The organism is Enterocloster citroniae (genome assembly GCF_040545455.1).
GTDB classification, from domain to species: Bacteria; Bacillota; Clostridia; order Lachnospirales; family Lachnospiraceae; genus Enterocloster; species Enterocloster citroniae.
The window spans coordinates 230,686-406,530 of sequence record NZ_JBEPLZ010000004.1 but is presented as its reverse complement, the minus strand read 5'-3'; the positions used below and the strand labels follow the sequence as shown (position 1 = coordinate 406,530).

The 175,845-nt window shown below is 50.7% G+C and carries 166 protein-coding genes (1 of these 166 only partly in view); 153 read left to right on the top strand and 13 right to left on the bottom strand.

Translation table 11 applies throughout. The features are described from left to right. The first annotated feature begins 97 nt into the window (after positions 1-97). Positions 98-1,495: an amidohydrolase gene (locus ABID13_RS07815; RefSeq protein WP_048930525.1), complete on the top strand. Its 1,398-nt coding sequence runs from the start codon at positions 98-100 to the stop codon at positions 1,493-1,495. Positions 1,496-1,586: 91 nt separating this feature from the next. On the opposite strand, the gene ABID13_RS07810 is transcribed toward ABID13_RS07815, so the two are convergent. Continuing rightward, a complete protein-coding gene (locus ABID13_RS07810) occupies positions 1,587-2,495 on the bottom strand; it encodes a DUF4397 domain-containing protein (RefSeq protein ID WP_007864138.1) in 909 nt (302 codons plus the stop codon). A 143-nt stretch (positions 2,496-2,638) separates the two neighbouring features. Between ABID13_RS07810 and ABID13_RS07805 the strand changes: the two genes are divergently transcribed. The 17 genes from ABID13_RS07805 (at position 2,639) to ABID13_RS07725 (ending at position 18,482) form a co-directional block, all read left to right on the top strand. Then, positions 2,639-2,908, top strand: coding sequence for a YabP/YqfC family sporulation protein (locus ABID13_RS07805; protein ID WP_007864139.1), 270 nt, complete (start codon positions 2,639-2,641; stop codon positions 2,906-2,908). A 43-nt stretch (positions 2,909-2,951) separates the two neighbouring features. Beyond that, on the top strand, positions 2,952-4,190 hold the full coding sequence (locus tag ABID13_RS07800; protein ID WP_007864142.1) for a sporulation protein YqfD: 1,239 nt from the start codon (positions 2,952-2,954) through the stop codon (positions 4,188-4,190). Positions 4,191-4,196: 6 nt separating this feature from the next. Continuing rightward, a complete protein-coding gene (locus ABID13_RS07795) occupies positions 4,197-5,258 on the top strand; it encodes a PhoH family protein (RefSeq protein ID WP_007864144.1) in 1,062 nt (353 codons plus the stop codon). A gap of 117 nt (positions 5,259-5,375) precedes the next feature. Continuing rightward, positions 5,376-5,873 carry an rRNA maturation RNase YbeY gene (gene ybeY, locus ABID13_RS07790; protein ID WP_007864146.1) on the top strand — a complete coding sequence of 166 codons (498 nt, stop codon included), beginning with the start codon at positions 5,376-5,378 and terminating at the stop codon, positions 5,871-5,873. Further along, the gene (locus ABID13_RS07785; RefSeq protein WP_007864147.1) at positions 5,870-7,027 is read left to right on the top strand and encodes a DUF3048 domain-containing protein; all 1,158 of its coding nucleotides are present in this window, start codon (positions 5,870-5,872) and stop codon (positions 7,025-7,027) included. Before ybeY ends, ABID13_RS07785 begins: the two co-directional genes overlap by 4 nt. 9 nt (positions 7,028-7,036) lie before the next feature. After that, the gene (locus tag ABID13_RS07780; protein WP_007864149.1) at positions 7,037-8,737 is read left to right on the top strand and encodes a putative polysaccharide biosynthesis protein; all 1,701 of its coding nucleotides are present in this window, start codon (positions 7,037-7,039) and stop codon (positions 8,735-8,737) included. A gap of 107 nt (positions 8,738-8,844) precedes the next feature. Further along, positions 8,845-9,243: a hypothetical protein gene (locus ABID13_RS07775; RefSeq protein WP_007864151.1), complete on the top strand. Its 399-nt coding sequence runs from the start codon at positions 8,845-8,847 to the stop codon at positions 9,241-9,243. A 44-nt stretch (positions 9,244-9,287) separates the two neighbouring features. Next, positions 9,288-10,532, top strand: a complete 1,245-nt coding sequence (locus ABID13_RS07770) for a BaiN/RdsA family NAD(P)/FAD-dependent oxidoreductase (protein ID WP_007864161.1) — start codon at positions 9,288-9,290, stop codon at positions 10,530-10,532. Beyond that, the gene (locus tag ABID13_RS07765) at positions 10,529-12,145 is read left to right on the top strand and encodes an NAD(P)/FAD-dependent oxidoreductase (protein ID WP_007864163.1); all 1,617 of its coding nucleotides are present in this window, start codon (positions 10,529-10,531) and stop codon (positions 12,143-12,145) included. Before ABID13_RS07770 ends, ABID13_RS07765 begins: the two co-directional genes overlap by 4 nt. Before the next feature lie 69 nt (positions 12,146-12,214). Further along, a complete protein-coding gene (gene proB / locus ABID13_RS07760; RefSeq protein ID WP_007864165.1) occupies positions 12,215-13,078 on the top strand; it encodes a glutamate 5-kinase in 864 nt (287 codons plus the stop codon). A 13-nt stretch (positions 13,079-13,091) separates the two neighbouring features. Beyond that, positions 13,092-13,313 (top strand): DUF896 domain-containing protein, encoded by a 222-nt coding sequence (locus ABID13_RS07755; protein ID WP_007864167.1) that lies wholly within the window; start codon positions 13,092-13,094, stop codon positions 13,311-13,313. Positions 13,314-13,356: 43 nt separating this feature from the next. After that, positions 13,357-14,598 (top strand): glutamate-5-semialdehyde dehydrogenase, encoded by a 1,242-nt coding sequence (locus ABID13_RS07750; protein WP_007864169.1) that lies wholly within the window; start codon positions 13,357-13,359, stop codon positions 14,596-14,598. Between the two features lie 32 nt (positions 14,599-14,630). Further along, on the top strand, positions 14,631-15,233 hold the full coding sequence (gene lepB / locus ABID13_RS07745; protein WP_045093866.1) for a signal peptidase I: 603 nt from the start codon (positions 14,631-14,633) through the stop codon (positions 15,231-15,233). A gap of 8 nt (positions 15,234-15,241) precedes the next feature. Then, on the top strand, positions 15,242-16,021 hold the full coding sequence (gene yaaA, locus ABID13_RS07740; protein WP_007864175.1) for a peroxide stress protein YaaA: 780 nt from the start codon (positions 15,242-15,244) through the stop codon (positions 16,019-16,021). 22 nt (positions 16,022-16,043) lie between these two features. Continuing rightward, positions 16,044-16,706, top strand: coding sequence for a Crp/Fnr family transcriptional regulator (locus ABID13_RS07735; protein ID WP_007864178.1), 663 nt, complete (start codon positions 16,044-16,046; stop codon positions 16,704-16,706). A 176-nt stretch (positions 16,707-16,882) separates the two neighbouring features. Then, positions 16,883-17,152 (top strand): hypothetical protein, encoded by a 270-nt coding sequence (locus ABID13_RS07730; RefSeq protein WP_007864179.1) that lies wholly within the window; start codon positions 16,883-16,885, stop codon positions 17,150-17,152. A 46-nt stretch (positions 17,153-17,198) separates the two neighbouring features. After that, positions 17,199-18,482, top strand: coding sequence for a DNA polymerase Y family protein (locus ABID13_RS07725; protein ID WP_083424634.1), 1,284 nt, complete (start codon positions 17,199-17,201; stop codon positions 18,480-18,482). Between the two features lie 5 nt (positions 18,483-18,487). On the opposite strand, the gene ABID13_RS07720 is transcribed toward ABID13_RS07725, so the two are convergent. Further along, the gene (locus tag ABID13_RS07720; RefSeq protein WP_048930523.1) at positions 18,488-19,348 is read right to left on the bottom strand and encodes a PocR ligand-binding domain-containing protein; all 861 of its coding nucleotides are present in this window, start codon (positions 19,346-19,348) and stop codon (positions 18,488-18,490) included. A gap of 379 nt (positions 19,349-19,727) precedes the next feature. Here ABID13_RS07720 and ABID13_RS07715 point away from each other — a divergent pair, with 379 nt between their 5' ends. From ABID13_RS07715 to pgeF, 14 genes are all read left to right on the top strand, one after another. Further along, a complete protein-coding gene (locus ABID13_RS07715; RefSeq protein WP_048930522.1) occupies positions 19,728-21,071 on the top strand; it encodes an extracellular solute-binding protein in 1,344 nt (447 codons plus the stop codon). Between the two features lie 99 nt (positions 21,072-21,170). Then, on the top strand, positions 21,171-22,103 hold the full coding sequence (locus tag ABID13_RS07710; protein WP_007864187.1) for a carbohydrate ABC transporter permease: 933 nt from the start codon (positions 21,171-21,173) through the stop codon (positions 22,101-22,103). A 1-nt stretch (position 22,104) separates the two neighbouring features. Then, a complete protein-coding gene (locus ABID13_RS07705; protein ID WP_007864189.1) occupies positions 22,105-22,938 on the top strand; it encodes a carbohydrate ABC transporter permease in 834 nt (277 codons plus the stop codon). A gap of 33 nt (positions 22,939-22,971) precedes the next feature. Further along, positions 22,972-25,215 carry a glycoside hydrolase family 2 protein gene (locus ABID13_RS07700; protein ID WP_048930521.1) on the top strand — a complete coding sequence of 748 codons (2,244 nt, stop codon included), beginning with the start codon at positions 22,972-22,974 and terminating at the stop codon, positions 25,213-25,215. A 158-nt stretch (positions 25,216-25,373) separates the two neighbouring features. Further along, positions 25,374-26,867: a tRNA (N6-isopentenyl adenosine(37)-C2)-methylthiotransferase MiaB gene (miaB, locus tag ABID13_RS07695; protein ID WP_007864191.1), complete on the top strand. Its 1,494-nt coding sequence runs from the start codon at positions 25,374-25,376 to the stop codon at positions 26,865-26,867. A 77-nt stretch (positions 26,868-26,944) separates the two neighbouring features. Beyond that, on the top strand, positions 26,945-29,587 hold the full coding sequence (gene mutS, locus ABID13_RS07690; RefSeq protein ID WP_040416735.1) for a DNA mismatch repair protein MutS: 2,643 nt from the start codon (positions 26,945-26,947) through the stop codon (positions 29,585-29,587). 23 nt (positions 29,588-29,610) lie between these two features. After that, positions 29,611-30,540, top strand: a complete 930-nt coding sequence (gene trmD / locus ABID13_RS07685) for a tRNA (guanosine(37)-N1)-methyltransferase TrmD (protein WP_007864193.1) — start codon at positions 29,611-29,613, stop codon at positions 30,538-30,540. 105 nt (positions 30,541-30,645) lie between these two features. Beyond that, positions 30,646-31,926, top strand: a complete 1,281-nt coding sequence (locus ABID13_RS07680; RefSeq protein WP_045091342.1) for an HlyC/CorC family transporter — start codon at positions 30,646-30,648, stop codon at positions 31,924-31,926. Positions 31,927-32,074: 148 nt separating this feature from the next. Beyond that, the gene (rplS, locus tag ABID13_RS07675) at positions 32,075-32,422 is read left to right on the top strand and encodes a 50S ribosomal protein L19 (RefSeq protein ID WP_007864195.1); all 348 of its coding nucleotides are present in this window, start codon (positions 32,075-32,077) and stop codon (positions 32,420-32,422) included. A 94-nt stretch (positions 32,423-32,516) separates the two neighbouring features. Then, entirely contained in the window at positions 32,517-33,068 is a 552-nt protein-coding gene (gene lepB, locus ABID13_RS07670; RefSeq protein WP_048930520.1) for a signal peptidase I, read from the top strand. Between the two features lie 66 nt (positions 33,069-33,134). Next, complete coding sequence (gene ylqF, locus ABID13_RS07665) at positions 33,135-33,983, top strand: ribosome biogenesis GTPase YlqF (RefSeq protein ID WP_048930519.1); 849 nt, start codon at positions 33,135-33,137, stop codon at positions 33,981-33,983. 13 nt (positions 33,984-33,996) lie between these two features. Beyond that, entirely contained in the window at positions 33,997-34,656 is a 660-nt protein-coding gene (gene rnhB, locus ABID13_RS07660) for a ribonuclease HII (protein WP_045091341.1), read from the top strand. After that, positions 34,649-34,990, top strand: coding sequence for a YraN family protein (locus ABID13_RS07655; RefSeq protein WP_007864213.1), 342 nt, complete (start codon positions 34,649-34,651; stop codon positions 34,988-34,990). Before rnhB ends, ABID13_RS07655 begins: the two co-directional genes overlap by 8 nt. A gap of 24 nt (positions 34,991-35,014) precedes the next feature. Further along, complete coding sequence (pgeF, locus tag ABID13_RS07650) at positions 35,015-35,869, top strand: peptidoglycan editing factor PgeF (RefSeq protein WP_048930518.1); 855 nt, start codon at positions 35,015-35,017, stop codon at positions 35,867-35,869. 191 nt (positions 35,870-36,060) lie between these two features. Here pgeF and ABID13_RS07645 read toward each other — a convergent pair whose 3' ends face one another. Then, positions 36,061-37,269 (bottom strand): ribose-phosphate pyrophosphokinase, encoded by a 1,209-nt coding sequence (locus ABID13_RS07645; RefSeq protein WP_048930517.1) that lies wholly within the window; start codon positions 37,267-37,269, stop codon positions 36,061-36,063. 373 nt (positions 37,270-37,642) lie between these two features. On the opposite strand from ABID13_RS07645, the gene ABID13_RS07640 reads away from it, so the two are divergent. The 16 genes from ABID13_RS07640 to rpsU all read left to right on the top strand — a co-directional run bounded on the left by ABID13_RS07640 (position 37,643) and on the right by rpsU (position 54,975). Then, complete coding sequence (locus ABID13_RS07640; protein WP_040416804.1) at positions 37,643-37,840, top strand: DUF6472 family protein; 198 nt, start codon at positions 37,643-37,645, stop codon at positions 37,838-37,840. Positions 37,841-37,906: 66 nt separating this feature from the next. Beyond that, positions 37,907-39,235 (top strand): ribosome biogenesis GTPase Der, encoded by a 1,329-nt coding sequence (gene der / locus ABID13_RS07635; RefSeq protein WP_048930516.1) that lies wholly within the window; start codon positions 37,907-37,909, stop codon positions 39,233-39,235. A 23-nt stretch (positions 39,236-39,258) separates the two neighbouring features. Then, the gene (gene plsY, locus ABID13_RS07630) at positions 39,259-39,894 is read left to right on the top strand and encodes a glycerol-3-phosphate 1-O-acyltransferase PlsY (RefSeq protein WP_007864221.1); all 636 of its coding nucleotides are present in this window, start codon (positions 39,259-39,261) and stop codon (positions 39,892-39,894) included. Between the two features lie 25 nt (positions 39,895-39,919). After that, entirely contained in the window at positions 39,920-40,933 is a 1,014-nt protein-coding gene (locus tag ABID13_RS07625; protein WP_007864222.1) for an NAD(P)H-dependent glycerol-3-phosphate dehydrogenase, read from the top strand. Positions 40,934-41,213: 280 nt separating this feature from the next. Continuing rightward, positions 41,214-42,449, top strand: a complete 1,236-nt coding sequence (locus tag ABID13_RS07620; protein ID WP_007864223.1) for an ABC transporter substrate-binding protein — start codon at positions 41,214-41,216, stop codon at positions 42,447-42,449. Positions 42,450-42,604: 155 nt separating this feature from the next. Further along, a complete protein-coding gene (locus ABID13_RS07615) occupies positions 42,605-43,486 on the top strand; it encodes a branched-chain amino acid ABC transporter permease (protein WP_007864232.1) in 882 nt (293 codons plus the stop codon). Between the two features lie 8 nt (positions 43,487-43,494). Next, on the top strand, positions 43,495-44,568 hold the full coding sequence (locus tag ABID13_RS07610) for a branched-chain amino acid ABC transporter permease (protein ID WP_007864235.1): 1,074 nt from the start codon (positions 43,495-43,497) through the stop codon (positions 44,566-44,568). A gap of 1 nt (position 44,569) precedes the next feature. Continuing rightward, positions 44,570-45,328 carry an ABC transporter ATP-binding protein gene (locus tag ABID13_RS07605; protein ID WP_007864238.1) on the top strand — a complete coding sequence of 253 codons (759 nt, stop codon included), beginning with the start codon at positions 44,570-44,572 and terminating at the stop codon, positions 45,326-45,328. A gap of 14 nt (positions 45,329-45,342) precedes the next feature. Then, entirely contained in the window at positions 45,343-46,053 is a 711-nt protein-coding gene (locus ABID13_RS07600; protein ID WP_007864241.1) for an ABC transporter ATP-binding protein, read from the top strand. A 306-nt stretch (positions 46,054-46,359) separates the two neighbouring features. Next, positions 46,360-46,764, top strand: coding sequence for a hypothetical protein (locus tag ABID13_RS07595; RefSeq protein WP_048930515.1), 405 nt, complete (start codon positions 46,360-46,362; stop codon positions 46,762-46,764). A gap of 208 nt (positions 46,765-46,972) precedes the next feature. Next, entirely contained in the window at positions 46,973-48,448 is a 1,476-nt protein-coding gene (spoIVA, locus tag ABID13_RS07590) for a stage IV sporulation protein A (RefSeq protein WP_007864249.1), read from the top strand. A 160-nt stretch (positions 48,449-48,608) separates the two neighbouring features. Then, positions 48,609-50,216, top strand: coding sequence for an MBL fold metallo-hydrolase RNA specificity domain-containing protein (locus tag ABID13_RS07585; protein WP_007864264.1), 1,608 nt, complete (start codon positions 48,609-48,611; stop codon positions 50,214-50,216). A gap of 28 nt (positions 50,217-50,244) precedes the next feature. Next, positions 50,245-50,727: a ribonuclease HI gene (gene rnhA / locus ABID13_RS07580; RefSeq protein ID WP_007864266.1), complete on the top strand. Its 483-nt coding sequence runs from the start codon at positions 50,245-50,247 to the stop codon at positions 50,725-50,727. Between the two features lie 188 nt (positions 50,728-50,915). After that, complete coding sequence (locus tag ABID13_RS07575; RefSeq protein WP_045091337.1) at positions 50,916-51,821, top strand: lysozyme inhibitor LprI family protein; 906 nt, start codon at positions 50,916-50,918, stop codon at positions 51,819-51,821. A 174-nt stretch (positions 51,822-51,995) separates the two neighbouring features. Beyond that, entirely contained in the window at positions 51,996-54,644 is a 2,649-nt protein-coding gene (gene alaS / locus ABID13_RS07570) for an alanine--tRNA ligase (RefSeq protein ID WP_197092197.1), read from the top strand. Between the two features lie 154 nt (positions 54,645-54,798). Continuing rightward, positions 54,799-54,975 carry a 30S ribosomal protein S21 gene (gene rpsU / locus ABID13_RS07565; RefSeq protein WP_003504099.1) on the top strand — a complete coding sequence of 59 codons (177 nt, stop codon included), beginning with the start codon at positions 54,799-54,801 and terminating at the stop codon, positions 54,973-54,975. Between the two features lie 139 nt (positions 54,976-55,114). Here rpsU and ABID13_RS07560 read toward each other — a convergent pair whose 3' ends face one another. After that, entirely contained in the window at positions 55,115-56,863 is a 1,749-nt protein-coding gene (locus ABID13_RS07560; RefSeq protein WP_048930513.1) for an Rqc2 family fibronectin-binding protein, read from the bottom strand. Between the two features lie 210 nt (positions 56,864-57,073). On the opposite strand from ABID13_RS07560, the gene ABID13_RS07555 reads away from it, so the two are divergent. From ABID13_RS07555 to ABID13_RS07470, 18 genes are all read left to right on the top strand, one after another. Then, positions 57,074-57,952, top strand: coding sequence for a YicC/YloC family endoribonuclease (locus ABID13_RS07555; RefSeq protein WP_045091335.1), 879 nt, complete (start codon positions 57,074-57,076; stop codon positions 57,950-57,952). A 41-nt stretch (positions 57,953-57,993) separates the two neighbouring features. Beyond that, positions 57,994-58,623, top strand: coding sequence for a guanylate kinase (gmk, locus tag ABID13_RS07550; protein ID WP_007864277.1), 630 nt, complete (start codon positions 57,994-57,996; stop codon positions 58,621-58,623). A 31-nt stretch (positions 58,624-58,654) separates the two neighbouring features. Further along, positions 58,655-58,930 (top strand): DNA-directed RNA polymerase subunit omega, encoded by a 276-nt coding sequence (rpoZ, locus tag ABID13_RS07545; RefSeq protein WP_045091334.1) that lies wholly within the window; start codon positions 58,655-58,657, stop codon positions 58,928-58,930. Positions 58,931-59,102: 172 nt separating this feature from the next. Continuing rightward, positions 59,103-60,491: a 30S ribosomal protein S12 methylthiotransferase RimO gene (gene rimO / locus ABID13_RS07540; protein WP_007864281.1), complete on the top strand. Its 1,389-nt coding sequence runs from the start codon at positions 59,103-59,105 to the stop codon at positions 60,489-60,491. Further along, positions 60,475-61,017: a CDP-diacylglycerol--glycerol-3-phosphate 3-phosphatidyltransferase gene (gene pgsA, locus ABID13_RS07535; RefSeq protein WP_048930512.1), complete on the top strand. Its 543-nt coding sequence runs from the start codon at positions 60,475-60,477 to the stop codon at positions 61,015-61,017. The genes rimO and pgsA overlap by 17 nt, the downstream gene beginning before the upstream one ends. A gap of 1 nt (position 61,018) precedes the next feature. Next, positions 61,019-62,272, top strand: a complete 1,254-nt coding sequence (locus ABID13_RS07530) for a competence/damage-inducible protein A (protein WP_045091332.1) — start codon at positions 61,019-61,021, stop codon at positions 62,270-62,272. A 25-nt stretch (positions 62,273-62,297) separates the two neighbouring features. Next, a complete protein-coding gene (locus ABID13_RS07525; RefSeq protein WP_045091331.1) occupies positions 62,298-63,620 on the top strand; it encodes a hypothetical protein in 1,323 nt (440 codons plus the stop codon). 72 nt (positions 63,621-63,692) lie between these two features. Beyond that, the gene (locus ABID13_RS07520; protein WP_045091330.1) at positions 63,693-64,037 is read left to right on the top strand and encodes a hypothetical protein; all 345 of its coding nucleotides are present in this window, start codon (positions 63,693-63,695) and stop codon (positions 64,035-64,037) included. Beyond that, a complete protein-coding gene (locus ABID13_RS07515) occupies positions 64,034-65,050 on the top strand; it encodes a DUF2953 domain-containing protein (protein ID WP_045091329.1) in 1,017 nt (338 codons plus the stop codon). Before ABID13_RS07520 ends, ABID13_RS07515 begins: the two co-directional genes overlap by 4 nt. Before the next feature lie 18 nt (positions 65,051-65,068). Further along, positions 65,069-65,494 carry a GerW family sporulation protein gene (locus ABID13_RS07510; RefSeq protein WP_045091328.1) on the top strand — a complete coding sequence of 142 codons (426 nt, stop codon included), beginning with the start codon at positions 65,069-65,071 and terminating at the stop codon, positions 65,492-65,494. A 203-nt stretch (positions 65,495-65,697) separates the two neighbouring features. Further along, positions 65,698-66,471, top strand: coding sequence for an IclR family transcriptional regulator (locus tag ABID13_RS07505; protein WP_007864300.1), 774 nt, complete (start codon positions 65,698-65,700; stop codon positions 66,469-66,471). Between the two features lie 221 nt (positions 66,472-66,692). Beyond that, a complete protein-coding gene (locus ABID13_RS07500; protein ID WP_007864304.1) occupies positions 66,693-67,658 on the top strand; it encodes an aldo/keto reductase in 966 nt (321 codons plus the stop codon). Between the two features lie 38 nt (positions 67,659-67,696). Further along, positions 67,697-68,728, top strand: coding sequence for a tripartite tricarboxylate transporter substrate binding protein (locus tag ABID13_RS07495; RefSeq protein ID WP_048930511.1), 1,032 nt, complete (start codon positions 67,697-67,699; stop codon positions 68,726-68,728). A 66-nt stretch (positions 68,729-68,794) separates the two neighbouring features. Next, a complete protein-coding gene (locus ABID13_RS07490) occupies positions 68,795-69,247 on the top strand; it encodes a tripartite tricarboxylate transporter TctB family protein (protein WP_007864311.1) in 453 nt (150 codons plus the stop codon). A 15-nt stretch (positions 69,248-69,262) separates the two neighbouring features. After that, positions 69,263-70,771 carry a tripartite tricarboxylate transporter permease gene (locus tag ABID13_RS07485; protein WP_048930510.1) on the top strand — a complete coding sequence of 503 codons (1,509 nt, stop codon included), beginning with the start codon at positions 69,263-69,265 and terminating at the stop codon, positions 70,769-70,771. 21 nt (positions 70,772-70,792) lie between these two features. Then, a complete protein-coding gene (locus ABID13_RS07480; protein WP_195415495.1) occupies positions 70,793-71,779 on the top strand; it encodes a uroporphyrinogen decarboxylase family protein in 987 nt (328 codons plus the stop codon). Positions 71,780-71,814: 35 nt separating this feature from the next. Then, positions 71,815-72,861 carry an NAD/NADP octopine/nopaline dehydrogenase family protein gene (locus ABID13_RS07475; protein WP_048930509.1) on the top strand — a complete coding sequence of 349 codons (1,047 nt, stop codon included), beginning with the start codon at positions 71,815-71,817 and terminating at the stop codon, positions 72,859-72,861. A 70-nt stretch (positions 72,862-72,931) separates the two neighbouring features. After that, complete coding sequence (locus ABID13_RS07470) at positions 72,932-73,069, top strand: hypothetical protein (RefSeq protein ID WP_166436606.1); 138 nt, start codon at positions 72,932-72,934, stop codon at positions 73,067-73,069. A 178-nt stretch (positions 73,070-73,247) separates the two neighbouring features. Here ABID13_RS07470 and rpmB read toward each other — a convergent pair whose 3' ends face one another. Next, positions 73,248-73,433: a 50S ribosomal protein L28 gene (gene rpmB / locus ABID13_RS07465; protein WP_007864321.1), complete on the bottom strand. Its 186-nt coding sequence runs from the start codon at positions 73,431-73,433 to the stop codon at positions 73,248-73,250. A gap of 270 nt (positions 73,434-73,703) precedes the next feature. Here rpmB and ABID13_RS07460 point away from each other — a divergent pair, with 270 nt between their 5' ends. The 8 genes from ABID13_RS07460 (at position 73,704) to ABID13_RS07425 (ending at position 81,954) form a co-directional block, all read left to right on the top strand. After that, positions 73,704-74,060 carry an Asp23/Gls24 family envelope stress response protein gene (locus tag ABID13_RS07460; protein WP_007864323.1) on the top strand — a complete coding sequence of 119 codons (357 nt, stop codon included), beginning with the start codon at positions 73,704-73,706 and terminating at the stop codon, positions 74,058-74,060. A gap of 13 nt (positions 74,061-74,073) precedes the next feature. After that, positions 74,074-75,768: a DAK2 domain-containing protein gene (locus ABID13_RS07455; protein WP_007864324.1), complete on the top strand. Its 1,695-nt coding sequence runs from the start codon at positions 74,074-74,076 to the stop codon at positions 75,766-75,768. A gap of 43 nt (positions 75,769-75,811) precedes the next feature. Next, positions 75,812-76,420 (top strand): DUF4190 domain-containing protein, encoded by a 609-nt coding sequence (locus ABID13_RS07450; protein WP_007864325.1) that lies wholly within the window; start codon positions 75,812-75,814, stop codon positions 76,418-76,420. A 20-nt stretch (positions 76,421-76,440) separates the two neighbouring features. After that, entirely contained in the window at positions 76,441-77,148 is a 708-nt protein-coding gene (locus tag ABID13_RS07445) for a Bax inhibitor-1/YccA family protein (RefSeq protein WP_007864326.1), read from the top strand. Positions 77,149-77,328: 180 nt separating this feature from the next. After that, the gene (locus ABID13_RS07440) at positions 77,329-78,318 is read left to right on the top strand and encodes an ROK family protein (RefSeq protein ID WP_007864327.1); all 990 of its coding nucleotides are present in this window, start codon (positions 77,329-77,331) and stop codon (positions 78,316-78,318) included. 121 nt (positions 78,319-78,439) lie between these two features. After that, complete coding sequence (locus tag ABID13_RS07435) at positions 78,440-79,318, top strand: ROK family protein (RefSeq protein WP_007864328.1); 879 nt, start codon at positions 78,440-78,442, stop codon at positions 79,316-79,318. A 27-nt stretch (positions 79,319-79,345) separates the two neighbouring features. Continuing rightward, entirely contained in the window at positions 79,346-81,403 is a 2,058-nt protein-coding gene (recG, locus tag ABID13_RS07430) for an ATP-dependent DNA helicase RecG (RefSeq protein ID WP_048930508.1), read from the top strand. A 35-nt stretch (positions 81,404-81,438) separates the two neighbouring features. After that, positions 81,439-81,954, top strand: a complete 516-nt coding sequence (locus ABID13_RS07425; protein WP_007864330.1) for a nitroreductase family protein — start codon at positions 81,439-81,441, stop codon at positions 81,952-81,954. Positions 81,955-82,158: 204 nt separating this feature from the next. On the opposite strand, the gene ABID13_RS07420 is transcribed toward ABID13_RS07425, so the two are convergent. Next, positions 82,159-82,362, bottom strand: a complete 204-nt coding sequence (locus ABID13_RS07420) for an alpha/beta-type small acid-soluble spore protein (protein WP_007864332.1) — start codon at positions 82,360-82,362, stop codon at positions 82,159-82,161. A 360-nt stretch (positions 82,363-82,722) separates the two neighbouring features. Here ABID13_RS07420 and ABID13_RS07415 point away from each other — a divergent pair, with 360 nt between their 5' ends. From ABID13_RS07415 to ABID13_RS07385, 7 genes are all read left to right on the top strand, one after another. Then, positions 82,723-83,316 carry a TetR/AcrR family transcriptional regulator gene (locus tag ABID13_RS07415; RefSeq protein ID WP_048930507.1) on the top strand — a complete coding sequence of 198 codons (594 nt, stop codon included), beginning with the start codon at positions 82,723-82,725 and terminating at the stop codon, positions 83,314-83,316. A gap of 118 nt (positions 83,317-83,434) precedes the next feature. After that, positions 83,435-84,238 (top strand): SDR family NAD(P)-dependent oxidoreductase, encoded by an 804-nt coding sequence (locus ABID13_RS07410; RefSeq protein WP_007864337.1) that lies wholly within the window; start codon positions 83,435-83,437, stop codon positions 84,236-84,238. Between the two features lie 366 nt (positions 84,239-84,604). Next, positions 84,605-85,600, top strand: coding sequence for a reverse transcriptase family protein (locus ABID13_RS07405; RefSeq protein WP_007864340.1), 996 nt, complete (start codon positions 84,605-84,607; stop codon positions 85,598-85,600). A gap of 56 nt (positions 85,601-85,656) precedes the next feature. Continuing rightward, positions 85,657-86,334 carry a TIGR00266 family protein gene (locus tag ABID13_RS07400; protein WP_007864342.1) on the top strand — a complete coding sequence of 226 codons (678 nt, stop codon included), beginning with the start codon at positions 85,657-85,659 and terminating at the stop codon, positions 86,332-86,334. A 114-nt stretch (positions 86,335-86,448) separates the two neighbouring features. Continuing rightward, positions 86,449-87,006 carry a 16S rRNA (guanine(966)-N(2))-methyltransferase RsmD gene (gene rsmD, locus ABID13_RS07395; RefSeq protein ID WP_007864344.1) on the top strand — a complete coding sequence of 186 codons (558 nt, stop codon included), beginning with the start codon at positions 86,449-86,451 and terminating at the stop codon, positions 87,004-87,006. Further along, positions 87,007-87,498 carry a pantetheine-phosphate adenylyltransferase gene (coaD, locus tag ABID13_RS07390; protein ID WP_007864346.1) on the top strand — a complete coding sequence of 164 codons (492 nt, stop codon included), beginning with the start codon at positions 87,007-87,009 and terminating at the stop codon, positions 87,496-87,498. 42 nt (positions 87,499-87,540) lie between these two features. Further along, a complete protein-coding gene (locus ABID13_RS07385; protein WP_007864348.1) occupies positions 87,541-88,170 on the top strand; it encodes a F0F1 ATP synthase subunit B family protein in 630 nt (209 codons plus the stop codon). 5 nt (positions 88,171-88,175) lie between these two features. Here ABID13_RS07385 and ABID13_RS07380 read toward each other — a convergent pair whose 3' ends face one another. Beyond that, on the bottom strand, positions 88,176-89,111 hold the full coding sequence (locus ABID13_RS07380; RefSeq protein WP_045091324.1) for a nucleoside recognition protein: 936 nt from the start codon (positions 89,109-89,111) through the stop codon (positions 88,176-88,178). A gap of 51 nt (positions 89,112-89,162) precedes the next feature. Here ABID13_RS07380 and ABID13_RS07375 point away from each other — a divergent pair, with 51 nt between their 5' ends. From ABID13_RS07375 to ABID13_RS07315, 12 genes are all read left to right on the top strand, one after another. Next, entirely contained in the window at positions 89,163-89,984 is an 822-nt protein-coding gene (locus tag ABID13_RS07375; protein ID WP_045091323.1) for a M23 family metallopeptidase, read from the top strand. Between the two features lie 262 nt (positions 89,985-90,246). Further along, entirely contained in the window at positions 90,247-91,632 is a 1,386-nt protein-coding gene (locus ABID13_RS07365; protein WP_007864356.1) for an RsmF rRNA methyltransferase first C-terminal domain-containing protein, read from the top strand. Positions 91,633-91,679: 47 nt separating this feature from the next. Beyond that, on the top strand, positions 91,680-92,441 hold the full coding sequence (locus ABID13_RS07360) for a pseudouridine synthase (RefSeq protein WP_007864358.1): 762 nt from the start codon (positions 91,680-91,682) through the stop codon (positions 92,439-92,441). Positions 92,442-92,461: 20 nt separating this feature from the next. Beyond that, a complete protein-coding gene (locus ABID13_RS07355; RefSeq protein WP_007864365.1) occupies positions 92,462-93,124 on the top strand; it encodes an HAD family hydrolase in 663 nt (220 codons plus the stop codon). Then, positions 93,121-95,040 (top strand): YgiQ family radical SAM protein, encoded by a 1,920-nt coding sequence (locus ABID13_RS07350; RefSeq protein WP_007864369.1) that lies wholly within the window; start codon positions 93,121-93,123, stop codon positions 95,038-95,040. The genes ABID13_RS07355 and ABID13_RS07350 overlap by 4 nt, the downstream gene beginning before the upstream one ends. A gap of 4 nt (positions 95,041-95,044) precedes the next feature. After that, positions 95,045-95,830, top strand: coding sequence for an SDR family NAD(P)-dependent oxidoreductase (locus ABID13_RS07345; protein WP_007864372.1), 786 nt, complete (start codon positions 95,045-95,047; stop codon positions 95,828-95,830). 14 nt (positions 95,831-95,844) lie between these two features. After that, on the top strand, positions 95,845-96,882 hold the full coding sequence (locus ABID13_RS07340) for an RluA family pseudouridine synthase (RefSeq protein ID WP_007864375.1): 1,038 nt from the start codon (positions 95,845-95,847) through the stop codon (positions 96,880-96,882). A gap of 116 nt (positions 96,883-96,998) precedes the next feature. Beyond that, positions 96,999-98,090 (top strand): tryptophan--tRNA ligase, encoded by a 1,092-nt coding sequence (trpS, locus tag ABID13_RS07335; RefSeq protein ID WP_045091349.1) that lies wholly within the window; start codon positions 96,999-97,001, stop codon positions 98,088-98,090. 216 nt (positions 98,091-98,306) lie between these two features. Beyond that, a complete protein-coding gene (locus ABID13_RS07330; protein WP_045091319.1) occupies positions 98,307-99,107 on the top strand; it encodes a MerR family transcriptional regulator in 801 nt (266 codons plus the stop codon). A 174-nt stretch (positions 99,108-99,281) separates the two neighbouring features. Beyond that, entirely contained in the window at positions 99,282-100,616 is a 1,335-nt protein-coding gene (locus tag ABID13_RS07325) for a DUF6688 domain-containing protein (RefSeq protein ID WP_052665583.1), read from the top strand. Positions 100,617-100,754: 138 nt separating this feature from the next. Further along, positions 100,755-101,558 carry a glycoside hydrolase family 25 protein gene (locus ABID13_RS07320; RefSeq protein WP_048930547.1) on the top strand — a complete coding sequence of 268 codons (804 nt, stop codon included), beginning with the start codon at positions 100,755-100,757 and terminating at the stop codon, positions 101,556-101,558. Positions 101,559-101,648: 90 nt separating this feature from the next. Continuing rightward, positions 101,649-102,182: a Holliday junction resolvase RecU gene (locus tag ABID13_RS07315; RefSeq protein ID WP_007864394.1), complete on the top strand. Its 534-nt coding sequence runs from the start codon at positions 101,649-101,651 to the stop codon at positions 102,180-102,182. 35 nt (positions 102,183-102,217) lie between these two features. Here ABID13_RS07315 and ABID13_RS07310 read toward each other — a convergent pair whose 3' ends face one another. Next, positions 102,218-102,715 carry a GNAT family N-acetyltransferase gene (locus ABID13_RS07310; protein WP_048930506.1) on the bottom strand — a complete coding sequence of 166 codons (498 nt, stop codon included), beginning with the start codon at positions 102,713-102,715 and terminating at the stop codon, positions 102,218-102,220. A gap of 248 nt (positions 102,716-102,963) precedes the next feature. Here ABID13_RS07310 and ABID13_RS07305 point away from each other — a divergent pair, with 248 nt between their 5' ends. The 20 genes from ABID13_RS07305 (at position 102,964) to ABID13_RS07210 (ending at position 131,023) form a co-directional block, all read left to right on the top strand. Then, positions 102,964-103,527: a helix-turn-helix domain-containing protein gene (locus ABID13_RS07305; RefSeq protein WP_007864400.1), complete on the top strand. Its 564-nt coding sequence runs from the start codon at positions 102,964-102,966 to the stop codon at positions 103,525-103,527. A gap of 111 nt (positions 103,528-103,638) precedes the next feature. Next, complete coding sequence (gene hisZ / locus ABID13_RS07300) at positions 103,639-104,904, top strand: ATP phosphoribosyltransferase regulatory subunit (RefSeq protein WP_007864403.1); 1,266 nt, start codon at positions 103,639-103,641, stop codon at positions 104,902-104,904. Between the two features lie 36 nt (positions 104,905-104,940). After that, positions 104,941-105,612, top strand: coding sequence for an ATP phosphoribosyltransferase (gene hisG, locus ABID13_RS07295; RefSeq protein WP_007864406.1), 672 nt, complete (start codon positions 104,941-104,943; stop codon positions 105,610-105,612). After that, positions 105,609-106,898, top strand: coding sequence for a histidinol dehydrogenase (gene hisD, locus ABID13_RS07290; protein WP_007864409.1), 1,290 nt, complete (start codon positions 105,609-105,611; stop codon positions 106,896-106,898). The genes hisG and hisD overlap by 4 nt, the downstream gene beginning before the upstream one ends. A 78-nt stretch (positions 106,899-106,976) precedes the next feature. Continuing rightward, positions 106,977-107,564 carry an imidazoleglycerol-phosphate dehydratase HisB gene (gene hisB / locus ABID13_RS07285; protein WP_007864412.1) on the top strand — a complete coding sequence of 196 codons (588 nt, stop codon included), beginning with the start codon at positions 106,977-106,979 and terminating at the stop codon, positions 107,562-107,564. A 99-nt stretch (positions 107,565-107,663) separates the two neighbouring features. Next, complete coding sequence (locus ABID13_RS07280; protein WP_242849278.1) at positions 107,664-108,671, top strand: hypothetical protein; 1,008 nt, start codon at positions 107,664-107,666, stop codon at positions 108,669-108,671. Further along, a complete protein-coding gene (gene hisA, locus ABID13_RS07275) occupies positions 108,649-109,368 on the top strand; it encodes a 1-(5-phosphoribosyl)-5-[(5-phosphoribosylamino)methylideneamino]imidazole-4-carboxamide isomerase (RefSeq protein WP_007864434.1) in 720 nt (239 codons plus the stop codon). The genes ABID13_RS07280 and hisA overlap by 23 nt, the downstream gene beginning before the upstream one ends. A gap of 11 nt (positions 109,369-109,379) precedes the next feature. Then, complete coding sequence (hisIE, locus tag ABID13_RS07270) at positions 109,380-110,693, top strand: bifunctional phosphoribosyl-AMP cyclohydrolase/phosphoribosyl-ATP diphosphatase HisIE (RefSeq protein WP_007864439.1); 1,314 nt, start codon at positions 109,380-109,382, stop codon at positions 110,691-110,693. Between the two features lie 194 nt (positions 110,694-110,887). After that, positions 110,888-113,089: an EAL domain-containing protein gene (locus ABID13_RS07265; protein ID WP_045091317.1), complete on the top strand. Its 2,202-nt coding sequence runs from the start codon at positions 110,888-110,890 to the stop codon at positions 113,087-113,089. After that, positions 113,086-116,673 (top strand): response regulator, encoded by a 3,588-nt coding sequence (locus tag ABID13_RS07260; RefSeq protein ID WP_048930504.1) that lies wholly within the window; start codon positions 113,086-113,088, stop codon positions 116,671-116,673. The genes ABID13_RS07265 and ABID13_RS07260 overlap by 4 nt, the downstream gene beginning before the upstream one ends. Before the next feature lie 2 nt (positions 116,674-116,675). Further along, complete coding sequence (locus ABID13_RS07255) at positions 116,676-117,041, top strand: Hpt domain-containing protein (RefSeq protein ID WP_007864448.1); 366 nt, start codon at positions 116,676-116,678, stop codon at positions 117,039-117,041. Next, a complete protein-coding gene (locus tag ABID13_RS07250; protein ID WP_048930503.1) occupies positions 117,041-121,321 on the top strand; it encodes a PAS domain-containing protein in 4,281 nt (1,426 codons plus the stop codon). Before ABID13_RS07255 ends, ABID13_RS07250 begins: the two co-directional genes overlap by 1 nt. A 107-nt stretch (positions 121,322-121,428) precedes the next feature. Next, positions 121,429-123,033 (top strand): phosphoenolpyruvate carboxykinase (ATP), encoded by a 1,605-nt coding sequence (gene pckA, locus ABID13_RS07245; protein ID WP_007864450.1) that lies wholly within the window; start codon positions 121,429-121,431, stop codon positions 123,031-123,033. A 414-nt stretch (positions 123,034-123,447) separates the two neighbouring features. Continuing rightward, entirely contained in the window at positions 123,448-125,139 is a 1,692-nt protein-coding gene (locus ABID13_RS07240) for an ABC transporter substrate-binding protein (RefSeq protein WP_048930502.1), read from the top strand. A gap of 24 nt (positions 125,140-125,163) precedes the next feature. Continuing rightward, positions 125,164-126,123: an ABC transporter permease gene (locus ABID13_RS07235; protein WP_007864461.1), complete on the top strand. Its 960-nt coding sequence runs from the start codon at positions 125,164-125,166 to the stop codon at positions 126,121-126,123. Then, on the top strand, positions 126,120-126,983 hold the full coding sequence (locus ABID13_RS07230; RefSeq protein WP_007864462.1) for an ABC transporter permease: 864 nt from the start codon (positions 126,120-126,122) through the stop codon (positions 126,981-126,983). The genes ABID13_RS07235 and ABID13_RS07230 overlap by 4 nt, the downstream gene beginning before the upstream one ends. Positions 126,984-127,000: 17 nt before the next feature. After that, positions 127,001-127,981, top strand: coding sequence for an ABC transporter ATP-binding protein (locus ABID13_RS07225; RefSeq protein ID WP_048930501.1), 981 nt, complete (start codon positions 127,001-127,003; stop codon positions 127,979-127,981). Positions 127,982-127,984: 3 nt separating this feature from the next. Further along, on the top strand, positions 127,985-128,941 hold the full coding sequence (locus tag ABID13_RS07220; RefSeq protein ID WP_007864464.1) for an ABC transporter ATP-binding protein: 957 nt from the start codon (positions 127,985-127,987) through the stop codon (positions 128,939-128,941). Between the two features lie 29 nt (positions 128,942-128,970). Next, entirely contained in the window at positions 128,971-130,233 is a 1,263-nt protein-coding gene (locus ABID13_RS07215) for an alpha/beta fold hydrolase (protein ID WP_007864467.1), read from the top strand. Positions 130,234-130,279: 46 nt separating this feature from the next. Further along, the gene (locus tag ABID13_RS07210; protein WP_007864470.1) at positions 130,280-131,023 is read left to right on the top strand and encodes an SDR family NAD(P)-dependent oxidoreductase; all 744 of its coding nucleotides are present in this window, start codon (positions 130,280-130,282) and stop codon (positions 131,021-131,023) included. A 36-nt stretch (positions 131,024-131,059) separates the two neighbouring features. Here ABID13_RS07210 and ABID13_RS07205 read toward each other — a convergent pair whose 3' ends face one another. Next, a complete protein-coding gene (locus tag ABID13_RS07205) occupies positions 131,060-131,935 on the bottom strand; it encodes a LysR family transcriptional regulator (protein ID WP_048930500.1) in 876 nt (291 codons plus the stop codon). A gap of 123 nt (positions 131,936-132,058) precedes the next feature. On the opposite strand from ABID13_RS07205, the gene ABID13_RS07200 reads away from it, so the two are divergent. The 18 genes from ABID13_RS07200 (at position 132,059) to rsfS (ending at position 150,396) form a co-directional block, all read left to right on the top strand. After that, positions 132,059-133,099 carry an amidohydrolase family protein gene (locus ABID13_RS07200; protein ID WP_007864476.1) on the top strand — a complete coding sequence of 347 codons (1,041 nt, stop codon included), beginning with the start codon at positions 132,059-132,061 and terminating at the stop codon, positions 133,097-133,099. Between the two features lie 267 nt (positions 133,100-133,366). After that, entirely contained in the window at positions 133,367-135,949 is a 2,583-nt protein-coding gene (locus ABID13_RS07195) for a hybrid sensor histidine kinase/response regulator (RefSeq protein WP_048930499.1), read from the top strand. After that, positions 135,946-137,535 carry an ABC transporter substrate-binding protein gene (locus ABID13_RS07190; protein WP_156200141.1) on the top strand — a complete coding sequence of 530 codons (1,590 nt, stop codon included), beginning with the start codon at positions 135,946-135,948 and terminating at the stop codon, positions 137,533-137,535. Before ABID13_RS07195 ends, ABID13_RS07190 begins: the two co-directional genes overlap by 4 nt. After that, positions 137,535-137,744 carry a TetR/AcrR family transcriptional regulator gene (locus ABID13_RS07185; RefSeq protein WP_082173945.1) on the top strand — a complete coding sequence of 70 codons (210 nt, stop codon included), beginning with the start codon at positions 137,535-137,537 and terminating at the stop codon, positions 137,742-137,744. The genes ABID13_RS07190 and ABID13_RS07185 overlap by 1 nt, the downstream gene beginning before the upstream one ends. A gap of 669 nt (positions 137,745-138,413) precedes the next feature. Continuing rightward, positions 138,414-140,282 (top strand): TIGR03960 family B12-binding radical SAM protein, encoded by a 1,869-nt coding sequence (locus ABID13_RS07180; protein WP_045092153.1) that lies wholly within the window; start codon positions 138,414-138,416, stop codon positions 140,280-140,282. A 5-nt stretch (positions 140,283-140,287) separates the two neighbouring features. Continuing rightward, positions 140,288-141,034, top strand: a complete 747-nt coding sequence (locus tag ABID13_RS07175; protein WP_048930498.1) for a TIGR03936 family radical SAM-associated protein — start codon at positions 140,288-140,290, stop codon at positions 141,032-141,034. Beyond that, positions 141,034-142,239 carry a ribonuclease E/G gene (locus ABID13_RS07170; protein WP_045092154.1) on the top strand — a complete coding sequence of 402 codons (1,206 nt, stop codon included), beginning with the start codon at positions 141,034-141,036 and terminating at the stop codon, positions 142,237-142,239. Before ABID13_RS07175 ends, ABID13_RS07170 begins: the two co-directional genes overlap by 1 nt. A gap of 60 nt (positions 142,240-142,299) precedes the next feature. After that, positions 142,300-143,655, top strand: coding sequence for a Trk system potassium transporter TrkA (gene trkA, locus ABID13_RS07165; protein ID WP_007864492.1), 1,356 nt, complete (start codon positions 142,300-142,302; stop codon positions 143,653-143,655). Positions 143,656-143,667: 12 nt separating this feature from the next. Beyond that, on the top strand, positions 143,668-145,107 hold the full coding sequence (locus ABID13_RS07160; RefSeq protein ID WP_007864494.1) for a TrkH family potassium uptake protein: 1,440 nt from the start codon (positions 143,668-143,670) through the stop codon (positions 145,105-145,107). Positions 145,108-145,354: 247 nt separating this feature from the next. Continuing rightward, a complete protein-coding gene (locus ABID13_RS07155) occupies positions 145,355-145,972 on the top strand; it encodes a hypothetical protein (RefSeq protein WP_007864497.1) in 618 nt (205 codons plus the stop codon). Between the two features lie 165 nt (positions 145,973-146,137). Then, on the top strand, positions 146,138-146,446 hold the full coding sequence (rplU, locus tag ABID13_RS07150; protein ID WP_007864499.1) for a 50S ribosomal protein L21: 309 nt from the start codon (positions 146,138-146,140) through the stop codon (positions 146,444-146,446). An 11-nt stretch (positions 146,447-146,457) separates the two neighbouring features. Continuing rightward, the gene (locus tag ABID13_RS07145; RefSeq protein WP_040416756.1) at positions 146,458-146,799 is read left to right on the top strand and encodes a ribosomal-processing cysteine protease Prp; all 342 of its coding nucleotides are present in this window, start codon (positions 146,458-146,460) and stop codon (positions 146,797-146,799) included. Between the two features lie 3 nt (positions 146,800-146,802). After that, on the top strand, positions 146,803-147,093 hold the full coding sequence (gene rpmA / locus ABID13_RS07140) for a 50S ribosomal protein L27 (protein ID WP_007864521.1): 291 nt from the start codon (positions 146,803-146,805) through the stop codon (positions 147,091-147,093). 88 nt (positions 147,094-147,181) lie between these two features. Beyond that, positions 147,182-148,471, top strand: coding sequence for a GTPase ObgE (gene obgE, locus ABID13_RS07135; RefSeq protein ID WP_007864523.1), 1,290 nt, complete (start codon positions 147,182-147,184; stop codon positions 148,469-148,471). An 11-nt stretch (positions 148,472-148,482) separates the two neighbouring features. Continuing rightward, positions 148,483-148,782 (top strand): ribosome assembly RNA-binding protein YhbY, encoded by a 300-nt coding sequence (gene yhbY, locus ABID13_RS07130; protein WP_007864524.1) that lies wholly within the window; start codon positions 148,483-148,485, stop codon positions 148,780-148,782. Between the two features lie 14 nt (positions 148,783-148,796). After that, a complete protein-coding gene (nadD, locus tag ABID13_RS07125) occupies positions 148,797-149,444 on the top strand; it encodes a nicotinate-nucleotide adenylyltransferase (protein ID WP_048930497.1) in 648 nt (215 codons plus the stop codon). Positions 149,445-149,456: 12 nt separating this feature from the next. Further along, a complete protein-coding gene (gene yqeK / locus ABID13_RS07120; RefSeq protein WP_007864526.1) occupies positions 149,457-150,068 on the top strand; it encodes a bis(5'-nucleosyl)-tetraphosphatase (symmetrical) YqeK in 612 nt (203 codons plus the stop codon). Then, positions 150,046-150,396, top strand: a complete 351-nt coding sequence (gene rsfS / locus ABID13_RS07115) for a ribosome silencing factor (RefSeq protein ID WP_007864527.1) — start codon at positions 150,046-150,048, stop codon at positions 150,394-150,396. Before yqeK ends, rsfS begins: the two co-directional genes overlap by 23 nt. 90 nt (positions 150,397-150,486) lie before the next feature. Here the strand turns inward: rsfS and lexA are convergent, their stop codons facing one another. Next, positions 150,487-151,101 carry a transcriptional repressor LexA gene (lexA, locus tag ABID13_RS07110; RefSeq protein WP_048930496.1) on the bottom strand — a complete coding sequence of 205 codons (615 nt, stop codon included), beginning with the start codon at positions 151,099-151,101 and terminating at the stop codon, positions 150,487-150,489. A gap of 180 nt (positions 151,102-151,281) precedes the next feature. Between lexA and yneA the strand changes: the two genes are divergently transcribed. The 9 genes from yneA to atpC all read left to right on the top strand — a co-directional run bounded on the left by yneA (position 151,282) and on the right by atpC (position 158,413). Then, entirely contained in the window at positions 151,282-151,566 is a 285-nt protein-coding gene (yneA, locus tag ABID13_RS07105; RefSeq protein ID WP_007864531.1) for a cell division suppressor protein YneA, read from the top strand. Positions 151,567-152,126: 560 nt separating this feature from the next. After that, a complete protein-coding gene (locus tag ABID13_RS07100; protein WP_045092159.1) occupies positions 152,127-152,816 on the top strand; it encodes a F0F1 ATP synthase subunit A in 690 nt (229 codons plus the stop codon). 48 nt (positions 152,817-152,864) lie between these two features. Further along, complete coding sequence (gene atpE, locus ABID13_RS07095; RefSeq protein ID WP_007864555.1) at positions 152,865-153,089, top strand: ATP synthase F0 subunit C; 225 nt, start codon at positions 152,865-152,867, stop codon at positions 153,087-153,089. A gap of 24 nt (positions 153,090-153,113) precedes the next feature. Then, a complete protein-coding gene (gene atpF / locus ABID13_RS07090; RefSeq protein ID WP_007864568.1) occupies positions 153,114-153,605 on the top strand; it encodes a F0F1 ATP synthase subunit B in 492 nt (163 codons plus the stop codon). Positions 153,606-153,630: 25 nt separating this feature from the next. Then, the gene (atpH, locus tag ABID13_RS07085) at positions 153,631-154,113 is read left to right on the top strand and encodes an ATP synthase F1 subunit delta (protein ID WP_227161307.1); all 483 of its coding nucleotides are present in this window, start codon (positions 153,631-153,633) and stop codon (positions 154,111-154,113) included. Between the two features lie 10 nt (positions 154,114-154,123). Then, positions 154,124-155,632 carry a F0F1 ATP synthase subunit alpha gene (gene atpA, locus ABID13_RS07080; RefSeq protein ID WP_045092160.1) on the top strand — a complete coding sequence of 503 codons (1,509 nt, stop codon included), beginning with the start codon at positions 154,124-154,126 and terminating at the stop codon, positions 155,630-155,632. 19 nt (positions 155,633-155,651) lie between these two features. Beyond that, positions 155,652-156,548, top strand: coding sequence for an ATP synthase F1 subunit gamma (gene atpG / locus ABID13_RS07075; protein WP_007864578.1), 897 nt, complete (start codon positions 155,652-155,654; stop codon positions 156,546-156,548). Positions 156,549-156,565: 17 nt separating this feature from the next. Continuing rightward, positions 156,566-157,966: a F0F1 ATP synthase subunit beta gene (atpD, locus tag ABID13_RS07070; RefSeq protein ID WP_048930495.1), complete on the top strand. Its 1,401-nt coding sequence runs from the start codon at positions 156,566-156,568 to the stop codon at positions 157,964-157,966. 33 nt (positions 157,967-157,999) lie between these two features. Beyond that, positions 158,000-158,413, top strand: coding sequence for an ATP synthase F1 subunit epsilon (gene atpC, locus ABID13_RS07065; RefSeq protein WP_007864583.1), 414 nt, complete (start codon positions 158,000-158,002; stop codon positions 158,411-158,413). 41 nt (positions 158,414-158,454) lie between these two features. On the opposite strand, the gene ABID13_RS07060 is transcribed toward atpC, so the two are convergent. Then, positions 158,455-159,345, bottom strand: coding sequence for a LysR family transcriptional regulator (locus ABID13_RS07060; protein WP_007864585.1), 891 nt, complete (start codon positions 159,343-159,345; stop codon positions 158,455-158,457). 521 nt (positions 159,346-159,866) lie between these two features. Here ABID13_RS07060 and ABID13_RS07055 point away from each other — a divergent pair. The 4 genes from ABID13_RS07055 (at position 159,867) to ABID13_RS07040 (ending at position 164,044) form a co-directional block, all read left to right on the top strand. After that, positions 159,867-160,490, top strand: a complete 624-nt coding sequence (locus ABID13_RS07055; protein ID WP_007864587.1) for a DUF3793 family protein — start codon at positions 159,867-159,869, stop codon at positions 160,488-160,490. A gap of 4 nt (positions 160,491-160,494) precedes the next feature. Further along, the gene (locus ABID13_RS07050; RefSeq protein ID WP_007864590.1) at positions 160,495-160,932 is read left to right on the top strand and encodes a flavodoxin; all 438 of its coding nucleotides are present in this window, start codon (positions 160,495-160,497) and stop codon (positions 160,930-160,932) included. Positions 160,933-161,159: 227 nt separating this feature from the next. Continuing rightward, on the top strand, positions 161,160-163,253 hold the full coding sequence (locus ABID13_RS07045; RefSeq protein ID WP_242849277.1) for an HD domain-containing phosphohydrolase: 2,094 nt from the start codon (positions 161,160-161,162) through the stop codon (positions 163,251-163,253). A 5-nt stretch (positions 163,254-163,258) separates the two neighbouring features. Then, the gene (locus ABID13_RS07040; RefSeq protein ID WP_053095355.1) at positions 163,259-164,044 is read left to right on the top strand and encodes a sensor domain-containing diguanylate cyclase; all 786 of its coding nucleotides are present in this window, start codon (positions 163,259-163,261) and stop codon (positions 164,042-164,044) included. Here the strand turns inward: ABID13_RS07040 and ABID13_RS07035 are convergent. Continuing rightward, complete coding sequence (locus tag ABID13_RS07035; RefSeq protein WP_048930494.1) at positions 164,014-165,174, bottom strand: DUF2812 domain-containing protein; 1,161 nt, start codon at positions 165,172-165,174, stop codon at positions 164,014-164,016. The genes ABID13_RS07040 and ABID13_RS07035 overlap by 31 nt on opposite strands. Before the next feature lie 165 nt (positions 165,175-165,339). Between ABID13_RS07035 and ABID13_RS07030 the strand changes: the two genes are divergently transcribed. Beyond that, the gene (locus ABID13_RS07030; RefSeq protein ID WP_007864600.1) at positions 165,340-166,578 is read left to right on the top strand and encodes an MFS transporter; all 1,239 of its coding nucleotides are present in this window, start codon (positions 165,340-165,342) and stop codon (positions 166,576-166,578) included. Between the two features lie 20 nt (positions 166,579-166,598). Here ABID13_RS07030 and ABID13_RS07025 read toward each other — a convergent pair whose 3' ends face one another. Next, positions 166,599-167,441 carry a YitT family protein gene (locus tag ABID13_RS07025; protein ID WP_007864612.1) on the bottom strand — a complete coding sequence of 281 codons (843 nt, stop codon included), beginning with the start codon at positions 167,439-167,441 and terminating at the stop codon, positions 166,599-166,601. 256 nt (positions 167,442-167,697) lie between these two features. On the opposite strand from ABID13_RS07025, the gene ABID13_RS07020 reads away from it, so the two are divergent. From ABID13_RS07020 to ABID13_RS06985, 8 genes are all read left to right on the top strand, one after another. Next, the gene (locus ABID13_RS07020; protein ID WP_007864613.1) at positions 167,698-168,081 is read left to right on the top strand and encodes a metal-dependent transcriptional regulator; all 384 of its coding nucleotides are present in this window, start codon (positions 167,698-167,700) and stop codon (positions 168,079-168,081) included. A gap of 29 nt (positions 168,082-168,110) precedes the next feature. Then, positions 168,111-169,025 (top strand): YitT family protein, encoded by a 915-nt coding sequence (locus ABID13_RS07015; protein ID WP_007864616.1) that lies wholly within the window; start codon positions 168,111-168,113, stop codon positions 169,023-169,025. Positions 169,026-169,070: 45 nt separating this feature from the next. Then, positions 169,071-171,137: a ribonucleoside triphosphate reductase gene (locus ABID13_RS07010; protein ID WP_048930493.1), complete on the top strand. Its 2,067-nt coding sequence runs from the start codon at positions 169,071-169,073 to the stop codon at positions 171,135-171,137. A 129-nt stretch (positions 171,138-171,266) separates the two neighbouring features. Beyond that, positions 171,267-172,535, top strand: a complete 1,269-nt coding sequence (locus tag ABID13_RS07005; protein WP_048930492.1) for an O-acetylhomoserine aminocarboxypropyltransferase/cysteine synthase family protein — start codon at positions 171,267-171,269, stop codon at positions 172,533-172,535. A 162-nt stretch (positions 172,536-172,697) separates the two neighbouring features. Beyond that, a complete protein-coding gene (locus ABID13_RS07000) occupies positions 172,698-173,246 on the top strand; it encodes a YdeI/OmpD-associated family protein (RefSeq protein ID WP_252208251.1) in 549 nt (182 codons plus the stop codon). Positions 173,247-173,351: 105 nt separating this feature from the next. After that, positions 173,352-173,711: a hypothetical protein gene (locus ABID13_RS06995; protein ID WP_007864644.1), complete on the top strand. Its 360-nt coding sequence runs from the start codon at positions 173,352-173,354 to the stop codon at positions 173,709-173,711. 257 nt (positions 173,712-173,968) lie between these two features. Further along, positions 173,969-175,396 (top strand): type I glutamate--ammonia ligase, encoded by a 1,428-nt coding sequence (glnA, locus tag ABID13_RS06990; RefSeq protein ID WP_048930491.1) that lies wholly within the window; start codon positions 173,969-173,971, stop codon positions 175,394-175,396. A gap of 235 nt (positions 175,397-175,631) precedes the next feature. Beyond that, on the top strand, positions 175,632-175,845 hold the start of the coding sequence (locus ABID13_RS06985; protein ID WP_048930490.1) for a DUF4317 family protein. 410 nt of this gene lie beyond the right edge of the window; only the first 214 of its 624 coding nucleotides appear in the window; the start codon lies at positions 175,632-175,634; its stop codon lies off the right edge, out of view.

The window sequence follows — 175,845 nt, the reverse complement described above, 5'->3', positions numbered from 1 at the left end:
ATTGCTCTTACATTCTAACAGCTTAAGCAACAAGATGGATAATTCCTTACTGGATGTAAGGGATATTAACCATAAATATATTGTAGTAGGAGGAATTATGGCAGAAAATAAGATACTGATCAAAAATGCGGCTGCGATCGTATGCTGTAATGGCAGGGATGATGTTTACCGGAACGCAGACATGCTTATTGAAGGGGAAAAGATCCTGGAGATCGGATACGGCATCCGGTGCGATGACGCAAAAATCCTGGACGGGAAGGATAAGTTTGTGTATCCCGGCCTGGTCAACACCCATCACCATTTTTTCCAGACCTTTGTCAGGAATCTGGCAACCATTGATTACCCCAATATGCTGGTGGTGGAGTGGCTGGACAAGATATACCGGATTTTTCAGAGGATTGACTCGGATGTGATCTATTATTCATCCCTGACCGCAATGGCAGACCTTGTAAAACATGGATGCACCACGGCCTTTGACCATCAGTACTGCTTTACGGTACACACAAAGAAGGAAGCAGTGGACCGCCAGATGGAGGCGGCCTCCCGGATCGGCATTCGCTATCACGCGGGCAGGGGGACCAATACGCTTCCAAGAAGCCAGGGGAGTACCATACCTGATGATATGAGGGAAACCACCGGGGAATTTATACAGGACACAAGGCGCCTGATCCACACATACCATGATCCGGAGCCATTTTCCATGAAACAGATCGTCATCGCACCATGCCAGCCCGTGAACTGCTACGAGGACACATTTATCCAATCGGTCAAACTGGCAAAGGAGACCGGGGCAAGGCTTCACACCCACCTGGGGGAAGGGGAAAATGACATCATGGAAAAGCGCTGGGGAATGCGCACACTTGACTGGTGCAGGCGGATCGGCTTTCTGGGTGAGAACACCTGGTTTGCCCACTGCTGGGAGCTGACGGATGAGGAGTACAAGGTGCTGGGTGCCAATGGCTGCGGCATTTCACACTGTCCATCCCCCGCCATCCTGGGAGGTTTCCCCATCCTTGAAATGAAAAAACTGATGGATTACGGCGTCCTTCTAAGCCTGGGCTGTGATGGTTCGGCCACCAATGACAGCAGCAACCTCCTGGACTCCATCCGCACAGCCTACATGATGCAGTGTTACCACAGCAAAGAGCGGGGCGGCGGTGTTTCCGCCTATGAGATCCTTAAGCAGGCCACGGTTAACGGCGCCAGAACCCTTGGCAGGGAGGACATCGGTTCCCTGGAAGAGGGCAAAGCCGCGGATCTGTTTATGATTGACGCTGGGACGCTGGAACTGGCAGGGGCTGTCCACGACCCGCGCAACATCATAGGCAGGGTGGGTCTGACCGGCAATGTTTACATGACCATGGTAAACGGCAGGGTGGTCTATGAAAATGGAAGGCTTGTGAACGTGGATGAAAGAGGGCTGGCGAAAGAGGGGGAAAGGATCTGTGACAAAGTGCTGAGAGAACCTTGTGAGGCATTCCACAACCTGTTTTGAAATAACTTGTTCTAATGATAACCTGTTCTGAAAAAGACAGAGAAGGACCGGTAATGTGACTGGGTCAGTCGCATCCGGTCCTTTTTCCTCTTTAGTTGGAGACCACCATGGTCCTCAGGCCTTCGGTTGCATTGGGCGCATTGAAGATATACAGTGTGTAGGACATATTGGCGCTCATGTTGGCAGTGGCGGTGGCTACATAGGTAGAAGGGAACGCACCGGTTCTGGCAATGTAGAGCTGATACCATCCCGGGTAAAAACTGGTATAGGGCGTGACCTCCCGGTACCGCACGTTGGTGAAGGCAGTGTAGGAATTGTTCTGGTTCCCGATGGACACATCAAAGGGCCCCAGGTTCTGTGACAGGTTGCAGGTACGCAGGCAGCTGTTTCCCGAAGGAGCATTGCAGGAAATGTCGGAGATTTCCATGATGTCCAGTCCGCTGGCCGTGTTGATGATGGCAATGGTCATGGAGGAGGATGCGCTCACCTGAATGGATTTCTGGATGTACACATACCCGTTGGCGCCGGAAACAGTTACGGTCTGTGTTCCGGATGCAGACTGCACATAGCTGGTGATATCGCCGTTAGCCAGTCCGCTGGCCACCATCCAGTTGCCCAGATACACATAAAATGGCTGATATCCGGTGGAGGCATTGAGGAAGCGCACACGGCCAAAGCTGGTGGCCGTACAGTTAAAGCATGGGAAGGTTATGCCTGGGATCACGGTTACGGACCCGCCTGTGCCTCCTGGGAATACAGGACGGAAAATAGGCGGGAAGGGCCGGTTGCCGCTGTCCACAGGACCGCCTTCACCCGGGTTTGGAAGGGGGATCACAGGGATGCCGCCGTTATCAGTACCATTGCCGCTGTCCACAGGGCCGCCTTCGCCTGGATTGGGAAGAGGAGTAATGGGGATGTCTGCCTCGCTTGTTTCAGCAGCGTTTAAAACAGCATCCGGATACTCATTCACTCTGTCTGTATGATAGGGTTGGTTATTCATAAAGACCTCGCTGATTCATTGATTCAGTATAGTCTATTCAGGTGATGGTACAAATGTGAGTGTTTTTTGAAAAAAGGGAACTGCATTTTTCACCAGTTTATGCATATAATAAAAAGAACCAGTGTATCAGGAGCGTGGGATGTATGTCATGGGAACCAAAGAAAACAGCTGTGTCTGCACTGGGGCTTCCCCGGGATGTGGTCCTGGGAGACGTGCTTGTGAACTTTGTGGGCCGCGGCGAGGTGAACGTGGAAAATTACAGGAGCATCCTTATTTATACAGATACTCTGGTAAAACTGCAGGCAAAAAACTGCAAGGTCCTGATTCACGGAAGCCGTTTGAGGATTGATTATTATACGGCAGAGGAGATGAAGATAACCGGTCAGATCACATCGCTGGAATTTGAAACATAAATGGGCGGAATGCCCAAGTGTTTATAACAAGGAGGGGGCCCGCTTGATTGTTTGGCTGTTACATAACTGGAACGGATATGTAAGACTCCGTCTTCACGGTTATTCACCGGAACGTTTCCTCAACCTGTGCAATGCCAGGAGGCTGGAAGTGTGGGGGCTTATATGCAACCGGGACGGGGACTATGAATTTTATATGACAGTGAAAGGGTACCGCCGCGTAAAGCCTCTGGTGCGCAAAGCGCAGGTCAGGCTGCGTATCATCGGCCGCTTCGGTGTTCCTTTTTTTATTTATAAATACAGGAAACGCTGGTATTATGCCGCCGGTATCGGTGCCTTTTTCCTGGTACTGTATGTCATGTCCCTGTTCATATGGGATATTCAGTTTGACGGGAATTACCGGTACACCTATGACACCCTGATCCGGTACCTGGATTCCCAGGATATCGACTACGGGATGCTAAAGTCTAAGATCAACTGTGAAAACCTTGAAAGCTCCATCCGCACCAGTTTTCCTGAGATCACCTGGGTAAGCGCCAGGGTATCCGGTACAAGGCTGCTGATCCATATTAAGGAAAATGAAGTACTGTCCATTGTGCCGGAAAAGGACGAGACGCCCTGTGACATTGTGGCGTCCCAGGCAGGGACCATTACATCCATGGTAGTCCGCCAGGGGATCGCACAAGTCTCCGTGGGGGATGAGGTGGAGGAGGGACAGGTACTGGTCAGCGGACGTGTACCGATCATTGGCGACAGTGAGGAGGAGATCAATGCATACATGGTCCACGCGGACGCGGATGTGGTGGCCAGGACCACCAGGGAGTATGAAAAGACCATTCCGCTGCTTCACAAGGAACGGGTGCAGACAGGCCGCAAACGCCGGGGATGGTATGTAAAGGCGGGGAAATGGTCATTTACCTTCCTGATGCCTGTAAGGGGACAGGGGGAGTGGGATTACGCCATGGAGGAGCAGCAGCTGAAGTTGTTTTCTAATTTTTACCTGCCCCTTTACATAGGAGATATCAAGGGGCGCGAGATGTCCGCCTATGAGAGAAATTATACCCGGGAAGAGCTGGAGCATATATCCAAAGCCATAAATTACCAGTTTGTCAAAAATTTAGAGGAAAAAGGGGTACAAATTCTTGAAAATAATGATAGAATAGAAACAAGTGTTTCTCAGTGCAGGATAAAAGGTGAACTGGTGACCCAGGAATCCATTGTCAAAACACAGCCTGCCGCAGAACGCATGGAAGAACCTAATAGTGAACCGGAGGAGACAAGATAAGCCTAGATGAGTGTAATTGAGACGATGATTGACATCCCCGCTGAGCATGAGAAGAATGTATGCGGGCAGTTTGACACCTACTTAAAGAAAATAGAACGTACCCTGCATGTGACCATGATCGCCAGGGACGGAGAGATTAAGATCATAGGGCCTGAACAGACCATAGGGCAGGCCAAAAGCGTATTTAACAATTTGATCGAGCTGTCCAGAAGGGGCAACACCATTACGGAGCAGAACGTGGATTATGCCCTGTCCCTTTCTTTTACGGAGAAAGACGGGCAGATCCTGGAGATCGATAAGGATATCATCTGCAGGACTATTACGGGTAAGCCGGTAAAGCCAAAGACCCTGGGACAGAAGAATTATGTGGATTCCATCCGTAAGAAGATGATCGTGTTCGGCATCGGACCGGCCGGTACGGGCAAGACCTATCTGGCCATGGCCATGGCGATCCAGGCATTTAAGAACGGGGAGGTGGGACGGATTATCCTTACGCGCCCCGCCATTGAGGCCGGGGAGAAGCTGGGCTTTCTTCCGGGCGACCTGCAGAGCAAGATCGATCCATATCTGCGGCCTTTGTACGATGCCCTGTATCAGATCATGGGGGCGGAGGCGTATCTGCACAACTCGGAGAAGGGGCTGATCGAGGTGGCCCCCCTGGCATATATGAGAGGAAGGACACTGGATAATGCCTATATTATCCTGGATGAGGCCCAGAACACCACACCGGCCCAGATGAAGATGTTCCTTACAAGGATCGGTTTTGGCTCCAAGGTCATTGTCACCGGAGACCGGACCCAGAAGGACCTTCCCTCCGGCGCGGTCTCCGGCCTGGATACGGCCTTAAAGGTGTTAAAGAAAATTGATGATATCGGATTCTGCTATCTCACCAGTTCTGATGTGGTGCGTCATCCCCTGGTCCAGAAGATCGTACAGGCATACGATGCCTATGAGCAGAAGAACGAGCAGAGGAATGAACAGAGGAACGAGCCAAGGAATGAGCAAAAGGGTTCGGGGAGTGAAAAGCGCGGACGCCGGCCCGGCGCGGGAATGTACCGGGAACGGTAAAAGAATGTACCGGAAACGGTAGGAGAATGCACCGGGAACGGTAAAAGAATATACCGGGAACGGTAAAAAGGAAAGCCCCTGGCCGGATGGACCGGGGAAGTCAAGGAGAAGCTACTGATGACAATATCCATTGAATATGAAGCTGAGAAAAAGCTGGATCTTCCCTATGAGGAGATCATTAACGACATTGTGCTGGCATCGCTGGACTATGAGGAATGCCCTTATGAGGCTGAGGTGAACGTGATCCTCACGGACAATGACGCCATCCAGGAGATCAACCGTGAACACCGCTGTATAGACGCGCCCACGGACGTGCTTTCATTTCCCATGGTGGACTATAAAGTTCCATCGGATTTTGACCATGTGGAGGATGCGGTGGAGGATTATTTTAATCCTGAGACAGGGGAACTGATACTGGGGGATATTGTTATTTCCGTGGACAAGGTAGAGGAACAGGCGGACAAGTATGGCCATTCCCAGACCCGTGAGCTTGCGTTCCTGGTGGCCCACAGCATGCTGCATCTTTGCGGTTATGACCACATGGAGGACGGGGAACGGGAGCAGATGGAGGAAAGACAGAAGAAAATACTGGAAACCAGGGGGTACACAAGATGAGAAAAAGGCTCAGATGGATAGCGGCGGTTGTGGCGGCGGCCGGTCTTATGGCCGGGTGCGCAAAGGAGGCAAGTGTGGATGTTACAGCTGAGTCCGTACCGGAACCTCCTGCCGTGACCACGGAAGCTGAGCCAGAGATCTTCATCCATTCGGAAACCGAACCCGTGGCGGATGACAGTCCCTATGACTACTATCTGCCTGAGGAACGGGTGGAAAAAGACGGCATGATACGCAGTTATCTGACGGGAGAGATGGTGCCTGCCTCCCAGGGCGTCCGGCGTCCGGCCGCTGTAATGATGAGCAATGACAAGGAGGCCAGACCCCAGTACGGCATCAACCGCGCCGGCGTGGTCTATGAGGCGCCGGTGGAAGGCACCATGAACCGCTATATGTCTCTGATCGAGGATTATGACGATCTGGAGCGCATTGGTTCCGTGCGCAGCTGCCGCACCTATTACACCTATTTTGCCAGGGAGTTTGATGCGGTCTATGTCCACTACGGGCAGAGCACCTTTGCGAAGCCATATCTGAGCAATGTGGATAATATTAATGGCCTGGAGGCCATCGGAGGCACGGCATTTTACAGGAGCAGGGACAAGAAACAGCCCCATAACGCCTACACAAGCGGGGAACGTATCCAGGCTTCCATCCGGAAGCTGGGCTATACCCAGGATTACGATCCGTCCTACCAGGGGCATTACCGGTTTGCCAGGGATGGGAAAGGTGTGTCCCTGGAGGAACGTCCCGGGGTCATGGATGCGGTGACGATAAAGCCGGGATATGTGATGAACCAGGCGTATTTTGTATATGAACCCTCTGACGGGCTATATCACCGGTACCAGTACGGGGGCGTGCACCAGGGGGATGAAGGGCCGATTACGGCTAAGAATGTGATCTTCCAGTATTGCCAGTCCGGCTATTATGCCACCACCGAGTATCTGAATATCAATGTACATACCTCTGACTGCGGGTATTTTATGACAGAGGGCAAGGCCATCCCCATCAGCTGGGAAAAGGATGGGGAGTTTGGGGTCACTCATTACTATGACCAGGAGCACAATGAGATCGTGTTAAACCAGGGGCAGACATGGGTCTGCATCATCTCCACCAAGGATTTTGCCAAGTCGGAAATAATTGGAAATGAGGGCGCATAACAAAGAGATATGAATGTACGCACAGCTAAGAAGAGAACCGGAAAACAGAAGGCTGCCAATTTTGTGATACAGGGCAGCATCCTTGCAATGGCAGGCATCCTGGTACGCATCATAGGCATGCTGTACCGGATGCCCCTCAATGATATTATAGGAAAACAGGGAAATGGATATTATACATCGGCATTTAACGTGTATAATATCCTGTTAATATTATCCTCCTACAGTATGCCCGTGGCAGTGTCAAAGATGATAGCGGCCCGCATTGCCAGGGGAGAATACAGAAACTGCAGCCGCATTTTAAAAGCGGCTCTTATTTATGCCACCGTGGTGGGCGGTGTGGCGGCCGCCGTGCTCTGGTTTGGAGCAGACCTGTTCGCGGACCTGATCCGCACCCCCTTTAGCAGGTATGCTCTTAAGACCCTGGCCCCCACCATATGGGTCATGGCTTACCTGGGCGTGCTCAGGGGATATTTCCAGGGAACAGGTACCATGGTGCCCACGGCTGTCTCCCAGATACTGGAACAGATCATCAATGCCATTGTCAGCGTGGTGGCTGCCGGGATTTTGTTTAATGTAGGCGTATCCATGAATGCGGCCCAGGGGGCAAAGGATTATGCCTATGCCCTGGGCGCGGCGGGAGGAACCATTGGCACGGGGGCGGGCGCCCTCACGGCCCTGGTTTATTTTATGATCCTCACATGTTCCAGGGGACAAAAGATGCGGCGCCTGGCCAGGAAGGATGTGTCGGGCAGGACGGAGAGCTACGGACACCTGGTCCATATCCTGACCATCACGGTCCTTCCCATTGTGGTCAGCAGCGGGATCTACAACTGCTCCAATGTGGTGGACAACTATCTGTTCGGCCAGGGGATGTATAAGCTTGGATATCTGGAAGATTCCATTGCCACCTACTGGGGTGTGCTGGGGCAGTACCAGCTGCTTTTTAACATTCCCGTGGCAGTGTCAAATGCATTGTCCTCATCCCTGATCCCGTCTTTGACCAGGGCTGTGGCCAACCGGAACAGAAAGGAAAAACTGGAGCGCATTGCAACCGCGATCCGTTTCTCCCTTCTCATCGCCATTCCGGCTGCGGTGGGTATCACGGTGCTGGCAAAACCTGTCTGCAACCTGTTGTTTATCAGCGAGGACAATACTATGCTGATCCGACTTTCCATGGTCGGCTCCCTGGCTGTGGTATTCTACTCCCTGTCCACGGTGACCAATGCCATCCTTCAGGGCCTGGGCCGCCTGGATGTGCCCATCCGCCATGCAGTGGCCGCTCTTGTGGTCCATGTGGCCGTGCTGGAAGTGTTTCTTCTGGTACTGAAAATGGGGATTTACAGCGTGGTATTTGCAAATATCATCTTTGCATTTGTAATGTGTCTGCTAAACGGACATGCCATTGCAAAGTATGTGAGATACAGACAGGAATATAAGAAAACCATCCTGCTGCCCACCCTGTGTTCCCTTATCATGGGTGCGGCCGCATATGGGGTGTACAGGCTGGTGTACGGCATGCTTCCGCCTTCCATGATGAAGGGAAGGCTTGGGATGGCAGCTGTGGTACTCCCTTCCGTGGCAGTGGCCATTGTGGTATACGCCCTGCTGCTGGTGCGCCTGAAGGCCGTGGATGAGGAGGAACTGATGGCCATGCCGGGAGGCAGGAGGCTTGTAAGGCTTTTGAGAAAGACGCATCTGCTGGCCGGATGACGGCGCTTCCCTGACATCAGAGGGAAAATTTGTGAAAACATGATTAAAATAGCATAGAAAGCAGATACTAACCTTAACGCGCCGGAATACGTTAGGAGGTTAGTCCGATGAAAAAAATACTATACTGCTTTCTTTTGTTTGCCGCAACATCCATCGTATGCCTTGTGGTTGGGTATGGGATCACCAGATACAATATGAGGCAGGAGCAGGCGGTCCCCAATACAGTGATTGAGACAGAGACGGTCAATGACATGGATGACAAGGCTGCCATGAACCAGGAGGAGATAAAACCCATACTGGAGAGTACGTCCCCGGCAGAGGAATACTATCTGGTATCCGAGTCCGGTTTCCTGCTGGTGTTTTGCAGTGACAGAAGCACCATCTGCCTTTACACCCATATTCCGGTCACGGATTTTCCGGAAATGGAACGGGCCAAGCTGATGGAAGGAATATGGTTCCCCTCCATGATGGATGTGTACCATTATCTGGAGTCGTATACAAGTTAGGGCGTACTTGAATATATTTTTTGAGGGTAAGGAGTCTGACATAGATGAGAAAACAACAGGTAGTGATCATAGGCGGCGGGGCCGCCGGGCTGGCGGCCGCGGTGTCGGCTGCCAGGTGCGGCGCCCAGGTGACGATCGTGGAGCATATGGACCGGGTGGGAAAGAAGATCCTGTCCACAGGCAATGGACGGTGTAACATGACCAACCTGTACATGGAGCCGGAATGCTACAGAAGTAACGATAAGAGCTTTCCAATGAAGGTGATCCAGGGGTTCCCTGTAAAGGAGACCCTTGGATTTTTCAGGGATCTGGGTATTGAGCCAAAGGACAGGAACGGGTATATTTATCCCAACTCGGACCAGGCTTCGGCGGTATTGGACGTACTGCGCCAGGAGGTGGACCACCTTGGGGTCCGTGTGCTTCTTTCCTGTGAGGTAAAGGGAATAGAATCTGCAGGTCATACATATCGGGTTAACACCAGCCAGGGGGTGCTGGAGGCAGATGCCCTGATCCTGGCCACGGGTTCCAAGGCCGCGCCTGCAACCGGTTCGGACGGAAGCGGCTATGAACTGGCAAAAAAGCTGGGACACAGCGTGATCAAACCCCTTCCTGCCCTGGTACAGCTCAGGTGCCAGGGAACCATGTACAGGCAGATGGCGGGCATCCGCACAGAGGCCAAGGTAAGCCTGTTCTCTGACGGAAAGCTGCTGGCAGAGGACAGGGGAGAACTGCAGCTCACGGACTACGGCCTGTCCGGCATTCCCATTTTCCAGATCAGCCGGTTTGCTTCCAGGGCCCTGGACCAGGGAAGGAAGGTTATTGTGAAGGTGGATTTTATGCCTTCCTGGAAAGACGGGGATGCCTTTGGCCTTTTGAAAAAGCGGGCGGCCCGCATGGAATACAAGACCGCAGAGGAGATGTTTACAGGGCTTCTGAATAAAAAGCTGGCCCTGGTGCTGATACGTCTGGCGGGCATAGATCCCTGCCGGAAAGCGGGCGGACTGTCCCCGGGGCAGCTGAAACATCTGGTGCAGCAGCTGAAGTCCTATGAGGCCATTATCATGTCCGTGAATCCCTTTGCCAATGCCCAGATCTGCTGCGGCGGAGTGGATGTCAAAGAGGTCAATGCCCTGACCATGGAGTCAAGGATCAGGAAAAATCTTTACCTGGCAGGGGAACTGCTGGATGTGGATGGCATATGCGGCGGCTATAACCTGCAGTTTGCCTGGTCCAGCGGGGTGATTGCGGGAAGGAACGCATCCAACACAGATGGGAGGAACAGGACATGATCCGCATAAACCAGTTAAAGCTGCCTTTGGGGCATGACAGGAAGGATATGATCGAAAAAATATCCAGAATCCTGGGAGTGAAAGCAGAGGAGATCGATACATTTAATATCATAAAGCAGTCAATTGATGCCAGAAAAAAACCGGACATCCTCTACAGCTATGTGGTGGATGTAAGGGTAAGGCAGATATCCGGAAAAAAGGAGGAAAAGCTGGTCCAAAGGCTGAGAAGCAGGGATGTGTCGGTTCAGGAAACCATATGCTATCATCTTCCCGGGCACGGAACCGCAGAACTGGAGCATCCTCCCGTTATCATAGGAACCGGGCCAGCAGGCCTGTTCTGCGGCCTGATGCTGGCAAGACAAGGATATTGCCCCGTCCTGCTGGAGCGGGGGGAGGATGTGGATACCAGGACAAAGCGGGTGGCCGGATTCTGGGAGGGCGGTGAACTGCACCCGGACTCCAATGTGCAGTTTGGGGAGGGAGGGGCAGGAACCTTCTCTGATGGGAAGCTGAATACCCTGGTAAAGGATTCCTTTGGACGCAACCGGGCCGTACTGCAGATCCTGGTGGAATTTGGCGCGGATCCCTCCATATTGTATGTGAATAAGCCCCATATCGGTACGGATGTGCTGAGCCGGATCGTAAAGGCCATGCGCCGTGAGATCCAACAGCTGGGGGGCCAGGTGCGCTTTCTCAGCAGAGCCACAGACTTTGTGGTGGAGGAAGGGCGTCTGAAGGCTGTGGTGGTCAACGGGGCGGAGAGGATCCATACCCGGGTCCTGGTGACGGCCATTGGCCACAGCGCCAGGGATACCTTTGAGGTGCTGTGGGACAGGGGAATCCCCATGGAGGCCAAGGCATTTGCCGTGGGCCTGCGCGTACAGCATCCGCAGACCCTGATCAATATGAGCCAGTATGCTGCAAAGGAGTGCCGGGAGCTGGGACCGGCAAGCTACAAGGTGACCAGGCAGACTTCAGGCGGCAGGGGGGTATACTCCTTTTGCATGTGCCCGGGCGGTTATGTGGTTAATGCCTCCTCTGAACAGGGCCGTCTTGCGGTCAATGGAATGAGTTACCATGACAGGGCGGGGGAAAATGCCAACAGCGCCCTGATCGTAACCGTAACCCCTGAGGATTTTCCTCATACCAGGTGTCCGGCCCTTGGGGGAATCGAATTCCAGCGCAGCCTGGAGGAAGCCGCCTTCCGGCTTGGAAAGGGCAGTATCCCCGTACAGCTTTACGGTGACTTTAAGGAGGACAGGATATCCGCAGCCTTTGGACAGGTCATGCCGGCCTTTAAGGGAGAGTATGCTTTTGCCAATCTGAGGGAAATGCTGCCCTCATATATCTCCCGGTCCCTGTTGGAGGCAATGGAGGCTTTCGGCCATATGATCAAGGGCTTTGACCGGCCGGACGCCATATTGGCAGGCATTGAAAGCCGTACCTCCTCCCCGGTGCGTATGCCAAGGGATGAGAACCTGGAGAGCGCTGTAAAAGGGATCTTTCCCTGCGGTGAGGGGGCCGGGTATGCGGGAGGTATCACCTCGGCTGCCATGGACGGTATCCGCACGGCAGAGGAAATCATCCGCAGATACCGTCCCTTTGAAACATAGAAATTGACGTGACCTGTAAATTGGTGTAAGATAAACAAGAATCACTTGAGAAATTTAAAGGAGTATACCATGGAAATCCAGGAACGTCAGAGCCTTAAGGATAAGCAGAGGGTTGTGATCAAAATCGGTTCTTCCTCCCTGACCCACCCGCAGACAGGGGAATTGAACCTTATGAAGATAGAAAAGCTGATCAGGGTGATCAGCGACCTGCGGGGAGAGGGAAGGGACGTGGTCCTTGTATCCTCAGGGGCCATTGCGGCCGGCAGGCAGGCCCTGGGCCATCACAGGAGGCCGGATTCGCTGGCTGAAAAGCAGGCATTTGCAGCAGTGGGGCAGGCCAGACTTATGATGGTTTACCAGAAGCTGTTTGCGGAGTACAACCAGACAGCCGCCCAGGTGCTTCTCACAAAGGATACCATGGTCAACGATTCGTCCAGGTACAATGCCCAGAATACCTTTGATGAACTTCTGAACCTGGGAGCCATTCCCATTGTCAATGAAAATGATACGGTGTCCACCTCGGAAATCCCCTATGTGGACAGTTTTGGAGATAACGACCGTCTGTCCGCCATTGTGGCCGCTCTGATCGGGGCGGATCTTCTGATCCTTTTGTCCGATATTGACGGCCTGTACTCAGACGACCCCAGAAGCAACCCGGATGCCAGATTCATAAGCCTGGTGCCGGAGATCACCCCGGAATTTCTGGGCATGGGCAAAGCTACATCCGGAAGCGATGTGGGAACAGGAGGCATGTCCGCCAAACTGGCGGCGGCCAGGATCGCCACGGACAGCGGGGCGGATATGGTCATTGCCAATGGGGACCGGGTGGAAGTGATCCTGGAGATCATGGCAGGCCAGGCCAAGGGAACCCTGTTCCTGGCACACCCCAATCTGGACTTTGACCTGATGCATTACCTGAATAACGAATATTAGGGAGGTGACCCACATGGATGTGTCAAGAATCGACCGTATCAATGAACTGTACCATAAATCCCAGGCAACCGGCCTGACTGAGGAAGAGAAGGAAGAACAGGCAAGGCTGCGCAGGGAATACATTGCCGCTATCCGCGGCAGCTTAAGGAGCAATCTGAACAATATATCCATACAGGAGGAAGACGGCTCCGTCACGGACCTGGGAAAGAAGCACGGAGGCATTAAGGAAGTCTGAAGGCAGAAGTCCGGCTCAGCCGTAGGAGGGAGAGGAGATTATAATGACGTTAACTGACATGGGCAAGCGCGCCAAAGATGTATCAAGAATACTCAATACCCTGGGCTCCAGGGAAAAGAACATGGGCCTGGAGGAAGCGGCCAGGGCCCTTTTGGATAACGAGGAGGAGATCCTCACAGCCAACAAGGAGGATTGCGACAAGGCGGAAGCCGGTGGGATGAACCAGGGGCTTTTAGACCGTCTGAGGCTGACCCCTGCAAGGGTCCAGGCCATGGCTGACGGCCTTTTGCAGGTGGCATCCCTGGATGACCCGGTGGGAGAGGTGCTTTCCATGAAGCTGCGCCCCAACGGACTGCAGATCGGGCAGAAGCGGGTCCCCCTTGGCGTGATCGGAATGATCTACGAGGCCCGTCCCAACGTGACAGCGGATGCCTTTGGCCTTTGCTTTAAATCGGGCAATGCGGTCATATTAAAAGGCGGCAGTGATGCCCTTTCATCCAACCGGGCCATTGTGGAGGCCTTGCGGACCGGGCTTTCACGGGTGGGGCTTCCCGAGGATTCCCTGCAGCTGATCGAGGATACCAGCCGTGAGACAACAAAGGAACTGATGCGCCTGAACCGCTATATTGATGTGCTCATACCAAGGGGCGGCGCGGGGCTTATACGCGCTGTGGTGGAGAACAGCACCATCCCGGTGATAGAGACCGGAACAGGAAACTGCCATGTGTATGTGGATGAGACTGCTGATCTCCAGATGGCCCTGGATATCATATTTAATGCCAAGACCCAGAGGATCGGTGTGTGCAATGCCTGTGAATCCCTTCTGGTCCACAGAAAGATTGCAGAGAGATTCCTGCCCATGCTGAAGAAACGCCTGGATGAAAAAAAGGTGGAGATCCGCGGGGATGAGGATGCCTGCGCCATGGTCCCCGGCTTTGTTCCCGCCACGGAGGAGGATTGGGGAAGGGAGTACCTGGATTATATCCTGTCCCTTAAAATCGTGGATTCCGTGGATGAGGCCATCAGCCATATCAATACGTATAACACAGGCCATTCCGAGTCCATTGTGACCTCTGATTATTTTAATGCCCAGAAATTTTTAAATGAGGTGGATGCCGCGGCGGTGTATGTCAATGCGTCCACACGTTTTACGGACGGCAATGAGTTTGGCTTTGGCGCCGAGATCGGCATCAGTACGCAGAAGCTTCACGCCAGAGGCCCTATGGGGTTAAAGGAACTGACCACCACCAAGTATATTATTTACGGAGACGGTCAGATCCGCTGATTCAGGTAAAACCATAGAAAAGAGGAAATTGTATGCCCATAGACGAGATAGAGGAGACGGAAGAAAACAAGAGGGAAAAAAAGGGGAGGAGCCGCAGACAGCCGGAGGAAGAACCCTTTAGCTGGAAAAAGGAGATCATCAGCTGGATCCAGATCATTGTGGCAGCCGTGGTGATCGCCCTGTTCCTCAACAATGTCATCATTGCCAACAGCCGGGTTCCCACCGGTTCCATGGAGAATACCATCATGTCCCACAGCCGCGTGATCGGTTCCAGGCTGGCGTATATTAACAGTGAGCCGGAACGGGGGGACGTGGTGATCTTTAAGTTTCCGGACAACAGGGAGGTCTACTATGTAAAACGCGTCATCGGGCTGCCGGGAGAGACGGTAAATGTTGTGGACGGCAAGGTGTACATCAACGATTCCCAGACCCCCCTGGATGAACCGTACCTGCCAGAGCCGATGGAGGGATCCTATGGTCCTTACACGGTGCCGGAGGGCTGTTATTTTATGATGGGGGACAACAGGAACAATTCCCTGGATGCCAGGTTCTGGAAAAACCAGTTTGTACCAAAGAAAGACATAATGGCAAAGGTATTGTTCTGCTATTATCCAAAAATCGGAAAAGTGGAGTAGACGACAGGATGAATATCATCATATCACCTGCCAAGAAGATGAATGTCAGGGAGGATGAGCTGGACTCAGCAGGTCTTCCCTGTTTTCTTTCAAAGGCAGAAATATTAAAAGAATACGTAAGAAATCTGAGCCGTGAGGAGGCCAGGAACATGTGGGCGTGCAATGAAAGGATTGCTGCCCTTAACTACGAGCGGTTCAGGAACATGGACCTTACCAGCCGCCTTACTCCGGCCCTATTGTCCTATGAGGGGATCCAGTACCAGTATATGGCTCCCGGGGTATTTGAGCAAAAGAGCTGGGATTATGTGCAGTCCCATCTGCGGATCCTTTCCGGCTTTTACGGAATCCTGCGCCCTCTGGACGGAATCGTGCCCTACCGCCTGGAGATGCAGGCAAAGGTAATGCTTTCGCCAAAGGAGGAGGGACAGAAAGGGATTACCAGTCTGTATGAATACTGGGGAGACCTGCTGTACAGAGAACTGGTAAAAGAGGACAGGACCATTATAAACCTTGCATCCAAAGAGTACAGCAAGGCCATAGAACCCTATCTGACGCCGGATATTACATACATCACCTGCGTGTTTGGAAGCCTGGAGCATGATAAACAGGGAAATGCCAAAGTAAAGGTAAAGGCCACGGAAGCCAAGATGGCCCGCGGGGAGATGGTCCGGTTCATGGCGGAGAACGCAGTTGAGGAGCCGGATGGGGTCAAGGCATTTGACCGGCTGGGATACCGCTGCAGCGAAATGCTTTCAGGAGAACGGGAATACGTGTTCCTGAAGCAGTAAGGAATCCGGATGGGAGAAAAGGATGAACGTTCATATTTTATCGGCAACTCCTCTGTTTCAGGGGATTAAGGACAGGGAGATAGAGAGTGTGCTGAAATGTCTTTCGGCCGAGGAAAAAAGCTTTCAAAAGGACGCGTATATATACAGGGCAGGGGATATCACAGGCCGGCTGGGAGTTGTGATGGAGGGTTCTGTGAACATCATAAAAGATGATGTATGGGGGAACCGCAAGATCATTGAGAACATCAGCCAGGGGCAGATCTTTGCCGAGACCTATGCATGTCTTAAAGGAGAGGCGCTGATGGTGGATGTACAGGCTTCGGAGCCTGCCAAAGTGCTGTTCATGGATGTGAACAGGATCCTGACCACCTGTCCTTCTGCCTGTGATTTCCACACCCGCCTGATCCGCAGCCTGATGTATGTGCTGGCCCGCAAGAACCTGATGCTCACCAGGAAGATGGATATCATAACCCCCAAATCCTTAAGGGAGAGGGTCCTGGTGTACCTGTCCCAGGAGGCGGCAAAGCAGGGCAGCCACAGGGTCACTGTGCCCTTTAACAGACAGCAGATGGCAGATTATCTTTCCGTGGACAGAAGCGCCCTGTCCGGTGAACTGTCCAGGATGAAGCGGTGCGGACTGATCGATTATGAGAAAAACCAGTTTACGATCCACTGCCGGGAATGACCGGCGCGGATCCATTTTCCTATACGTTAAGATGTAAACATGCCGGAGGCCTGGACGTTCCCGTTCAGTGCAGCCGGTTTTTTGTCCGCTTTTTATCCAATTTGTAAATACCAGGAATTACCACTTGAAAAAGAACATATGTTCTTATATATTAAAAACAACAGGAGGTGAGAGCGGTGGCTGCATTGAACATACCCATACAGCTGTTTGGGGCCTGCAGTACCCTGGGGGATATGACGCCGTTGTGGTTCCGGTATGAGAATGAAGAACATGGGATCATCACAGTTAAGATTGAGGAGGTGGTATCCTCCAGGGAGGAAAAGTACTGTGGTATGGACTATATCAGCTTTATCTGCTGGGCGGCGGCTGAAGGCCAGAGAAAGCTCATTGAGCTGAGATACCGGGTATCCACCCACAAGTGGTCATTTTTCCAGACCCTGACATAGGAACCGGGAGAGTCCGAGAGTACACGAGTTTTAAACGGAGGAAAGGATGAAAACAGAAGGAGAGATAGAAGAAATATGGTATCATGTGGATGTGAACAGTGCGTTCCTCAGCTGGACTGCGGCCCACGAGATCCATATCAAAGGAAGCGGCCTGGATCTTCGTACCATTCCCTCCGCGATCGGAGGGAATGAAAAGGAGAGGCATGGGATTGTGCTGGCAAAATCAGGACCTGCTAAAAAGTACGGAGTCAGTACAGGGGAATCCCTTTATGAGGCAAGGCGCAAGTGTCCGGAGCTGGTGATCCTGCCCCCTGATTATGAACTGTATGTGGAATGTTCCAAGGCCCTGATCAGGCTTCTGAGACAGTATTCCCCTTATGTGCACCAATACAGCATTGATGAGGCATTCTGCCTTATGAAGGGAACCATGCCCCTGTGGGGGAATCCAGTGGTTTTCGCGCACCAGCTCCGGGAGGAGATCCGAAACACCCTGGGTTTTACGGTCAATATCGGGGTGTCCGACCATAAGCTGCTGGCTAAGATGGCATCGGAATTTCAAAAACCCGACAGGGTGCACACCCTGTTCCGGGAGGAGATACAGAAAAAGATGTGGCCCCTGCCCATCGGCGATTTGTTCTGGGTGGGACGGGCCACCAGACAAAAGCTGATAAGCCTGGGGATCAGGACTATTGGGGAGCTGGCTGTCTCCGACCCGGAGCTGATCATCCGGCATTTAAAAAAACACGGGGAATTTATCTGGAATTATGCCAATGGACGGGACACCTCACCTTTTCTCAAAGAACTTCCGGAAAACAAGGGGTACGGCAACTCCATGACCGTTCCCTCGGATGTGACGGATGCAGCCGCCGCCCGTCAGGTCATTCTTTCACTGACCGAGACCGTGTGCGCCAGGCTGAGGGCGGATGGGATGAAGGCGGCCTGTGTGGCCATATCCATCACTGACCGGGATTTTATCCACTGTTCCCGGCAGACCACCCTGATCTCAGCCACGGACACCACCCTTGAGATCTACCGTGCGGCCTGCCGGGTATTTGACAGCTTGTGGAACCGTTCACCCATCCGCCAGATGGGGGTGCACACCAGCCGGGTCACCCGCCACAGCGGATATCAGTACAATATGTTTGACATGAACAGCTATGAGAAATATTCCAGGCTGGACGCTGCCATTGACGAGATCAGGGAAAGATACGGGGAGGACTCCGTTATGCGGGCCGCGTTCTTAAACCAGGCTCTGCCACACATGGGGGGCGGGATCGACAAGGCAAAGAGGACCGGAATGACAAAGGCATTACGGTCCTGTGATATGTAAGGTCCCTACTCTTCAATATCCCCGTCTTTCCACCGCTGACGGTATTCCCTGGGCGTCATTCCCGTTTTTTTCTTAAAAACCTTGGTAAAATAATTGGCATCGGAAAATCCGGTTTCCTGTGCCACTTTTGAAATGGATTTTGAGGTGGTGCGGATCAGAAAGCAGGCCGCGGATACGCGGCGCTCCTGGATATAGTCCGTGATATTTTTACCTGTCACATTTTTGTAGGTGGTGCTTAAGTAAGCGGAGCTCATAAAAACATGCTGGGCAATGCCCTTTAGGGGAAGAGGAGAGCAGATGTTCTGGTTAATATAGTTTTCCACCTTTTTGATGACTTCGTGGTATTCCAGGGAAAAGACCTTTTCCTCCAGAAGACGGCTGCGGATCATTCCGGCGATCAGCTTTATCCCATCCACTGCTTCGGCTCCGATGAGAGGCTGGGAATAATATTTTTTATAAAGGGTATCCGGCTCTGCTTCACATAACAAAGCCAGCTTTCTGGCATATTCCTTTTCCAGCCCGGCCTTTTTGGTGCGAAACTGCCCAATGATCAGAAATCCCACATAGGTGTTGTCAATGTATACCGGACATGCGACCTCGATCAGACCGGCATGGCAGTGGTACGCATATGCATTCTTCTGCCGGGCGCATTGTTCATCGGCCTGCTGGTCGCAATGGGTACAGAACGCGTTGGTCACAGGGCTGCGCTCCATCATGTAGCAGAAGGGAAGGTTTCGTTTCGAGGCTCCAAACCACTGTTTGGATTCTGTTGCATAAAAAAGCACAGGTGTTTTTAATAGTTTGGATATTGGATTTAAAATAGAAACCATTTTTGCGGTATTGATATGGACCTTACATGCCTGCACGAAAATCCCCCTCCTGAGATGCCAATATTAATTCTAATTATTGTACCACATGAAAGTGCGAAAAAATAGTAAATTTTTTTGCTCATCATAAATGGAAGAATAAAGGGGAAAATATGAAATATAACGCGGAAAAGACACTTTTCCAGTATTATAAATGGTAATTTATTTTGGGAAATTTATGTGTCTACCCACTGCGAAAAAATAAATATATAAATTTATTTCCCACATGGGACAGGAACGGGCACCTTTGACAGAAATAAATTACTATTTTTAATGTATTTATCCTCAGCCTGAATTTACGATTTGCAGATGCCGTTATAAATTGCTACAATATTGAGTGTTTTTGTTTTTAGTTTACAACAAAGGAGGATGGGATATTATGTTAAAAAGATCAATGGCAGCCCTTTTGGCCGCAGCCATGGTGATGTCTTCACTGGCCGGATGCTCCGGTTCAGGAAACAGTGCGGATCCGGCAGGCAGCGCGGATTCTGGAAAGGAGACGGCATCCCAGGCAGTGCCGGAAGGAACAGAGAGTGGATCAGATGAAGTAGTACTGACCATGTGGTATTGGAAGAACAGCATAAGGGAAGATCTGATCGCGCAGGTATCGGAGCAGTTCCCGGGAGTTACCATCAAGGCGGAGCTGTTCTCTGCCGATGATATAGAGGAGAAGATCAACACCACCATTGCAAGCGGCGGGGAACTGCCGGACCTGCTTCCAATGGATGACTGGATCGCCAATCTTCTCCAGTATCCGGATATGTTTGTGAACCTTTATGACGCCCCCTGCAATGCAAAGGAAATTGAAGACCAGTATGTGGAGTGGAAATGGAAACGTGCAGAGACTGTTGACGGAAAGCTGATCGCCCTTCCCATGGATATCGGCCCCACCTGCATGTTCTATAACGCCGGCCTGTTTGAGGCGGCAGGGCTTCCCACGGAGCCGGCTGATGTGGCGGCCGCCATGTCCACCTGGGAGGATGCATATGCGGCAGCCGAGAAGCTGCAGGCGGCAACTCCGGATGTGAAGATGTTTGATTTCATGGGCCATCTGTTTGTGGCTGCATTGGGACAGCAGTCTCAGCACATGATCGATGAACAGGGGAATTTCATAGCCGACCAGGATCATATCAGGGAGGCGTTCATGACAGCGGTGGAAGGAAAGCCGTATGTGTACGGCGGTGACACCGAGTGGTCCTCCGAGTGGGCGGCATCCCTGAACAACGGGGACGTGGCTGCATTTGTGGGAGCCGTGTGGATGAAACCGGAGCTCCAGGACGCGGCGCCGGATACGGCAGGCCAGTGGAGAGTGACCACCGCGCCGGGAGGAGCCGGAAATGTAGGCGGTTCCTCCATTGGGATTACAAAAGATTGTAAAAATGTGGAAACAGCATACAAGGTTCTGACCTGGATGACCAACACGGAGAATCAGGTGAAATCCCTGGAACAGCTGGGTCTGTTCCCGTCCCTGATCTCGGCCCTGGATGATCCGGCCCTGATGTATGAGGAGGAGTTTTTCGGGAATCAGGTGGTAAATGAGTACTTTATTAAGGCCGCCAAGGAGATCAGCGACTATTATTATCCTCCGAATTACAGTTCCTACCAGTCCGCCTTTGAGCAGCAGCTTTTACTGGTCCAGGACCAGGATAAGGATCCTGAAGAGGCATTGGCAGATGCGGTAAAAGAGGCAAAGGAGATTTACGATCTGGAATACATGAAATAAACTGCTGGTATGGGCCGCTTTTAAAGTGGCCCATTATTGGGTTTTGCCCCAGGTTATAAGCTGACCTGCAAACGGGCAGGCCATGGAGGAAAACAATCAATGAAAAAAAGGAAGAAACCACAGGGAGGCCCGCCCGGGGACAGGGTACGGGGATTACTCCACGACATCTATAAAAACAGGATGATATACCTGCTGATCAGCCCTTTCTTTTTGATCTATGCAATATTCTGGATCTTTCCTATTTTCTATTCTTTTTTTCTTTCATTCCACAAATGGGGAGGAGTGGGAGAGAAAAAGTTTGTAGGACTTTTTTATTTCCAGCATCTTTTACAGGACAGCACCTTCCTGCTGTCCATTAAAAATACGCTGATCATATGGGTGCTGTCCACCATTCCCATGGTCATCCTGGCTGTTGTCCTGGCCTTTTTGCTGAACGGCGCGTTTTTAAAGGGAAAGAATTTTTTCCGTACCGTATACTACCTTCCCAACATCACCTCAACGGTGGCGATCGCCATTGTATTCGCCAACATATTCGGCAATAAATATGGAATCCTGAACTTTTTGATCAGCCGCCTGGGATTTGACCCGGTGCAGTGGATGTCCCTGACCTGGGGCGTGCACGTGGCCATTGCGGCCATTGTCATATGGAGGTGGACCGGCTATAACGCCATTATCCTGCTGGCCGGACTGCAGAAGATACCCAGCTCTCTGTATGAGGCTGCCAGCCTGGACGGGGCATCCACCTTCCAGATCTTCCGGTATATCACGGTGCCGCTGCTGAATCCGGTGATCCAGTTTGTGGTGATCACCTCCACCATTGGAGGATGGCAGCTGTTTGCGGAAGCCCAGATGTTAGTGGGCACGGCGGGAGGGATCGGCAAGAGCGGTATGACCGTGGTCCTTTACCTGTACAACCAGGCATTCGGCAACCGTCAGTTTGGCTACGGTTCAGCTATTTCCTGGGCTCTGGTTGTGATCATCGGCTTCTGTTCCCTGATCAACTGGATGATTACCAGGCGGGAGGTGGATTAACATGAAAATGAATAAAGTGGTATCCGGCATTCTTTTATACGGATTCATCGGCCTGGGAGCCGTCATATCCCTGTTCCCCTTTTACTGGCTGGCGGTCATGGCCACCAACAGTTCCGCGGCATTCATGCGGTTTCCTCCGGTCATGGTCTTTGGCGGGCAGTTCATGACCAATATGACGAATCTTTTAAATTCCATCCAGTTTGGAAGGGCCATGTTCAACACATTTGTTGTGGCCGTATGCAAGACCGTGGGAGGCGTGTTTTTCTGTTCCCTGGCATCCTTTTATTTTGCAAAGTTTCAATTTCCCGGAAGGAGATTTTTATTTGCACTGTGTCTGGTGACCATGATGATACCGCCCCAGCTCAACCTGATCCCACAGCTGATCATCATGAACAAGCTGGGCTGGCTCTCCACCTTTAAGGCGCTGATCCTTCCCGGACTGATCCCGGCATTCGGCATCTTCTGGATGAACCAGTACTGTACCGGGTCCATACATGATGACCTGATCAACTCCGCCAGGATCGATGGGTGCGGCACCTTTGGCCTGTTCCTGCACGTGGGGCTGCCCATTATGATACCGGGCTGCGCGTTCTTATGTATCTATATATTCATGGACAGCTGGAACGATTACCTGTGGCCGCTGATCGTGACCAATGATTCCAGCAGAAATACTCTTCAGGTGGCCCTGGCACAGCTGCAGGGAGCTTACAACAGTACGGATTACGGTATGGTCATGTGCGGCGTGCTTCTGGCCACCCTGCCGCTGTTTATCATATTCCTGCTGTTCAGCCGGCAGTTTACGGCGGATATCACGGCGGGGGCAATTAAATCATAGCAGTTTATAAAATGTAAAGTGAGGGAAGATAGAATGCAGAAATACTGCAATTTAAACCTGGGATGGAGATTCAAAAAGGGTTTTAAGGAAGAATACATAACAGGCGGTAAGGATGAAGAAGGCCAGCTGGTCAATGTACCCCATACGGTGAAGGAGATTCCCTATGACTGTTTTGATCAGACCATGACCTGCATGATATCCACATATATCCGCAGCTTCAGCCTTCCGGGGCTGGAGGGAAAACGCGCCCTGGTTTCATTTGAGGGAGTCTCCGCCTGCTACGATCTATATATCAATGGACGCAGGGCGGGCAGCCATAAGGGGGCGTACTCCATGGCGCTGTTTGATATTACGGAGTATGTAAAACCGGGGGAGAACAGGATGGTCCTTCGGGTGGACTCCCATGAGAGAGAGGATATACCGCCCAATGGTTCCACTGTGGATTTCCTGATCTACGGCGGGATATACAGGGATGTTACCCTGTATATCCAGGAGGAAACATATCTGAAGCAGGTATTATTCCGCTACACCCTGGATCATGACCATGCGGTGATGGAACCGGAGCTTCTGATCAAAAGCCATGGCCATGAGCGGGAACTGTGGGCCGTGGCGTCCCTCCGTAAGGACGGAACCCTGGTGTGGGAAAAGCGGCAGCGGATATGGGCTGCGCTGGATAACGGAAGCATTTTACTGGAACCCGGTGATGTGGGGACGGTAAAGCTGTGGCAGCCGGATGACCCGCAGCTTTATGAGGCCAGTGTTACATTACAGGATGAGGATGGACGGCAGGTGGACGGATTCCGGGCGCGGATCGGATTTCGGACCATCCGTGTGGAGCCGGATGGATTTTACCTGAACGGAGAACGGATCAAGCTGATGGGGCTGAACCGCCACCAGTCTTATCCCTATGTGGGATATGCCATGGGAAGGCGGGCCCAGGAAAAGGATGCCTGGCTGCTGAAAAAATTCATGGGCCTTAACATGGTGCGCTGTTCCCACTATATGCAGTCCAGGTATTTCCTGGACCGGTGCGATGAATTGGGGCTTATGGTTTTTGAGGAAATTCCCGGCTGGGGCTATGTGGGTGACGAGGAATTTAAAAAGGTGGTATTCCAGGATCTGGAAAATATGGTGCTGGGACACTATAACCATCCCGGCATTGTGATATGGGGGACGCGTCTGAACGAGACAACGGATCATGACGAGCTGTACCGGGAGACCAACCGGCGCTGCAAGGCCATGGACCCTTCCAGGCCGACCACCGGGGTGCGCTGGGAAACAGGCAGCCATTTGATCGAGGATATATACAGTTATAATGATTACAGCGAGGACGACCAGGGAGAGCATATGCTGCTGAGCGCCCACCAGGCCACGGGCAGTACAAAACGGGTGCCTTATCTGGTGAGCGAGCATACGGGGGCGGTCCTTCCCACTAAGCCCTTTGACTCGGAAGAACGGCAGGAAGAGTTTGCAATCCGCCATGCAAGGGCCATGAGCAAGATCATGACTTCAGACCAATACCTGGGAGGTCTTGGGTGGTGTATGTTTGACTACAACACCCATAATGACCACAATTCCCTTAATAAGATCTGTTACCATGGGGTACTGGATATGTTCCGCGTGCCCAAGTGGGCGGCATGGCTGTATGCAAGCCAGAAATCCCCCAAGGAGGAGGCGGTCCTGGTTCCCTGTTCCATGGTGGGAAGGGGAGAGCGCTGTGAGCCGGTCCCCTTTTATGTGCTGACAAACTGCGACTATATTGAGGTAACCCTGTCCAATGATATAACAAGGACCTATTATCCCAGTGTTAAATTTCCGGGCCTTGCCCATCCTCCGGTGCTGGTGACTGAGAACGGCGAGTTCTGGCAGCACAGATGGACCGGGGCCAGGATCGTGGGCTATGTGGGAGATGAGGCAGTGGCGGAGAGACGGTACTCCGACAACCCAAGGCTGGCCAGGCTGATGGTCGAGGTGGATGACGCGGTCCTCTATAACGACCAGGTGGATGAGACCCGGGTGGTCTGCACTTTTGCGGATGAGTACGGAAACCGGCTGTATCATCATCCCCAGGTGGTCAGTGTGTCTGTGGAAGGTGACATTGAGCTGATCGGTCCGCCCCTGATCCCGTCCCTGGGAGGATGCGCGGCTTTCTGGGTCCGGACCCGTGCCGGCGGGACGCAGGGAACAGCCTGCATCCATATCCATACCCCCAGGCCGGAGATCGATGATCAGACCGTGACCATACGGCTGGAACGGGAAGATGAGAAAAGCTTTTAAAAACCCGGATTGACTTCTATGGTATTTTAATATAAAATTCATACTGTTAATAATTATAATTGGCTGGACCATGCGGTCCAGCCTGCTTGCGTGTTACACCATATGGAAAACGGCTGTTTTCCATATGTATACAGGAAGAAACAGTGAGGAGCAGATTGATGGAAGAATCCAGAACTACAATAAAAGACAAAGACATAATGCCCCCGGACATGGAGCCGGAACGCCAGCAGTACTTTATGGAACGGGCCAGATCACAGGTGGGAGAGCTTTCGGACCGTCTGGGACGGCCCCTGACCTGCTGCATCAACACCTTTGGGTGCCAGATGAATGCCAGGGATTCGGAGAAGCTTTTGGGGATCCTGGAAACCATAGGGTACAAGGCCGTGGAATCGGAGGAGGCTGATTTTGTCCTCTACAATACATGTACGGTGCGTGAAAATGCAAACCTGCGGGTCTACGGGCGTCTGGGACAGCTGGGAGCCTACAAGAAAAAACATCCCCAGATGATGATCGCCCTGTGCGGCTGCATGATGCAGGAAAAGGAAGTGGTGGACAAGATAAAGAAGAGCTACCGCTACGTGGACCTGATCTTTGGAACCCACAATATATTTAAGCTGGCAGAGCTGGTGTCCGTCTGTCTGGACAGCCGCAAAAAGGAAGATGAGAGCCGGAGGGGAGGCTCCGGCAAAGCCCACAAGCACCAAATGGTTGTGGATGTGTGGGAGGACACGGACCAGATCGTGGAGGATCTGCCGGTGGAGCGAAAATATCCTTTTAAATCCGGCGTCAATATCATGTTTGGCTGCAATAATTTCTGCAGCTACTGCATTGTTCCCTATGTTCGGGGGCGGGAACGCAGCAGGAAGCCGGAGGAGATCGTAAAGGAGATCAGTAAAATGGCTTCCGAGGGCGTGGTGGAAGTCATGCTTTTGGGACAGAATGTAAACTCCTACGGCAAGAATCTGGACACGCCCATGACATTTGCACAGCTTTTAAGGGAAGTGGAGCAGATCGAGGGCATCCGCAGGATCCGATTCATGACCTCCCATCCCAAGGACCTGTCAGAGGAGCTGATCCAGGTCATGGCGCAGTCGGATAAGATCTGCCGCCATCTGCACCTGCCTTTGCAGTCGGGAAGCAGCAGGATCCTTAAGAAAATGAACCGTGTCTACACAAAGGAGCAGTTTGTTGAACTGGCCGGCCGGATCAAGAAAGCGGTTCCAGGCATTTCCCTGACAACAGATATCATAGTGGGGTTCCCGGGAGAGACGGAGGAGGATTTCCAGGAAACCCTGGATGTGGTGCGCCGGGTGGAGTTTGACAGCGCATTTACCTTTATCTACTCCAAACGGACCGGAACCCCGGCAGCGTCCATGGAGGATCAGATCCCCCATGAGGAGATTAAAGACCGCTTTGACCGCCTGCTTAAGGAGGTGCAGGATATTTCCGCCAGGATGTGCAGCAGGGATGTCCATACCGTGCAGGAGGTGCTGGTGGAGGAGGTCAATGACCACTCCCCGGATCTGGTCACAGGACGGCTGTCCAACAACACGGTGGTGCATTTCCCCGGGGACTCGTCCCTCATAGGACAGCTGGTACCCGTATATCTGGAAGAGAGCAAAGGATTTTATTACATGGGAAAAAGAATGTAGGTGATACACCGTCAACCTGCATCCAACGATACGAGAGAAGAGAGGACATAATTTTGGTACAGTCACAATTATCACCCATGATGCAGCATTACGTAGAGACTAAAAAAGAATATCCGGACTGCATCCTGTTTTACCGTCTGGGGGATTTCTATGAGATGTTTTTCGAGGACGCCCTGACGGTTTCAAAGGAGCTGGAGATCACCCTGACCGGAAAAGACTGCGGCCTTGATGAGCGCGCTCCCATGTGCGGCGTGCCCTATCATGCAGTGGAGTCTTACCTGTACCGTCTGGTCCAGAAGGGATATAAGGTGGCCATAGCGGAACAGGTGGAGGATCCCAAGCTTGCAAAGGGGCTTGTGAAGCGGGAAGTGATCCGCGTGGTTACCCCCGGGACCATCACCAGTGTGCAGGCCCTGGATGAGACTAAGAACAACTATCTCATGGGAATCGTCTGCATGGACGGCATTTACGGCATTTCCACTGCGGACATCACCACCGGGGACTTTATGGTAACCGAAGTGGATTCGGACCGGGAGCTGTTTGATGAGATCAACAAGTTTTCCCCTTCCGAGATCATCTGTAACAATGCTTTTTATATGTCCGGCGTGGATCTGGAAGAGCTTAAGAACCGCTATCATGTGGTCATATCAGCGTTGGACAGCCGATTCTTCGGTGATGAGTCCTGCCGCAGGGTGCTGCGGGAGCATTTCCGTGTGGGTCATTTAAGCGGTCTGGGACTCACCGATTACGGTACGGGGATCATTGCGGCAGGGGCAGTGATGCAGTATATGTATGAAACCCAGAAAAATACCCTGGAACACATTACCACCATCACCCCCTATTCCACCGGGCAGTTTATGGTCATTGACACCTCTACCAGGAGAAACCTGGAGCTGGTGGAGACTATGCGGGAAAAGCAGAAGCGGGGAACCCTGCTCTGGGTCCTGGACAAGACCAAGACAGCCATGGGGGCGCGCCTTCTGAGAAGTTACATTGAACAGCCCCTGATCCATAAGGACGAGATCATGAAACGGCAGGAAGCAGTGGAAGAGCTGAATATGAATTATATTTCCCGGGAGGAGATCTGCGAGTACCTCAATCCCATCTATGATCTGGAACGCCTGATCGGGCGTATCAGTTATAAGACGGCCAACCCAAGGGATCTGATTGCATTTAAAAGTTCCCTGGAAATGCTTCCACACATCAAGCGGATCCTGGGAGAGTTTACCGGAGAACTGTTAAGAAGCCTGGCAGAGGAACTGGACAGCCTCCAGGATATTTATGAGCTGATCGGGGAGGCGATCCTGGAGGATCCGCCTGTAACGGTCCGCGAGGGCGGCATCATCAAGGACGGCTATAACGAGGAGGCGGACAAGCTGCGCCAGGCCAAGACAGAGGGCAAGAACTGGCTGGCAGAGCTGGAGTCAAAGGAAAAGGAAAAAACAGGGATCAAGACCCTGAAGGTAAAATTCAACAAGGTGTTCGGCTACTATTTTGAGGTTACCAATTCCTTTAAGGACCAGGTGCCGGATTACTTTGTGCGCAAGCAGACACTGACCAATGCGGAGCGTTTTACCACAGATGAGCTAAAGCATCTGGAGGACATTATCATGGGAGCCGAGGACAAGCTGGTCTCCCTGGAATATGACCTGTTCTGTCAGGTGAGGGACAGCATTGCGGCCCAGGTGGTCCGCATCCAGAAGACGGCAAAGGCCATTGCGGGAGTGGATGTGTTCTGCTCCCTGTCCGTGGTGAGCACGCGCCGGAATTATGTAAAGCCCATGATCAACGAGAAGGGCGTGATCCAGATCAAAAACGGCCGCCATCCCGTGGTGGAGCAGATGATGCGGGATGACCTGTTTGTGGCCAACGATACCTTCCTGGACAATGGCAAGAACCGTCTGTCCGTTATCACAGGCCCTAACATGGCGGGTAAATCCACCTATATGCGCCAGGTGGCCCTGATCGTGCTCATGGCCCAGCTGGGCAGCTTTGTGCCTGCCCAGGAGGCGGACATCGGAATCTGCGACAGGATCTTTACCAGGGTGGGCGCCTCCGATGACCTGGCCAGCGGGCAAAGCACCTTTATGGTGGAAATGACCGAGGTGGCCAATATCCTGCGCAATGCCACAAGGAACAGCCTGCTGGTCCTGGACGAGATCGGAAGGGGAACCAGCACCTTTGACGGCCTGTCCATTGCGTGGGCTGTGATCGAACACATCAGCAGTACAAAGCTTCTGGGAGCCAAGACACTGTTCGCAACCCATTACCATGAGCTTACGGAGCTGGAGGGCACCATTGCGGGGGTGAAAAACTACTGTATTGCGGTGAAGGAGCAGGGGGATGATATCGTGTTCCTGCGAAAGATCGTCCGGGGCGGGGCTGATAAAAGCTACGGCATCCAGGTGGCCAAACTGGCAGGTGTACCTGATTCAGTCATTGCCAGGGCCAAGGAGATCGCAGAGGAACTCAGCGATGCCGACATCACGGCCAGGGCCAAGGAGATCGCGGAGATCAGCTCCAACATTACCCAGCACAAGGCGGTTCCCAAGCCAGACGAGGTGGATATGCAGCAGCTCACCTTCTTTGATACGGTAAAGGATGACGACATTGTCAGGGAGCTGGACTGCCTGGAACTGTCCACCATGACGCCCATTGATGCCCTGAACACCTTGTACCGGCTCCAGACGAAACTGAAGAACCGGTGGAAAGATAACTAAATAAAAGGATAATAGGAGAAAAGATGAATTTCCATATATTGACATTGTTTCCGGATATGGTCATGGACGGGCTTGGAACCAGCATTACGGGCCGGGCCATGGACAGCGGGGCCATATCGGTGGAGGCCATTGATATCAGGGCCTATTCCAGGGATAAACACAGGCATGTGGATGATGCGCCTTACGGAGGCGGGGCCGGTATGGTGATGCAGCCCGGGCCTGTGTGCGAGGCATATGAAGACCTTTGCGCGCGGACCGGTAAAAAACCCAGGGTCCTCTACATGACGCCCCAGGGCAGGGTATTCAACCAGTCCATTGCCGAGGAACTGGCAAAGGAGGAGGACCTGGTGTTCCTGTGCGGTCACTATGAGGGCATTGACGAGAGGGCGCTGGAGCTGATCGTCACGGATCATCTCTCTGTGGGGGACTTTGTGCTCACGGGCGGAGAGCTTCCTGCCATGGTAATGATAGACTGTATCTCCAGGCTGGTGCCGGGCGTGCTGAACAATGAGGTGTCAGCAGAGGAGGAGTCCTTTCACGACAATCTGCTGGAATATCCGCAGTACACCAGGCCGGAGGTGTTCCGGGGCATGGCTGTTCCCGAAGTGCTCTTAAGCGGACATCACAAGAATATTGAAGAGTGGCGCAGGCAGCAGTCCATCAAACGCACCCTGGAGCGCCGCCCGGACCTGCTTGCCGGAGCCAGACTGACCCTAAAGGAGCACAAATATCTGGATTCCCTGGGGCAGGGAGAGGGCGGCATCGGGCAGCTGGAGGAGATCCTGGAAAGCTATGCGGAGTCCGCGGGAAGCGGGGAGGCAGCTCCCCGGATCAAACGCCGGGCCATGGCGGCGGCAAAGAAGCTGCTGGCTTCCGGGGAATGCACCCTGGAGGATGTGAAAAGCTTTTATAAAGTGTGCAGTTTAAAGATCAAATGGCTGAAACACAAATGATATCCGGTTATAAAATCCAGTACAACGCAAGCACGGCGTTGACAGAATCCTCAGAATATTGTACAATTTCATGAAAATACGCAAACGAAACAGGAGTTGATAATTTTGGACCTATCTGGTGACACGATCGCCATACGCTTAATTGTTATCATTATTTTACTGGGGCTCTCCGCCTTTTTCTCATCTTCGGAGACAGCCCTGACCACGGTTAATAAGATCCGCATCAGGAACCTGGCAGAGTCGGGCAATCAATCTGCCGTGTGGGTCATGAAGCTGGGGGAAGATCAGGGCAAGATGCTCAGTGCCATACTGATCGGCAACAACGTGGTCAACCTTTCCGCATCCTCCATGCTGACCGTACTGGCCACGGAGGTGTTCGGAAGCAGGGCGGCCGGTGCGGCCACAGGAATCCTGACCCTTTTGATCCTGATCTTTGGTGAGATCACCCCCAAGACCATCGCCACCCTGGAGGCGGAGAAGAATGCCCTCAGGTTCGGTCATGTGATCTATATCCTGATGGTCCTTCTCACACCGGTGATCGCAGCGGTGAACTGGATGTCCTTTGGCGTACTGAAGCTCCTCAACGTGGATCCCAACAAGCGGGGAGATGACATGACGGAGGACGAGCTGCGCACCATAGTGGAGGTGGGCCATGAAAAGGGCGTCATTGAGTCGGAAGAAAAAGAAATGATAAACAATGTGTTTGATCTGGGCGATTCTGTGGCCAAGGATATTATGGTTCCCAGGATTGATATGACGTTCATCAATGTGAATGCAGGCTTTGACGAGCTGCTGGAGGTGTTCCGCCAGGAGCGCTACACCCGCCTGCCCGTATACGAGGAGACCACGGACAACGTGGTGGGCATTATCAATATCAAGGACATGCTGCTGATCGAGGACAGGAAGCATTTTTCCATAGGCGACCATCTGCGGCAGCCTCTTTATACCTTTGAATCCAAAAAATTGTCCGAACTCATGGTGGAGATGAGGGGAACCTCCAACAACATTGTCATTGTCCTGGATGAGTACGGCGCAACGGCCGGCCTGATCACCCTGGAGGATATTCTGGAGGAGATCGTAGGGGACATCAGGGATGAGTATGATGAGGATGAGGAGGATGAGCTGGTTGCCCTGGGGGAGGACCAGTATCTGGTGGAAGGAGCCATGAAGCTGGATGACCTAAACCACAAGCTGGGATTGGAGCTGGCCTCTGAGGATTATGATTCCGTGGGAGGTCTGATCATTGACAAGCTGGAGCACCTTCCCGCCCAGGGAGAGGAAGTGGAGTGTGACGGAGTGCGCCTGGTGGTGGAGCAGGTGGATAAAAACCGCATTGACAAAATTCATCTTTACCTCCATTCCCACAGCGAAAAAGAAGAAGATTGATCGATAAAAAGCTTGCATTTTGGGACAATATATGATAGAATCAGACGTTGTGACAAGAAATAGATGGTCCTCTGTTACTGAAAGGCAGTGAATTTGATTTACCGCACATGGTATTAAGAACATCCAATAGATGAAGGAGGTTCACACGATGAACGACATTATTAAGAACATTGAAGCAGCTCAGCTGAAAGAAACCGTACCCGCATTCTGCGTTGGCGATACCGTAAAGGTATACAACAAGATCAAAGAGGGTAACCGCGAGAGAATCCAGATTTTCGAGGGAACTGTTATTAAGAGACAGAACGGCGGAGCAAGAGAGACATTTACCGTAAGGAAGAATTCCAATGGTATCGGCGTTGAGAAAACCTGGCCATTACATTCTCCCAGCGTTGACAACGTAGAAGTTGTTCGTAAGGGTAAAGTAAGACGTGCTAAGCTGAACTACTTAAGAGACAGGGTTGGTAAGGCTGCCAAGGTTAAAGAATCAGTTAAATAATCAGGTAGTTGAAACGGGAACAAGGGACAATGAAAATTGTCCCTTTCTTATTCTTTTGCAGCGCTGGCAACAGTGGGAGAAATGGGTGTGGTCCATGGAGTTTTATGTAAATGAAGATACGGCCTGGCTGCGCCGGATTGTGCACTGGGTTGTAAATGTGGTGATCGTGCTGGCCCTTGCCTGGTTTCTGGTATATGGCTTTTGTGCCCAGGTCCTTGTGTCGGGCAATTCCATGCAGCCGGTGCTGGCAGCCGATGACGTGGTGCTGGTAAACCGCCTTGCCTATGACGTGGGAAAGCCGGAACGGTTTGATATCGTGGTCTTTGAACGTGAGGACCGGAAAAAGAATGTAAAGCGGGTCATCGGGCTTCCGGGGGAGACCGTACAGATAAAGGGCGGCTATGTATTTATTGACAGTGAGCTGCTGGAGGCCCCGGACGGACTGGAGCAGGTCTCCCTGGCCGGCCGTGCCGACACGCCGATCCAGCTGGAGGAGGACGAATACTTCCTGTTGGGCGATAACCGGGACAGCAGTGAGGACAGCCGCTTTTCCAACATTGGAAATGTAAAAAGAGAGCAGATACAGGGTAAGGTCTGGTTCCGCATCTATCCCTTACTCAAACTGGATCTGATCCGTTCAAAATAGAAGCTATAACCAAAAGCAGGAGACATATAGGAACAGGAAGCATATAAGAACAGGAGTTATGAAGGTATGAATATACAATGGTATCCCGGTCATATGACCAAGGCCAAACGGGCCATGAAAGAGGATATAAAGCTGATTGACCTGGTGATCGAACTGGTGGATGCCAGAGTGCCCCTTTCCAGCCGTAATCCGGACATTGACAGTCTGGCGGCAGGCAAGGCAAGGATGGTGCTTCTTAACAAATCAGACCTGGCGGATGAGCGCCTGAACGCCCAGTGGGCAGCCTGGTTTGAGGCAAAGGGCATTCATGTGGTAAAGATCGATGCCAGGAATAAGGGAACCTTAAAGCAGGTGCAGGGCGTGGTGCAGCAGGCATGCAGGGACAAGATCGAGCGCGACAGGAAGCGGGGCATCTTAAACCGCCCCATCCGTACCATGGTGGTGGGGATCCCCAATGTGGGCAAATCCACATTCATCAATTCCTTTGCAGGCAAGGCATGTGCCAAAACAGGCAACAAGCCCGGTGTGACAAAGGGAAATCAGTGGATCCGCCTGAACAAGACCCTGGAGCTTTTGGACACCCCGGGTATCCTCTGGCCTAGATTTGATGACCAGAGCGTGGGGCTTAAGCTGGCTCTCATCGGCTCCATCAATGACCAGATCCTTAACAAGGATGAACTGGCCGGACAGTGTATCCGCATATTGAAGGAGCAGTATCCCGGAACCCTTTTAAAACGGTTTGACCTGGAGACAGAGGATAAGGAGCCGGCCGCCATCCTGGAGGACATTGCAAGAGCGCGCTCATGCCTGATGAAGGGCGGGGAGCTGGATGTGGCAAGGGCATCAGCCCTTTTACTGGATGATTTCCGGGCAGGGAAACTGGGGCGTGTAACCCTGGAACAGCCCGGGGAATAAGGAGAGGATAACTGTGGCTGCAAGAGTACTAAAGGGAGAGAGACTGGAGAAGGAACTGGCCAGGCTGGAAGCCATGACCCAGTATGAAAAAGAATATGAAGCTTATGCCTATGTATGCGGCATTGACGAGGCGGGAAGAGGGCCGCTGGCAGGTCCGGTGGCGGCAGGCGCGGTGATCCTCCCAAAGGACTGCCGGATCCTGTACCTGAACGATTCCAAAAAGCTTTCTGAAAAGCGGAGGGAGGAGTTGTTTGAGGAGATCAAGGAAAAGGCGGCAGCCTGGAGCGTGGGGATTGTGTCCCCTGCCAGGATCGATGAGATCAATATCCTACAGGCCACCTATGAAGCCATGAGGGATGCTGTGGGCCGGCTTGGCGTAACACCGGATGTGCTTCTCAATGACGCGGTCACCATACCGGGCCTTCCTATGAAGCAGGTGCCCATCATAAAAGGGGATGCAAAAAGTCTTTCCATCGCAGCTGCCAGCGTCCTGGCCAAGGTTACAAGGGACCATATGATGGCGGAATACGAGGAAATGTTCCCAGGCTACGGGTTTGCAAAGCACAAGGGCTACGGGACCGCGGCCCATATCCAGGCGATCAGGGAACTGGGACCATGTCCCATTCACAGAAGATCATTTATCAGGAATTTTGTGGAGCAGGAAGATGAATAAACGGGAAGTAGGCAGCTGCTATGAAGAACTGGCAGCTGTTTATTTACAGAAAAAAGGATACCGCGTCCTGGAGCGGAATTACCGCTGCAGACAGGGGGAGGTGGACCTGATCTGTACCCAGGGCCCCTGCCTGGTATTCGTGGAAGTCAAGTACCGGACAGACGGTCGCATGGGCGGTCCTCTTGAGGCAGTGGATAAGAGAAAGCAGAGGCGTATCCGCCAGGCTGCCGCCCATTATATGTACAGCCACGGTTTTGCTGAGGATTGTGCCTGCCGATTTGATGTGGTGGGGATCCTGGGAGAACGGGTCGAGCTGGTCCAGGATGCATTTTAGATATGCTTTGTAAGGAGATAATCGATGGCGATCAAATGGAACTATAAAAACAGCAATGATATATTTATTACCTGTGAGCAGGGCGGTGTGCCCTTTCTTTCTTTTAAGGCATTGGAGCACACCAAAATGGTCATGAATGGGTTCTCCACCCGTCTGGGGGGTGCCAGCAAAGGAAAATTTGCCACCATGAACTTTTCCTACAGCAGAAAGGACGATCCCTCCCATGTCCTGGAGAATTTCACAAGAATGGCCGATGCCCTGGAGGTGGAGCGGGACAGGATGGTTGTCTCTTATCAGACACATACCGTAAATGTGCGCAGGGTGACGGAGGAAGACGAGGGGAAAGGCGTTATACGGGAACGGGACTACAGGGATGTGGACGGCCTGATCACCAATATACCGGGCATCACCCTGGTGACCTTTTACGCGGATTGTGTGCCTTTATATCTGGTGGACACAAGAAACCGCGCCATTGGCCTCAGCCACTCCGGGTGGAGGGGCACTGTAAAGAGGATGGGCCGGGTCACCATTGACGCCATGAAGGAGGCATACGGAACAAGGGCTGAAGATCTGGTGGTCTGCATTGGTCCCAGCATCTGCCGGGAATGCTTTGAAGTGGGTGAGGAGGTGGTGGCGGAGTTTAAGGCTGCCTTTGGCAAAACACATTGGCAGGATCTCTTTTGCTTTAACGGAAAACCGGGCAAATACCAGATGGATCTGTGGAAGGCCAATGAGATCATTTTCAGGGAAGCCGGTGTTCCAAAGGAACAAATACATACCACCAATATCTGCACCATGTGCAACAGCGACTATCTGTTTTCCCACCGCAGGGTGGGAGAGGAGCGGGGAAACCTGGCCGCCTTTTTGTGCCTCCGGTGATCCGTTGAGGTCCATTGTGTGCGGGCTGCCGTTCAGGAGCGGCCATACCGGGCCGGTCCCCGCGGACCGTTTTTTATACCATAGGGAATTCCAGAGGAATTTCCCATGATATTAAAAAGCACAATCCACTCCATGGGGAACGGGTTGTGCTCTTTTTGGAAAGCCCTAACAGGCAGGGAGAAAAGCCTGTCTTATACTAATTTCTGGAAATACTCATATCCGCCGTTTTGGTATTTCTGCACCAGCTTCTGGATCTTCTCCGTTGGGGAGAGAGATGCGCTGATGGAGCGGTCATGGTTCAGGGCGTTGATGATAGCCGCCATATACTTGCTCATGTCAGCTTCCAGATACCATTCCCTCTTTAACAGGTCCTGGTTGCGGTAATTCAGGTTGGTGGTAATCACATAATCCAGGTAGCCCTGGGTATAAAATTCGTCAAACTTCTCAAGGCCATTGGTAAAGAGGCCGAAGGTACAGCATACAATGACCTTGCCTGCTTTGCGCTCCTTCAATTCCTTACAGGTATCCAGCATGCTCTCACCGGAAGAGATCATGTCGTCAATGATCAGGACAGTCTTTCCTTCCACGGAGGCACCAAGGAATTCATGGGCCACAATAGGGTTGCGTCCGTTGATAATCTGGGAGTAATCACGGCGCTTGTAAAACATACCCATATCCACGCCCAGGTTGTTGGCCAGGTACACGGCCCGGTTCATGGCTCCCTCGTCAGGGCTGATGATCATCAGGTGCTCTTTGTCAATCTGGATGCTGGAGTCATGTGCAAAGAGACTCTTCACAAACTGATAAGTAGGCATGAAATTGTCAAAGCCGATAAGGGGGATGGCATTCTGCACGCGTGGGTCATGGGCATCAAAGGTGATGATGTTCTCCACTCCCATGGCTGCCAGCTCTTCAAGCCCCATGGCGCAGTCCAGGGATTCGCGCTTGCTGCGCTTGTGCTGACGGCTTTCGTATAAGAAAGGCATGATCACATTTACCCTGTGGGCTGTGGATACACAGGCACCGATCACCCGTTTTAAATCCTGGAAATGGTCATCCGGTGACATGTGGTTGGTATAGCCGCTGACCATGTAGGGAATGCTGTAGTTCATCACATCCACCATCACAAAGACATCGGTACCGCGGACGGATTCACCGATAACGGCCTTTCCTTCTCCTGTGCCGAATCTTGGGCAGCTGCAGGGAAGAAGGTAGGAATCCACGTCATAACCGCGGTAATGCAGATCCTCCTTGCGGCGCATAAGCTCTTCCATATCATTGCGTCTAAACTGTACAACATGGTCATTTACCTTGGATGCCAGTTCCTGACAGCTTTCCAGTGCAGCGATTTTTAGCGGCGCAACAGGAAGGGAATCGTTGAATACATAATTGTTAGCCATGATAGCTGTGCTCCTTTGTTAAATAAGTAAATAAATACTAATACTCGTATGTTGTCAAAATACCACATATGATTTATACCATTTTTTATTTGGCCCGGTCAAGGGGTTGCGGGTATTTCTTCAAAAAATACAAAATATTTTCAGAAAAAGAACTTGCCATTTACAAAAAAGGGCAATATTGTTATTATATAAGTTATATACTGATGGGATTGGTGCGGATTCAGAAAATGCTTTACAAGTAAGGGCACGTATAGTAAAATCAAGCGGATATGACTTTGCGCAGGTATTGTTTCATCCTGAAAACGGGCAGGCGCAGAAGGCGTGCATGGAAGGCGTGCCGGTGCAGAATATAGATATGAGGGGTATGAACCGGATGGAGTCTGGCAGGAAGACAGTGAGGACCAGCTGCGAGTGCTGTGGGAATTACGTATATGATGAGGAAAATGACTACTATATCTGTGAAGTGAATCTGGATGAGGATGAGATGGGACGCTTTCTGAGTAATACCATGTACCAGTGCCCTTATTATCAGTCCGGGGATGAATACCGGATCGTGCGCAAGCAGATATAGGCAGGGCAGATAAAAGAAAGCCGGATAAAAAAGCAGATACAGGCAGATTGAAAGAGAGGAAATAAGATGAGCAAACCAGTGGTTGCGATCGTGGGAAGGCCCAATGTGGGCAAGTCCACGTTGTTTAATGTGATAGCAGGAGATACCATCTCCATTGTAAAAGACACACCGGGAGTGACCAGGGACAGAATCTATGCTGACTGTAACTGGCTGGATATGAACTTTACACTGATCGACACAGGGGGCATCGAGCCTGACGCCAGGGATGTCATCCTTTCCCAGATGAGGGAGCAGGCGGAGATAGCCATTTCCACTGCGGATGTGATCATCTTTATCGTGGATGTGCGCCAGGGTCTGGTGGATTCCGATGCAAAGGTGGCGGACATGCTGCGCAAGTCCCATAAGCCTGTGGTGCTGGCCGTGAACAAGGTGGACAGCGTGGCCAAGTTTGGCAATGATGTCTTTGAATTCTATAACCTGGGGATCGGTGACCCTGTACCGGTATCGGCTGCTTCGCGCCTGGGGATCGGCGATCTGCTGGATGAGGTGGTAAAGCACTTTGACGGTACGCAGGCGGAGGAGGAAGATGATGACCGTCCGCGTATAGCGGTGGTGGGCAAGCCTAATGTAGGTAAATCTTCCATTATTAATAAGCTGCTGGGAGAAAACCGGGTGATTGTAAGCGACATTGCCGGCACCACCCGGGATGCGGTGGACACGGAGATCATTCACAACGGCACCCCCTATGTGTTTATTGATACGGCAGGACTGCGCCGCAAGAATAAAATCAAGGAAGAACTGGAGCGGTACAGCATCATCCGTACGGTTACGGCCGTGGAACGGGCTGATATTGTGGTGATTGTCATTGATGCCACCGAGGGCGTGACGGAGCAGGACGCCAAGATCGCAGGGATTGCCCACGAGCGGGGCAAGGGTGTGATCGTGGCGGTGAATAAGTGGGATGCCATTGAAAAGACGGATAAGACCATTTACGAGTACACCAATAAGATAAAGAATACATTATCCTTTATGCCCTATGCGGAATACATTTTTGTTTCCGCCCAGACAGGACAGCGCCTTCCAAAGCTGTTTGAGCTGATTGATGCGGTGCGCCAGAATCAGACACTGCGCGTGGCTACAGGAGTACTCAATGAGATCATGACGGAGGCGGTTGCCATGCAGCAGCCGCCGTCAGACAAGGGAAAAAGACTTAAGATTTACTATATGACCCAGGTGGCTGTGAAACCGCCCACATTCGTGATCTTTGTGAATGACAAGGAACTGATGCATTTTTCCTATACCAGATACCTGGAGAACCAGATCAGGAATGCCTTTGGATTCAAGGGAACTTCCCTAAAGTTTATTACCCGGGAACGCAAGGCAAAAGAGCAGTAAGCCAGACAAGGGGGGATAAAGGAATGGAACGTATCATATGTTTAGTTATGGGATATGTGTTTGGACTTTTTCAGACCGGTTATCTTTATGGCAAGTATAAGGGGATCGATATCCGCCAGCACGGAAGCGGAAACTCCGGAAGCACCAATGCCCTGAGGGTGATGGGAGTGAGGGCGGGACTCATTGTATTTCTGGGAGACTTTTTTAAGACAGTGATCCCCTGTTTTCTGGTAAGGATCCTGTTTGGAAGCCAGCCGGATTATCTTTATGTGTGGATTCTATACGCCGGATTCGGAGTCATACTGGGACATAACTTCCCGTTTTATCTGAATTTCAAAGGCGGTAAGGGAATTGCGGCAACTGCAGGAATTGTCACCTCCCTGGACTGGAGGCTGATGCTGCTGTGCCTGGCGGCATTTGTCCTGGTCGTGGCTGTGACCAGGTATGTATCCCTGGGATCTCTTATTGTATCCACCATTTTAGTGGTCTGGAATGTGGTGATGGGACAGATGGGAGCCTACGGACTGTCTGCTGCGGCCAGACCGGAATTTTATGGTATCTCCGCAGTGATCGCCGCCATGGCCTTCTGGAGGCACAGGGCCAATATTGTAAGGCTGGTGCAGGGCAAGGAGAATAAAGTAGGCGCAAAAAAGAAATAAATAACTGAAAATGGACGGTGAAGTTATGGCATCAATTGGTGTAATTGGAGCAGGTACATGGGGAACCGCGCTGGCTGTACTGCTGAGCGGCAACGGACATCAGGTGATCATCTGGTCGGCGATACCGGAGGAAGTGAGGGAACTTAAGAAAACACACACTCACAGGAATCTGCCGGATCTGCATATTCCGGAATCCATCGGATTCACAGAAGATCTGAAGGAAGCAATGGAGGACAGGGATCTTCTCATCCTGGCAGTGCCCTCAGTCTTTGTGCGCGGCACGGCGCAGAAGATGAAACCATATATCAAGAAAGGCCAGGTTATTACAAATGTGGCAAAGGGGATCGAAGAGAATACCCTTATGACATTGTCGCAGATCATTGAGGAAGAACTGCCGGAGGCTGAGGTTACAGTGCTTTCAGGACCCAGCCATGCGGAGGAGGTCAGCAAGGGTCTTCCCACCACCTGTGTCGCAGGCGCCCACAAAAAACATGTGGCGGAGTTTGTGCAGGGTATATTCATGAGCCAGGTGTTCCGCGTTTATACCAGCCCTGACATTCTGGGAATTGAACTGGGCGGAGCTTTAAAGAACGTGATCGCTCTGGCATCCGGCATGGCTGACGGTCTGGGCTACGGGGATAATACAAAGGCGGCCCTGATCACCAGGGGGATTGCGGAGATATCACGCCTGGGCACGGATATGGGAGGCAGGATGGAGACATTTGCAGGTCTTACGGGAATCGGGGACCTGATCGTTACCTGTGCCAGCATGCACAGCCGTAACCGGCGTGCCGGTATCCTCATTGGCAAAGGTTACACCATGGAGGAAGCCATGGCTGAGGTGAATATGGTGGTGGAAGGAGTATATTCCGCCAAGGCAGCCCTGGCCCTGTCCCGGCAGCACCATGTTTCCATGCCCATTGTGGAGCAGGTCAATGCCATCCTGTTTGGGGGTATGCCAGCCAAGGAGGCGGTGCTGGAGCTGATGCTCAGGGATAAGCGGATTGAAAACTCCGGATTGGAATGGGAAGAAGAGTAAGATCAGAGAGTGAAAACAAACATATTTTCCTGGAATAGCAGGGGAGGGAAGGCCTGAATATGGTCCCCTCCCCTAAAAATTGGTTCATTTTGAGGAAATACAGCAAATTTTAGGATAATTTTTCTGCAAATCCCTAAAATCGACTTAATATTTTCATGAAAAGGTTGACAATCTCTTCCGGACTACCTATAATATAGAAAGCTTTACATAGAAAGTCCATGATAATACAGCGATGCTATGGATCGTGGAACGTAAGGAAAAGCAAGAGGAGGAAACATTTATGAAGAAGAGATTATTTAGTCTTGGCCTGGCAGTGGCCATGGCAGCTTCCCTGACAGCGTGCGGAGGCTCCAAGACAGCAGAAACAACCACAGCAGCACCGGCTGCTGAGTCAAGTGCGGCAGGGGAAACCACAGCGGCAGGTGAGGCGGCAGAAACCACAGAAGCAGCCGGCGGCGTGATCAAGATCGGCGGAATTGGGCCGACTACCGGCGGTGCTGCAGTATACGGCCTGGCTGTTCAGCGCGGTGCCCAGCTGGCAGTGGATGAGATCAATGCCGCAGGCGGAATTAACGGTGCTCAGGTTGAGTTTAAATTTGAAGATGATGAGCATGACGCAGAGAAATCTGTCAATGCCTATAATACGTTAAAAGACTGGGGTATGCAGGCTCTTATGGGAACCGTTACCTCTGCTCCCTGTATTGCGGTTGCTGATAAGACGGCCTCTGACAACATGTTCCAGATCACACCATCCGGTTCTGCTGTAGAGTGTGCGGCAAACCCCAACGTATTCCGTATCTGCTTCTCCGATCCGGATCAGGGTGCAGCTTCCGCCAAGTACATTGGTGAGAACAAGCTGGCTTCCAAGATCGCTGTTATCTATGACAGCTCTGATGTATATTCCAGCGGTATCTATGAGAAGTTTGCTGAAGAATCCAAAAACCAGGGTCTTGAGATCGTTGCAGCAGAAGCATTTACCGCTGACAGCAACAAGGATTTCTCCACACAGTTACAGAAGGCAAAGGATGCAGGCGCCGAGCTGGTATTCCTGCCTATCTACTATACAGAGGCTTCCCTGATCTTACAGCAGGCTGACAAGACAGGATTTGCTCCTCAGTTCTTTGGATGCGATGGTATGGACGGTATCCTTCAGGTTCAGAACTTTGACACCAAGCTGGCAGAGGGCCTGATGCTTCTTACACCATTTGCAGCGGATGCTTCCGATGATTTGACCGTTAACTTTGTAAAGAGCTACAAGGATGCATACAATGAAGTTCCTGTACAGTTTGCAGCCGATGCCTATGATGCGATCTACGCCATCAAGGCAGCAATGGAAGATGCAGGCGTGACATCTGATATGGATGCAAGCGCTATCTGTGATGCACTTAAGACCTCTATGCTGAACATCAAGCTGGATGGACTGACCGGCGAGGGTATGACCTGGACAGAGGACGGCGAGCCTCATAAGGCACCTAAGGCTGTTAAGGTTGTGGACGGAGCTTACACAGCAATGTAATTGCAGCGATTGCAGATCATAATGCGAAACCCAACAGAGGGTTGTCTCGATGACAACCCTCTTGTTTATAGTAAGTTTCTGTGATATATTAATTTCAGTATTCTGCCGCTTCATAGTGGTAAATTAAAAAAGACTTCAGACAAAGAGGTGTAGGTATGGGCTTTATTAACTATTTGATCAACGGCGTCAGCCTGGGCAGTGTATATGCCATTATAGCTCTTGGGTATACAATGGTTTATGGGATCGCCAAAATGCTGAACTTCGCTCATGGCGATGTTATTATGATTGGCAGCTACGTGGTATTTGTTACGGTCAGCACCATGGGATTTCCTCCCATGGTAGGGGTACTGGTGGCAGTTCTGGCCTGTACGCTGCTGGGTATGACCATTGAGCGGATCGCTTATAAGCCCCTGCGCGGCGCCTCTCCTCTTGCAGTACTTATCACGGCCATTGGTGTCAGTTATCTGCTGCAGAATGTGGCACTGCTTATATTTGGTGCGGATACGAAGTCATTTACATCTGTTGTTACTATTCCGGCCATCAAACTGGCGGGCGGACAGATGACGATCACAGGGGAGACCATTGTCACCATTCTTTCCTGTATCGTTATTATGATCGGTCTGACCACATTTATCAACAAATCCAAGGCAGGGCAGGCCATGCTGGCTGTTTCGGAGGACCGTGGGGCAGCTACCCTGATGGGGATCAATGTCAACGGCACCATTGCCCTTACGTTTGCGATCGGCTCCGCACTGGCTGCCGTTGCAGGCGTGCTCCTGTGCTCGGCTTACCCGTCCCTGACTCCCTATACCGGTTCCATGCCGGGCATCAAAGCCTTTGTTGCTGCTGTGTTCGGCGGCATCGGCTCTATTCCCGGTGCATTTATTGGCGGGATCCTCCTGGGTGTAATCGAGATCCTTGCAAAAGCATACATATCCTCACAGATGTCGGACGCCATCGTGTTCTCTGTGCTGATCATTGTGCTGCTTGTAAAGCCCACCGGTATTCTGGGCAAGAAGATTAATGAGAAAGTGTAGGTGCCGGTATGAAGAGTAACGCAAAGCGTAAAACATTTATCAATAATATGATCACTTACGGAATGGTGGCGGCAGCCTATGTCATCATGCAGATCCTGGTGGGTACAGGCCATGTGTCCAGCCTGATGAAGGGACTTTTAGTTCCCTTCTGTATCTATGTGATCATGGCTGTTTCCCTGAACCTGACTGTTGGTATCCTGGGTGAGCTGAGCCTGGGCCATGCAGGATTTATGTGCGTGGGCGCATTTGCAGGCGCCCTGTTTTCCAAGTGTATGAAGGGGGTTATTGACCCCACCCTGGGAATGGTGATCGCCATTATCATCGGGGCTGTCACAGCAGCAGCCTTCGGCATACTGATCGGTATTCCGGTACTGCGCCTGAGAGGCGATTATCTGGCCATTGTAACCCTGGCATTCGGCGAGATCATCAAGAACCTGGTAAACGCCGTTTATCTGGGACGTGACACGGCAGGATTTCATATTTCCTTTAAGGATTCCATGTCCCTGAACCTGGAGGAGGGCGGCGAAGTGCTGATCAAGGGGGCCCAGGGAATTACAGGAACGCCCCAGACCGCTACCTTTACCATTGGAGTGATCCTGGTTCTGGTCACCCTGTTTATAGTGATCAATCTGGTGAATTCCAGAGCGGGACGCGCCATCATGGCGATCCGCGACAACCGGATCGCAGCAGAGTCCATTGGTATCAATATCACAAAATATAAGCTGCTGGCTTTCTCTGTTTCCGCAGGTCTGGCCGGTGTGGCGGGCGTACTGTACGCCCACAACCTGACCACCCTGACAGCGCTGCCCAAGAACTTTGGATACAACATGTCCATTATGATCCTAGTGTATGTGGTTCTGGGAGGCATTGGAAGTATCCGGGGATCGGTGATCGCAACCGTTATCCTCTACCTTCTTCCGGAAATGCTCAGGGGACTCAGCAACTACCGTATGCTCATGTATGCTGTGGTGCTGATCCTTGCCATGCTCTTTAACTCCGCGCCGCAGTTTGTGACCATGCGTGAGCGTGTGGCAGAGAAGTTCAGCAGGAAAGATAAGAATCCGGCAAAGGAGGCGGCATAACATGGCATTACTTGAAGTAAAGAATTTAAGCATTTCCTTTGGCGGACTTAAGGCAGTTGACAATTTCCAGATCAGTATTGATAAAGGGCAGCTCTATGGCCTGATCGGGCCTAACGGCGCCGGAAAGACCACGATCTTCAATCTGCTTACGGGCGTATATAAGCCGGATGCAGGAAGCATAGAGCTGGACGGCGTCAATGTAACGGGAAGAAAGACCACGGAGATCAATCAGGCAGGGATTGCAAGGACGTTCCAGAATATCCGTCTGTTTAAGGATCTGTCCGTGCTGGACAATGTAAAGGCGGGACTGCACAACCACTACAAATACTCCACGGCGGCAGGTATCTTCAGATTGCCAAGGTATTATAAGACAGAGAAGCAGATGGATGAAAAGGCCATGGAGCTGTTACATGTATTCGGGCTGGATCATGAATGTGATTACAAGGCATCCAACCTGCCATACGGCAAGCAGAGAAAGCTGGAGATAGCCAGGGCGCTTGCCACAAAACCCAAACTGCTTCTTTTGGACGAGCCTGCGGCAGGTATGAATCCCAACGAGACAGCAGAGCTTATGGAAACCATCCGTTTTGTGCGGGACAATTTTGATATGACGATCCTTCTCATTGAACACGATATGAAGCTGGTAAGCGGAATCTGTGAAGAACTGACCGTACTGAACTTTGGCCAGGTCCTTTGCCAGGGTGAGACCGGCATGGTCCTGCACAATCCGGAAGTAGTAAAAGCGTATCTTGGTGAATAGGAGGAGAGGTTATTATGGCTATGCTTGAAGTCAGAAACCTGGAAGTATACTATGGTGTGATCCAGGCCATAAAGGGAATCTCCTTTGATGTAAACCAGGGAGAGATCGTAGCGCTTATCGGTGCCAACGGGGCAGGAAAGACCACCACCCTGCACACCATTACCGGTCTGATCAGCGCAAAATCAGGAAAGATCATTTACGAGGGAACGGATATAACCAAGGTTCCCGGATATAAACTGGTCAATATGGGCATTGCCCATGTGCCGGAGGGCAGGAGAGTGTTTGCAACCCTTACGGTTCTTCAGAACCTGAAGATGGGAGCTTACACCAGGAAAGACAAGGAAGAGATAGACAGCACCCTTAAAATGATCTACAGCCGTTTCCCACGTTTGGAGGAGCGGAAGAATCAGCTGGCCGGAACTCTTTCCGGCGGCGAGCAGCAGATGCTTGCAATGGGGCGTGCCCTTATGAGCCATCCCAGGATGATTGTAATGGATGAGCCCTCCATGGGACTCTCACCCATTTACGTAAACGAGATCTTTGATATCATCCAGAAGATCAACGGGGACGGGACTACTGTGCTTTTAGTGGAACAGAATGCGAAGAAGGCCCTCTCCATCGCCAACCAGGCATATGTTCTGGAGACCGGCAATATCGCCCTCAGCGGGGATGCCGGGGAACTTATGAATAATGATCAGGTAAAGAAAGCATATCTCAGCGAGTAACATGTAAAGATATGGGACCTGACGGGGGAATGGGAACGGGGACCGGATCAAGACCGGTTCCTGTTTTTGTATTTCGGGAAAAACACTGCAGATGAATAAAGTTTATTTTACCCCATTTTTTAAAAAGTTTGGGGAGTCCGTTTTCGGATATTGAAATTGACCGCCATATATGCTATATATAGATTACCGCCTGTGATCGAGACAGTAACTTAACGATCAGAACACCTGGATTTTCACCCGGGTGTTTTATATTCTTGTTTACTCTCGGAGACTCCGAGCGTAAACTCTTCGGAAAGGAGGGAAGAGATGCTTGATAAAAGGGATTTAGAGATGATCCGTATTATTATGAAGGAAGAGATTTCGGCTTCTGAGGAACGCATGGATGCACGTTTTGCAGAGCAGGAGAAGCGCATGGATGCACGTTTTGCAGAGCAGGAGAAGCAGTTTAATAATCGTATAGAGGAGCTGTCTTTAGACTGGGATATACGTTTGGATCTGCGTTTTGCCGCTTCAGAGAACCTGATCCTTGGTGAATTGGACCGGGTGCACATGAATCTGCAGTCCCAGTTGGACGATATGCGCAGCAGATTGGATGAACTGACAGAGTATTACAGGATCAAGAAGCTGGATAATGTCAACCAGACACTTCTCCTGCAGATGATACAGGAAGTAGAGAGAAGGGTGGAAGCCCTGGAAAAGAAAAGTGCATAATCAGCCCGCAGTTTACAGCGGGCTGGAGTTCAGATATCTATCTAATCTTTGTTCTATTTTTGGTTTTATCCGTTGTTTCATATAATTATTCAAAGGTTCCCCTGCCCACTGAGGGTAATCCCATTTTATTAATATTAAGCAATAATTCTTTATCATACCCCTGATTCACAGCGCATATATTATAAAAGCATAGCAAGGGGGTATATTTATGGACAATTTTAATGTATACAAGGATATTCAAGCGAGAACAGGCGGAGAAATTTACATAGGCGTAGTAGGGCCGGTCCGGACAGGTAAATCTACCTTCATTAAGCGGTTCATGGAACTGCTGGTGCTTCCTGCCATGGAGGATGATAACCTGCGTAATCTAAGCCGGGATGAACTTCCCCAGAGTGCTGCCGGAAAGACCATCATGACAACGGAACCCAAATTTATTCCCAAAGAGGCGGCTAAGATCAGTCTTGCGGACGGCATTGAAGCCAAGGTGAGATTAATTGACTGTGTGGGATTTATGGTGGAAGGTGCCGCGGGCCATGTGGAGAACGGAGAGGAACGCCTGGTGAAAACACCATGGTTTGACTACGATATTCCCTTTACACAGGCAGCGGAATTAGGCACCAGAAAAGTCATCAACGACCACTCCACCATAGGGATCGTGGTGACCACAGACGGCTCCATTGGCGAGATCAAACGACCCGGGTACATGGCGGCTGAAAAGCAGACCATTGATGAACTTAAAAAGCTGGGAAAACCGTTTGTAGTCCTTCTCAATTCCATGAAACCATATTCCGATGAGACAGCCAAACTGGCCAGAGAGATGTCGGAAGGTTATGGCGTATCGGTGCTTCCGGTAAATTGTGAACAGCTGAAAAAAGATGATGTATTCCATATTCTGGAAAAGGTGCTGAAGGAATTTCCGGTAACGGAAATGGATTTCCATATTCCAAAGTGGCTGGAAATCCTGCCGGCTACCCATTGGCTGAAGGCCCAGGTCATTCAGGCTGCCAAGGGAGTGATCCAGAAGGTAAGCCATATGAAGGATGTTGCGGGTGAACTGGCTGAACAGCGCACCGATACCATCCGCTCTATGAATGTAAAAAATATGCAGATGGCGGACGGCCGCGTGGCCGTGCAGGTGGATATGGATGACAGCTACTATTACCAGATCCTCAGCGATTATGTAGGCCTGCCCATTGAGGGTGAATATCAGCTGATGCAGACACTCAGCAGCCTGGCCAACATGCAGAAGGAGTATGAGAAGGTACAGAATGCCCTGACCCAGGTGCGGTTAAAGGGCTATGGTGTTGTAACCCCGGAGCGCTCAGAGATTGTCCTGGATGAGCCGCAGGTAATCAAACACGGCAATAAATACGGGGTGAAAATGAAGGCTGAGGCGCCGTCCATCAACCTGATCAAAGCTCACATTGAGACGGAGATCGCCCCCATTGTAGGCAGCGAACAGCAGGCCCAGGATCTGATTACATATATTAAGGAAAATGCAAGGGAGAGCGATGACGGGATCTGGAACACCAATATTTTTGGAAAATCCATTGAGCAGATCGTGGAAGACGGGATCCAGGCAAAGGTTTCCCAGATGACAGAGGACTGCCAGTTAAAGCTTCAGGACACTCTCCAGAAGATCATCAATGACAGCAATGGCGGAATGATATGCATCATCATATGAAATCAACATTGGCCCAGGGAAATGTTGAAAGCATGACATTTCACAGAAAATTGTGTAAATATAACGATACTATTTGCATTCTTATTGAGAATATGGTATACTGTACCAATAATTGACAGAATATTCACGGAGTAAGACTATATAGTACGCAGAGGGGAGAATGCAGATGAAACTAACATTTATCGGGGCGGATCATGAGGTGACAGGGAGCTGCCATTTCCTGGAGGTTGGGGCGTCAAAGGTATTAATTGACTGTGGCATGGAACAGGGAAACAATGTCTATCAGAACGCGGAATTGCCTGTGAGCTACCGTGAGATCGACTATGTATTCCTGACCCATGCCCATATCGACCATGCAGGCATGCTGCCCTGGATCTATGCCAGGGGGTTCAGAGGACAGGTGATCGCCACTTATGCAACCGTGGATCTCTGTAATATCATGTTAAAGGACAGCGCCCACATACAGGAGATGGAGGCTGAGTGGAAGAACCGCAAGGCCCGCAGAGCCGGCCGCGTGGAGGTGGAAGCGCTCTATACAATGGAGGATGCGGAAAGCGTCCTGAAGCATTTTGAGGGAGTGGCTTACGGCCAGGAGTTTAAACTCAATAACGACCTGACCCTGCGGTTTACAGACGTGGGCCATCTGCTGGGCTCTGCCTCCATTGAGATCTGGGCAACGGAGGACAAAAAGACAAAAAAGATCGTGTTTTCCGGTGATATCGGCAACAAGAACAAGCCTTTGATCAGGGATCCCCAATATATTAGTGAAGCGGATTATGTGGTCATGGAATCCACTTATGGCAACCGCTACCACAAAAAGGATGTCAACCATGTGGAAAGCCTGGCCCGTATCATCCAGGAAACACTGGACCGCAGCGGCAATGTCGTGATCCCCGCATTTGCAGTGGGGCGTACCCAGGAATTGCTGTATCTCATCCGCCACATCAAAGATGAGAAGCTGATCCAGGGGCATGACGGGTTTGAAGTTTATGTGGACAGTCCCCTGGCAGTGGAGGCCACCCATGTGTTTAAGGAGAATATGATGGAGTGTTATGATGCGGAAACCAAGGCATTGGTGGAACGCGGAATCAACCCCATTGATTTTCCGGGACTGAAGCTCTCCATCACCAGTGAAGAATCCAAAAACATCAACTTTGACATGACGCCTAAGGTGATTATATCTGCTGCCGGCATGTGTGATGCGGGACGCGTCCGCCACCATCTCAAGCACAACCTGTGGAGACAGGAGTGTTCCATTGTGTTTGCAGGTTACCAGGCGGAAGGTACCCTTGGCCGGGTGCTTCAGGACGGCGCCCAGACGGTGAAGATCTTTGGCGAGGAGATTGATGTCAGGGCTCATATTGAAACCATGGACGGCATCAGCGGCCATGCGGACAGGGACGGACTGATCACCTGGATCTCATCTTTTGAGAAACGACCCGGCTATGTATTTGTAGTCCACGGGGACGAGGAGTCCTGCACTTCGTTTGCAGATGTTCTTAACACCCAGCTGAAGCTGGCTGCCAGGGCACCCTACTCCGGTTCCCAGTATGACCTGATCAGGGGATGCTGGATCAAGGAGGCAGAACCTGTGCTGATCGAAAAAGAAACAGCAGCAAAACGTAAGGCAACCGGCGTGTATACGCGCCTTGTGGATGCGGGCAGGCTTCTTATGGATGTGATCAGCCGTAATCAGGGCGGCACAAATAAAGACCTGGTTCATTTTACAGAACAGATACTGGCCCTTTGTAATAAATGGGACAGGTAAAGACAGTACAGACAGGAGACATTGATACATGAGTAAAGTACAGATTTATACGGATGGTTCGGCCCGAGGCAATCCTGACGGCCCGGGAGGTTATGGGACAGTCCTGCATTTCACAGACAGCAAAGGACAGCTTCATGAGAAGACCATGTCCGGCGGTTATGTGCGCACCACCAACAACAGGATGGAGCTGATGGCCGCCATTGTGGGGCTGGAAGCGCTTAACAGGCCCTGTGAGGTACAGCTGTATTCCGATTCCAAGTATCTGACCGATGCGTTTAACCAGAGGTGGATCGACAGCTGGATCGCAAAGGGGTGGAACCGGGGGAAAAGTGGTCCGGTGAAAAATATTGACCTGTGGAAGCGTCTTTTAAAGGCAAAGGAACCGCACCGTGTGGAATTCATCTGGGTCAAAGGACATGCAGGCCATCCGCAGAATGAGCGCTGTGACCAGCTGGCAACTTCGGCAGCTGACGGCAGCGGACTAATGATAGACGAGGGTCTTGAAAATTGATTTTTCTCAACATACCTGGGGCTATGCCCCGGCGCTGAGGGAAAGGCCGATACAGACAGATAACTCCGGACCGTGATCCGGAGTTTCTTACATATCTCTTACAATCTATTACTCCTTTTGTCTGCATATTCCATTTCCCGATTTTTTGTGATAATGTTATTACAAGACAATGGCAGGGAAGTGTGACTATGAAAGATAAACGAATATGGATTGTGATTGGCTGCATTCTGGTCATAGGCACTGGTGTTACCCATTACACCAAATATTATGTGAAAAACCAGGCATCAGTAACAATGGAGGCAGCAGCATCGGCAGGTGATATCCCTGCAGGAGCACCCAACCCTGCGTCTGCTCCTGAAGTACAGGATAGGGCGGCGGAAGGAGGAGCGGCTCCAGGGGCGGCTGCGGGAGGAACGGCTGCAGAGAAAGCCGTTCCGTCTGAAAGGAGCTTAAGCTCGGCTGCATCGGCCCCCCCGGGACCCGGCGCAGCACCGGCGGCTGCGGCCGATGGAATGGAGGAGTCCCACGCAGATGAAACCATGGCTGCATCTGATGAGACAGGCGCTTCAACAGAGGCGGCAGAAGCAGAAGCTGCCCAGATATATTCAGATGATGATGTCCCGGTGGAGGCAGTACCCATATCGCCTCTTACAGGAGCCAAAAACGGGGAGATCAGGTCGTATCGGATGGTTGATTACAAGCAGCGCCTTATGGACCTGGATACCCAGATCCAGAAGATGCGGGAGCAGGAAACAGATTCCAATGTCTACTCTATCAAAACATCAGCCGAGACAGAACTGAAGATGTGGGAAAGCGAGATGAACACCATCTATAATTCACTTCTTGAGTCTCTGGGCGATGAGGAGGCTGCCAAACTGGCGGCAGAGCAGCAGGATTGGATGAAAAGCAGGGATGCCAAAGCGGCGGAGAGTTCAGGAAAGAACAGCGTATCAGTGGAGGGCATCGGATACGCGGCCACCCTGGTAAGTCTTACAAGGGACAGGGCATATGAGCTGGCCGGGCGGTATGAGGATGCAAACGGAGTGAAGACCGCTCCCAAGGAAGAAGCGTCCACCTCAGTGTCGGGCCAGTAGGCATAGGGAACGCAGATCCAACCAGATAGGATGAAGCTGGTAAACAGCGGGAAAATCAATGAAAATTCGTTGGTTTTCCCGCTTATTTTGTTAAGTGAGTCTTGATAAATATATGCCAATATGGTAAAATGACGGTTATGTAATTTATGATGTTATGATATGGAGGAAGATAAAGTGAAAGAACCACAGTACCGCGGCGTGAATGAGCTCCGCCGGATGTTCCTTGAATTCTTTGAGAGTAAGGGACATCTTGCAATGAAGAGCTTTTCCCTGGTCCCGCATAATGATAACAGTCTGCTTCTGATCAATTCAGGTATGGCCCCCTTAAAGCCATATTTTACCGGACAGGAGATTCCGCCCAGAAATCGGGTGACCACCTGCCAGAAGTGTATCCGTACCGGTGATATTGAGAATATTGGCAAGACGGCACGGCACGGCACCTTTTTTGAGATGCTGGGCAACTTTTCCTTTGGGGATTACTTTAAGCACGAGGCGATCCGGTGGACCTGGGAGTTCCTGACCGATGTGGTGGGACTGGATCCTGACAGGCTGTATCCCAGCGTGTATCTGGATGATGATGAAGCCTTTGAGATCTGGAACAAGGAGATTGGTATTCCTGCTGAGCGCATATTTAAATTCGGTAAGGAGGACAACTTTTGGGAGCATGGTTCAGGCCCCTGCGGTCCCTGTTCAGAGGTCTACTATGACAGGGGTGAGGCTTATGGATGCGGTAAGCCCGGATGTACGGTGGGCTGCGACTGCGACCGCTACATTGAAGTGTGGAATAATGTATTCACCCAGTTTGACAATGACGGACATGGGAATTATACGGAATTGGAGCATAAGAACATTGATACAGGCATGGGACTGGAGCGCCTGGCTGTTGTGGTCCAGGGCGTGGACTCCCTGTTTACAGTGGATACCAATAAGGCTCTGCTGGACCGCGTCTGCGAACTGGCTCATACACAGTACCAGAAGGACCATGAGACGGACGTATCCCTGCGTATTGTGGCAGATCATGTTAAATCCTGCACCTTTATGATTTCCGATGGTATCATGCCTTCCAACGAGGGCAGAGGTTATGTGCTGCGCCGCCTTCTGCGCCGTGCCGCACGCCATGGGAGAAAACTGGGGATTGAAGGAAAGTTCCTGGCGGACCTGTCCGGAACCGTAATAGAACTTTGCAAAGATGGATATCCTGAACTGGAGGAGAAGCAGGCCATGATCTTTAAGGTGCTCTCCGAGGAAGAGGACAAGTTCAATAAGACCATTGACCAGGGACTTATGATCCTGGGTGAGATGGAAGAGGAGATGCAAAGCGGCGGGGGAACAACCTTGTCCGGCGCCAACGCATTCAAATTATACGACACCTATGGCTTCCCGCTGGACCTGACAAAGGAGATCCTGGAGGAAAAGGGATACGGGGTGGATGAGGACGGATTTACTGCCTCTATGAAAGAGCAGAAGGATAAGGCCAGAAAAGCCCGCAAGACTACCAACTATATGGGAGCTGATGTGACTGTCTATCAGTCCATCGATCCGGCGATCACAACAGAGTTTATCGGCTATGACAGGCTGACTGCTGATTCCAGGATTTCGGTCCTGACCACGGAGGACGAGCTGGTCCAGGCCCTCACCGATGGACAGAAGGGGACCATTATTGTGGATCAGACTCCTTTCTACGGCACTATGGGCGGACAGCAGGGCGATGTGGGTGTGATCACCAGCCCGGACGGAGCGTTTAAGGTGGAGGATACCATTCATCTGCAGGGCGGCAAAGTGGGCCATGTGGGCGTTATGACAAAGGGAATGTTCCAGGTGGATGATGCAGTCACCCTGTCGGTCTGCAAAAAGAACCGCGCCCTTATCTGTAAGAACCACAGTGCGACCCACCTTCTCCAGAAGGCTTTGCGGATCGTTCTGGGAGGCCACGTGGAGCAGGCTGGTTCCTATGTGGATGCAGGCAGGCTCCGTTTCGACTTTACACATTTCTCAGCCATGACTGCTGAAGAGATCAAGAAAGTGGAAGACCTGGTCAATGAGGAGATCCAGGCTGCCCTCCCTGTCATGACCGAGATCATGACCCTGGAGGAAGCCAAAAAGACAGGCGCCATGGCCCTGTTCGGCGAGAAGTACGGTGACAGTGTGCGTGTAGTTGAGATGGGTGATTTCTCCACCGAACTTTGCGGCGGCACCCATGTTGCCAATACCAGCAACATTGCCTCGTTTAAGATCCTCTCAGAGACAGGCATTGCCGCTGGAGTAAGGCGTATTGAGGCCCTTACCTCAGAGGGGCTGATGAAGCATTATGAGGAGGTTGAGGCCGAGCTTCATGAGGCGGCCAGGACCGCTAAGACAACCCCCGCTTCTCTCACTACCAAGATAGAGGCCCTGCTGGATGAGATCAAGTCCCTTCACGCTGAGAACGAGAAGTTAAAGAGCAAACTGGCTAAGGACTCCCTGGGAGATGTAATGAGCCAGGTAAGGGAAGTAAACGGGGTTAAGGTTCTGGCTTCCAGAGTGGCGGGAGTGGATATGAACGGCCTGCGTGGCCTGGGCGACCAGTTAAAGGATAAATTAGGCGAGGGTGTGGTTGTAATTGCGTCTGAACAGGACGGCAAGGTGAACCTGATGGCAACCGCAACCGATGGTGCCCAGAAGCAGGGCGCCCATGCAGGAAACCTGATCAAGGCCATTGCCGGTCTTGTGGGCGGAGGTGGCGGCGGCCGTCCCAATATGGCTCAGGCAGGAGGAAAGAATCCTGCAGGCATTGAGGATGCCCTTAAGAAGGCCGTTGAAGTGGTTCAGGAACAGACAAAATAGCCCCGATCACCAAAAAAATGCAAAATAACTGTAAGAATTATAAATTTATTCTTGACGTATGGTATTTTTATGCTATAATCATAGCAGTGCGAAAAATACCCAAACAGTTGTATTATGCACAATTACACAACTGGAGGGAGGTTAGGTGTGAGCGATGTCAAACGTAATTGTTAAAGATAACGAGAGCTTAGACAGTGCTTTACGCAGATTCAAAAGAAACTGTGCAAAGGCTGGCATTCAGCAGGAAATTCGTAAGAGAGAGCATTACGAGAAGCCAAGCGTAAGACGTAAGAAAAAGTCTGAAGCTGCTCGTAAGCGTAAATACAACTAATCCGTAATCCGGATTAGCTTGTTAGGTGTAAGAGAAATCAGCTGGTTACCGTGATCCGTCACGGCGGCCAGCTGTTTTTTTCGCGTTTAAACGCACATAAGGGCGGAGTTCCGTTTTGTGGAATCATCCGCCCTCATTTTTATGATTCTATTTCCTTCAGGCTGCAGCCCGGCTCCGCCACCATGGAATAGTTGGTATGATATATAACAAAACCGGGAGCCGAACCGGCTACTTTTTTAATATTCTTCTTCTGGATATAGTCGATCTCCACCTTATCATTGTCCCGGCCTTTTGAATAGTAGGCGGCCAGGGAGCCGGCTTCCTCAAAGACACGGTCGGGAAGTTCCGACTTTCCCTCGGACCTGACGATCACATGGGAACCGGGAATGCCTTTGGCGTGGAACCACCAGTCGTTTCCGGTGGCCAGTTTAAAGGTCAGTTCCTCATTTTGGTAGTTGTTCTTCCCCACGTAGATGTGGTAGCCGTCTGATGAGAGATAATGGAAGGGTCTGCTGGTGACCTTGGGCTTTTTATCGCTGGGCCTGCGCTTCTTTACATAACCGTACTCCATCAGTTCTTCCTTGATCTGGACCAGATCGTCCTCCCCCCGCGCAATATCCAGGGAGGAGCTGATGGATTCCAGATGGTCGATCTCAGCTTTTGTCTCCAGGGTCAGGCCGGCGAGGGCTTCATAGGTCCGCTTCAGCTTGTTGTATTTGTCAAAATGCTTCTTTGCATTGTCCTTGGCTGAAAGCTGGGGATCCAGGGGGATGGTGATCTCTTCGTTGGTGTAATAGTTGAGGCAGCGAAATGACGTTTCGCCTCCCACAAGCTCATAACCATAGGTGTTGAGCAGTTCTCCGTAAATTCGGTATTTTTCCTTTTTTTCCGTGTCCTTCAGCTGCTTGAGCTGCAGGTCGTATTTCTTATAATTGCGCTCCAGCGCGGTCTGGACAATCCGGCGCAGATCTGAGGATTTCTGGCGGATCCTGGTGACCATGTCGCGGGAGGAATAGTAGTTCTCCAAAAGATTGCTGATGGAGGGGATGGTCTCCATGCGGTACTGTGCCCCCTCATAGCAGGTCAGGGGAAATGCCCCATACTCCACAGGTCCATCGGCATCATATATGATGGTCGGGGAAAAATGACCGTCACGTACATCCTCCATCACCAGGCTGAAGGTGCGGTGCAGGTGGATCATCTCAGTTTCGGTAAGCTCATTGGCGGATTGGTCTGAATCAATGGATGCCAGATGGCATATCTCCTCCGCCATGATGGGGCTGATGCCTGTAAGACGGTTGTAAAGGGCTTTTTGTACGGTCATGGGCGCGGCGCCGATGGCGCGGGCAAAATCCTGGGCAGAGATGGTGAGAGGGTCTTCCTTTGCCATGGTCTGGGGGATAAAGTAGGCCCTTCCGGGAAGGACTTCACGAACCGAACTTACCTGGGCGGACACATGCTTGATGCTGTCGATAATGGTTTGGTCTTCTTTGCAGAAAATAATGTTGCTGTGTTTTCCCATGATCTCTACGATCAGTTTTTTCCTGCAAAGGTCCCCCATCTCATCCAGGTGCTCCAGTTCAAACTGGATGATGCGTTCCAGGCCGGGCTGGCTGACCGTTACGATCCTTGCGCTGCCGATGTGCTTTCGCAGCAGCATGCAAAAGCCCGGGGCCGTCATGGGACTGGGTTTGTTCCCTGCCGTGAGATAGATCAGGGGAAGGCTTGCGCTGGCGGAAATCTGAAGCCTGTAATTCTCCTTGTTATTTTTAATGGCAATGAGCAGTTCGTCCTTTTCGGGCTGGGCGATCTTGGAGATGCGTCCTCCCTCCAGGGTGTTCTTAAACTCATGTACCAGGCTGGCTATGGTAATACCGTCAAATGCCATAAATACACACTCCTGTCAGGCCTGTTTTGGCAGGAAGGCCCGGTAAAAAAGAGCCTGTCCATTGCCATGGCCATTGATTATAAGGATATCATAAAATGGGGCATAAGAAAAGGGCAAGAATTTTTCTTACAATACACTGGTTGACTTGAATCCCCAGATGAATTATAATACTATCTAACTATGGATAAAAGCGAAAGAGAGGCACTCGTTATGTTAAAAAGCATGACTGGTTTCGGCAGGTGCGAGAATATAACCGATGAATATAAGATTTCTGTCGAAATGAAGGCCGTGAATCACAGATATCTGGATCTGAGTATTAAGATGCCAAAGAAGTTCAATTATTTTGAAGCTTCGATCAGGACCCTTCTTAAGAAATATATCCAGAGAGGAAAGGTTGACCTGTTCATCAATTACGAGGATTATACAGAGGGCAACCTGTGCCTTAAGTATAACCGGGCGCTGGCAGCTGAATATATGGACTATTTCAACAGGATGGCAGAAGAATTTGACATACAAAATGACGTCAAGGTCTCCACACTTGCCAAGTTTCCGGAGGTCTTCTCCATGGAGCAGGTTCCGGATGATGAGGAGCATCTTTGGGAGATCCTGTCCGTTGCCCTTGAGGAGGCGGCTGAAATGTTCGTCCGGTCCAGGGAAGCGGAGGGTGAGCATTTAAAGAAAGACCTGTTAGGAAAACTGGATTACATGACCGGTCTGGTGGACTACATTGAGGAGCGTTCGCCCCAGATACTTGGGGAGTACCGGGCCAAGCTGGAGTCAAAGGTGCAGGACCTGTTAAGCACAACGGCCATTGACGAGGGAAGGATTGCGGCTGAAGTTACAATCTTTGCGGATAAGATCTGCGTGGACGAGGAGACCGTTCGTCTCAGAAGTCATATTGAAAATACAAAGCAGGAACTCTTAAGCGGGGAAAGCATTGGCCGCAAGCTGGATTTCATCGCCCAGGAGATGAACCGGGAAGCCAATACCATCCTGTCTAAATCCACGGATCTCTCCATTTCGGACAAGGCAATTGCTCTGAAGACCGAGATTGAGAAAGTCAGGGAGCAGATACAGAATATTGAATAGGCTGATACCATCAGAACATTGAAAAGTCAGGGGAGTATACCATGAGCCATCAGGGAATATTAGTGGTTGTATCCGGGTTTTCCGGTGCAGGCAAGGGAACACTTATGAAGGAACTGCTGAAGCAGTATGACAACTATGCGCTGTCTGTATCAGCTACCACAAGACAGCCAAGGGAAGGCGAGAGGGATGGGGAGGATTATTTCTTTGTATCCAGGGAGCATTTCCAACAGATGATAGAGGAGAACAAACTGGTGGAGTATGCCCAGTATGTGAACCATTACTACGGGACTCCCAAGGAGTACGTTGACAAGAAGATGTCCGAGGGCAAGGACGTGATCCTGGAGATCGAGATCCAGGGCGCGCTGAAGGTGAAGAAACGCTTCCCTGACGCCCTGCTTTTGTTTGTGACACCGCCCAGCGCGGAGGAACTGCGCCGCCGCCTGGTAGGGAGAGGAACAGAGACCATAGAGGTGATCAATGCAAGGCTGCGCCGCGCGGCTGAGGAAGCGGCAGGCATGGAGGCATACGACTATCTGCTGATCAATGATGAGATCCAGCCCTGTGTGGAGCAGATGCATCAGCTGATCCAGCTTCAGCACAGCAAGACATCTTACCATCTGGATTTCCTCAGCAGGATGCGGGAGGATCTCTACCACCTGGATGACAGGTGATCAAATATAAAAACTGAAAGGGGAATGTAATATGTTACATCCATCATACACAGATTTAATTGACGTAGTAAACAGCGATATCGAGCCGGGAGAGCAGCCGGTTGTACAGAGCCGCTATTCCATCGTGATAGCAGCCTCCAGAAGGGCCAGACAGATCATCGGAGGGGAGGACCCCATGGTGGCCGGTGCGGCAGGGAAGAAGCCCTTATCCATTGCTATTGATGAACTGTATCATCAGAAGGTAAAGATCCTTCCTGAAGAGGAAGAAGTGTCAGAGGAAGATCAGGACCAGAACCAGAACGCATAAAATCATAAGCCGTCTCCTGTACAGTGCAGCAGACAGGGTCATGCCCGGTGCTGCGCTGGAGCCTGTTTGAACATCCGTTCCCCAAGTGTGACACACCTTTGGCGGAAAGAGGATTTCAGACATGCCCTAAGACAGGGATGGCTTAAATGTTTATTAGGAGTAAATTTTATATATGGAAAACATAAAATTATTTTGTGTATCCCTGGGATGCGACAAGAACCTTGTGGATACGGAGAAAATGCTGGGGCTGTTAAACGGCCTGGGCCTTACCTTTACAGATGATGAGACTGAGGCGGATGTGATCCTTGTCAATACATGCTGCTTTATCGGGGATGCCAAGGAGGAGAGCGTCAACACGATCCTGGAAATGGCCCGGTACAGGGAGGAGGGGCGGTGCAGGGCGCTGATCGTGGCGGGCTGCCTGGCTCAGAGATATAAGCAGGAGATCCTTGACGAGATACCGGAGGTGGACGCCATTTTGGGAACCACTTCCTATGAGGAGATAGCCAAAGTGCTGGAGCAGGTCCTGGAAGGGGAAGATAATACTCATATTGCCTGTTTCCATGGACTGGAGGAACTGCCTGACGCCAAGGCCAAGCGCGTGGTGACCACCGGAGGATATTATGCATTTTTAAAGATTTCTGAAGGATGTGATAAGCGCTGCACCTACTGCATCATCCCTTATCTCAGAGGACCTTACCGCAGCGTACCCATAGAAGAACTGGTGGAGGAGGCATCCCAGCTGGCCAGGGACGGGGTAAAGGAACTGATCCTGGTGGCCCAGGAGACAACTCTATACGGAAAGGATATCTATGGTGAGAAATCCCTTCCAAGGCTTCTCCATGAGCTTGGAAAGATCCCGGGCATCCAGTGGATCCGGATCCAGTACTGTTATCCGGAGGAAATTACGGACGAGCTGATCGAGGCCATACGGACCGAGGAAAAGGTGTGCCATTACCTGGATATCCCCATCCAGCATGCCAGCGACCGGATCTTAAAGCGCATGGGCCGCAAGACCAACCGGGCAGAACTGACCGAGCGGATAGGCAGCCTTCGCCGTGCCGTGCCGGATATCGCTCTCAGGACCACCCTGATCTCCGGGTTCCCGGGAGAGACGGAGAGCGACCATGAGGAACTGATGGACTTTGTCAATGAGATGGAGTTTGAGCGTTTGGGTGTATTTACCTACTCCGCAGAGGAGGATACGCCAGCCTATTCCTATCCGGACCAGGTGCCTCAGGAGCTGAAGGAGGAGCGCAGGGGCGAACTGATGGAACTGCAGCAGGACATTGCCTTTGAGCACTGTGAAAATATGGTGGGGCAGGTGCTGACGGTCCTGATCGAGGGCAAAGTGGTGGATGAGCCGGTCTATGTGGGAAGGACTTACATGGATGCACCTAATGTGGACGGAATGATATTTGTGAGTACAGATACGGTTTCCCGGTCCGGTCAGGCGGGAAACGGTGTGGAACTGATGTCCGGCGACTTTGTAAGGGTAAAGGTGACAGGAGCCGCTGAATATGATCTGATAGGAGAGGTGTATGATGAATCTGCCCAATAAACTGACGATTATAAGAGTGTGTATGATTCCTTTTTTTGTAGCCGCATTGCTGTTTGACCATGGCAATAACTATACCATGCGTATTGTAGCAAATGTCCTGTTTATTGTAGCCAGTCTTACGGACCTGTTTGACGGCAAGATTGCCAGGAAATACAATCTGGTGACTAATTTCGGCAAATTCATGGACCCTTTGGCAGATAAACTGCTGGTCTGTTCCGCCCTGATCTGCCTTATTGAGCTGGGACAGCTTCCGGCCTGGGTCGTGATCATTATCATCAGCCGTGAGTTCATTATCAGCGGGTTCCGTCTGGTGGCCGCGGATAACGGGGTGGTCATAGCTGCCAGCTACTGGGGGAAGTTTAAGACTACCTTTCAGATGATCGCTGTTATCCTGCTTATTTTTAATATCCCTGCCCTGGGCATGGTGACCAATATCACTGTGGTCATAGCCGTGGCCCTGACCATCATTTCACTGGTGGATTATGTGGCAAAGAATTATAAGATCCTTACAGAGGGGGGCATGTAGGATGACGGTAGAGTTGATTTCCGTGGGTACGGAACTGCTGATGGGCAATATTGTGAACAGTAATACCCAGTTTCTGGCAGAAAAATGTGCCATGCTTGGTCTGGACATGTATTACCAGGTGACGGTGGGAGATAATTACGGACGTATGAAGGAGGTTGTCAAGACAGCCCTGGGGCGTTCCGACATCATCATACTTACAGGCGGACTGGGCCCCACGGAGGATGATCTGACCAAGGAAGTGTGCGCAGATGTCATGGGCATGGAACTGGTGGAGGATCTTCATACCAGAAAACATCTTGAAGCATTTTTTGAACATAACATATACAGGGAAATACCGGATAACAACTGGAAGATGGCCACCGTGCCCTCCGGCGCCCTGGTGCTGGACAACGGCAACGGCATGGCGCCGGGACTGATACTGGAAAAGGACGGCAAGGCCGCCATCCTCCTTCCCGGACCGCCGGGAGAACTGTACCCCATGTTTGAACAGCAGGTATTTCCATGGCTGTCCGGGCGCCAGCAGTCTGTTCTGGTATCCAGGATGGTAAAAATATGCGGGTGCGGGGAGAGCCAGGTGGAGGAAAGGATTCTGGACCTGATCGACAGTCAGACGAATCCTACCATTGCAACTTATGCCAAGACGGCGGAGGTACACCTGCGCATCACTGCCAGGGGCGCCACGGAGGAAGAGGCCGGCCGGCTGATTGAGCCTGTGCTGGAGGAAGTCAAGGACAGGTTTAAAGAAAAGATCTACACCACGGATGAACACGTGAACCTGGAGACAGCGGTGGTGGAACTCCTTAAGAAACACCGCCTTACCATTTCCACGGCTGAATCATGCACAGGGGGAATGGTGGCTGCAAAGCTGGTAAACGTATCCGGAGTTTCCCAAGTATTTATGCAGGGAATGGTCACCTACTCCAATGAAGCCAAGATGGGACTGCTGGGAGTGAAGGAGGACACGCTGAGAACTTACGGAGCGGTCAGCGAAGAGACCGCAAAGGAGATGGCCTCAGGGGGCGCTGCCGCCAGCGGCACTGATGTGTGTGTTGCCATCACCGGCCTTGCAGGCCCTGAGGGAGGCACGGACAGGAAACCGGTGGGCCTGGTATATATGGCATGCTGCATACAGGGAAATGTGGCTGTGAGGGAATATCATTTTAAGGGCAACAGGGATAAGATACGGGAACAATCCATGATGAAAGCCCTGGACCTGGTGCGCCTGTGCATACTGGATCATGAGGCATCCAGATAATATAAATCACGGAGGCGTTTGAATTTTGGAATCAAGAAGAATCAAAAGACAGCTGTCAGCGGCCTGCAATTACTCCTATACGCGGCTGGCCCTGAATTATTATATGTACTACGAGACATCGCTTGAGGATTCGCTGTTAGGCGGCCGGCTGGCTCCTCTGGGGACTTGTTTTCATGCTCTTTTAAAGGGGTTCCTGGATGGAAACCATGATGTGGACCGCCTGGAGGAACTGAGAAACCGGGTGACCTGCGAGATGGAGGCGGCCACGGCATATACGGATGTATTCCAGGCATATGAATATGTGCTGAACCGTCTGGAAGGCCGTTATGCGCCCCAGCTTCTGGGAGCGGAGGCAGGGGCAGCCCATGAGGATGATATGACGCAGCGCATCATGGACTATATCACGGAAACGGATGAGGCCATGACCATCAATGAACGGATCCGCCTTGTTTTGGGCCAGCTTCCTGTGCGCATGACAAAGCATAAGTTTTTTTCCCTGGTGGAGGAAGGCATGTCCGTCTATAAAGGGGGAAGCAGGGAGGGCTTAAAGGATATGATCTATATCCTGCGCTCCGAGGCATTGTTAAATACCCCAAAGGACATGGTGACCGGGTATGAACAGCTCCACTCCATTTTGGAGGAATTTAAGGGGGCCGACTACAAGGGGATGGAGCCGGAACAGTTCCGCCATCTCACCCAGCAGATGACGGACGCGGGCAGAATCCTGATGGAGGACACTGCCCGGCTTATGCTGCTTATGGAATTGGTAAATGACCTGTATGTGCTTCTTATATCCAGGGACTGCGCCATGATGGAGGTATCCGAGGAGCAGCGCCTGAACGCCATACTTTCCACTGTTCTTTCTCTGTTTGAGGAGGGAAAGAACCAGCCGATCCCGGAAACCGTGACGGACAGCCTGCCACATCTTGAGGGAAAGCAGGAAACATATTTTGAGCAGTGGATGCAGGACGGACTTTGCGCCCGGGAACTGCAGGAGATGAAAAAGCAGGAAGGGGATGCAAAAAAACTGTACCAGGTGGAGCTGCTTTTGTCAGGCAGTTCCTTTATGTCCCTGAATCCCTCCGGGCCGGAGGCGGATCAAACCGTGGACAGCGCTGTGCTCAAAGGGGAATTGGATCTCCTTTTTGAGGAACTGGCACGTTCCTTTGAAGGCCAGCCTAAAGTGCTGGTCCGGGCCATTATGGCCAAGGTCCTTTCCTGCCTTCCTGTTTTCTTTGAATCTCTGGATGAGGTGCGGGAATATGTAAAAAACAGTCTTGTAAGCTGTACGGATGAAATGGAGAAAGCCGTTACCATGAAGCTGATCGGCGATATGATGGAAGAGTAAAAAACTGTGGTCTGATGGATGAAACGCAGTAAGGCAGGGAGTGGATTTATGCGCTGGTGGAAGCATTTGTATATGGGGGACAGGGCCATGAAAAACAGGCCTAATGTCCTTAGAGGGATCCGGGAGGGAAAGGTAATGCCGGACACTTATGTGATTACTCTTCCTGAGAGTGGGAATCATATACTTGACATACGTCCTGTGCTGCTTTTGAAAAAGGAGGAGCGGGAGGAGGATAAGTTTCTGGTCCTGGGGGTGGCCAGCGGATACGGTGAAGCGGCTGAGGTGGTGCGTACCATGGTGGACGATATGTTCCGTCTCACAGGGACCTTTGACTGGAATGCCTTTATGCGCTGCCTGGACGATGGGGACGGGAAGGCTGCGTCCGGGGAAAGTGCTCATTGCGAGGAGGCACAATGATTCATATTCTGCTTATGATATTGAAAATAATCGGAATCATCCTGCTGGTGATCCTGGGGCTCCTGCTCTTTGTCCTGCTGGTGGTTTTGTTTGTCCCGGTGCGCTATAAGCTGGAGGGCGCCTGGCATGGAAAGCCGGAGGGCGTGCTGAGAGCCGGCTGGTTTCTGCATATCCTGTCATTTCGGGCCCTTTACACAAGAGAGGGCGGTCTTAAGATGATCTTTAAGGTCTTTGGCTTTGACCTGCTGAAAGAGCGGAAACGCGGCGTGGCAGAAGCAGTGGAGCATGGCGCAGAGGATTTGATGGGGGACGAGGAACAGAGCCTGTATGACGAACTCCAGGAGGATGAGGCCAGATACAGGAAAGCGGCCCGGGAGAGGGCTTCCAAACCATCGGACAGTCCGGACGGAACAGAACTTGGGGATGGATCTTCTGGGGCTATCTCCAGTGGGGACGGTCATAAAGGGGATGACACGTCAGGGAATGACACGCCGGGGGATGATGTGACAAAAGACACACCGACCCGGGATCAGTCAGGCGGGATCTTTGGTAAACTCCGGTCATTGCAGGAGCGCATAGCAGCCGGGATAAAGGGCTTGTGGGAGAAACTTAAGTTTTCTTTTGCCGGATTTTGTGGTAAGCTAAAAGGGATACAGGCCTTTGTACAGGATAAAAAACAGTGGTTGGAGGATGAAAAGAACCAGGCATCCATCAAACTTCTTTTTAGGCAGACCAGACGTCTTATAGCCCATATATGGCCGGTAAAAGGAAAGGGAACCCTTACCTTTGGCTTCGATGACCCGTATACCACAGGCCAGGTGCTTCAGGCAGTGAGCCTGATCTACCCTTTTTACCATAAGCAGCTGACCGTGCGCCCTGTGTTTGATGAAAAAGTACTGGATGCAGAGGGAAGCTTCAGGGGACGGATACGGCTGGCCGTGGTTTTGTGGCTGGCGTTTCAGGTTTATCTGGATAAACATACCCGCAGGATGATCCGCGGTTTTATAAAATAAAAGAGAAGAGGACATACTATGGCAGAGAATCAGTTCACATCTACAATAGAGACATTATTCAAGGGCATGGACCAGTTTGTCACCACAAAGACCGTGGTGGGGGAACCTGTGCAGGTTGGAGAGACCATTATTGTCCCACTCATTGACGTAACCTGCGGAATGGCGGCCGGAGCATTTGCGGAAGGAAGCAAGCAGAAGCAAAAGGGCGGCGGCGGTATGAGCGCCAAGATGAGTCCAAGCGCCGTGCTGGTGATCCAGAACGGGGTCACTAAGCTGGTAAATGTAAAGAACCAGGATGCCATCACCAAGGTGATCGATATGGCTCCTGATTTTATCAATAAGTTTATGGGCGGCAAACCGGTTGTGTCGGAGGAGACTGTGCAGGCGGCTAAGGATACGGCTGCTGCCTATGACACCGGAAAGACCGAGCATGTGGATCTATAGGATGGGCGTAAACAGGCGCAGCGTGGCAGGTTAAGTGTCACGCTGTTTTTTGGTCTGCAGCCATGAGAGGGAGAAAAGTTGGTCAAAGTGGTCAAAGTTTGCAGACACCCTCTTGCCATTCGTTTACAATTAGGATAGATTGTGATATACTTATAACCCGATAACTCAGTCATAGTTGAATAATACAGGAAGGTTGGTATTATATGTCGTCCAATTCCGATGAAAAATCCTATAAGCCGGTGCAGTCCATTGAGAGGACTTTTAAAATATTGGAAGTGCTTGCAAAGAACCCGGAAGGGCTGTCCCTGCTTGCGCTTTCTGAGCAGACCGGCCTGCCCAGCAGTACGGTACACCGGCTTTTACATACACTGTTCGCATTGGGGTATACAGAGTGGAGGAGTTCCAACAGTTCACCCTATAAGCTGACGTTGCGTCTGTTTGAATATGGGTGCTATTCGGTGGAGAACCGTACGTTTATTCAGAAAGCACACCCCTTTATCAAGCGCCTTTCAGAAGAACTCAAGATGTCTGTGTCTGTCTTTTTGCCCAACAGGCATAATGTGGTTTGTGCGATGAAGTCCACAGAATCATCTGTTCCCGGCGGTCCCAGGCTGGGGGAGTGTATTCCTATGCATTGCTGCGCGGCCGGCAAATGTATCTTATCCCGATTTGATGAGAAAAAACTGGATCATTATATGAGTAATATAACGCCCACCATGTATACGCCAAAGACAAAGACAGCCCTTGAAACACTGACAGAGGATATCGATCAGATCAGGAGGCAGGGGTGGGCGCTGGTGGATGAGGAATACCGAATGGGGGAAGCCTGTATTGCGGTTCCCCTTTCTGACCGGTCCGGCGTTGTGATCGGCGCCATGGGTATTCAACTGTTGTCCGGACAATTTACTCAGGAGCAGACCCGGGAATGGGTGGAGTGTTTGAAACAATATGCCCAATTATTGATGCCGATCCAATAACGGGGCGGTGTGGAGTGAAAGAAAGTGAAAGCGGATCAATGTAAAAAGGCTTAAGCCCTGCAGATGTCAGGGCGTAGGCCTTATTTTTTTGCCTGCAGATGGTAAATCATGGTTGACAAATGTCTGTAAAGATTGTATATTAGTATCATAAATTTCACAATGTGGAAAAAGTAATCCATAAAACGGAATAATAATTCCGATAAGAGAGGGGGAATTAAACAGTGAATTATAATTTTTTAGGTAAAACAGGGCTGAGGGTGTCGAATATCTGTATGGGAACCATGACATTTGGATCCAAGATCTCAACTCAGCAGGAGGTGGACAGGGCTGTGGCCATGGCCTTGGAGGAGGGTATCAATTTTTTTGACACAGCGGATCAGTATGTGGATGGTATGAGCGAGGTAATGCTGGGAAAAGCACTGGGAAAAGCCCGGAAGGAGGCGGTGGTCGCAAGCAAGGTGGGGTATCCCTATAAGGGAAAAACGTTTTTCAGTCTTTCAAGATCCAGCATTTTGGACGGCATAGATGGAACTCTGAAAAGGCTGGGAACCGACTATGTGGATATCTACTATCTTCATGCTCCGGATTATCATACGTCCCTGGAGGAATCCCTGGAGGCAATGAACGATGTTGTACGTCAGGGAAAAGCGCGTTACATCGGAATGTCAAACTATGCTGCATGGCAGCTGTGTGAAGCCATGTATATCTGCCGTAGAAATCATTGGGCGATGCCGGTTGTATCAGAGACATGCTACAATGCATTGACCAGGGATGCGGAGCGGGAACTGGTTCCTTTTTTAATGGATAAGGAAATGGGAATGACGGTCTTTAATCCCCTGGCAGGCGGGCTGCTGACAGGAAAGTACCAGTTTGAGGTACCGGCATCGGGAACCAGGTTTGAGAATCCGGCCTATCAGAAACGATACTGGCGACAGGATAATTTCCATGCCGTGTCGCTGCTTAAGGAAGCAGCGGACCGTTTGGGGATCAGCCTGTTGGAATTAGCCTTTCAGTGGTGCCTGAACAGGGAGTGGGTCACGTCTGTCATCACAGGATTTTCCAGTGTTGCCCAGCTGGAGCATAATATAGCAGCATTAAGAGGAAAGGGGCTTCCCCAGGAAACAATGGATCAGGTCGATGCGGTTTGGAATGAAATAAGCGGAGGAAGAGTTCAGTACAACCGATAATATTTTAATTATACGTAGAAAAAATGGAGGGTATTTTGATGAAAAAACGTATTATTGCTGGTATACTGGGGTTAACATTAGCACTAACTTCTATTACGGGATGCTCTGGTTCGGGCAACTCAAACACATCATCAGGCGGCCAGGCACAGGCGGACGCAGGCGCAGCGGCTGATTATCCTGAAAAGAATATCACGATCATCCTGCCCTATGGGGCCGGCAGTTCCCAGGAAGCCCTTCTGAGGGTGGCGTGTAAGTACGTAGAGAAAAACTACAATTTTAAGAAATCCTTTGTGATCAGCAACCAGGAAGGCGGATCGGGGGAGATGGGGCTGACCGCTGCTTTTAATGCGCCTCATGACGGATATACATTGGCCATGTTCCACTCTCCCCACATTGCCCTAAAGCTTGTAAGAGGGGATTCGTGTAAATTTTCCTATGAGGATTTCATGCCCATCACTAATTTCATGACAGACCCATGCTCATGGCTGATTAACAGCGAGAATGCAGGGAAGTATCCGGATTTCGGCGCCCTGGTAGAGGCGGCGAAAGCAGCTCCGGGTACCGTCTCCGTGGCATGTGGTGGTGTCAATACTTCGGAGGGGCGTCTGATCAAGCAGATCCAGAGAGCAACAGGTGCGGAATTTAAGATAGTACCCATTGATAACGATGCTGAGTTTGTCTCCATGCTTCGCGGCAATCACGTGGACGCATTGGTCACACAGGTAGGCGATGTGATGGCTCCTATTGAGGAAGGCGTGTTCATCCCCTTATGCGTGGGCACCAGTGAGAGAATCGAGACACTGGCAGATGTCCCAACCCTTAAGGAGCTGGGCTATGATATTGAGAGCTATTCCATGCGTTCACTGGCCGCTTTAAAGGGAACTCCAGATGATATTTACGAACTGTTGTGCAAGGCATTTGATGAAGCCATGCATTCGGAGGAGGTAACGAAAAAGGCAGAGGAGCTGGGGGTTACCATTGACTATAAGACTCCGGAGGAGGTCTATGCCATGTGGGGAGAGATCGACAAGGCAAACCGAAAAGAGTGGGAGGTAGACCCCTGGAATTAAGGATCCATTGCACCTGGCATCTGGATAACAGATGCCAGATGCCTGTGATGAGGAGGAAATGTGCAAATGCAGATTTATAATTTTGTTATGGCTGCTGTTATGTATGTTATCAGCGGGATTATGTTTTGGCAGATGAAGGGGATCGATGCGCCGGATTCACGTATTCTGCCCACGGTCGTGGCTGTTATACTGATCGTGCTGTCCACTGTGCTGGTGGTTGAGCAGCTCATAAAAATGAAAAAGAACCAGGCAGAAAACTACGATTTTAAAAATACATCCAGGGGTATGGCGGTGGTACTGATCCTTTTGGTATTCGCCATATGTGCGGAGTTATTCGGCTTTTTTGTATGTACGCCTTTCTTTATATTCTTCACCATGCTGTTTTTGGGACAGCGGAACAAAGCAGTGTTGATCCTGGTCCCTGTCATTGCCACAGCGGTTGTTGTGGTGGTGTTCCGGCTCATCTTTCAGGTTCCTTTGCCGGAAGGCACGGTTTTTAACATATTTAATTTATTCTGATAAGGGGGTGCGGATATGATAATCGAATATATTCAGGCGCTTTTAGTACCGGATGTTATATTGTGGATGCTTATCGGCTCTGTTGTAGGGGTGATCCTGGGCGCACTGCCGGGACTGGGGCCTGAGACTGGAATTGCCTTATTCCTTCCACTCACATTTTCACTTGAACCTGTTACAGCCCTTGCATGCCTGGGCGCTATCTATATTTCAGGTGTATTTGGAGGTAATATCACAGCAATTCTGTTAAATACACCGGGGACACCAGATTCTTTATTTCTGACATGGGACGGATATCCCATGACAAAGAGGGGAAAGGGGGAAAGGGCCCTGGCTGTCTCTACGATCGGAGCATTTGTAGGCGGGATCGTGGGCTCCCTAGCTCTTTTGTTCCTGGCATCAGTGGTGGCAAAGGCAGCGGTTGCCATGGGTCCTCTGGAAATGTTTCTGGTTACCCTGATCGGCATCTGTGTGATCGTAAGCCTTACACAGAAGTCCATGCTGAAAGGATTTATGAGTGCCGCCCTGGGATTTGCAGTATCATTCATAGGAACAGACAATTTTACCTCAGAGCAGCGTTTTACCTTTGGCCGTCTGGAACTGTTTGACGGAGTGCCTCTTTTGCCCGTGATACTAGGCATGTTCGCTATTTCACAGATGATCATGCTGGTGGTTTCGGGAAGAGATAAGATCACGGAGATCCAGCCCTCTAAAGAGCGGTCAAAGGAGGAGGCAAAAGAGGACAGGATCACATTTAAAGATATAAGAAAGCTTATGGGACCCATGCTCCGTTCTTCTGTCATAGGAACCTTGATCGGAATCGTGCCGGGAGCGGGAGGAACCACAGCTTCGGGATTGTGCTACGAAATTGAGAAAAAGATATCCAGGCATCCGGAAGAATTTGGGGATGGAAGCGAAGTGGGGATAGCGGCCATTTCATCTTCCATCAGCGCTGTGGTAGGGGGATCACTGATCCCGCTTATCACCCTTGCCATACCTGGATGTTCCACGGCGGCCTTGTTTCTCGGTGCATTGCTGACACAGGGGTTGGCTCCGGGTGAACGGCTTTTTACCACCAACGCAGGGATTGTATATCCATTTATGATCAGTATTGTACTGTCCCAGTTCCTGCTTTTGTTTTTCGGACTGTATGGCAGCCGGTATTTTGCAAAACTGACAACTGTCAAAAATTCCATATTGATTCCGGTCATACTTGTGTTTACGTTGGTTGGTGCCTATACCACCCGTAACATGACGTTTGATGTGATCCTTATGCTGGTTTTCGCAGTGATTGCATATTGTTGGGAAAAAATGGATATTCCTGCCTCGCCCTTTGTTCTGGCCTTTGTGCTGGGACCCAGCGCGGAAAGCCGTTTCAGGCGTGCCCTGCTTTTGCTGGAAAGCGACATGATATCCACGCTGTTTAAACCATTACCCCTGCTTCTGCTGACCGTTAACCTGCTTTTGGTGTTATGGCCCCTGTACAGCAAGTGGCAGGAGTACAGGAAACATAAAAGGAGAGTATAAAAGTAAAGGAGATTTATTATCATGCAGTTAATGACAAAAAGGGAAAGAGTTATGGCAGCGATCAGGGGTGAGGAGGTGGATAAGGTGCCCTTCAGCCTTTGGTATCATCTGCCTCATCTGGATCAGGACCCGATTGCTCTGGCGGAGGAACAGATTCATCTGGCAAAGCTGTATGATCTGGATTTTATTAAGATGATGCCTTTTGGAAATTATGTGGCGCAGGATTATGGGTTAAGCGTGGACTTTTTTTGTACCAGGACTCAGCCAGCCTTTGAGCGCAAATTCGGGATAGAATCGCCTGACGAATGGCTTCAGATCGAACCGTTGAGCGCTACGTACGGTACATATGGGAAGCAGCTGCAGCTGTCCCTTCAGATGAAGAAACGGCTGAAAGAAGATATACCATATGTACAAACCATATTCAGCCCTTTGACTGTTGCGAAAAAGCTGGCGGGAAGCCGTGTGTTTGAGGATATGCGCAATTATCCTGACTATCTCCACAAGGCGTTGGCTGCCATCACGGAGACAACCATTAATTTTGTAAAGGCAAATATTGATGCAGGGGTTTCCGGTTTCTTTTTTGCAACTCAGTGCGCCACCAGGGATTACCTGACCCTGGAGGAGCACAGTGGGTTTGGAGAGGCATATGACCGCCGTGTGATCGAGGCTTATGCGGACATTACTCCTTTTAACATTCTCCATATCCACGGTCCCAATACATATTTTAAGCAGCTGGCAGAATACCCGGTGAATTGTATCAACTGGCATGACCGCTGGGTGGAGCCTGATATGAAGACTGCCAGGACGATGTCGGATAAATGCTTTTTGGGCGGAATCAATGAAAAGTGGCTGGAACATGCAGAGTATGATGAGGTGGGGGAACACCTTAGGCAGGCGGTGGAGACAGCCGGGCGAAGGAGCCTTATGCTGACGCCGGGCTGCTGCATTGAACTGGATACCTCGGAAAAGAACCTGCTGGCAGCCTCTGTGGCAGCTCACGGTCTGTAAATACAACAAGTCAGGAAAAGGAGGATAAAATAATAATGCAGAGGATCGAAACCGTTACCATTATCGGACTGGGAAGAACCGCCAGGGCTGCTGCTGCCTATCTTATGGACAAAGGAGTACATGTCACCATGTGGGGGCGCAGCAGGGACCGTGTAAATGAAATCCGGGAGCATGGGATGGAAATCACAGGCTGCTGCATGGGACACTACTGCCCGGAAACAACAGATGACCTGGCGCAGGGGCTGGAGCATGCACAGCTGGTCCTTGTTATGACCCTGGCGTCAGGGCACCGTGACGTGGCCCGGCAGATGAAGGGATGCCTGCGGCCGGGACAGGACATATTGATATTTAACGGGAACTGGGGAGCCTACGAATTCTATCAGGAACTGGGAAATGTATGGAAATCCCATCAGATCACCATTGGGGAAACGGGCAGCATGCTTTTTCTGGCAGACTATGCTGAGGGGGCATGCTATGTTAAAAGCATCAAGAAAGAGATTGGTGCTGCCGCGGTCCCTGCATCTGAGACCTCTGCAATGTGCGGCAGGCTTAAGCAGCTGTTTCCCCAGCTTGTGCCAGAAGAAAATGTGATCAGCACGTCCATCAATTCTTCCAATCCGGTTATGCACGTTCCCGTCACCCTGTTTAATATCACAAGGATGGAAAATGGGGAGGACTATTCCTTTTACGGTGACGCTGCCACCAAAAGGGTTCTGGGGGTAGTGGAAAAGGCGGACAGGGAACGCTGTGATGTGGCCCGGGCAGCAGGAGTGAAACCCAAAAGCTGCCTGGAGATCATTAACAGCTTTTGGCCGAACAAGTACGATACACTGTTTGAGGCAATCAAGAATAACCAGGCATACGTATCAGGCAAAGGACCAAGGACCATAAAACACAGATACCTGGAAGAGGATATTCCTTTTGGGATTGCGCCCATTGCCCGTCTGGGGCGGATGTTTGGGGTGGCAACCCCATGTATTGATGTGCTGCTGGATGCTTTTGGGGTTTTGCTGGATGTGGATGCTGCCAAAGATGCGCCCTGCTTCTCGGCAGGAATTTTGCAGGAACTGTCAAAGGATTGATGGTAATGAATCCTGAAATTCTGCATATGATGAAGTATAGCTTGTTGCAGAATGGGGGATATGATTAGATATGAAAAGAATATGCGGACTTATGCTGTTCTGCTTCGGACTGGGGATGGCAGTTCTGCTCTTTATTCCGGAGACAATCTTTACCTTCCTGTTCGTTATCGGCTGTCTTGTATTGGGATATAATCTTTTTTGCTGTTGATAGAGCGAATCGAAGAGGAATAAAAAGAAGAACATGGAGCCATCAGGCTGCTGAAGGACAGCGGCCCGGTGGCTCTTTAGGATGTTTTGATTGAAATAAAATAAAACAAAAAAGAAGACATTGCCAAAGCTGTCATAAGCTTCGCAATGTCTTCATCCGTGACTTGAATTCTGTTTCATTAAGCTCTTTCTACAAGGCCGGAACGTAAGCAGGAAGTACATACGTACATTCTCTGGGTCCCACCGTTTACCTTGACTTTAACAGACTTAACGTTCGCTTTCCACATCTTGTTGGATCTTCTATGGGAATGGCTCACTTTGTTACCGAAATGAGCTGCCTTTTCACAGATTACACACTTAGCCATACTATTGCACCTCCTTAGCACGTTACTTGGATTCTTATGTTTTAGAAAAATCCACAACAAATGTATGATACCAGAATCTGATAAAATTTGCAAGTGAAAAAACAAAAATTTATTTCTTTTTTTCAGAAAATAGTGTATACTGTCTCTAGTAAAGGAATCTTCGCAATACAAATGCCTAAAAAACCGGCTGAGTATGGCGGGGTACTTTCGCATATAAACGTCCAAAGAACAGACGCTTATATGCTCAATGTAAAGATTGGAGGCATGTGTATGAAGGGAAGAATCAGCAATAAGATGGGTGAAATACAGATCAACCCGGACGTGATTGCTTTATATGCAGGAACCATCGCGGTAGAGTGTTTTGGCATTGTCGGTATGGCGGCAGTCAGCATGAAAGACGGGCTGGTCAAACTGTTGAAAAGAGAGAGCCTGACTCATGGTATAAATGTGGTTATTAATGATAACAGGATATCCTTTGATTTTCATGTAATCGTATCCTATGGGGTCAGCATATCCGCAGTATCTGACAACTTAATCGAAAGCGTGAAATATAGAGTAGAAGAATTCACCGGCATGGAGGTTGAGAAGATCAACATCTTTGTGGAAGGTGTGAGAGTGATTGATTAGGAGGAAGTAACTTGTGGGTATAAGTACGATTGATGCCGGAATGCTAAAGAACGCGTTCCTGGCAGGAGCAAAGGGCCTGGAGGCTAAGAAAGACTGGATCAATGAACTGAATGTATTCCCTGTCCCTGACGGGGATACGGGAACTAATATGACACTTACGATCATGGCGGCAGCCAGGGAAGTGGCGGAGCTTGATAATCCCACCATGGACCAGCTTGCAAAGGCTATTTCATCCGGATCACTGAGGGGGGCAAGAGGTAACTCAGGCGTTATCCTGTCTCAGCTCCTTAGAGGATTTACAAAGGAGATCAAATCAGTCACGGAGATAGATACCACCACCCTGGCCAATGCTATGGTGAGAGGCACGGAGACAGCGTATAAGGCTGTTATGAAGCCAAAAGAGGGTACGATCCTGACGGTTGCCAAAGGCATGTCGGATAAGGCCCTGGAGATGGCTTCCCAGACAGATGATATAGAAGAATTTGCAAGGGTGATCATCGAACACGGTGACTACGTACTGAGCCAGACTCCGGAGATGCTCCCTGTACTAAAGCAGGCGGGCGTGGTGGATTCCGGCGGCCAGGGCCTGATGCAGGTGGTAAAGGGTGCAGTGGACGGCCTTTTGGGAAAGACGGTGGACCTGTCGCTGAATACGGAACCGGAACAGAGAGAAGAACCCCCCCGGGCAGCAGCGTCCAGATCAGACATTGATACTGCTGATATCAAGTTTGGGTACTGCACGGAATTTATCATTAACCTGGAAAAGGAATACTCGGATCAGGATGAGACTGAATTGAAAGCATACCTGGAATCCATCGGGGATTCCCTGGTGGTGGTGTCGGATGACGAGATCGTAAAGGTTCATGTGCACACCAACCATCCGGGCCTTGCTTTTGAGAAGGCATTGACCTTTGGTTCCCTGTCCCGCATGAAGGTTGATAATATGAGGGAGGAGCACCAGGAACGGGTCATCAAGGATTCTGAGAGGATGGCCAGGGAGCAGGCTGCGCAGAATCTGGCAGACACACAGGCGGAGCCGGAAGAACGCAAAGAGTACGGTTTTATCGCAGTGTCCAGCGGTGACGGGCTCAGCGAGATCTTTAAGGGAATCGGGGCCGACTACCTGATTGAGGGCGGCCAGACCATGAATCCCAGCACCGAGGATATGCTCAATGCCATTGACAAGGTGAATGCTGAGAATATTTTTATCCTTCCAAATAATAAGAACATTATTATGGCGGCCCAGCAGGCCAGGGATCTGACAGAAGATAAGAACATCATTGTCATCCCTTCCAGGACCGTGCCACAGGGGATCACCGCACTGGTGAACTTTATGCCGGACCTGTCGGCAGAGGAAAACCTGAACAATATGACTGAGGAAATGCTCAATGTAAAAACAGCCCAGATCACCTATGCGGTGCGTACCACTAAGATAGACGGCATGGACATAGAAGAAGGGGACATCATGGCCATTGGGGACCAGGGTATGCTGGCGGCAGGAAAGTCGGTTGAGAGCGTTGCAATGGATGCGCTGGACGCCATGCTGGATCAGGATTCCGAACTGGTTACCGTGTATTACGGATGTGATGTGCCTCAAAACGCGGCAGAAAGCCTGATACACCGGGCGGCACAGCTGTATCCTGATAAGGAGATCGAACTCCAGTACGGAGGTCAGCCTATCTATTATTATATGATTTCTGCCGAGTAGGCAGGGGTCTGCAGACAAAAGAGATTGAGGGAGAACATAAGACATGGCGCGATGGGTTCGGGATGAGAGATTGGATCAGCCTCAGGAATTTGTCCAATTTCTGATGGAAGATTATTTGAATAAGAATGGTTTTAAAAAGAAGACCCATAAAGGTGAAGAGGTGTGGCAGGAGGGGGATGGATTCCTGCTCTCGGCCCGCTTTATACGATATGAGTATTCCGGCGGCAGCCTGCACCTGGAGGCATGGATCGGAAAGCACAGGGAGAACCCGCTTAAGGGCTTTATGGGAGCCCTGCCCAAAAAGATGTTCAGGGAAAGCCTGGAAGAACTCATAAGCCTTCTCCACCAGCCCCTTCCTCAGGGACAGGAGCAGCCGGGGGACCATGTGGTCACCGTAACGGTGGTGGACCACGGAAAATATGCAGTGCCATCCATGGTCCTGTCCATACTGGGAATCGTGATGGGGCTCTTGGTGCCTATTCTGGGGATTCTGTTTGGCGGCCTGGGCATTTCCTTTGGCCAGAAAGCCAGGAATTCTTCCAAGAATAACATTGCCAGGGCAGCTGTGATACTTGGCACTATTGCCATGGTAATAGCCCTTGTGGTCTATATCATTGGTTTGGTAATGGTATTATTCGCTTATGCAATTTAAAAATAAAGGAGAGATGACGTATGAATGAAGAAATGATGAACCGGTCTTATGAAGTACAGGTAGAAGGAGAATCCCTGGGACATTACACTGCTAAAACCTTTGGCTGGATGTTTGCGGGCCTTCTGATCACGTTTGTGGTAGCCGTGGGGGGATATATGACAAGGGCCATCGCTTATGTGTATGCGATCCCTTACTGGCATTATATCCTGCTGGCTGCAGAGCTGGGCGTAGTGATATTCCTTTCAGCCAGGATCGAGAAGATGTCCGTTGGCATGGCCAGAGCCCTGTTCTTCCTGTATGCGGCTCTTAACGGAATCGTATTCTGTGCGTACCTGATCGTATTTGACCTGACCATTCTGTGGACCGTGTTTGGTATCACATCTGTATTTTTCGGGATCATGGCATTGATCGGCTGGTTTGGCAATATCAACTTTGCAAAGATCCGTCCGTTTATGATGGGCGGTCTGATCTTCCTGGTGTTCTTCTGGCTGCTGGCCATGTTTATTGACCTCAGCGCCTTTGAGACAACGGTATCCATGATCGGGATTTTCCTGTTCCTGATCTTTACGGCATATGACACCAAGAAGATCCAGGCATACCATGCATATTACGGCCAGGTGCCGGAGATGGCTGCCAAAGCATCCATTTTCGCAGCGCTTCAGCTGTATTTGGATTTCATCAACCTGTTTATCTATCTGCTGCGCGTGTTGGGACGCAGAAAGAGCTGATGGTTCTTTGAAACGGACTCGGATCAGGAGATTCAGACAGGCGGTAAGAAAAGATCATACATGACATCACCGCGATGTAGGCAGCTGCTGTGCCCTTTAGAGGATACGGCAGCTGTCTTTTACTTGACGGAAATTGGTTTGCGGCCGTATGGATAAAAGACCATACTGATGGGAGATAACATGGAAAGCGATAACATGGAGAGAGACAACTATATACTGGGAATGGATATAGGCGGAACTAAATCAGCAGTCCTTCTGGCAAGGACTGGCAGAAAGAAAACGGATGGAATTGAGTTTTTGGAGCGGTGCGCGGTTCCCACAAAGGGAAGCTGGCAAGAGGTACTGGGTATCCTTGCCCTGCGTGGAGGGGAGATGGTGAAACGCCACGGCATCCTGCCGGACGATTGTGTGATCGGTATTTCCTGCGGCGGTCCGTTGGACAGCGGCAGTGGAGTGATACTTTCTCCGCCAAATCTTCCGGGCTGGGATGAGGTTCCCATCACGGAATACATGGAACAAAAACTGGGAATGCCGGCAAGGCTTAAGAATGATGCAGATGCGTGCGCACTGGCCGAGTGGAGATACGGGGCGGGACAGGGCTGCCGCCATATGATATTCCTGACCTTTGGAACAGGGCTGGGGGCTGGGCTGATCCTAAACGGCAGGCTGTACCAGGGGGCCTGCGGCATGGCTGGGGAAGCAGGGCATATCCGGCTGGATCAGGATGGACCGGTGGGGTATGGGAAAGCGGGAAGCTTTGAAGGGTTTTGCAGCGGCGGAGGAATCGCGCAGCTGGCGAGACGAATGGCTGCTGAAGCCCTTAAAGAGGGGAAAAACGTGTCTTATTCAGGGAAAAAGGGGCTGGATTTCATTACGGCAAAGGATGTGGCAGAGGCGGCGGAGTGCGGCATGGAGGATGCCCTTCAGGTCTATGGATGTTCAGGAAGATACTTTGGCCGCGGCCTTGCAGTCCTCATTGATATCCTTAACCCGGAGCGGATTGTGGTGGGGAGCATATTTGCCAGGTCAGGGAAGCTGATGAGAGAGGAGATGGAAAAGGAACTTAGAAAGGAAGCCTTACCTGAGTCCCTTGCCGCCTGTACCATTGTGCCCGCTGCGCTGGGGGATCGGATCGGGGATTATGGGGCAGTGGTGGCAGCATTGGAATGATAGTTCCAGCCAAGGGTGACACACAGCTGCCGGAAAGCAATTTTCAAACACACTCTAGTCAAAATCAGGAAAAGATTGTATAATGCAAGAATCGAGTATTGTTTATGAAAGGGGAGCACATATGTTAATTGGAGCATTGGAAGCAGGCGGAACAAAGATGGTGTGTGCCATTGGAACGGAAGACGGGACCATACTGGAGCAGATTTCCATTCCCACCACCACACCTGAGGAGACGATTCCAAAACTAATTGAATATTTTAAGGATAAAGAGATCGCAGCATTGGGCGTGGGCGCATTTGGACCAGTGGATGTGAATACAAAATCGGAAACCTTTGGTTATATTCTGGACACGCCCAAGCTGGCATGGCGCCATAAGGACCTGATCGGCGGCCTGAGGGATGCGCTGAAGGTACCGGTGGGGCTGGATACGGATGTGAATGGATCCTGCCTGGGAGAAGTGACCTATGGATGCGCCAAAGGGCTGGACAGCGTGATCTATATTACCATAGGAACCGGTGTTGGTGTGGGCGCCTGGGTAAACGGAGGCCTTCTCCACGGTATGCTGCACCCCGAGGGCGGACATGTTTTTCTGGTACGCCATCCTGAGGATCCGGAGGGAGGCATCTGCCCGTATCACAAGAACTGTCTGGAGGGCTTTGCAAGCGGTCCCTCCATTGAAAAAAGATGGGGCAAAAAGGCAGTGGACCTGGTGGACAATAAGGAGGCCTGGGAGCTGGAGAGTTACTATATTGCTCAGTCTCTGGTGGACTACATCCTTTTACTTTCACCCCAGAAGATCATATTGGGCGGAGGTGTCATGCATCAGATGCAGCTGTTCCCCATGATCCGGGAAAAGGTGCTGGAGCAGCTGAACGGTTATATTAACACAAAGGAACTGCAGGACATGGAGAATTATATTGTTCCGGCCAGCCTGAATGATGACCAGGGTATTATGGGATGCATCAAGCTGGGGCTGAATGCCCTGGAGGCTTCACGCTAAGGTTACTTCAGGAGGTTTATGGATTAAATGTTAAACTCACAGCCGATCCACTCATTAAAGGGGATTGGCGAAAAGACAGGAAAATTATTTGAAAAGCTGGGCATTTTCACCATTGATGATCTGTTTACCTACTACCCAAGGGCTTATGACGCCTATGAAGCGCCGGTCCCCATTGGCCAGCTGAAGGAACAGACCGTAATGGCGGTGGAATCGGTATTGGTCAAAAGCGCGGACCTGCTGCGCCTGAACCATATGCAGATCGTGTCGGTGCAGCTCAGGGACCTGACCGGCTCCCTGCAGGTGACCTGGTTTAATATGCCCTATATGCGGGCTAACCTGAAGTCCGGGGAAACATATGTATTCCGGGGCAGGGTGGTAAAGAAGCGGGGACGCCTGGTCATGGAACAGCCCGAGGTGTTTTCGCCTGAGGCATATGAGGCAGTGGTCCACTCCATGCAGCCGGTATACGGGCAGACCAGGGGACTGAGCAATAAAACCATTGTCAGGGCCGAGCAGCAGGCCCTTGAAGTAAGGAAGATGGAGCGGGAGTATATGCCTGCCGGGCTCAGAAGAAAATATGAGCTTGCGGAAATTAATTATGCCCTGGAGCATATCCATTTTCCTGCGGACCAGACAGAACTTTTATTTGCCAGGAAGCGCCTGGTGTTTGATGAATTCTTTATGTTCCTGGTGGGAGTCAGAAGACTGAAGGAACACAGGGAGGACAAGCGTTCCGCCTATACCATGGAGCGGGCAAGGGAGGTAAGTGGCCTGAAGGCCAAACTTCCCTACGCTCTGACCGGCGCTCAGGAGCGCGCCCTGGAGGAAGTGTATAGGGATATGGAGAGCGGCCTTGTCATGAACCGCCTGATTCAGGGGGATGTTGGTTCCGGTAAGACCATTATCGCCATTCTGGCCCTTTTGCAGGCTGCATATAATGGATACCAGGGCGCCCTTATGGTACCCACGGAAGTGCTGGCCAGGCAGCATCTGGAATCCATGACCGCGCTGTTTGAGGAACAGGGCATTTCTAAGGTTCCCGTGTTGGTAACAGGATCCATGACAGCAAAGGAAAAACGTCTGGCCTATGAAAAGATAGCAAACCATGAGGCGGATATTATCATCGGAACCCATGCGCTGATACAGGAAAAGGTGATCTATGACAATCTGGCCCTTGTGATCACGGATGAGCAGCACAGGTTTGGAGTGGGACAGCGGGAAATGCTAAGCGGCAAAGGAAATGAACCCCATGTGCTGGTTATGAGCGCCACACCGATCCCCAGAACCCTGGCTATTATCATCTACGGTGATCTGGACATATCTGTGATTGATGAACTTCCGGCCGGCCGCCAATCCATTAAAAACTGTGTGGTGGACGCAGGATACCGCCCCAAGGCATATTCCTTTATCCAGAAACAGGTGGAGGAGGGCCATCAGGCTTATGTGATCTGTCCCATGGTGGAGGCCAGCGAGATGATCGAGGCGGAGAATGTGCTGGACTATGCGAAGACTCTGAGAAAAGAACTGCCTCCTTCCATTGTGGTGGAGCATCTTCACGGCAAGATGAAGGCAAAGGAAAAAAATGCGGTCATGGAACGGTTTGCGGCAGGAGAGATCCATGTGCTGGTCTCCACCACCGTCATTGAGGTGGGGGTAAATGTTCCCAATGCAACGGTTATGATGATTGAAAATGCGGAACGCTTTGGTCTTGCCCAGCTTCATCAGCTGAGAGGCCGGGTGGGGCGCGGCAAGGCACAGTCCTACTGTATCATGGTGAACTGCTCCCATGATGAAAGCACCGGGGAGCGTCTGGATATATTGAACCGATCCAATGATGGGTTTTATATCGCATCGGAAGATTTAAAGCTTCGTGGACCGGGCGATATATTCGGCATGAGGCAGAGCGGTGATATGGAATTTAAGCTGGCGGATATTTTTACAGATGCCAATATACTGAAAAGGGTTTCGGAGGAAGTGAATGACCTGCTGGATGCAGATCCGCTCCTGGAACTGGATGAGCACAGGGAATTGAAACGGAAAATAGAGGATTACCTGGGCGCCAATTATGAAAAACTGAACCTTTAATATATATGCAAACGCTGTGAAAGGAGAGTTACAAAATGAATGAGACAATGAATACCATACTTACCAGGAGAAGCACAAGGAAATTCTTAAACAAACCCATTCCGGATGAAGACCTGCAGCAGGTGATCCAGGCAGCCCTGCATGCGCCCAGCGGCATGGGAAAGCAGACCTGGCAGTTCACGGTGGTCAAAAACAGGGAAAAGATCCAGGAACTGGCTTCAGTGATCAGGACAGTCCTTAACCGGGAAGGTTATGATATGTACCAGCCGGAAGTTCTTGTGATTCCGTCCAATGACAGGGAGAGCCCGTTTGGAAGGGAAGATAATGCGTGTGCGATGGAAAATATTTTCCTGGCAGCCCATTCCATGGGAATCGGTTCTGTATGGATCAACCAGCTGCAGGGAATCTGTGATGACCCCGCTGTACGCCAGGTGCTTTCATCCCTTGGCATTCCCCAGGGCCATGTGGTTTATGGAATGGCAGCTCTTGGATATGCGGATGATGAGAAGGCGGAGAAAGAGCGGATTGGCAGGGTTGTGATCGTAGAATAAAAGATTTTAGAAAATACAAAGTACAAGGTCCGAAAAGACCTCGCCAAGCCTGGCATGATTCGCACGTAAGCGGCCGGACTGCGGCCGCTTACGTGCTCGTATCAATGAAAATCCCCAGACCATGTGAAAACATAGCCTGGGGATCTTCTGCTGTTGTCAGCAATGAAGAGAACTTATTTCACAAACCCTTCAGTATCGGAGGATTTATTTACCTGCCAGCTGACGCTCGTAAGACTCGATCATCTTCTTAACCATATAGCCGCCTACGGAACCATTCTGTGCAGAAGTCAGGTTGCCGTTGTATCCGTTGGTTAACGGTACGCCGATTTCGTTAGCAACCTCCATCTTGAATTTGTCCATTGCTTCCTTTGCTTCTGGTACGTTTGTTCTGTTAGAATTGTTAGACATAATAAAACGCCTCCTTGTAATTTATTTGCCATGACTTTGTTTGAGTTGTTCATGGCTTGTTTTGTGCTACAATCCTATTATGTGATGATTCAGAAATAATACACTAGAAGGTTTTTCGTAATTTGTTAAAAAATGGGAGTCAATTAAAATTAAATATGAAGTCCTTCTTATTATGGTTGAAGGCTCATGTAAATATAAGACAGGTTCGGAAAGCAGCGCGGTAAATGTGCGTGGAAAGGAAAGCAGAGTACAAAACGAGTGAACAATGTTCATTGACAAGCGGTGGACAAAGTGTTATCCTTAGGGAGAAATGACAGGCGGAAATCCACAGCTATCTATATAGAAGAGAGGGAGTTTACAATGGAGAGAAAAACAGCCAGGGTATCGAAGGAACCGGAGGTGAGAAGGCAGGAGATATTGGATACGGCCATGAAGGTTTTTATGGAAAAAGGGTATGAGGCAGCTACCATGAGAGATATTGCGGCGGCTATGAATGTGGTGCCGGGATTGTGCTACCGGTATTTTGAGTCCAAACAAGTTTTATATGACACGGTGGTCGAGCAGTATGTAAAAGAGATCACTCTGCCCATGATCCGTGCGCTGGAAGAGGACCAAGGCAAAACGGAAGAATCCCTGGAGCAGTTCCTGGACAGCTTGGAGCAGTTATTCCTTGGCATGGACGGCAGGGAACGGTATCATCATTTTTTTCATAAAAAGGAAAACCGCCACCTTCAGATGCTGCTGTCCGTCCGGCTGTGCGAGGCCATATGCCCATATCTGGAAAGCAGGCTTGGGAGAATGAGGGACAAAGGAATGGTGAAAGTGGAGAATTTATCCCTGACCGCGTCCTATCTGCTGTTCGGTGCAGCACCGGTTATTGAAAACGATGGGTTTTCATCCCGGGAAAAAGTGGCTTGTATTAGGCGAATATATGCAAAAGTCCTGAACCCATAAGAGAGAGTCTTGTGGAGTCATAGTTTTTATTGTCACAGACCCCGCCAAGGCGGGATTTCTTTCAAATAATGAATGAACAAAGTTCATTCATTAACGATCCATACAAGGAGGTACTATTATGGAACAATATGCACTGATCACAGGAGCGACCAGCGGCCTGGGGCTGGCCTATGCAAAATGGTTTGCAGGGGAAGGGTATCACTTAATAATCACGGGAAGAAGGAAGGAGGTCATTGAAAGGAGAGCAGATGAAATAAGAAATACATATGGATGCAAGGTGATCGTCATACTGGCGGATCTGGCAGAGGAGACAGGGGTCAGTGAGCTGTTAAATCAATTGGAGGGAAAGGCGATTGATGTACTGGTGAATAATGCGGGATTTGGCCTGTGCACGGAATTTGCCGACACGGATGCGGCGGATATTAAACGGCTGATCTATTTGCAGACCACTGCGGTTGCCAGGATCACCCATCATGTCCTGGGGGGGATGAAAAGAGAAGGGAGGGGGAGGATCATTAATGTTTCATCGGACGGGGCATTTGCAGTGGTGCCTAAAAATGTGGTCTATGCGGCCACAAAACGCTTTATCGTCACATTGACTGAAGGGCTTCACATGGAACTGGCTGGATATGGTATCCATGTCCAGGCAGTGTGTCCGGGTTTTATTGACTCGGATTTCCATGAGAGCGCGGGTATGAAGGTGGATAAGAGCAGAAAGGGGATGTTTGCTTTTCGCAGGCCGGAAGACGTGGTGAGGGAAGCCATGGAAAGCTTTGCAAAAGGAAAAGTCGTCTGTATACCTGACAGGACGGGGAAATTCATAAAGGCATTGGCGGACTTACTTCCTAAAAAAACATACTACCGGATGGCAGGCGGATTTGCGGCCAGGAGCCTGCAAAAGGGAGGAAAGAGTCTGCAATAGGAACAATAGTAGGCGGTGTGTGGGGCCTGGCACGGAGTTTGGGCGTGTTATCTTGCAACCGGGAAACATGTGTGGTAGAATAAACAATCATAAAGCAGCAGTGGATCATAGTGTTTCCGGTACCACAGCGGGACCGGCCGGGCAGCGAGTCGCTGTCATGGACATGTCATAGCAGGGCCACAAGACCGCAATCTGCTCCGAGGTACAACCGCACATTTCATGTGCACACGCCTGGGGCTTGTACATCTGCGCATCTTACGGTATCCTTTTTCGTATGATCCCTGCTGTTTTATGCTGCATAAAATGAACTGCCGCAGATGATACCGGCGATCAATATAATTGCCGCGGATGATACGAGGTTTCAATATGTATGATACAGATTTATGGAAACACTGTACCCCCAGGCACTGCCGGGAAATGATCCTGTCTTTTTCTCTGCTGGAGGGGGAGGAGTGGACCGATGAACGGATCATCTCCTGTCTGTACGCTGTCAGCAATCACACAGAACAGCATTACACCTGTCTTAAGATTCCCAAAAAGGGAGGCGGGGTGCGGCGGGTCATGGCGCCGGACCCTTTGTTGAAAACCATTCAAAGGAATATCCTTCACCATATCCTGGAAGGCTATGAGATCCCCTGCTGTGCAACCGCTTACCACAAGGGCGCCTCCATTCGAGGGAATGCAATGGTCCATTTGGGTCATGAGGTGGTGTTAAAGCTGGATATCAAAGACTTTTTTGGAAGTATTACATTTCCCATGGTGGGGCAAAGGGCATTTGGAAGACAGTATTTCCCCGAGCCCGTGGGGGTTCTTTTGACTTCCCTTTGCTGTTATAACGACCGGCTTCCCCAGGGTTCGCCGGCTTCGGCGGCTGTCTCAAACCTTGTGATGAGACCCTTTGACAGATACATGGCTGCCTGGTGCGGGCAGCGGGAAGTCATATACAGCCGTTACTGTGATGACATGACATTTTCAGGGGATTTTGATGTATCCGAGGTTATGAACAAGGCAAACGGTTTTTTGGGCGCCATGGGGTTTGAATTGAACCGGTCCAAGACAAAGGTCCTTACCAGGCAGGAGCGGCAGACAGTGACCGGGATCGTGGTCAATGAAAAGCTCCAGGTTCCCTCCTCCTACCGCAGGGAACTCAGGCGGGACGTCCATTATTGCCTGAAATATGGGGTACAGGAACATTTAAAGCGCAGGAATGAAAGAACATACCTGGACATGGGAAAGGACGGGGAGACCAGATATCTGATGTCCCTGTCAGGCAAGATCCGTTTTGTACTGTCCGTCAATCCCCAGGACAGATGGTTCAGGGAAGCCGATGACAGAGTGAAACGATTATTAAGATATATGTAAAGAAATCCTCAATCACTTGTGCTATACTGAAATACGATCACAAAGGAGGATGAGAGATGGACTACAGGATTTTGGGAGAGACATTGCCTGCAGTGGAGGTAAGGCTGCAGACAGGGGAAGCAATGTATACACAATCCGGAGGCATGGCATGGATGAGCGATGGACTGGCATTGGATTCCAACATAAAAGGCGGACTGATGAAAGGAATTGGAAGGATGTTTACAGGGGAATCCCTGTTTATGGCAACCTACACAGCCAGCAGGCCGGACTGCTTCATTGCATTTGCATCCACGGTGCCGGGAAAAATACTGCCTGTTGACATGGGAAAAACCAGCCTGATCTGCCAGAAGGGGGCATTTCTCTGCGCACAGCCCACAGTGGAGGTGAGCACGGTGCTTACCAAAAAGCTTTCAGCCGGATTTTTTGGCGGGGAGGGTTTTATCCTTCAGCAGCTTAAGGGCAGCGGCATGGCGTTTTTGGAAGTGGACGGGGATGTGATCGAGCGGACACTGGCGCCGGGCGAGGTGATCAAGGTGGACACAGGTAATGTGTTTGCTTTTGAACCAACGGTATCCTACGAGATAGAGACCATCAAGGGAGTCAAGAATATCCTGTTCGGGGGAGAGGGACTGTTCCTTACCAAGCTTACAGGCCCGGGAAAGATTTACATGCAGACCATGAATATTGCTGAATTTACCGGCAGGATCGCCAAGGGACTTCCCAGCTCTAATTAAGGAAAAAATGTTAAAAAATGCCTAAAACCCCTTGTGTATCTCTGATTTTCATATTATACTTGTTTGGTATGAAATTTGCTGTGACTGGAAAGCAGCAGTTAATGGGAGTTATGAATGAGAGTGATCGCAGGCAGCGCCAGAAGGCTGCTTTTAAAAACAGTGGAGGGAATGGATACAAGACCTACCACTGATAGAACGAAAGAAACATTGTTCAACATGCTGCAGCCCCAGATAGGGGACTGTAAGTTCCTGGACCTCTTTTCCGGCAGCGGCGCCATAGGGATAGAGGCTTTAAGCCGTGGAGCAGCCATGGCGGTGATGATTGAGAATAATCCAAAGGCCATAGAGTGTATCAGGGAGAACCTTGAGAGAACCAAGCTGGAAGACAGGGCATTGGTCATGAATTGTGACGTGCTGGCAGGCCTTAAGAAGCTGGAAGGGCGAAATTACAAATTTGACATGGTGTTTATGGATCCGCCCTACGGCCATGGACATGAACGTCTGGTGCTGGAATACCTGGCCCATTCCGCCATGGTTACGGAGGATACGGTTTTTATAATAGAAGCATCCAGGGAAACGGAGTTTGACTGGCTTAAGGATTATGGCTACCATATGATAAAAAGCAAAGAGTACAAAACCAACAAGCATGTGTTTGCAGGCAGGGGAGAGTAGATGAAGACAGCGGTATATCCGGGCAGCTTTGACCCGGTCACATTGGGACATTATGATATCATTGAACGCACGGCAAAAATGTTTGACAAGTTGATCATCGGGGTATTGAACAATAAGGCAAAATCCCCGTTGTTTTCTGACACGGAACGTGTTAATATGTTAAAGGAAGTGACTGCGTCCCTGCCGAATGTGGAGATACAGTCTTTTGAAGGATTATTGATTGATTTTGTACGCCAGAGCGGCGCAGGCATTGTGGTAAGGGGACTGCGCGCCATTACGGATTTTGAATATGAACTTCAGATGGCACAGACCAACCGGGTGATAGCGCCTGAGATTGATACTATATTTTTGACCACGAACTTAAAGTATTCCTATTTGAGTTCCAGTATTGTAAAAGAGATTGCAGAATATGACGGAGAGATCAGTGAATTCCTCCATCCGGTCATTGCTGACAGGGTAAGGGAGAAGCTGGAGGAAAGACGCCGGGCATAGCCGGGCGGATATTGCCTTTATCAGGATAAGGAGAAGAGTAATATGATGAGTAGAATTGAGCAGTTGATCAGCGAGATTGAAGAATATATTGACAGTTGTAAATTCCAGGCATTATCCAACAGCAAGATCATTGTGAATAAGGAAGAGCTGGAGGAACTGCTGGTAGAACTGCGTCTTAGGATCCCGGATGAGATCAAAAAGTACCAGAAGATCATCAGCCAGCAGGATACCATTTTGGGCGAAGCCCAGGCCCAGGCGGACGCCATGCTGGAGGATGCCAAGAAGCAGGCGGATTCCATGGTGGCCCAGGCCAGCGAACAGACATCGGAGATGATCAATGAGCACGAGATCATGCAGCGGGCATATGCCCATGCGGATGAAGTGGTGCAGCAGGCTAATTACCAGGCTCAGGCCATTGTGGATGCGGCGGTGAATGACGCCAACGGCATCCGTCAGAGCTCCATCCAATACACGGACGACATGCTGCGCAGTCTTCAGACCATCATCAACCACAGTATGGAGGGTGCAAAGGGGCGTTTTGATGCGTTCATGGCGTCCATGCAGTCCAGTTATGATATCGTATCCTCCAACCGCAATGAACTTTCAGGCGGGATCGTCCGTCAGGAAGAACAGGAGATCCAGCAGCCGGAGCAGGAACAGAACCAGATGTAGCCGGATCAGCGCATGACCAGTACATAGAACAGAATACAGGATAATCCGCTGTGCATCAGTTTCCACAGCATATAGTGCCGGATGGAAAGTCCGGCATTTTTTAATACGCTCTTTGTCTGGAAAATACCGGAGCAGCCTCCAAAGGCGGCGGAGCCGATGATGAGCAGAGCGCCGGTCATGCCGGGGACGGACTGGGCAATGGCCTGTATGCCGGTGGTGATCTCCACGGCTCCCAAAAGGGCGGGCCGGACCAGCGGCGGTGTCTGAAAGGGAAATACGGTCAGGTAAAGGGCAAGGATGGAGAAAAGCATGATATAACCGCCTATCTTTGTCATGGTCTCAAAGCAGCCCATCATGTGTTCGTCAAAGGAAAAGGGATACTCCCCGGAATCCTTCTTATCTGATACAGGGTAATCTTTCCTCTTGTAATGATAGCAGTTTCTGGCTAATATGGATATGGGGATGACCGGCAGATACAGGGCCGCTGCCACTGCCCAAAGGGGACAGCCCTGAGAGATACCCGGAATCACCCGGATCTGTGCGATCACATATCCCAGCACAAACATGGGGCTGGGATGATTGCTGATCGCCAGAAGATATTTTCCTTCCTCCGGTGTGATACGGCCGCTGTCCAGGAAGTCGCTGGTGGTCTTGGCCCCCATGGGATAGCCGCATAAGAGGCCGCTCATGAGCACATAGCTCCCCTGCCCGGACAGCTTCAGTATGCCGGACAGGATGGGCCTGAACGGGCCTGTCAGTATATGGATGGCATCCATGGCAACAATGACGCCGGAGCATATCATAAAAGGCAGCAGAGTGGGAAGGACCACGTTTCCCCAAAGCATGATACCCTGCCTGGCACCTTCCAGTGCAAGTCCGGGATTAAACAGCAGCATGAGCAGGCACAGAACGGACAGTATGCCCTTTATGGATTTTTTCATAAGCACCTGAATACAATGATTTATACAATATATTGTAAAGGGTGGCGGGCTATGCCTTTGATTCTTATTTTGATCCTGGCCGTGTTCCAGTGTTCCATTACCAATTATCTGATTATGAATCCGGATTACTACCAGTTGGGGCCCTATACCTGGGAAAGCGATGATTTCAGGTCCATGAAGCTGGGAAATGTAATGGCTGGTCAGAAAACCATTGATTACGATACCCTTACCACGCTCATGATCGAACACGACTATGACCTGACCAGGGTGGAGGACACATCCTGCAGTAACCGTCTCCTTCTGGCCGCAAGGCCAGCGGATTACAGGAAAATGAAACATGCATATGAAACCGTATTGGGGGATCTGAAGTATTTTCCGATTCCCAAAGCTTTAAATGAACAGACGCCGGACGTGGTTTTTGAGGATGGCTGGATGCAGGGGCGCAGCTACGGGACAGATGGGGAGAGCCGGAACCAGAGACATCACGAGGGTTGTGATATCATGGGTTCCAAGATGCCAAGAGGATATTATCCGGTGGTGAGTATGAGCGATGGGGTGGTGGAGCGGATCGGATGGCTGGAAATGGGCGGATGGCGCATTGGAATAAGATGTCCGGGAGGGGCGTATCTGTACTACGCCCATCTCTATGATTACGCAAGGGATTTTCAGGAGGGGGACCAGGTCAAAGCAGGTGAACTGTTAGGTTATATGGGAGACACGGGATACGGAAAGACGGAAGGGACCACCGGGAATTTTGACGTCCATCTGCATCTGGGGATCTATATAAAGACGGACCACAATGAAGAAATGAGTGTGAATCCATTTTGGATCTTAAAATACCTGGAAAAGCGCAGACTGATTTTTACATACTAGAGCGTGTTTGAAAATTCATTCCCGCCATCTGCACGCCCCATTTCGCGGGTTATTTGGGCCAAATTCAGTTAGCGTAGCCCACTACGCCGCCTTCATTTGGCCCGAATCCCCCACAAACTGTGACGCGCAGATGTCAGAAAGCAATTTTCAAACACACTCTAGGCTTATTGGGCAGGTTCCGCAGGGATACGGTGGCGCAAACAGGGGAACTGTGGTACAATGTCACACAAAGACGGAAGAAGCAATGGATGAGGAAGGGAAGATGACAGATATAAGCAAGCTCCCGGAGAGGTTCCTGGCAGAAATGAAGGAACTCTTGGGAGATGAATACAATGATTACGTGAAAAGCTTTGAGGAGAACTGGAAACCCGGACTTAGGGCCAATACCCTGAAGATCAGCCCGGAGGAACTGAAGGCCATGGTGCCCTGGCCAATGGAACCCGTGCCCTGGACAGGCAAAGGGTTTTACTATGGCCAGGAGGATGAGACAAAGGAAAGCGTCAGGCCTTCCAAGCATCCGGCCTATTACTGCGGGCTTTATTATCTCCAGGAGCCAAGTGCCATGACCCCGGCAGCCATGCTTCCTGTGGAGCCGGGAGACAGGGTGCTGGATCTGTGTGCGGCGCCGGGCGGTAAAAGCACGGAGCTGGGGGCCAGGCTTATGGGCCAGGGACTTCTGGTGTCCAATGATATCAGTTATTCCAGGGCCAGGGCCCTTCTTAAGAACCTGGAACTGGCCGGAATCCCTAATATTTGTGTGACCAGCGAGAGCCCGGAAAAACTGGCCCTGGTATGGAGGGGATTTTTTGATAAGATTCTGGTGGATGCCCCCTGCTCCGGGGAGGGAATGTTCCGCAGGGAGGAAGACATGGTAAAGGACTGGACCGTCCATGGCCCATCCTACTATGCACCGCTGCAGCGTCAGATCGCCTGTCAGGCGGTGGATATGTTAAAGCCTGGAGGAATGCTTCTCTACTCCACCTGCACTTTTTCCAGAACCGAGGATGAGGAGAACATTGAGTATATCCTGGACCAATATCCGCAGATGGAACTGTGCGCCCTGGATCTGTCCCGGGTTCCGGGAGCTGTCAATGGAATAGGGCTGGATGGGTGTATGAGGCTGTTTCCCCACCGCGTAAAGGGAGAGGGACATTTTCTGGCATTGCTGCGAAAGAAGGACGGGGAAACGGCTTCACCCCGCCGGACAAGGGAAATCCCCGGCATGTTAAAGCATCAGGAGGAACTGATGGATTTTCTGGAATCCATTTCCGTAACCTTTGACCACAGCCGGATCAGGATACATCAGGACAGTGTTTACTACCTTCCCAAAGGGCTGGAGTGGAACCTGCCTCTTAGGTTTTTGCGCACCGGCCTGCTGCTGGGGGAAGTGAAAAAAGGGAGATTTGAGCCTTCACAGGCCCTGGCCATGGCTCTCAGGGCGGGCCAGTTTAAAACCACAATCCGCCTGGAACCGGAAGATGACAGGGTACTGCGCTATCTGAAAGGGGAGACCCTTACCCTGACCCGGGAGGAAGGGCCGCTAAAGGGATGGTGCCTTGTCTCCATGGGGGATCATCCCATGGGCTGGGCCAAAGGCACGGGTATGAGCCTGAAGAATAAATATTATCCCGGCTGGCGCTGGCAGTAAGGATTTTGGAGCGCTGCAAGGCGGAAGCAGGAGGAATGGTGAAATAGATGGCAGATAAAAACAGACAGAAATCCGGTGTGATGCGCCTGGACAAGTTTCTGGGAGAGATGGGCCATGGTACCCGCAGCCAGATCAAGGACATGGCAAAAAGGGGGCGTATCCAGGTAAACGGACAGGTGGCAAAGGCCACGGACTTAAAGATATGCCCGGACGCGGATCAGGTGACAGTGGACGGAGCATTGGTGGGATATGCAAAAATGGAATATTATATGTTAAATAAACCCCAGGGGGTGGTGTCCGCCAGGACGGACAACCATTACGAGACAGTGGTTGGGCTGATCGGGGATGCTTTGAGGCAGGATCTTTTTCCAGTGGGACGATTGGATGTGGATACGGAGGGGCTTCTCCTGATCACCAATGACGGAGAGATGGCCCATAATCTGCTCTCCCCCAAAAAGCATGTGGACAAGGTCTATATGGCCCGCTTATCGGGAACCCTTCCAAAGGACGCGGCTAAACGCCTGGAGGAGGGGATTTTGTTGGAAGATGGGACCAGGACCTTGCCCGCGAAGTTTGAATACGCGGGGGAAGACAAGGGCCAGGAGGTCCTTCTCACAATCCGGGAGGGAAAATTCCATCAGGTAAAGCGGATGTTTGAAGCTCTGGGATGTCAGGTGGTTTATTTGAAACGCCTATCCATGGGGCCCTTGAGCCTGGATCCGGATCTGGAGCCGGGGGAGTACCGGCCGCTGAGCGAGGAGGAGATACGGAGCCTTAAGGATTGCAGGAACCAGAAAAAGTCTGATTAGTTAAAGAGGAAATGGAAAAAATGAAGTTAAACCAGAAAAAAGCAGTGATATTTGATCTGGACGGCACACTGGTGGATTCCATGTGGATGTGGAAAGCCATTGATGTGGAGTATCTTGCAAGATTCGATCTGGAGTGCCCGGAGGATCTGCAGAAGGAGATTGAGGGCATGAGCTTTTCCGAGACAGCGGCTTATTTTAAAAAGCGCTTCAGTCTGGAGGACTCCCTGGAACAGATCAAGGAAGCGTGGGTACAGATGTCCATTGAAAAATACAAGAATGAGGTGCCTTTAAAACCGGGGGCAAGGGCATTCTTAGATTATATAAGCATGAATGGGATCGTGGCCGGCATTGCCACCAGCAATGGCAGGGCCATGGTGGACGCGGTCTTGGATTCATTGGATATACGCAGGTATTTTAAGGTGGTGACCACGGCCTGCGAGGTGGCGGCAGGCAAACCGGCCCCGGATATCTATCTGAGTGTGGCGGACCGGCTCCATGTGAAGCCCTCAGACTGTGTGGTATTTGAGGATGTGCCTGCGGGAATCCAGGCGGGCAAGAACGCGGGAATGACCGTGTTTGCAGTGGAAGATGCATTTTCCCAGGATATGAGGGAAGAAAAACGGCAGCTGGCGGATTACTATATTAAGGATTATTACGAATTATTGGATGGAGCGGCAGGATGAAAAATGATTATTTACCTATGAACCGGCATGACATGAGCATCCGGGGATGGAAGCAATGTGATTTTGTGTATGTATCAGGTGACGCCTACGTGGATCACCCGTCCTTTGGCACAGCTATCATATCCAGGATGCTGGAAGCCCATGGATATAAGGTGGGGATCATTGCCCAGCCGGACTGGAAGGATAAAAAGAGCATTGAGATACTGGGACGTCCCAGACTGGGATTCCTGGTATCGGCAGGGAACATGGATTCCATGGTGAACCATTATTCCGTGTCCAAGAAGCGCAGGAAAGAGGATTCCTATACCCCGGGCGGCATTATGGGAAAGAGGCCGGACTATGCGGTGGTGGTTTACTGTAACCTGATCCGGTCCGTGTACAAGGATGCGCCGATCATCATTGGAGGGATTGAAGCCAGCCTGCGCCGCCTGGCCCATTATGATTACTGGTCGGGCAAACTGAAACGCTCCGTGCTTCTGGATTCCCAGGCGGACATCATTTCCTACGGAATGGGGGAGCGCTCCATTGTGGAGATCGCAGATGCCCTGGACAGCGGGATCGATGTAAAAGATATCACCTTTATTGACGGCACGGTCTATAAGACAAAGAGCCTGGAGTCAGTGTACGACTATAAACTGCTGCCGGATTACACCCAGCTGTTATTGGATAAAAAGGAATATGCCAAAAGCTTTTATGTGCAGTACAGCAATACGGACCCATTTTCCGGAAAACGTCTGGTGGAACCATATGAGGGAAAGGTGTATGTGGTCCAGAATCCGCCGGCCAAGCCATTGAGCCGGGAAGAGATGGATGATGTCTACAATCTTCCCTATATGAGGAATTATCATCCATCCTATGAGGAGCTGGGAGGCGTGCCCGCTATACGGGAGATCAAATTCAGCCTGATCAGCAACAGGGGCTGCTTTGGCGCCTGCAGCTTCTGCGCCCTGACCTTTCACCAGGGAAGGATCATCCAGGCCAGAAGCCATGAATCCCTTCTGGATGAGGCAAAGCTTCTCATAGAGGAGCCTGATTTTAAAGGGTATATCCATGATGTGGGCGGCCCCACTGCGGATTTCCGTTTTCCGGCCTGTGACAAGCAGATGACGGCAGGCGCATGCCCCAACCGGCAGTGCCTGTTCCCGGAGCCCTGTAAAAACCTGAAAGCGGACCACACGGATTATATTTCCCTTCTCAGGAAGCTGCGGGCCCTGCCAAAGGTGAAAAAGGTGTTTATCCGCTCCGGCATCCGGTTTGACTATGTGCTGGCTGATCCCAGCAGGAAGTTCCTCCGGGAACTCTGTGAGTTCCATGTCAGCGGCCAGTTAAAAGTGGCGCCTGAACATGTGGCAGACAGGGTGCTTAAGATGATGGGAAAGCCAAAGAATGATGTGTACCGGCAGTTTGCACGGGAATACAAGGAGATGAACGGAAGGCTGGGCAAGGAGCAGTACCTGGTTCCCTATCTCATGTCATCCCATCCCGGTTCTTCCATGAAGGAGGCGGTGCAGCTGGCAGAGTATCTCAGGGATTTGGGTTACATGCCGGAACAGGTGCAGGATTTTTATCCCACGCCCTCCACCATTTCCACCTGCATGTATTATACGGGCTACGACTGCAGGACCATGGAGCCGGTATATGTGCCGGTGAATCCCCATGAAAAGGCCATGCAGCGCGCACTGATCCAGTACCGCAATCCCAAGAATTACGACCTGGTGGCGGAAGCACTGCGCAGCGCGGGAAGGACAGACCTGATCGGGTTTGACAAAAAATGCCTAATAAGGCCAAGGAACGCACAGCCCCTAAGGGACAGAAACGGACAACCTGTTAAAGCCTCTGCCGGTCAGGGGAGCCGTCAGGGCGTGAAACGGCCAAAGAAAGCCATTCGTAACGTTCATAAAAAGAAAGGATCCTGATAAAATGAAAATTGCTGTAATAACCGGGGCATCCTCCGGAATGGGCAGGGAAATGATTATTCAGCTATGGGAGCATTTCAACGGGTTTGATGAGATCTGGATCATTGCCAGGAGAATGGAGCGCCTGGAGGAATTGGACCGTCAGGTGGGAGCGCCTTTGCGCAAATTTGCCCTGGACCTTACAAAGGACAGGGACCTGGGCATACTGGAACGCACCCTTGAGGAGAAAATGCCCCAGGTGAAATTCCTGGTAAATGCCGCCGGGTTTGGAAAGATCGGCGCGGTGGATGAATTGAGCCTCACAGACGAACGTGATATGGTGCGCCTGAATTGTGAGGCCCTGTGCGCGGTGACGCGGATGGTCCTGCCCTATATGACCTGCAACAGCAGGATCATCCAGTTTGCGTCCTCGGCAGCTTTTCTTCCACAGCCCGGTTTTGCCATTTATGCGGCGACCAAATCCTTTGTGCTCAGCTACAGCAGGGCCCTGCACCAGGAACTGAAATCCAGGAATATTTATGTGACGGCAGTATGCCCCGGCCCGGTAAAGACCGAATTCTTTGATATCGCTGAGACGACAGGCGAGATACCTCTGTACAAGCGCCTGGTCATGGCTAATCCCAGACGGGTGGTGGCCAAGGCGATCCGGGACAGCGTGGCGGGGAGGGACATTTCCGTATATGGATTGACCATGAAGGCATTTGATCTGCTTTGCAAGGTCTTTCCCCACCGGTTTATCCTGATGCTGATGGATGTGATCAATTCCAAAGTAAAGGACTGCAAAAGATAAAGGAGACATCACATATGCAGACACTGACAGTGACACCCAATGAAGCCGGACAGCGCATGGATAAGCTTCTTGCCAAATACCTGGATCAGGCCGGAAAAGGTTTTCTCTATAAAATGATGCGCAAAAAGAACATTACTTTAAACGGAAAGAAATGTGACGGCTCCGAACATCTGGCAGAGGGGGATGAGATACAGCTGTTCCTCTCGGATGAGACCATAAGCAAGTTTCAGGGCTCGGCCCTGTCCGGTCCTTTGTTTGGAACCCCGGGCCGAGCCTTACCGGATACTAAAAAAAACAGTTCCGGGAACCTGGATATTGTCTATGAAGACAGCCATATCCTGGTGGTGAACAAGCCTTCGGGTATGCTTTCCCAAAAGGCAAAGGAAGGGGATATGTCCCTGAATGAATATATCCTGAATTACCTGATCGATTCAGGGGGTCTGCCCATAAGCCAGCTGCGGACCTTTAAGCCTTCCATCTGCAACCGCCTGGACCGCAATACCAGCGGCCTGGTGGTGGCGGGAAAATCCCTGGCAGGGCTTCAGATCATGAATGAGGTGTTTAAGGACAGGAGCATACACAAATATTACCAGTGCCTTGTGTCCGGAAAGGTGGAGGGCAAGCAGCTGATCGCCGGGTTCCTGAAAAAGAATGAGGAGACCAATACCGTATCCATCTACCCTCTGGAGGTGGAGGACAGTGTGCCGATCATGACGGAGTATCTTCCCCTGGCCGGAAACGACAGGTTTACCCTGTTGAGGGTGACATTGATCACCGGGCGCAGCCATCAGATACGCGCCCATCTGTCATCAATGGGACATCCTATTGCAGGTGACTACAAGTATGGAAGCAGACAGGTAAATGATGACATGAAAAAGAAATACAAAGTCCGGTCCCAGCTGCTTCACTCCTGGAGGCTGGAACTTCCAAAGGAACTTCCGGCGCCACTTGACTATCTTGGGGGAAGGGAATTCATCGCACCTCTTCCCGGTCAGTTTGCCAGGGTTTTAAAGGGGGAAGGGATTGCCGTCACACCAACAGGGAAGCTTTAAAAAGGCAGAAAAAGGATCATTTGGTGATTCTTGACAGGAGCTCCTGTTCGGGTTATGATAATACAAGCGACAAAATGTGTGCGTACCAAAAAGAATGGAATGAGAGGATTTTTGGAATGGGAAAAATTATACTTACAGGCGACCGCCCCACAGGACGGCTTCACGTAGGACATTATGTGGGTTCACTGAAGCGCAGGGTGGAGCTTCAGAACTCGGGAGAGTTTGATGAGATTTATATTATGATAGCCGATGCGCAGGCTTTGACAGATAATGCGGACAACCCTGAAAAGGTGCGTCAGAACATCATAGAAGTGGCCCTGGATTATCTGGCATGCGGACTGGACCCGTCCAAGTCCGTGCTGTTTATCCAGTCCCAGATACCGGAATTGTGTGAGATGACCTTCTATTACATGGATCTGGTGACCGTATCCCGCCTTCAGCGCAATCCCACGGTTAAGTCTGAGATCCAGATGCGTAATTTTGAGGCCAGCATCCCGGTGGGATTTTTCACCTATCCCATCAGCCAGGCAGCCGACATCACTGCCTTCAAGGCAACTACGGTTCCGGTGGGCGAGGACCAGGCTCCAATGATTGAGCAGACCAGGGAGATCGTGCACAAGTTTAATACTGTTTACGGAGGTAATCTGGTGGAGCCGGATATCCTGCTTCCTGACAACAAGGCATGTCTGCGCCTTCCGGGCACTGACGGCAAGGCCAAGATGAGCAAATCCCTGGGCAACTGCATTTACCTGGCTGATTCCGAGGCGGATGTGAAGAAGAAGATCATGTCCATGTTCACCGACCCCAACCATCTGCGCGTGGAGGATCCGGGCCAGGTGGAAGGAAATCCTGTGTTTGTTTACCTGGATGCGTTCTGCCGCGATGAGCATTTCGCAGAGTATCTTCCGGATTACAAGAACCTGGATGAGCTGAAGGCCCATTATATGAGAGGCGGTCTTGGGGATGTAAAGGTCAAGAAGTTTTTAAACAACGTGCTTCAGGACGAGCTGCGCCCCATCCGTGAACGCCGTAAGGAGTTTGCAAAGGATATTCCTGCCGTATACCGTATCCTGGAAGAGGGGAGCAGGAAAGCCCAGGCAAAGGCAGCCGGGACACTGGCGGAGATGAAGAGGGCCATGAAGATCAACTATTTTGAGGATAAGGACCTGATCGCAGAGCAGGCTCTCAGATTCCAGTCCGAGGAATAAGCGTAAAAACAACAGAAATCATTAGGATTTTCGCGGAAAGCGGAAGTCCTTTTTCTGTTATGTGGTATAATATTGCGGTGTTCTGCTTTGACAAGGGTGCATTCTGAAGCTGACGTTTATGGATTAAAAAAACCTCTTGACCCTGCCCTTAGGGATGGGATTATACTTGGTTCAGATCCGGATCAGATGAATAAAAACAGATGGAGGAACAGGGAAATGCTGACCATAGGACAGATGTCAAAGATATGCGGGGTAAGTGTAAAAACGCTGCGCCATTATGAAAAGATCGGTCTTTTAAGGCCAAGGAAAACAGATGAGGCCAATGGATACCGGTATTATGAGGACAGTCAGATCAGTACCATGCTTTTGATCGGACGGCTGAAGCGGTACGGATTTTCCCTTACCGACATTCAGGGCTTGCTGGACACAAAGGATGCCGGGAGTCTTTTGGGGCAGCTGAGGAAACAGAAATTCCGGCTGGAGCAGCAGATGAACTATCTTTCCGTTACGGTCAGGGAAATGGGAATCCATCTGGAAGAGTTTGAAAGGACAGGTGACATTATGAGCTATCAGAATAACTATGAAATCCAGGTCAAAGAAACAGAGGAACAGGTGCTGGTAACCAGCAGGCAGAATATGTCGGTGGAGGAATTCGGAAACTATTACGGGAAACTGTATGAAAAGATCGCCAGGGAACATCTCACCGCCAACGGCATAACAATGGCAATCTACCATGACCAGGAGTTTGATCCGGCCTACAGCGATATAGAGCTTGCCGTGGGTATCACGGAAAGGGATAAGGCGGACTGCATCATGCCAAAGCGTTTCTGTGCCGCCACCGTTCACAAAGGAGCATATTCAGGGCTTCCCGATGCTTACGGCGCCATTGTATCATGGATCAACGCCAACGGATACCGGCCGGATGGAATGCCCTACGAGATCTATGTCAAAAATCATTTCCATAACCTGCCGCCTGAGGAGTGGGAGACGGAGATATTCTTTCCTGTTAAGAAGTGATCATAAGTATATCCAGAGGAGCCGGCTTCCAAACGGAAGCCGGCTCCTGGTTTATAGCAGATCGTTTGTGTGCAATATTTTCAATTTTCTGAATATATCCTTAATTTGCCAGATCTTCCATTGACTTGAAACCTGGGTCACAATATACTGAAGCCATATGAGGAGGATTTTGGTATGAAACGTTTATTGGTTTTTGTGAAAATGCATACCCTGTTAAGCATTGTCCTGGCTCCTGTGGTGGTGCTTCTCATCATGATGGTACTGGGATGCCCATTACTGTTTATAAGAGGGCCGTTTGGGCCCAACCGGCTGACGGAAGGATATATGGCGTTGTTTATGGTTCTGATCCTGCTGGTTTCCTTAGTCTACCCCCTGCTGTTAACCGTGTGCAATCTATATTTTATGGTCAAAAAGACTCTGAGTCCCTTTCAGCGGTCCATCAGTGCATTGACGGAAATTGCCACCATATTGGCCGGTTTTCTGCTAAGCTGGCTGTATATCTCGGAAGTTACGGAGATCGTATTTGCGGACTGGCCTGAGGTGCTGTACAATGGCCAGTTCCATACACCCATTGCCACCTGGACATTTCCAACCATAGCAGTGCTGTCCGGAGTGGGGATCCTTGGATATATGATCCTTCGCATGATCCCGTTAAAGGAACTGCCTCCCCTTGTGACCGTACTTTCCATGTCAGCCATGTACATCGGATGCCTGATGTGTGTGATGTGGACCATACAGACCTGCGTGGCGGGCAGGGGAGGGATCTACCTGTACCTGTTTCCTGTAAACTGTGTCCTCATTGCCGTAAAAGTGATCCGGCGTTTGCTGCTGCAGTGGCAGGAACTGAATCCGGGCCGTACGGAGGGGAGAGGAGAGAAGGGAAAAGGGGAAGAGATGGCAGGAAAGCCGAATAATGGAACGGCAGGAAGTCCGGAAGTCGCGGGACGCTTTGAGGCCGTGCTGCAGAATTCCGGAAACTGGCCATGGCTGGCCCTGCTTTTTATGCTGCCCCTGCTGGGGATCCTGATCATGCTCCTCACTTTATTCGGACAAAAGCCGGACAGCGTCATTCAGGCGTGGACACAGACCAGCCAGTGGAATCTGTCCCAGAAGGTCTCCCCTCCCAATGTGATGTATGACGAACACTATCTGTGCACGGTGGCGGCAGGAGGCCATCCAAAGGTGGTCCATCCCGTCCGCATGGGCGTCCGTCATGGCCATCGTGTTATTGTCAACAGACAGCTCTGTATTGCAAATGCCTTTGAGCAGATCATAATGGAACGTGCGCCCGGGTTCCACGGCGCGGTCCGGCATGTCTATGACAGATACGGATTTCCCCTGGCCCGCCATATCAGGACATCCTTTGGAGCTGACTGTGTTTATATACTTATGAAGCCGCTGGAGTGGCTGTTCCTGGCCGTCATCTATTTGTGTGACGTCCATCCGGAAAACAGGATCGCCATGCAGTATATCACTCCTATTGGGCAGGATTGGCCGGATGCGGGGTGACTCGTATTACAGGGGCAGGCAGTGTGTCGGCTGTGTCAATGGAAGAGGCCCATGACGGAGAATACCCATTAAGACGGTATGTAAGGATCGTGGATGTAAAAGGGCAGTAGGGGGAGAGATCGTATGGGGAGAGACAGGATGGAACAAAAGAATGGCAGCCATAGCACATGGGCAGGGAAAGGGGCCGGATACCTGCGGTCTATTCTCTGCGTGGCAGTGGTCCTGTCGGTGTGCGGCGGTATTTTTTATTATGGGGTGATGAACGGATGGTTTCTCCTCAACCGCCCCGGGGCCGGAACTTATTCGGTACGCGGAGTTGATGTGTCCCACTACCAGGGGGATATTGACTGGTCCGTGCTCAGCGCCCAGGACATTTCCTTTGCGTATATAAAGGCCACGGAGGGGAGCCGCCATAGGGATCCGCGCTTTGAGGAAAACTGGGAGGAGTCGGCCGGGACAGGTCTGTATACAGGCGCTTACCATTTTTTCAGTTTTGACAGCCCGGCAGAGAGTCAGGCACAGAATTTTATCCAGACCGTGGGAAAGCGGGAAGGAATGCTTCCGCCTGTGGTGGATTTTGAGTTTTACGGGGATAAGAGATCCAATCCTCCCCCTGTCAGCCAGGCGGCAGAACAGTTGGAACTCATGCTGGAGATGTTGGGGGAGCATTATGGAGTGACTCCGGTCATCTACGCTACGGAGGAAACCTATGAAATGTACCTGGAAGGCGGATTTGAAGCGTATCCCCTCTGGATCCGCAATGTGGTCCGCAGACCTAAGACCGACAGAGAGTGGACGTTCTGGCAGTACGCAAATAGGGGAAGGCTTAAGGGATATTCCGGTCAGGAGAAATTTATTGATCTGAACGTGTTTGCGGGAAGTAAAGAGCAGTGGGAACAGTTTGTGCAGACGGGTAAGCCTGTAACAAAGGCTGGGAGTTAAGGTGAAAGAAAACTATATGGTGCCGGACTTGTGAAAAAACAGATGTTCTGATATACTTGTTCCAGAAACAGACGGAAAGGAACATGCAGCATGGGAACATGGAATACAAGGGGATTGAGGGGGTCTACCCTGGAGGATCTGATCAATCATACCAATGACAGCTACAGGGAAAAGCATCTGGCGCTGATCCAGAAGATACCCACTCCCATTACCCCCATTGAGATAGACAAGGCGAGCAGGCACATTACCCTGGCGTACTTTGACCAAAAGAGTACGGTGGACTATATCGGCACCGTGCAGGGGATCCCGGTGTGTTTTGACGCCAAGGAATGCGCGGCAAAGACATTTCCCCTTCAGAACATACACCCCCACCAGATCCAGTTCATGAAGGAGTTTGAGGAACAGGGAGGGATCTCCTTCATCATCCTGTACTACACGGGAATGAATGAGATGTATTATCTTCCCTTTGACCAGGTGCTTGCTTTCTGGGAACGGATGGAGGCGGGAGGGCGAAAAAGCTTTACATATGATGAAGTGGACAAACAGTGGCGGATACGTACCTACAGGGATATGCTGGTGCACTATTTGGAGGAGATCCAAAAAGACCTGGACCGGAGAAACTGATGTTCCCGGACCGGGTCTTTGCCATGTTTAATGGATCAGATCAGCTTTTCAAAGGCGATCTTATCACTGTTGTCAAAGGTGACCACGCCGCAGTATTCATATCCGTTCTTTTCCAGCAGATGTCTCATGGCGCCATTGTCCTGGTCCGTGTCGATCTTGATGCTGTGGATTTCCCTGGACCTGCACAGCTCTTCCGCCCGGTGCAGCATAAGGGATCCCAGGCCCTTTCCCTTGTGTGAATTGCCAATGGCCAGCCTGTGGATGACACCGTAGGGCTGAATGCTTTTCCAGGTTCCTCTCAGGGTCTCATAACATTCTTCCTTGTCAAAGGAAATACATGCGTAACCTATGATACGGCCGTTCTCCGTTATGACATATCCGTTTCCTTTCATCACATCCCCGGCCACCGAATTCCTGTCGGGATATTCGTTCTGCCACTGGTCGATCCCCTGATCCTTCAGGTATTGACGCGCTTCCTGTATGATCTCCCAGCACCTATCGATCTCCGTACTTTGGGAACATCTGAATTCCATCTGTTTTTCCTCCTGTCCATTTGGTGTACGCTTGGAGTCTCACCTGCACCCATCTCTGCGGCTGACAGAAAATCATCTCGCAAATCTGAGTACCAGGAGATTTTGAACATACATTTTACATAATGATTGACCTGAATTGGAAATAAAAGTATACTATAATAAGACATACCGTCCAATATATTGGAATCTACTATATTGTACTATTAGTCCAACATAATGTCAAGCAAAAAGACTGTTTGGAGGAGTTTATGGATATTAATATTAATCTGGAAGTAGGCCGGAACATCAAGCGCCTGAGGGAGGAGAAAAAGCTGACCCTGGACGGGGCTGCCGGGGTTACCGGAGTGTCCAGAAGCATGCTGGCCCAAATTGAGAAGGGGGATGTAAATCCTACCATTTCCGTGCTTTGGAAAATTGCCAATGGCTATAAGGTTTCATTTTCCTCCCTCATTGAAACCAGTATGGAGGAGATGACCGTGGTGCGGGAACAGGACATCCTCCCCATCCGGGAAGACGGGGGAGGGTATGTGAATTATCCCATATTCCCCTTTGATGACAGGAAAATGTTTGAGACGTACAGGATCGTCATAGAGCCGGAGGGGAAGCTCTGTGCCCAGCCCCATCTGGCGGGAACGGAAGAATTTATCACAGTGTTCCGGGGAAATGTGGGGATTGAGGCCAATGGTCGGCGCTGGGAGCTGTCTGAGGGGGATTCCATACGGTTTAAGGCGGATGTGCCCCATGGCTACTGGAACATGGGAGATTCCCAGGCACAGCTGAGCATGATCATATTCTACGGAAGACAAAAATGAAATATTGACAATCACTCCATTATCCCCTATAATGGAACAATCACGTTACCGAATTAGCACTTTACTACATAGAAGTAAAAACACAATATCAATAAAAAAGGATGAATCATTATGGCAGGAAATAACCGTTTGATCCACACACCGGAGGGTGTGAGGGACAGCTACAATGCGGAATGCAGAAAGAAGCTGGCAGTACAGGATAAGATATTGAATACATTCTATCTCTATGGATATGAGCATATCCAGACCCCGAGTTTTGAATATTTTGACATATTCAGCAAGGACAGGGGAAGTGTTTCCGACCGTGAGATGTTTAAGTTTTTTGACCGGGACAACAGTACCCTGGTGCTGCGGCCGGATATGACTCCGGCAGTGGCAAGGTGTGTGGCCAAATATTTTATGGATGATACCATGCCCCTGCGGCTCTGTTATCTGGAACGGACCTTTAAGAACAACAGCAGCTACCAGGGACGGCTGAAAGAGCGGGCGGAGACCGGGGTGGAGCTGATCGGAGATGACTCCGCGGACGGAGATGCGGAGATGATCGCCATGGTCATAGACAGCCTGAAAGCGGCCGGATTAAAGGAGTTTCAGGTGGAGCTGGGCCAGGTGGCATTCTACAGAAGCCTTCTGGAGGAAGCCGGGTTAAACGGGGATGTGGAGGAGGAGCTGAATCAGCTCATTGAAAACAAGAACGATTTTGGGGTGGAGGAGCTGTTAAAGAACCAGGGGATCGACCCGGGATTAAAGCAGGTGTTCTTAAAACTCCCGGAATTGTTTGGCTCCCTGGAGCAGATCATGGAGGCAAAGAAACTGACAGCCAACCCATGCGCCCTGGCCGCCATTGAACGGCTGGAGCAGGTGCACCACATTCTGGAAAGCTATGGGCTGGCCGGTTATGTGACGTATGACCTGGGTATGCTCAGCAAATACCATTACTACACGGGGATCATTTTCAAAGCATATACATATGGGACAGGTGATTATATCGTCACAGGCGGGCGCTATGACAAACTGCTGGTGCAGTTTGGAAAGGATACCCCGGCCGTGGGATTTGTCATTGTGGTGGACCAGCTTATGGCAGCCCTGTCCAGACAGCAGATCGACACCCCGGTGACGCTGGTGAATACCGTGATCCTCTACGAGGCGTCCGCCAGGGACAATGCCATACGGCTGGGCAGGTACTTTAAGGACAAGGGTCTGGCTGTCCAGTCCATGAAGCGGCGCCCGGACAAGGAGATCGAGGATTATAAGGCCATGGCAGCACAGCGGCATATGAGAAACCTCCTGTATTTAAAGGGGGAGGGCCTGGTGGTCACGGCCATGGACATGGTGAACCACAGCGCGGATGAGATTCCTGTTTCCGCGTATGAGTGACACGGGATTGATGAATGTAAGGACTGGTGAGAACAGATGAGATATTTAACGGTAGCGTTAGCAAAAGGCAGACTGGCCAGGAAGGCCATGGAATTATTTGAGGAGATCGGCATTTCCTGTGATGAGATGAAGGATAAGGATTCCAGGAAGCTGATATTTGTAAATGAAGAGCTGGGGATCCGGTTTTTCCTGGCCAAGGCCAGTGACGTGCCCACCTATGTGGAGTACGGAGCCGCCGATATCGGCATTGTGGGAAAGGACACCATACTGGAGGAGGGCCGCAAGCTCTACGAGGTCATGGACCTGGGAGTGGGGAAATGCAGGATGTGCGTATGCGGTCCCGAGTCGGCCAGGGAGAGCCTGAAGCACCACGAGCTGATCCGGGTTGCCACCAAGTACCCTAATATAGCAAAGGATTATTTCTACAACCAGAAGTATCAGACCGTGGAGATCATCAAGCTGGGGGGCTCCATTGAACTGGCCCCCATTGTAGGGCTGTCCGAGGTGATCGTGGACATTGTGGAGACCGGCTCAACCCTGCGTGAAAACGGCCTGGCAGTGTTGGAGGAAGTGTGCAGCCTGTCCGCCCGCATGGTGGTGAACCAGGTGAGCATGAAGACGGAGAATGAGCGCATTACAAGGATAATCAAGGATTTCCAGGCCATACTGAAGGATTCATGCGCTCATAAGGAGGAGAAAGCAGAATGAGAATCATAACCTTAGATGATCGATCCATGGAAAATATCCTGGCGGATATGTTAAAAAGGGATCCCAACAATTATGACAGCTATACCCAAACCGTGGAAGCCATTGTTAATGATGTGAGAAACCGCAGGGACGAAGCCGTGTTTGAGTACACGGCAAAGTTTGACCATGCTTATCTGGACGCTTCCGGTATCCGGGTGACGGAGGCGGAGATACAGGAAGCCATGGAGCAGGTGGATGCAGGGCTGTTGGACGTGATGAAACAGTCCATGGAGAATATCCGCAGTTATCATGAAAAGCAGAAAAGGAACAGCTGGTTTGACGCAAAGCCTGACGGGACCATCCTGGGCCAGAAGGTGACCGCCCTGGAAAGCGTGGGCGTATATGTGCCTGGCGGAAAAGCCGCCTATCCGTCTTCCGTGCTGATGAACATCATTCCTGCGGAAGTGGCGGGAGTGAAACAGATCGTTATGGTGACACCTCCGGGTAAGGATGGAAAGGTGAACCCTGTGACCCTGACAGCCGCCCATCTGGCCGGTGCCACCCAGGTGTACAAGGTGGGAGGCGCCCAGGCAGTTGCAGCTCTGGCCTTCGGGACCCAGTCCATCCCAAGGGTGAATAAGATCGTTGGACCGGGCAATATCTTCGTTGCCCTGGCCAAAAAGGCGGTATACGGCCATGTGAGCATTGACAGCATTGCGGGACCCAGCGAGATCCTGGTGATCGCGGACGACAGCGCCAACCCGCGGTTTGTTGCAGCGGACCTATTAAGCCAGGCAGAACACGATGAACTGGCCAGCGCTATCCTGGTGACCACCAGCATGGATCTGGCCAAGAAGGTGTCCCTGGAGGTGGAGGGATTCTTAAAGGTGCTTCCCAGAAGTGAGATCATCAGCAAGTCCCTGGACAATTACGGATATATTTTGGTGGCGGAATCCATGGAAAAGGCAGTGGAGGCATCCAACAGTATTGCGCCGGAGCACCTGGAGATCGTGACCAGGAATCCGTTTGAGGTCATGACAAAGATTCAGAATGCAGGCGCCATCTTTATCGGTGAATACAGTTCCGAGCCGCTGGGGGATTATTTTGCAGGTCCCAACCACATCCTGCCCACCAATGGTACGGCCAAGTTCTTTTCACCCCTGGGAGTGGATGATTTTATCAAGAAATCCAGCATCATCTACTATTCCAGGGAAGCCCTGGAAAAAGCACATAAGGAGATTGAACTTTTTGCAGAGGCCGAACATCTGACGGCCCATGCCAACTCCGTACGGGTGCGTTTTGAGTGACCATACCCTCAGCGGACAAGGGGCGTGTGTCCCCCCTTGTCCGCTGAGGGCAAATATCCTTAAGAGGAGACAGAAGACATGGATAGGATAGCTGAGATCGTAAGGAATACAAATGAGACAAAGATCCATATGACCCTGAACCTGGACGGAAGCGGAACAGGGGACATTCACACAGGGATCGGGTTTTTTGACCATATGTTAAACAGTTTTGCGCGGCACGGGTTCTTTGACCTGTCCGTGACCGTGGAGGGGGATCTGGAGGTGGACACCCACCACACCGTAGAGGATACCGGAATCGTGCTGGGCCAGGCCATCCGGCAGGCGGTGGGGGACAAAAAAGGAATTGTGCGCTACGGTTACCAGATCCTTCCCATGGATGAATCCCTGGTGCTGTGCGCCCTGGACCTGTGTAAAAGACCTTATCTGGTCTATGACCTGAACCTGGACAGGGAAAAGGTGGGGGACCTGGAGACAGAGATGGTGCGGGAATTTTTTTATGCGGTGTCCTATGCGGCTGAGATGAACCTGCATGTTAAGCAGCTGTCGGGGATGAACAACCACCATATCATTGAAGCGGCCTTTAAGGCTTTTGCAAAGGCCCTGGACGGGGCGGTTGCGGCGGAACCCAGACTGACAGGCGTGCTGTCCACCAAGGGCAGCTTGTAGGAGGGACCGGGCGTTTGCCCGCACCAGAGTACCGTTTGCTTACATATGAGTACCGTCCGCATGCATATGAGTACTGCTTGGATGGGCTTTGGGGGAGGGATGGAATTGGGAAAACAGGGAACGGGGATACCTTCCCTATCCAGGAAAATGAATCATCTGAGATACAGGGATATAAGACTTTTGGCTGGCGCAGTGCTCCTCATCCTGGGATTGTCTTCTGCCCTGGCCTGCCTTCTTTTGGATGGGGATCTAAGGGAGAGGTACAGGGAAGAGTTAAACCAGCCGGTACCCTTTCAATCTGACCAACCGGCGGGATACAGCTATGTAAAACTCCAGTACCTGACAGACAGCTTTGCGGAACATGTGAAGAAGGCGGATGACTATTATTTCGGCTTTGATTTTATGTTCCGCCCCTACATCATTTCCGTAAGGGGAGAACTTCCAAAAGAACTGATGGCCCTTATGGAGTATACATATGGGGACGCCGGGGCCAAGCAGCCCCCGGCCGTGGACGTGTACGGATATGGGGAGCCTGTGGTGCCGGAACTTCTGGGATATGCCAGGGAATCCTACAGCCGGCTGTGGTCGGAATCACAGATTCCCATTACAATGGAGGACCTGTCGGAAATTGTGGGCGGATATTACCTGGACACGGTTCCAAGAACGTATTTGGAGCAGTATCCCCGTGCAATCCTGTTTTATGTATTGCCGTTTCTTATGGCCGCTGCCGGGGGCATTTACATGATCTTGTATTTCAGGCGTCTGGGCGCCCAGAGAAGGCGGCTTTCAGGAAGGGGCGGTGAACTTCTGGCAGCGGACCGGGAACTGGCCTGCACAGAGGAATATGCAAAGGGAGCAGGCATTTACCTGACGGAGCATTTTGTCATAACTGCGGCTTATGCATTTGATGTGATCCCTTACACCAGGATCAGCAGGGTGGAGAATACAGGAGGGCTTGTGATTATTGTCACAGAGGATGACTACGCCCATATTGCGGCCGGCGGCAGAAGGACTGGGCAATATTTGGAAAAGTTGAATCAGGATCTTAAGATCCGTTTAAAAGAAGAGGAAAGAGGAGATTCATATGCAGCTATATCCGGCAATTGACATGAAGGACGGACAGTGTGTACGCTTAAGGCAGGGCGGGTTTAAGGATATTACCGTGTATTCCGATGCGCCATGGAAGGTGGCCGCCTGGTGGCAGGCTCAGGGAGGCACCTTTTTGCATCTGGTGGACCTGGACGGAGCGCTGGCAGGGCACTCGGTCAATGCAAAGGCCATTCAGAAGATCGTGGACAGCGTAACCATCCCTATTGAAATCGGAGGAGGCATCCGTTCGGAGGAGGCGGTGCGCAGTATGCTGGACCTGGGGGTAAGGCGCGTAATCATTGGAACCAAGGCGGCTACCCATCCGGAATTCCTAAAGGACATGGTGGAAAAGTTCGGGGAGGATGCCATTGTGGCTGGCGTGGATGCCAGGGACGGCATGGTGGCGGTGGAGGGCTGGGAAAAGGTCAGCGCCGTAACCGCCCGGGATCTCTGCATAAAGATGAAGGAATTTGGAGTCCGGCATATTGTATATACGGATATATCCAGGGACGGTATGCTGTCAGGTCCCAATGTGGAGGCAACCAGGCAGCTGACAGAGGATACGGGACTTGACATCATAGCCTCCGGCGGGGTATCCTGTATGAAGGACCTTCAGGATCTGCATGAGGCAGGGATCAGGGGAGCCATTATTGGAAAAGCTCTTTACGAAAACAGAATCGACCTGAAGGAAGCAGTCAGACTCTACGAAAACTAGGAGATACTCAAATGACAGATTATAAGAAGCTGATATTGGGATTTGGCATAAAGGAAGGAAAGGCTTATTCCTGGAACGGACAGGCGGAATATGGGAAACCCCTTACGGACCTGGCAAGGACCGGCTGTGACAACGGGGCCGACCAGGTGCTGCTCTATGATCATTCTGAGAATGATGAGGATCACGAGGCGGTGATCGGTCTGATAAAGGAGACTGCCAGAACCGTGGATGAACCGATCCTGGCAGGAGGCCGTGTGAGAAGGCTGGAGGACGTAAAGAAGTATCTCTACGCCGGAGCCAGCGCCGTATTCCTGGATGTGAGCCGGGAGGACAATGTGGACATGATGAAGGAGGCTGCGGACCGTTTCGGCAGCGAGAAGATCTATGCATACCTTCCGGATATTACATATATTCCCCAGGCGGAGGAATATGCGCAGCTGGGCGCCTCGGTGATGATCCTTAAAACCTCGGCCCAGGTACCTTCCCTTCAGGAGTTGGGGGAGATTGGGGAGAGCGGGCATGAAGCCCTGATCTTTTGCGGAGGCCACCAGTCTGTCCAGGACATGGCGGGGGAACTTAAGATCCATTTTGGCTGCCCTCTGGTCAAGGGGGCCATCCTCACCCTGGAAGAGGAATCCATGGATACCTGCATGGAGATGAAGCAGATGCTCAAGGGAGCCGGTATTGAGACAGATACCTTTGAGAGCACGGTGGCGTGGAAGGATTTTAAGCTGAACAGCGATGGGCTGGTTCCTGTGATCGTGCAGGATCATAAAAGCTCGGAAGTGCTGATGATGGCGTATATGAACGAGGAATCCTATGAGGCCACCCTTGCCACGGGAAAGATGACATATTTCAGCAGAAGCCGGCAGAAACTGTGGCTGAAGGGAGAGACCAGCGGACATTTCCAGTATGTGAAATCCCTGAAGCTGGACTGTGACAATGACACGATCCTGGCCACGGTCAAGCAGATCGGCGGCGCCTGCCACACGGGAAGCAGGACCTGTTTCTTTACCACCCTGGCTGAAAAGGAATACAAGGAGACAAACCCCTTAAAGGTGTTTGAGGATGTGTACGGTGTGATCCTGGACCGGAAGGAACATCCGAAGGAGGGATCCTACACCAATTATCTCTTTGACAAAGGTATTGACAAGATCCTCAAAAAACTGGGGGAGGAGGCCACTGAGATCATCATAGCGGCCAAGAATCCCAACCCTGAGGAGATCAAGTATGAGATATCGGATTTTCTCTACCATATGATGGTGCTTATGGCTGACAGGGGAATCTCCTGGGAGGAGATAACGGAGGAGCTGGCTAACCGGTAGAATAAAAAACAGAATGGCTCCATCCATCTTTTAATCAGTGCCTGCCCGGAGTTTTCTTCCCGGGCAGGCACTTTTTACAGATAGGCATTGTCCCTGATCGGAAACAAAAGGAATCATTGAGTTTTTCAGCCTGCTATGATAGAATAAATAGTATATTTGCCAGTATTTTCATCCTAAAGAAGAGGAGTAAAGCTATGTTTTCACGAAAAAAGATTTTGGTTGTGGAAGACAATATGCTCAACCGAAGCCTGTTGTGCCAGATTCTGTCCGAAGATTATGATGTTGTGGAGGCGGAAAACGGCCAGGAGGCCCTTGATATATTAAAACAGTACGGAGAAGGGATTTCCCTTATTTTATTGGATATTATCATGCCGGTTATGGATGGCTACACCTTTCTCTCAATCATGAAAGCAGATCCCGCTTATTCCTCCATTCCCGTTATTGTAACAACACAAAATGACGCCGAGTCGGATGAGGTTGCCGCTTTGTCCCATGGGGCAACGGATTTTGTGGCTAAACCTTATAAGCCTCAGATCATCCTGCACCGCGTGGCAGGTATTATCCGGCTGCGGGAAACAGCCGCCATGATCAACCTGATGCAGTATGACCGGCTGACCGGACTGTACAGCAAGGAGTTTTTCTATGAGCAGGTGAGAAACGTCCTGCTGCGAAACCCTGATACCCACTATGACATTGTTTGTTCCGATATTGAGAATTTCAAGCTGATTAATGATGTGTTTGGAGTGAAGACAGGCGACCGCCTGCTGTGCGGGATTGGAAAGGCATACGAGGAGAATCTGGGTGGCAGGGGAATCTGCGGCCGCCTGAATTCAGACCAGTTTGCCTGCATGATAGAGCACAAATGGGAGTATACCAACGATATGTTCATGGAAGCCAATATCCAGACCAATGAGCTGCTGGAGGTCCACAACATTGTGATGAAATGGGGCATCTACTATGTGGAGGACCGCATGGTTTCCGTGGAGCAGATGTGCGACAGGGCCCTTCTGGCTGCCAGGAGCGTCAAAGGCCAGTACGGCAAGTTTTTTGCGATCTATGACGATACCCTGCGCAACCAGCTGCTGAGGGAACAGGCCATTACGGACAGCATGGAGACGGCCCTGGCCCGGAACCAATTCCTGGTCTATCTCCAGCCAAAGTACAGGATCAGGGATGAGAACCTTATAGGAGCGGAGGCGCTGGTCCGGTGGATCCACCCGGAGTGGGGCTTTTTATCCCCGGCAGAGTTTATCCCTCTGTTTGAGAAGAATGGTTTTATCACAAAACTGGACCAGTTTGTGTGGGATAAGGCCTGTGCCGCCATCCGTTCCTGGGATGACCGGGGATATTATCCCATATCCGTGTCTGTGAATGTTTCCAGGGCGGATATTTACAATGAGGACCTTGTGTCCACCCTGATCCAGATCGTTGAACGATACGGACTTTCCCCTTCCCGCCTTCATCTGGAGATCACAGAGAGCGCTTATACGGAAAACCCAAAGCAGATCATCGATACAGTGACCCTTTTGCGCGAACAGGGCTTTGTTATTGAGATGGATGATTTCGGAAGCGGATACTCCTCCCTGAATATGCTCAATGACATGCCCATCGATATCCTGAAGCTGGACATCAAATTTATCCATAACGAGATGGCCAAGCCCAAGAGCCAGGGAATCCTTCAGTTTATCATCAACCTGGCGCGCTGGATGGACCTGGGAGTGGTGGCGGAAGGCGTGGAGACCAAGGAACAGCTGCTCAGGCTCAGTGAGCTGGGATGTGATTTTGTACAGGGATATTACTTTGCAAGGCCCATGCCCTGCAAGGATTTTGAGGCCCTTCTGGCCGCTCATAAGGAAAGCGGGCTTCAGATACCGGAGGAGGAGACTTGCTCCGGGGAGGAACTGCCCGTGCTGCTGGTGGCGGACGAGGACCCGGTTTATCGGGAGTCTGTGCAACAGGCATTCAAGGGGCATTACCAGGTGGTGGGGACCGCCACCTGTGATGATACCCTGGAATACATAAAGAACCACAGGGGGATAGCGGCAATTGTTTTAAGCATAACACTTCCGGATACAGATGGTTTTCAGGTGCTGAAAACCATCCAGCGGGACAAGGAATTGTGGAACCTTCCCATCATAACCACGGCCCTGTCCAACCCGGAACTGGAAAACATGGCATTGGAACTGGGGGCGGATGATTTTATATGCAAACCCCACCTGATGCAGAGCCTGTCCAAACGGATACAGCGCAGCGTATTGTTTTATGCATCTGCCGGCGTGGCGCTGACACAGCCCGGCACGCGGCTGCAGGAACAGTCAAAACGCAGGAAACCGGAAGCTTCTGAGAAAAATACAAACAAGGAGAGCTGCGGCTTGTGGAAAGAGGAAACAGTATGAGTAATCCGAACAGTGGGAATCAGACGATCCGGCAGTTCTGCCGCTGCTGGTTTGAACTGAGGGATGCGGGGCTGGCCGAGGAGTTCCTGGCAGATGACATACACTTTGTGGGAACCGGCGAACAGGAGTATGCGGATGGCAGGGAGGATATGGCCCGATACCTGAGGGAGGATATAAGGGAGATACCGGAACCCTTCCAGGTGGATTTTTCGGTTCTTAATGAGCAGCAGCTGGGGGAAAACGTATATGTCATGTCAGCAGCCTTCAGCCTGAAGAACTCCGTATATGCCTGGCATCTGCGCTGCTTTTTTGTGTTAAAACAGCAAAAGGGCCGGTGGCTGGTCTGTGATCTGAACTTTTCAGAACCCAGCAGCAGCCAGGGAAAAGGGGAACACTATCCCCAGACCCTGGTGATGGAAAATATTGCCAGACAGCGGCAGGAACTTCTTAACGAGGCATTTGCAGGCGGTATGCTGGGGTATTATGTGGGGGACGGGTTCCCCTTTTATTTCATTAACCGCAGGATGCTGGAATATCTGGGATACGGGGATGAGAAGGAATTTACGGACGCGATCCGCGGACAGTTTGCAAACTGTATCCATCCTGAGGACCGGGCCATGGTGGAGCAGCTGATGGCAGAGCAGCTGGACATAGGGGAAGAGTATGCGGTGGAATACAGGATGTGCAAAAAGGACGGATCCTATATCTGGGTCCATGATGTAGGGCATAAGACTGTTTCAGAGGACGACCGGCCTGCCATCACATCGGTATGCAGCGATATTACAGCCCAGAAGCAGGCACAGAAGGAGATACTCCACATCTATAATAATATTCCGGGAGCCGTATTCCGCTGCCGGTTTGATGCTGATTTTTCCGTCATTGATGCCAATGATGGATTGTTTGACTTTATAGGATACACCCGTCAGGAATTTGCAGCCATGGGAAACCGCATGTCTGCGGTCATCTGGCCGGAGGATCTGGCGGTGATGGAGGGAAAGCTGCGCTCCCAGCTGGAGCACGGGAATACCATCCGCAACGAAAACCGCCTGGTGTGCAAGGACGGCGGTGTAAAATGGATATCGATCAAAGCGCAGCTGTTCACCGGGGAAGACGGAGAACAGTATTTTTACTGTGTGTTTGTGGACATCACGGATGAGAAGCAGGTGCAGGAGCGGGTCAGGGAACTGTATGAGAATGAACTGACTTATTTTGCGGAGCTGTCCACAGAGGGTGGACTGATCCAGGGAAGGATCAATATTACCAGGAATTATCTGGAGAGTTATCTGTCCACAGCCGAGGCATCCATTGCCAAGGTGGGGGATACCTATGAACAGACCATTGAGAATCTGTCGGCCTCCGCTGTGGATGCCAAGTACGGACAGGATATCCTGCGCGCCATGCGCAGAGAAAAGGTGCTGTCGGATTTTGCTTCGGGCAAAACAGATTATCATTTTGATTTCCTGCGCAGAGGCAGGGATGGCGGGGCCTTTTGGAGCAATACCAGCTTCAGGGTATGCCTGAATCCTGGAACAGGGGATATCATTGCATTTTTCTACACCTTTGATATCACTGAGAAAAAACTTCAGGAGCAGCTCCTCTATAAGATTGCGGAGCTGGATTATGATATCATAACTGAGATCGATATCCATAAAGGCACACACCACCCCATATCCTTTTGCGGCAGCCAGAAGGCAACCGTGGCGAGGCAGGGATATTTCCAGGAGGAGATCCGCAATGTGGCCAGCCGGTATATGGACCAGGAGGCCGGGAACGAATACCTGGAAAAGATGGATTTCGGTTATATGCAAAGGCAGCTGGCTCTTCATGATATGTACAATTTTATTGTGGAGATGAGGGATGAACACGGAGTCCAGAGGATCAAGCGGTTTAAGGTGTTTTATATTAACCAGGACTTAGGGCGGGTTGGGGTAGTGCGCACAGATGTGACGGACGTGGTCCGCAAGGAGCAGCGGCAGAAGGAGGACCTGGCAGCGGCGCTGGTTGCCGCGGAACAGGCCAATGCAGCTAAATCTGATTTCCTGTCCAGGATGAGCCATGAGATAAGGACGCCTATGAACGCCATTATCGGCATGAGTACCATAGCGGCCAGGTCCATTGGGGATGATGAACAGGTGGAGGACTGCATCTCCAAGATCGGAATATCTTCCAGATTCCTGCTTTCCCTGATCAATGATATCCTGGATATGAGCCGGATCGAGAGCGGGAAAATGCTGTTAAAGAGCGAGAAGATCCCCACGGATGAATTCCTTAACGGCATCAATTCCATCTGCTATGCCCAGGCCGCTGCCAGGGGAGTGGACTATGAATGCATCCTGGACCCGGTGCTGGATGATTACTATATTGGTGATGCCATGAAGCTGCAGCAGGTGCTGATTAATATCCTGAGCAACGCCATTAAGTTTACCAATGAAGGCGGAAAGGTTACGCTGTCTGCCGCGCTGCACAGAAGAACGAAAAATGACGCTGTTTTGCGGTTCATTGTAAACGACACAGGAGTGGGTATGAGTGAGGAGTTCCTTCCCCATATCTTCGAGCCTTTTTCACAGGAATCCACAGGCACCACGGCGCCGTACGGAGGTACCGGGCTGGGGCTGGCTATCTCTAAAAACATTGTGGATATGATGGACGGAAAGATCACTGTGCGCTCCATCAAAGGAATCGGCACTGAGTTTACGGTGGATGTGAAACTGGGCATTACGGAGGAAGAAAAGCTGCGCCACAATAAAAAGAAGACCACCTATAACTTCTCCCATCTGAAAACCCTGGTGGTGGATGATGACGTGGCTGTGTGTGAGAGCGCCATTGTAACCCTGGAGGAGATGGGGGTCAAGGCGGAGTGGGTGGACAGCGGGCGCAAGGCGGTGAAACGTGTAAGTGATCTGTGGACCGATGGGAAATATTTTGACATGATTCTCATAGACTGGAAAATGCCGGAGATGGATGGGATTGAGACGGCACGCCGCATACGGGGTATTGTGGGACCGGATGTGACCATTATCATCATGACAGCTTATGACTGGGTCACCATTGAACACGAGGCAAAGCTGGCAGGAGTGAACCTGCTGATGAGCAAGCCCATGTTCAAGTCATCGCTGATATCAGCCTTTACCAGGGCCCTGGGGGAAAAGGAAGAACAGGACCGCCAGCCTGAGTCATCGGAGTACGACTTTACAGGCAAACGCGTGCTGCTGGCAGAGGACAATATGATCAACACGGAAGTGGCCGTGATGCTGCTGGAGGATAAGGGATTTAAGGTGGATACGGCTGAGAACGGATTGCGGGCCCTGGAGCTGTTCAGCAAGTCGCCGGAAGGGTATTATGATGCCATACTGATGGATATCAGAATGCCGCTGATGGATGGACTGACCACGGCCAGGAACATACGCCATCTGAGCAACGGGGATGCCGGGGAGATCCCCATTATTGCCATGACAGCCAATGCGTTTGATGATGATATAGAGAAGAGTAAGGCGGCGGGCATGGATGCCCATCTGGCAAAACCCATTGAGCCGGATCGGCTGTTCCAGACTCTGTACGACTTTATTTTTGGAAAGGAGGCATGACAATGGGGGGATTCAGGGAAATGTTTGAGGCCTACGGGGCGGATTACCACTCCACCATGGCAAGGTTTATGGGAAATGAGGCCATGTATATAAAGTTCCTGGACATGCTGTTTAAGGATGATAACCTTGAGAAGCTGGGGGAAGCCCTTGAGAAGCAGGACTATGAGGAGGCTTTTTCCGCTGCCCATACGCTGAAAGGGGTTGTGGGAAACATGGGGCTGACACCTCTTTTTCACGCGGTCTGCGCTGTTGTGGAGCCTCTGCGTGCGGGAACAGCGTCTGTGGATTATGGGGCACTGTATCAGATCGTTCAAACAGAGTTTTTTCGGGTGGACGAGCTTAGGGCAAGATTAAAAGAAGGGCGGTAATGACAATGGAGGGCACCTCTTTTTGTGAAGGCTATATGGGAACTGCGTTTGACAGCTTTCCCTGCGGTCTTTGTATCTGTCAGATCAAGGAGGGGCAGATACTGCCCGGATACTGCAACCCTGCTTTTTATGAGATCCTGGGCTGCTCCGGCAAAAAACGTCCGGATTCGGGACGGATGCTGGACTGGGACAGGGTCCATCCTGAGGATGCCGGCCTCCTGAAGGAAAAGCTGGCCAAGCTGATCCAAAGCAAAGGCAGGTTTACCCATACTTTCCGTCTGTTCCATCACAGGGAAAATGATTACCAGTGGATCCGGCTGGAGGGTTCCGCAAAACAGAAGGACAGCGGGGAACTTATGCTCTACGGGGTGTTAAACGATGTGAGCAGCCAGGTGAGGATGGAAAAGGAACTGGCCGGCGCCAAGGCGAAGATGGAGGATATCATCAACGCGATTCCTGGCGGTGTAGCTATTTACCGGGTGTCGGATATCTTTGATACGGTCTATTTTTCAGATGGTGTTCCGGCACTAACCGGTTATACGGTGGAAGAATACCAGGGAATGATCAGGCAGGATGCGGCTGAGATGACCTATAAAGAGGATACGGCCATGGTGGTATCCAGGGCTTTGCAGGTGGTCCAAAGCAAAGGCGTGGATGAATTTGAGTTCCGCAAACAGCATCGGGACGGGCATATTGTATGGGTGCGGGTACAGATCAAATGGATCGGCGAAGACCAGGGATGCCCTTTGCTGCACTGCGTGTTCCACAACATTTCCGACCTTAAAAACACACAGATGGAAATGAACCATCTGATCAACTCCATTCCCGGAGGCATTGCCATATTCCGGAAAGAAAAGGATGTCTATGAAGCATCCTTTCTTTCCGATGGGGTCATTGCCCTGGCCGGCTATACACGGGATGAGTATGAAACCCTGATCCGGAGAGATGCCCTGGATGTTGTCTATGAGGCGGACCAGAAGAGGGTCCGAAACGCTGTGGATCACACGATCAGTAACGGCATGGTGCTGGATGTGTTTTACCGCATCCTCCACAAGGACGGGCGGCTGGTCTGGATCCATATGAGCGGAAGGCGTATGGGACCGTTGGATGAAGACCCAAGGATCTATCTTGTGATCACGGGTATGTCCGCGGAGACACGGCTGTTCCAGACAATTGCCAATGAGATGGCGGATTCCATCTATGTGATCGACAGGGAGAATTATGATCTTCTGTATGTGAATGAAAATGAAGTCCTTTTTACGGATTCAAAAAACTGTGTGGGCCAGAAATGTTATGCGGCCCTTCATGGAAAGGACAGTCCCTGCAGGTTCTGCACCTTAGGATCAGATATGGAGGACGGCCGGGAACACGAGATGCGGGTGGAGGGCTCAGACCGTTTTTACGTGACCCGTTTTAAGGAGAGCGACTGGAATGGGATCCCGGCGTATATAAAGTATGTGCGGGATGTGACCCAGGAGGTGAAAACACGCAGGGAGAAGGAGCGGCTGGAAGAGTATTTCCAGACCGTGATCAAGAACCTGCCCGGCGGGATTGCCGTTGTAAGGTGTGAGAAGGACGGCAAAATGATTCCTGAATATATGTCGGACGGATTTGCCGCTCTGACCTGTATGTCTCTGGAGCAGGCCTGGGCGCTCTACAGCCAGGATGCCCTGTCGGGTGTCCATCCCGATGACAGGGAACAGGTGGGTGACGATATAGCAGGGTTTATTAAACAGGGTGAAAGCAACTTTGAGATGGTATACCGTCTCCTGCGGGGGGACGGCACCTATGTCTGGGTCAAAAACACACTCAGCATGCTCCGCAGTGAGGGCGGTGAAAACCGGTTCTATGCGGTTTACCATGATGTGACAAAGGAGCGTGAAGAGCAGGAGCAGCTGCGCACGCAGTTTAAGGAACGGCTGATGCAGCATTACGGGACCACGGATCCCAATGCACTGGTCATGGGCCACTGCAATATTACCCGTAACAGGATCATTGAGATCAGTGACCATACGGACTCCCATCTTCTGGAATCCTTCGGATATGACCGTGAGACCTTCTTCACCGGCCTTGCCGGTCTGGTGGAAGATGAAGCAGACCGCCGTCTCTTTCTGGATACTTATCTGAATGCGCCCGCCATGAAAGCCTTCCAGGAGAATGATACGGAGAAGATACTCCGGTGTTTTATCAGGCTGCCCAATGAAACCACCGGCCGGTACGTACAGTTTAAGGTGAATCTGGTAGATGCGCCTGACACGGGCGATGTGACGGGAATCCTGACAGTGACGGACATTACGGAACAGGTGATCAATGACAGGATCCTGCACCAGCTTTCCGTGACCAGCTACGATTTTGTCATAGACCTGGACCTGGAGCAGGACACCTATAAGGTTCTGACCTGTAATGAGAACTCCAGCTGTCTTCCGAGCCGGTCAGGATGCCATTCAGGGCATCTCAGCTATATGCTGGGGCAGGTGATCGTGCCCAAGGACAGGGAACAGTTTTTTAATTCCCTGGATCCGGGTGAGATCCGCAGGCGCCTGGAAAAAGATGGGCCGTATACATTTTCATATTCCATCATGGATGAGAAACGGGATATCCGTACCAAGAATATGACAGTATCGGAGATAGACCTTCGCCTGGGCAGAGTCTGCCTTGTGCGCACGGATATAACGGATTCGGTGCGGGAGCAGCAGGGATTCCTGAACATTATGGCATACACCTTTGAACTGGTGGGGATCATCGATGTGTACACCGGCCGACTGACCATGCATACACGCCAGACCGTGTTGGAGAACCTTCCGCCTTTTAAAATTGACGATTACGACAAGGCGACAGAGAAATTTGTAAGGCAGTATGATCCTGGTGAGGATAGGGATCATGCATTGAACCAGTTTAACCTGGAATATATTCTGCAGACGCTCGCATTAAAACCGGGTGGGTATGATTTTGTGTTTCCATACCATGGGGAGGACGGGATCCGCTATAAGCAGATCAATGTGCTGTGGGGGGATGAGAACCACCGCACCGTGTGCCTTGTCAGGGCGGATGTGACGGATATGCTGGCAGAGGAGCGCAGAAGGAAGAACGCCCTTGAGGAGGCTCTGTCCGTTGCCAGGGAGGCAAGCCAGGCTAAAAGTGATTTCCTCTCCACCATGAGCCACGATATCCGTACCCCTATGAATGCCATCATGGGCATGACGATGCTGGCCAAGGCCCATCTGGATGAGCGGGAGAGGGTGGAGGACTGCCTTCAGAAAATATCAGTCTCATCCAGCCATCTTTTGAGCCTGATCAACGACATCCTTGACATGAGCAAGATCGAGCAGTCTAAGATCAGCCTGAACCATATGAAGATATCCATGTCCGGTCTGCTGGAAAAGCTGTCCGCCATCATGGAACCTCAGGCAAAGGCGGCGGGACTTACATTTACCATCCAAAGCAGGGGGATTGAGCACGCTTATTATTACGGTGACAGCTTGCGTATGAACCAGATACTCATAAACCTTCTCAGCAATGCGGTCAAGTTTACTCCGGAGGGGGGTAGGGTGGATTTCCTGGCAGAGGAAGTAACACCGGTCAGGCCCCAGGGGTATGCCCGCTACCGTTTTACGGTGTCGGACACGGGGATCGGTATGAAGGAAGAGTTTTTATCCCATATTTTTGAACCCTTTACACGCAATACGGCGAGGGTGGAAGGTACAGGACTGGGACTTAGCATTACCAAGGGACTGGTAGATCTCATGGGAGGGGATATTTCCGTTGAGAGCAAGGTCCATATGGGCACTACATTCAGGGTTGAACTGGAATGTGAGTATGGGGACGGGGATGAAGCCGGCACGGAATCCTCAGGAGCGGGCCATGATGTGGCTGCACCGGACCAGATATTTGCAGGCCGCAGGTTCCTGATCGCTGAAGACAATGATATCAATGCCGAGATACTTTGCGAACTGCTTAAGATGCAGGGGGCGCATTCGGATGTGACGGAGAACGGGGCTTTGGCATTAAATGCCTTCATGGACGCGGCCCCTGGCACCTATGACGCTGTCCTGATGGACATACGTATGCCCAAGATGAACGGATATGAGGCCGCCCAGGCCATCCGCAGGATGAAACGGGAGGACGCCGGGCAGATACCCATTATTGCCATGACAGCCAATGCATTTTCCGAGGATGTGCAGGAATCGCTGGATGCGGGGATGAATGCGCATATCGCAAAACCCATTGACATGGAGATACTAAAAACAGTCCTCAGCCGTGCGTTAAAGGGGATTGTATAAATATCCGAACATTATCTTCGATTTTACTCTTTTAAATATTGACTTTTAATTAACAAAATGAGATAATGAGAAGGATTTCGATAAAATGAAAGAGAGGATAATGAAAGATGGCAAATGTTGATTTGAGTCAGTATGGAATTACCGGAACTACAGAAATTGTTTACAATCCTTCTTTTGAAATGTTGTTTGAAGAAGAGACAAAACCCGAACTGGAGGGCTATGAGAAGGGACAGGTAAGTGAACTCGGTGCCGTTAACGTTATGACCGGTATTTACACAGGACGTTCACCTAAGGACAAGTTCATTGTCATGGACGAGAATTCCAAGGACACCGTATGGTGGACATCTGATGAATATAAGAATGATAACCATCCGGCCAGCCAGGAAGCCTGGGATACGGTAAAAAAGATCGCTCTGGAAGAACTTTCCAACAAAAGACTGTTTGTTGTAGACGCATTCTGCGGAGCAAACAAGGACACCCGTATGGCAATCCGTTTTATTGTTGAGGTTGCATGGCAGGCTCATTTCGTTAAGAATATGTTTATCCAGCCAACCGCTGAGGAGCTGGAGAACTTTAAGCCGGATTTCGTTGTTTACAATGCTTCCAAGGCAAAAGTAGAGAACTACAAGGAGCTGGGCCTGAATTCAGAGACAGCCGCCATGTTCAATATCACCAGCCGCGAGCAGGTTATTGTCAACACATGGTACGGCGGTGAGATGAAGAAGGGCATGTTCTCCATGATGAACTACTTCCTGCCGTTAAAGGGCATTGCTTCCATGCACTGTTCTGCCAATACCGACTTAAACGGCGAGAATACCGCTATTTTCTTCGGACTTTCCGGAACAGGCAAGACCACTCTTTCAACAGATCCCAAGCGTCTTCTCATCGGAGATGATGAGCACGGCTGGGATGACAACGGCGTGTTTAACTTTGAGGGCGGATGCTATGCCAAGGTTATCAATCTTGACAAAGATTCTGAGCCCGATATCTACAATGCGATCAAGCGCAATGCTCTTTTAGAGAACGTTACCCTTGATGCTGACGGAAAGATCGACTTTGATGATAAGAGCGTGACAGAGAACACACGTGTATCTTACCCGATCGACCATATTGAGAAGATCGTACGTCCGGTTTCCGCTGCTCCTGCTGCAAAGGATGTTATCTTCCTGTCAGCAGATGCATTCGGCGTGCTTCCTCCAGTATCCATCCTGACACCGGAGCAGACACAGTATTACTTCCTGTCCGGCTTTACAGCAAAGCTTGCCGGTACAGAGCGTGGGATCACAGAGCCGACTCCTACCTTCTCAGCTTGTTTCGGACAGGCATTCCTGGAACTGCATCCAACCAAGTATGCAGAGGAGCTTGTTAAGAGAATGGAGAAGAGCGGCGCAAAGGCATACCTTGTGAACACCGGCTGGAACGGCACCGGAAAGCGTATCTCCATCCGCGACACCCGCGGCATCATTGATGCGATCCTGGACGGCTCCATTGCCAAGGCACCTACAAAGCAGCTTCCATACTTTAACTTTGAGATTCCTACCGAGCTTCCAGGCGTAGATCCTGCAATCCTTGATCCACGCGATACCTACAGCGAAGTTTCCCAGTGGGAGACCAAGGCTCAGGATCTGGCACAGCGTTTTGTGAAGAACTTTGCTAAGTACGAGGGCAATGCAGCAGGAAAAGCATTAGTATCCGCAGGTCCTCAGTTATAATCAGTTATAAATTTCAGCTATCATATTGACATTAGACTCTTTGTCGACAGTTGGGGCAGGATTTGAGAAAATCCTGCCCCTATTTGTATGATGAGAGCCTTTTTTATAATTTTCACAATCCTGTATTGACCTGTGTTCCGGGGGGCCGGAGCGCATTATTGTAGCCATCTATTATAAGACCAACAATATCTATTCCCTTTTTCCCGCAAAGGGATATCTGATAAAAACAGACACTATGCCCCCTTCCCGGAGGCCTATAGCAGGGCCTTGGGAAACAACGGGTATCAAGGCCCGGACCTTGCTCAAGAACATACTAATTGCACAAACTGCATAAATCACTTCCAAAATCGGTTTGTTCATTATTGACAAATATACTAAAATAAAATCACACAAATTGATTGGGAGGTACAAGAAATGCAGAAAAGATGGGGCGGAAATTTGTTAAAGCGTGTAATGGCAGTGACATTGGCGGCATCCATGGCAGTTTCTCTGGCAGCCTGTGGCGGCGGGGGAGCCGCGGCGAAGACGTCAGAGGCGGGAAGTGCTCCAGAAGATAACAAGGAGCAGGCGGCCGCGGCTTCGTCCGAAGCCCCCACGGCGGAAGCGGGGCGGAGGACAACGGCTGACTCGGACGGGCGCTACGAAAAGGTGACGGTTGCGCTTTCCAGTGATCCTCAGGACCTTGCGCCGTATACATGGGCCGGGGATCACAGCAAACAGTATATTTACTACAATATTTACGAGGCGCTCTTTGATTTCAGGGGAGGCGAGTATGTTCCGATCATGGCAAAGGAGTATGAGAACGTGGATGAGACTCACACCAGGGTGACGCTGTATGACAACATCTACGATGCAGCCGGCAACCAGATCAAGGCCCAGGACGTGGTTTTTTCCGTTGGGCTGATCGTGGATTCGGGAAATGCAGTAAAATATGATATCTTTGACAGTGTAAAGGCAGTCGATGACTATACTGTGGAGTATACATGGACAGGTCCTGTTAAGCAGGTGGGAGCTTTGGAGTGGCCGTGGTGCCGCACCATGATCGTTTCGCAGAAATCCTACGAGGAGATCGGAGGCTTTGCGGACAAGCCTGTCGGCACTGGTCCGTACACGGTCAGCGAGTATGTATCCGGTTCCCATCTGACCCTGGTGGCTAATGACAAATACTGGCAGTCTGAAGAACTTAGAGACGCGAACCACAAGGCAAATGTACAGACCATTGAGTATGATATTATTGCCGAGGCGTCCCAGCATGTCATTGCTCTCAGTACGGACCAGATCCAGTATTCACAGGCAGTTCCTGCAGAGAACCTGGCCGACTTTGCAGAGGGAGGGCAGTATGCGGACCGTTACGGTGTGTTTGTAACCCAGGGATCTGAGATGTACGTACTGATTCCCAACTGTACGGAAGGCGGTCTTATGAGCGATGTCAACCTGAGAAAGGCCATTTTCTATGCACTGGACAACAATGCGATCGCGGCAGCTACCGGCACATGTATTGCGGCCAAGGCGTTCGGAACCCCGTTCTTTGACGATTACGATCCGGCATGGGAGAACACGGAGACATACATGAATACATATGACCTGGAGAAGGCCAAGGAATATCTGGGCAAGTCCGGCTATAACGGGGAAACCATCTCCCTGGAAGGATTTAACCGGGAAGACTTAAAGAGCATCATGACCATGATCCAGGCCCTGCTTTTACAGGCCGGAATCAATGTGGAGATCAATTCCAAGGAAAGCGCGCTGGTGCAGTCCGATGTGAATAATCCAAAAGCCTGGGATCTGCTGCTGTGGAATCCCGGCGGCGGCACACAGGTGGGAGAGTGGAACCGGCCCATCAATTACAATGAGTTCGGAACCGGTTTCAATATGGCATTTTTACATGATGATACACTGCAGGAGCTGTTTGAGACAGCCAACACGGCAGAGGGACACAACAAGGAAAACATGGCCAAGGTCCATGATTACATTGTGGAGAACGCGTATTATCATGCGCTGTGCATGCCGAAGATGAACGCGGTGTACAGCAAAGAGTTTGCAAACCTGGTGTACCGCGAGAGTGAATTCCTTCTTCCGGGAGCATGCGACTATTATTTGGATTAACCTGTAAAAATCGGAGTGAATCATATGGGAAAATATATATTAAAGAGACTGCTCTGGATGATCGTAATTGTGCTTGGAACGGCATTTATCATATTTACTATCCTGTATTTTACCCCCGGCGACCCTGCTGTTGTGATCGCCGGAGGAAATGCCTCCGCGTCCGATATCGCTCTCATGCGGACAAAGATGGGGATCGACCGGCCGTATCCGGCACAGTTGGGAAGCTATTTCTACAATACATTTATCCGGATGGATTTCGGGAATTCCTGGGTTTACGACAAACCTGTTTACCAGGAAATGCTGGTGCGCCTGCCGCGTACCATCCTGATCGGCGTCAGCGCCATGGTGCTGAACCTGGGACTGGGCCTGTATCTTGGGATCTTTGCGGCGACCCACGAGGGCAGATGGCAGGATTCCCTGACCATGGCCATTGCCATGATTTTCATCTCCTGCCCGGATTTCTGGGTGGCTCTGATGATGATCCTTCTGTTCTCGGCAAAGCTGGGCTGGCTTCCCTCCTACGGAATCGGAGGCCCCCAGTATTATGTAATGCCTATCATATGCAGCGCCCTGGGCGGCATCGCGGTCAATGCGCGCCAGACCAGGGCCAGTATGCTGGGGGTATTCCGCGAGGATTACATTACCACGGCAAGGGCCAAGGGCCAGCATGAGAAAATGGTCGTTTTAAAGCACATGCTTCCCAATGCGCTGATGCCCATCATCACATCCATCGGCGCCGGGTTTGCAAGAATCGTGGCCGGGTCCGCTGTGATAGAAAGCGTGTTTTCCGTTCCCGGCGTGGGACTTTATATGCTGAATGCGATCAACATGCGGGATTATCCGGTAGTCAGGGCCTGCGTACTGTTCTTTGCGGTCTTCACAGCCCTGGTTATGCTGGCGGTGGACCTGATTTATGCACTCATTGACCCGAGAATCAAGGCTCAGTATTCGGGCGTGAAAAAGAGAAAGGCGGTCAAGGCATGAAAATGAATCAAACAGGCGAATCATCACTTTTTGCAGAGACATTTACAAGAATCTGGAAAAATAAGGGTTCCAGGGTGGGAATGGTCCTGCTGGCCCTCATTGTCCTGTCATGTGCAGCCGCATCCATGATCGCGCCTTACGGCGTAAATGAAATGGATCTGGCGGGTATGTTTGGGACGCCGTCCCTTAAGCATATATTCGGGACAGACGCAATGGGACGCGACCTGTTCAGCCGCCTTCTCTACGGGGGAAGGTATTCCCTGGCCCTGGGAATCTGCGCCGCAGTGTTCAGCGCGGTGCTGGGATGCCTGATCGGCTGTATCGCCGGATATTTCGGCGGCAGGACGGAGACTCTGATCATGCGTTTTCTGGACATCTGGTCCAGCCTTCCGAGTATGCTGTTGTGCATCCTCATTTCAGCTGTGCTGGGCGCGGGATTCTTCCATACGGTGCTGGCCCTGGCCATTGGAAATGTGCCCATTGACGTGCGCCTGATCCGGGGGCAGATTCTCTCGGAGCGCTCCAAGGATTACCTGGAGGCGGCCCAGTCCATCAACTGTTCCCATCTAAGCATTATGTTCCGCCACATCCTGCCAAACGTGGTATCCCCGGTGATCGTGGACGCCACCATGAATATCGGCATGAACATCACCATGGCGGCGGCCCTGTCCTACATCGGCCTGGGAGTCCAGCCGCCCACGCCGGAATGGGGCGCCATGCTGGCGGATGCCAGAACCCATATACTGAATTACCCGCATTTGATCATGTTCCCCGGAATTGTCATTGCGCTGACCGTGCTGGCTATCAATCTGATCGGTGACGGACTGCGCGATGCCATGGACCCGAAGCTTCGCAGTTGAAAGGAGTGTTTAAGAAAATGGATGAAACTACACAGAAATTTCTTTCGGTGCGGGACCTGGAGGTGATCTACACATCCGGCAGGAAGACGGTCCATGCGGTTAACGGCATTTCCTTTGATATGGATAAGGGGGAGACGCTGGCCCTGGTGGGTGAGACGGGAGCCGGCAAGACGACCATTGCCAAGGCGATCCTTGGAATCCTGCCCAATCCGCCGGCCAGGCTGAAGCAGGGGCGGATTATTCTGGAAGGCGAGGACCTGCTCAAAAAGCCGGCGGAGGAAATGCTGAAAATCCGCGGCGGGAAGATCGCCATGATCTTCCAGGACCCCATGACGGCTCTCAACCCCATTATGACGGTGGGGGAGCAGATCGTGGAGGGACTGCTGCTGCACAACGACTATACCAGGAGGGAAGCGGAGGAGGAGGCCGGGAAAATGCTGGAGCTGGTGGGGATTCCGGCGGAGCGGTTTGCCGAATACCCCTTTGAGTTCTCCGGCGGTATGAAACAGCGTGTGGTGATTGCCATGGCTCTGGCCTGCAGCCCGGACCTGCTGCTTGCGGATGAACCGACCACGGCCCTGGACGTGACCATCCAGGCCCAGGTGCTGGACCTCATCAAGGACTTAAAGGTTAAATACAACACCTCCATGCTGCTGATCACCCATGACCTGGGCGTGGTGGCCGAGACCAGCGACCGGGTGGCCGTGATCTATGCAGGGGAGATACTGGAATACGGCAGCAGGGAAGACATTTTCCTGCATCCGTCCCACCCGTACACCGTTGGCCTGTTTCACTCCCTGCCCGGCATGAACAGCCAGGCCAGGCGGCTAAAGCCCATTACCGGTTCGCCGCCTGACCCCACCGACCTGCCGGAGGGCTGTGCGTTTGCACCGCGCTGTCCCCATGCAAAGGGCGGATGCAGCAAGGGGAAAATCGAATTCAGAGAAATTGCACCCGGCCATTTTTGCAGATGCGGTCTCAAACAAAAGGAGGATTAGTATATGCCGTCCCTGATCGAAGTGAAACATTTGAAAAAATACTTCAAAGTGCCTGCGGGAATCAATCACGCGGTGGATGACGTGTCATTTTCAATTGAAAAAGGAGAGACCCTGGGCGTGGTGGGAGAGTCGGGGTGTGGGAAATCCACCCTTGGACGCACCCTCATCCGTCTGCAGGAGGCCACGGAAGGTGAGATTCTGTTAAACGGAACGGACATCACCCATGTCCGGGGAGGGGAACTGAGAACGGTACGGGAACAGATGCAGATCGTGTTCCAGGACCCGTACTCAAGCCTGAACCCGCGGATGCGGATCGAATCCACCATCATGGAGCCGCTGAAACGCTCGGGAAGGTTCCGTTCCAGGTCGGAGCTGCGGGATGAGGCCAGCCGCCTGATGGACCTGGTGGGGGTGGATGAGCGCCTGCGCCGTTCCTATCCCCATGAGCTGGACGGAGGACGCCGCCAGAGGGTGGGAATCGCCCGGGCCCTGGCGCTGAATCCCGAATTTATCGTCTGTGACGAGCCGGTCAGCGCCCTGGACGTATCCATCCAGGCACAGGTGCTGAACCTGCTGATGGACCTTCAGGAGAAAAGCGGCGCTGCCTATATGTTTGTCACACACGACCTGTCCGTGGTACGCCATATTTCGGACAATATCTGCGTGATGTACCTGGGACAGCTGGTGGAGAAGGCGCCCAGCGCTGAATTGTTTGCACATACCCTGCATCCATATACAAAAGCGCTGCTGTCCGCCATTCCGTCCACCGATATCCTGCATCCCATGAAGCGGCTTCCGCTAAAAGGGGAGATCACCTCGCCCATTAACCCCAAGCCGGGCTGCCGGTTCTATTCCAGATGCCCCTATGCGGCCGAGGCGTGCAGACAGCCCCAGGAGCTGACCGAGGTATCGGGCCGCCATTTTGTGTCCTGCTGCCGCGTGTCGGAGATCAATGGGTAAAGAGAAAAGAAGTAAAGAGAGGAATTATTATGTCGGATAATTATAAAATCGCATTTGTACCGCTTCCGGACCGGGTGCCGGGCCTGCTCTATGAGCCGGATCTTCTGGGCAGGAAAAGCAAGATCGGTATCGTGCTGATGCACTCGGATGAGAGCTATCTGGGATTTCTGCCCGCGCCGGAGCTGGCAAAGAGGGGATACCGTGTTCTGACCGCGGTGGTTGCGGATGACAAATCCACGCTGGACGACAAGATGCTGGACGTAAAGCGGGCGGTGGATTTCCTGAAGTCGTATCCGGGCATTGAGAAGGTGCTGCTGTTGGGACACAGCGGGGGCGCTACCCTGATGAGCGCTTACCAGTGCGTGGCGGAGAATGGGGCAAAGGTCTTTCAGGGACCGGAAAAGCTGATTCCCTGCGGCCTGGCTGAGGAGCTGACCGCGGCGGACGGCGTCATGTTCCTGGATTCCAATTTTGGAAACGGAGCAATGACCCTGTTCAGCCTGGATCCTGCAATCGAGGAAGAATTCAATGGAACCAGGCGCAATCCAAAGCTGGATCTTTTTAACATGGATCATGGGTTTCATCCGGACGGTTCCAATTACAGCGAGACATTCAAGCGGGAATTCTACCGCGCCCAAGGCGCCAGGGGCAACCGGCTGATCGGCCATGCGCTGCTCCGTCTTAAGGAGATCGGGGAGGGCCGGGGAAACTATCTGGATGATGAACCCATGGTGATTCCGGGGGCCAACCAGATTGCGCCCAATAACAAGCTGTTTCCCCAGGATTTGAGTCTGCTGTCCCACACAAAGAAGGAATGGCCTCTGCTGCACGGGGACGGAAGTATCACCCTTCAGGTGGTGCCAAGCGTCCGGGTATCGCGTCCCGGACAGCAGAATACGGGTTCCCTGCGAAGCGGAGCCGTTATGACCACGGTGAAAACATTTCTCCGGTCCCAGGCGGTCAGGACCACAGAGGAATTCCATGTGGGTGAGGACGGAGTGTACGGAGTTGACTGGGATTCGTCCTACTGCTGCCCTCCGGGCAATGTGACGGGAATCCATGTTCCCATGCTTGCCGTGGGCATGACCGGCAGCTATGAATACCTTGCATCCGAGGTGATCTATGAGCGGGCCGGGAGCACGGATAAGACCCTGGGCTTTATGGAAGGCGCCGGGCATAATTTTACGCCGGCTTACGAGGCGGAGAGCTATCCGGGACAGTTCGGCGATACGGTGAAGGTGCTGTTTGATTTTGTGGACTCGTGGATTGACCAGAACGGGCGGTTTATCTAAAGCTTTATTAAATATGCTTCGGAACGCCGGACAGATGGAGAGGAATATGTATACATTAAAAGGACGTACGGCAGTGATTGCCGGGGCCACGGGCCATGTGGGGGCCGGGGCCGTGCACATGCTGACAGAGGCAGGAATGAACGTGGTCATGGTGACCCACAACATGGAGGATGCCAGGCGGCTGATCGCCGAGGTAGAACATCATCCGGGAACCTGTATTGCCCTGAGCAATGAAAATGGGGACGGAGCGGTCTACGGGGAGGTGTGCCAAAGATTCGGTTCCGTGGATGTGATTATCCCCAACCAGGGCGCGCCGGCCCGCTTAAAAGGGCTTTCCGATATCACGGAGCAGGAGCTGGACCAGAAGCTTCACCACCAGATTACAGGCAGCTTTACCATGGTGCAGAAAGCACTCCCCTATCTGGCAAAGAGCCGGGCGGGCCGCATCATCCTGATGGCTGGCATCAGCGCGGAGAACGGGATGCAGGAGGAAGGGCTGCCCGACTGTGCGGCCAGAGGCGGAGTAATTTCCATGACGCGGTATCTCGCCCAGGCCCTGGCCGGGCAGGGGATTACGGTCAACTGTATTGCGAAGGGCGGCATGGAAAACGACCACCCCGTGGAGTGGGAGGATGAGCTGGACAATAAAACGCTGATTCCAAGGATTCCCGCAGGGCGCAACGGAACGCCCCGGGACTTTGGAGCGGCCGTGTGTTATCTGGCCAGCGAGGAGGCCGGGTTTATGACCGGGCAGGTGCTGCGGTTAAACGGCGGGATGTATATGGGGTGAAAGGCCAAAAGGATTCAATGGAAAAGAGCCTGCACATCACAGGCTCTCAAAAATTTTAACCAGCTGCTGCTGGGGAGCGGTCAGCTTTTTGCCGGGCAGGTAGGCCAGGCTGATGGTGGTGGTAATGGCAGGCAGGATGTCCACCACTGCAATCTCCGAATGGTTGGCGGACATGACGGGCCGTTTGGTGAGAAGGCCCACGCCCATGCCCTTGCTGACCAGGCCGATGATGTTGTCCACCCGGTTGCTGGTAAATGCTATGTGGGGTTCAAATCCCGCGCTGCGGCACTCGCGGACACAGAGGGAATACATGAAAGTGTCCCGGCCCAGGAGCAGGAAAGAGTCGCGGTAAAGCTGCTTTAATTCAATGTGGTCCTTTACTGCCAGGGGATGGCCGGCCGGCATCAGGGCCGCCAGCGTATCCTGGGTGATGGGGATTTTGCAAAACGCGCTGGATGCATCATCGGATTCACGGATCACTGCAAAATCAATCTCCTCATCGCGCAGCATCTGGATCAGCTTCAGGGAATCCGCTTCCTGGATATCCAGCATAAAATTCCGGTTCTCCTGCTGGAACCGCGCCAGGATATCCGTGATCTGGTACTGGGCCATCACAGGTATGGCTCCGATCCGGATCGTGCCGCGTTCCCGGTTCAGTTCATTGCAGAATGTGGTGGAATATTCCTTCTGAAGCTGAGAGATCTGCCGGGCATAGGGCATGAACAGATTCCCGTATTTATTAAGCTCAATGTGTCTGGTGGAGCGGTCAAACAGGAGGACGCCCAGGTCGGCTTCCAGCTTCTGGATATGCCTGGTAAGGGATGACTGCGTAAGAAAAAGCTTATCGGCGGCTTCCATATAATTGCCGGTATCGGCCAGAACAACAAATTCGTGAATGTAATCAATTTCCATTAATATTCTCCCCTGATGTAATAATACCTTCCAGAAGTATTATAAGGTTTTCTGCGGGAAACCGCAAGTACTCCCGGCGGAACACGCTCTAAAATTAAGTATGAAGAAAAAGAGGTATCGGACATGGTAATAGATGCAAACGTATATTGGTTCCCGGAGCAGGTTTTCAAAGATGACAAACTGCTTTCCCTGTTCCTGGCGGACATTCCCCGGGCTTACGGGACCGCGGGCCGGGTTCTTGACAGGGACAAAAGAAAAGAGATTGTCATCGAACGCCCGGCAGGCTGTCCCGGAGTGAATTATGCAGAGGGAGATTATGAGCTGGAAAAGCAGCTGCATGACATGGACCTGGCGGGAATCGACAAAGGGGTTATGAAGGTGCCATGCTGCCATGAATGGCTGGGACTTTCTATGGCAAAGCTTTTTAACGATGGGATGGCGGATTATGCCCGCCGCAGCAACGGACGCCTCATTCCGCTGGCAGTCATACCTCCGTTCGGCGGGCAGGCGGCTTTTGCGGAGCTGGAACGCTGCCACAGAGAGCTGGGGATGAGGGGGGTACAGATGAGCGCCCACTACGGGAACCTGTATCTGGATGACGAGGCGTTTGCCCCTCTGTTTGAAAAGCTGGAAGAGTACCGGATGACCGTCTACGTGCACCACACCCCGGTGCCGGTGGACCATGGTTCCCTGCTCGCCTACAACAACCTGCGCAGGTCCTATGGACGCTGTGTGGATCAGATGACGGCTGTGTGCAGGGAAATGATGAGCGGCATGTTTGAGCGCTATCCCCATGTCAGGATGGTACATTCCATGCTGGGCGGCGGCTTCTTTGCATTCAAGGAAATGATGGTTCCCACAAGGTCTGCGGGAGCGGACCAGGTCAAACGGTTTGACGATAACGGGGAGCAGCTGGCCCGGTATCTTTCCGAAAATATATTTTTCGAGACCAGCCACGCCCAGCCGTGGGGCAGGGAATCGCTGGAATGTGCGGTCCGGGTGCTGGGCTCCGACCATATCATCTACGGTTCCTCCTATCCCGTGCGGACGGAATGGCTGACAGAGGGAGCCGGTTTCGTGAGAGGGATGGATCTTTCAGGGGATGATAAGGAAAATATTCTATGGAGAAATGCATCGCGCTTGTATGGGATTGAGGTTTCTTAGAGCGTGTTTATGGGATAGGGAATGGATAGGCGGCAGTGCTGCAGGAGCGGAAAAGTCCGGTTTTGCGGTGCTGTTGTTTTTTGTGTGAAAAGAGATGCCGGATATGCTTGCCGACTGCCTGAACGTTTTCCCTATGAAAAAATGATGCAGGAATCTTTTATTCTCTTGTTTGCCGGTCCATCTAATGATAAAATGTTTTTTAGGTGATAAATTGTCATTCCATAAAGATGAATAGCGGTCCCGGAAAGCCCAGAGAGGAGAAAGCGTATGAAAACCAAACGAGGAAAGGACAGATTCATTGCGCTTGCTCTCAGCAATATTGCAATCGCTGTTTTTGTATTGATCCTTTGCGTGGGCTATTCCCAAAATGTACGAAGTGATAAAGAAAGGGCGGCTCGGGATGCGTTTACTGCTGCCGTGGAATCCACCGCCCAACTATCTTATGGGTATATGAGCAGCCTGCAGAATGAATGTGACAGCTGGGCTGCCTACATAGAGAACCATGGGTATTCGGCGGAAGAAGCCGTTGAATATCTGAAGGAAGTTAATATAAATAGTGATGTTTCTGTACACATATTATATTATGATACATTGTCCGGTTTATCTACCGGTTCCGGAAACAATGGGAACAAGGTTGATTACTCCCAGGTGGCAGAGTCATTTACATACATACTTCCTTTAATGATAAACGGAACCAGGGGAGAGGGAACTGTCTACATATCCTCCGCGTATATTAATCCGGTGGATGGGATCAATAGTATTGGATTTTGCAGCTTGCTGACTGTCAGAGATGACAGAGGAGGAGATGCAAAAGCCATACTTGTAAAAACGATTCCTGTCAATGTGCTCCATTCCCAGTGGCTTTTCCCAGGTGCCTACCGCGAGGCGGAGGTTTCCCTGATAGACATAAATGGACGGTATATCATTCAGTCCGGTTCCATGAGCGGTGATACCTTCTGGACATTTATTAAACAAAACAATGGTCTTTCCTATGTGGATATAGGCCGATTCCAAAGCTCCTTCCAGAAAGAAGACAAGTGCCTGGTGGAACTGAAGGATCAGGCCGGTGAAGATGCGTATTATGTCAGCAGCCAGATAGAGAACACACTAAACTGCACGTTTGTAGGTTATATCCAGTCCAAAGCGCTGGTTGACATAGGGTTTGACTGGCATATGCTTTTTTATGTAACCATCGGCTTTCTCCTTCTCCTGCTGCTGGATGGAAGCCATATCATGTCCATTAACAGGCAGCTTAAAAAGAGCGTGGAGGAGACGCAGAATGCCAACATGGCAAAAACCAGGTTTCTCTCCTCCATGTCCCATGATATCCGTACGCCGATGAATGCCATCATTGGGATGACCGCGATTGCAAGAAAAAATATTGATGATCCCCCGCAGGTACTGGGATGCCTTGAAAAGATCACGTTGGCCAGCAACCATTTACTTACTCTGGTCAATGACGTGTTGGATATTTCAATCGTTGAATCAGGAAAAATGACCCTCCACCCGGTAGTGTTTTCCCTTGCTGAATCGGGTACAAATCTTGTGAACATCGTAAGGCCCCAGATCAAGGAAAAGGGATTGATGTTTGAGGTCCGCCTGCACCATATAACATATGAATACCTGTATGCGGATGAACTTCGGATCAACCAGATATTCATCAACCTTTTGTCCAACGCGGTAAAGTATACAGATCCAGGGGGAAAAGTCGTCTTAACACTTGCGCAGACACGTTTGCCTGAAGACAGCGGCAAAGTGATCCTGACCTATACGGTTCAGGATACCGGGATCGGCATGACCCGGGAATTTATGAGTGATATGTACCGGAACTTTACCCGCGCGGTGGATACCCGTATTGATAAGGTACAGGGTTCCGGCCTCGGACTTGCCATTACCAAGCAGCTGACTGATCTTATGGGCGGCACCATTGACTGTGAAAGTGAGATTGGAAAAGGAACTAAATTCACTGTCACTCTGACACTTCCAATTGCTGAAACCACCACGGATGATTTAGTATTGCCGCCCCTTAAGCTGCTGCTTGTGGATGATGATGAAGTGTTCCTTGAAACCGCGGAGGATACCCTGGTATCTATGGGGGTAACGGTTGATAAGGCAGACAATGGGCGGACGGCAGTTGAAATGGCCGCAGCAAGGCATGAAGCCGGCCAGGGATATAGGGTTGTGCTTGTTGACTTTAAGATGCCGGATATGGGCGGTATTGAGACTGCGGCAGCCATTCGGGCCAAGGTTGGAGATGAAGCTCTGATCATTATCATCAGTGCATATGACTGGACGGAGATAGAAGATGCAGCTAAGGCGGCAGGGGTTCATGCTTTTATCAATAAACCGATGTTTAAGTCTGTGATCTATGATAAAATGAACGAGTTCCTGCATTTTTCTAAGGTTGAAACCGCATCCGCGGATGAAGACGCAGGCGGACTGCAGGGGCTGAGGCTTCTGGTTGCAGAGGACAATGACTTAAACTGGGAGATTATAGAGGAAATGCTGAAATACTACGATATCAGTACCGTCAGGGCAGAGAATGGACAGATCTGTGTAGAACTTTTATGTGATGCCGAAGCAGATACGTATGACGCGGTTCTGATGGATATCCAGATGCCTGTTATGAACGGCCGTGATGCCTCCAGGGCCATTCGGGCTCTCCCTGATAAGGTAAAACGAAATATTCCCATCATTGCCATGACTGCGGATGCTTTTGCTGAGGATATACAGGCTTGTCTGGAAGCAGGAATGAATGGCCATGCTGCAAAGCCAATTGATATGAAAAAGCTTTTCGGAGAACTTAAAGACGCAGGGCTTGCCAATAAAAGGAGAGGTGAAGTCGGATGAAAAGAGGATTATCCGTTCTGATGGGGTCAGTACTTGCTGCTTCCCTGGTTACTGTTTCTCTGCTTACTGTCTCCCTGCTTACCGGATGCCGGGAGAGCAGGGAGAAGGGCAGTGAGGACACGGATGTACTGTATCATTCTTATTATTCAGAACCATATGTGACATTAGATCCAAGTACGGAGCAGTCTAACGGTGTGAAAATACTTCACAATGTATATGAAACCCTGACCCGCTACAATGACCGGACCGATGAGGTTGAACCATTGCTTGCCACCAATTGGATATCCAATGAAGATGGCACCCAGTGGGTTTTCCGCCTGAGAGAGGATGTCACCTTTCATGATGGAGAAAAAATGAATGCAGAAGCAGTCAAAAAATCCATTGACAGGACCATTAATCTTGGCAAGGGGGCCGCTTACATCTGGAACAGCGTGGATTCCATTGAAGTAACCGGAGAGTACGAAGTAACATTCCATCTCAGCTACAGTGCGTCAATCCCCCTCATTGCGTCAGCAGGCTATGCTGCCTATATCATGAGCCCCAATGTTCTTGATAAAGATGTGGAATGGTTTAATGATGGGAATGACGGTGGAAGCGGTCCTTATACCATTTCCACAGCTTCGGCAAGGGCAGTCACTCTGGCAGCCTATGAAGGCTATCGCGGCGGCTGGGAGGACAACCAGTATCAATACGTTTATATACAGGAGGTTCCTGATTCCGGTACCCGCCGAGAACTGCTTGAAAAAGGTGAATCCCAGCTTGCCTCAGATTTTTCAATTGAAGATTTAAAGGCATTGGGGGAGGATGATAAGTTTTCCGTTCTCCATGCCAATACATTTACCAATGTGATCCTGATGTTAAACACAAAGAGCGCTCCCTGTAACAACAAAGATTTTCGGAAAGCATTGGCATATGCGTTTCCATATGAAGAAACAGTGGATGAGGTTTTGGCAGGATACGGCGCGCGGTCTCATGGTATGATTCCTGCCGGCCTTTGGGGACATAGCGATGATCTGATGCGCTATGATTGTGACCTGGAAAAGGCAGGAGAATACGTTAAAAGGTCCGGCCTCACAGATGTTACGGTGACGGTTTCTTACATGAGGAGCAATACGTCTTACAGTAAGATGCTGGAGATCTACAAGGATAATCTTGCACGCATAGGAGTGACGCTGAAGCTTCTTGGCATGGACTGGGATGCCCAGAGGGCGCTGGCAGGGAGCGCGGACCCGGATGACTGCCAGGATATCATGTTAATGCAGTGGTGGCCTGATTATGCGGATCCTGCCAGCTGGTTTTCAGCGCTGCTTGTAAATGCCAGGGATTCTGTTGGCTACAATTTCTGCTATTTGGATGACGGGATATTTGAGTCTGTGAATAAAGAAGCGGTGGAGCTGACAGCAACGGACAGGGATGCCGCGAAAAGGCTGTATATACAGATGCAGGAAACCATAATGGACGAATGCTATATGATCTTTGCATATGATATGATGCAGAATTATGTTATAAGCAATAGGATCAGCGGCGTTTATGAGAATCCGGCGTATCAGACTTGTGTGTATTACTATGATATTTCAAAGAACTAATAAAATATGGGTTTGAACGGGCCGGCATCCGGGAAATATGCAAGGACGCCCATGTGACCAATGGAGCCTTCTATCATCATTTTGATGATAAGGAGGCGTTGTTCGGCGCTTTGGCAGAACCAGTGGTGGCGGCTGTTTCCGAAATCTACTCTGAATCTGTAAAAAGGCATTTTGAAAAGGCAAGAACTGATGAGCTGAAGCAGAAATGATCTGGAGGAAGACGAATGGCAGGCAAACCGTTTTTGGGATTTAATCCCTATTTTTTTAAATAATGGTTAGCAAATACTAACCAAATGCATGAATTAAAAGTAACAGTTCGGGATGGCGGGAAAATAGCTGTAAATGCAGGCGTTAAGCATGCTTATAAGTCCGTTTTTGCACCAATTTTCACATCGGATATCCTGAACAGTTACAATCCCAGACCGGTCTGAGTGAAAAAGTCCGGGTTTAAACTTCTGATATGATTTCCCAACTGCAGACGCAGCGCTGGATCGGCCAAGTAACCAGCAACAATGTACTGGTTCCAAAGGACGAGGCAGAAATGATTTTCTGTGAAGGACTCAACGCATTTCTCACCGAAAGCCTTACGCAGGAATTGCTAAAAAAGGCGGCTTCTTAAAGAGGTTCTTAAAGAGCTTACGTGAAATGTATTGCTTAATACCGATTTATCATCTATAATTATGCATGGTGTTGAATTGTTTTGTTTTGTCCGAAAATTTAAAGTTGTCGTAAAAGGGACAAAAACCTCTTGAAAAGCCGGTGTTTTCAGCCGAAATGGGAGCATAAAAAGTGGAATTTTTAGTTTTTTTCAATGCCTGAAACAGAAAAAAACAAGCACAAGATTTTGTGCAATACTACCAAAATAAGGACGATATTTTATGAGAAAATTAGCGTTACCTGATGAAATATTACTAAGTATCCAGCAACCTGCCCGATACATTGGCGGGGAGGTAAACATGACAAATAAGGACGCATCCAAGGTGGACATCCGCTTTGCCATGTGCTTCCCCGATGTCTACGAGATCGGAATGTCCCATCTGGGCATCCAGATCCTATACTCCATGTTTAACAAACGGGATGATATTTACTGTGAGCGTGTCTATTCGCCCTGGATGGATCTGGACCCTGTGCTCAGGGAAAAGCACATTCCGCTTTTTACCCTGGAGACCCAGGAGCCGGTGAAAAATTTTGATTTTCTGGGCATTACCCTGCAGTATGAGATGTGTTACACCAATGTGCTGCAAATACTGGACCTGTCCGGGATCCCTCTTCACGCATGTGACAGAACTGAGGAAGATCCCATTGTTGTGGGAGGAGGCCCCTGTGCTTATAATCCGGAACCGCTGGCGGACTTCTTCGATATCTTTTATATAGGAGAAGGCGAGACGGTCTATTTTGATCTGATGGACCGGTATAAGGAGAACAAAAAGGCCGGCGGCGGCAGACGCAGGTTCTTGGAGCTGGCGGCAGAGATACCCGGTATCTATGTGCCGGCATTTTATGATGTTACGTACAAAGAGGATGGGACCATTGAAAGCTTTCTTCCCAACAACAGCCATGCCATGCCCGTGATCACAAAGCAGGTGGTCAGGAACATGGATGACGTGGGATATATTGAAACACCCCTTGTTCCCTTTATGAAGGTGACCCAGGACCGGGTGGTGCTGGAAATCCAGCGGGGATGTATCCGGGGCTGCCGTTTCTGCCAGGCCGGTGATGTGTACAGGCCCCTGAGGGAGCACAGCCTGGAATACCTGAAAAAGTATGCGCGGGACATGCTAAAGAGCACGGGTAATGATGAGATTTCCCTGAGTTCTTTAAGCTCCAGTGATTACAGCCAGCTGGAAGGGCTGGTGAATTTCCTTATTGATGAGTTCAAGGGCAAGGGGGTCAACATTTCCCTGCCGTCCCTGAGGATTGATGCATTTTCACTGGATGTTATGAGCAAGGTCCAGGATATTAAAAAGAGCAGCCTGACCTTTGCGCCGGAAGCCGGTTCCCAGCGCTTAAGGGATGTGATCAACAAGGGCCTGACAGAGGAAACCATCTTAAAAGGCGCAAAGGACGCCTTTGAGGCCGGATGGAACCGGGTGAAGCTGTACTTTATGCTGGGGCTTCCCACAGAAACCGTGGAGGACATGGAGGGGATCGCTCTTCTCTCAGAAAAAATAGCGGAAGAATACTATGAGATACCCAAGGATCAAAGAAACGGAAAGGTACAGATCGTGGCAAGCTCCTCCTTCTTTGTTCCAAAGCCCTTCACACCGTTCCAGTGGGCCAGGATGTGCACCAAAGAGGAGTTTATCCAGCGGGCCAATATTGTACGCGGCAAGTTCAGGGAAATGAGAAATTATAAGAGCCTGAAATATAACTGGCATGAGGCGGAGCTGACCGTTTTGGAAGGTGTGCTGGCCAGAGGCGACCGCCGTGTGGGCGCGGTGATCGAGGAGGCTTACAGGACCGGTGCGATCTATGATTCCTGGTCCGAGTATTTTAACAATGACATCTGGATGAAAGCGTTTGAGACCTGCAACGTGGATATTGGATTTTACACCACCAGGGAGCGCAGCCTGGAGGAGGTGTTCCCTTGGGATTTCATCAATGCGGGAGTGACCAAAGAGTTCCTGATCCGCGAGTGGAATACGGCTGTGAAGGAACAGGTAACGCCAAACTGCCGCCAAACATGTTCTGGCTGCGGTGCCAGGTATTTTGGCACCGGTGTGTGCTATGAAACGGTAAAGGAATAGAGTATATGAAAATTCGGATAAAATTCAAAAAATATGGAACCATGAAATTCATTGGTCATCTGGATGTGATGCGGTATTTCCAAAAAGCGATCCGCCGTTCAGATGTGGAAATCTGTTACAGCGGGGGATTCAGTCCTCACCAGATCATGTCTTTTGCAGCACCCCTGGGAGTTGGAATCACAAGCAATGGGGAGTATGTGGATATAGAAGTGTCCGGCACAGAGGATTCCAGGACCATGATCAACCGGCTGAACCAGGTGATGTCGGAAGGGTTTGAGATCATCAGCTTCAGGGAACTTCCGGACACGGCCGGCAATGCCATGTCCATAGTGGCTGCCGCCGATTACACCGTAGCCTTCAGGCCCGGATACGAGCCAAAGGATATGAGCGTGGAGGAGTGGTTTGGCGGACTGCTGGCTTTTTATGAGCAGCCGGAAGTGGTGGTAACGAAAAAGACCAAACGGGGACAGGCGGAACTGGATATCAAACCCCTGATCTATGACCTGAGACTGACCCGGGGAGAGGATGGGAACACGGCGCTGTTTATGAAGATCTCAACGGGCAGTTCATCTAACTTAAAGCCTGAACTGGTATTGGATGCGTATTACGGCCATCTCGGTCAGGAGCGGACCGCATTTGCTTTCCTGGTACAGAGGGAAGAGGTCTATGCGGACCTTGGGGATACGGACCAAAAGGAAAAAGGAAACCACACATTTATACCGCTGGAAGAGCTGGGACAGGAAATATTGTAATGGATAAACTGATCGTAACACAGTGGAGGGGAAAGGTCTGTACGGCTGTTTCCTCAAAGAGCGGGATCACCCAGATCATGATGGAACCGGAGGATTCCTCCTCTTTGCTTAACAATATCTATATTGGAAAGGTCCAGAAGGTGGTGGGCAATATCAATGCCGCATTTGTGGACATCGGAGACGGCAGGACCGGTTATTACAGCCTGGATGAGAATAAGGAACATATCTTTGTCTCACAATCCACCGGAAAGCTGAAGGCCGGAGACGAGATCGTGGTCCAGGTGAGCCGGGATGCGGTGAAGACCAAAGCGCCTGTCCTTACAGGAAAGCTGGCATTTACCGGAAGGTACTGTGTCCTGACAGTTGGAAAAACAGGGGTTGGCTTTTCTGCCAAAATAGGGGATAATGGATATAAGGCCAGGATCAAGGCAGTGTTAAAAGAAGTGCTTTCCGGGGAAGAGGAGAGTTTTGGCGTCATTGTGCGGACCAATGGGGCCGGCGTGGCGGACGAAGTGCTCCTAAAGGAATATGAACACTTGAAAGGCCTGTATTGCAAACTGGCTGCCGAGGCGTCCTGCAGGACCTGTTACAGCTGTATCTACAGGGCAGTACCCGGATATATCAGCGCGATCAGGGATTCCTACAGCGGTACCCTGGATGGGATCATTACGGACATACCGGAATATCACAGAGAGCTGAAGGCGTATCTGGAGCAGTATCAGGCCGAGGATGCGGGGAAGCTGTCGTTTTATGAGGACAAGCTGCTGCCACTGACCAAGCTGTACAGCATTGACACTGCAGTGGAACGCGCCCTTGGCAAACATGTATGGCTGAAATCCGGGGGATATCTGGTGATCGAACCCACGGAAGCCATGGTGGTGATCGATGTCAACACGGGCAAATACGCGGGAAAGAAAAATATGCGGGAAACCATATGCAGGATCAATATGGAGGCGGCAGAGGAGATCGGCCGCCAGCTCAGGCTGAGAAATCTCTCAGGGATCATTCTCATTGATTTCATTGACATGGAACAGGAGGAGGACCGGGAGATGCTGATGCGCCATCTGGGAGAAGTGGTCTCAAAGGATCCGGTAAAGACAACCGTAGTGGATATGACCAGGCTGAACCTTGTGGAGGTTACCAGGAAAAAGGTGAGGAAACCGCTTTACGAGCAGGTCCTTCCGCCTTCTGACAAAACACAATAAAACGGATCGCGTTAGAATATCACATAAGAATATCACATAAGGGAGTTAAAGGGGAAGGAAATGAAGATTATAATTGTTGGCTGCGGCAAGGTGGGAACCACCCTGGCCGAGCAGCTGAACAGGGAGCATCACGATATCACTTTGATCGACTCAGACGGCGAGGCGCTGCAAGCAGTGGCTGACAGCATTGACGTCATGTGTGTCACGGGAAATGGAGCCGTATACCAGGTCCAGATGGAGGCTGGGATCAAGGAGGCGGATCTTCTGATCGCCACCACCAATTCCGATGAGCTGAACATGCTCTGCTGCCTGATTGCCAAAAAGGCAGGTAACTGCCACACCATTGCCCGTATCCGCAACCCTGAATACTCGGCAGAGATCAATTATATCCGTGAGGAACTGAACTTGTCCCTGGCCATTAATCCGGAACTTGCGGCTGCAAGGGAGATTGCCAGGCTGCTGCGTTTCCCCAGCGCGATCAAGATCGAGCCGTTCGCAAAGGGAAGGATCGAGCTGCTTAAATTCCAGATCCCAAAGGGCTCCTGTCTGGACCAGATGAAGGTTTTGGAAGTGGTGAGCAAGCTAAAGAGCAATGTGCTGATCTGCGCGGTTGAGCGCGGTGAGGACGTGGTGATCCCGGATGGTAATTTTGTAATGCTGGGAGGGGACAAGATCTCCTTTATCGCGCCCCATTCGGACTCTGCCGAATTCTTCCGCAAGGCCGGTATTGAGAATAATACGGTGAACTCAGCCATGTTTGTGGGCGGGGGAAGACTTACGGTGTATCTGGCCAAGGCGTTGACCGGGGCCAAGATCAAGATAAAGATCATTGAGAGGGATGAGGAACGGTGCAGGCTCTTAAGTGAACTGCTTCCGGAAGCCATGATCATTCACGGGGATGGCTCCGACCAGCAGCTCCTTTTGGAGGAGGGGATCCGCCAGACAGAGGCATTTGCATCCCTGACCGGTTTTGACGAGGAAAATATCATGCTCTCCCTGTACGCGGCCAGCCAGTCCCGGGCAAAGCTGATCACAAAGGTCAATAAGATCGCCTTTGAAAATGTGATCAATTCCCTGAACCTGGGAAGTGTGATCTATCCCAAGATGCTGACCGCGGATATCATTCTCCAGTATGTCCGCGCCATGCAGAATTCCATGGGAAGTAACATAGAGACACTTTACAAGATCGTTGCGGACAAGGCCGAGGCCCTGGAATTCAGGGTGAGGGAACACTCGCCGGCAGTGGGAATCCCGCTGGAAACACTGAAACTTAAGAGCAATCTGCTGGTTGCCTGTATTAGCAGGAATGGTAAGTTTATCACGCCCCGCGGCAAGGATGTGATCCAGATTGGTGACTCGGTCATCATTGTGACCACACACACAGGGCTTAATGACTTAAAGGACATTTTGGGATAAGGCGGGCAGGATATGAATCGGAGTATCATTATTTATATGCTGGGCTGGATCATGAATATTGAAGCCCTGTTTATGCTGCTGCCTGTTCTGACAGCTGCTGTTTATAAAGAAAACATTGGTTATATCTACCTGGGGGTGGCCGTTGTGTGCGGCCTTCTGGGATTTGCATGGACCAGGAAGAAACCAAAGACAAAGATGTTTTTTGCCAGGGAGGGGTTTGTAACCGTTTCCCTGGGCTGGATCATCCTGAGCTTTTTCGGGTGCATGCCCTTTGTGATCAGCGGTGAGATCCCGCATATCATTGATGCCATGTTTGAGATCGTGTCCGGTTTTACCACCACGGGATCCAGCATTATCCCCAAAGTGGAGGACCTGTCCAAGGCATCCCTGATGTGGCGCAGCTTTTCACACTGGATCGGGGGTATGGGGATCCTGGTATTTATCCTTGCCATCCTTCCCATGGCCGGGGATTACAACATGCATATCATGAGGGCGGAAAGCCCGGGGCCTTCCGTGGGAAAACTGGTGCCCAAAATAAGGATCACCGCCAAGCTGCTGTATACCATTTATTTCTGTATGACGGTAGTTATGGTCATATTGCTCCTTGTTGGGAAAATGCCTGTTTTTGACAGCATCTGCATGAGCTTTGGCGCTGCAGGTACAGGAGGATTTGCCTGCCGTAATTCAGGCCAGGCCGACTACACCGTCTACCAGCAGGGGGTCATTACCGTGTTCATGCTGCTGTTTGGCGTGAATTTTAATGTATATTACCTGATGCTGATCAGGAAACCAAAGGATGCGTTCCGCTGTGAGGAATTGAGGGGATATCTGGCAATTGTAGCCATTGCCGTCCTGTTCATCACCATGAATATCCGCCACCTGTTCCCAACCCTGTTTATGGCTTTTCACCAGGCGGCTTTCCAGGTTTCCTCCATTATCACCACCACGGGATATTCCACCATTGATTATAACAGCTGGCCGGAGTTTTCCAAAGCCATTCTGCTGCTGATCATGTTTATTGGCGCCTGCGCGGGCAGTACCGGCGGCGGCATGAAGGTATCACGTATCATGATCGCCTTTAAGGAGATCAAAAAGGAGATGGCATCGGTGATCCATCCGCGCAGCGTGAAGGTGCTGAAGTTTGAGGGGAAACCATTGGAACACAATACCCTTCGTTCCCTCAATGCCTATATTATTGTATATTTTATGATATTTGCTATCTCCACCCTGATCGTAAGTCTGGACAACTATGACTTTATGACTTCCTTTTCAGCCGTGGCAGCTAATCTGAATAATATCGGGCCAGGCATGTCGGTGGTGGGACCTGCATCCAACTATTCCATGATGTCATACCTGAGCAAGACCGTGCTTATTTTCGATATGCTGGCCGGAAGGCTGGAGCTGTTCCCCATGCTGGTGCTCCTGTCACCAGGCACCTGGAAACGCAATTGATGCCCGCCTGGCAGCGCCTGCGCCAGATGCAGTTTGGCATCCGGCATTTGATAAATAAAATGTGAAATGCCGGTGAACAATCTGTGACCTGGCTTGACGGCGGACTTTGAAAAATGATATGCTCTTTCTATCCATAACGAGCCCCTGCACTAAGTTCGTAATAGACCTCACTAAGTGCCAGCGGCATGTATCACACGTAAGCGCCTGAGAGACAGGCGCTAAGTGCTCATAACGAGGAGGAACGGATATGAAGAGATTCACTTGTATCCTGGGCAGCGCCATATTGGCAGCTGCGCTGAGCAGCCATACGGCGCTGGCGGAAAACCAGGACCGCGGACAGGAGACATACCAGACTGCTGAGGAAGGATATGGGAAAACGGACCAGGAGATTTACGGCCGGGGGAGCTACGTGATCGGAGTGGACATGCCGGCTGGGGAATATGCTGTTTTTACAGAGGACACATCGGAGAATCATGCATTTTCCTCCTGTACCTTTACCTTATATAAGAATGACAGGGACGAAAAAAAGATCGGTACGTTCCGTTTCCAGCACCACGGGCTGATCACCCTGTACAATGGTCAGCATCTGATCCTGAGCAGGGGATATGCGGTCCCGGCGGATCAGGCTGATATTTCGGCCGGAACCACAGGAATGTATAAGGCGGGCCGGGACATGGAGCCGGGAACTTACAGGCTCACGCCTCTTACATCAGATGGCGCCCATTATGCCCTGTATAATGATGTCCGGTATTACTATGATTATATGGATGACTACCAGACCTTTTTTGAGCCGGTGACCGTGACCCTGGAGGAAGGGCAGTATATCGAACTGATGGACGTCAGTTCTGTGGAGAAGATCGATTAAAAAATATTCAAAATAGTGGAAATTTCTGTTGACATCGGGAAATGGAAATGCTATTATAATTAAGTATGCCGCACAGCGAGGTTCTAAGATTCTGCCCATTTTCCTTGAGGAGAAGAGGCGTGAAACACCGCAGCTGGCGAGTAATGATTATAGGAGGTGCCTTTCATGTACGCGATTATTGCAACAGGCGGAAAGCAGTACAAAGTAGCAGAAGGCGATGTCATTAAGGTAGAGAGACTGGGCGCAGGCGCAGGCGAGACCGTAACTTTTGACCAGGTGCTGGTTGTGAACAACGGCGAACTGCAGATTGGATGCCCGACCGTTTCCGGAGCAACTGTTACAGCAACAGTTGAGAAGGAAGGTAAGGCTAAGAAAGTTATCGTTTACAAGTATAAGAGGAAAACTGGCTACCACAAGAAGAACGGCCACAGACAGCTTTATACCCAGGTTAAGATTGACAAGATCAACGCTTAATTGTAAATGAGATGATTAAAGCAACCGTATTAAAAGATTCCACGGATTCAGGCAATGTCATCTACAGAGGGATCGTGATGGAGGGACATGCTGAGTATGCAGAGGAGGGTGAGGATATCATCTGCGCTGCAGTATCTGCATTAGCTCTGAACTTTTTCAACTCAGTGGAGACATTTACGGAAGATGAATTTGAAGGCGGGGCAGGACAGGAGAACATGCAGTTTGAGTTCCGCTTCACTTCAGAGATAAGTCCTGAATCAAAGCTCCTTATGAATTCTCTTATTCTGGGTCTTCGGAATATTGAGAAGGATTATGGGAAATCATATATTAATGTTAAGTATAAGGAGGTGTAAGACATGTTAAAGATGAACCTTCAGTTATTCGCTCATAAGAAAGGTGTTGGTTCTACCAAGAACGGTAGAGACTCTGAGGCCAAGAGACTTGGTGCCAAGAGGGCTGACGGACAGTTCGTGCTGGCTGGCAACATTCTGTACAGACAGCGCGGAACCCACATTCATCCTGGCAACAACGTAGGCAAGGGTGGCGATGATACCTTATTTGCTTTAGTAGACGGAGTTGTTAAGTTTGAAAGAAAGGGAAGAGACAGAAAGCAGGTTTCTGTTTACCCAAGGGCAATCAACGAATAATTTCGAAGGGCTCCATACTTAGCGTATGGAGTCCTTTTTTCTTCAACTGCGTTTTTGTTGAAGAACCACACCACAGGAGGTGCTATGTATGTTTGCCGATAGTGCAAAAGTATTTATTAAATCCGGCAAGGGCGGTGACGGCCATGTGTCGTTCAGGCGGGAGCTTTACGTCCCCAACGGTGGTCCTGACGGAGGTGACGGAGGCCGGGGCGGCGATGTCATTTTTCAGGTTGACAAAGGAAAGAATACCCTGGTGGATTTCCGCCATATTCGCAAGTATGTTGCAAGGGATGGCGAGGAGGGCGGCAAAAAGCGCTGTCACGGCGCGGATGCCGATGATTTGATCGTCAAGGTGCCTGAGGGGACCGTGATCAAGGATTTTGAATCCGGCAAGGTGATTGCGGATATGTCGGGTGACCATCAGCGTGAAGTGATCCTCAGAGGCGGCAAGGGCGGCCTTGGCAATATGCATTTTGCAACATCGACCATGCAGGTGCCCAAGTATGCACAGCCCGGACAGCCGGGAGCAGAGCTGTGGGTACAGCTGGAACTTAAAGTGATCGCGGATGTGGGACTGGTAGGATTTCCTAATGTTGGAAAGTCCACCCTGCTGTCCGTTGTCAGCAATGCAAAACCGGAAATTGCCAATTACCATTTTACCACATTAAATCCCCATTTGGGCGTGGTGGACCTGGGAGATGGGGCTGGCTTTGTTATGGCCGATATCCCGGGACTGATAGAGGGAGCTTCCGAGGGCGTGGGCCTGGGACATTCCTTTCTCAGGCACATTGAACGCACCAAGGTACTGGTCCATGTGGTGGACGGTGCATCCGTGGAGGGCCGTGATCCGCTGGAGGATATCCGTACTATCAACCGGGAACTGGAAGCGTATAATCCGGACCTGTTAAAGCGCCCCCAGGTGATTGCGGCCAACAAAATGGACGCATTTTACACGGAGGAGGAGGCAAGTGAACTTTTGGATAAACTGCGGGCAGAGTTTGAACCCCAGGGCATCCGGGTGTTTGCCATCTCGGCTGTGAGCAGACAGGGCGTGAAAGAACTGCTCTATTATATCAATGATCTGTTAAAGACCGTGGATGATGCGCCTGTCATATTTGAAAAGGAATTCGAGGTTGGGTATGAGGGCGACCGGAACCTGCCGTATACTGTTTCCAAGGCAGAAGACGGAGTCTACGTGGTAGAGGGCCCCAGGATCGAGAAAATGCTGGGATACACCAATCTGGATTCTGAAAAAGGCTTTGATTTCTTCCAGAAGTTCCTTAAGAGTACCGGGATCCTCAACGACCTGGAAAAAGCTGGCATTGAAGAAGGGGATACGGTCCGTATGTGCGGGCTGGAGTTTGATTACTATAAGTAAAAGGAGATAATATGACAAGTAAGCAGAGAGCATATCTCAAGGGATTGGCCATGAACATTGTTCCTGTATTCCAGATTGGGAAATCCAGCCTTACGCCTGAGATCACCCAGGCCGTGGATGAGGCCCTGGAAGCCAGAGAACTGATCAAGATCACTGTGCTGAAAAACTGCCTGGATGACGGCCGCTCCATTGCGGAGGTTTTGGCAGAGCGCACCCATTCCCAGGTGGTGCAGGTGATCGGAAGAAAGATCGTTCTTTACCGGCCGGCAAAGGACGAGACAAAGAGAAAAATCGTACTGCCTGAAAAATAAGGGAGAGGATTTCTATGGCAAGGATAGGAATTCTGGGCGGAACATTTGACCCCATCCACAATGGCCATCTGCGGCTGGGAAAGCGGGCATATGAGGAATTTGAGCTGGAGAGCATATGGTTCATGCCATCCGGAGTGCCGCCCCATAAAAAAGACCACAAGATCACAGAGGGTAAGATGCGCAGGGATATGGTAAAACTGGCAATTGCAGATACCCCCTGTTTTCTGTATTCTGATTTTGAATTAAAGCGCAAAGGCGATACCTATACGGCGCAGACACTGAGCCTTTTGCACAGGGAGCGTCCGGAGGATGAATTCTATTTTATCATAGGAGCAGATTCCCTGTATGAGATTGAACATTGGTACCATCCCGAGGCGGTGATGGGGCAGGCCGTGCTCCTGGTGGCAGGCAGGGCTTACAGACATCCCCACAGGAATATGGAGGAACAGATTGCCCGTTTGTCCCTTAGGTACGGCGCCAGGATCTATCCCATCCACTGTCCTGAGATGGACATATCATCAGAGGGGATCAGGAAGGCAGTGGCGGAAGGGCGGCCAATACGGGACGCAGTCCCGGAACCGGTGGAAGAATATATCAGGGTCCACGGCCTGTATAGGGAAAATGCAGCCGGAGGCTATGACGGTGGGAAAAAGACATGTTAGGAGGATGAGCATATGGAAAATCAATGCAGTCAAATCATGATACTGAGAAAAAAACTCAGTTCAAAGCTGGCTCCCATGCGTTACGAGCATTCCCTCAGTGTTTCCTTTACCTGTATGAACCTGGCCATGCGCTACGGATATGACCTGGATAAGGCTGAACTGGCCGGGCTGATGCACGATTGCGGAAAACGCTATTCGGATGACATTATCCTGAAGAAATGCATCAAGCATGGCATTGAGGTTACGGAAGCGGAGTTGAATGCCCTGCCAGTGCTCCATGCAAAATACGGGGCGTGGCTGGCAGAGCACAAGTACCAGATTACGGACAGGGAGATCCTGGATGCCATTGGATGCCATACAACGGGAAAACCGGACATGACGGTTCTGGATAAAATTCTCTATATTGCGGATTACATTGAGCCCAGACGCTTTAAGGCTGAGAATCTGCCGTTGATCCGCAGGCTGGCATATGAGAACCTTGATGAAACCATGTATGCCATATTATCGGGAACCCTGGAATATCTTGATAAAAAAGGCGGAAGTATTGACCCTATGACAGTTGAAGCATATGAATATTTTAAGGAGATGAAAGGAGACAGCAATGAACTCAAAGGAAATGGTTAAGCTGGCTTACAATGCCCTCAGTGATAAAAAGGGCGAGGACATTAAGATCATCGATATCCAGTCCGTGTCTGTTCTGGCCGACTACTTTATCATTGCCCATGGAAGCAACCCCAATCAGGTTCAGGCCATGGCTGACAATGTGGAGGAAGTCCTGGGCAGGGAGGGCTGCGAGTGCAAGCAGATCGAGGGATATCAGAACGCCAATTGGATCCTTATGGATTATAAGGATGTGATCGTCCATATATTCTGCAAGGAAGACAGGCTGTTCTATGATCTGGAGCGGATCTGGAGGGACGGAAAGACCTTCGTGGATATAGACGAGTTATAATATGCTAAAACGTGCGGTCACCGGGATAAGACATGTATTCCGGTGACCGCACGTTTTATATTATAGGTTTGACTTTGCATGTTCTGCGGACTACATCATACGGATCAGGCCGATCACCTTGCCAAGAATCTCCACGTGGTCCGTTATGATGGGATCCATGGCATCATTCTCGGGCTGCAGGCGGTAATGGCCCTTTTCCTTATAGAAACGCTTCACGGTGGCGGAGTCATCTACCAGGGCCACAACAATCTCGCCGTTGTCAGCAGTAGGGCGCTGCTCCACGATCAGCTGGTCGCCGGGCAGGATTCCGGCGCCTATCATACTTTCTCCCTTTACCTTCAGCATAAAGGTCTCTGCGTTGGGAAGCGCCTCGGCTGGAAATGGGAAGTAATCCTCGATCCGTTCCTCTGCCAGGATGGGCTCTCCTGCAGCAACCGTACCGATCAGGGGAATGTTCACCATCTCCCTGCGATTAAAGTTAAAGGTGTCATCCAGGATCTCGATTGCCCTGGGCTTAGTGGGGTCGCGGTGGATATAGCCTTTATCCTCCAGGACCGACAGATGGGAGTGGACAGAGGAAGTGGACTTTAAATGAACCGCCTCACATATCTCACGCACAGCCGGGGGATACCCCTTCTTAAGTATAGTGTCTTTTATGTATTCTAATATCTCCTGCTGTTTAGAAGTAATTTTATCCTGAGCCATATTCAACCTCCTGCATTTTCTAAATCTATAGTAACATATGTTCGGTAAAAATGCAAACCTTTGTTCGGTTTTTTCGGCTAAAACCATTGACAAACGTGTGTTCGGGTGCTATATTATATATATACAAAAGAACACACGTTCTGGAGTGCGCATGAAGGAACCGACTTAGGGAGGTTGCATATGAGAAAGTTAATAGTTACCTGTTTTGCAGTGCTGTTGTTAGTCACCATGTTTATGGGGCGTGCTATGTTCACCTCCATGGCGAAAGAGGAGACTACGGCTGCGCCGTATTATAAGAGTATCCAGATCCGGGAAGGGGACAGCCTGTGGAAGATAGCTGACCAGTATAAAGAGGGAAGTTCCATGAGCACTCATGAATATGTGGACCGTTTGATCCAGATGAACAATCTGAAGAAGGACACGATCCATGCAGGACAGTATCTTACAGTGGTATATTTTGAATAGTTCCTTATATATAATATAGTGTCAAGCACATCTCAGATACCTGTGAGGCGCAGGCCATGCCTAGCGTGTTATAATGCATCAGCGCATCTTAAGGAATCAGACGGAGGCTTTGTCATGGAACTGAGATTCCTGCCATGACCAGGTTTCTGCCGTGACCAGATTCCCTCTATGATAAATTTATTACTGCTCACCGTCTAAAGAAGCGGGAATTTTGCCTGAGGGAAAGATGAATCCGTTAACATCCCCTGGAGACAGCCTTAGCGGCATGTCTTCAGGGGTTTTCTGCATTTTTTTGCCGCATGTATTCTTGCATATAATTTCCTGAATTTTTTTGTATAAATACTTGCAAATTTTTAGGTCTATGTAAAATCCGTGTAAAGAAACCAAAGGTGGTCAATAAAAATATAAACAAAAATCAATATTGTTTTTAGTGTATATTGTATATATTTTAGTTTCATAACTTTTATATTATCAATTTATAAATAATATGTATTTGAAATTATAAAACACAGTGACTATAATTAGGCAAAGCAAAAGAAGAGAAAGGGGGGTTGGAAGATATGGATGGTTTAGTGGAATCGCTGATGGACGAACTGAACTGCAATGTGGTGTTTACCATACCGCTGTTTGGAGGGATCGATGTGCTGGAATCAGTTGTGGTCACCTGGATCATCATGGCAGTGATGATGGCAGGTTCCCTGCTTCTTGTCCATGGCCTTAAGGTAAGGCAGATCAACAACAAGCAGGCCGCGCTGGAAAGTGGCCTTTCTTTTATCTATGACTTCTTTGAGGGTCTTTTGGGTAAGGATGGCCGGGATTATATTCCCTACCTGATCACCGTGGTGCTTTACATTGGGATTGCCAACATGATCGGCCTTTTTGGATTCAAGTCGCCCACCAAGGATCTGAATGTGACGGTATCCCTGGCCGTTATGAGCATTGTGCTGGTGGAAGCTGCCGGAATCAGGAAAAAGGGAGTAAAGGGCTGGGTCAAGAGTTTTGCGGAGCCCATTGCCATTATAGCGCCCATTAACGTGCTGGAACTGTTTATCAGGCCGCTTTCGCTGTGTATGCGATTGTTCGGCAATGTTCTGGGCGCCATTGTGGTCATGGCATTGATCAAGCATCTCCTTCCGTTGATCGTGCCGCTGCCGTTCAGTTTTTACTTTGATATATTTGACGGAGTGATCCAGGCCTATGTGTTTGTGTTCCTCACGTCACTATATATAAAAGAGGCAATCGAAGATTAACCATTAACAGTATATGAGAAAATTTAAGAGAAAAAGGAGAATCATATTATGACAGGATTAATTGCTTTAGGTGCAGGTGTTGCAGTAGTTACAGGTGTTGGTGCGGGAATTGGAATTGGTCTGGCTACCTCCAAGGCAGTGGATGCCATCGCAAGGCAGCCCGAGGCAGACGGTAAGATCACAAAGGCCCTGCTGCTGGGATGTGCCCTTGCCGAGGCAACCGCTATTTATGGATTTGTGATCGGTCTTTTGATTATTCTGTTCTTAAAATAAAAACAAGCAGGAAGGCGTTTGAATATGTTAAATATAAACATTTGGAATATAGCCTTTACGGTCATTAACCTTCTGGTGCTCTACATATTCATGAAGCATTTCCTTATTGGCCCGGTACGTAAGATACTGGATGAAAGGAAGCAGATGATTGAACGTGATCTGGACGATGCAAAGAATACCAGAACAGAGGCGGAACAGATGAAAGCCAGCTATGAGGTTTCCATGGGCAAGGCCGAGGAGGAGGCATCGCGGATCATTGAGAGCGCCAAGTCCAGAGCAGGGGATGAATACAACCGTATCATTGCCCAGGCCAGGGAAGACGCTGCAAAGAAGATGGAGGATGCTGATAAGACCATCGCCCTGGAAAGGGAGAAGGCCATGAATGACCTGAAGGTCTCCGTTGCCGGACTGGCCATGAGTGCTGCTGCAAAACTTTTAAGCGAGCAGAGCGGACCTGAGAATGACAGGAACCTTTACAACCGCTTTTTAGCAGAATCAGGTGATCGAAATGACTGAGACGGCCAGGAGATATGCGATTGTTTTGTATGAATTAGAAATACCGGGGCAAATGGTAAAAAACGCTGCGGATGTGATTAAGGAAAACCCTGAACTGAACAGGGTACTTACAAGTCCTGTGGTTCCCATGGGAAGTAAGCATGCCGTCATAGAAAAGGTATTCAGAGAACCGGAATATTCCGGTCTGATGGTGCGTTTCCTGAAAAAGGCTTGCGATGCGGGGTGCATCGGACAGATGGGGGATATTGCAGATGCATGGCAATCCTACTCCCTCAGGATGGAAGGCGTGATGGAGGCGGAACTCCACTATGTGACCATGCCGGGTGCGGCCCAGATTGCAGGAATGAAACAGTTTTTGTGCAGCAGATACCATAAAAAGGATATAGATCTCCGACTGGTAATGCAGCCTGACCTGGTGGGCGGATTTGTCCTGAAAGCCGGGGATACAGAATATGATTACAGCCTGAAGGGACAGCTGAACCAGCTGTGCCGGGCAGTAGTAAGATAGGAGTATTGATATGAGCACAATCAGTTCCCAGGAAATCATCTCCATTATCAAAAGTGAGATTGAGGATTATGATACCCATGCCGGCCAGGAACAGGAGACAGGTTCTGTTATCTGGATAGGCGATGGTATCGCAATTGTATACGGCATGGAACATGCCATGTACGGAGAGATTGTAATATTTGAAAACGGTGTCCGGGGAATGGTCCAGGATATCCGTAAGGATGAGATCGGTGTTATCCTGTTTGGCAAGGATACGGAGATATCCCAGGGTACAAAGGTGGTCCGCACAAAGAAGAGGGCCGGGGTGCCTGTGGGAAGCGGATTTTTAGGCCGGGTTGTGAACGCATTGGGAGATCCCATTGACGGACTTGGCCCTGTGAAGGAGGAGGATTACCGGCCGGTGGAAGAGGAAGCGCCGGGAATCGTGGACAGGAAGTCGGTAGGGGTTCCCATGGAGACGGGTATATTGGCCATTGACTCCATGTTTCCCATTGGCCGCGGACAGCGTGAGCTGATCATCGGCGACCGCCAGACCGGAAAGACCTCCATTGCTATAGATACCATACTGAACCAGAAGGGGAAGGATGTGATCTGTATCTATGTGGCGATCGGGCAAAAGGCATCCACGGTGGCAAAGCTGGTATCCACCCTTAAAAAGAGCGGCGCCATGGACTATACCATTGTAATGGCCTCCACGGCCAGCGAGGCAGCGCCCCTGCAGTACATAGCTCCCTATTCAGGAACAGCCATGGCGGAGTTCTTTATGTACCAGGGAAAGGATGTTCTGATCGTATATGATGATCTGTCTAAGCATGCGGTTGCATACCGCGCCCTGTCCCTGCTGCTGGAGCGCTCCCCGGGACGTGAAGCATATCCGGGGGATGTGTTTTACCTGCACTCACGCCTTCTGGAGCGTTCCAGCAGGCTGAGCGATGCAAAGGGAGGCGGATCCATCACGGCACTGCCCATTATTGAGACGCAGGCAGGGGACGTGTCCGCATACATTCCCACCAATGTCATTTCCATTACAGACGGACAGATTTTCCTGGAAAGTGATCTGTTCTTTTCAGGAATGAGACCGGCTGTGAATGTCGGCCTTTCCGTATCACGCGTGGGCGGTGCTGCCCAGACAAAGGCCATGAAAAAGGCGTCCGGAAGCATAAGGATCGATCTGGCCCAATACCGCGAGATGGAAGTATTTACCCAGTTCAGCTCAGACCTGGATGAATCCACAAAAGAGCAGCTGGCTTACGGCAAGCGTCTGATGGAACTTCTCAAACAGCCTTTGGGAAGGCCTCTCAGCCTGCATGAGCAGGTCATTACCCTCTGTACAGCCACCCACAAGGTAATGCTTAGCGTGGATGTGGATAAGATTAAGGAATTTCAGATGAACATGCTGGCCTGGTTTGATGAAAAGCATCCGGAGATCGGTAAAGAGATCGATGAAGCCGGGAATCTCACCGAAGAGCTGGTACAGAAGATTCTGGACAGCGCCAACCAGTACAAGGCATCCATCTGACAGGGAAGAAGGAGATAGTATGGCAAATGCAAGAGAAATCCTGGGCCGTATGAAAAGCGTCCAGGATACCAGGAAGATAACCAATGCCATGTACCTGATCTCCTCCACAAAGCTTAAGAAAAGCAAAAAACTGCTGGAGGAGACAGAGCCTTACTTCTATACATTACAGGATTTGATACGCCGTATCCTGCGCCATATGCCGGAAGTGGAGCATTTTTACTTCAATCCCAGGAAAGAGATCAAGGAACAGGACAGGATGAAGGGCCTGATCGTTATCACGGGCGACAAGGGCCTGGCAGGCGCTTACAACCATAATGTGCTGAAGATGGCTCATGAGTGGATGAACCAGGGAAGCAACCACCGCCTCTATGTGGTGGGAGAGCTGGGACGTCATTATTTCAGCGCAAAGCATGTTCCTGTGGAGGAGCAGTTCCATTATACGGTGCAGAATCCTACCATGCACAGGGCGCGGATGATCGCGTCCACGGTGCTGGATGATTATGAGGAAGGCAGATTGGATGAGGTGTGGATCCTCTACACCCAGATGATCAACAGCATGAAGATGGAGGCCCAGATCGTACAGCTGCTTCCCCTTAAACGGGAGGATTTCAGCAACATTGTGATCCCGGCCGACATCATACAGGAGGAGATACAGATGGTTCCCTCCCCCAGTGCTGTCATGGACAATGTGGTACCCAACTATGTGACAGGATTTGTGTTCGGCGCCCTGGTAGAGTCCTTTTGCAGTGAGCAGAATGCCAGAATGATGGCAATGCAGTCGGCAAGCGACAATGCCAATGAGATTTTGAGCGAACTGTCCATTGAATATAACCGTGTAAGGCAGGCTGCCATTACCCAGGAGATAACTGAGGTGATCAGCGGTGCCAAGGCACAGAAAAAGAAACATACTACGTAATTTAGAAGGAGGCAGCCATGAGCAAGGGAAAGATCATACAGGTTATGGGACCTGTGGTTGACGTGGCGTTTGAAGATGAGCACCTTCCCCATATCAAGGATGCCCTGGCAGTAGATAACCAGGGAAAGCGGTGTGTCATGGAGGTGGCACAGCATATTGGCGGCAATGTGGTCCGCTGTATCATGCTGGCTTCCAGTGACGGGCTGTGCAAGGATATGGAGGTAGAGCCCACGGGATCCGGTATCCAGGTGCCCGTAGGCAAGAAAACCCTGGGACGGCTATTTAATGTCCTTGGGGAGACGATTGACGGCGGAGAGAGCCTGGATCATGAAGATAAATGGGTGATCCACAGGGACCCGCCCTCCTTTGAGGACCAGAGCCCGGTGGTGGAGATGCTGGAGACAGGCATCAAGGTAATTGATTTGCTGGCTCCCTATGCAAAGGGCGGAAAGATCGGCCTGTTCGGCGGAGCCGGCGTGGGCAAGACCGTACTGATCCAGGAACTGATCACCAATATTGCCACTGAGCACGGCGGATATTCCATATTCACCGGCGTGGGTGAGCGTTCCCGTGAGGGAAATGACCTTTGGACAGAGATGGGCGAGTCCGGGGTTCTGGATAAGACGGCCCTGGTATTCGGACAGATGAATGAGCCGCCCGGGGCACGTATGCGCGTGGCTGAGACAGGGCTTACCATGGCTGAGTATTTCAGGGACGTGGAGCACCAGAACGTACTTTTGTTCATTGATAATATATTCCGTTTTGTGCAGGCCGGTTCTGAGGTATCCGCCCTGCTTGGGCGTATGCCTTCCGCGGTTGGCTACCAGCCCACCCTGGCAACAGAGGTAGGCGAGCTTCAGGAGAGGATCGCTTCCACAAAGAATGGTTCAGTTACCTCGGTACAGGCAGTCTATGTGCCGGCGGATGACCTGACGGATCCGGCTCCGGCCACCACCTTTGCCCATCTGGACGCCACCACGGTCCTTTCCAGAAAGATTGTGGAACAGGGGATTTACCCCGCAGTGGATCCGCTGGAATCCACCTCACGTATCCTGGAGGAGGATGTGGTGGGTAAAGAGCATTATGAGGTTGCAGGCAAGGTACAGCAGATGCTTCAGAAATATAAGGAGCTTCAGGACATCATTGCAATCCTTGGCATGGAGGAATTGTCGGAAGAGGATAAGCTGACTGTTAACCGGGCCAGGAAGATCCAAAGGTTCCTGTCACAGCCGTTCCATGTGGCGGAGAATTTTACAGGCGTGCCTGGAAAGTACGTTCCTGTGAAAGAGACGATCCGTGGTTTTAAGGCGATCATTGACGGAGAGATGGATCAGTATCCTGAGGCTGCATTCTTTAATGTGGGCACCATTGATGAGGTTGTAAAAAAAGCCGAAATCATGGAACACGGTGAAGGGTAAGCATATGGCTGATTCACGGAAAGGAGCCCGGATATGTCTACATTTTGGCTGAAGATAGTGGCCAGCGACCATATTTTTTATAATGGAAACTGTGAAACACTGGTCGTTCCCGCCCATGACGGAGAGTTTGGTATTCTTCCCCATCACGAAGCCATGATCCTGGCTACCCAGGAGGGCGAACTGCGGTTTAGGATACCCGGAGAGGGGCAGTGGAAGGAAGCGGTTGTGGGGCGTGGGATTGTCCAGGTGGTCAATAACCGTGTGACCATGATCGTGGACACGGCGGAACGCCCGGAGGATATTGACGCGGTCAGAGCCAAGGAAGCCCTGGAACGGGCGGAGGAGCAGATGCGCCAGAAGCAGAGCCTGAGGGAGTTCAGAATGTCCCAGGCATCCATGGCCAGGGCCTTGACAAGGCTTAAGGGAAGTCATCTGAAGGAATTATAATAAAATATGGTTTGGAACAAAAAGTTGGCTGTAGGGATTTCCTACAGCCATTTTGAGTTCTGGATCAGAAAATCACAGAAATCCCTGACAATGGGGTTCTCCTTGCCATGGGGAGAGCACATCAGGATGATCTGTCTGCGGCAGACCTGGTCTTTGATGGGAAGGAGCTTGACCGGCGATTGAGGGGCCAGAGGACCCCACTCCGCTGACAGGGGCCCCCAGGAATACTGGGGCCAGAAACCAATGCCCAGACCTGCCGCGATCAGATTGCGCACGGACTCGGTGGTGTCGCTTTCAAATATGATCTTAGGTGTAAAACTGGCTTCTGAAAAGTAGCTGTTGCAGATCTGGCGTATGGGGCGGGAACCGGCCAGGCATATGTAGCCTGCATTATTGGTATCAGCCAGGCAGATGGAGTCCTTGTCCCCATATGGGGAATGGGTGGGCACGGCCAGGTACAGGTCCTCCTCCAGCATGACCATGTAGTCGGAGTACTCATCGCTTTTAACATCGGAGCGGATGGCAGATACACAAAGGTCATAATCCGTGGTGGCGTCAGATTGGTTCAGCTGGAAATTTACATCCGGCCGCAGGGAACGATAGGCGATAATGCGGTTGGTGATCAAAGTGGACGCTGCAAGAAGCTTTAGGTGGATGGTATGGCTGGAACGGTACTGTCCGGCACGCAGCTCTCCCGGGATACGGTCCAGGGCGCTTATAAGGGGGATCAGACGCTTCTGGAGCAGACGTCCTGCTTCGTTCAACTCGATGCTCCTGCTTTTCCTCTCAAACAGAGGGATGCCAAGTTCCGCCTCCAACCTGTGGATGGCCTGTGAAAGGGCGGGCTGTGCTATCTGAAGATGCTCAGCAGCCTTTGTCATATGCTGGTATTCGGCTGCTGTCAAAAAATAACGCAATTGTAATAATTCCATAACTTACCTCTACTTATCTATCATTGGTCCGGAGTATGTTTGAAAATTGCTTTTTGCCGCATAGCGGATATGAATCCTCAAACAGACCCCAGGGTTCATTATATAACATTTCCCCGGAATTTGCATTCAGAATATAAAAAACTGTTATTTGCAGTTAGTTACAGTTGACGACAGTCGGGTCTGGTGTCAGCGGCCGGATATATGGTTAAAATACATGAGATAAAAACGAAGAGAAAAAAACACGCGAGAGTCTATCGCGCAAATATGATTGAATTTGATGGAAAAATGTCATAAGCAATGAATGAGAAAAAAACTCACAAAGATTCCGCGCAACAGCATCCCTGCCTTGAAGCCCAAAATCAGGTTCAGATCCCTGTAGTGAGAAACATTCCCAATTACCTATCTTGCAAATTCCTGATGCAGCTGATAGAATATAGAACAGAAGTTAGCTAGAACTAACCTTATATAACAGTTAGATAGCGCCTAAAACGAATTATCATCTGCCCCAGGAGGTGCCCTATATGAGCAAAGAAACCCTGCATCTGTTGATGACCATGAACCATGACAATCTGGAAACACAGATTGCCATGCAGTGTGCCCCGCTTCTCACCGGGATGAAGATATCCAATCTTCTCACTGTCGGCAGCAGGAAAAAGCAGGAAGTATTGAGAACCTTCAGAAGAACGTCCATCTCGTGCTATGTACTGTACGAATCCGGGGAAAAGACCACATTTCTCCTTTACAGGAAACAGAAGCTGGAGTCTTATCTTGACCAGCCGCAGATCAAGCAGCTGATGGAGCGGTTTGGATACGGCTGCCAGGATCCGGTTTCCATACTCAGGCTTGTGTCCCGGCGATATAAAGCCCATATGGAAGGGGGACGCGGCTTTCCTCATGAGATCGGCGTGCTGTTGGGATATCCCCCGGAGGATGTGATCGGATTTATTGAGAATAACGGAAAGAATTTCCTGTGCGTTGGATATTGGAAGGTATACTCCAATCTCAATGAGTGCAGGTCCATTTTCAGGCGGTATAATCATGCCAGGGAGCATGTGATCCATATGGTATCACACGGCATGGATATTGCGGATATTCTTGAGATTTATGGTTTAAAACAATATAAATCAATGACAATAGGAGGATGAAAACATGAATCAGATTATGGTAGTATATTGGTCCCAGACCGGCAACACGGAGGCAATGGCCAATGCAGTGGCGGAAGGTGTGAAGGAAGCCGGTAAGGAGTGTACGGTTGCGGAAGTCTCGTCCGTATCCGCGGATGTGCTGAAGGATGCGCCTGTATTTGCACTGGGTTGTCCGGCCATGGGGGCGGAAGTCCTTGAGGAGGATGAGATGGAGCCCTTTATGGAGGCTGTTGAGGCATTTGCGGGCGGGAAACAGATCGGTCTGTTTGGCTCTTATGGATGGGGAGACGGCCAGTGGATGCGTGACTGGGAGGAGCGCGTTCAGAATGCCGGGGCTGTTCTGGTAGGGGGCCAGGGTGTGATCGCCCAGGAGGTTCCGGATGAGGATGCCCTGAGTCAGTGCAGGGAACTGGGAAAATCATTGGCAGGACTGCTGGCATAGAATACATCGCCCTGTCCGGTCCGTCATAGGTGACGGGTTATGAAAACAATAGGGTAAGGGATAGGAACGATCCTCCGGGAAATAGAGACCGGGGGATCTTTCTGTTATAAAAGGTAAAAAAATTGCATTTTCCTTTTTAAAATGTTATGGTATAGGATAGAAATAAAGTTTCTGCTATGCAGCTTTTGTCTGTTGTGACAGCAGAAGAAAGAAGGGGAACGGACAAGGTGCTGGAAGAAAAATTGGAGTTGGGAAAGGAAGGGGAAAGGGAATACGGAGGCCGGGATACCGTTCTTATTGTAGATGATATAGAGGTGAACCGGATCATCCTCAGGGGGATTTTCGAGAAGGATTACAATCTGTTGGAGGCTGAAAATGGCGACCAGGCAATGCTTTTTTTAAAACAGTATCACAGGCAGATCGCCGCTGTGCTCCTGGATCTGGTCATGCCTCAAAAGGATGGGTTTCAGGTGCTGACAGAGATGAATGATCTGGATATGCTTGCTGAGTGTCCGGTCATTGTGATCACCTCCGAGGATTCGCCGGATAATACGGTTAAAGCCTTTGACCTTGGCGCTTCCGACATTGTGATGAAACCGTTTGAGCCGGTGGTGGTGAAACGCCGCGTACAAAACAGTATTGCCCTCTGCCAGAACCAGCAGAATCTTCAGGAACGGATCGATGAGCAGGCTGCCAGGCTTCTGGAGTCCAATGCGGTGATGATCGATGCCCTGTCCGCCATTATTGAGTACCGGAGCGTGGAGACAGGACAGCATATACAGCGGATCCGTATGTTTACAAAGGTGCTGCTGGAGGAGGTATCCAATCATTTTCCGGAAATAGGATTTGACAAAAGACAGATCGATATCATAGCCAGCGCTTCCTCCATGCATGATATTGGGAAGATCGCCATCCCGGATTCCATCCTTAACAAGCCGGGAAGGCTTACACAGGAAGAATTTGGAATCATGAAAACCCACACCACAAAAGGCTGTGAGATGCTGGAGAACCTGGACCGCATGGGGGATAAGGAGTATCTCCGGTATGCCTATAACATCTGCAGGTATCATCATGAAAGATGGGACGGAAAAGGATACCCGGATGGGCTTCACGGGGACAATATACCCATCTGTGCCCAGGTAGTGGGGATTTGTGACTGCTATGACGCACTGACCTCCGACCGCGTTTACAAAAAGGCTATCCCCCCGGCCCGGGCGATCAATATGATCCTGAACGGGGAATGCGGAGTATTTTCTCCCAGGCTGTTGGAGTGTTTTAAGAATGTCAAGGATACGTTTGCCGGATTATCCAATGAATATCAGGATGGGAAGACCATGAAGGTTTCAATGCTCACCGCAGACGAGGCGGTAAGCCGCTATGGTGAGAACCAGGAAAGCCAGCATACGGGTCAGCATAAATATCTGACATTGCTGAAGTATATTGATTCCACTGTGGTGGAAGTGGATTTTAACACAGGTTTCTTCCATGTTGTATATCTGGCAAGCCATGATTTCGATCTGCTAAAGTCCAGCAGCTGTTTTGAGGAAGCTTTTGGCAATTTTGCCCGGAACGCCATTCACCCGGATGACAGATCTGTTGCGATCAAGCTTCTGGGGGAATACCAGCATGATTTTATGGATAAGGGCTTTAACAAGAAAAGCCGGAGTTACAGGATCTATGACCGTGTATACCAGGTATACCGATGGTGCCGGGCCACCATGCTGCGGGTCAATACAGGCAATCCTTATCAGAAAAAAGCCCTGCTCATATGGAGCGAACTGGAGCCGGATGAAGGAGAACTGCCTGTTTCCAGTGCCATGGAGCTTCGGATGTTCAATGACGCTGCCCTCAGCCGCATGATAGGGAGTGTCCAGAGCTGTCTCAATGACAGGGAATTCACCCTTGTTAAGACCAATGGGGGCCTGAATGAATTTTTGGGGTACAGCGATGAGGAGATCAGGGAACGCTTTGATAATAAGTATCTTAGAATGATCTATGCCCCGGATCAGGGCAGGGTCGTGGAAGAGACGGCCAGGCAGCTTAGTGAAGGCAGATCAGCGGAGTTGGAATACCGTTTGGAGACAAAGGAAGGGGAGATCCTGTGGGTTCTGGAAAAATGCCAGGTGGTGACCGGATCCGACAACACGGAACATCTGGTGTGCGCACTGATGGAGATCACAGCCACCAAAAAGGCTCAGGAGGAGCTGCGTCTGTCCCTGGAGCGCCACAGGATCATCATGGAACAGGCGGAGGATATCCTCATCGAGTGGGATATTGGAAAGGATACCGTAAATTATTCATCTAATTTTGGAAAAAGTTAGGGTATGTGCCCATCCGGGAAGAATTCACCCGCAGGGTGCGTCTGATATCCCATATCTACCCGGCCGATCTACCGCTGTTCCTGGAAGATTTGGAGGAGTTAAAAAAAGGACTGCCCTATAAAGAGATGGAATTCAGGCTGTCAGATGGGGAGGGACGGTATAAATGGTTCCGGCTGAGGGCCTCCTCCCAGTTTGACGCCCTGGGCCAGGTCAGCCGTGTGATCGGCATGCTGGCTGATGTAGATGAGCAGAGAAGGACGGCAGAGGCCCTTCAGTACCAGGCGGAACGGGATGAACTGACCCGGCTTTATAACCGCCGCCAGGCCAGAAAACTAATCGATGCCATGCTGGAAAAGCCGCTTCACGGCAGTCTCAATGCGCTCCTGATCCTGGATGTGGATAATTTTAAACAGATCAATGACAACAGGGGCCATATGTTCGGGGACATGGTGCTGCGAAATGTTGCGGATGTGCTGAACCGGCAGTTTCGCGGGGAGGATATCCTGTCCAGGATCGGGGGAGATGAATTCCTGATCTTTATGACCTGTGTTCCGGATGTGGACACGGTCAGGAAACGCATGTCCATGGTCCTTGCATCCATTCAGGAAATGTTCACGCAAAGGGGGATCATATTCCACCCCACCTGCAGCATAGGCGCGGCATTCCATCCCAATGACGGACTGGATTTTACAACCCTGTTCCAACGGGCGGATCTGGCAATGTATGCTGCAAAGGATAAGGGAAAAAGCCGCTATCAGGTCTATGATCCCTCCATGGGGCGGGGAAGGTAACTGCATTTGACGGCAATGGCGTTTAGGGCTGATATCATTTCACCATGGTCGTGAAAGGGATAAGTTACATAATAGACCATATCGCCTGACACGGCAATACACTCCAGTCGCTGGCCGGTCCAGGCATAGTCCAGTCCCGGAATATCCTGGGCAATAAAGTCCGCGGGTAGTTTGGCAAAGGTGGCGTCCATCATCAGGGAATTCATCAGCGGTATTGCCATGCCGCCATATTTAAGATGGTAAACGTCCTGATACATCCACAATTCTTTGCCGTCAGCTTCAACCGTTTCAAATGTGTCCCAGTGTTCCGCGAGAAGTGACTGGTCATAAACCACCTGACTGCTTCTATTTGTCACAAAGCTTTGGTTCCTTTGACCTGTGACCCCCATGTCGGAGAGCAGGATATACGGACCATCCGACTGAGAGGGCATGTCATAGGTGAGGCGGCCGATTCTCTGGAATAATGCCAGGCCTCCCAGCATCACGGTACACAGGATCAACGTTCGGTCCGTGAACCGGAGAATGGGGTGAGCGGGAACGGATGGATGATCCGGTGAGATTCCCCTTTCCATGTACCGGCGCAGGCGGCCAATATGCCATATCCCCCGTATGTTACTGTACACGCTCCACAAAAGAAAGGACGCAAACCCGGCCGACAAAGCGGTTTCCTCCACCCAGATGCGGTAAAACTCCATGTGAAAATGCCCCTGCCCGACTACTGCGTAGGATACGTTCCATAAAAGGATCAGGAAGAAAACGCATATCAGCGGCTGGAGCAGTGCGCTGACATACTGTTTTCTAAGGGGTTTTAGTGTATCTGCCTGCTTCCGCTGCTGGGGATATAATGCAGTGACCCCGCGGCTTTTTGGAACACAAAAGATATGGATGCAGCCGTGGCCGGTCACATATTCCCATCCCTGTTCCTTAAATCCGGCTTTTCTTTTTTCCAGTTCTTTTGGGGACGCTGTATCGACCCTGTACAGCATGGCGCAGTTACTGTCAGGGGAAAAGCGGCTGAGGATCGCCCCGCGCTTTGTAAGCCGCCATCCCTTGGCCGCCATATCTGTATAGAATTGTTCAGTCTCACCAATCTCATAATCTTTGGGGTGAAATGCGTATTTTTTCTCCATGGTCCGGTCCTCCCCATCTGTTGTTATGATTCATTTATACCATATATGAAAAATATGTCAACTCAGAGCAGAATCCATATACTCATAAAGAAATCACTGATCATATTGATTTTATCCCATATACTATCTATAATATAATTTTAATCACTGATTGGGAGCGTTGGAATGAACGGATCAATATCAAATTGGAAACAAAACTTTTTTACAATATGGGCAGGGCAGGCATTGTCTCAGTTTTCCAGTTCTGTCCTTCAGTTTGCCATTGTGTGGTATCTTACGGATCAGACTGGATCCGCCCTTGTGCTGTCAGCAGCCATGATGATGGGATTTCTGCCCCAGGGAGTTTTGGGGCCGTTTATAGGCGTGTTTATTGACCGATACAACCGGAAGCGGATCATGATCATATCCGACCTTTTGATCTCTGCAGCCAGCTTTGTCATGGTGATCGCAGGATGGATGGGCGTGCTGTCCACTGAGCTGATACTTGCGGTCCTGCTGTGCCGCTCTGTGGGTTCGGCATTCCATACCCCCTGCCTGCAGGCGGTTACGCCCCAGATCGTACCTGAGGACCAGCTGACCAGATGCGCCGGATATTCCCAGGCCCTTGGGTCTGTTTCACAGATATTAAGCCCGGTTCTGGCTGCTGTTTTTTATAGTTCATGGAGTTTAAGCGGGATCATTTTCCTGGATGTTATAGGTGCCCTGACCGCAGTGTTTACCCTGGGGATCACCAGCATTCCGGAACTGCCCAGGGACGGGAGCCGGGGAAAGGTGCAGGTGCTGCGGGAGGCAAAAGAAGGATTCCAGATCCTCCTCACTAACAAGGGGATGCTGGGCTTGGTTCTGATCGGTACTCTTTATACACTGGCGCTGATGCCCGCCAGCGCATTGTTTCCTCTGATGAGTATGTCCTATTTTAACGGGACCAGCACCCATGCAAGTTTGGTTGAGGTCGTGTTTTCACTGGGGCTTTTGTTTGGCTCCCTGATCCTGTCCAGGTGGGGAGGAACAAAAAACAGGATCCATACCATTATTGGTTCCTTCCTGTTGATGAGTTTCAGCTTGTTTGTCTCAGGGGTCCTTCCGCCAGGGGGATTTTCCCTGTTTGTTGTCTGTTCCTGGCTGATGGGGGTGTCCGGACCTTTTTATTGGGGAATCTATACACCGCTGCTGCAAAGCAATTTTGAGGCAAGATACCTGGGACGTGTGCTGTCATTGTCCAGCAGCATACAGTTGATCAGCGGCCCGGTGGGCTTGGCTGTTTCAGGAGTATTTGCGGAAACATACGGGGTTGAAAAGTGGTTCCTGATTGCAGGAGCGCTGGTTTTGCTGGCTTCATTCCTCTGCCTTGCAGTGCCTGCAGTGCGAAACTGTGACACAAGAGGAACTACCTTTAGCGGATAAGGGAATATCTGCGCCGTTTATCAGCATTTGGGCCTGTATATGATCTCATTTACCGTATAGACTGTCACAAATGCATCCTTATCCGTCTTTAAGACAAATGTCATCAGCATGGAGTACTCGCTTTTATCAACAATTGTAATGATCTCTCTTCTGGGCTTTTTGTCATAGGCGCCAATGGCTTCATAGATGGTCGCGCCGCTGTGGAGATGATGGAGGATGAATTCCCTGATCTCTTCCTCGTGTTCGGAGATGATGCATACACGTTTCCTGATATTAAAGCCAAAAATAAAATGGTCCAGGGCAATTCCGTTTAAATAAGTTCCCAATACACTCAGCACCACGATCTTTTTATCATAAACTAGGGCGGAGGACAGGGCCACGCACATGCCGGCCAGTGACATGGCCTTGCCCAGTTCCATGTGCAGATACTTGTTCAGGAATTTTGCCACTATGTCCAGTCCCCCTGAGGAGGCGTTCCGGTTAAACAGCATGGCAAGACCGATGCTCACCACAAAAATATAGCAGAGCATGTCCAGAAACGCGTCATTGGTAACGGACTGGTTGTCCGGAAACATCAGTTCAAACACAGCCAGCACAACCGGAAGCAGGAAGGAGGTGTATACGGTTTTTGATCCGAATTCTTTTCCGATGAACAGGAAGCCCAGAATCAGAAGAAAAATGTTCAGTACAAAGGTGATGGCGGAAATCTTCAGGGGAATAAAATTCCCAAGCACGATTGCCAGACCGGATATGCTTCCCACTGATACATGGCTGGGTATCAGAAAAAAGAAGACTGCCGCAGCTACAATAACAGTGGCAAATGTAATCATGATGAACTCCCAGACCGCTTCCCGTTTTTTCATGTTAAATCTCCCATCAATCCATTATTGTCTGTTCAATCCGTATTGGTCCGCAGATTAAACAGACTTAAAAATATCCTTTGGTATTGTATCACACGAAAGACTTTCATGCAATTCACAGATGCTTTTCTGTAAAAACAAGGAAGAAAGTGATTGAACAGTTGTGGTAATATGATACAATTATGGGAGGAGAAAGAGAATGGATAAAAGCAATCCTTGATCGATCTGATCATATTTAATTAGGGAGGCAGGGGGTTATATGAAACTGAGCACATCACGAGAGGAATATCTAAAGGTTATTTATATTTTAAAGAACAATAAGGGCACGGTCCGCTCCATTGACATCGCACAGCACATGGGAATTTCCAAACCAAGTGTTTGCATTGCGGTTAAGCAGCTGGAGGAGCAGGGATATATTAAAAAGGATCCTGCCGGTTTGATTGAGCTGACAGACAGCGGCAAGGCGGAAGCCGAGCTGGTGTTTGAGATGCACTGCTTTTTTGAGCAGGTACTCATGGATGCCGGTATATCCCATGAACAGGCGCATATTGACGCCGGGAGGCTGGAGCATGCCATCAGTGAGGAGAGTTTTGAAGCCCTGAAAAAAGCGGGGTTGCTGCATGAGCTGGAACAAGACAAATAACAGGGCAGATAACAGGGCAGGAGATATGCATGGAAGAGAATAACATTGTTTCAGATTTTACTCAGGGAAAGCTGAAAAAGACGGATCGAAACAAGCAGTGGAGGGATGCAGGCGCATTCCTGTGTATTCTGCTGGGGAGCCTGATTGTGGCCGTCAACATGAATACATTTGTGGAGCAGGGAAAACTGGTGCCCGGAGGCTTCTCAGGGTTGGCAAAACTGATCCAGAGGGTGGGCCTGACTTTTTATGATGTGAAGATCTCATTTACTGTGCTCAATGTATTGTTTAATGCAATACCGGCTGTATTTGCCTACCGGCTGGTGGGCAGGAAATTTACAATCCTGTCCTGCATCAGCCTGCTTACAGTGTCGGTTCTGGTGGATGAGCTGCCGGTCATACCCATCACGGGAGATATCCTGCTGATCTCTGTTTTTGGAGGGATCCTCAACGGATTGGGAATGAGCCTTATCCTTAACCATAATGCCAGCGGAGGGGGGACGGATTTTATAGCCATGTCCCTGTCCGTCAAGTATAAGGTGTCCACATTTAACTATATGCTGTTGTTCAGCGCGGTGATCATCCTGGTTTCAGGAGCAATCTTTGGCATGGACAAAGCATTATATTCTATTATTTTCCAATTTTGTAATACACAGATCATCAATACCTTTTATAAAAAATATAAGAAGAAGACTCTGCTCATTGTCACGGACCATCCGGCGGACGTATCAGCCGACCTGCTCGAGCTTACAAACCACAGCAGTACCATATTGAAGGGATTCGGCTCATATACGGCCCATAAGAAGTATATGATCTATACCGTGCTGTCGGACAATGATGTGCGGAAAATGAAAAAGAGGATCCGGGAGCAGTATCCCGACACATTTGTGAATGTCATAAATTCCAGCGATGTGATGGGGAATTTTTATATACAGCCATTTGAATGATGAATGGGGCGGGACAGGGACAACTTTTTGAGGAGGGAACAGGATATGTTTTTTGTAGTTAAGCGGGACGGAGAAATCGTGGAGTTTCAGTTGGAGAAGATCACTGTGGCGATCAAGAAGGCATTTAAGGCAACCGGCAAATCATATACGGATGATATCATTGAACTGCTGTCCATTCGGGTGACCTCCGATTTCCAGGGAAAGATGAAGGACGGCCGGATCCCGGTGGAGGATATCCAGGACAGTGTGGAGAAGGTCCTGGAGGAAGCGGGATACACGGACGTGGCAAAGGCTTACATACTTTACAGAAAGCAGAGGGAGAAGATCAGGAATCTGGAAAAGACCACTTTGGATTATAAGGATGTGGTGGATAACTATGTGAAGGTGGAGGACTGGAGAGTGAAAGAAAACTCCACCATAACATACTCCGTGGGCGGGCTGATCCTGAACAATTCAGGAGCGGTGACAGCGAATTACTGGCTTACGGAGATATATGACAAAGAGGTTTCCGATGCGCATCTCAACGGGGATATCCATATCCATGACCTGTCCATGCTGACCAGCTACAGCTGCGGATGGTCATTAAAAAAACTGCTGCTGGACGGCCTTGGGGGAATTACGGGAAAGATCACAGCCTCCCCGGCCAAACACCTGGCCACCCTGTGCAACCAGATGGTTAATTTCCTGGGTATTATGCAGAATGAATGGGCGGCTTCCCAGTCATTTTCCTCCTTTGATACCTATCTGGCACCTTTTGTAAAATCAGACAACCTGTCATATGATAAAGTGAAAAAATGCATGGAAGCATTTGTTTTCGGGGTCAATACCCCCAGCAGATGGGGGACCCAGGCGCCGTTTTCCCATATTTCCATGGATCTGAAGGTGCCAAAGGACATGGCGGGAGAACGGGCCATTGTAGGCGGGAAACAGATGGATTTTACATACGGGGACTGCCAGGAAGAGATGGACATGGTCAATAAAGCCTTTCTGGAAACAATGCTGGAGGGCGATGCCAATGGCCAGGGGTTCCAGTATCCGATCCCGGCCTATGGGGTGACGTCTGATTTTGACTGGTCCGAAACGGAACAGAACCGGCTTTTGTTTTCACTGGCATCCCGATACGGCACACCGTATTTTATCAACTATACCAGAAGCGGCCTGGTACCGGAGGATGTGAGAATCTCCTGCCAGGAAACCCGGCCGGATCTCCATGTGCTGCACAGGAAGGCCGGAGGATTCTTCGGATACGGGGAGCACACGGGAGCCATCGGCGTGGTGACAATCAACCTTCCAAGGATCGCTTTCCAGTCCGGGAGCGGGAAGGAATTTTATGAAAGACTGGACCATCTGATGGATTTGGCAGCACGTTCCCTGGATACAAAGAGAAGGGTGGTCTCCAATCTGTTAAAGAACGGCCTTTATCCTTATACAGCCTGCTACCTGTCTGATTTTGACAGCCATTTTTCATCCATTGGCGTGATCGGCATGAATGAAGCAGGTTTGAATGCCCCATGGCTGCGGGCAGGGATGGAGTCGGAGAAGACAAGACAGTTTGCTGTCTCTGTGTTAAACCATATGAGGGAAAAACTGATCGGATACCAGCTGGAATACGGAACCCTTTATGGTCTGGAGGCAACTCCGGCAGAGTCGGCTACGTTCCGTTTTGCCAGGCTTGACAGGGAGCGTTTCCCTGAGATCAGGACAGGGGGCCGGGAGGGGAACGCACCGTATTACACCAACAGCACAAAGCTTCCCGCAGACCATGATATTCCATTGGAGGAGGCGCTGGCAAACCAGGATGAGGTACAGCCCCTTTACACCACGGGGACTGTTTTCCACATCTATGTGGAGCAGGAGCTTGAGGATTGGAGAAAGGCAAGGGATGTGGTCTTTCATGGGATCACGGAGCATACGATTCCTTACTGTACGCTGTCGCCCATTTATACGATCTGCCAGTCCTGCGGTTACCTGCCCGGCAGACAGAAGGTGTGTCCCAAATGCGGCGCCCAAGCAGATATCTACAGCAGGATCGCCGGATATTACAGGCCGGTCCATGACTGGAATGACGGCAAAGCCCAGGAATTTAGGAACAGGGTCATGTACAGGATCTGATATTAATCCTGAAACGGGTTCCGGGACAGGTTCCGAAACAGGAAAACTTGTATCCGGACAGCAAAGACTGTATAATGTGTATTGAGGTTTAAAGCTTACTAATATGTTCAACAGAAGGAGAAACGTAAAATGAAAGACGAAACTAAGTGTTTACATGCAGGTTATACCCCGGGAAATGGGGAGCCACGTGTGCTGCCCATTGTGCAGAGCACCACGTATGTATATGATTCTGCTGCAGAGGTAGCTGCTATTTTTGATGATCCCACCAAAGGACTTTGCTATTCACGGTTTGGCAATCCCACAGTGATGGCAGTGGAACAGAAGATCGCTGAACTGGAAGGCGGAGTGGGGGCAATGTGCACCACATCAGGTCAGGCGGCCACGCTTCTCAGTATTCTCAATATCTGTACGGTTGGGGACAGCATCATCAGCACTCCCACGATTTACGGAGGCACCATTAACCTGTTCTCCTTTACCCTTAAAAAGCTGGGAATTGAGTGCATCTATGTTAACAATGATGCTTCGGATGAAGAGATCAAGGCTGCCTTTAAGCCCAATACCAAACTTGTGTTTGGCGAGACCATTGCCAATCCGGCATTAAAGGTATTTGATATTGAAAAGTTTGCAAACATTGCCCATGAGATGGGGGTTCCTCTGATCGTGGATAATACCTTTGCCACCCCTATCCTGTGCAAGCCCTTTGCGTTTGGCGCCGACATTGTGATCCACTCCACAAGCAAGTATATGGATGGACATGCTGTACAGATCGGCGGAGTGATTGTTGACAGCGGCAAATTTGACTGGAAAAACGGCAAGTTCCCGGAACTCACTGAGCCGGATGAATCCTACCATGGGATCTCCTATACGGACAGTTATGGAAACATGGCGTATATCATCAAGGCACGGATGCAGCTAATGAGGGACTTTGGCGTATATCCGGCCGCCCATTCCGCGTTTTTGCTGAATCTTGGCCTTGAGACACTGCCTGTGCGCATGAAACAGTATTGTGAGAATGCAATGACAGTGGCAAAGCACCTGGAGGAGTCCGATGCCGTGGAAAGTGTTCTGTATCCGGGACTTCCCGGCAACCGCGATTACGAGCTTGCAAAGAAATACTTAAAGGGATGCAGCGGTGTTATTTCATTTATCATGAAGGGCGGCAGGCCTGCAGCGGCAAAATTCATGGATTCCCTGAAACTGGCTTCCAACGAAGTGCATGTGGCGGACATAAGGACCTGTGTCCTTCACCCAGCCAGCGAGACACACAGGCAGCTGACCGATGAACAGCTGGCTGCTGCCGGAATTAATGGGGGAATGATCCGTTTTTCCGTGGGACTGGAAAACATAGATGATATTATAGAGGATCTGGATCTGGCTCTTAAGGCTTCCATGTCCTGAGGGGGATCCTCCCGCTTCTAAGGTGAAATTAAGAATGAATGGACGCAGCTTACGGACACGGTTGTTGGACTGAAGACGGCCTGTAAGGCGTCCATTTTTGTACTGTTTTTATGGTACCCTCAGTGGACAAGGGCAGAGGAGGTAAACAAAGTGAATGATAGGATGGTGTTTTCAGACAGGGAGGAGTTTCGTGCATGGCTGCATGAAAACTGCCTGTCAAATGAAGGGGTTTGGCTGCTCTTTGGAAAAGCAGGCGGACCAAAGACGCTGAAGGCAGGCGAAGCCCTTGAGGAAGCGCTCTGTTTTGGATGGATCGATGGACAGATGCAGAGTATGGATGACAAAACCTATAAAAAATACTTCTCCCTGCGCAGGGAAAACAGCAAGTGGTCGGAGAAAAATAAAGCATTGGCGGAAAAGCTTGAAAAACAGGGGATCATGACTGACCATGGCAGGAAAAAAATAGAAGAAGCCAGAAAAAACGGCCGGTGGGATGCCCCAAAGCCCCCGGCTGTCACAGAGGATCAGATCGCTGCGGTGACAGACCTGTTAAAGGGATATGAGCCTGCCCATACTAATTTTCTTGCCATGTCACAGTCGGTTAAGAAAACATATACCAGGGCCTACTTTGATGCGAAAACAGATGCCGGACGTGAGAAGAGGACGGCATGGATGGTGGACCGGCTTAACAAAAACCTGAAACCAATGTGAGAACCCTTCTGTATTATATATGATTATTCTGCGTTTCAAATTGCAAAAGCCTGATAATTATGGTAAAATATAGGTAAATTTCAGAAGAAAGAGGGTATGCCAATTATGGGTAAAGAAGTATTAAGCTATGTTGTTGAAAAGACACACGAATTAATTGATGCGCCAACATGTAACAGTGAGACAAAGGCAGCGGCTAAAGCCTGGTTGGATGCTGTTGGAACTGAAAATGAAGCTGCAGAAACAAAGAAATACATAGATGAGCTGGAAGCGGATATCATGCCTATTGACGGTCTGATTGGTTTTGCGGAATCTGATGCAGGCAGCCAGGTTTTTGGGTCTGATAAAGCGAAGGATGTTGCAGCACATGCAAAGGAGATCAAGGCTGCCGGGGCAAAGTTTTGTGATTGTCCGGCCTGCGCAGCGGTGGAAGCCATCCTTAATAAAAAAGAGGACCTCCTCAAATAAAAACAGGGATTTAGATAAGGTTTGCCTTACACCGTTTGCTTTACACTGCACCAGCCGCAATGGCTGGTGCTTCTTTTATCTCTGCGCAACAGATAATTGCGTGACAATTTCTGGGGATTGAACCCTGATCCTGGGATATTCTGCAGAAATAAACATTTTAAGGGCGATTATTTTACAAAAATATGGTAGAATCTACATAACAAAGTAAATTTGTTATCATGTCTTTTTTATGAGGGCAGTAATTGAGAGGGGAAAACATGTCAAGGAGTGCAGATGTATTGCGTATTTGCAAAGAAAAGGGAATCAAGATGATTGATTTCAAGATGACGGACCTAAATGGACGGTGGAGGCACATCACGATTCCGGTGGAACGGTTTGACGAGGAGATCTTTACACAGGGAATTGGGTTTGACGGATCCAATTATGGATATGCTCCGGTGGAAAAGAGTGATATGGTGTTCATACCGGACCCGGATACCGCGGTGGTGGATCCATTTACAGAGGTCCCTACCCTGACCATGTGCGGGGACGCATGTGTCATCGGTAAGGAAAACCGCCCGTTTGACCAGTATCCCAGAAATGTAAGCCTGAGAGCCATTGAGTACATGAAGGAACAGGGGATCGCGGATCGGATGCTGATCGGGCCGGAATTTGAATTCCATCTGTTTGACAATATCAGCTATATGGTGGAACCGCAGCGTATGGCCTTTACCGTGGATACCAGACAGGCGGCCTGGAACAGCGGGAAGGAGACGTTTGACAACAAGGGTTTTCAGGTTCCCGGGAGCGGAGGATACCATATTGCGGCGCCTCAGGATGTGGCTTATAACTTAAGGAGCAGGATGTGCATGATGCTCCAGGACTGGGGCGTGGATGTAAAATATCATCACCATGAAGTGGGCGGCTCAGGACAGATGGAAATCGAGGTGGAGCTGGGCGATATGGTAGACATGGCGGATAAGACCATGATCATCAAGTACGTGGTCCACAACGCGGCTGTCCAGGATGGAAGGACAGCCACCTTTATGCCGAAACCCATTTATAAAGAGGCGGGCAACGGAATGCATGTGCACATGCTGCTGATGAAAGACGGGGAGCCGGTTTTTTATGATGAGAATGGATATTCCGGCCTGAGCAGAACAGCCCATTATTTTATGGGAGGTTTTTTAAAGCATGTCCCGTCCCTCTGTGCATTTACCAATCCTTCCACAAACTCATTCAAACGCCTTGTGCCCGGATACGAGGCGCCGGTGACCATTGGATACGCCACATCCAACCGAAGCGCTGTGATCAGGATTCCGGCATATGCCAAAACACCCAAGGCAAAACGGTTTGAACTGAGGAATCCGGACGCAACAGCGAATCCATATTATGCCTATGCGGCGATCCTGATGGCCGGCCTTGACGGGATCAAGAATCAGATTGATCCCCAGGCCAACGGCTGGGGGCCCTTTGACTGTAATCTTTATGAGCTGTCCGAGGAGGAAAAATCAAAGATCCAATCCCTGCCCAAAACATTGGATGAGGCGCTGGATGCCCTGGAGGCGGACCATGGGTATCTGACAGCCGGCGGGGTGTTCCCGGAACGTCTGATCCGGATATGGCTTAAGAACAAACGGGAGGAGAGCGGGGAACTGTCCCTGATCCCCCATCCGGCAGAATTCCAGCGGTATTATGATCTGTGATCAACCAATACCGCATAAATGAAAGCAGAGGAGAATCCGGCTGTCTCATGGAACCTTATGGTTTTGGGAGGGCCGGATTCTTTTTGGTATTGGATTTATAATACTGTATTTTTTTAATATTGTATTTGTAGCTGTATTTGTTATAATGTTTCATGGTATTTCCAAAGGCAAAACGGTTTGAATGGAGCATTCCAATGGAAAACTGATAAAATCACAGAAAGGTAAATGACAGACAATGATAAACAGAGAGGATATGCTGGAGCTGACAAGGCGGATGACCCTTTCACGGACATCATTTACAAGGATTGCAGGATGTTATGTGGACAGGGATGGGGATTTTGAGGGGAGTTTTAATACGAATTTCCTGAAACTGTCTGCACCTGAGAGAACGAAAAAACTGAAACTGGCAAAGGAGATCCCTTTTTCACCAACAAATGTGAACCTGAAAA

What these genes read in the sequence shown, in the direction of transcription:
- ABID13_RS07200 (WP_007864476.1), top strand. Translation starts at nt 132,059, where the DNA reads ATGGTAATAGATGCAAACGTATATTGGTTCCCGGAGCAGGTTTTCAAA.
- ylqF (WP_048930519.1), top strand. Translation starts at nt 33,135, where the DNA reads ATGAATATACAATGGTATCCCGGTCATATGACCAAGGCCAAACGGGCC.
- ABID13_RS07735 (WP_007864178.1), top strand. Translation starts at nt 16,044, where the DNA reads ATGAACGTTCATATTTTATCGGCAACTCCTCTGTTTCAGGGGATTAAG.
- ABID13_RS07770 (WP_007864161.1), top strand. Translation starts at nt 9,288, where the DNA reads ATGAGAAAACAACAGGTAGTGATCATAGGCGGCGGGGCCGCCGGGCTG.
- ABID13_RS07620 (WP_007864223.1), top strand. Translation starts at nt 41,214, where the DNA reads ATGAAGAAGAGATTATTTAGTCTTGGCCTGGCAGTGGCCATGGCAGCT.
- ABID13_RS07485 (WP_048930510.1), top strand. Translation starts at nt 69,263, where the DNA reads ATGATAATCGAATATATTCAGGCGCTTTTAGTACCGGATGTTATATTG.
- ABID13_RS07420 (WP_007864332.1), bottom strand. Translation starts at nt 82,362, where the DNA reads ATGTCTAACAATTCTAACAGAACAAACGTACCAGAAGCAAAGGAAGCA.
- ABID13_RS07780 (WP_007864149.1), top strand. Translation starts at nt 7,037, where the DNA reads ATGAATGTACGCACAGCTAAGAAGAGAACCGGAAAACAGAAGGCTGCC.
- ABID13_RS07585 (WP_007864264.1), top strand. Translation starts at nt 48,609, where the DNA reads ATGCAGATGAAACTAACATTTATCGGGGCGGATCATGAGGTGACAGGG.
- yaaA (WP_007864175.1), top strand. Translation starts at nt 15,242, where the DNA reads ATGAATATCATCATATCACCTGCCAAGAAGATGAATGTCAGGGAGGAT.
- ABID13_RS07490 (WP_007864311.1), top strand. Translation starts at nt 68,795, where the DNA reads ATGCAGATTTATAATTTTGTTATGGCTGCTGTTATGTATGTTATCAGC.
- ABID13_RS07265 (WP_045091317.1), top strand. Translation starts at nt 110,888, where the DNA reads ATGTTTTCACGAAAAAAGATTTTGGTTGTGGAAGACAATATGCTCAAC.
- ABID13_RS07755 (WP_007864167.1), top strand. Translation starts at nt 13,092, where the DNA reads ATGGATGTGTCAAGAATCGACCGTATCAATGAACTGTACCATAAATCC.
- ABID13_RS07510 (WP_045091328.1), top strand. Translation starts at nt 65,069, where the DNA reads ATGGCAGAGAATCAGTTCACATCTACAATAGAGACATTATTCAAGGGC.
- ABID13_RS07315 (WP_007864394.1), top strand. Translation starts at nt 101,649, where the DNA reads ATGGGAACATGGAATACAAGGGGATTGAGGGGGTCTACCCTGGAGGAT.
- rpmB (WP_007864321.1), bottom strand. Translation starts at nt 73,433, where the DNA reads ATGGCTAAGTGTGTAATCTGTGAAAAGGCAGCTCATTTCGGTAACAAA.
- ABID13_RS07560 (WP_048930513.1), bottom strand. Translation starts at nt 56,863, where the DNA reads ATGGCATTTGACGGTATTACCATAGCCAGCCTGGTACATGAGTTTAAG.
- ABID13_RS07145 (WP_040416756.1), top strand. Translation starts at nt 146,458, where the DNA reads ATGATTAAAGCAACCGTATTAAAAGATTCCACGGATTCAGGCAATGTC.
- lepB (WP_048930520.1), top strand. Translation starts at nt 32,517, where the DNA reads ATGGAGTTTTATGTAAATGAAGATACGGCCTGGCTGCGCCGGATTGTG.
- ABID13_RS07480 (WP_195415495.1), top strand. Translation starts at nt 70,793, where the DNA reads ATGCAGTTAATGACAAAAAGGGAAAGAGTTATGGCAGCGATCAGGGGT.
- ABID13_RS07215 (WP_007864467.1), top strand. Translation starts at nt 128,971, where the DNA reads ATGTCGGATAATTATAAAATCGCATTTGTACCGCTTCCGGACCGGGTG.
- ABID13_RS07180 (WP_045092153.1), top strand. Translation starts at nt 138,414, where the DNA reads ATGAGAAAATTAGCGTTACCTGATGAAATATTACTAAGTATCCAGCAA.
- ABID13_RS07505 (WP_007864300.1), top strand. Translation starts at nt 65,698, where the DNA reads ATGTCGTCCAATTCCGATGAAAAATCCTATAAGCCGGTGCAGTCCATT.
- ABID13_RS07260 (WP_048930504.1), top strand. Translation starts at nt 113,086, where the DNA reads ATGAGTAATCCGAACAGTGGGAATCAGACGATCCGGCAGTTCTGCCGC.
- hisA (WP_007864434.1), top strand. Translation starts at nt 108,649, where the DNA reads ATGCAGCTATATCCGGCAATTGACATGAAGGACGGACAGTGTGTACGC.
- rsmD (WP_007864344.1), top strand. Translation starts at nt 86,449, where the DNA reads ATGAGAGTGATCGCAGGCAGCGCCAGAAGGCTGCTTTTAAAAACAGTG.
- ABID13_RS07515 (WP_045091329.1), top strand. Translation starts at nt 64,034, where the DNA reads ATGATTCATATTCTGCTTATGATATTGAAAATAATCGGAATCATCCTG.
- ABID13_RS07360 (WP_007864358.1), top strand. Translation starts at nt 91,680, where the DNA reads ATGGCAGATAAAAACAGACAGAAATCCGGTGTGATGCGCCTGGACAAG.
- atpF (WP_007864568.1), top strand. Translation starts at nt 153,114, where the DNA reads ATGTTAAATATAAACATTTGGAATATAGCCTTTACGGTCATTAACCTT.
- ABID13_RS07195 (WP_048930499.1), top strand. Translation starts at nt 133,367, where the DNA reads ATGAAAACCAAACGAGGAAAGGACAGATTCATTGCGCTTGCTCTCAGC.
- rpmA (WP_007864521.1), top strand. Translation starts at nt 146,803, where the DNA reads ATGTTAAAGATGAACCTTCAGTTATTCGCTCATAAGAAAGGTGTTGGT.
- miaB (WP_007864191.1), top strand. Translation starts at nt 25,374, where the DNA reads ATGGAAGAATCCAGAACTACAATAAAAGACAAAGACATAATGCCCCCG.
- hisB (WP_007864412.1), top strand. Translation starts at nt 106,977, where the DNA reads ATGGATAGGATAGCTGAGATCGTAAGGAATACAAATGAGACAAAGATC.
- coaD (WP_007864346.1), top strand. Translation starts at nt 87,007, where the DNA reads ATGAAGACAGCGGTATATCCGGGCAGCTTTGACCCGGTCACATTGGGA.
- ABID13_RS07320 (WP_048930547.1), top strand. Translation starts at nt 100,755, where the DNA reads ATGGAACAAAAGAATGGCAGCCATAGCACATGGGCAGGGAAAGGGGCC.
- hisG (WP_007864406.1), top strand. Translation starts at nt 104,941, where the DNA reads ATGAGATATTTAACGGTAGCGTTAGCAAAAGGCAGACTGGCCAGGAAG.
- ABID13_RS07100 (WP_045092159.1), top strand. Translation starts at nt 152,127, where the DNA reads ATGGATGGTTTAGTGGAATCGCTGATGGACGAACTGAACTGCAATGTG.
- ABID13_RS07365 (WP_007864356.1), top strand. Translation starts at nt 90,247, where the DNA reads ATGACAGATATAAGCAAGCTCCCGGAGAGGTTCCTGGCAGAAATGAAG.
- ABID13_RS07470 (WP_166436606.1), top strand. Translation starts at nt 72,932, where the DNA reads ATGAAAAGAATATGCGGACTTATGCTGTTCTGCTTCGGACTGGGGATG.
- lepB (WP_045093866.1), top strand. Translation starts at nt 14,631, where the DNA reads ATGCCCATAGACGAGATAGAGGAGACGGAAGAAAACAAGAGGGAAAAA.
- ABID13_RS07575 (WP_045091337.1), top strand. Translation starts at nt 50,916, where the DNA reads ATGAAAGATAAACGAATATGGATTGTGATTGGCTGCATTCTGGTCATA.
- ABID13_RS07205 (WP_048930500.1), bottom strand. Translation starts at nt 131,935, where the DNA reads ATGGAAATTGATTACATTCACGAATTTGTTGTTCTGGCCGATACCGGC.
- ABID13_RS07170 (WP_045092154.1), top strand. Translation starts at nt 141,034, where the DNA reads ATGGATAAACTGATCGTAACACAGTGGAGGGGAAAGGTCTGTACGGCT.
- ABID13_RS07050 (WP_007864590.1), top strand. Translation starts at nt 160,495, where the DNA reads ATGAATCAGATTATGGTAGTATATTGGTCCCAGACCGGCAACACGGAG.
- trmD (WP_007864193.1), top strand. Translation starts at nt 29,611, where the DNA reads ATGAATTTCCATATATTGACATTGTTTCCGGATATGGTCATGGACGGG.
- ABID13_RS07375 (WP_045091323.1), top strand. Translation starts at nt 89,163, where the DNA reads ATGCCTTTGATTCTTATTTTGATCCTGGCCGTGTTCCAGTGTTCCATT.
- atpE (WP_007864555.1), top strand. Translation starts at nt 152,865, where the DNA reads ATGACAGGATTAATTGCTTTAGGTGCAGGTGTTGCAGTAGTTACAGGT.
- atpD (WP_048930495.1), top strand. Translation starts at nt 156,566, where the DNA reads ATGAGCAAGGGAAAGATCATACAGGTTATGGGACCTGTGGTTGACGTG.
- plsY (WP_007864221.1), top strand. Translation starts at nt 39,259, where the DNA reads ATGGAACGTATCATATGTTTAGTTATGGGATATGTGTTTGGACTTTTT.
- hisD (WP_007864409.1), top strand. Translation starts at nt 105,609, where the DNA reads ATGAGAATCATAACCTTAGATGATCGATCCATGGAAAATATCCTGGCG.
- ABID13_RS07015 (WP_007864616.1), top strand. Translation starts at nt 168,111, where the DNA reads ATGGAAGAGAATAACATTGTTTCAGATTTTACTCAGGGAAAGCTGAAA.
- ABID13_RS07310 (WP_048930506.1), bottom strand. Translation starts at nt 102,715, where the DNA reads ATGGAATTCAGATGTTCCCAAAGTACGGAGATCGATAGGTGCTGGGAG.
- ABID13_RS07520 (WP_045091330.1), top strand. Translation starts at nt 63,693, where the DNA reads ATGGGGGACAGGGCCATGAAAAACAGGCCTAATGTCCTTAGAGGGATC.
- ABID13_RS07710 (WP_007864187.1), top strand. Translation starts at nt 21,171, where the DNA reads ATGAAAAAAAGGAAGAAACCACAGGGAGGCCCGCCCGGGGACAGGGTA.
- ABID13_RS07210 (WP_007864470.1), top strand. Translation starts at nt 130,280, where the DNA reads ATGTATACATTAAAAGGACGTACGGCAGTGATTGCCGGGGCCACGGGC.
- ABID13_RS07005 (WP_048930492.1), top strand. Translation starts at nt 171,267, where the DNA reads ATGAAAGACGAAACTAAGTGTTTACATGCAGGTTATACCCCGGGAAAT.
- ABID13_RS07795 (WP_007864144.1), top strand. Translation starts at nt 4,197, where the DNA reads ATGAGTGTAATTGAGACGATGATTGACATCCCCGCTGAGCATGAGAAG.
- ABID13_RS07530 (WP_045091332.1), top strand. Translation starts at nt 61,019, where the DNA reads ATGACGGTAGAGTTGATTTCCGTGGGTACGGAACTGCTGATGGGCAAT.
- ABID13_RS07445 (WP_007864326.1), top strand. Translation starts at nt 76,441, where the DNA reads ATGAATGAAGAAATGATGAACCGGTCTTATGAAGTACAGGTAGAAGGA.
- yqeK (WP_007864526.1), top strand. Translation starts at nt 149,457, where the DNA reads ATGGAAAATCAATGCAGTCAAATCATGATACTGAGAAAAAAACTCAGT.
- ABID13_RS07700 (WP_048930521.1), top strand. Translation starts at nt 22,972, where the DNA reads ATGCAGAAATACTGCAATTTAAACCTGGGATGGAGATTCAAAAAGGGT.
- atpA (WP_045092160.1), top strand. Translation starts at nt 154,124, where the DNA reads ATGAGCACAATCAGTTCCCAGGAAATCATCTCCATTATCAAAAGTGAG.
- ABID13_RS07355 (WP_007864365.1), top strand. Translation starts at nt 92,462, where the DNA reads ATGAAGTTAAACCAGAAAAAAGCAGTGATATTTGATCTGGACGGCACA.
- ABID13_RS07030 (WP_007864600.1), top strand. Translation starts at nt 165,340, where the DNA reads ATGAACGGATCAATATCAAATTGGAAACAAAACTTTTTTACAATATGG.
- rplU (WP_007864499.1), top strand. Translation starts at nt 146,138, where the DNA reads ATGTACGCGATTATTGCAACAGGCGGAAAGCAGTACAAAGTAGCAGAA.
- ABID13_RS07610 (WP_007864235.1), top strand. Translation starts at nt 43,495, where the DNA reads ATGAAGAGTAACGCAAAGCGTAAAACATTTATCAATAATATGATCACT.
- ABID13_RS07330 (WP_045091319.1), top strand. Translation starts at nt 98,307, where the DNA reads ATGCTGACCATAGGACAGATGTCAAAGATATGCGGGGTAAGTGTAAAA.
- pgeF (WP_048930518.1), top strand. Translation starts at nt 35,015, where the DNA reads ATGGCGATCAAATGGAACTATAAAAACAGCAATGATATATTTATTACC.
- ABID13_RS07625 (WP_007864222.1), top strand. Translation starts at nt 39,920, where the DNA reads ATGGCATCAATTGGTGTAATTGGAGCAGGTACATGGGGAACCGCGCTG.
- obgE (WP_007864523.1), top strand. Translation starts at nt 147,182, where the DNA reads ATGTTTGCCGATAGTGCAAAAGTATTTATTAAATCCGGCAAGGGCGGT.
- ABID13_RS07325 (WP_052665583.1), top strand. Translation starts at nt 99,282, where the DNA reads ATGAAACGTTTATTGGTTTTTGTGAAAATGCATACCCTGTTAAGCATT.
- ABID13_RS07440 (WP_007864327.1), top strand. Translation starts at nt 77,329, where the DNA reads ATGGAAAGCGATAACATGGAGAGAGACAACTATATACTGGGAATGGAT.
- ABID13_RS07615 (WP_007864232.1), top strand. Translation starts at nt 42,605, where the DNA reads ATGGGCTTTATTAACTATTTGATCAACGGCGTCAGCCTGGGCAGTGTA.
- ABID13_RS07645 (WP_048930517.1), bottom strand. Translation starts at nt 37,269, where the DNA reads ATGGCTAACAATTATGTATTCAACGATTCCCTTCCTGTTGCGCCGCTA.
- rpsU (WP_003504099.1), top strand. Translation starts at nt 54,799, where the DNA reads ATGTCAAACGTAATTGTTAAAGATAACGAGAGCTTAGACAGTGCTTTA.
- rpoZ (WP_045091334.1), top strand. Translation starts at nt 58,655, where the DNA reads ATGTTACATCCATCATACACAGATTTAATTGACGTAGTAAACAGCGAT.
- ABID13_RS07715 (WP_048930522.1), top strand. Translation starts at nt 19,728, where the DNA reads ATGTTAAAAAGATCAATGGCAGCCCTTTTGGCCGCAGCCATGGTGATG.
- ABID13_RS07160 (WP_007864494.1), top strand. Translation starts at nt 143,668, where the DNA reads ATGAATCGGAGTATCATTATTTATATGCTGGGCTGGATCATGAATATT.
- ABID13_RS07060 (WP_007864585.1), bottom strand. Translation starts at nt 159,345, where the DNA reads ATGGAATTATTACAATTGCGTTATTTTTTGACAGCAGCCGAATACCAG.
- ABID13_RS07595 (WP_048930515.1), top strand. Translation starts at nt 46,360, where the DNA reads ATGCTTGATAAAAGGGATTTAGAGATGATCCGTATTATTATGAAGGAA.
- ABID13_RS07765 (WP_007864163.1), top strand. Translation starts at nt 10,529, where the DNA reads ATGATCCGCATAAACCAGTTAAAGCTGCCTTTGGGGCATGACAGGAAG.
- ABID13_RS07775 (WP_007864151.1), top strand. Translation starts at nt 8,845, where the DNA reads ATGAAAAAAATACTATACTGCTTTCTTTTGTTTGCCGCAACATCCATC.
- ABID13_RS07000 (WP_252208251.1), top strand. Translation starts at nt 172,698, where the DNA reads ATGGTGTTTTCAGACAGGGAGGAGTTTCGTGCATGGCTGCATGAAAAC.
- ABID13_RS07240 (WP_048930502.1), top strand. Translation starts at nt 123,448, where the DNA reads ATGCAGAAAAGATGGGGCGGAAATTTGTTAAAGCGTGTAATGGCAGTG.
- ABID13_RS07340 (WP_007864375.1), top strand. Translation starts at nt 95,845, where the DNA reads ATGCAGACACTGACAGTGACACCCAATGAAGCCGGACAGCGCATGGAT.
- ABID13_RS07640 (WP_040416804.1), top strand. Translation starts at nt 37,643, where the DNA reads ATGGAGTCTGGCAGGAAGACAGTGAGGACCAGCTGCGAGTGCTGTGGG.
- ABID13_RS06995 (WP_007864644.1), top strand. Translation starts at nt 173,352, where the DNA reads ATGGGTAAAGAAGTATTAAGCTATGTTGTTGAAAAGACACACGAATTA.
- ABID13_RS07380 (WP_045091324.1), bottom strand. Translation starts at nt 89,111, where the DNA reads ATGAAAAAATCCATAAAGGGCATACTGTCCGTTCTGTGCCTGCTCATG.
- rplS (WP_007864195.1), top strand. Translation starts at nt 32,075, where the DNA reads ATGAACGACATTATTAAGAACATTGAAGCAGCTCAGCTGAAAGAAACC.
- ABID13_RS07425 (WP_007864330.1), top strand. Translation starts at nt 81,439, where the DNA reads ATGAATGAGACAATGAATACCATACTTACCAGGAGAAGCACAAGGAAA.
- ABID13_RS07350 (WP_007864369.1), top strand. Translation starts at nt 93,121, where the DNA reads ATGAAAAATGATTATTTACCTATGAACCGGCATGACATGAGCATCCGG.
- gmk (WP_007864277.1), top strand. Translation starts at nt 57,994, where the DNA reads ATGAGCCATCAGGGAATATTAGTGGTTGTATCCGGGTTTTCCGGTGCA.
- ABID13_RS07175 (WP_048930498.1), top strand. Translation starts at nt 140,288, where the DNA reads ATGAAAATTCGGATAAAATTCAAAAAATATGGAACCATGAAATTCATT.
- lexA (WP_048930496.1), bottom strand. Translation starts at nt 151,101, where the DNA reads ATGGCTCAGGATAAAATTACTTCTAAACAGCAGGAGATATTAGAATAC.
- rnhA (WP_007864266.1), top strand. Translation starts at nt 50,245, where the DNA reads ATGAGTAAAGTACAGATTTATACGGATGGTTCGGCCCGAGGCAATCCT.
- pgsA (WP_048930512.1), top strand. Translation starts at nt 60,475, where the DNA reads ATGAATCTGCCCAATAAACTGACGATTATAAGAGTGTGTATGATTCCT.
- ABID13_RS07385 (WP_007864348.1), top strand. Translation starts at nt 87,541, where the DNA reads ATGATGAGTAGAATTGAGCAGTTGATCAGCGAGATTGAAGAATATATT.
- ABID13_RS07190 (WP_156200141.1), top strand. Translation starts at nt 135,946, where the DNA reads ATGAAAAGAGGATTATCCGTTCTGATGGGGTCAGTACTTGCTGCTTCC.
- atpC (WP_007864583.1), top strand. Translation starts at nt 158,000, where the DNA reads ATGTCTACATTTTGGCTGAAGATAGTGGCCAGCGACCATATTTTTTAT.
- ABID13_RS07280 (WP_242849278.1), top strand. Translation starts at nt 107,664, where the DNA reads ATGGAATTGGGAAAACAGGGAACGGGGATACCTTCCCTATCCAGGAAA.
- ABID13_RS07235 (WP_007864461.1), top strand. Translation starts at nt 125,164, where the DNA reads ATGGGAAAATATATATTAAAGAGACTGCTCTGGATGATCGTAATTGTG.
- ABID13_RS07255 (WP_007864448.1), top strand. Translation starts at nt 116,676, where the DNA reads ATGGGGGGATTCAGGGAAATGTTTGAGGCCTACGGGGCGGATTACCAC.
- ABID13_RS07025 (WP_007864612.1), bottom strand. Translation starts at nt 167,441, where the DNA reads ATGAAAAAACGGGAAGCGGTCTGGGAGTTCATCATGATTACATTTGCC.
- ABID13_RS07405 (WP_007864340.1), top strand. Translation starts at nt 84,605, where the DNA reads ATGTATGATACAGATTTATGGAAACACTGTACCCCCAGGCACTGCCGG.
- ABID13_RS07250 (WP_048930503.1), top strand. Translation starts at nt 117,041, where the DNA reads ATGACAATGGAGGGCACCTCTTTTTGTGAAGGCTATATGGGAACTGCG.
- ABID13_RS07155 (WP_007864497.1), top strand. Translation starts at nt 145,355, where the DNA reads ATGAAGAGATTCACTTGTATCCTGGGCAGCGCCATATTGGCAGCTGCG.
- nadD (WP_048930497.1), top strand. Translation starts at nt 148,797, where the DNA reads ATGGCAAGGATAGGAATTCTGGGCGGAACATTTGACCCCATCCACAAT.
- ABID13_RS07410 (WP_007864337.1), top strand. Translation starts at nt 83,435, where the DNA reads ATGGAACAATATGCACTGATCACAGGAGCGACCAGCGGCCTGGGGCTG.
- mutS (WP_040416735.1), top strand. Translation starts at nt 26,945, where the DNA reads ATGATGCAGCATTACGTAGAGACTAAAAAAGAATATCCGGACTGCATC.
- ABID13_RS07475 (WP_048930509.1), top strand. Translation starts at nt 71,815, where the DNA reads ATGCAGAGGATCGAAACCGTTACCATTATCGGACTGGGAAGAACCGCC.
- pckA (WP_007864450.1), top strand. Translation starts at nt 121,429, where the DNA reads ATGGCAAATGTTGATTTGAGTCAGTATGGAATTACCGGAACTACAGAA.
- ABID13_RS07815 (WP_048930525.1), top strand. Translation starts at nt 98, where the DNA reads ATGGCAGAAAATAAGATACTGATCAAAAATGCGGCTGCGATCGTATGC.
- ABID13_RS07400 (WP_007864342.1), top strand. Translation starts at nt 85,657, where the DNA reads ATGGACTACAGGATTTTGGGAGAGACATTGCCTGCAGTGGAGGTAAGG.
- spoIVA (WP_007864249.1), top strand. Translation starts at nt 46,973, where the DNA reads ATGGACAATTTTAATGTATACAAGGATATTCAAGCGAGAACAGGCGGA.
- ABID13_RS07450 (WP_007864325.1), top strand. Translation starts at nt 75,812, where the DNA reads ATGGCGCGATGGGTTCGGGATGAGAGATTGGATCAGCCTCAGGAATTT.
- atpG (WP_007864578.1), top strand. Translation starts at nt 155,652, where the DNA reads ATGGCAAATGCAAGAGAAATCCTGGGCCGTATGAAAAGCGTCCAGGAT.
- ABID13_RS07010 (WP_048930493.1), top strand. Translation starts at nt 169,071, where the DNA reads ATGTTTTTTGTAGTTAAGCGGGACGGAGAAATCGTGGAGTTTCAGTTG.
- trkA (WP_007864492.1), top strand. Translation starts at nt 142,300, where the DNA reads ATGAAGATTATAATTGTTGGCTGCGGCAAGGTGGGAACCACCCTGGCC.
- proB (WP_007864165.1), top strand. Translation starts at nt 12,215, where the DNA reads ATGGAAATCCAGGAACGTCAGAGCCTTAAGGATAAGCAGAGGGTTGTG.
- glnA (WP_048930491.1), top strand. Translation starts at nt 173,969, where the DNA reads ATGTCAAGGAGTGCAGATGTATTGCGTATTTGCAAAGAAAAGGGAATC.
- yneA (WP_007864531.1), top strand. Translation starts at nt 151,282, where the DNA reads ATGAGAAAGTTAATAGTTACCTGTTTTGCAGTGCTGTTGTTAGTCACC.
- ABID13_RS07055 (WP_007864587.1), top strand. Translation starts at nt 159,867, where the DNA reads ATGAGCAAAGAAACCCTGCATCTGTTGATGACCATGAACCATGACAAT.
- rimO (WP_007864281.1), top strand. Translation starts at nt 59,103, where the DNA reads ATGGAAAACATAAAATTATTTTGTGTATCCCTGGGATGCGACAAGAAC.
- ABID13_RS07600 (WP_007864241.1), top strand. Translation starts at nt 45,343, where the DNA reads ATGGCTATGCTTGAAGTCAGAAACCTGGAAGTATACTATGGTGTGATC.
- ybeY (WP_007864146.1), top strand. Translation starts at nt 5,376, where the DNA reads ATGACAATATCCATTGAATATGAAGCTGAGAAAAAGCTGGATCTTCCC.
- ABID13_RS07705 (WP_007864189.1), top strand. Translation starts at nt 22,105, where the DNA reads ATGAAAATGAATAAAGTGGTATCCGGCATTCTTTTATACGGATTCATC.
- ABID13_RS07035 (WP_048930494.1), bottom strand. Translation starts at nt 165,174, where the DNA reads ATGGAGAAAAAATACGCATTTCACCCCAAAGATTATGAGATTGGTGAG.
- ABID13_RS07750 (WP_007864169.1), top strand. Translation starts at nt 13,357, where the DNA reads ATGACGTTAACTGACATGGGCAAGCGCGCCAAAGATGTATCAAGAATA.
- ABID13_RS07555 (WP_045091335.1), top strand. Translation starts at nt 57,074, where the DNA reads ATGTTAAAAAGCATGACTGGTTTCGGCAGGTGCGAGAATATAACCGAT.
- trpS (WP_045091349.1), top strand. Translation starts at nt 96,999, where the DNA reads ATGGGAAAAATTATACTTACAGGCGACCGCCCCACAGGACGGCTTCAC.
- hisIE (WP_007864439.1), top strand. Translation starts at nt 109,380, where the DNA reads ATGACAGATTATAAGAAGCTGATATTGGGATTTGGCATAAAGGAAGGA.
- ABID13_RS07495 (WP_048930511.1), top strand. Translation starts at nt 67,697, where the DNA reads ATGAAAAAACGTATTATTGCTGGTATACTGGGGTTAACATTAGCACTA.
- rsfS (WP_007864527.1), top strand. Translation starts at nt 150,046, where the DNA reads ATGAACTCAAAGGAAATGGTTAAGCTGGCTTACAATGCCCTCAGTGAT.
- yhbY (WP_007864524.1), top strand. Translation starts at nt 148,483, where the DNA reads ATGACAAGTAAGCAGAGAGCATATCTCAAGGGATTGGCCATGAACATT.
- der (WP_048930516.1), top strand. Translation starts at nt 37,907, where the DNA reads ATGAGCAAACCAGTGGTTGCGATCGTGGGAAGGCCCAATGTGGGCAAG.
- hisZ (WP_007864403.1), top strand. Translation starts at nt 103,639, where the DNA reads ATGGCAGGAAATAACCGTTTGATCCACACACCGGAGGGTGTGAGGGAC.
- ABID13_RS07225 (WP_048930501.1), top strand. Translation starts at nt 127,001, where the DNA reads ATGGATGAAACTACACAGAAATTTCTTTCGGTGCGGGACCTGGAGGTG.
- ABID13_RS07220 (WP_007864464.1), top strand. Translation starts at nt 127,985, where the DNA reads ATGCCGTCCCTGATCGAAGTGAAACATTTGAAAAAATACTTCAAAGTG.
- ABID13_RS07435 (WP_007864328.1), top strand. Translation starts at nt 78,440, where the DNA reads ATGTTAATTGGAGCATTGGAAGCAGGCGGAACAAAGATGGTGTGTGCC.
- recG (WP_048930508.1), top strand. Translation starts at nt 79,346, where the DNA reads ATGTTAAACTCACAGCCGATCCACTCATTAAAGGGGATTGGCGAAAAG.
- ABID13_RS07805 (WP_007864139.1), top strand. Translation starts at nt 2,639, where the DNA reads ATGTCATGGGAACCAAAGAAAACAGCTGTGTCTGCACTGGGGCTTCCC.
- ABID13_RS07230 (WP_007864462.1), top strand. Translation starts at nt 126,120, where the DNA reads ATGAAAATGAATCAAACAGGCGAATCATCACTTTTTGCAGAGACATTT.
- ABID13_RS07810 (WP_007864138.1), bottom strand. Translation starts at nt 2,495, where the DNA reads ATGAATAACCAACCCTATCATACAGACAGAGTGAATGAGTATCCGGAT.
- ABID13_RS07460 (WP_007864323.1), top strand. Translation starts at nt 73,704, where the DNA reads ATGAAGGGAAGAATCAGCAATAAGATGGGTGAAATACAGATCAACCCG.
- ABID13_RS07605 (WP_007864238.1), top strand. Translation starts at nt 44,570, where the DNA reads ATGGCATTACTTGAAGTAAAGAATTTAAGCATTTCCTTTGGCGGACTT.
- ABID13_RS07345 (WP_007864372.1), top strand. Translation starts at nt 95,045, where the DNA reads ATGAAAATTGCTGTAATAACCGGGGCATCCTCCGGAATGGGCAGGGAA.
- ABID13_RS07655 (WP_007864213.1), top strand. Translation starts at nt 34,649, where the DNA reads ATGAATAAACGGGAAGTAGGCAGCTGCTATGAAGAACTGGCAGCTGTT.
- ABID13_RS07020 (WP_007864613.1), top strand. Translation starts at nt 167,698, where the DNA reads ATGAAACTGAGCACATCACGAGAGGAATATCTAAAGGTTATTTATATT.
- ABID13_RS07725 (WP_083424634.1), top strand. Translation starts at nt 17,199, where the DNA reads ATGAAAACAGAAGGAGAGATAGAAGAAATATGGTATCATGTGGATGTG.
- ABID13_RS07785 (WP_007864147.1), top strand. Translation starts at nt 5,870, where the DNA reads ATGAGAAAAAGGCTCAGATGGATAGCGGCGGTTGTGGCGGCGGCCGGT.
- ABID13_RS07305 (WP_007864400.1), top strand. Translation starts at nt 102,964, where the DNA reads ATGGATATTAATATTAATCTGGAAGTAGGCCGGAACATCAAGCGCCTG.
- ABID13_RS07415 (WP_048930507.1), top strand. Translation starts at nt 82,723, where the DNA reads ATGGAGAGAAAAACAGCCAGGGTATCGAAGGAACCGGAGGTGAGAAGG.